The sequence below is a fragment of the Comamonas sp. Z3 genome, assembly GCF_008121565.1.
Lineage (GTDB): Bacteria > Pseudomonadota > Gammaproteobacteria > Burkholderiales > Burkholderiaceae_C > Comamonas > Comamonas brasiliensis.
Genome location: NZ_VOQU01000009.1, coordinates 57,672 through 249,954, shown reverse-complemented (window position 1 = coordinate 249,954; position 192,283 = coordinate 57,672). Strand labels below are relative to the sequence as shown.

At 59.2% G+C, this 192,283-nt stretch carries 165 protein-coding genes, 1 tRNA gene, 10 pseudogenes and 1 other annotated feature (1 of these 177 running past the window's edge); of the genes and pseudogenes, 86 read left to right on the top strand and 90 right to left on the bottom strand.

The features are described from left to right. The 3 genes and pseudogenes from FSY59_RS27805 to FSY59_RS24635 all read left to right on the top strand — a co-directional run. Positions 1-139, top strand: a pseudogene (locus tag FSY59_RS27805) (allantoinase); the annotation flags it as partial. A 7-nt stretch (positions 140-146) separates the two neighbouring features. Then, on the top strand, positions 147-1,922 hold the full coding sequence (gene uraD, locus FSY59_RS24640) for a 2-oxo-4-hydroxy-4-carboxy-5-ureidoimidazoline decarboxylase (RefSeq protein ID WP_003052427.1): 1,776 nt from the start codon (positions 147-149) through the stop codon (positions 1,920-1,922). After that, a complete protein-coding gene (locus tag FSY59_RS24635) occupies positions 1,919-3,196 on the top strand; it encodes a M20/M25/M40 family metallo-hydrolase (protein ID WP_003052425.1) in 1,278 nt (425 codons plus the stop codon). The genes uraD and FSY59_RS24635 overlap by 4 nt, the downstream gene beginning before the upstream one ends. Before the next feature lie 85 nt (positions 3,197-3,281). Here FSY59_RS24635 and FSY59_RS24630 read toward each other — a convergent pair whose 3' ends face one another. Then, complete coding sequence (locus FSY59_RS24630; RefSeq protein WP_003052423.1) at positions 3,282-4,256, bottom strand: LysR family transcriptional regulator; 975 nt, start codon at positions 4,254-4,256, stop codon at positions 3,282-3,284. Between the two features lie 129 nt (positions 4,257-4,385). Here FSY59_RS24630 and FSY59_RS24625 point away from each other — a divergent pair, with 129 nt between their 5' ends. The 14 genes and pseudogenes from FSY59_RS24625 (at position 4,386) to FSY59_RS24555 (ending at position 22,886) form a co-directional block, all read left to right on the top strand. Next, positions 4,386-5,570 carry an MFS transporter gene (locus FSY59_RS24625; RefSeq protein ID WP_148729816.1) on the top strand — a complete coding sequence of 395 codons (1,185 nt, stop codon included), beginning with the start codon at positions 4,386-4,388 and terminating at the stop codon, positions 5,568-5,570. Positions 5,571-6,229: 659 nt separating this feature from the next. Further along, a complete protein-coding gene (locus FSY59_RS24620) occupies positions 6,230-7,717 on the top strand; it encodes a nucleobase:cation symporter-2 family protein (protein ID WP_003052419.1) in 1,488 nt (495 codons plus the stop codon). A gap of 169 nt (positions 7,718-7,886) precedes the next feature. Next, positions 7,887-10,184, top strand: coding sequence for an NADP-dependent malic enzyme (locus tag FSY59_RS24615; RefSeq protein WP_003052418.1), 2,298 nt, complete (start codon positions 7,887-7,889; stop codon positions 10,182-10,184). 256 nt (positions 10,185-10,440) lie between these two features. Continuing rightward, positions 10,441-10,530 (top strand) — tRNA-Ser (locus FSY59_RS24610). A 112-nt stretch (positions 10,531-10,642) separates the two neighbouring features. Then, a complete protein-coding gene (locus tag FSY59_RS24605; protein WP_148729815.1) occupies positions 10,643-12,451 on the top strand; it encodes a DUF6538 domain-containing protein in 1,809 nt (602 codons plus the stop codon). A 1,127-nt stretch (positions 12,452-13,578) separates the two neighbouring features. Further along, positions 13,579-14,391, top strand: a complete 813-nt coding sequence (locus tag FSY59_RS24600) for a replication-relaxation family protein (protein WP_158529941.1) — start codon at positions 13,579-13,581, stop codon at positions 14,389-14,391. Positions 14,392-14,797: 406 nt separating this feature from the next. Further along, positions 14,798-15,274, top strand: a pseudogene (locus tag FSY59_RS27960) (transposase); the annotation flags it as partial. Positions 15,275-15,413: 139 nt separating this feature from the next. Further along, positions 15,414-16,660, top strand: a protein-coding gene (locus FSY59_RS24590) for an IS3 family transposase (RefSeq protein ID WP_229227497.1) whose coding sequence is annotated in 2 segments (ribosomal slippage) — positions 15,414-15,705 and positions 15,705-16,660 — 1,248 coding nt in all. Because the reading frame shifts where the segments join, the coding sequence is not laid out codon by codon here. Beyond that, positions 15,695-15,811 (top strand) — a sequence feature (AL1L pseudoknot). (Overlaps the previous gene by 117 nt.) Positions 16,661-17,239: 579 nt before the next feature. Further along, the gene (locus FSY59_RS24580; protein WP_019042131.1) at positions 17,240-17,896 is read left to right on the top strand and encodes an HAD family hydrolase; all 657 of its coding nucleotides are present in this window, start codon (positions 17,240-17,242) and stop codon (positions 17,894-17,896) included. Between the two features lie 4 nt (positions 17,897-17,900). Next, positions 17,901-18,986: an ABC transporter ATP-binding protein gene (locus FSY59_RS24575; protein ID WP_019042132.1), complete on the top strand. Its 1,086-nt coding sequence runs from the start codon at positions 17,901-17,903 to the stop codon at positions 18,984-18,986. Between the two features lie 2 nt (positions 18,987-18,988). Further along, entirely contained in the window at positions 18,989-19,858 is an 870-nt protein-coding gene (locus FSY59_RS24570; RefSeq protein ID WP_019042133.1) for a carbohydrate ABC transporter permease, read from the top strand. Further along, a complete protein-coding gene (locus FSY59_RS24565) occupies positions 19,858-20,703 on the top strand; it encodes a carbohydrate ABC transporter permease (RefSeq protein ID WP_019042134.1) in 846 nt (281 codons plus the stop codon). The genes FSY59_RS24570 and FSY59_RS24565 overlap by 1 nt, the downstream gene beginning before the upstream one ends. A gap of 8 nt (positions 20,704-20,711) precedes the next feature. Then, positions 20,712-21,971: an ABC transporter substrate-binding protein gene (locus FSY59_RS24560; protein WP_029158307.1), complete on the top strand. Its 1,260-nt coding sequence runs from the start codon at positions 20,712-20,714 to the stop codon at positions 21,969-21,971. 108 nt (positions 21,972-22,079) lie between these two features. Then, positions 22,080-22,886, top strand: a complete 807-nt coding sequence (locus FSY59_RS24555; RefSeq protein ID WP_019042136.1) for a phosphodiesterase — start codon at positions 22,080-22,082, stop codon at positions 22,884-22,886. A gap of 164 nt (positions 22,887-23,050) precedes the next feature. Here FSY59_RS24555 and FSY59_RS24550 read toward each other — a convergent pair whose 3' ends face one another. From FSY59_RS24550 to FSY59_RS24530, 5 genes and pseudogenes are all read right to left on the bottom strand, one after another. Then, a complete protein-coding gene (locus tag FSY59_RS24550) occupies positions 23,051-23,833 on the bottom strand; it encodes a DeoR/GlpR family DNA-binding transcription regulator (RefSeq protein ID WP_141567796.1) in 783 nt (260 codons plus the stop codon). A 91-nt stretch (positions 23,834-23,924) separates the two neighbouring features. Next, positions 23,925-24,293, bottom strand: coding sequence for a DUF86 domain-containing protein (locus tag FSY59_RS24545; protein WP_052013942.1), 369 nt, complete (start codon positions 24,291-24,293; stop codon positions 23,925-23,927). Then, a pseudogene (locus FSY59_RS24540) lies at positions 24,286-24,582 on the bottom strand (nucleotidyltransferase domain-containing protein); the annotation flags it as partial. The pseudogene FSY59_RS24540 and the gene FSY59_RS24545, both read right to left, overlap by 8 nt. 93 nt (positions 24,583-24,675) lie before the next feature. Beyond that, the gene (locus tag FSY59_RS24535; protein ID WP_148729812.1) at positions 24,676-25,503 is read right to left on the bottom strand and encodes a LysR family transcriptional regulator; all 828 of its coding nucleotides are present in this window, start codon (positions 25,501-25,503) and stop codon (positions 24,676-24,678) included. Then, entirely contained in the window at positions 25,496-26,278 is a 783-nt protein-coding gene (locus FSY59_RS24530) for an AraC family transcriptional regulator (protein WP_148729811.1), read from the bottom strand. Before FSY59_RS24530 ends, FSY59_RS24535 begins: the two co-directional genes overlap by 8 nt. Positions 26,279-26,440: 162 nt before the next feature. Here FSY59_RS24530 and FSY59_RS24525 point away from each other — a divergent pair, with 162 nt between their 5' ends. From FSY59_RS24525 to FSY59_RS24515, 3 genes are read left to right on the top strand one after another with little or no spacing between them, the layout of a single operon-like run. Next, positions 26,441-26,902 (top strand): MaoC family dehydratase, encoded by a 462-nt coding sequence (locus FSY59_RS24525; protein ID WP_043790705.1) that lies wholly within the window; start codon positions 26,441-26,443, stop codon positions 26,900-26,902. A gap of 3 nt (positions 26,903-26,905) precedes the next feature. Next, entirely contained in the window at positions 26,906-27,511 is a 606-nt protein-coding gene (locus FSY59_RS24520; protein WP_043790703.1) for a TetR/AcrR family transcriptional regulator, read from the top strand. A gap of 6 nt (positions 27,512-27,517) precedes the next feature. Beyond that, positions 27,518-28,738, top strand: a complete 1,221-nt coding sequence (locus tag FSY59_RS24515) for an MFS transporter (RefSeq protein ID WP_148729810.1) — start codon at positions 27,518-27,520, stop codon at positions 28,736-28,738. 354 nt (positions 28,739-29,092) lie between these two features. Here FSY59_RS24515 and FSY59_RS24510 read toward each other — a convergent pair whose 3' ends face one another. Both FSY59_RS24510 and FSY59_RS24505 read right to left on the bottom strand, forming a co-directional pair. Continuing rightward, positions 29,093-30,451, bottom strand: a complete 1,359-nt coding sequence (locus FSY59_RS24510; RefSeq protein WP_148729809.1) for a replication protein — start codon at positions 30,449-30,451, stop codon at positions 29,093-29,095. A 268-nt stretch (positions 30,452-30,719) separates the two neighbouring features. Next, on the bottom strand, positions 30,720-31,091 hold the full coding sequence (locus tag FSY59_RS24505) for a hypothetical protein (protein ID WP_043790701.1): 372 nt from the start codon (positions 31,089-31,091) through the stop codon (positions 30,720-30,722). A gap of 548 nt (positions 31,092-31,639) precedes the next feature. Here FSY59_RS24505 and FSY59_RS24500 point away from each other — a divergent pair. Further along, the gene (locus FSY59_RS24500; RefSeq protein WP_187427975.1) at positions 31,640-34,276 is read left to right on the top strand and encodes an AAA family ATPase; all 2,637 of its coding nucleotides are present in this window, start codon (positions 31,640-31,642) and stop codon (positions 34,274-34,276) included. Between the two features lie 226 nt (positions 34,277-34,502). Here FSY59_RS24500 and FSY59_RS24495 read toward each other — a convergent pair whose 3' ends face one another. From FSY59_RS24495 to FSY59_RS24480, 4 genes and pseudogenes are all read right to left on the bottom strand, one after another. After that, the gene (locus tag FSY59_RS24495; RefSeq protein WP_043790696.1) at positions 34,503-35,546 is read right to left on the bottom strand and encodes a hypothetical protein; all 1,044 of its coding nucleotides are present in this window, start codon (positions 35,544-35,546) and stop codon (positions 34,503-34,505) included. A gap of 113 nt (positions 35,547-35,659) precedes the next feature. Next, on the bottom strand, positions 35,660-36,427 hold the full coding sequence (locus tag FSY59_RS24490) for a hypothetical protein (protein WP_043790695.1): 768 nt from the start codon (positions 36,425-36,427) through the stop codon (positions 35,660-35,662). Positions 36,428-36,879: 452 nt separating this feature from the next. Then, positions 36,880-40,182, bottom strand: coding sequence for a DEAD/DEAH box helicase (locus FSY59_RS24485; protein ID WP_043790693.1), 3,303 nt, complete (start codon positions 40,180-40,182; stop codon positions 36,880-36,882). Between the two features lie 938 nt (positions 40,183-41,120). Then, a pseudogene (locus tag FSY59_RS24480) lies at positions 41,121-41,843 on the bottom strand (IS5 family transposase). Between the two features lie 178 nt (positions 41,844-42,021). Here FSY59_RS24480 and FSY59_RS24475 point away from each other — a divergent pair. Then, positions 42,022-43,047, top strand: coding sequence for an IS110 family transposase (locus FSY59_RS24475; protein ID WP_043374539.1), 1,026 nt, complete (start codon positions 42,022-42,024; stop codon positions 43,045-43,047). A 389-nt stretch (positions 43,048-43,436) separates the two neighbouring features. Here FSY59_RS24475 and FSY59_RS24470 read toward each other — a convergent pair whose 3' ends face one another. Continuing rightward, entirely contained in the window at positions 43,437-44,177 is a 741-nt protein-coding gene (locus FSY59_RS24470; protein WP_043374542.1) for an SDR family oxidoreductase, read from the bottom strand. Positions 44,178-44,363: 186 nt separating this feature from the next. Continuing rightward, the gene (locus FSY59_RS24465; RefSeq protein ID WP_043374544.1) at positions 44,364-45,263 is read right to left on the bottom strand and encodes a LysR family transcriptional regulator; all 900 of its coding nucleotides are present in this window, start codon (positions 45,261-45,263) and stop codon (positions 44,364-44,366) included. Between the two features lie 225 nt (positions 45,264-45,488). On the opposite strand from FSY59_RS24465, the gene FSY59_RS24460 reads away from it, so the two are divergent. The 7 genes from FSY59_RS24460 to FSY59_RS24430 all read left to right on the top strand — a co-directional run bounded on the left by FSY59_RS24460 (position 45,489) and on the right by FSY59_RS24430 (position 51,210). After that, positions 45,489-46,583, top strand: coding sequence for an alpha/beta hydrolase (locus FSY59_RS24460; protein ID WP_148729819.1), 1,095 nt, complete (start codon positions 45,489-45,491; stop codon positions 46,581-46,583). 56 nt (positions 46,584-46,639) lie between these two features. After that, a complete protein-coding gene (locus FSY59_RS24455) occupies positions 46,640-46,996 on the top strand; it encodes a cyclophilin-like fold protein (protein WP_043374546.1) in 357 nt (118 codons plus the stop codon). Positions 46,997-47,037: 41 nt separating this feature from the next. Continuing rightward, the gene (locus FSY59_RS24450; RefSeq protein WP_043374549.1) at positions 47,038-47,448 is read left to right on the top strand and encodes a cupin domain-containing protein; all 411 of its coding nucleotides are present in this window, start codon (positions 47,038-47,040) and stop codon (positions 47,446-47,448) included. 19 nt (positions 47,449-47,467) lie between these two features. Further along, positions 47,468-48,238 (top strand): SDR family NAD(P)-dependent oxidoreductase, encoded by a 771-nt coding sequence (locus FSY59_RS24445; protein ID WP_043374552.1) that lies wholly within the window; start codon positions 47,468-47,470, stop codon positions 48,236-48,238. A 17-nt stretch (positions 48,239-48,255) separates the two neighbouring features. Beyond that, on the top strand, positions 48,256-48,756 hold the full coding sequence (locus FSY59_RS24440; RefSeq protein WP_043374555.1) for a cupin domain-containing protein: 501 nt from the start codon (positions 48,256-48,258) through the stop codon (positions 48,754-48,756). 97 nt (positions 48,757-48,853) lie between these two features. Then, positions 48,854-49,531, top strand: a complete 678-nt coding sequence (locus FSY59_RS24435) for a carboxymuconolactone decarboxylase family protein (protein ID WP_043376732.1) — start codon at positions 48,854-48,856, stop codon at positions 49,529-49,531. 1,433 nt (positions 49,532-50,964) lie between these two features. Next, positions 50,965-51,210, top strand: coding sequence for a hypothetical protein (locus FSY59_RS24430; RefSeq protein WP_223305745.1), 246 nt, complete (start codon positions 50,965-50,967; stop codon positions 51,208-51,210). Positions 51,211-51,245: 35 nt separating this feature from the next. Here the strand turns inward: FSY59_RS24430 and FSY59_RS24425 are convergent, their stop codons facing one another. Continuing rightward, positions 51,246-51,506: a hypothetical protein gene (locus FSY59_RS24425; RefSeq protein WP_043374557.1), complete on the bottom strand. Its 261-nt coding sequence runs from the start codon at positions 51,504-51,506 to the stop codon at positions 51,246-51,248. Positions 51,507-51,672: 166 nt separating this feature from the next. Between FSY59_RS24425 and FSY59_RS27455 the strand changes: the two genes are divergently transcribed. Beyond that, positions 51,673-51,810: a hypothetical protein gene (locus FSY59_RS27455; protein ID WP_003066298.1), complete on the top strand. Its 138-nt coding sequence runs from the start codon at positions 51,673-51,675 to the stop codon at positions 51,808-51,810. Between the two features lie 32 nt (positions 51,811-51,842). Next, the gene (locus FSY59_RS24420) at positions 51,843-52,040 is read left to right on the top strand and encodes a hypothetical protein (RefSeq protein WP_003066295.1); all 198 of its coding nucleotides are present in this window, start codon (positions 51,843-51,845) and stop codon (positions 52,038-52,040) included. Between the two features lie 1,178 nt (positions 52,041-53,218). Here the strand turns inward: FSY59_RS24420 and FSY59_RS24410 are convergent. After that, on the bottom strand, positions 53,219-53,650 hold the full coding sequence (locus tag FSY59_RS24410; protein ID WP_229227501.1) for a hypothetical protein: 432 nt from the start codon (positions 53,648-53,650) through the stop codon (positions 53,219-53,221). Positions 53,651-53,796: 146 nt separating this feature from the next. Between FSY59_RS24410 and FSY59_RS24405 the strand changes: the two are divergent. Further along, positions 53,797-54,295, top strand: a pseudogene (locus FSY59_RS24405) (electron transfer flavoprotein subunit alpha/FixB family protein); the annotation flags it as partial. Between the two features lie 2 nt (positions 54,296-54,297). Here the strand turns inward: FSY59_RS24405 and FSY59_RS24400 are convergent. The 6 genes and pseudogenes from FSY59_RS24400 to FSY59_RS24375 all read right to left on the bottom strand — a co-directional run. Beyond that, a pseudogene (locus FSY59_RS24400) lies at positions 54,298-55,187 on the bottom strand (IS3 family transposase); the annotation flags it as partial. Positions 55,188-55,308: 121 nt separating this feature from the next. Beyond that, positions 55,309-56,181, bottom strand: coding sequence for an amidohydrolase (locus FSY59_RS24395; protein WP_043376735.1), 873 nt, complete (start codon positions 56,179-56,181; stop codon positions 55,309-55,311). Between the two features lie 38 nt (positions 56,182-56,219). Beyond that, the gene (locus FSY59_RS24390) at positions 56,220-56,747 is read right to left on the bottom strand and encodes a cupin domain-containing protein (protein WP_043374566.1); all 528 of its coding nucleotides are present in this window, start codon (positions 56,745-56,747) and stop codon (positions 56,220-56,222) included. A gap of 24 nt (positions 56,748-56,771) precedes the next feature. Beyond that, positions 56,772-57,749 carry a tripartite tricarboxylate transporter substrate binding protein gene (locus tag FSY59_RS24385; protein ID WP_043374568.1) on the bottom strand — a complete coding sequence of 326 codons (978 nt, stop codon included), beginning with the start codon at positions 57,747-57,749 and terminating at the stop codon, positions 56,772-56,774. 615 nt (positions 57,750-58,364) lie between these two features. Further along, positions 58,365-59,438: pseudogene (locus FSY59_RS24380) on the bottom strand (IS3 family transposase). A gap of 186 nt (positions 59,439-59,624) precedes the next feature. Beyond that, positions 59,625-60,821 carry a porin gene (locus tag FSY59_RS24375; RefSeq protein ID WP_229227503.1) on the bottom strand — a complete coding sequence of 399 codons (1,197 nt, stop codon included), beginning with the start codon at positions 60,819-60,821 and terminating at the stop codon, positions 59,625-59,627. 650 nt (positions 60,822-61,471) lie between these two features. Between FSY59_RS24375 and FSY59_RS24370 the strand changes: the two genes are divergently transcribed. From FSY59_RS24370 to FSY59_RS24360, 3 genes are read left to right on the top strand one after another with little or no spacing between them, the layout of a single operon-like run. Continuing rightward, positions 61,472-62,461, top strand: coding sequence for a tripartite tricarboxylate transporter substrate binding protein (locus FSY59_RS24370; protein ID WP_043376740.1), 990 nt, complete (start codon positions 61,472-61,474; stop codon positions 62,459-62,461). Positions 62,462-62,474: 13 nt separating this feature from the next. Next, complete coding sequence (locus FSY59_RS24365; RefSeq protein ID WP_051962223.1) at positions 62,475-64,283, top strand: thiamine pyrophosphate-binding protein; 1,809 nt, start codon at positions 62,475-62,477, stop codon at positions 64,281-64,283. Further along, complete coding sequence (locus FSY59_RS24360; RefSeq protein ID WP_043374571.1) at positions 64,280-65,782, top strand: aldehyde dehydrogenase family protein; 1,503 nt, start codon at positions 64,280-64,282, stop codon at positions 65,780-65,782. The genes FSY59_RS24365 and FSY59_RS24360 overlap by 4 nt, the downstream gene beginning before the upstream one ends. Positions 65,783-65,795: 13 nt before the next feature. Here FSY59_RS24360 and FSY59_RS24355 read toward each other — a convergent pair. From FSY59_RS24355 to FSY59_RS24285, 15 genes and pseudogenes are all read right to left on the bottom strand, one after another. Beyond that, positions 65,796-66,553, bottom strand: a protein-coding gene (locus FSY59_RS24355) for an IS5 family transposase (RefSeq protein WP_144245004.1) whose coding sequence is annotated in 2 segments (ribosomal slippage) — positions 65,796-66,208 and positions 66,208-66,553 — 759 coding nt in all. Because the reading frame shifts where the segments join, the coding sequence is not laid out codon by codon here. Between the two features lie 745 nt (positions 66,554-67,298). Further along, positions 67,299-68,234: pseudogene (locus FSY59_RS24350) on the bottom strand (integrase core domain-containing protein); the annotation flags it as partial. A gap of 117 nt (positions 68,235-68,351) precedes the next feature. Continuing rightward, entirely contained in the window at positions 68,352-69,398 is a 1,047-nt protein-coding gene (locus tag FSY59_RS24345) for a citrate/2-methylcitrate synthase (protein ID WP_158407681.1), read from the bottom strand. 476 nt (positions 69,399-69,874) lie between these two features. Beyond that, positions 69,875-70,387 carry a MarR family winged helix-turn-helix transcriptional regulator gene (locus tag FSY59_RS24340; protein WP_043374577.1) on the bottom strand — a complete coding sequence of 171 codons (513 nt, stop codon included), beginning with the start codon at positions 70,385-70,387 and terminating at the stop codon, positions 69,875-69,877. A 457-nt stretch (positions 70,388-70,844) separates the two neighbouring features. Then, positions 70,845-71,759 (bottom strand): LysR family transcriptional regulator, encoded by a 915-nt coding sequence (locus tag FSY59_RS24335; RefSeq protein ID WP_043374580.1) that lies wholly within the window; start codon positions 71,757-71,759, stop codon positions 70,845-70,847. Positions 71,760-72,024: 265 nt separating this feature from the next. Next, positions 72,025-73,203, bottom strand: coding sequence for a Gfo/Idh/MocA family protein (locus FSY59_RS24330; RefSeq protein WP_043374582.1), 1,179 nt, complete (start codon positions 73,201-73,203; stop codon positions 72,025-72,027). Then, a complete protein-coding gene (locus tag FSY59_RS24325; RefSeq protein WP_043374584.1) occupies positions 73,200-74,171 on the bottom strand; it encodes a PDR/VanB family oxidoreductase in 972 nt (323 codons plus the stop codon). Before FSY59_RS24325 ends, FSY59_RS24330 begins: the two co-directional genes overlap by 4 nt. A gap of 13 nt (positions 74,172-74,184) precedes the next feature. After that, positions 74,185-75,162 (bottom strand): tripartite tricarboxylate transporter substrate binding protein, encoded by a 978-nt coding sequence (locus tag FSY59_RS24320; protein WP_043374586.1) that lies wholly within the window; start codon positions 75,160-75,162, stop codon positions 74,185-74,187. A 31-nt stretch (positions 75,163-75,193) separates the two neighbouring features. Further along, the gene (locus FSY59_RS24315; protein WP_120970397.1) at positions 75,194-76,183 is read right to left on the bottom strand and encodes an ABC transporter substrate-binding protein; all 990 of its coding nucleotides are present in this window, start codon (positions 76,181-76,183) and stop codon (positions 75,194-75,196) included. A 4-nt stretch (positions 76,184-76,187) separates the two neighbouring features. Next, positions 76,188-77,507 (bottom strand): Rieske 2Fe-2S domain-containing protein, encoded by a 1,320-nt coding sequence (locus FSY59_RS24310; protein ID WP_003054408.1) that lies wholly within the window; start codon positions 77,505-77,507, stop codon positions 76,188-76,190. Between the two features lie 36 nt (positions 77,508-77,543). After that, positions 77,544-78,032, bottom strand: a complete 489-nt coding sequence (locus FSY59_RS24305; protein ID WP_080731569.1) for a hemerythrin domain-containing protein — start codon at positions 78,030-78,032, stop codon at positions 77,544-77,546. 375 nt (positions 78,033-78,407) lie between these two features. After that, positions 78,408-78,650 (bottom strand): hypothetical protein, encoded by a 243-nt coding sequence (locus tag FSY59_RS24300; RefSeq protein ID WP_144244959.1) that lies wholly within the window; start codon positions 78,648-78,650, stop codon positions 78,408-78,410. A 458-nt stretch (positions 78,651-79,108) separates the two neighbouring features. Then, on the bottom strand, positions 79,109-80,311 hold the full coding sequence (locus FSY59_RS24295; RefSeq protein WP_051962226.1) for an NAD(P)/FAD-dependent oxidoreductase: 1,203 nt from the start codon (positions 80,309-80,311) through the stop codon (positions 79,109-79,111). Positions 80,312-80,332: 21 nt separating this feature from the next. Continuing rightward, positions 80,333-80,653, bottom strand: a complete 321-nt coding sequence (locus FSY59_RS24290; RefSeq protein ID WP_051962318.1) for a non-heme iron oxygenase ferredoxin subunit — start codon at positions 80,651-80,653, stop codon at positions 80,333-80,335. A gap of 25 nt (positions 80,654-80,678) precedes the next feature. Then, complete coding sequence (locus FSY59_RS24285) at positions 80,679-81,824, bottom strand: aromatic ring-hydroxylating dioxygenase subunit alpha (protein ID WP_043376751.1); 1,146 nt, start codon at positions 81,822-81,824, stop codon at positions 80,679-80,681. A 110-nt stretch (positions 81,825-81,934) separates the two neighbouring features. Here FSY59_RS24285 and FSY59_RS24280 point away from each other — a divergent pair, with 110 nt between their 5' ends. Continuing rightward, complete coding sequence (locus tag FSY59_RS24280) at positions 81,935-83,236, top strand: citrate synthase (protein WP_187427974.1); 1,302 nt, start codon at positions 81,935-81,937, stop codon at positions 83,234-83,236. A 215-nt stretch (positions 83,237-83,451) separates the two neighbouring features. Here FSY59_RS24280 and FSY59_RS24275 read toward each other — a convergent pair whose 3' ends face one another. From FSY59_RS24275 to FSY59_RS24260, 4 genes are all read right to left on the bottom strand, one after another. Then, positions 83,452-83,736, bottom strand: a complete 285-nt coding sequence (locus tag FSY59_RS24275; protein WP_043374600.1) for a DUF2798 domain-containing protein — start codon at positions 83,734-83,736, stop codon at positions 83,452-83,454. Further along, entirely contained in the window at positions 83,733-84,170 is a 438-nt protein-coding gene (locus tag FSY59_RS24270; protein WP_043374602.1) for a hypothetical protein, read from the bottom strand. The genes FSY59_RS24275 and FSY59_RS24270 overlap by 4 nt, the downstream gene beginning before the upstream one ends. A gap of 279 nt (positions 84,171-84,449) precedes the next feature. Further along, positions 84,450-85,207, bottom strand: a protein-coding gene (locus FSY59_RS24265) for an IS5 family transposase (RefSeq protein ID WP_144245004.1) whose coding sequence is annotated in 2 segments (ribosomal slippage) — positions 84,450-84,862 and positions 84,862-85,207 — 759 coding nt in all. Because the reading frame shifts where the segments join, the coding sequence is not laid out codon by codon here. A gap of 46 nt (positions 85,208-85,253) precedes the next feature. Beyond that, on the bottom strand, positions 85,254-86,144 hold the full coding sequence (locus tag FSY59_RS24260) for a LysR family transcriptional regulator (protein WP_043374606.1): 891 nt from the start codon (positions 86,142-86,144) through the stop codon (positions 85,254-85,256). Positions 86,145-86,236: 92 nt separating this feature from the next. On the opposite strand from FSY59_RS24260, the gene FSY59_RS24255 reads away from it, so the two are divergent. The 4 genes and pseudogenes from FSY59_RS24255 (at position 86,237) to FSY59_RS24240 (ending at position 91,102) form a co-directional block, all read left to right on the top strand. Beyond that, the gene (locus FSY59_RS24255; RefSeq protein WP_043374609.1) at positions 86,237-87,853 is read left to right on the top strand and encodes an FAD-dependent oxidoreductase; all 1,617 of its coding nucleotides are present in this window, start codon (positions 86,237-86,239) and stop codon (positions 87,851-87,853) included. Between the two features lie 38 nt (positions 87,854-87,891). After that, positions 87,892-88,881 (top strand): tripartite tricarboxylate transporter substrate binding protein, encoded by a 990-nt coding sequence (locus FSY59_RS24250; RefSeq protein ID WP_043374611.1) that lies wholly within the window; start codon positions 87,892-87,894, stop codon positions 88,879-88,881. 124 nt (positions 88,882-89,005) lie between these two features. After that, positions 89,006-89,776: pseudogene (locus FSY59_RS24245) on the top strand (IS5 family transposase). Positions 89,777-90,319: 543 nt separating this feature from the next. Next, complete coding sequence (locus FSY59_RS24240; protein ID WP_144244960.1) at positions 90,320-91,102, top strand: hypothetical protein; 783 nt, start codon at positions 90,320-90,322, stop codon at positions 91,100-91,102. A 12-nt stretch (positions 91,103-91,114) separates the two neighbouring features. Here FSY59_RS24240 and FSY59_RS24235 read toward each other — a convergent pair whose 3' ends face one another. The 3 genes from FSY59_RS24235 to FSY59_RS27575 all read right to left on the bottom strand — a co-directional run bounded on the left by FSY59_RS24235 (position 91,115) and on the right by FSY59_RS27575 (position 94,549). Then, positions 91,115-92,446: a DUF3987 domain-containing protein gene (locus FSY59_RS24235; protein ID WP_051962227.1), complete on the bottom strand. Its 1,332-nt coding sequence runs from the start codon at positions 92,444-92,446 to the stop codon at positions 91,115-91,117. Next, positions 92,443-93,639, bottom strand: coding sequence for an inovirus-type Gp2 protein (locus FSY59_RS24230; RefSeq protein ID WP_158407682.1), 1,197 nt, complete (start codon positions 93,637-93,639; stop codon positions 92,443-92,445). The genes FSY59_RS24235 and FSY59_RS24230 overlap by 4 nt, the downstream gene beginning before the upstream one ends. 217 nt (positions 93,640-93,856) lie before the next feature. Beyond that, the gene (locus FSY59_RS27575; RefSeq protein ID WP_200879570.1) at positions 93,857-94,549 is read right to left on the bottom strand and encodes an AlpA family transcriptional regulator; all 693 of its coding nucleotides are present in this window, start codon (positions 94,547-94,549) and stop codon (positions 93,857-93,859) included. 328 nt (positions 94,550-94,877) lie between these two features. On the opposite strand from FSY59_RS27575, the gene FSY59_RS24220 reads away from it, so the two are divergent. The 4 genes from FSY59_RS24220 to FSY59_RS24205 all read left to right on the top strand — a co-directional run bounded on the left by FSY59_RS24220 (position 94,878) and on the right by FSY59_RS24205 (position 98,777). After that, positions 94,878-95,126: a hypothetical protein gene (locus FSY59_RS24220; RefSeq protein ID WP_255439719.1), complete on the top strand. Its 249-nt coding sequence runs from the start codon at positions 94,878-94,880 to the stop codon at positions 95,124-95,126. A gap of 86 nt (positions 95,127-95,212) precedes the next feature. After that, complete coding sequence (locus FSY59_RS24215; protein WP_034390085.1) at positions 95,213-96,205, top strand: DUF932 domain-containing protein; 993 nt, start codon at positions 95,213-95,215, stop codon at positions 96,203-96,205. 149 nt (positions 96,206-96,354) lie between these two features. After that, a complete protein-coding gene (locus FSY59_RS24210; protein ID WP_043376766.1) occupies positions 96,355-97,419 on the top strand; it encodes a YqaJ viral recombinase family protein in 1,065 nt (354 codons plus the stop codon). A 320-nt stretch (positions 97,420-97,739) separates the two neighbouring features. Next, entirely contained in the window at positions 97,740-98,777 is a 1,038-nt protein-coding gene (locus FSY59_RS24205; RefSeq protein WP_034382508.1) for a phage capsid protein, read from the top strand. A 41-nt stretch (positions 98,778-98,818) separates the two neighbouring features. On the opposite strand, the gene FSY59_RS24200 is transcribed toward FSY59_RS24205, so the two are convergent. Further along, entirely contained in the window at positions 98,819-99,151 is a 333-nt protein-coding gene (locus FSY59_RS24200; RefSeq protein ID WP_043374624.1) for a helix-turn-helix transcriptional regulator, read from the bottom strand. Between the two features lie 314 nt (positions 99,152-99,465). On the opposite strand from FSY59_RS24200, the gene FSY59_RS24195 reads away from it, so the two are divergent. After that, entirely contained in the window at positions 99,466-100,779 is a 1,314-nt protein-coding gene (locus tag FSY59_RS24195; RefSeq protein ID WP_051962230.1) for a hypothetical protein, read from the top strand. Positions 100,780-100,997: 218 nt separating this feature from the next. Beyond that, positions 100,998-101,768 carry an oxidoreductase gene (locus tag FSY59_RS24190; protein WP_229227507.1) on the top strand — a complete coding sequence of 257 codons (771 nt, stop codon included), beginning with the start codon at positions 100,998-101,000 and terminating at the stop codon, positions 101,766-101,768. Positions 101,769-102,623: 855 nt separating this feature from the next. On the opposite strand, the gene FSY59_RS24185 is transcribed toward FSY59_RS24190, so the two are convergent. Genes FSY59_RS24185 through FSY59_RS24175 form a run of 3 tightly spaced genes read right to left on the bottom strand, consistent with a single transcriptional unit; the run spans position 102,624 to position 107,916 of the window. Then, positions 102,624-103,568 (bottom strand): electron transfer flavoprotein subunit alpha/FixB family protein, encoded by a 945-nt coding sequence (locus tag FSY59_RS24185; protein ID WP_043374627.1) that lies wholly within the window; start codon positions 103,566-103,568, stop codon positions 102,624-102,626. 14 nt (positions 103,569-103,582) lie between these two features. After that, on the bottom strand, positions 103,583-104,347 hold the full coding sequence (locus tag FSY59_RS24180; protein ID WP_043374630.1) for an electron transfer flavoprotein subunit beta/FixA family protein: 765 nt from the start codon (positions 104,345-104,347) through the stop codon (positions 103,583-103,585). A gap of 44 nt (positions 104,348-104,391) precedes the next feature. After that, on the bottom strand, positions 104,392-107,916 hold the full coding sequence (locus FSY59_RS24175) for an indolepyruvate ferredoxin oxidoreductase family protein (RefSeq protein ID WP_255439730.1): 3,525 nt from the start codon (positions 107,914-107,916) through the stop codon (positions 104,392-104,394). Between the two features lie 67 nt (positions 107,917-107,983). Here FSY59_RS24175 and FSY59_RS24170 point away from each other — a divergent pair, with 67 nt between their 5' ends. The 3 genes from FSY59_RS24170 (at position 107,984) to FSY59_RS24160 (ending at position 110,599) form a co-directional block, all read left to right on the top strand. Next, entirely contained in the window at positions 107,984-108,928 is a 945-nt protein-coding gene (locus FSY59_RS24170) for a LysR family transcriptional regulator (protein ID WP_043374636.1), read from the top strand. 66 nt (positions 108,929-108,994) lie between these two features. After that, the gene (locus FSY59_RS24165) at positions 108,995-109,849 is read left to right on the top strand and encodes an SDR family oxidoreductase (protein ID WP_034379681.1); all 855 of its coding nucleotides are present in this window, start codon (positions 108,995-108,997) and stop codon (positions 109,847-109,849) included. Positions 109,850-109,861: 12 nt separating this feature from the next. Further along, complete coding sequence (locus FSY59_RS24160; RefSeq protein ID WP_034390159.1) at positions 109,862-110,599, top strand: SDR family oxidoreductase; 738 nt, start codon at positions 109,862-109,864, stop codon at positions 110,597-110,599. Positions 110,600-110,652: 53 nt separating this feature from the next. Here FSY59_RS24160 and FSY59_RS24155 read toward each other — a convergent pair whose 3' ends face one another. Continuing rightward, a complete protein-coding gene (locus FSY59_RS24155; RefSeq protein WP_034379685.1) occupies positions 110,653-111,600 on the bottom strand; it encodes a VOC family protein in 948 nt (315 codons plus the stop codon). Positions 111,601-111,707: 107 nt separating this feature from the next. Further along, positions 111,708-111,971 (bottom strand): ferredoxin, encoded by a 264-nt coding sequence (locus FSY59_RS24150; protein WP_229227509.1) that lies wholly within the window; start codon positions 111,969-111,971, stop codon positions 111,708-111,710. A 278-nt stretch (positions 111,972-112,249) separates the two neighbouring features. Here FSY59_RS24150 and FSY59_RS24145 point away from each other — a divergent pair, with 278 nt between their 5' ends. Then, on the top strand, positions 112,250-113,086 hold the full coding sequence (locus FSY59_RS24145) for an IclR family transcriptional regulator (RefSeq protein WP_051962232.1): 837 nt from the start codon (positions 112,250-112,252) through the stop codon (positions 113,084-113,086). 196 nt (positions 113,087-113,282) lie between these two features. On the opposite strand, the gene FSY59_RS24140 is transcribed toward FSY59_RS24145, so the two are convergent. Further along, on the bottom strand, positions 113,283-113,468 hold the full coding sequence (locus tag FSY59_RS24140) for a hypothetical protein (RefSeq protein WP_034379687.1): 186 nt from the start codon (positions 113,466-113,468) through the stop codon (positions 113,283-113,285). Positions 113,469-114,230: 762 nt separating this feature from the next. Here FSY59_RS24140 and FSY59_RS27790 point away from each other — a divergent pair. The 9 genes from FSY59_RS27790 to FSY59_RS24095 all read left to right on the top strand — a co-directional run bounded on the left by FSY59_RS27790 (position 114,231) and on the right by FSY59_RS24095 (position 122,480). Further along, complete coding sequence (locus tag FSY59_RS27790) at positions 114,231-114,560, top strand: PAS domain S-box protein (RefSeq protein ID WP_034379688.1); 330 nt, start codon at positions 114,231-114,233, stop codon at positions 114,558-114,560. A 256-nt stretch (positions 114,561-114,816) separates the two neighbouring features. Then, a complete protein-coding gene (locus tag FSY59_RS24130) occupies positions 114,817-116,124 on the top strand; it encodes an amidohydrolase family protein (RefSeq protein ID WP_034379689.1) in 1,308 nt (435 codons plus the stop codon). A 38-nt stretch (positions 116,125-116,162) separates the two neighbouring features. Further along, positions 116,163-117,332, top strand: coding sequence for an acyl-CoA dehydrogenase family protein (locus FSY59_RS24125; protein ID WP_034390165.1), 1,170 nt, complete (start codon positions 116,163-116,165; stop codon positions 117,330-117,332). A 10-nt stretch (positions 117,333-117,342) separates the two neighbouring features. After that, entirely contained in the window at positions 117,343-118,440 is a 1,098-nt protein-coding gene (locus FSY59_RS24120) for an acyl-CoA dehydrogenase family protein (RefSeq protein WP_034379693.1), read from the top strand. Between the two features lie 11 nt (positions 118,441-118,451). After that, a complete protein-coding gene (locus FSY59_RS24115) occupies positions 118,452-119,267 on the top strand; it encodes a crotonase/enoyl-CoA hydratase family protein (protein ID WP_043374639.1) in 816 nt (271 codons plus the stop codon). Positions 119,268-119,296: 29 nt separating this feature from the next. After that, entirely contained in the window at positions 119,297-120,421 is a 1,125-nt protein-coding gene (locus tag FSY59_RS24110) for an acyl-CoA dehydrogenase family protein (protein ID WP_034379781.1), read from the top strand. A gap of 36 nt (positions 120,422-120,457) precedes the next feature. Next, on the top strand, positions 120,458-120,778 hold the full coding sequence (locus FSY59_RS24105) for a 2Fe-2S iron-sulfur cluster-binding protein (RefSeq protein ID WP_034379697.1): 321 nt from the start codon (positions 120,458-120,460) through the stop codon (positions 120,776-120,778). A gap of 44 nt (positions 120,779-120,822) precedes the next feature. Then, complete coding sequence (locus FSY59_RS24100) at positions 120,823-122,010, top strand: MFS transporter (protein WP_034379700.1); 1,188 nt, start codon at positions 120,823-120,825, stop codon at positions 122,008-122,010. A 56-nt stretch (positions 122,011-122,066) separates the two neighbouring features. Continuing rightward, positions 122,067-122,480, top strand: coding sequence for a VOC family protein (locus FSY59_RS24095; RefSeq protein ID WP_034379703.1), 414 nt, complete (start codon positions 122,067-122,069; stop codon positions 122,478-122,480). On the opposite strand, the gene FSY59_RS24090 is transcribed toward FSY59_RS24095, so the two are convergent. From FSY59_RS24090 to FSY59_RS24080, 3 genes are read right to left on the bottom strand one after another with little or no spacing between them, the layout of a single operon-like run. Continuing rightward, positions 122,477-123,256 carry an SDR family oxidoreductase gene (locus FSY59_RS24090; RefSeq protein ID WP_034379706.1) on the bottom strand — a complete coding sequence of 260 codons (780 nt, stop codon included), beginning with the start codon at positions 123,254-123,256 and terminating at the stop codon, positions 122,477-122,479. The two genes, FSY59_RS24095 and FSY59_RS24090, sit on opposite strands and share 4 nt — an antisense overlap. 10 nt (positions 123,257-123,266) lie before the next feature. Continuing rightward, complete coding sequence (locus FSY59_RS24085; protein ID WP_051962233.1) at positions 123,267-124,253, bottom strand: tripartite tricarboxylate transporter substrate binding protein; 987 nt, start codon at positions 124,251-124,253, stop codon at positions 123,267-123,269. 10 nt (positions 124,254-124,263) lie between these two features. Then, a complete protein-coding gene (locus FSY59_RS24080) occupies positions 124,264-125,547 on the bottom strand; it encodes a cytochrome P450 (RefSeq protein ID WP_043374642.1) in 1,284 nt (427 codons plus the stop codon). 384 nt (positions 125,548-125,931) lie between these two features. On the opposite strand from FSY59_RS24080, the gene FSY59_RS24075 reads away from it, so the two are divergent. The 8 genes from FSY59_RS24075 (at position 125,932) to FSY59_RS24040 (ending at position 133,756) form a co-directional block, all read left to right on the top strand. Further along, positions 125,932-126,609: a TetR/AcrR family transcriptional regulator gene (locus FSY59_RS24075; protein WP_052052695.1), complete on the top strand. Its 678-nt coding sequence runs from the start codon at positions 125,932-125,934 to the stop codon at positions 126,607-126,609. A 29-nt stretch (positions 126,610-126,638) separates the two neighbouring features. Beyond that, positions 126,639-128,216, top strand: a complete 1,578-nt coding sequence (locus FSY59_RS24070; RefSeq protein ID WP_034379709.1) for an NAD(P)/FAD-dependent oxidoreductase — start codon at positions 126,639-126,641, stop codon at positions 128,214-128,216. A 42-nt stretch (positions 128,217-128,258) separates the two neighbouring features. Further along, on the top strand, positions 128,259-129,548 hold the full coding sequence (locus FSY59_RS24065) for a cytochrome P450 (RefSeq protein WP_034379710.1): 1,290 nt from the start codon (positions 128,259-128,261) through the stop codon (positions 129,546-129,548). Positions 129,549-129,568: 20 nt separating this feature from the next. Next, entirely contained in the window at positions 129,569-130,600 is a 1,032-nt protein-coding gene (locus tag FSY59_RS24060) for a hypothetical protein (RefSeq protein WP_034379712.1), read from the top strand. Between the two features lie 15 nt (positions 130,601-130,615). Continuing rightward, entirely contained in the window at positions 130,616-130,966 is a 351-nt protein-coding gene (locus FSY59_RS24055; RefSeq protein ID WP_043374645.1) for a nuclear transport factor 2 family protein, read from the top strand. 258 nt (positions 130,967-131,224) lie between these two features. Next, the gene (locus FSY59_RS24050; protein ID WP_187427973.1) at positions 131,225-131,650 is read left to right on the top strand and encodes a nuclear transport factor 2 family protein; all 426 of its coding nucleotides are present in this window, start codon (positions 131,225-131,227) and stop codon (positions 131,648-131,650) included. Next, the gene (locus tag FSY59_RS24045) at positions 131,647-132,483 is read left to right on the top strand and encodes an SDR family NAD(P)-dependent oxidoreductase (protein ID WP_051962237.1); all 837 of its coding nucleotides are present in this window, start codon (positions 131,647-131,649) and stop codon (positions 132,481-132,483) included. The genes FSY59_RS24050 and FSY59_RS24045 overlap by 4 nt, the downstream gene beginning before the upstream one ends. Before the next feature lie 55 nt (positions 132,484-132,538). Beyond that, positions 132,539-133,756, top strand: coding sequence for an MFS transporter (locus FSY59_RS24040; RefSeq protein WP_255439729.1), 1,218 nt, complete (start codon positions 132,539-132,541; stop codon positions 133,754-133,756). Here the strand turns inward: FSY59_RS24040 and FSY59_RS24035 are convergent. The 10 genes from FSY59_RS24035 to FSY59_RS23990 all read right to left on the bottom strand — a co-directional run bounded on the left by FSY59_RS24035 (position 133,750) and on the right by FSY59_RS23990 (position 141,939). After that, complete coding sequence (locus FSY59_RS24035) at positions 133,750-134,178, bottom strand: dihydroneopterin aldolase (RefSeq protein WP_034379716.1); 429 nt, start codon at positions 134,176-134,178, stop codon at positions 133,750-133,752. The two genes, FSY59_RS24040 and FSY59_RS24035, sit on opposite strands and share 7 nt — an antisense overlap. A 1-nt stretch (position 134,179) precedes the next feature. Continuing rightward, positions 134,180-134,956 (bottom strand): SDR family oxidoreductase, encoded by a 777-nt coding sequence (locus tag FSY59_RS24030; protein WP_051962239.1) that lies wholly within the window; start codon positions 134,954-134,956, stop codon positions 134,180-134,182. A gap of 60 nt (positions 134,957-135,016) precedes the next feature. Continuing rightward, positions 135,017-135,598, bottom strand: a complete 582-nt coding sequence (locus FSY59_RS24025) for a glutathione S-transferase family protein (RefSeq protein WP_080731574.1) — start codon at positions 135,596-135,598, stop codon at positions 135,017-135,019. Positions 135,599-135,663: 65 nt separating this feature from the next. Beyond that, the gene (locus FSY59_RS24020) at positions 135,664-136,842 is read right to left on the bottom strand and encodes an MFS transporter (RefSeq protein WP_051962240.1); all 1,179 of its coding nucleotides are present in this window, start codon (positions 136,840-136,842) and stop codon (positions 135,664-135,666) included. A gap of 4 nt (positions 136,843-136,846) precedes the next feature. Beyond that, complete coding sequence (locus FSY59_RS24015; RefSeq protein WP_034379720.1) at positions 136,847-137,395, bottom strand: glutathione peroxidase; 549 nt, start codon at positions 137,393-137,395, stop codon at positions 136,847-136,849. Beyond that, complete coding sequence (locus tag FSY59_RS24010; protein WP_187427972.1) at positions 137,392-137,919, bottom strand: carboxymuconolactone decarboxylase family protein; 528 nt, start codon at positions 137,917-137,919, stop codon at positions 137,392-137,394. The genes FSY59_RS24015 and FSY59_RS24010 overlap by 4 nt, the downstream gene beginning before the upstream one ends. 2 nt (positions 137,920-137,921) lie before the next feature. Continuing rightward, positions 137,922-139,097 carry a thiolase family protein gene (locus FSY59_RS24005; RefSeq protein WP_034379722.1) on the bottom strand — a complete coding sequence of 392 codons (1,176 nt, stop codon included), beginning with the start codon at positions 139,095-139,097 and terminating at the stop codon, positions 137,922-137,924. Next, positions 139,094-139,999, bottom strand: coding sequence for a 3-hydroxyacyl-CoA dehydrogenase (locus FSY59_RS24000; protein WP_034379723.1), 906 nt, complete (start codon positions 139,997-139,999; stop codon positions 139,094-139,096). Before FSY59_RS24000 ends, FSY59_RS24005 begins: the two co-directional genes overlap by 4 nt. Before the next feature lie 21 nt (positions 140,000-140,020). Further along, entirely contained in the window at positions 140,021-140,866 is an 846-nt protein-coding gene (locus FSY59_RS23995; protein WP_034379724.1) for a fumarylacetoacetate hydrolase family protein, read from the bottom strand. Further along, positions 140,863-141,939 (bottom strand): amidohydrolase family protein, encoded by a 1,077-nt coding sequence (locus tag FSY59_RS23990; RefSeq protein WP_034379725.1) that lies wholly within the window; start codon positions 141,937-141,939, stop codon positions 140,863-140,865. The genes FSY59_RS23995 and FSY59_RS23990 overlap by 4 nt, the downstream gene beginning before the upstream one ends. Before the next feature lie 420 nt (positions 141,940-142,359). Between FSY59_RS23990 and FSY59_RS27450 the strand changes: the two genes are divergently transcribed. Beyond that, complete coding sequence (locus FSY59_RS27450; RefSeq protein WP_158407685.1) at positions 142,360-142,509, top strand: hypothetical protein; 150 nt, start codon at positions 142,360-142,362, stop codon at positions 142,507-142,509. Positions 142,510-142,727: 218 nt separating this feature from the next. Here the strand turns inward: FSY59_RS27450 and FSY59_RS23985 are convergent, their stop codons facing one another. Further along, the gene (locus FSY59_RS23985; RefSeq protein WP_200879572.1) at positions 142,728-143,507 is read right to left on the bottom strand and encodes a TetR/AcrR family transcriptional regulator; all 780 of its coding nucleotides are present in this window, start codon (positions 143,505-143,507) and stop codon (positions 142,728-142,730) included. A gap of 276 nt (positions 143,508-143,783) precedes the next feature. Here FSY59_RS23985 and FSY59_RS23980 point away from each other — a divergent pair, with 276 nt between their 5' ends. Further along, entirely contained in the window at positions 143,784-144,155 is a 372-nt protein-coding gene (locus FSY59_RS23980) for a hypothetical protein (RefSeq protein ID WP_187427971.1), read from the top strand. A 142-nt stretch (positions 144,156-144,297) separates the two neighbouring features. On the opposite strand, the gene FSY59_RS23975 is transcribed toward FSY59_RS23980, so the two are convergent. Beyond that, positions 144,298-145,140 (bottom strand): SDR family NAD(P)-dependent oxidoreductase, encoded by an 843-nt coding sequence (locus FSY59_RS23975; protein WP_229227510.1) that lies wholly within the window; start codon positions 145,138-145,140, stop codon positions 144,298-144,300. A 91-nt stretch (positions 145,141-145,231) separates the two neighbouring features. Between FSY59_RS23975 and FSY59_RS23970 the strand changes: the two genes are divergently transcribed. Beyond that, positions 145,232-145,972, top strand: a complete 741-nt coding sequence (locus FSY59_RS23970; RefSeq protein ID WP_034379728.1) for a DUF2889 domain-containing protein — start codon at positions 145,232-145,234, stop codon at positions 145,970-145,972. Positions 145,973-145,986: 14 nt separating this feature from the next. Here FSY59_RS23970 and FSY59_RS23965 read toward each other — a convergent pair whose 3' ends face one another. From FSY59_RS23965 to FSY59_RS23935, 7 genes are all read right to left on the bottom strand, one after another. After that, positions 145,987-146,523 carry a 3-phenylpropionate/cinnamic acid dioxygenase subunit beta gene (locus tag FSY59_RS23965; RefSeq protein WP_122974431.1) on the bottom strand — a complete coding sequence of 179 codons (537 nt, stop codon included), beginning with the start codon at positions 146,521-146,523 and terminating at the stop codon, positions 145,987-145,989. Between the two features lie 42 nt (positions 146,524-146,565). Beyond that, positions 146,566-147,966 carry an aromatic ring-hydroxylating dioxygenase subunit alpha gene (locus FSY59_RS23960; protein WP_034379792.1) on the bottom strand — a complete coding sequence of 467 codons (1,401 nt, stop codon included), beginning with the start codon at positions 147,964-147,966 and terminating at the stop codon, positions 146,566-146,568. A gap of 744 nt (positions 147,967-148,710) precedes the next feature. Further along, on the bottom strand, positions 148,711-149,673 hold the full coding sequence (locus tag FSY59_RS23955; RefSeq protein ID WP_043374650.1) for a porin: 963 nt from the start codon (positions 149,671-149,673) through the stop codon (positions 148,711-148,713). 109 nt (positions 149,674-149,782) lie between these two features. Beyond that, positions 149,783-150,751, bottom strand: a complete 969-nt coding sequence (locus FSY59_RS23950) for a tripartite tricarboxylate transporter substrate binding protein (RefSeq protein ID WP_080731576.1) — start codon at positions 150,749-150,751, stop codon at positions 149,783-149,785. Positions 150,752-150,838: 87 nt separating this feature from the next. After that, positions 150,839-151,291 (bottom strand): hypothetical protein, encoded by a 453-nt coding sequence (locus FSY59_RS23945; protein ID WP_131326196.1) that lies wholly within the window; start codon positions 151,289-151,291, stop codon positions 150,839-150,841. A 279-nt stretch (positions 151,292-151,570) separates the two neighbouring features. After that, positions 151,571-152,464: a DMT family transporter gene (locus tag FSY59_RS23940; RefSeq protein WP_034379739.1), complete on the bottom strand. Its 894-nt coding sequence runs from the start codon at positions 152,462-152,464 to the stop codon at positions 151,571-151,573. After that, entirely contained in the window at positions 152,461-153,480 is a 1,020-nt protein-coding gene (locus FSY59_RS23935) for an amidohydrolase family protein (RefSeq protein WP_148729806.1), read from the bottom strand. The genes FSY59_RS23940 and FSY59_RS23935 overlap by 4 nt, the downstream gene beginning before the upstream one ends. A gap of 136 nt (positions 153,481-153,616) precedes the next feature. Here FSY59_RS23935 and FSY59_RS23930 point away from each other — a divergent pair, with 136 nt between their 5' ends. From FSY59_RS23930 to FSY59_RS23920, 3 genes are all read left to right on the top strand, one after another. Beyond that, positions 153,617-154,729 carry an aldo/keto reductase gene (locus FSY59_RS23930; RefSeq protein ID WP_034379743.1) on the top strand — a complete coding sequence of 371 codons (1,113 nt, stop codon included), beginning with the start codon at positions 153,617-153,619 and terminating at the stop codon, positions 154,727-154,729. Between the two features lie 133 nt (positions 154,730-154,862). Beyond that, complete coding sequence (locus FSY59_RS23925) at positions 154,863-155,846, top strand: tripartite tricarboxylate transporter substrate binding protein (protein ID WP_034379744.1); 984 nt, start codon at positions 154,863-154,865, stop codon at positions 155,844-155,846. Positions 155,847-155,849: 3 nt separating this feature from the next. After that, positions 155,850-157,478: an AMP-binding protein gene (locus tag FSY59_RS23920; RefSeq protein ID WP_080731577.1), complete on the top strand. Its 1,629-nt coding sequence runs from the start codon at positions 155,850-155,852 to the stop codon at positions 157,476-157,478. Positions 157,479-157,486: 8 nt separating this feature from the next. Here the strand turns inward: FSY59_RS23920 and FSY59_RS23915 are convergent, their stop codons facing one another. The 5 genes from FSY59_RS23915 to FSY59_RS23895 all read right to left on the bottom strand — a co-directional run bounded on the left by FSY59_RS23915 (position 157,487) and on the right by FSY59_RS23895 (position 162,336). Continuing rightward, positions 157,487-158,254, bottom strand: a complete 768-nt coding sequence (locus tag FSY59_RS23915; RefSeq protein ID WP_034379745.1) for an SDR family NAD(P)-dependent oxidoreductase — start codon at positions 158,252-158,254, stop codon at positions 157,487-157,489. A 12-nt stretch (positions 158,255-158,266) separates the two neighbouring features. After that, a complete protein-coding gene (locus tag FSY59_RS23910; protein WP_034379746.1) occupies positions 158,267-159,898 on the bottom strand; it encodes an AMP-binding protein in 1,632 nt (543 codons plus the stop codon). 166 nt (positions 159,899-160,064) lie between these two features. After that, positions 160,065-161,051, bottom strand: a complete 987-nt coding sequence (locus tag FSY59_RS23905) for a fumarylacetoacetate hydrolase family protein (RefSeq protein WP_043374657.1) — start codon at positions 161,049-161,051, stop codon at positions 160,065-160,067. Positions 161,052-161,116: 65 nt separating this feature from the next. Continuing rightward, positions 161,117-161,638, bottom strand: coding sequence for a bacteriohemerythrin (locus FSY59_RS23900; protein ID WP_229227515.1), 522 nt, complete (start codon positions 161,636-161,638; stop codon positions 161,117-161,119). Positions 161,639-161,640: 2 nt separating this feature from the next. Beyond that, positions 161,641-162,336, bottom strand: coding sequence for an SDR family NAD(P)-dependent oxidoreductase (locus tag FSY59_RS23895; protein WP_034390184.1), 696 nt, complete (start codon positions 162,334-162,336; stop codon positions 161,641-161,643). A 138-nt stretch (positions 162,337-162,474) separates the two neighbouring features. On the opposite strand from FSY59_RS23895, the gene FSY59_RS23890 reads away from it, so the two are divergent. The 5 genes from FSY59_RS23890 (at position 162,475) to FSY59_RS23870 (ending at position 168,470) form a co-directional block, all read left to right on the top strand. Further along, the gene (locus FSY59_RS23890) at positions 162,475-162,873 is read left to right on the top strand and encodes a Zn-ribbon domain-containing OB-fold protein (protein WP_034379750.1); all 399 of its coding nucleotides are present in this window, start codon (positions 162,475-162,477) and stop codon (positions 162,871-162,873) included. Beyond that, positions 162,870-164,063: a thiolase family protein gene (locus FSY59_RS23885; protein WP_207384585.1), complete on the top strand. Its 1,194-nt coding sequence runs from the start codon at positions 162,870-162,872 to the stop codon at positions 164,061-164,063. The genes FSY59_RS23890 and FSY59_RS23885 overlap by 4 nt, the downstream gene beginning before the upstream one ends. A gap of 52 nt (positions 164,064-164,115) precedes the next feature. Further along, positions 164,116-165,417, top strand: coding sequence for an MFS transporter (locus FSY59_RS23880; RefSeq protein WP_051962243.1), 1,302 nt, complete (start codon positions 164,116-164,118; stop codon positions 165,415-165,417). Between the two features lie 11 nt (positions 165,418-165,428). Continuing rightward, positions 165,429-166,667 (top strand): NAD(P)/FAD-dependent oxidoreductase, encoded by a 1,239-nt coding sequence (locus FSY59_RS23875; RefSeq protein WP_034379753.1) that lies wholly within the window; start codon positions 165,429-165,431, stop codon positions 166,665-166,667. A 93-nt stretch (positions 166,668-166,760) separates the two neighbouring features. Further along, positions 166,761-168,470 carry a methyl-accepting chemotaxis protein gene (locus FSY59_RS23870; RefSeq protein WP_043374661.1) on the top strand — a complete coding sequence of 570 codons (1,710 nt, stop codon included), beginning with the start codon at positions 166,761-166,763 and terminating at the stop codon, positions 168,468-168,470. 369 nt (positions 168,471-168,839) lie between these two features. On the opposite strand, the gene FSY59_RS23865 is transcribed toward FSY59_RS23870, so the two are convergent. From FSY59_RS23865 to FSY59_RS23830, 8 genes are read right to left on the bottom strand one after another with little or no spacing between them, the layout of a single operon-like run. Then, a complete protein-coding gene (locus FSY59_RS23865) occupies positions 168,840-169,352 on the bottom strand; it encodes a DUF1993 family protein (protein ID WP_034379758.1) in 513 nt (170 codons plus the stop codon). An 18-nt stretch (positions 169,353-169,370) separates the two neighbouring features. Continuing rightward, positions 169,371-170,201, bottom strand: a complete 831-nt coding sequence (locus tag FSY59_RS23860) for an SDR family NAD(P)-dependent oxidoreductase (RefSeq protein ID WP_034379760.1) — start codon at positions 170,199-170,201, stop codon at positions 169,371-169,373. Positions 170,202-170,231: 30 nt separating this feature from the next. Next, positions 170,232-171,071, bottom strand: a complete 840-nt coding sequence (locus FSY59_RS23855; RefSeq protein WP_229227516.1) for an enoyl-CoA hydratase/isomerase family protein — start codon at positions 171,069-171,071, stop codon at positions 170,232-170,234. A 4-nt stretch (positions 171,072-171,075) separates the two neighbouring features. Beyond that, complete coding sequence (locus tag FSY59_RS23850) at positions 171,076-172,041, bottom strand: lactoylglutathione lyase (RefSeq protein ID WP_034379764.1); 966 nt, start codon at positions 172,039-172,041, stop codon at positions 171,076-171,078. A gap of 27 nt (positions 172,042-172,068) precedes the next feature. Further along, positions 172,069-174,507 carry an RND family transporter gene (locus tag FSY59_RS23845; RefSeq protein ID WP_034379766.1) on the bottom strand — a complete coding sequence of 813 codons (2,439 nt, stop codon included), beginning with the start codon at positions 174,505-174,507 and terminating at the stop codon, positions 172,069-172,071. Between the two features lie 39 nt (positions 174,508-174,546). Further along, on the bottom strand, positions 174,547-175,647 hold the full coding sequence (locus FSY59_RS23840) for a YCF48-related protein (RefSeq protein ID WP_043374664.1): 1,101 nt from the start codon (positions 175,645-175,647) through the stop codon (positions 174,547-174,549). A gap of 38 nt (positions 175,648-175,685) precedes the next feature. After that, the gene (locus FSY59_RS23835) at positions 175,686-177,050 is read right to left on the bottom strand and encodes a DUF1329 domain-containing protein (RefSeq protein WP_034379772.1); all 1,365 of its coding nucleotides are present in this window, start codon (positions 177,048-177,050) and stop codon (positions 175,686-175,688) included. Positions 177,051-177,068: 18 nt separating this feature from the next. After that, positions 177,069-178,766, bottom strand: a complete 1,698-nt coding sequence (locus tag FSY59_RS23830) for a DUF1302 domain-containing protein (protein WP_051962245.1) — start codon at positions 178,764-178,766, stop codon at positions 177,069-177,071. A gap of 380 nt (positions 178,767-179,146) precedes the next feature. Here FSY59_RS23830 and FSY59_RS23825 point away from each other — a divergent pair. Then, a protein-coding gene (locus tag FSY59_RS23825; protein WP_144244962.1) for an IS3 family transposase occupies positions 179,147-180,267 on the top strand; the annotation gives its coding sequence in 2 pieces (ribosomal slippage) (positions 179,147-179,405 and positions 179,405-180,267; 1,122 coding nt in all). A gap of 72 nt (positions 180,268-180,339) precedes the next feature. On the opposite strand, the gene FSY59_RS23820 is transcribed toward FSY59_RS23825, so the two are convergent. After that, positions 180,340-181,515, bottom strand: coding sequence for a hypothetical protein (locus tag FSY59_RS23820; protein WP_144244963.1), 1,176 nt, complete (start codon positions 181,513-181,515; stop codon positions 180,340-180,342). A gap of 163 nt (positions 181,516-181,678) precedes the next feature. Between FSY59_RS23820 and FSY59_RS23815 the strand changes: the two genes are divergently transcribed. Next, positions 181,679-182,335 carry a hypothetical protein gene (locus FSY59_RS23815; protein ID WP_043374671.1) on the top strand — a complete coding sequence of 219 codons (657 nt, stop codon included), beginning with the start codon at positions 181,679-181,681 and terminating at the stop codon, positions 182,333-182,335. 329 nt (positions 182,336-182,664) lie between these two features. On the opposite strand, the gene FSY59_RS23810 is transcribed toward FSY59_RS23815, so the two are convergent. Further along, a complete protein-coding gene (locus tag FSY59_RS23810; protein ID WP_148729805.1) occupies positions 182,665-185,112 on the bottom strand; it encodes a hypothetical protein in 2,448 nt (815 codons plus the stop codon). Between the two features lie 119 nt (positions 185,113-185,231). Here FSY59_RS23810 and FSY59_RS23805 point away from each other — a divergent pair. After that, a pseudogene (locus FSY59_RS23805) lies at positions 185,232-185,468 on the top strand (IS3 family transposase); the annotation flags it as partial. Between the two features lie 554 nt (positions 185,469-186,022). On the opposite strand, the gene FSY59_RS23800 reads toward FSY59_RS23805, so the two are convergent. Beyond that, a complete protein-coding gene (locus FSY59_RS23800) occupies positions 186,023-186,790 on the bottom strand; it encodes an IclR family transcriptional regulator C-terminal domain-containing protein (protein ID WP_043374675.1) in 768 nt (255 codons plus the stop codon). A 109-nt stretch (positions 186,791-186,899) separates the two neighbouring features. Between FSY59_RS23800 and FSY59_RS23795 the strand changes: the two genes are divergently transcribed. Genes FSY59_RS23795 through FSY59_RS23775 form a run of 5 tightly spaced genes read left to right on the top strand, consistent with a single transcriptional unit; the run spans position 186,900 to position 191,549 of the window. After that, on the top strand, positions 186,900-187,868 hold the full coding sequence (locus tag FSY59_RS23795; RefSeq protein WP_148729804.1) for a tripartite tricarboxylate transporter substrate binding protein: 969 nt from the start codon (positions 186,900-186,902) through the stop codon (positions 187,866-187,868). A 14-nt stretch (positions 187,869-187,882) separates the two neighbouring features. Then, entirely contained in the window at positions 187,883-189,124 is a 1,242-nt protein-coding gene (locus tag FSY59_RS23790; RefSeq protein WP_043374680.1) for an aromatic ring-hydroxylating dioxygenase subunit alpha, read from the top strand. Further along, positions 189,121-189,585, top strand: a complete 465-nt coding sequence (locus tag FSY59_RS23785) for a nuclear transport factor 2 family protein (RefSeq protein ID WP_012837659.1) — start codon at positions 189,121-189,123, stop codon at positions 189,583-189,585. Before FSY59_RS23790 ends, FSY59_RS23785 begins: the two co-directional genes overlap by 4 nt. Continuing rightward, the gene (locus FSY59_RS23780; protein ID WP_043374683.1) at positions 189,582-190,529 is read left to right on the top strand and encodes a PdxA family protein; all 948 of its coding nucleotides are present in this window, start codon (positions 189,582-189,584) and stop codon (positions 190,527-190,529) included. The genes FSY59_RS23785 and FSY59_RS23780 overlap by 4 nt, the downstream gene beginning before the upstream one ends. A gap of 9 nt (positions 190,530-190,538) precedes the next feature. After that, positions 190,539-191,549, top strand: a complete 1,011-nt coding sequence (locus FSY59_RS23775) for an FAD-binding oxidoreductase (protein ID WP_043374686.1) — start codon at positions 190,539-190,541, stop codon at positions 191,547-191,549. 598 nt (positions 191,550-192,147) lie between these two features. On the opposite strand, the gene FSY59_RS23765 is transcribed toward FSY59_RS23775, so the two are convergent. Then, positions 192,148-192,283 (bottom strand): IS3 family transposase gene (locus tag FSY59_RS23765; protein WP_370458247.1); it runs 955 nt beyond the window's last position. Within the gene, positions 192,148-192,283 belong to an annotated coding region that runs on past the window's edge; the region does not span the whole gene.

Below are 192,283 nucleotides of genomic sequence, written 5' to 3'. Positions count from 1 at the left end.
CCGACTGCTGGGCCGTCCCGGCCGGATTACAGCGCTGCAGCGCTTCCTCGATCACATCCAGAAGCACGACAACGTGTGGGTGTGCCGCCGTATTGATTTGGCTCGCCACTGGGCCGAGCGTTTCCCTTGCAAGGATTGATTGCGTCATGGCTTTGACCCTGGAACAACTGAATGCCGCCGATGCGGCAACCGCCACCGATCTGCTCGATGGCCTGTACGAGCACTCCCCCTGGATTGCCGCCAAGGCGCTGGAGCAGCGTCCCTTCAAGTCCATGGCGCATATCAAGCACGCCATGGCCAAGGTGCTGGCCGAGTCCAGCGAGCAGGCCCAGCTCGATCTGATCCGCGCCCACCCGGAGCTGGCCGGCAAGCAGATGGAGACCAACACGCTCACCGCCGAATCGACGAATGAGCAGAAGAAGGCGGGCCTGACCAACTGCACGCCCGAAGAGCTGGAGCACATCCGCAAGCTCAACGCCGAATACGGCAAGCGCTTCGGCTTCCCCTTCATCCTGGCCGTGCGCGGCGCGCGCGGTCTGGGTCTGAGCAAGGCCGAGATCATTGCGACCTTCGAGCGTCGCATGTTCAACCATCCGGCCTACGAACAGGCCGAGGCACTGCGCAACATCCACCGCATCGCCGAGATCCGCCTGAACGACAAGTTCGGCTACGAACCCGTCGAAGGCAACGAAGTCTGGGACTGGCAGGAACGCCTGTCCACCAACAGCGACCCTGGCTATGCCGAAAAAGGCCAGCTGACGGTGACCTATCTGACCGACGCCCACCGCGCCTGCGCCCAGCGCATCAGCCACTGGATGCGCGAAATCGGCTTCGACGAGGTCGAGATCGACGCCGTGGGCAATGTGGTGGGCCGCTACAAGGCGGCCACCGAAGGCGCCAAGACCCTGCTGACCGGCAGCCACTACGACACCGTGCGCAATGGCGGCAAGTACGACGGCCGCCTGGGCATCTTCGTGCCCATGGCCTGCGTCAAGCAACTGGTCCAGCAAGGCAAGCGCCTGCCCTTCAACATCGAAGTGGTGGGATTCTCGGAAGAGGAAGGCCAGCGCTACAAGGCCACCTTCCTGGGCTCGGGCGCCCTGGTGGGCGACTTCAAGCAGGAATGGCTGGAACAGAAGGACGCTGACGGCATCACGCTGCGCGAAGCCATGCTGCATGCCGGCCTGTGCATCGACGACATCCCAAAGCTGGAGCGCGACCCCGCCAAGTACCTGGGCTTTGTGGAAGTGCACATCGAGCAGGGCCCCGTGCTCAACGAGCTGGACATTCCCCTGGGCATCGTCACCTCCATCAACGGCAGCGCCCGCTATGTCTGCGAATTCATCGGCATGGCCAGCCACGCCGGCACCACGCCCATGGACCGCCGCCGCGACGCCGCAGCCGGCGTGGCCGAGCTGTCGCTGTACATCGAAAAGCGCGCCGGCCAGGATGGCGACAGCGTGGCCACCATCGGCCAGCTGAACGTGCCCTCGGGCTCGGTCAACGTGGTTCCCGGCCGCTGCCAGTTCTCGCTGGACCTGCGTGCCCCCACCAACGAGCAGCGCGACGCCATGATCAACGACATCATGGCCGAGATGGCAGCGATCGCCGAACGCCGCGGCCTGCGCTACACCACCGATCTGTCCATGAAGGCAGCGGCTGCACCCAGCGCTCCCGAATGGCAGAAACGCTGGGAAAACGCTGTCGACGCACTGGGCGTGCCCCTGTTCCGCATGCCCAGCGGCGCCGGTCACGACGCCATGAAGCTGCACGAAATCATGCCCCAGGCCATGTTGTTCGTGCGCGGCATGAACGCCGGCATCAGCCACAACCCGCTGGAAGCTTCCACCTCCGACGACATGCAACTGTCCGTGGATGCCTTCACCCACCTCCTCCACCAACTGGCTCAAGAACAGCAATGACCAATATGAATCAAGACAAGCAAGCCACCTACGCCGCCATCGATGCATGGATTGACGAGCACTTCGACGAAGAAGTGAAGTTTCTGCAGGCCATGGTGCAAGTGCCCACGGACACACCTCCCGGCAACAATGCCCCCCATGCCGAACGTACTGCCGATCTGATCAAGGGCTTTGGCTTCGACGCCGAAAAGCACGTCGTGCCCGAAGCCGACGTCAAGGCCTACGGCATGGAATCCATCACCAACCTGATCGTGCGCCGTCCCTACGGTGACGGCGGCCGCACCATCGCCCTGAACGCCCACGGCGACGTGGTGCCTCCGGGCGAAGGCTGGACCAAGGACCCCTACGGCGCCGAGATCGAGGACGGCAAGCTCTATGGCCGTGCCGCTGCCGTGAGCAAGAGCGACTTCGCCTCCTTCACCTTTGCCGTGCGTGCTCTGGAAGCCGTGGCCAAGCCCAGCAAGGGCGCTGTGGAACTGCACTACACCTATGACGAAGAGTTCGGCGGCATCATGGGCCCCGGCTGGCTGCTGGAAAAAGGCCTGACCAAGCCCGACCTGATGATCGCAGCAGGCTTCAGCTACGAAGTTGTGACCGCTCACAACGGCTGCCTGCAGATGGAAATCACCGTGCAGGGCAAGATGGCTCATGCCGCCGTGCCCCACACCGGCGTGGACGCGCTGCAAGCCACTGCGGTGCTGCTCACGGCGCTGTACGCCGAGAACGTGAAGTACAAGCAAGTCACTTCCAAGGTGCCCGGCATCAAGCACCCCTACCTGAACATCGGCCGCATCGACGGTGGCACCAACACCAATGTGGTGCCCGGCAAGGTCATGCTCAAGATCGACCGCCGCATGATTCCTGAAGAGAATCCCGTGGAAGTCGAAGCCAGCATCCGTGCTGTCATCGCCAAGGCCATCGCCGACTTCAACACCCAGGGGGGCTACACCGGTGAAGACGCCGTGCGCGTGGACATCAAGCGCCTGCTGCTGGCCAATGCCATGACCCCGCTGGATGGCAACAAGCCTCTGGTCGACGCCATCCAGGCCCACGGCGAAGCCGTCTTCGGCGAAAAGCCTCCCGCAGTGGGCACGCCTCTGTACACCGACGTGCGCCTGTACGTCGAGCGCGGCATCCCCGGCGTGATCTACGGCGCCGGCCCCCGCACCGTGCTGGAATCGCACGCCAAGCGCTCCGACGAGCGCCTGGTGCTGGAAGACCTGCGCCGTGCCACCAAGGTGGTGGCGCGTTCGCTGGTGGACCTGACTGCCTGAGCACCAACTACCGTTTGAACGCCTAGCCTTCTCCAGACTGGATGGAGGTTTTTCAAGGAGCCTGGATTCGTCCGGGCTCTTTTTTTTATGTACGCGACACCCGCAGGTCGGTAGGCATTTGCTCGGCATGGCTGAGGTCCACATGGCTGGCCAGAAAATCCAGCACTGCCCGCGTTCTCACCGGGAGCTGGCCGGGCTTGCCGACATACACGGCATGGATGGGCTGCAGATCTCCGGGATTGAAGTCTTCGAGCAGCGCCTGCAGCCTGCCCGCGTGCAGATCCTCCCAGGCGTGATAGAGCGACAGCCGCGCCAGACCAGCCCCGGCCTTGGCCAGGTTGGCCATGGCCTCGCCATCGTTGACGCGCAGCACCTCCCCCATGCTCACCGTCACCGCCTTGCCCGCCACCACAAACGGCCAGTGGGGAATGGCCCGCGGGTAGTTCCAGCCAATGCGCACATGGCCTGACAGCTCATCGGGATGGGCCGGCCTGCCAAAGCGCTGCAGATAGTCGGGCGAGGCCACGATCACCTGGCGCGTGTGACCCAGCTTGCGCGCCACCATGTCCGAAGACGGCAGCTCTCCCCAGCGCAGGGCGATATCGGCACGGGCCGCTATCAGGTCCACGACATGATCGGTAAAGCTGAGGTCCAGCTGCAGGCCCGGCCAGGTCCGCATCAGCGGGCCGACCAGTGGCACCAGCAGGCGATTGCCGGTGGAGGAGCTTGCATTGATGCGCACCACGCCGGTGGGCTGGCCCTGCCGGGTAACCGAGGACTCCAGCGCCAGCCAGTCCGCCAGCAACTGCCTGCCCTGCTCCAGCAACTGCTCGCCCTCCGCCGTCAACTCCAGCCGCCGGGTGCTGCGACGCAGCAGTTGCACGCCCAGCCGGGTCTCGAGCCGGGCCACGATCTTGCTGACCGCCGAGGGCGAGACCTCGCGCAGGCGCGCCGCCGCCGAGAAGCTGCCCTGCTGGGCCACCAGCACAAAGGTCTGCAGCTCCACAAAGCGGTCCGATCCCTGCTCCTGAGCGGTCGGCATAGCAATCGATTTCTTCATGAATCACATCATAGAGATGCGATTTATTCCGCACAGGAACAAATGCTTGTCCGCATCAAGGGCTAGCGCGCCTTCTGCCGCAGGTTCACAGTTCAGCCCTTCGCGGTATTTTCACAAGGACGGTTCTTCATGCCTGCAGCATTGCTTGCGCTGGCCGCCGGTGCCTTCGGCATCGGCACCACGGAATTCATCATCATGGGCCTGCTGACCCAGGTCAGCCAGGATCTTCATATCTCCATCCCCACGGCGGGCACGCTGATCTCGGGCTATGCCGTGGGCGTCGCCGTGGGCGCCCCTGTGCTCACGCTGGCCTCGCGCCGCTGGCCGCGCAAGCTGCTGCTGCTGAGCCTGATGCTGCTGTTCATCGCCGGCAATGCCGCTGCCGCCCTGGCACCCAGCTATGGCTGGCTGCTGGCAGCACGCGTGCTGACCTCGCTGACCCACGGCACGTTCTTCGGCGTAGGTGCGGTCGTCGCCACGCAACTGGTGGCACCCGAGAAGAAAGCCTCGGCCATTGCACTGATGTTCTCCGGCCTGACCCTGGCCACGCTGCTGGGCGTTCCCTTCGGCACCTGGATCGGCCAGCACTGGGGCTGGCGCATGGCATTTGCCAGCGTCAGCGGCATCGGCGTGATCGCGCTGCTGATCCTGCTGCGCCATGTGCCACGCGCACTCAGCATGCCCAACCCTCAGGGCCTGACGCAGGAGCTGGCCGTGCTGCGCAATCGCGCCATGTGGCGCGGCCTGTTGTTGACGGTGATCGGCTTCGCTGGCGTCTTCACCCTCTATACCTATATAGAGCCGCTGCTGACCCAGATCACGGGAATGGACAACCGCATGATCGCCTTCACCCTGCTGCTGTTCGGCGCGGGGCTGGCCCTGGGCAACCATGCGGGCGGCAAGCTGGCCGACCGCTTTGGCGTGCAGCGCGCGCTGTGGGTGTCGCTGGCCACCTTGATGCTGGTGCTGATCGCGGGCCGCTGGATGTTTGCAAGCACGCCACTGGCGATTGCCTTTGTGCTGCTGCTGGGCATTGCCGCCTTTGCCACCGTGGTGCCGCTGCAGATGGGCGTGCTGCAATCTGCGGGCGAGGCCGGCATGAATCTGGCGTCCAGCCTCAATATCGCGGCCTTCAATCTGGGCAATGCCCTGGGTGCCTGGCTGGGTGGAGCGGTGATCGCGCAGGGCCTGAGCCTGACTTCGCTGGCCTGGGCTGCCGCTCTGCCTGCGGCCGCAGCGCTGCTCATGGCCAGCCTGGCTCCACACCGGGCCAGTTCCGGCCAGTCACCGGCCATGGCGGCAGGCATGCATTGAGGGGGCAGGCTGAATAGCGTGGCCGCCTCGGCAGCCGCTACAACGCATTCCCGCAGCGCACTCCACACCCAAGGCGACCTCAAGGTCGCCTTTTTTGCGTGCGCACCACTTCGGCATGGTTCTTGCACCGCTTTGGCTCCTGTTGCAGCGCAGAGCCTCTTGGCGGGCCTCCATGCACGCTTTTGCACGGAGGTGCACCAATTCCGGGCTCAATGCCTTTTTTTGCACCTTCCTCAACGCTAATGCATGCGAGCGATCCTCGCTTGGCAGCCCGCTTTCTTTCACTAGATGTTTCAAGACCCGAAACCTGCGCGCGCATAACCGGAGCCAGATCCGCGCCGATTGCATATCGCGCAAGATCCGCTATGAAAAACAAAGCACCTACCGCTTGATATCAATAGGTTTCAATATGTTTTATTCAGAAAATTAGAAAAACAAAGAGTTAAAAGCTACATATTTGATAGCAATTAGTAGTTACCTTAGATGGTTATGCACGAAAAACATAACCATTGGCATCCCATTCAGAAACCGAAATTTGAGCAGGGTTTACCGCTAGATGCTGCGCGTTATGAGCTGTATACACTTTTTGTATGGATTGCATGCCGTTCGCAAATCGCATGCCAACCTGAAGCCAATATAGAGTGAGGAGACATGTTTTTATGACATCCCAAGTGCATCCCGTGGATGAGGTTCTGCCATTTGGCAAGCTCACCGCCTTAGGTCTGCAGCACGTTCTGGTCATGTATGCCGGTGCCGTCGCCGTGCCGCTGATCGTGGGCCGTGCCCTGAACCTTCCTCCGGAGCAGGTCGCGCACCTGATTTCTGCCGACCTGTTCGTCTGCGGCCTGGTCACCCTGATCCAGGCCATGGGCGCAACCCAGTGGTTCGGCATCAAGCTGCCCGTGATGATGGGCGTGACCTTTGCCAGCGTGGCCCCCATGGTGTCCATGGCACAGAGCACCGGCGGCAACGCCGGCGCAGGCCTGATCTTTGGCTCGGTGATAGGCGCGGGGGTGATCTCCATCCTCATTGCGCCGCTCATCAGCCGCATGCTGCGCTTCTTCCCTCCGGTCGTGACGGGCACCATCATCGCCGTCATCGGCATCAGCCTGATGCGTGTAGGCATCAACTGGATCTTCGGCAACCCCGTAGGCCCGACCGCCCCTTCCGTACCCAACCCCGAGCATCTGAAGTGGCTGGCCGAAGCCCAGGCCATGGCCGGCGCCCCCGGCTCCTCGCTGCCCGCCATTCCCAAGGGCTTCTCGGTGCTGCCCACCATGCCCAACCCCAAGTACGCCGATCTGCAGGGCGCTGCGGTCTCGGGCATCGTGCTGCTGTCCATCCTGCTGATCGCACGCTTTGCCAAGGGCTTCCTGGCCAATATCTCGGTGCTGATGGGCATCCTGATCGGTGGCGTGATCTCCGTGGCCATGGGGCTGATGAACTTCGAGAAGGTCACCAAGGCCGAGTGGTTCACCCTGGTACTGCCCTTCCAGATCGCCATGCCCGTCTTCGACCCCATCCTGATCCTCACCATGAGTCTGGTGATGGTCGTGGTGATGATCGAATCCACCGGCATGTTCCTGGCCCTGGGCGACATGGCCAAGCGCGACATCACGCAGGACGAGCTGACCCGCGGTCTGCGTACCGACGGTCTGGGCACGCTGATCGGCGGCATCTTCAACACCTTCCCCTACACCAGCTTCTCGCAGAACGTGGGTCTGGTGGCCGTGACCGGCGTGCTCAGCCGCTGGGTCTGCGTGGCCGGTGGCGTGATCCTCATCGTCCTGGGCGTGCTGCCCAAGATGGGGGCCCTGATCGAATCCCTGCCCACCGTCGTTCTGGGCGGCGCAGGTCTGGTGATGTTCGGCATGGTGGCTTCCACCGGCATCCGCATCCTGGCCAATGTGGATTTCCGCAACAACAAGAACAACGCCATGATCGTGGCAGTGTCTATCGGCGTGGGCATGATTCCTCTGGTTGCCCCTAATTTCCGTCAGTGGATGCCCCATTCCATCCATCCACTGATTGAATCCGGTATCCTGCTGTCCTCGATTACCGCCGTGGCATTGAATCTTTTCTTTAACGGAGCCGCCAAAGACAACAGCGCTGCCATCAACGCAGCACGTGAGGCTGACGCTCACTAAACGCCAGTCCGAAGCGAACGCCGGCTTACCCGCCAGCCCAAGCCCCCTGCCGCCCCACAGTGCGCCAGGGGGTTTGTTGTCGATACAGTTGAAGCAAAACAGACCTGACTCAAAATGCTTCTTGCCATCCGGTAAGCTCCGAGAAGCAACTTGCTGATAAATATTTCGTATGACACAAAACCTGTCCTCCGCCGAACAAGCCCTGCGCGATGCGGCCCGCGAATACCACCGCAGCCCCGTCAAAGGCAAGATTTCCGTCACCCCTACCAAGCCCCTGTCCAACCAGCGTGATCTGTCCCTGGCCTACTCGCCGGGCGTGGCCTATCCCTGCCTGGACATCGAGGCAGACCCCTCGACCGCCGCCGAGTACACCTCGCGCGGCAACCTGGTCGGCGTGATCACCAACGGCACCGCGGTGCTGGGCCTGGGCGATATCGGCCCGCTGGCTTCCAAGCCCGTGATGGAAGGCAAGGGTTGCCTGTTCAAGAAGTTTGCCGGCGTGGACGTCTTCGACATCGAACTGGCCGAGCGCGATCCCGACAAGCTCATCGACATCATTGCCTCGATGGAGCCCACCCTGGGCGGCATCAACCTGGAAGACATCAAGGCTCCCGAGTGCTTCTACATCGAGCAGGAGCTGTCCAAGCGCATGAACATTCCGGTGTTCCATGACGACCAGCACGGCACGGCCATCATCTCCAGCGCCGCTTTGCTCAATGGCCTGGAACTGGTGGGCAAGGACATCGGCGCCGTCAAGGTGGCCGTCTCCGGCGCCGGCGCGGCGGCCATTGCCTGCGTGGACGTGATGGTGGGCCTGGGCATCAAGCGCTCCAATGTCTACATGGTGGACTCCAAGGGCGTGATCTATGAAGGCCGCCCCGGCGGTCTGGACGCCTCCAAGCAGCGCTACGCTCAGAACACCGAAGCCCGCACCCTGGCCGACGTGGTCGACGGCGCCGACGTGTTCCTGGGCTGCTCCGCTCCCGGCGTGCTGACTGCCGACATGGTCAAGACCATGGCCGACAAGCCCATCATCCTGGCCCTGGCCAACCCGGAGCCCGAAATCCGCCCCGAACTGGCCAAGGCCATCCGCCCGGATTGCATCGTGGCCACCGGCCGCTCCGACTATCCCAACCAGGTCAACAACGTCCTGTGCTTCCCCTACATCTTCCGTGGCGCGCTGGACTGCGGCGCCACCAAGATCACCGAAGCCATGAAGCTGGCCTGCGTGCGTGAAATCGCCGCCCTGGCCAAGCAGGACGTCAGCGACGAAGTCGCCGCCGCCTACCAGGGCAAGGAGCTGACCTTCGGCCCCGATTACCTGATCCCCACGCCCTTCGATACACGCCTGATCCTGCGCATCGCTCCCGCCGTGGCCCAGGCCGCCGCCGAATCCGGTGTCGCCACCCGCCCCATCGAGGACATCGCCGCCTACCGCGAAAGCCTGACCCGCTTTGTCTACCAGACCAGCATGTTCATGCGCCCCGTGTTTGCAGCCGCCAAGGCCAATCTGCAGCGCGTGGCCTATGCCGAAGGTGAAGACGAGCGCGTGCTGCGTGCCGTGCAGGTTGCCGTGGACGATGGCCTGGCCAAGCCCATCCTGATCGGTCGCCCTGCCGTCATCGAAGCCCGCATTGCCAAGGCCGGCCTGCGCATCCAGCTGGGCAAGGATGTGGAAATCTGCAATCCCGAAGACGATCCCCGCTTCCGTCAGTACTGGGAGACCTATCACAAGCTGATGGGCCGCAACGGCGTCACTCCCGAAGCCGCCAAGGCTGCGGTGCGCCGCTCCAACACCCTGATCGCCGCCCTGATGGTGCACCTGGGTGATGCCGACGCCATGCTGTGCGGCCTGGTCGGTCGCTTCGACAGCCACCTGGCCCATCTGGAAGATGTGCTGGGTCTGAAGAAGGGCGCCAACGAGTTCGCCACCGTGAACGCCGTGATGCTGGAATCCGGCACGCTGTTCGTGGCCGACACCTACATCAACGACGCGCCCAGCGCCGAAGAACTGGCCGAGATCGCCAAGATGGCTGCCGACGAAGTGGCCCGCTTCGGCCTGCCCCCCAAGGTGGCCTTCCTCTCGCACAGCAACTACGGCTCGTCCACGCGTGGCTCGGCCCGCAAGATGCGCGCTGCACGCGACCTGTTCGCGGCCGCCAACCCCGGCATCGAGTGCGATGGCGAAATGCACGGCGACGCGGCACTGGACGCCAACGTGCGCAGCCACTCCCTGCTGGAGTCCTCGCTGACCGGCGCGGCCAACGTGCTGATCTGCCCCAACCTCGACGCCGCGAACATCCTGTTCAACGTGCTCAAGACCACGGGCGGCCATGGCACCACCATCGGCCCCATCCTGATGGGCTGCTCGGCCTCCGCCCATGTGCTGACGCCCTCCTCCACCGTGCGCCGCGTGGTCAACATGACCGCTCTGGCAGCCGCTCAGGCCATCGCACTGCGCAGTTGATCAAACGGCACCTCTCGGGCATCCCGCCCGAGGCAGCCACAAGAACGCCCTTCGGGGCGTTTTTGTTTTGCTCTCGAACCTTCACGACGACCCTTGGTTCGCCGGCCGTGACCATTGCCAGCGTCGCCAAGTCAAGCGATGAAAAGTGGCTGGCACTCCCTATGCAGCAAGCGCGGCACGCTATGGTTTTCATGAACAGGACAAAATATGCGCAATGCCGGACAGCGTGCAATCCTTGTGTAGAATCCTGCCATCCGGAGGTTTGGGTGAGTGGTTTAAACCAGCAGTCTTGAAAACTGCCGAAGGAGTGATCCTTCCGTGAGTTCGAATCTCACAGCCTCCGCCACATTGAACTAAGTCGTTGAAATCGCTTCAGATCAAGGAGTTTTACTCCTGAAGTGGTACAAATGACTGGTACACAGCGGCAGCAAAAGGTTCGGTCAGCAAAGGACGCTGACATGCCAACCTACATGCGCAAGGACGACCACGGTTATCGTTTCCTTCGTCCCATCCCCCAAGATTTGCGCCCACGTTTCGCAAAAGCCAACTTCGTTAAAAGGCTCGGGCGAGACTACAAAAAGGCCAAAGAGCTTTGCGCCTTGCTGACCGTGCAAACAGATCGCGAGCTTGCCGCAGCTCGATCCAACCAAACGCAAGCAACTTCCATCGGCTCTTTCTTGAAGCTGCCCCGTAAGACGCGGCTTAAAAGTCTCTCCATCAGTCCAGAGCTCCCAGGGCAAATCGCTTCCCTCTTTCTGAGCACGCTAGACGCGGATGCCCAAGCACGCAAAGAGGGGATGAGCGATGAGGAGTTCGAATCGCTGGATGCGAACATCCAGGAAATGCTCCCCCTCATCAACCGAGCAGTAGCTTCAGGAAATGTTGGCAGATTCCACGAATTCGTGAACCAGCTCATGGTGTTTCGTGGCTATCAATTAGAGGCAACCGACGCGCAATGGCAAGCACTCACCTACGAAGTGCTGACACATGTGAAAACTGGGTACAAAACTCTCGCGGCTCGACAGCAAGGCGAATCCCTCGGATCACCTGATCTTTCAAAACTGCCACCGCCGCTTGAAGCAGTATGGGAGGCGCAGCCAGAACGCGCGCCGACTCCACAGGTAAATCGTTTGGCAGACATCACACCTCACTACAAACGCTATCTATCCCCAAAATATCCCAAAACCCAGTCTACTTATCTGTCGATTTGGCAGCGATTTGTTGACTTCGCAGAGAACAAGCCCCTGCATTTGGTTAGCTCAGATGATGTCTACAACTTCCTGGAAAACCGTCTGCAAGACAAAGAAGCGGCTTGGAGCTACAAGTACGTAGCAGGCCGCGTAAAAAGAGCTTTGCACACTGCATTTGGTATTGGGAAAACAAAGAAACTCATCAACAACAACCCAGTGGTAGAACTAGATGTGATGCCTACTGTCGACGCCAAGCAAGAAAAACTTCGCCAAAAGCCCCGCTTTCCTTATCAGTCCGACCACCTCAATAAATTATTTGCATCAGACTGGTACAACCCGAACTCGTCAGCTTGGCGAGGCAAGATGAAAGACGATCTTGGGGCTCGCTACTGGATTCCGCTCATCTGCATGTGGCATGGATTACGCGTCAGCGAGGCAGCTCAAATACAAGTAGAGGATGTGCTACTCAAAGACTTAGGTATCTTGATTCAAGATGGAGAAACCGAGTTTGGCCCTGCTCGAGCTCTTAAAAATGAAGCATCGATGCGTGTCGTACCGATTCACCATGTTCTTATACAACAAGGTTTTGTCGACTTCGTCCGCAGCGTCATGAACCACTATTCGAAGGGCCCCCTCTTCCCGGCAGCCCTTCCTGAATGTGATGGAAAATCACCCAAGTGGGGACGAGCATACGAGCAGCCATTTGTTCGTTTTGTACGGGATAAGTTAGGTTTCGGTAGCGGCTATGGCAATCACAGCTTCAGACACTCTCTGGAAGACAGAATCAGAGCAGCAAACGTTGAAGACCAATGGCCTAAAGGGCTAGCACAAGCCTATACAGGCCGAGCATCAGTGCGCCCCCAAGACAAAGGCGAAATCGAAAAAGAAGGTAGTGAAAGACACTATGGATATGGATACGAACTTGAAGCGTTCAGACCCTACATCCAACGAATCACCTACCCTAATGTAAAGCTTCCACCCCCCTTTAAAGATTGGCTCCAAGGGAGAGTCATCATAAGTAAGCGACTGCTTTCACATGTGCAGCGATGGAGAGAAGAGACCCATAAGACCCCGTAGCTTAATGAGGCGCAGGCTTCAAAAAAAACAGTCACGATGCTCATCATCCTCTAACTTGCGCGCTATACAGGTTTGAGGGCAGATTTTGGAAGGCAAGTGTCTGTGCAAAATAGGCTCTCATGTGTCATGAAGTTTCCTCACCTCTCTTGGCCCGGCTTTTGCCGGGCCTTTTTTCATCCCCGATGCTGCATCCCAGCAGGAGGAAACATGCTTCAAAGTAGCTACAAGTGAATCGCCCCGGGGGCGATTCAGCGAGGACAGCACCCAAGGTGAACTGAGGCTTCATGGATGCGTTTCCTCCTCTTCTTCCCTGGGCGTTACTGTCCGGGATCTTTTGCGTCCCTGGCTTGTGTCCTGGCCGTTTCGGCGGTATTCAAGACTCCAAGCATCTAGCCGTGGGAATAGCCCGAAGTAGCATCCCCTGAAGTGCGGGCATGGTCCCAGCAAGGCCCGTAGAGCACGCGTCAGCGGGCGGACGGGCTGCGCAGCGCCCCAGCGCGGAGAGCACCCGCAGGGACGCGCAGGCCTCACGGCCGTAGCGGCTGACTGGCCCCCAGGCCAGGCAGTGCATAAGGGGGAGCCGCCGGATCTACGACGCCCTCAGCGTCGAGGCGCCCCAAGCGCCGGTGGGATCGGCGGGGGTGCTAGCACCCCGGCCCCGGGCGCAGCTCGGGCAAATCGATTCGTAAAGGTGAGGCCGACAGCTTGCTGGGGCCGAGGCGGTGCGCCCTTTGGGGCGCATGAAGAAGCGGTTTGCCCGAGCTCGCTCGGGGCCGCAGTGCAGCACGGCACTAGCCGGGCAGTTGGGGGTAGGCCGTCCAGGCCGTGAAGCCCCCGACGGTGCACGCAAGCAGGACACGAAGTGCCTGCGCGCAGACGGTTTTTGCAAAAAACCGTCGTAGTGTCTTTGGGGCCCGTAGGCGCTGCCCTGGATCTTGGCAAGGGCTGGGGACTCCGAGCACGAAAAAATCAGGCGAGGACACCTTTCCGACGTTGTCCGAGAACGAGAAAGTGGCCTGCAAATACAGAGTGATTTCGATGGCAGCCAAGCACAGGTGGAGGGTCCCTTCCGACTTTATGCAACCTTGAGCCGTATAAGTACCGAGGCATCGGTATATCTGGCAGACATGTGCACGGCGCTATACGCTTGTATGAATACACGCAACAAAGGCGCTGCATACCGCCTACAAGCCCTGCACCTCCTGGCTGCAACGGGGTACGCATCCACTCGCCAAGTCGCCCGCCATCTCTGGGGACGATGTGATGAGAACTCGCGCCGTATGGCACGCCGCACGCTCACGTGGCTGCTCAATCGGAAGCTCGTGGTGAGCAAGCGGGAGTCCGTCTGGAGCGTCAGCGCCGGCAGCGGTGAGCTACTGTATGCACTGAATCGTGCGGGCGTCAACGTAATCAAGCAGCACGGCAACAGCCTGATAGCAGAGAAAGCGCATGCTCGGGACTACATCCGGCATGCTCACAGCCATCGCTCGGCGTGTAACAGCGTCTATGTCGCTTGGCCAACTGACGAGGTGTTCTCGGAGCTGAGCGTGCGGGCCGGGGAGTGTGATCTAACGCGCTTCGAGTATTGCCACAAGGAAGAGCAGATAGCAAAAATCCCCGATCTGGTGGCTGTCGAGGACGGCCGTTTCGTCTGGATAGAGGTCGAAAACTCATGGCGAGGTGAAGGCGATCTTGCGAAGCTGATTGACTGCATGCGCATGATGTTTGGGCGAGATCACGGAATCTCGCGAATGCACTTCGTTGTGACGTCACCGGCTGCTCGCACAATTGGAAAACGGATCAAAAACCGGCTCACGCATAGGCCTGAAACAGGCTGGCCAAGACAGATCAAGGAGCTTGATGCACGCATCCTCGCTTTGCATATCGCTGTGTCCGAGCTCGATCCGGAAACGCTTGAACTGCGAGAAATTACACTGTAATAAGAAAAAAAACCCATCTTGATATGGGATTTTTCAGAAGCTACTTCGCAGTGCGTATTCTGGATGAGTTGACCGCCTGTGCCGATTGCGGCTGACCAGTCCGCTGGTCGTGACTGAGTTCGGCCGAGGCTGTGTGAAAACTCGTCTAAGTAAGAAATTTAGGGGTCATCTAACCCTTCGCCCCGACGAGTTGGGATGACCTCCTCATGTCAACTTTCATAAGCTTCGCGTGTGCTATAGATGAGCCGGTATGGCTTTAGGGAATGTCTGCTCAGGGTTGACATGCGACTATCGCAGCTCGGCCAGTGGCAGTCCTTGAAGGCACTTCCCGAATTGACTGCTCCTGGCTGTGGATTCAACCGGTCGATGCAACACAATGACCGCCTCTGGCGGAAGGAGTGTTGGAATGAAGCGAAGACCGCGGATTTACTACACCGAAGCTCAGAAGGCCCTGATGTGGGACCGCTGGAAAGCTGGTGATACCTTGCACGAGATCGGCAAGCTGTTTGACCGACCGCACACATCCATCCACACCATCCTGAGTGCAACGGGTGGCATCCGGCCTCGTGCAAGACGCCGATCTCACTTGACTCTGTCTCTGGCAGAGCGCGAGGAGATATCGCGCAGTTTGGCCGCAGGTGAGTCCGTCCGCTGTGTAGCCAAACGCTTGAAACGAGCAGCGTCCACCATCAGCCGTGAACTCCTGCGTAACGGCGGCAAGACTTGCTACCGAGCTACAAAGGCAGACGAGGTGGCCTGGGAGCGAGCACGCCGCCCAAAGACGTGCAAGTTGGCCTGCAACCCTGAGCTGGCGCAAATCGTGGCGGGTAAATTGCAGAGTCAGTGGTCGCCAGAGCAAATAGCAGGGTGGCTCAAACGAACTTGCCGGTTGCGGCTGACCACTCCGCTAGTCGTGACCAACCGAGTTCGCAGCCAGAAGCTGTTGTCCAGCGCATGACAGCGAACGACAGGTTGAATCGCACCGGCTTCCGTGGAGGCTCAACTCCTGAGAGGATTGAGTCATGAACACTAAAGCTGCTCGTTTTAGCCCCGAGGTACGTGAACGTGCCGTACGTTTGGTGCAGGAATGCCAAGCGGATTACGCATCACTGTGGGGTGCATGTGAGTCGATAGCCCCCAAGATTGGCTGCTCTGTTAGCACCCTGCATGGATGGGTGCAGCGCAAAGAAATAGATGCAGGCCAACGGCCAGGGTTGACCACGGATGAACGTGAGCGACTCAAGCAACTTGAGCGAGAGAACAAGGAGCTGCGCCGAGCCAATGACATCCTCAAGGCTGCGAGCGCTTTTTTTGCGCAGGCGGAGCTGGACCGTCGCATCAAGAGCTAATTGACTTTGTAGACCAGTATCGCGATGCCTATGGGGTCGAGCCAATTTGTAGGCTGCTGCAAATTGCCCCATCGGGCTACAGGCGCAGGGTTCAGCAAAGAAACTGCCCGTGGCTGCGCTGTAAGCGCAGTCAATCGGACGAAGAACGCTGCACCCATATTCAACGTGTGTGGCATGCCAACTGGCAGGTTTATGGGACGGTCAAAGTCTGGAAGCAGATGCACCGAGAGGGCTTACCCATTGCCCGCTGCACCGTACAACGACTGATGCGCAAGCTGGGCCTGAAAGGCGCAAGGCGTGGCAAGAAGGTGCGCACAACACGTCCAGATGCAGCAAGGCCATGCCCGCTAGACCTCGTCAACCGCCAGTTCACAGCTCAGCGCACTGACCAACTTTGGGTCGCAGACTTCACCTATGTATCAACGTGGCAAGGGCAGATGTTTGTGGCCTTTGTGATTGATGTGTATGCCCGCCGCATAGTGGGCTGGCGGGTTAGTAGCCACATGCGCACGGACTTTGTGGTGGATGCTTTGGAGCAGGCGCTGTATGCAAGGCGGCCTTCAAGTGACACGGAGCTCATTCATCACTCCGACAGGGGCAGTCAGTACGTTTCCATTCGCTACACAGAACGTTTGGAGGAAGCTGGCCTGATGCCTTCGGTGGGTAGCACTGGAGATTCCTACGACAACGCTCTGGCCGAAACCATCAACGGGCTTTACAAAACGGAGGTCATCTACAAGCGAGGGCCGTGGAAAACACGGGAATCACTGGAGCTGGCAACACTGCAATGGGTGCACTGGTTCAACCACGGCAGATTGCTGGAATCCATAGGACATATACCGCCAGCGGAGGCTGAGGCAAACTACTGGCGGCAAGTTGCCAAGACCGTGCAGGCTGACGCCTGCACTTCAACAAACTAGCCTCCACCAAACCCGGTGTGATTCACAATGGGCCATAGCATTGAGGCAGCGCAGTGGATGGCAAAAAGCTGTCGTGGCTCTTGCCAATAAAAATGCTCGCATCCTCTGGGCGTTGATGACACGTCAGCGCAGCTACGAAACCAACCATATCAGTACCAGGCCAAGCGAGCTCATCGCTTAAGCCCCAATCCTTAACTTGCCAGACGTGAAATCAAAGATGCAATAGACAGGTCAGACCAGCAGCAGACAAGCTCGCTTGTTGCATTGTGAGTCCAAGGACATCACGAGATTTGAATGGAGCCCTGCTGCGCGGTTTGTTTCTTGGGGCGCACACCAAAGTGCAAAACCCCGTCTGTAGATGTGCAGTCTGTTCCTCGTTTTACGCATCGTGATCACACGGCAGTCAGGTCTATCAAAAAAGAAAACCATCAGCGCTTGCTTTTATGGGAAGTCTCTGTAATGCAACAACGCCGCCCACGAAAAAAATCGCATCGCATTTCATCGGTAAAAAATTGATCTATTGAGATCGAAAATGATCGATGTCATGAATATTTCATGATCCATTGATAAATTTCGATCATGAAATTTGCAAAACCATTCAAAACTGTCATCTTTGATCTGGATGGCACCTTGCTCGACAGTTGGCCCAGCTTGCAGGCCACGCTGCACGAGGGCTTAAACAGCCGCACGCTGGATATGCCCTCTCTCAAGCTCGAGTTGAGCGCAGGCATCGCTCCCATGTTGGCACTGGCTGCTCAACAAGCGGATCTTCGAGGCTCCGAACAAGAAGCAGCGCAAACCCAACTCATGCGCAGCTACCTGAGCCGCTTTGTGCTGAACGCCACCGTGTACCTGGGCGTACCCGAATTGCTGGCCCGACTGCAAGCTCAAGGCCTGAAGCTGGGCATCTGCACCAACCGCGACCGTGCAAGTAGCCTGCAACTGCTGCGCCACCACCAACTTAGCGATTTTTTTGAAGCCGTGGTCTGCATCGATGACACACCTTTTCCCAAGCCCAGCCCCGAGCCTTTGCATACCTGTCTGCAACTGCTGGGTGCCACACCATCCGAGACCTTGTTCGTAGGTGACTCGGGAATCGACGCCAGCTGCGCACACGCCGCGAAAGTTGCTTTTGCAGCCCATGTACGCGGCTATCACCGCAATATGCATGAGCTTGAGCCCAGCGTACTGAGGTTTGATGCTTATGAGCAGTTGAACGACATGTTGGAGGCTTGAAGCCATGGCTGACATCCACCTTCGTAGCATTTCTAAACGCTATGGCGACACGACCATCCTCGATCAGTTGGACTTACAGATTCACGACGGAGAATTTTTGACCTTGCTGGGTGCGTCTGGCTGCGGTAAATCAACCTTGCTCCGCTTGCTCGCTGGCCTCGAAGCACCAGACAGCGGTGACATTCAAAGCCAAGGCCAAAGCATGCTGAGCCAAAAACCTGCACAGCGCGATTGCGCCATGGTGTTTCAAACCTACGCGCTGTATCCACACATGACTGCAGGCGAGAACATTAGTACGCCTTTGCTGATGCGCAAGCTCTCGTTTTGGCAGCGCCTGCCGGGCATAAAGTACCTCAACCCTTCGGTACGTGCTCTTCGCAACGAGATTGAGCAAGAGGGTAAACAGGTGGCGCAGGTCTTGGGCATTGAGCACCTGTGGCAACGCAAGCCTTCGCAGTTGTCGGGCGGACAGCGACAACGCGTAGCACTCGCTCGCGCCATGGTACGCAAGCCTTCGCTGTTTTTATTCGACGAGCCTTTGTCCAACCTCGACGCCAACTTGCGTCAGGCCTTGCGCGCCGAGATTCGCGCGTTGCACCGCAAACTCGGCGTAACCTTTGTGTACGTGACGCACGACCAACACGAAGCCATGTCCATGTCTGACCGTGTGGCTGTGATGAAGAACGGAAAGATCTTACAGCTCGACACCCCTGAGGCTTTGTTCAAGCGCCCTGCCAGCCAAGAAGTGGCGAGCTTCGTGGGCTCACCTCGCATCAATCTGTTGCCGCTTTCTGCGGTGAAGCTGAATGATGGTGTGTTGCCGCCAACTTCGGCCGTTGTCGTAGGCATTCGCCCGCACCAATTCATGTGGACAACACAAACAGGTTGCTGGAGCGTTTTGGCACAGGTGCAGTCGGTAGAGTACGCGGGCAGCGAAAAAGTAGTGGTGGCACAAGGCGAGCATCACGAAGCCATGACCATACAAACCGAGGCCACCCAGCCAGTACATGAGACACAAACCGTCACCCTATACATACAGCCTTCAGAGCTGATATTTTTTGATGCGCATGGTCGCCGTCTGGAGGCATAAGCATGCACATCTCACGTCTGCAAACCTCGCTCATGCTGCTACCCAGTTTGATCTTGACGGTTTTGCTGCTGCTGGTGCCCATGTGCCTGGTGGCAGTGATGTCGCTGACCGACTGGCAGTTTGGATCCGACCAGTTTGCATGGGTCGGCCTGGACAACTACCGCGAACTGTGGGACGACGCAGGATTTCGCAAGTCCTTTACCAACACGGTGCACTATCTGCTGTGGGTGTCACTGGGCAGCATCACCGTGGGTTTGGTCAGCGCCTTGCTGGTTGAAAGCCATACAAGTTGGCGCGGCTTCTACCGCACGGCACTATTTTTGCCCGTGGCCTCTACCCTCATTGGCATGGCGGTGGTGTGGCAGTTCATATTGCACCCCACGATGGGATTGCTCAATCAGTTGCTCGCATTGATTGGGGTCGGGCCCTTCAACTGGCTCAAAGATTACGAACTGGCGTTACCAACGTTGGCTGCCATTGGCATCTGGCAAATGTCAGGCTTAGCCATGGTGATGTTTTTGGCGGGTCTCAAAGGTATTCCAGATGAGCTGCGCCAAGCTGCTTGGCTTGATGGTATGTCACATCCGCTGGATCGCATGTTTCGCCTGACCTTACCTTTGCTCGGCCCCACCATGTTGTTCGTGGTGACGATCTGTGCCATTCGCGCCCTACAGGTATTCGACACCGTGCATGTGATGACACAGGGTGGTCCCAACAAGGCCACCGATGTGCTGCTGCACAGCATTTACGCCGAAGGATTTGGATTTTTCAAGATGGGCTATGCCTCGGCTATGACGGTCGTGTTTGTGACCGGCATCTTTGTGCTCACGCTTATTCAGCACAAGGGCATGGAAAAAAGGACGCACTACTGATGATGGCCGATCCCTTATCCCCCTCCTTGGCCAGCCGCTTTGCGCGCCATGTCGTGTTGATGAGTCTAGCCCTCATTTATCTGCTGCCTTTTGTGTGGATGCTATCGATCTCACTCAAGCCCGCGAGTGAGATTTTCGATGCAGGTTTTAACCTCATCCCCCGCGAATGGGCTGCCTGGGAAAACTACAGCGCAGCGCTCACACGCGTACCGCTGCTGCGATATTTGCTCAACGGTGTGGTGGTGTGCGCTGGCATTTTGGTCGTACAAATTGCGCTGGCATTTCCGGCCGCCTACTGCTTCGCCAAGATCAAGTTTCGCGGCCATGACCTCGCATGGGGCTTAACCATGCTGTCACTGATGGTGCCATTTCAGGCCACTGCCATTCCGCTGTACATCTTTTTGTATCACTTAGGTTTGCTCGACAGCTACTCGGCCTTGATCCTGCCCTTCATCGCGTCTGCCTTTGGCATGTTCATGTTCCGGCAGTCCATCAAAAGCATTCCCGATGACCTCATCCACGCCGCAAGGCTAGATGGCATGGGTGAGTTCGAGTTGGTGTGGCGCGTGCTGCTGCCGGCCTGCATGCCTACCGTGATCGCTTTTTCGATCTTCTCGGTGGTCTGGCACTGGAACGACTACTTCTGGCCCCTGCTCGTCATCAATACCCAAGACCTCGCTACACCCCCGCTGGGAACCATGTTCTTTGCCAACGAAGAAGCCGGCAACGATTACGGCCCGCTGATGGCCGGCACGGTACTGATCACCATTCCCCTGGTTGTTTTTTTCTTGTTCGCGCAAAAGCGCTTTATCGAAGGTGTCACCTTTTCAGGTGTCAAAGCTTGAAGGAAGTCATGATGAAACTGAAATTCATTGCAGCTGTTACAACCGTGCTCTGCACCATGGGTGCTGCCCATGCCGCCAAAATCGAGCTCGTGGTGGACTACGTCTACCCTGAGATGTTCAACGAGACTCAAGAAGTCATCGCCAAAAAGTTCAACGAGAAGTTCCCTGATTACTCGGTCAAGTTCCGTGCACCCACGCCTGACTACGAAGTGGCCGCCCAGCAAGCACTACGCCATGCAGTGACCAAGCAACTGGCCGATGTGTCTTTTCAAGGTCTGAACCGCCAGCGCATCTTTGTGGACCGCGGCATTGCTGTGGATCTGAAGCCCTTCATCCAAGCCGAAAAGAACTGGGACAAGAGCGGCTACAGCGCATCGCTGATGGAGCTGGGGCAAATTCAAGGCAAACAGGTCGGCATTGGCTTTGCTCTGTCCACCCCCATCGTCTACTACAACATGGACTTGGTGAACAAGGCAGGTACCACCGTCGATCAACTGCCCAAGACCTGGGACGATATCATCAAGCTCGGCGAAGCTTCACGTAAAGCCAGCCCACAAACGGGCGGCATTTACTTCGACTGGGGCATCACCGGGAACTGGTTGTGGCAGGCGCTGCTGTTTGCCGATGGCGGCAAGATTCTCGACAGCACCGAAAAGAAGGTGGCATTTGACGATGCCAAGGGCCTCAAAGCCATGAACACCATGAGCTCCATGGTGCAAAACGGCACCATGGCCAACATCAGCTACAAAGAAGCAGCGCAAATGTTTGCGGCTGGCAAGCTGGCCGTGCTGTCGTCGTCCACCTCACGCTTGGGCGTGATGGAAAAGCAAATTGGCGACCGTTTCAAACTGGTGACCGGGATGTTCCCCGTAACCACTAAAGGCGGCAAAGTACCTGCAGGAGGCAACGTAGCCATGATGTTTGCCAAGGACCCCGAGCGCCAAAAGGCCGCGTGGGAGTTCATCAAGTTCGCCACCGGCCCCGAAGGAGCCACGGTTATGACCAAAAACACCGGCTACTTCCCAGCCAACACCTTGCCAATTGACGACCCCAAGGCACTCAAAGGCTACTACGAAAGCAACCCCAACCAGTACACCGCGGTGAAGCAGATTCCTTGGTTGACTGGCTGGTATGCCTTCCCTGGCCAGAACGGCTTAAAAATCACTGACGTAATTGATGACCACGTGCAAACTGTGTTCGACCGCTCGAAGCAACCCGCCGATGCACTCAAGGCCATGTCTGCCGACGTGCAAAAACTTCTCGACTAAACATCAGAACTGCACGCTTTGGAGCATGCGCTTGCACGCCTTGTGTGAGCACATGCCCCGACCTCACGCAGCCTAGCCCCCAGCACGCTAACAGCCACATCACTGCCCATGCCTCATTTCGACAAATACATCCACCTGACAGACACACACCTCGTGCAAGACGGCAACGGCCTGTTATACGGACTGAACCCTAAGCAACGCCTGCAGCAAGCCGTGGCCCACATTCAGCAACACCATGCCGATGCACGTGCGGTGTTCATCACAGGCGACTTGACCCACTACGGCCACGAGCAAGCCTATGTGCATTTACGCGAGTGCCTAAGTGGCTTGTCCATGCCCGTCTACCCCATCTTGGGCAACCACGACAGCCGCAACAACTTCCAGCAGCACTTTGCCCACATTGCACGAGACGAGCACGGCTTTGTGCAATATGTGCTTGAACTCGAACATCAAACCGCCATTTTTCTCGATACCAACGAGCCTGGCGTGCACTGGGGCGTGTTTTGCGAGAAACGTGCTCTTTGGCTGCGAGCTCAGCTTGAGCAAGCTAACAAGCCCGTGTTGCTGTTCATGCACCACCCCTTCTTCCCTATTGGCATAACCAGCATGGACAAAATCTCCTTGCTGAACACCAAACCCTTTGAAACTGCCATCGAAGGACTTCAGCACAAGATCGCACACTTCTTCTTTGGACACATCCATCGCCCGATTTTGGGATCCTTCAAAGGTATCCCCTACTCCACCTTGCGGGGCACCAATCACCAAGTGGCATTGGTGTTACAAGACCCCTCGCTGCGCATCGTGGGCAAAAACGAAGGTCCCCAATACGGCGTGCTGATGCTTTCGCCCGAGCAAGTACTGATCCACCTGGAAGACTTTTTGGACCAAGAGCCCACTTACCTGCTTGGTGGCTAATGTTGCACACCGCTGCCTCGTAACAACCAGTAAGCGCTAGGTGGACGAATGTCATGTGCAAGCCCAATCGACATCGTGGATCAACCACTTGCTGAGTGGCGCGCACGTGCTTGATGTATCGCATCACAGGGTGATAGGCTATGCTTGGTAGCGCAACTAGCCGCTCAGGCAGCGACTACCACCTCCACTCCTTGCTGGCGAAGGAGATTGAGGATGTCGGGGTCGGCCTTCGCATCGGTGACTAGCCGTTGTACCGAAGACCAGTCGTTAATGCGGAAGCTGGCAAAGGCGTGTAGCTTGGTGTAATCAGCCAGCACCGTTACGCGGCTGGCAGCGCCCATGAAGGCCTTGTTCATGTCGGCGTCTTCCGGGTCACGCATGTAAATTCCTTGGGCAGACAATGCATGCACGCCCAAGAAGGCCTCACGCACTTGCAGATGAGGCAGGCCTTCGTCGCTGGGGCGGCTGACAGTGGCTTGTTTGCGGGCATCTAGGCGGCCGGCCAGCACGTAGACATTAGCGTGCAGCCCTTGCCCGAGCACGTTGGCCACGGAAAGGCCATTTGTGATCACGTACAGATTCTGATGACCTCGCAAAGCTTGAGCCAGCGCGTGGGCCGTAGTGCCTCCGTTGATCAGAATATTGTCGCCATCGCTAATGAACTGGGCTGCGCATTCCGCAATCGCCGCTTTCTCCTGTGCCTGCTGATCGTTGCGCTCGCCATAGTTGTACATCTCGTAACGCGCAGAGCCTTCGGCAAAGACCTCCTGAGCGGCTATGGCACCACCGTGGGTACGTTCCAATAGGCCGAGCTCGCCCAGTTCAATGAGGTCGCGCCGGATGGTTATGGGGGAAGTGGAAAAGACCTTGGCTAGGTCCTTGACGGTGACCGAGGTGGTCTCTTGCATGCGCGCCAGAATTTTCTGTTGTCGTTCAGCCTTGAACATGAAGCGTCTCTCCATAGGAGCATTGTCGGCCGAAAAACCCTACACATAGATGAATAGTGTTGATTTCCACGCAGAACTGACCCGCCGGGGTCTAGTGGGTCACTTCTGGATGGAAATCAACAATCGGTAGCTGTAGAGCTTGGTAGTCGTGCACGGCAATGTTTCTAAAGCCAACCATCTTCTGCAAACGCTCAGCAAGTGCCGTTTCAATCCAACGTGCCTGAGCCAGCAAAGTGAATACATCCCTCGAACTTTGAGGAATGCCCAGGCGCTCTCGTCGAATTAAGTGCTGCCCCATGTCTAACGCAGCCTCGCAGGCCCGTTGAACATTCAAGATGGCCGCGTCTTGACGGGTGTGATCAGATGCAAATGTCGCAGGCGACTTGTCGTACTCTTCCCGCGCGCGCATGACGCAGCGCTCTATGGTCGCAGCCTTGTTGATCAACACATCATCAACCATACACAGTCCCCGTCTTCTGAATGTCATCTAGCAGCCCTGCCCGCGCTTCGTCCAATGCGGTCTTCTGGCTCAGGATAAAGGTTTCGTAGAGAGCCGCCTGCTCATCTCTGGCCCACAGTCGCTGCCCTGTTGTCACTATCCGGTACTGCATGACCGTCGAGGCAGATCGCAGATCCAGCAAGTCAACATGACAACCCACAATGCCAGCCAATCGACTACTGAGACCCCAAAGGGCCTCTGCCGCCAGTGACTCGTCAGACATCAACGCAACATCCAAATCACTCTCAGGGCCTGCATCACCACTCCAGGGTAGGCAGTCAACGGGTGCGGGCCGTCGTCAGTCGGCCAGAAGCAGTCACTCAAGCCTCAAGGAAGCTGAAGGTCAAATGCTTGAACGCTCTATGGCCAGCATTTGCCTCAACGCTTCGGTGGAGGCTGATTTCTGCTGCGGCAACCAGACCAGATGCGTGGTTACTTCGGCATAGCGCCTGGGGAGTGCTAGCGCTTGCAGCGATGGTTCTGCATGAACGGCCTTCAAGATGGACCGAGGCATGATGCCAATACCAGTGCCAGCGGCAATGCAGGCCACGATGGCGTGGTAGGACGCCATCTCCATAATTCGGTGGGGAGCAACTCCGGTACTGGCAAACCATTCTTCCAGGATTCGCCGGTACGAACAGCCTGTCGAGAACGCAATCACCGTGCAGCGTGACAGCTGTTTCGGATCCAGCACATCCTTTGCGGAGCGTGCAGCGATAAGCACCAGTTCTTCATCAAATGCCTCCTGGGTGGCCAGTTCTGGTGCATTGAAAGGCTCTGAGATCAGTGCAGCATCCACTTCATATCGCTGAACCATGTCTAGCAACCGGGATGTGGAGCCGGTCACCAGCTCAATGAGTACACCCGGGTAACGCTCATGAAAGCGGGACAGCACAGGCGGCAGTCGCGCTGCGGCCGTGCTCTCCAGTGTGCCCAGTCGCAGCGTGCCCTGCGGCGCCCGCATCAACATCGCGGACTCAGCCTCAGACGACAACCGCAAAATCCGCTCGGCGTAGCCGCGTAGCACCTCGCCTTCGGCAGAGAGCTTGAGCCGGTTGCCATGCCGCAAAAAGAGTTGCACACCCAGACGATCCTCCAGATTGCGAATGCGCGTGGTGACATTGGACTGCACACGGTTCATTTGTTTGGCAGCCTGGGTGACGCTAGGCACGTTGAAACCAGCGTCCTAAATGGCTTTGATCAGAAAAGCCGAGCTGCGTCGCAATCTGCGCGGGCCTTTCACCCGCCGCTAGCATGGCACGCGCTGACCGCAGGCGAAGATTCACCAGATAAGAATGGGGCGATTGCCCGTAGGCGAGCTTGAACTGGCGCGCCAGACGGAAACGATCCACACCCGCGTGGTCAGCAAGTTCTTCCAACCCCAGGTTTTCTCCCAAACGGGCATGCATATGCTCTGTCACCCGCGCCATACGCACCTTGCTTTCGTTGGCCTCCCTCACCGTGTGCATGTGGCCTGACAGCACATCGAGCAGTTGGTCTAAGGCTTGGTCACGGGCAAGTCTGCCTTCTGATCCGTGTATTGCACCAAACGCTTGCAAGATCGCGGCCTGCAATTGCGGATCCCCCTCCAGCGTGTTTTTGAAAGCTGGCTCAATCCCCTCGAGCCCCTTCAACCCCCGCTTTTGCAACAGCGTGCCGATGCATTCAGTAGGCAGGTACAGCATGGCGTAGGTGAAGCCTGCCTTGTCTGGAGCGTGGCCATCGTGCACAGCCCCCGGTTCAATCAACATGGCATTGCCTGGCACGCTGGTGTGGACAGACCGGTTGCATCGAAACCGCTGTACCCCTTGCTGGGTGACTCCGACCAAAAGTTCATCGTGGGTATGGGCATCGTAGGCATGTCCACGAAAGTGGGCGTGGATGCTTTCAATACCGGTCTCCGCGTCGCGCCGCACTTCGATCCAGTCATTGGCTTTGTTAGTCATGGCTCTCCTTGTGGGGACGGCAGCTCAACCTGCATTCGCCATACATCTACCCTGTGCGGACAGTGGCGCATTAGGGAAGACGCTGGGTTGAATAAATAAGATAATGATCGTAATCTAATTGGCAAAGCCACTTATGGCCGCATCACTTTAGGAGGGCGACATATGACGACAGACCAATCCGCCAAGCCGCTGTACTTGGAAGACTTGAGCGTGGGCGACGTATTTGTGAGCGCTGAGCACGCGCTAAATGCCCAGCAGATTGTCGAGTTTGCAAGCCAGTTCGATCCGCAGCCCTTTCACCTTGACGCGCAAGCTGCCAAAGACTCCTTCTTCCAAGGTTTGGCGGCAAGTGGCTGGCACACGGTCGCCATCACCATGCGGTTGCTGGTTCAAAGCCTGCCGTTAGCCAAGGGCGTGATCGGTGCAGGAGCAGAGCTGAGCTGGTCGCAGCCCACCAGGCCGGGCGATGTGCTGCATGTGACCAGCACCATCAAAGACATTGTGATTTCCCGCTCCAAGCCTGACCGAGCCATTGTGGTGGTGGAAAGCATTACCGCCAACCAGCACGGTGCATCTTTGCAAAAGCTGGTCAGCAAGGTGGTTGCATTCAAGAGGGGGTCGTAGACCATGGGACGTTCTACGCAAGAAAAAGCCTTGGAGAACCGTGCAAAGATCGTGGACAACGCCAATGTGCTGTTTCGCCAGCACGGTGTCGCCAACGTCTCTGTGTCGGACATCATGGGGGCATGTGGTATGACCGTCGGCGGTTTCTACAAGCACTTCGAGTCCAAAGATGCGTTGGTCGCCGAAGTTTGTGGTCTCGCATTCACGCAGGCGCTCAGCACATGGGACAAGGTCTATAAGAGCGCAGACGCTGGCGCCAAGGTCCGCAACCTGGAGCTGGTGCGCCGCTACATCAACAACCGCAATCCAGAGCATCGCTGCCCGATCCTGGCGTTCGCACCGCACGCAACAGTCGACACGAGCGCTACAGCCCCCATTCAGGCATATCAAACAGGCATCCATGAACTCTTCGACAAGTTCATGGAAGGCGCGGGGCATCAAAACAGCGATGCGCAAGCCTCAACCGCATTAAACGACACCATGGTGCTCTTTGCTGCCATGGTGGGGGCCCGGGTGCTCAATCAGGCCGTAGGCAATGCAGATTGGGTCAGAGACCTTGAAGACGCGGTGATCGCAGCCGCAGCCTCACAGAACAACGAACGCGCGTAAATCTCCATGAAAAACACTCCCAGTGCGCAGCTTTCGCTGGTACAAATTCTCTTGTGCGGCGGCTTCGTCGTGACACTTTCCATGGGCATACGCCATGGTTTTGGCCTGTGGCTCCAGCCGATCACGCAGGAGCACGGATGGACGCGTGAGACCTTTGCGTTCGCTATTGCGGTGCAAAACATCGCTTGGGGCGTGATCGGTGTTTTCGCGGGCATCGCCGCAGATCGTTTTGGATCCATGCGTGTACTTTTCGTGGGCAGTGTCTTGTATGCCCTGGGTCTGGCGGGAATGGCCTGGGCGCCCACTCCCGCGTTGTTCGCGCTGACCACAGGCGTGCTGATTGGCGCAGCCCAGGCGGGGACGACCTACGCCGTCATCTTTGGGGTCATCGGCCGTCAGGTCGATCCCAGCAAGCGCTCATGGGCAATGGGCATGGCTGCCGCCGCAGGCTCATTCGGCCAGTTTCTGATGGTGCCCATTGAAGGCTTTCTGATATCCAGCATTGGCTGGCAGCAAGCGCTGTTCGTGCTGGCGGTCTTGGCGCTCTTGATCATCCCCTTGGCATTTGGTCTTCGTGAGCCGGGCTTTGAATGCCGCACGGCGCAAAAGACCCAGACTTTGGGCCAAGCGATGCAGGAGGCGCTCTCCTATCCCAGCTTCTTGCTGCTGACAGCAGGATACTTCGTCTGCGGCTTCCAGGTCGTGTTCATCGGCGTGCACATGCCAGCCTACCTCAAAGACCACGGTCTGGCCCCGCACGTTGCAAGCTCCGCACTGGCTTTGATCGGGCTGTTCAACATCGTGGGCACCTACGTTGCCGGTACATTGGGGCAACGGCTGGCCAAGCGAAAAATCTTGGCCTTCATTTACTTAGCACGCGCCATCATAATTTCGGTCTTCTTGATAGCGCCCATATCGCCGATGTCGGTTTACCTGTTCTCTGCGTTGATGGGACTACTCTGGCTATCGACCGTACCCGTGACCAACGCGACTGTCGCACAGATTTTCGGTGTCGCACACTTGTCCATGCTGAGTGGGTTTGTCTTCTTCAGCCATCAGGTGGGATCGTTCCTCGGGGTGTGGCTAGGAGGCTTGCTCTATGATCGCACCGGCAGCTATGACATAGTCTGGTACATCTCCATCGCGCTGGGGATCCTTGCCGCAGTGCTGAACTTGCCAGTGCGTGAGGCACCCATCTTGAGAAGTCCCTCGGCACGAGCCACATGAAGCTCGCAGATGTCCGCGCCTGTCCATGCCCTGCGATAGCGGACATCTAGTAGTCCCATGGTGGATGCCGATGGCCAGCGTCGGCTACTCATCTGAAAGCCGTCGCAGGGCCAGCTCGCGCCTTGGTGAGCGGATGACTACTATGTGGATATGACCGGACGCTCACGAGGAGACCATGGGTGACACAACCGCTGCACAGCAGACATTTGCAGGCCCCGCTCCGAGGACCGCAATGGGTCGATTACCCTACGGGCTACCCAGGCGGAGCAGTGGATGTCTTCAATCTTGCGCCTTTGCTCCTCCTGCGGCTTCGCCACTGCATACATACGGACGGACTTTTCCGGTCCGTAGACATCAAGCACAGGCCTTGCGCGCTGCATCTGCACTCGGGTAGCCAACCACTGTGGCGATTTCAGCCCAGCTTTTACCTTGAGCTCTCGCCAGGCGAGCAGAGATGCGCTTCTGTTCATGCGAGGCAAGCCAGGCATCTCGCGTCGCGGCTCCAGCGGCTTCACGCTTGACCCGCGCACGTACGGCATCGCGCCGTGCCGCTTCAGTGCGACTGATGATGGTTTGCAGTTGGCGCTCCTCATCTGGAGTGATGCTAAAGCGTTGGATGAGGGTGTCATTGCGCCAGCGGTAGCGCGGGTCTACCTGCATGCCTTGGTACTCGACCTTCTGACCTTCGGCAAGCATCTTCATACGAACCATTACAGCAGATGCCGATGCGTTAACCGCACTCAACGGCCAATGAGGAGCGAACTCTCGGCCAAGTGCTCGTAGTTCATCATAGAAACGTGGGACGTTTGGTAATGCCTGCGCCAATAAACATGCACCGACAAACACAGCGAGATCGCGGGACCCGTCAGGGGCACCGTGGGTCCACGCTCGAAGTTTGGCCAATGTGCGTATGTCTGTCAGTCGATCCCAGGCAAGCTGAGCACCCACGAAGGGTAGTAGGCAGCTCGCGCTTGCCGTATCAATCGCGGTCAAATGGCCTCTTGTGCGTGTTGCAGGACGTCGGTCTGACTGCTTAGCTCGCCGGGCCTCACGTACCGCCTGCAATTGCTCGCGCGTCAATGGCAGCAGCCGATCTGCAATCACATCGAAATCCAGACGGATGTCCGTGTTGTGAACAACTCGTACGATCTCGCCGCTTCGACTGTTGACAGTATGGACGAGACGCAGCACGCGCGATGCATCCACCGCATTTGTATCTGCACCCAAAGGCGCCAAGCGCCGACAAAGCTCACGCTGAACCAATGACCACCGCGGCAGCGCCCTAGCTGGCAGAGGACTGCTTAGTAGCCACTTGGCTTGCAGACCGCGACCGGAATACACCACGATAGAAGGCTCAGGGATGCTGTTCTGCTCACACAAGGTAAGAAGTTTTTTGAGCTGCTCATCTGGGCTCAAGCCTGCCAGTCCTGGAACCTTGTAAGTGTCAAGATCAATGAACAGGAGGCCTACGCGCATGAAGTGCACAAGGCGACGCGTGGGGGCCCAGAACTCTGCCTGGCTGATCCAAGTGTCGTTGCTTGGGTCACATTCGGCAAGGACGAAACCCATCGACGCGACCGGATAACTGCGCTGCTGTTTTGCTCCATCGGCCGACGCTTTAAGTATTGAAAAGTAAGCTGTCAGGCTGTCGGAGCTAAGGTAATGAGCTGGCTCGACAAGCGACGAGATCGTCGCGAGGGCTGAAGATGACAAGGCACGCTCCAAAGGGCGTGCCGCATGCAGCTATAAAAAAGTGTCCTCAGATTACGGTGTATGTCCTCGCGCTGCGCACGGCGCGGGATTGCAAGGAATGAACACCCCCTTTCGGGGGCGCTTCGTATTTCGGGTGTGGACCCGCTTCACTTATGTATATGTCACGGACAGTCCGATGCCACGAACCTGTGACACGACATCAGCCTTCAGGCCACCCTCGCCGGCCATCACAGGCAAGGGTGCACCGCGATTTCAGGCTGTACATCCTTCAGACTGGGATGCTACTGTCAGCCCCGCAATGTGCGGCCAACTCCTCCAGAGCCTGCGCACCGCCAGCAATGTGATTCTGTATGCCAGATTTGACTTCGCTATCCCAATAGAGCACGGTCAAGCAGTCTCGAACGATGGCTCTATCGAAGCCTCGAAATGCGTTGACTTCGAACTGAAAGCGGTCGGAGTCCCACAAGCTCAGTAGAAAGCCAGCGACTCCTTTAGCTTGGCTGGAAAAACCTGACGCTTGCTCAAAGAGACGCTGCAAAGCTTCCTGGCTTTGAGCCCGCTCTTCAGACGACATCGGCCGCATCTCTTCAATCAGCGCACTATGCTCAGTCGGGCTAAGTTCGGAACGGTTTTCGATCATGGTTCTCCTTGAAGTGGTACACAGCGTCACATTGACAGAACCACTGTACAGAAACACATGATCAAAATGCAATACCTGTGAAACGCATTGGCACAAAATTTATGTGAAGACAGTTGGGATCTGCGCGCTTTCACAGTTCCAGACTACTTACAGATCGTGATGGCTGTAGCCTGATGACAGGCTGCGGGGCAGGTCTTGCTTAACCTGCTTTCTGCTCAGTGTTGACCAATATGCTGAATCTGACTGCAAACAGAAAACACCCCATTGTGAGTATTCAGTCTTCAATCGATAAAGACTGCTATGCAGCGGTTGCGGTCATCGGCGATTAGTCGTTAAGTTCACGCTGCCCGACATAAAGCAGTCGCTAGCGCAGTTGATAGGCTGCTGATGCAATGGCGCCGCGAGCATTTGACTTTGAAGGCTGAGGCCGACGACCTCGCGCCGGTGGCGTTGTGAAGCGGTTCATCTCGCTGCGACAGGTCAAGCCGAGCTTGGCTTACATATGGCAATATCTCCTAAAGATGCGAAGAGCGTCAGGGAGCTTGAGGATGCAAATCATCCAGGACATTGGCGGTTGGCTCGCACAGCAGCCACCGTGGCTTAGCGACTGTGCCCGCAGGCTGCTTCAGCAGGGGACGTTGGGCTTAGGCGACAAGGAAGACTTGGTTGCACTGGTCAAGGTGCACCATGGCTTCAAAGACCCGAAAGGCCGCCAACCCGCGCCGCTCGACCCAGCACAGATTCCGGCCGCAGCGCAAGAAGGTCTCGACGTCAGCCTTCGTGCGCTAAGAGACCCGCAAAGTCTCAACGCCATTGACCCCCAGCAGAGCCTCACCTTCGTGGCGGATGGGCTCACCGTTGTCTATGGTTATAACGGCGTCGGAAAGTCCGGCTACGCGCGAGCGCTCAAGAAAGCATGTCGAGCCCGGAACGTTGAGGACATTCTTCCCAACGTGTACGTGCAGGGTCAAGGGGACGCTGCGGCGAGCGCAACTATCGACTGGCTGGAAGGCAGCGAGGAAAAATCCGACGGCTGGGCGGCGAACAAGGCGTCGCCGCCGGCGCTGTCTCAAATCTCCGTGTTCGATGCGCATTGCGCCAGGGTGTTCGTCGATAGCCAAGCCAAGGTGCTGTTCGTCCCAGGCGGCCTTGAGGTGATGCATGGCCTGGCCGAGGCGATGAAGACCACCCAAGACCAGCTCGAGCTGGAGCGGGCGGCAGGCCGCTTTGACCTCAACCAGCTGGCAACCTTGGTTGGGGAACACGTGGTGGGCCGTGAGATTTCCAAGCTCGGTCGGCAGAGCAAGCCCCAGGAATTTGAGGCGTTGGCAAAGCTCTCGGAGCAAGAGGCGCTTGACCTGGCGGCCCTGCGCAAGCTGTTCAGCGACCAGGACCCAGCCAAGCAGGCCGCCAGTATCCGGCGCTTGCTCACGCGCATGTCCACGCTGACACGCGAGCTCACCGAACGCACGGCCCCTCTGCAGGACGATGCCATCGAACAGCTGAGGCAGGCTTTTGTCGCGTTGGTCGCAGCCGAGGCTGCCTCGAAGTTGGCCGCCGAGAAATTGCAGGCGGACGGAGCACAAGTCGCAGGCACCGGCTCGGAGCCCTGGGAAGTACTGCTACGCAGTGCGATGGACTTTGTGGCCAAAGCAGCGTACCCAGGCAGTCCGTTTCCTGGGCCGGAAGACGGTGCCCACTGCGTGCTCTGTCAGCAGCCACTGAGTGACGAGGCTGCTGCGCGGCTGAAGTCTTTCGTCGAGTTCCTTGAGAACGACGCTCAACGGAAGTTCAAAGAACAGCGCGAGACGGCTGGGCGGCTGTACAAGGCCATCAAGACGCTGAACTTCGAAACCTTCCCATCGGACACATCGCTGCTAGACGAGCTCGCTGAGTCGCAGCCCAACCTAGTGGCTGCGGTAAAAGCATTCGCACAGGCGCTGCAGGCCCGGAAGGCCCGGGTAGAGGCGATGGCGCCTGAGCGCAAGCTTGACCCGCTTGAAGCGCTGCCGGAGGCGCCGTTCGCCGCCATAGAGGCGTGGGTCAAGGCGAGAGTCACAGAGGCGAACACGCTCGAGAAGGCGATGACCCCCGAGGAGCGCGCGGCCAAGCTCAAGCTACTCGCTGATTTGGACGCTAGGGAGCGGCTCGGCCCATTGCTGCCAAAGGTCTCCGAGGCCATCGTGTGGCACAGGCGTGAACATGCATTTGGTGAGGCCATTAAGAGCTGCGGAACCACCGCGGTGACGCGCAAGACGACCGAGCTCTACGACGCCCACGTCACCGAAGAGCTGAGGACTGCGTTTGCGAAGGAGTTGGAGGCGTTAGGCATCCGTGGCCAGCCCGTCACGTTGGAGATGACTGGTCAAAAGGGCGCTCGGGTGCAGCAGCTCAAGCTCGGAACCATGCCTCGTTTCGCGAAAGCCAAGTTGTCTGCCATCCTCAGCGAGGGCGAGCAACGCGTCGTGGCCCTGGCCCTCTTCCTCGCAGAGATTGGCATTGAACCGGGGCGCTCGGGCCTCATCTTCGACGATCCGGTCTCGTCTCTCGACCACATGCGGCGTGAGCGAATTGCCAGGCGGTTGGTGCTCGAAGCAAAGAAGCGCCAGGTCATCGTCTTCACGCATGACCTTGCCTTCGCGCTGGCGCTCACCGATTTTGCCGAGGACCAGGGCGTGAAGTTCGCGCACCGCCACTTGGCAGCGACGACGAAGCGCAAGGGCTTGTCTTCAGACGATTTGCCGTTCGAAGGCAAGAAGCTCAAGAACCGCGTCGGCGACCTTCGTGCAATGGCGACAAACGCCAAGAACCTCCTGGAGACGGATGGAAATGTCGAGGGCTACAACGACTTGGTCCGCAACGGCTATCGTCGGTTGCGCGACACCTGGGAGCAGTTGGTCGAGGACGTGCTTCTGCAGAGCACGGTCCGACGCTATCGGGTCTCTGTGGAGACAACGCGGCTGAAGTCAGTGTCGGTGGACGACACCGATGCCAGCGCCGTCTACAACGGGATGACGCGCTGCTCGAAGTTCACCCATGAAGGCGGCGCAGAAGCGCCCCCGGTGCTGCCTGACCCGGCCGAATTCGCCGCGGACGTCGAGGAGCTTGCCGCCTATGCCAAGACGGTGGAAGACCGAGCGAAAGCGACCGAGGCGCGGCGCAAGCTGGCAGGCCTTGGGGCCTAGTACTTCTCGAACGCCGGGTACTCGTCGGAGTATTCATCAACGTGAACTCAGGGTTTTGGAGTTGTTCTGCGTGCCGCTCTCAAACCCAGAAAGCCCATTTTTGGTTGTACATGAGCCAAGCGTGCGCGTCTACTAACTCCTTAACGTAAGCGTCGCGCTGCAGCTATTGGTACTCCGCTGCGATCGTGTACTAATTCTGCTCTTGACTCGAAAGGGGCGACTAGCCCTACCGTCGCTCCTCGGGAAGCGCGCGCAATTTTTCCACGATGTCGGCGATGTGCTTCGGGTACTCGCCATTGAAGTACTCGAACATCAGCGGATTTGCAGCAAAGAAGTGCGATGACAACTCGACCCACTCCTTCGTAGTGATCGCGCCGTTCAGCTTGAAGACCTTTTTGGACATCGGCTTCACGTGCCGCGTGTCCTTGTATGTCATGTTGAAGTCGCTGTCGCGGCGCGCAAAGTACTCCGCCGAGGTCAGATATTGAATGGCGCCGTCAAAATGTCTGAACACGCCTTTTGCCAGATCGAATTCAGCATGCAGGTAGCGAGCCGGATGATGCGGGATGCCTTGGATTGAGAGCAAGACAGATTCATCCTTAAGCTCCAAAGCTTGGAAAGTCTTGATGTCACCGGATTGCGCCCATTTGATGTCGACACAGTAGGCGCTCGCAAAAAACATCTCCACGCGAACTTGGCTCAAGTCGCTCGGTGGCCTGAGTTTCATGTTTCCAAGCGCGATCGACGCAATGTCGTCATTGAACGGTGGTCCGTACCAAGTGTCGAATTCACCATACCCCATCCCATCTAGGTCAACACGCACCCTGTCTTCGTCGAGCGCCACTGACTTATCAAGACCCGGCGATTTCAAAGACCAGAAGAGGTCAATGAACCGCGGTGCCCAGTTTGCCTGCGGGTGCATCTGCCGGCGGAAGCTGGGATGCGCCATGGCGATGAAGTCCGGGCTTTCGAGACAGCCTTCGGAACGCCCTGGACGGAGAACTCCAGCGAGCTCAGTCCAGCTATAGAGCCCATCCCGTCCATTGGGTTGAACGTCCAGCAGCGAGCGCAATACCCCAGGTGCAGACGCTGTCACGCCAAGAGGCGGCGAATAGTTGAAGGCTGCGTCTGAGAGCTGAACACCGCGCGTAGCAGCATAAGCCTTAAATTCCTGGATTCGCTTCGATGCGGAATGCAGTTCCTCCTGCTCTATCTCCCGCATATGCACTTGGTGCTGGGCAAGCATCTCTTGGTAGTCGCTCTCTGCCATGCACACTCCTCAGTCTCTAGCAATTATCGCCAGGCCGAGGCCGTAGCGTTCAGTTGAACGTAAAGGCCTTCTCGCCCACGGTGATGACCGTCTTCATCCCACCGGAGATCATTTCAGCCACGAGGTTTCGGCATCCGCACCGTGGCTGGAATCAGGCAGGCGTAGACGTCGACACCGCCATAAAAACACAGTCGGTAGGCGATGAGCCCATGTTCGTCGATAGGAAATCGCTGGTAGTAAAACACCTCGGGATTGCCGCCGGTTCGAGGCATTGAATCCGCCTCATACCGGTAACGTGCCTCGATGAGCTTTTGCCACGTTTGGGTGTGCCCCGGTTCGTACTTAATGAATCCTGGAATCAGCCGCACTTCCCCTTCGAAGCGGTGGCCGAATTCATGAAAGTAGAGTCCGCGCAGCACGTGTTCGAAGCATCTGTACAGCCTCGTAAAGTCCGGCGTGCCCCAGATCACATCTATGAAAAGGTTGCCTTCGAGCACCAGTCGCTCGATGCGTTTGGGCTTAAGCACCGTGCTATTGAGCACCCTGTACGAACTGCGTCGAAGGGCCCGGTCTACCTTGCCAGTCCAGTGCCGGTAGCCGATAGAGTTGTTGCCGACGATGCCGGCCAGGTTCATCATCAGGAACTCGTCGTCGCAGGACTTGGTGGCGTTGTGGGCGGCACAGGACGGAACTGTGATCAGTTCCTTGCGCAGGTTCAGACCCCCAATGTCCTTCGATTCGGGGAACAGGCATCTGGGCGGGACATGCTCACGTGAGACCGCCAGAGCGGAACACATGTAGCAAGTTTCCTCGAGCTGCCGATCATTCGCCATGGTGGCGAAATTATCCTGCAGCGATCGCAGTGCTTCAACCCGCTCCATGGCCCCTCTTGTTAATTTCCATTTGGAGTGACATGAGTCCCCGGTAGCTTTGCCTCCCGGTTTGAATATTCGCCTTATCTCGAGAAGATGTGCTGGTCCAAGTCAGCTTTTCACTTCTGTAGCCCCTCGACCGGAAAATTCGACCGGCAGCAGCCAGCCTGGTCCTGCGACGCAGCTTCGCAGCGATTACGGTCAGCCGGTCCTTTGTCCTCAACGTTCGTTCTGCGCCATGTTGCAGACGTTCAGAACTCCGCGATATCGGTCGACTGCTTGCAGAAGGCGCGGTCGTAGCTAGACTGACCGGCACGGAAGCTGTCTTCACATCCCCGGCAATCGCGACGTGAAGTTTCTCCTTGAGGACTTCCGGGACTCTATGAAGACCATCACCGGCTATGGGTTTAAGCACCTTCTGCGCATCTGACGGGTATCGACTCGGCATGATGCCGTCGCTATCAGCTTGAAATCACTACCAGGGGATGGTTTGTGACGGTACGGAGAAAGAGGCTGGTAGCGCCAAGAATGGCAAGGTGGTCATTTTCGATGCCCGCCTTGGACAGCCCCGGTTGAACAATACCGACGCGAAAGACAACGTACTTGCGTCGCGACGCTTTTCTCAGCACAACGAGCCTGTCCAGACTTCCGCGAACAAAGCGCGTCGGGCGACCCGCGCGATGCTTGGTCTCACGCTCTGTGAGATGAGAAACCAAATTGGGGAAATTCCATGTCCACTTTGTCGATTTTTGCGCTTGGCCGCAGACTTCGTAGAGGTCTTTCACGCGGTTTCCAGGCGCAGCTCCAGAGGAATACTTGCAGTGCCATAAAGTCACAGTGATGGTCTGCTCTCCATCTTCAATAGCTACGATGTCCGCGCTTTCCCCTGCATCGTCGTCATCAATGATGAAAGCCGAAGGCCCTTGCTCCAGGTGCTCAATAAATTTTTGTTGAATCGAGCGGGGGCGCAGCGCGCCATCTTTCCAGCGGCTTTCCTGATTTTGGAGCGTGTCGGCCCACGCCAGCGGAGCGATCAGGTCTTGGTCATAAACCTCCGCTAGTTCTTCACGCGGTTTCAGCAGTATTTCGCCCGAGAGTTGCGAGCCATCCGCAAGTCGTACGAGAGGAGGGTTGGTCGTGAAGAAGTCAACCGCCAGATCAGTCTTATTGAATGCCTCGATGCTTACATCAGCTCCTTCGACCCGCGCAATCGAATAAAACAGTCCCTGAGCCTGTCCCTCAGGAATAAGCGTCATTTTGAACACGGTCTCGACTTCACTGCCAGCCCTCAGCTTGAACGCGAACTCGTTACCCGCTGGAGTCCATTCGACAATATCTAGCTGGCACTCATGAAAACTGTATCTTTTCTCCGCGTGCACGACGGTGATCTTGAAACTCGCAGACTCGAAGAGCTGGTCAGGCCAATCGATCATCATTGCGTGCTGGTCGGGGAGCAGGCCACCTTTGCGGAGCTCTGGAACCAGCGTGTGCTTGAGGAAGTCGTTGGGTTCGATGTTCGCGTTCGATAGCTTGACCCCCAGGTCTCGGCACCAATCCCTCCAACCGGCCAGAGAGTCCGTCTGAAGGGACCAGATTTTCCCCTTTCGTGAGCACCCAATGCTCACCCTCTTACCATCTTCGTAGCCAACGCCCATGACGTTCGACTTCATCTTGTCCTGCTGCAGCACGGGATCGATGGCGTCACGTACATCGAGGCCAGCAAACATTTGGTATCTGACGTTTCGGCTCAGGCCCTTTAAGCCCACACTATGCAGCGTCATTCGACGCAGATTGCCGAAAGCCCTGAACACGTCCTCATCGCGAACCGGTTGCGGATCAGTCGAAAGACTTTTCGCCAGCTTCCACGCGAAATACTTGCGAGAGCTGTTTATGAAAAGAAGTGCTTTGTCCTCGTCATAGAAGGCGATGAAGAGTTCCCAAGTATCGATGACTATGTCACGGGAGTCCGTCCAGTCAACCTTGTCTTTCTGATTGACAATGAAGACCAGCATCTTGTCTTGCGGACTGAAGATCGGCTGATGAATGACTTGGCTCGGCCGAAAAGCATTTGCATAGCCAGTGTGGTCGAAGTCCGTCACGTGAAACACTTCCGTGCTCAGCTTCGGGTTCAACGTGAGCGTAGATATCTCCAGTTCCGTCGAAACCTCCTCCAGTGGCTGAAGGTTTTCCACAAGCTCCGACAGCCTTGCCTGCGGGTCGATTGCGTCATAACTCAAGTCCGACAGCAGGTTGTTCCAATCAGCATCTTCTTGATAGAGGCTTTCAAGGGCTTCAGGTACACCGTCTTCAGCAGTATTTGCAACGAAACTTGCGTCCCCGACATTGTCGGCAGCACGAGCGAAGCGACCAATAAACTGCAGCGTGATGCCCAGGCTCTTGTGGACAGAGTGCAGCGCTGCCACTTTGAGTTGCGGCAAATCAAACCCTTCACCGAACATATCCACGCAGATCACGATCCTGTGCTTACCGCTTCGGATATTCCGAAGAACCTGTTCGCGACTTTTCGTGTGGCTGTGGACGAGTACCGGGTTTAGGTCCGGAAATTCTGCGCTGTAGATGTTGTCAAACAGGGCCTTAGCTTGATCAATCGTGTTGGCTCTCGCCAGCAGCATGTGGTCTAAACCGCTTGCCAGATCGGCCCTCAGTCTCTCTACGGCTTTCTCGGCGATCCGCAGATCGGCCACAGAGCTGTCCGGCTCAAAGACTTGAAGGAACTGGATCGGCTTGAAGAACTCGTTCTCCTGGGCAAGCTGAAGTGGATAGTTGTAGATGATCTTCCCGTTCAAAGCCTTGCCGTCTTCCCGAAATGGCGTCGCGGTGAACAACAGCATTCGAGCATGAGCGCAATAACTTGAGAACCTGTTCCAGGTCGTCGCTTGCGCATGGTGCGCCTCATCGAAGAAGACTTCGCTGAAGAGTACCGCAAACGCTTTTTGCTCATTCTCATCGCCTCGGCTGATGGATGCCATCGTGGTCACCACAATGTTGCAGCTTCGGAGTGCGTCGAACTGGGCCGCAGTGGGCTTTCCTGTCAGCACGCCCACGACCGGATTGAGCACGTTTGTGACGATGCCCAATTTCCTCAGGAGCCCGTACTCCCTGAACTTATCTGCCGTCTGCTGCCGCAGCGCGTCTGTGGGCACTATGACCAAGATCCGATCACCGCGCGATTCGACAGTGATGGCCAGCATGACCTCCGTCTTCCCCGTCCCTGTGGGCATAACAATGATGGCCGGGTCTTTGCTCAAACTCCAGTGCGCCGCTATCGCGTGGAGCGCGCCGATTTGAGGTGCGCGCAAGCCAGGCCTGGCGGCGTGTCCCTCAACTGCAACAAGCTCGGAGACGTAGTTGATCCCGCCTCGCCATGAGGCATGTGCCTCAGCCCTTAGCCGGTTGCCTTCAGTCAAGCTGTCTTCAACTTCCCGGAAGCGCGCGTTCGAGATTTCAAGTATTCCGTCTATAACCTCACCATCAGTCCCACGTAGCACCCCGGCGGGAGCCAGATCGGTGAAGTCAAATCCATTGACCATCAAATCGATGGCGTAGACAGCGCCGTTTTCAGTGGTCGCCTTCAGGCGTTTGAAATTCGGGCCTCGGGATCGATGGGCAACTACGGTGGCCGGATAAACCTCGCTCGAACGCCCGATGCATGAGGCGTCGACTACGCCGTCCCGGTTCTGGAAGGCATACCTTGTCGGTAGGCGCAGGCGCGTTGCCGCAGCGAAATCCGCTTCTGTGACCATTCCTCTGACTCCGTTCTGTTTTCACGCATCGTACTCATAGCGAGCACAACTCATCAAGTTTAGGCAAGGTCCTGCACTGCCTGCTGCTAGACGGGGTGTACCGGTGCGGCGCCGATGGCGCAGCCACCTTCATCAAGGCGACTGCGTCCACCGGCGAAAAGTTGCACGCGCTGCTGCAGACCGTCATCGCCCGGTTCATGAAGATGCTCACGAGCCGGGGCGTGCTGGTTGACGAGATAGGGCAGACCTGACTGGCCGAGCCGGATTCCGACGGCGAGTAGGACGGTTCAGCGACAAGTTTTGGGCGAAGCGGACGTTCGCCATGCGAAGCCTGTACTTCCGAGATCAGCCTCAACCTGCCGTTCACGGCCATGCAATGGACGACAGCAATCGGTCGACTAACAACGCCGCATCCGTTAACGGACTGTCCTAAACCGGACGCGCAAGGCCCAGCCCCGAAGGCCAGCTTTGCGGTGCTGCGCTCACAGATAGCAAGGCCCAATTTCGGCCAGAAGCACCATTTGCAATCGTGGCTGTGTCAGTTGCTGTTGCTCATGACCACCAGCTTGGTCAAGGCTAACTGACATTTAAGTCAACTGAGGTCTACGACACCGCTACTTTAAGGAGCTTCGTACTGGTACACTAACCGGTCCATTTGAGTGGTACACACGCAGTTTTTCAAAAATCATAAGTTATTGATTTCTAATAACTTTCACCATCTGACGCCGAATCTCACAGCCTCCGCCAGAACAAAAAGCTAACCCCTTGATTTATCAAGGGTTTTTTCTTTTTAAGCCACCATCAGTATGCCATCTGGTATGCCATGGCATGTTGGCTGCAGTTAAACTTGTTGAGAAGCAACCGCGACAAAGAGCTGTGCGTTGTTTTTCGTGTAACCGTTCCAGCTTCTAGCTATTGATTGCAGTTAATAAGACCGACTAACACAAACGTTCGACGAATCGCGAACAAATGTTGGCAGCGGTCAGCATGAGCAGTGCAGTGCGTGGTGGATGTTCAGCATACGTTCGAAGCGGATGTGCAGCTTGCCAATGCCGCCAAACCATGCATGGCTTCTCTCCTCTACCCTCCGAGGTTTACCCAAGCGTTTGCTGTTTTCGATGCCCCGCCTAGCAGTCCTGCTTGATATGCAATGGCTGCGCAGGTGCGGTCAGCATATGGCGTACTCCGCATCTTGACTGCTGAGAGTGCATCGATGCACTTTCGAGCATCATGGGGTCGTACCGATTGGCGCCACTGAGCAGCCCCACCAATGGAATAACTCGGGCGTCCACGATGATGTGCCGTTTGCAGCCGAGCTTGCCTCGATCCGTGGGGTTAGGGCCTGTTTCCTGGTCACCCGGGGGCTTGGCACCGTGGAGCCAGCTATGCTTGCTCGGTTCCAATCAATCTGGTCATGCTCGCGCAGACGCACCAGCAAGGCTTGGTGCAAACGCTGCCAGACGCCATTGGTATTCCAGTCACGCAAGCACCGCCAGCAGGTCATACCACTGCCGTAACCCAAGGACTGAGGCAAGTCTTCCCATGGGATGCCGGTTTGCAGCACGAACAGAATGCCATTGAGCGCTGCTTCATCGCTCACGGTGAAGCTTACGTGCGCCACCTTTGACGGAAGGCGTGAAGGCTGGGATCAGGGACTACAACTGTCGCTACAGTTCTTTGCTAACGGGTTGTCTTGCCATGAGGGCCAGGAGCATAAATGCTTCTGGCTGATCTTAAAGAGAGGTGGCGTTAGATGGTATGGAAGCCTCCCTCCTGAGAGGCTTGTGCCCCGCGCCAAGCAGGGCCACTGTGTGAAGTCTTACTGAACAGGAGACTGTCATGGACCATACCGTTATTGCGGTTGACACCGCCAAGAAGGTGTTCCAGTTGCATTGGGTGGAGCACGACACGGGCAGCATAGAACGGCTACAACTCAAGCGGGCTCGCTTGCTCGAATGGTTTGCCACCCGCGCGCCATCGCTCGTAGTGATGGAGGCCTGCGGCGGCACGCATGAGTGGGCTCGCGCTTTGGCGCAATTGGGGCACGAAGTGCGTCTGATCTCTCCGCGCAAGGTCCGGCCGTTCGTTCAGCGCAACAAGACCGATGCCGCGGATGCTCAGGCGATCTGGACAGCGTGCCACCAACCGGGCATGCGCTTTGTGCCAGTGAAGACCCAGGCGCAGCAGGTCGTGTTGTCGTTGCATCGGATCCGAGCACAGCTCATGAAGAGCCGCATCATGCAAACCAACGAACTGCGAGGCATTCTCTATGAGTTCGGCCTTGTGCTACCCGAAGGTCATCGCGCGCTGCTCAAAGCACTGCCAGACGCGCTTGCTGATGCAGCTCAGCGCCTGCCAGCGACGTTGATGGAGAGCCTGAACGAGCAGATGCGCCGCATTGATCAACTGAGCCGGGATATCGACCAGATCGAACACAGGCTCGCCCAGCAACTGCGCGAGTCCCCGGCTTGCCAGCGCATTGCTCAAATACCTGGCATTGGCCTGCTCACCGCAACCGCAGTTGTTGCCAGCATGGGCAATGCCCAGGCGTTTAAAGACGCGAGAGAGTTCTCAGCGTGGGTCGGATTGGTGCCACGCCAAAGCGGCACCGGTGGTCGAGTGCGGCAAATGGGCATCAGCAAACGTGGGGACGCATATTTGCGAACTCTGCTGATGCATGCGGCAAGATCTGTTGTGCTCAAAAGCCACGAAGCGTCCACATGGCCGTGGCTGCAGACGTTGCTCAAACGCCGCCCCTACAACGTAGTGGTTGCAGCAGTTGCCAATAAGCTGGCCAGGACCATCTGGGCTGTGCTTGCCAAAGGGCAGGCGTGGAGTGCTCAAGCCTGGCAGGGGGCGCACTGAAGAGCGCGAAGAATTCATTGCGAATTTGACGTTTTGAAGGAGAGCAAGCGACCCCAAATGTGTGATGGGCCAGACAGGTCGGACCGAGATGAGGACACTCCGATTAGAGCCAAGAGCATCCAGCTCGAGTGTTAGATGGGAGCCTCATTAGCGAATGCCATCAGGGCCAGCAGGCAACCAGCCTGCACAACAGGCCGGATATAAGACTGCAGTCCTGCCTCCTGATTCTTCACGCACAACGGTTACTTGCAATCCGGGAGGCTTCCATATAAAAGCGGCTCTAAGTGAAATTTCCGCTTCAGGCTGAAAGCGGAAGCCCGCTAACGTCGGCCTCGAGAGATGGCAAAACGCCTTTATTTAAGTCCAAGCGTCAGCCTGCAAACAGCCAATTACCAGGGCTGCGTCGTAGGGCCCACGGTGAACTCGGTGACATTGGTGTCAGCCGGTTGCTCAATGGCGAAGGCAACGACACTGGCGATGCGATCAGGTGAAATGCCATGCGCCTCGTACAGCGCGTGCATCCCCGCCGAAGTGACCGGGTCGCTGATCGTGTTCAACAACTCTGTGTTGATGGCTGCTGGATAGATAGTGGCGGTGCGAATGTTGCTCTTCTCTATGGCCGACTCGATGCGCAGGACTTCCATGAACTCACGCACAAACCACTTCGTGCCACCATAGACCGCAGCACCGGGATATGCCTTCAGTCCTGCCACAGACGAGGTCGCAATCACCTGGCCTGACTTCTGTGCGGTGAACGTCGGCAGCACAGCTGCCACGCCGTTGAGGACGCCTTTGATATTGATGTCGACCATTTCGTGCCAATCATCGGTTTTCATGGCCGACAACGGCGCACTGGGCATGATACCGGCATTGAGGAAGATGACGTCGATCTTGCCAAAGGTGTCTTTTGCCAGTTTGACGATGGCGTCGTTGTCGGCTTGCTTGGTGACGTCAAGCACTTGGTAAATCGCTTCGCCGCCTAACGATCGGATCTCGTCTGTGAGTTTCTGGAGCTTGTCTTCGCGCCGTGCGCCGAGGACCACCTTAGCCCCCTTCGCTGCCAACAGTTTTGCGCTCGCTGCGCCAATTCCTGAAGATGCACCTGTGATGATGACGACTTTGCCTTGCATGTTTCTGTTCTCCTGATGTGAGTCCTTGGGAGTGACCAAGGGTTAACCAGAAGATTAATGACGGACTGCCGATAGAACTAGCCGTCCAGCACCGCAAGGTCTTATTGAAATACTGCATGAATCGCTTGTGATACCAGCGATTCTTATATCAGTACTTGGTGCTGGCTTGGTCCGATTGTCAATAGGTCAAGCTGCTGCCTCGGGCCCTCTCAAGGCTTCGATCACCAGTTTGAGCGCTCGAGAAGATTCCCGTCTACTCGGGTAATAGACATGCCAGCCTGGCCAGGTCGGCCAAGTACCCTCCATCACAAAGTTCAGCCGACCCGCATCAACATGCGGCTTGAGTACATCCTCCGGTGCAAAAACCAGTCCGAGCCCGTCTACTGCGGCCTGAATCATCTGGTACGTGCCGCTGAACGTGACTTGCCCGTCCACCTTGATTGGTGTAACCCTTCCGTCCTGGATTAGTTCCCAGGCATAGATTGCGCCGCTGCTCAGCCGCAGTGTGATGCCTTGGTGACCAGCTAGGTCATCGATAGTCTGTGGCACTCCATGCGAAGCAAGGTATTGAGGTGATGCGGCAATAGCAGCACGGGTATCCGGCCCGATGCGTACAGCGACCATATCCTGCGCCACTTGGTCCCCCATTCGAACCCCAACGTCGAATCTTTCAGACACGAGGTCCACCAACTTGTAGTCCGTGGAGATCTCAATCCGAAGTTCAGGATAGTCCTTGAGCAAGGGACACAGCCTTGGCCACAAGAGCCGATCCGCCACGATATCAATCGCGGTAATTCGAATGGTTCCTGTCGGCTTGTCTCGGTATTCACGTACCGCTGCTAGGTCGGCTGCGATTTCCTCCAGCTTTGGGCCCACGCTCAGCAACAACTGTTCCCCAGCCTCTGTAGGAGCCACGCTTCGGGTTGTGCGGGTCAGCAGTCGCACACCTAGCCTCATCTCTAGTCCTCTGACGGTGTGGCTTAGGGTGGATTGAGACAAGCCTAGACGTGCAGCAGCCCGGGTAAAGCTGCGCTCCTGGGCCACCGCCAGAAAGGCGTAAAGGTCATTGAGGTTTTCAGTGTCCATTAATCGAATTTGGCCATATGTTTATGTGGATTATGCAGTCTAGTACTAAATAACTGTGTTCTTTACAGTTTAGGCACGGACTTGCGAGAGATACGGCCTGGGCTTGCTTTGCAACCAAGTCGAGGTCGCTCCTAGCCAAAGGAACACGAAATGAACGATTCAGTCAGCGACACGGACCAGTCATCGACTATCCAGGTCAACGGAACCGTAGCCAAACCTTCTTCAATGAGTTCCGCCGAGCGCTCCGTAGCCCGTCGCAACTTCATGCACTCTGCAGCCCTCGCCGGGTCTGCCGTTTTGCTTGCAGGCATTCCTGGACTAGCAAGTGCAGCGCCCAACACCATCAAAGAGGTAAATCACATGCAACTGACGCAAGAATGGGACAAGACCTTCCCCAAGAGCGACAAGGTTGATCACCAGAAGGTGACTTTTAAGAACCGATACGGCTTCACTTTGGTGGGAGACCTTTACCTGCCCAAGAGCACCAAAGGCAAGCTCGCAGCTATCGCAGTCAGCGGCCCGTTCGGCGCCGTGAAAGAGCAGTCATCTGGCCTGTATGCGCAGACGATGGCCGAGCGCGGCTTCGCCACATTGGCATTCGATCCTTCCTTCACTGGAGAGAGCGGCGGCGAGCCCCGCAACGTGGCCTCACCTGACATCAACATTGAGGACTTCAGCGCAGCCGTTGATTTTCTGGGGCTGCAATCCGTTGTTGACCGAGGTCGAATTGGCATTCTGGGTATCTGCGGCTGGGGTGGTATGGCTCTTGGCGCTGCCGCCGTAGACAAGCGTATCAAGGCGGTTGCCGCCAGCACGATGTACGACATGACCCGCGTCATGTCTAAGGGCTACTTTGACAGCACGACGCCCGAGCAGCGCACGAAAGCCCTGGAGCAACTCAGCCAGCAACGCTGGGCGGACGCCGAACAGGGAACTCCAGCCTATGGTCCGGTCTCGCTCGAACTACAGGGCGGCGAGTCGCAGTTCGTGGTCGAGTATGCAGCCTACTACAAGGACAAGAAGCGCGGCTTCCACCATCGTGCCATTAACTCGAACGCATCGTGGACCCTCACTACGCCACTGTCGTTCATGAACCTGCCCATCCTCACCTACGTCGCAGAAATCTCGCCGCGTCCACTACTGCTCGTCCACGGTGAAAAGGCTCACTCGCGCTACTTCAGCGAAACGGCCTATGCAGCTGCTGCAGAACCGAAGGAACTGGTGATCATCCCCGGTGCCACCCACACAGACCTCTACGACCGCCTGGACGTCATCCCATTTGACAAGCTGACGTCGTTCTTCACAGACAACCTGAAATAAGCCAAAGGTGTCGCCGGGCCGACGGCACAGATACCCGCCAAGAAGGAGCAGCCGCCATGGACATCCAACTGACCATCAACGAACAGCCTATTGCCGCGATCGTGGTCAATAGCGGGGCCGCACGTGATTTTCTGGCATTGCTTCCCCTGACGCTAACGCTGGACGACTATGCCGCCACCGAGAAGATAGCACCGCTGCCGGCCAAGCTTTCGACTGCTGGTGAACCGAAGGGTATGACGCCTTCGATCGGCGATATCACCTACTACGCCCCCTGGGGCAACCTGGCCATCTTCTACAAAGGCTTTGGCCACGCCAACGGCCTGGTCAAGCTTGGCCACATCACGGGCGACATGAGCTTGCTTCGTGGCCCTGGGCCATTGACGGCGCTTATCGAGATTGTCCGCAAGGACTGACACTCCTATGCAACCGCCCTTCAACAGCGAAAGGAAATGACATGCAACTCAAACGCGCAGGCTCTCAGCCATCGGTAAAAGGTCCAGCCGAGTGGTTCACCGGAACGGTCCGCATTGACCCGCTGAACGCCGCACCGGCGCCTTCCCGTGTCTCGTGTGCGGCGGTCACCTTCGAGCCGGGGGCGCGCACCGCCTGGCACACCCATCCGCTAGGTCAAACATTGATCGTGACCGCCGGCTGCGGTTGGACGCAGTGCGAAGGTGAGTCCATCGTTGAGATTCGTGCAGGTGATGTGATCTGGTGTCCACCGGGCCACAAGCACTGGCATGGAGCTTCTGCCACCACTGCCATGACCCATATCGCCATCCAAGAAGCGCTCGATGGCAAAAACGTCGAGTGGCTGGAGCACGTCACCGACGCACAGTATTTTGTGGGCCCATCGAAGCCCTGAAGTCAGCAGGAATAGCACTATGCACAACGTCAACTACAACTGCAAAGGTCAGGTCGCACTGATAACGGGGGCCGCATCAGGTATGGGGCTGGCTACGGCGCGCGCATTCGCCGAGGCCGGCGCGTCAGTGGTTCTTTCGGACATACGGGCCGATGCCCTGACTGCCGCCATCGAAGAGCTGAAGGCTGCAGGCCACCGTGTTCTCGGCATCGCGGGTGATGTGTCCGATGAGACCTTTGTGAAATTGCTTGTTGAGCAAACGGTATCCACCTTCGGGCGTCTTGACGCGGCGTTTAACAACGCGGGGATTCAAAGCCCAGCCGTCGATACTGCCGATGTCGAGAGTGAGGTATTCGATCGCATCAATGGCATCAATCTGCGTGGTGTGTGGTTGTGCATGAAGTACCAGCTCATCCAGATGCGGAAGCAAGGCAGCGGTGCAATTGTCAACAACTCGTCGCTAGGTGGCCTTGTGGGAGTGCCAGGTCGCGCCGCCTACCACGCGGCCAAGCACGGTGTGCTTGGCCTGACCAAGAGTGCCGCCCTTGAATATGCCGCCCGTGGCATTCGTATCAACGCCATCTGTCCAGGTATCGTGGAGACGCCCATGGTGGCAGGGATGCTGCAAGGCGAAACCGCAGTCATGCAAGAAATGATGAAGGACGTCCCCATCAACCGCCTGGGCACAGCCCAGGAGATCGCCAACGCGGTGCTGTGGCTTTGTAGTAGCGCCGCCAGTTTTATCGTCGGCGTCGCATTGCCAGTCGATGGCGGTTACACGGCTCGCTAATATCAAGAGGAAATCACATGAAAGATCAGTTCAAGAGACTCTTGCTTTACGCGATCATCGCGCATGCTGCACCCGTGGCCTTCGCTGTAGAACCGCAGTTGCAAGCATCTGTAGCTGCTCAGAAGATCATACGCTCTGGCGATCAAGCTTCTGTAGCCGGGCCAGCCGATTTCTTCACCGGCCGTGCCCGTATCGACCCGGTGTGGCCTGCTGACAAGAACATCAATGCTTCTGGTGGCCTTGTCACTTTCGAGCCTGGCGCACGCTCGGCCTGGCATACGCACCCTGCAGGGCAGCAGTTGGTGGTGATTTCGGGCGTGGGACTGACCCAGGAATGGGGCAAACCGGTTCAGGTCATCCGTGCTGGTGATGTGGTGTGGTGCCCGCCAGGCGTCAAGCACTGGCATGGCGCGGCGCCCAGTACCGCGATGACTCACTTGGCCGTGACTGGCACGGTGGATAGTAAGAACGTCACTTGGATGGAGAAGGTCACCGATGAGCAATACCATGCCCATTAAAGCGCAAAAAGACAAACTGAAAACAGCAGCACTGACGTTGGTCGTTGGGGTGGCGGCAATCGGCGTTGAGGTCGCGCAGGCCAAGGAGAGCCAACCTATGAATCCAAACACAGCCAGCGCCTCTAGCGTTTCAGAGACGCTCACTGCACGCCAGCAAGCTATCGTTCCGATTGCAGCGTTCGCTGCAGCGGGTGACATGGCCAAGCTGAACTCCTCTCTCCATCAGGGACTGGATGCAGGCATGACGGTGAGCGACACCCGAGAAATCTTGGTGCAGCTCTACGCTTATGCAGGCTTTCCACGTAGCCTCAATGCACTGGGCGAGCTGATGAAGGTTCTGGAGGTTCGAAAGCAACGCGGCATCCAGGATGCCCCAGGCCGCGAACCAAGCCGCACAATTCCCAAGGGCGACGCCCTGCTAGATGTGGGCACAGCCAATCAGACCAAACTCTCGGGCGGCGCGGTGCAAGGGCCGTTGTTCGATTTCGCCCCCGTGGCGAATGAATACCTGCGCACCCATCTGTTCGGTGACATATTTGAGCGAGACAACCTGGATTGGCAGAGTCGAGAACTGGCGACCGTGGGTATGCTCTCGGCTCTTCCGGGCACAGATTCCCAGCTGCAAGCTCACATGCGCATCAGCATGAACGTAGGTCTGACGGCTGGTCAGTTACGCCAACTCATTCAGGTGCTGTGTTCTCGTGCAGATGCAGACATGGCCGGCAGGGCAACACTAGCGTTAGATAGCCACCTCGCAACCGTCAAGGGCAAATGATGATGGTGCCACCCAGCCTTCGCAGCGTTGGAGGGGCGATGCCTCAGTCTTGGTTGTACGAGTGGTAATGATCCTGTCAATTGCGCAGCGCGCGAGACAAATCCAATCACAGCGCTATGCGTAACTTGCCAGATTGCGATGTGTGCACCAAGCAAGAATCAATGAAATTGCTATTTGCATACTAGGAGTACTCATGCAAGCATAGGTAGAGAAAACTTCAAGCCAAGCTGAGGCAAAGATGCTGGTACGCCCCATTACCTATCACCTCGAAATTTCACAGGACTCAATTAAGAGCGAGCCGGTCGTCCACCTTGAGTCATCAACACCATTTCAACCCTTCACCATCGGAGACAAGATGAGTTGGAATGGATTTAGAAATGCCAGATGGCACCCTGAGCCCCAGACAGGACAGTTCCTACGTGTAAAGGATGTGCTTCACTTTATTTGGGACATACGTGGTGCGAACATCGGCCACAAAGTTCGTCTGTGCGTCGAAATATGCAACGTCGAAGACTAGCCAACACACCGCTGAACCAAACGTCTTCGATTTCTTTAGCATGCTGCCTTATAGGCGGACTGCTCCAGACTGATGCGCTTGCACGATGAACTGCCAGCAAGCTCATGTATGTGCCGACCCGCTGGGCTCTAAAGGATCCACAACAGTGAGGGGAATTTGCGTGTCCGTACACCTCGTAATGAATTACGCAGCAACAGTCTGCAGCTAGTGACGCGATTCCAGTAGCATTCGCGTTGGGCCCAGCTATTAGGACGTAGGTGGAGCCTCTTGCGCCACCCACAAGGTGGCTTTTTTTATCCTGAGTTCAGGTCCATCCGGCGTGACTGCTCGAGCAGATATGACATCGCAGGAATTCGCCTGAGCCACCAGCTATTGGGAGCACGGCGCGGCTTCCGCGTCGTGAACGACAGTGGTCACGCCAGATGGTTCTACCCTCTTTGGTGTAAGTCGAGTTCGTCTTGTTTGCCTCAAAAGCGTCATGCAGAATTCGACTCAATCCACCTATTACGCCGAGCTTAGGCCCCCCCTCAATCTTTCCCTGGGCATGACTCGAAAGGTCATCGGCCCTCTATTCAAAGCCCGCAGCACCTGCTCGCGGGCTTTTCTTTTTGAGACACGCAGTCACGCACCATTTAGCTCGGCAACCTCATCAAAGAAAGATGACAACCGCGAAGGGAGGGTGCACCGTTTGAGGTTCCACAGATATCACAAGTTGAATCAAAGGTATCCAATCGCTCAATCTGTAAGCGCCTACATACCTGCTTACATCTGCGAGTTACAACAAGACGGACTCACAAAGAAACGTCAGCTCGCAGGTTCTGCGGCCAGTCTCTGAGATGTAGGGAGTGTCCTCATGAAGAAAGTTAATCCTGCTGCCAAGCACGCAAACCGCGCCTATGTACGCATGCATACATATGTGACGAAACATTTTGACTGGGATCTCTTCACCAAGGACTACCGCGTAGTCCTGAACACCGATGAGGACGGAGGCGTCACGCTTTACATCGTCAAAGTCTTCGACAAGAACGGCCAGCTGGCTGCATTAGGGCCAAAGATTCCTAACCAGATTACGTTCTCGTACCGCCAGGCGCCCATCATGTCGGTATGGACTGAGTTCTTCAACGACGGCAAATTCACCTGGCGCAATGTCTCGTGCCGCTAGATGCGACAGTGGTCACGCCAGATGGCAAGTCAGATTTACTTCTTCACACCACCGACAAGGTAGACGTTGCCCTCGGCCACGTTATTGAGAAGCTCGCGATACGCATTCACCAAGTGATCGCGGCCAAGCCTGAATTCAGGGTCCGTTCTATCAGGCCCGTCCTGATGCTTGGCATCCAGCTGTGCAGCGCGCAGCTCTCTCGCCACCTGATGCGCAGTCTCTGGTGGAAGCACCTTGACGACTGCCGTTAAGATCATGGACAACGCAGCGAATGCGCCAGATTCCTCCTGGGTCATGAAGCACCTCCAGTCTGTTGACCCATTCTAGTTTCCAGCCGTGCATGGGGCTTATTTCTTCCCACCATCTCTGAACCATTCCCCACGCAGACCCGAAAGGTCACCGGCTTTTTCTTCAAGCCCGCAGCAACTGCTCGCGGGCTTTTTTTTGCCCTCAGGAGACTCCATGCACTCATCACGAACTAATACCCCGACGACAATGCTGCTGCTCGCCGCCCAATGGGGCCTCACCGTCTTCGGCCTCTTCTGCCTCGTCGGCGCGGCCGTGGTGATCGCACTCACGCCAGAAGCCTGGCCCCTCTGAGCATTCAGCTTTGAAGCTACAAGGAGATCCTCATGCTGAAGACGATTGTTGATTCTGTGCTTGTCATAGTTGGCGCCCTACTTCTCGCGGCCTGGTTGGCCGCGCCTGATGCCCAAGCCGATGAACCCCAAAGTATTACCCGGAGCCTGCGCGATGAATTCGCCTGCCCAGGCATGCACGCCGAATGGCTGGACGCCAAGACTGTGCAATGTTTGAAGGAAAGCCCGTAATTTGACATCCACAAGACCTCACCAAAGAAGGTGCTTACTTCTTCATCGACCCAAAATATAGACAATAGCCATTGAAGCATTCGGCGCAATAGCTTGATTCAAACCCAATTTTTCAACCCGTTGTCTGAGAACCTGCACTACAGCCGTCCACTAGCGAGCGGTAGGCCTCAAGGTGTGCAATGAATGCGATTGAGTTCACTCCAATTAAAAAGAGACAAAGGCTTATGACCAAGCCACCAATCCAGCTTGAGCACTTACCGTCGAGGCGATGCAGGAAGCGCAACCTAGCCCTCGCTCGAGGCTTCATACTGAGCTGCCTAGCGATCCTTGCGGCCTGCTTAGTTTTGGCAGGCTGCAAAGCTGAATCAGGAACGGGACTCGACAAAGCTGCTGCGTCCTTCAAAAAGGCAGCCGTTAGTGCCTGGCAGTGTCCTGGGATGAAAGCTATTTGGGTCAGTGAGAGTATCGTGAAGTGCGTTAGAGAGGAGCCATAAGCAAATGAGTCGCGCCCCTTGGCGAAGCACTGCATACAAGGATTAGGTCAGCAAGAAACCACCTGCATGACGATGCATGCCTCATTCGTTCTGCTTGATTCGGACAGGAATCAATCCGCGCTATATGTTGCTGCGAACAAAGAATGGACCATCTCCACCTGTCCATGGCTGCCTATCAGGGCCATACATCCATCGACCAATGTCGCCCCCCATGTTCATGGATCCCATTGCACAACTAGATCGCTGATCAGCCATCGAGACAAATTCAGGCTTCGGCATCACTGCACAGCCGGTGAGCGCACTGGCGAGGACGGCAATCACAATAAGCACTTTCATGGCACCCCCAAAGAAAGTGAAGCCTCTAGGCTACTCACTCCAAAGTCAGAGTGAGTTCTTGTTGGACCGCTTCTTGACTAACTAGTTCATCTTGGACCGCTTCTTGACTAACTAGTTCATCTGACAGATCGCATGAGTGCGGGCTATTTTGTTGATGGAGGCCCGATGCGCAAGAGCATGATCATTCGCGACACTGCCAACAGTAAGAAAGTGACTCAATGAGAAGAACTCCCGCAAAGCTAACCGCGAATTCATCATTTGCGGCTGGCTGGCAACACCTCTCCCTCAGCATGCCGAGTGGTTGGGTGAAAAGGCCATGCAGCGATTGAAGTAGGCTCCTGCCGAGAGTTATTGACCGCTGTAGATCACCTTTTCCTGCTGGGCGCTCAAGATGCTGTCCATTATTTGCTCTACGGCATAGAGGTACTGGATATTGGACACGGGGCCGCGAGCATTCGGCGACAGCCATGCATGAGCACGCTCCAGCGATGCTGATGTGAAGAAATACATGTCAAGCGCAGTATCTCTGCGGGCTCTAGTCGCTGCAATGCGCTGTGCTGCCACGTCCAAGTAAAGGCAGAAATCACGCGGCTGTAGCCAGCATTCAGCCACTGACTCTTTCAACCCGGCTAAACCATGTAGTCGATAAGTCTTCAAAGACTCCGAGGCTGCTTTGTTGACTTCATCAGCGACAACATTGGAGTTTTGCCCAAAGCACTCCAAAGCAAATGACGAAGCGCAAATTGCTGCGACGCCAACCGCAATAGCTTTAGTTCTCATGGCTTGCAACGCTTCACTAAAACGCGATTTAACTATCTCATTTTGATAGCACCCAAGACATTCTCTAAAGCCTAGCAAGTCGAATTATTTCAATTCTTAGTGGAAAACCATTGCCTATCATAAGCGGGCTATTTCTTTTGGAGCCTACCAAGGTCGACTCTGCCGACACCTTTGAGCGCCCCATCTACGCGGGCAACGCCATTGCCACCGTACAGTCCGCCGATGCAGTCAAGGTCATCACCGTGCGTAACACCGGCTTTAACGCAGCGGCTGCCACTGGCGGCTCTGCGGCGGTGGAAACGGCGGCTGCCGTGGCCGACAGCGGCAAGAGCTCCTTTGTGGGCAGCGAAGTGACCAAGAGCGACCGTTCCGAACTGACGGCAGCAAAGATCATCGTCTCCGACGGCCGTGCTCTGGGCTCGGCCGAGAAGTTCACCGAAGTGATCACCCCCCCTGGCCGACAAGCTGGCTGCGGTCATCGGTGTCAGCCGTGCGGCTGTCGATGCGGGCTACGCGCCCAACGACCTGCAAGTGGGCCAGACGGGCAAGATCGTGGCGCCTCAGTTGTACATTGCCTGTGGCATCTCGGGTGCGATCCAGCATCTGGCGGGTATGAAGGACTCGAAGGTGATCGTGGCGATCAACTACAGGCGCCGAACCACCTTCTCCGAGATCCACACGCATTGCCTGACCAGTGAGGCCTGGATGCGACGGTAGACATAGCAGCTATGGTCGCGTTCGAAGATGTCGGTGATCGTTCGGCGCACAGCGACATACTTCTCGCCTGCGTTGAGCCGAGCTCGATGGTAGAAGTACGAGCTGCGAGCCAGCACTAGCGAGGCGAGCAACTCAGCAAGCAAGTACGCATGGCGCAGGGCATCAACCAGAAGTGCCTTCTTACGATTGCTCAGGAGATGAAGGTCGATGCTCTGGTTCTTTTTTAGGAGCTCACTCGCCGTCTTCAATAGCTCCTGTTCCAACTGCAATCGTCTCACTTCACGGCGTAGCGTCTGGAGTTGCTGTTCCAGCTGGGGCAGCTCCGAACCGGTTGAAGAATCATTGAAGCGTTTCATCGGTGCGAGAGCCTCTGGCCCCAATAGTTCATCGCGCCAGTTGTACAGCGTCTTTCGGCACATGCCAACGTCGTCAGCGATGGCTTGGGCGCTTCCTTGACGCGTGCACTGCGTAAGCACCGCCGCGTGCTTTTGCTCGTTTAAAGACGCACCAAGCACGCGTGGCCTAGTTCGGAGATTGAGCTACTGAACCCAAGCGTGGAGAGAGGCCCGTCCCGGGCAACCGGCTCTTTGATGGTGAATGCAACGCAGTCCCGTGCGTCAGATAGTGCTCGAACGCCCGAGCCTTTTTGCTAACGGGTAAACTTCGGCGGCCGAACAACCGCGGTCTTCAAGTCCCAATCCTTCTCATACTCGCGGTTTCAGCCCTTGAGCGAATTCTTGGTGGGATAGCCCAACTGCGGGATGGTTGCCGCGACTCGTTCGCCTAGCTTGATGTAAAGCGCCACCACGCTGATTCGTATGAATACATGAACTAATTCTCAGTAATCCAAGATTTCATCTGCATCCCCCGAAGTCAGAGCATGGATATGGCTCTCATGTAGTTTTATGAGAGTTCAGACCAGCGGCTACAGTCCGAACTACTCAGAACCCGTAGAGGAGCTCAGGGTTGCGCACCAAGATCCGCTGGCGCTGCGCCTCTTCGGGCACCCAGGCCAGCATCTGGTCCAGCAGGTCCGTTGTATTGGGCATACGGCCCTTGAACGAAACGTGCGGCCAGTCGCTGCCCCATACCAGACGGTCTGGCCGGGCAGCCAGCAGCGCCTGCACATAGGGCAGCATGTCTTCGTAGGGCGGCGGCAAGGCCGACATGCGGTAGCCGCAGGAAAGTTTGACCCAGCAACGCCCTGTATCGACCAGCCTCAGCAAAGACTGGAATCCGGGCTGTCCCAGGCCCTCGCTTGGCCTGAGCGAGCCCATGTGGTCAATCACGACATCCGTGGATAATTCGCGCAGCGTCGACTCCATCTCGGCAAGAGGGGCGCGCCCCTCGTCATCCATGACATGTAGCTGGACATGCCAGCCCAAGCGAGCTATGCGTGCCGCAAGCACGGGCATCTCGGACACTGGCACTGCGCCAGCATGGCCAATGTTGTAGCGCACGCCGCGCACTCCAGCTTCATGCATACGGTCCAGTTCGACGTCCGGCACATCAGCACGCAGCGTGACGATGGCGCGCGTCGGCCGCCCCATATCGGCCATCGCATCCAGATGGCGCCGGTTGTCAGTGCCGTAGCCACTGGGCTGCACGAGGACTAGGCGCTGGACACCCAGGACGTCGTGCAGCGCCCGCAGTTGGCTGGGCAGGGCCTCGGGCACATCGAAAGCACGCGTTGGGGCGACGGGATAGCGCTCGGCAGGACCGTAGACATGCACATGGCAGTCCGCCGTACCCGGCGGGCAGATCAGCCGAGGCTTGCGAGCAACAGGATAGGGAGGCTGGCACAGTGGAATCATCTCAGGCGCTTGCATAGTCGTTGTTAGAAGGAGGGCGGTCACTCAAAGACCTTGTCCTCATGGAGCACCACCGGCACCTCCTTGTTCCTCTCCGAATAGCCGTCGAAAGGCTTTCCTGCGAGGTCGATGCGCGCGAGCACGTCGCTGCTGGGATCGATGTGCGCGCCGATGCGCAGCATCACTAGGGCACCCTCGCCTTCTTTGGCCTGGAACCAGTAGAAAGCTCCGGCCGGCAGCAGAACGCAGTCGTTCTTGCCGACCTCACGCGTTTCGCCGTTAGGCCCGTGGAACACTGCGCCGCCCTGCAGGACAACGAACACATGGTCTTCATTGGAATGGGCGTGGATCTCGTTCTCTCCCCCGCTGGCATAGGTCTTAAGCACCACGTTCATGTAGCGCGAGGCGCCCAGCACCTGATTAGTCCGCCCCTCTTTCGGCAGTTGGGCACGGATATGAAAGAAGCTGGGTTGGCCCGGCTTGGAAAGGCGAGCCATCTCCGCGCGCCATTCGGCGGCGCTATGGACGATCGGTGCGAAGCTTTGGGACTGGGGGGTGGTGATGCTCATGGTGAAATACCTTCGTGGTGAGATTCAATCGATCCTGATGCCGGCTTCCGCGATGACCGGACGCCAGCGCGCCGCTTCCGAGGCCATAAAACTTCGCAGCGCCTGTGGCGAGCTGACGTCCGCCATCAGGCCAGCGCCCAGGAGCTTTTCCTGTACGTCCTTCGAGGCAAGGGCCTGCATCAGCGCCTGGTTAAGCTTTTCCACCACGGCGGCCGGAGTTCCCTTTGGCGCCAGCAACGCCATCCATACATCGATATCGGGCAGCTTGATACCCACATCGGACATAGACGGCACGGCCGGCAGCGAGGGGATGGGTTTTGCGCTCAGACGAGCCAACGGCTTTAACGTGCCCTTCGCGAAATGGGGCATGGCCGTCGTGATTCCGTCGATAGTAAAGGTGATGTCCTTGGAAAGTAGGCCTTGGGTTGTCCCAGCACTGCCCTTGTAGGACGCAGAAACCACATCCTTTCCTAGCACGCGCTTGAGGAGTTCACCAGAAAGCTGGGATGTGAAAGTTCCAAAACCGTAGCTAATTGCAGTGGGGTCAGCCTTGGTTCGTGACAGCAGCACTTGCATTGAATCAGGCCCTGCCTGATTGGTCATAACGACCAACGGCGTGGTGGCTACTTTGCCTATTGGCTCGAAGTCATTGATGGGATCGTAGGGCAGCTTGGAGTAGAGATACTGATTCATCACCAGCGTATTGTCGATAGCCATCAGCAGCGTATATCCATCTGGCACTGCCTTCGCAACGACGTCAGCGCCGATGATGGTATTTGCGCCTGGCTTGTTGTCAACGACGATCGGCTGGCGCACCAATTCACCCATACGCTGCCCAACGACGCGGGCCAGCAAATCAGTAGGACCGCCAGCCGGGAAAGGTACAACCATCCTGATAGGCCGACTTGGAAAATCACGCGAAGCTTGTGCCTGCGCTTGTAGCGGAACAGAGCTCCACACTAACGATAAGGCTAGGGCCGCTGCGGCCTGGGAGGTCATCATGGAGAGTCTCCTATACGGTTGTCGATATCCGCAACAACGAACTGCGGATATTTGTTTAGTAGTCAATTCTGGTCGGGTGCCACACGCCCGGCAATGTGGCAGTGGCAATTCGCTGTATCGAAAAAAGGAATCTGCCATCCGCTCCATGCACTAACTCCCATGACACGCAGCGCACTGCCGCACAGCACGTCTCACACTAAGTTAGAGACATACAGACCCATTTGATGTTGAGGTTGAAGACCGTCCCAACCTTGCCACCCCTAGACGAATCGAAATGCAAAATCAGTGCGACGTGAAGTCATCACAGCGTCCCACTGATCACATCAGGAATGCACCGCGCAAAGGCGTTGTCCCCTTCTTGCAAGGACAACGCCTGCTCGCACATGGTGCTGAAAACGTTCCGCTGTGTTCCGGTCGTCAGGATCGCTCAGGCTAAATACATCACCTCATCCACTGCGAGCTTTTCGGCCTAGCGTGCTACCCTGTTGGCGTTATTGGCCAACGCTTCTAGAAGTTCACGACAGACTGTGACTTTTTGTGTAACCGCCTCAGCGCTATCATCTTGGACTGCCCTAGGCAGGCAGACATACTCGGCCACTCTTTGGTGGACTGCTTCTATTCAGGTAGGCAAATCCCAGCCACAAGTCCGGTGCGCTCAAACGCCTCAGGGCTGATTCCACCCAGATGGCTATGGCGGCATGACCGGTTGTAGATCACCTCGATATAGTCGAATACATCGGCCCAGGTTTTGTCCCGGGTCTTGTAAATACGCTCGCGGACGCGCTCCTTCTTCAGGCTGCTGAAGAAAGACTCCACGACGGCGTTGTCCCAGCAGTTGCCACGGCGACTCATGCTGGACGCTAGGCCATGGGCTCGGCAGAAACGCTTGAAGTCATCGCTGCTGTACTGGGCGGATTCAACCGGTCGTCGCAACACCGGGTTTCCTTTGCTTCACCAGACGTGCGTACTGCGCCAGCAGGAGCTAGCCACCACAGACCCAAGATGCACGGTGATATCAGTGACGCACGCTTTGTCTGGGGCATCCTCGGTGAACTGCCAATGCAAGTGGTTGGAGGCAATGATGGAAGGCTGGCCTGGAATGTGCCAGGAGTCTTGTAGCCCCATATCGCTTTGGTCTTTTGCTTGCGCATGATGCGGGCAACGAGATGCTTACCGCAGCGCTCCACGGCCTCGCGCAGATCCGCAAACGCACGGATAGCACCGTAGACTCCGTGGCCGGGCGTAAGTGAATGGCGGATCAGCTTGAGCAAGCGTCTGTCGTCATGTTCGTGAATTGAGGCCAGATCGTGTAGCCACGCATAGACCCCTGCACGAGGCACTCGCAGCAATCTGCACATCAAGCTAATGGCATGTTGGCTGCGGTGCTCGTTGATGAAGTGGTACTTCACCCGGGCTCCCTGGCCAAGTACCGCACGGCTTTTTTCAGATATCCCGTTCTTCTTTGATGCGTCGCATCTGACTGCGCAAACGCAGGATCTCGCTCTTGGCTTCGAGCAGCTCTTTGGACTGCTGCTCGCTCGTGGCTGGGGATAAGGGCCTGACCCATTTATGCAAGGTATGCGTAGGCACGCCTAAACGGACTGCGACTTTAGCCACCGAGAGTCCCTTCTCAGCGACTTGCTTGACCGCTTCTTCCTTGAATTCCGGCGTAAACATCTGCGCACTCATGGACTACCTCCTATGCTCAAAAGATAGAAAGGGTTCTCTCTCTGCCTAGGGGCAGTCCAATTGGTAAGTGCTTAAAAAGTACCGAATTTCTCCGACACAAAGCCTCTGGAACAGCTATTCCACCGCTACCGTCTGTTACACGCCGCAAAGCATTGAAAGAATGCAAGGTTGCTCTACGAGCCGCCCTCAGAAGTTGTGCCGTACCCCCATGTAGATATTGCGTGAGCTTCCATTCGTCGAGCCAACTAACGTTGCTGGAGCTTGTGCAGTTCCAGTGCCTAGCACGTACTGCGATCCGTTCTGGTTGGTAATCCGAGCGGCACCGAAGTAAAGACGCGTTCGCTTAGACAAGTCATAGTCACCACCAAAGGCAATCCAATTAGCATTGCGATTGCCGGTTGAAGCGGTGTAGTCGGAGCGGTCGTTAACTCGAGTGAATTGGGCAATGGCGGTGAACAACCCAAATGGCACGCGCACACCGACGTTGGTCAACCTGAATTCGCTTGTGGAAGTTCCTGGCAGTCGAGCGATGGCACCAGTGCAGGTACTACAGGAGTTCTTCTCAACCGTCGTGCCGAGGAAAAACCTAGCGAAGCGGGCATCATAGGATCCCCCCAGCACCATTGCCGAGACCTTACCCGAGCCGGCGTTGTCCGCCCCCTCCTGCCACTGGAAGCCAGCATTGAGGTCGAAGCTACCAGCCTGATAACGACCAGATACGCCGTAACCGCGACCGATCGTCGCGGACTTCTCACCAAAGGAATACTGCCCGCGTATTTCAAGCCCCCCCCAGCGCGGAGACACATAATTGATGGCGTTATCTTGGCGAGCCGCTACCCCCATCGGCAATACCTGTCGCTGCGTCGTTGAGCTGATGTTTCGGGTGAGCGACAGCAGCCCACCCGCTCCCTCCCAGATGAAGGCGTCCACATTACTCTGGACCAAATAGTAGGGCGTAGGAACGCGCCCCATCTGCACAGTACCGAGCCTTGTATCGCTGAGGCCAACCGATGCTTCCCGCCCGAATGCACGTCCGCCTTGGGCCAAGGTACCTTCATCGAGGTTAAGGCCTTGCTCTAGGCGAAAAACGGCTGAGAGCCCTCCTCCCAAGTTCTCTACACCTCGGAAGCCTAGGTTACTACCAGCGCTGCCGCCCGAATACAGGCGATTGATGCTGGAACCGTTCGAGCGAGGGGCATCCACACCAGAGTCCATGCGCCCATAAATGGTCACACTTCCTTGTGCGTTCGCTGCTCCGCAAACGTTGAGCAACACCGCGCATGCCACAGCATGTTTGGTCAGTCCGATCATTGATGTCTCCTTCATTTTTTTTGGGGCCTTTTGCCCCAACTCCTGTTCCTCACAATGCACTTGAATCTTCATGGGCAGTCCCAAGCACAGTCTTCCAGCGTCCACATCCTCAGATGAATCTCAAATTCAACATGGCTCCTCTGGCTTGCGAAGTATAGGTAGCCATCTAACAATTTAGATAGCCATCTAAGTAAATTTCCTAGGTTCAGAATTCCCGACTGTGGCTGAGGTGCCACGCTTTATCTGCGAGGCGTCGCAGGCAAACAAGCAACGCTCGAGAAGTGTCCCCCATTCCATCCCAAACAACCCGGATTGATTAAGTGATCAATGCCATCTGAGCACTAGGTATCACCAGTTCGGCAAGCACAGTGTGTGCAGACAGGCCGCGCTCGGTAACCGCGCCGTAATTGATTTATCGATTTCATGAGGCAGTGCACCTTCTGCGCTTCACAAAGCAATTTATTTGTGCCCACCCTGGCTGTGAACCGGAACGTGCTACATCGAATTGAAGATTACGTCGTAGAACCTTTTCATCGCACACAGCACGAAGGTACTACTCAGCCGAGAGCAACGTAGCTGGAGGAGCCATTTAACGAAAGACTCCTTCTCCCTTCGCCACCGCCCATAGGTTGAGGGAGCATTCAAGCTTGATGGCAGTCAACAGACTTCCTAGCATTTGAATCCCCAGAGAGCACGTTTAGTTGCCCGATATTGGAGACACCATGAAAAACTCAAGCCTAACCCGGCGGTCGCTATGTGTGACCTCAGCCTTGGTCATCGCCTTCCTGGGCCATACGGCCGTTGCACAAGAGAACTATCCGGCAAAACCGGTCACACTTGTCGTCCCCTTCACCCCAGCAGGTAGCAACGACGTTATCGCCCGAGTAGTCGGGCAGCGGCTTAGCCAAATTTGGCATCAGCCGGTCATCGTGGACAACAAGCCCGGCGCAGCAGGAAGTATCGGCACCGACCAAGTGGCCAAAGCCTCTGCTGACGGCTACAAGCTACTAATAACCAACAACAACACGATGTCGATCAACCCGATGCTGCTGCCGAACACTCCGTACGCTGTTGCACGCGATTTCGCCCAAGTGACGCAATTGGGCACAGTACCCGTAGTGCTGGTCGTGAATTCAAATTTGAAGGTTACCACTGTGAAGGAGCTAGTCGCTCTCGCAAAAATCAGCCCCGGGAAACTTTCGTATGCATCGTCGGGCTCAGGCAGTCCGCAGCATCTCTCGGCAGAGCTTTTCAAGTCCATGACAGGCACTGATATAGCCCACATTCCCTACAAAGGCGCAGCCCCCGCCATCACGGACATGCTAGCTGGACAGGTTGACCTTCAGTTCGGTGCCATCAACTCGCTGCTGCCACACATTCGCAGCGGTAAGCTTCGAGCGCTTGCCGTAGGTGGGACCCGGCGCGCCAGCCTGCTACCCAATGTCCCAACAATGGCAGAAGTAGGCCTACCCCAGTACGACAGCGAAATCTGGCTAGGCCTGGCAGCTCCAACAGGCACCCCCTCCGCAGTGATCAAGCGTATCAACGCCGATGTCTCCAGAGTTCTGGAGGAGTCGGGCGTTAAAGAAAAGCTAGCGGAGCAAGGTATTGAAGCGCGATCCTCGACACCGCAAGAAATGACCCAACTTGTCGAAAGAGATACCGCGCGCTGGGCCAGCGTCATTAAGGGCGCAGGCATCAAAGCCGATTAAACGGAGCAACCAAATGAATTCAATGCAACCCGTCCCGCTGCGTCGAGACATTCCACTCCCTGGCAATGATACCGACAGTCTGTGGGCTAGCGATGCGATCGCAGAGATGATCCGCGCGCTTGATATCCCCTATGTCCTACTAAACCCCGGATCAAGCTTTCGCGGTCTGCACGACAGCTTGGTCAACCACCTGGGCAATATCAACCCCCAAATGCTGGTTGTGCTTCATGAGGAGCATGCCGTTGCTATCGCCCACGGCTATGCAAAGGTAACAGGAAAGCCCCTGGCTGCCATTGTCCACAGTAATGTCGGACTGATGCACGCTTCTATGGCGATCTTTAATGCCTGGGTAGACCGCGTGCCGGTGATGGTTCTCGGCGCAACGGGCCCAGTCGATGCCGCAAAACGCCGCCCTTGGATCGACTGGATGCATACCGCGCAGGACCAAGGTGCGTTGGTACGCGACTTCACCAAATGGGATGCGCAGCCCGCTTCCGTTGTTGCCTCTTATGAAGCGCTGCTCCGAGCCAAACAGATTGCACTGACTGCACCGTCCGGTCCAACCTACGTCTGTTTTGATGTTTCCTTACAAGAGACGAGAATCGACGCGATCCCGCCATTACCCAACGTCTCGCGATACGAGGTTGCCTCACCCGCTGTACCGGGCAAGGAAGATCTGGAGAAAGCCGCAGAACTACTTTCCTCGGCAACTCGGCCCGTCATTCTCATGGGACGCGTATCTCGCTCGAGCGAAAGCTGGCGCCATCGCATCCAACTGGCCGAGAAGCTAAATGCGGAGGTCCTCACTGACCTGCGCGCTGGTGCGTCCTTTCCTACGGACCATGAACTTCACGCCGCCGTGCCAGGTGTCTTTCTCTCACCCGAGGCGGCAGCTACGCTGCGCGCCGCGGACGTCGTCCTTAGTCTTGATTGGTACGACTTGAATGGAACACTCCAACAGGCATGGCGCGGTGAGTCTGTGAGCGCCAAAGTGATCCAGGTCTCACTCGACCACTACAGCCATCGCGGCTGGAGCATGGACCATCAAGGCCTCCCGCCGGTCGACGTATTTATGCCAGTTGAACCGGACGTCGCCGTTCCTCTCCTATCCGCCGCATGCAATCGCCGCTCGGTCGCCACTCGCCCCTCGAAGACGGTAGCCGCCAAGCTGCCGGCGCTGCAGGACGGCACAATCAGTATTGCGATGGTCGCGGATGCCCTGCGCCGCGCAGCAGGCGAGCAGCCCGTGACGCTGATTCGCGTGCCACTGGGATGGAGTGGAGAGATGGGCCACTTTCGCGATCCTCTGGACTACCTAGGCATGGACGGCGGTGCAGGTATTGGCTCAGGACCGGGTATGGCCGTAGGTGCTGCACTGGCACTTCGCGATACCGATCGTCTCCCCGTACTGATGACAGGTGATGGCGATTACTTGATGGGCCTGACGGCACTATGGACAGCGGCCAATGCCGGCATTCCGCTGCTCACTGTTGTATGCAACAACTGTTCTTTTTTCAACGACGAACTGCATCAGGAGCGTGTGGCACGCGACCGTGACCGACCAGTGCAAAATCGCTGGATCGGGCAGCGAATCGGAGACCCGGATCCGGATCTAGCTGCACTCGCGCGCGGACTGGGGCTACAAGGCTTTGGGCCGACTACCAACCCGGCCATGCTTGACGAGATACTAGCTCGCGCCGTAGCAGCGGTTCGGGCTGGCTCAACCGTTGTCGTCGACGTACGGGTCACTCCAGGCTACAGCGCTGCAATGACCTCCGGCATGACCCGTTCGCATGAAGATCATGAAGGAAGCCAAGCATGACGAAGATACCAATCTCCCTGCAGGAAAGCGGCGACCTGACCCCGTACATCCAGAGCACTTTACCGCGTTCAAGCGGTCATTTCTGGGCGGGACGTTGGCATGAAGGTGGGAGCGACACAATTGCGACCTTCAACCCATCGACCGGTGACCTTCTGGCCGATATCCCCTGCGCATCCCAGGCAGAAGTGAACGCGGCGGTCGCCTCAGCCAAGTCCGCGTTCCCGACATGGGCCGAAACGCCTCCGTTGCAGCGTGGCGCGCTATTACGCGAGGCCGCACGCCGCGTACGACTGCATTCACGGGAGCTAGCGCTGCTAGACGCCGCCAACTGTGGTAATCCCGTGCACGCCATGCAGATGGATGCGGAGATCGCTGCCACCCAACTGGACTATTTCTCGGGACTAGTGCTTGAGATCAAGGGCGAAACCATTCCGACCGCGAATGGCTCGCTGAACTACACGCTCAGGGAGCCCCTCGGCCCTGTGGCACGCATCTTCCCCTTCAACCATCCGTTCATGTTCGCTGCCGGGAAGATCGCGGCACCTCTCGCAGCAGGCAACACCGTCATTCTCAAACCGCCAGAGCAAGCCCCTCTCTCGACCATTCGATTGCTGGAAATTCTCGAGGACCTGTTTCCTCCCGGGGTACTGAACTGCGTCACCGGCGGGCGCGAAACGGGCGCCGCGCTCTCTGCACATACAGATGTTGCCGCTGTCGCATTAATTGGAAGTGTTGGCGCGGGCAAGGCTGTACTGAGGTCTGCTGCGGACACGATGAAGCACACCTTGCTTGAGCTCGGCGGCAAGAACGCAATGGTCATCTATCCCGACGCCGAACTGGACCGCGCCGTGGAAGGTGCCGTGCGAGGTATGAACTTCACATGGTGTGGGCAGTCCTGTGGCTCTACCAGTCGCCTATACGTACACCGATCTATCCACGACACATTTATGCAGCGTGTAGTGGCGGAACTCGCGAAGAAGCACCGGCCCGGTATCGCCACGCATTCGGACACGACCATGGGAGCGATGGCGAGCCGCGCTCAGTACGAGCGTGCCCTGCACTACATTCGTGCAGGCATCGAGGACGGAGCCACGCTCTTGACGGGCGGCTGCCCGGCACGCGAAGCGCATCTGCAAGCCGGTCTGTTTATCGAACCGACCATCTTCACAGGCGTACTCCCCGATATGCGGATCGCGCGCGAGGAAATCTTCGGTCCTGTGCTCTCGGTCTTCTCTTGGGAAGACGAGAACCAAATGTTCGCCGATGTCAATGCCGTCGAACTAGGCCTTACGGCCTCGGTGTGGACCACGAGCCTCAACACCGGCTTGCGCGCCGCCAAACGTATTCAGGCCGGATATGTATGGGTCAACGAATGCTCAGCACATATTCCTGGCGCGCCGTTCGGCGGCTACAAGCAGTCCGGCGTCGGTAGGGAGGAATCCAAGGAGGAACTACTGGAGTTCACGCAGGTCAAGAACGTCAACGTGAGGCTCGACTAGGGCGTGTTGAGATTTAACGTGAATTGATCACAGCCGATACCAACGTGATGACAGCAGCGAAGCTGCTGTCTGTCTTGTCGCAGCGCATTGCAATACGTTTGAACTCCTTGAGCTTGCAAAAGAAGTTCTCGATCAGGTGCCGCCACTTGTAGACCTCTATATCAATCTGCAAGGGCTCTCGCCGATTGGACTTATGTGCAATCACCACTTGGAAGCCCTGTGCCAGCAAGCGTTGCTCCAGCCAGTCTGCGTCAAATGCTTTATCGGCCAGCAATGCCAGCAGATCTATGCCTTCAAGCAGTTGCTCTACACCTTGAAGATCATGTCGTTGGCCTGGCCGCAAAACAAATCGGATCAAGTTCCCAAGGGTATCTGTCAGCGCCAAGATCTTGGTGGTCAAACCACCTCGACTGCGACCTATGGCCTAGCCCGCAGACCCTCTTTTGCACCCTTACCATGCCGGTGCACTCGCACCATCGTTGCATCCAACATCACGTATTCCATGTGCGGTTGATCGCTGACTGCATCAAACAGCTTTTGAAAAACATCAGCTTTGACCCAGTCGCGAAACCGCTTCAAGACGGTGCTCCACTTACCAAACTCGGGTGGCAAATCTCGCCAAGGGCTACCTGTTCGTGTAATCCAAAGCACTGCTTCCAAGAAGAGTCGATTGTTGGAGCCACTGCGTCCTCGGTCTCCAACCTTCCCCAAACACAATGGACTCATACGAGTCCATTGTCCATCTCTCAAAACATATCGCATCACCGCGATGATTGTCACGTAGCCGCGGAGATAAAGGATCAAATCTCAACAAATCCTGGTACTCTGACAATCGGAGGTTCTTCCATACTGGCATTAGTATGGGCGCTATATTAGCTGCAGTCGCCTGTAACAGCGCTTTCCAAGCCAGTGCAAGCCCCAAGGCGCTGTGTGAGTATGCATCAGCTTCGTGACCGAACCTTCAGCCTACTATGAGATATTGAGGCCAGTTGCGAAGACCGGCAAGCCACCCATAGTACTGATCCACGGCGGAGCGCGTACCGGTTCCAGCTACATGGCGACAGCCAGCGGTCGCCCAAGATGAATACCTTTTTTCTCAGTCTAGGACAACCAGATGGGGCGGCCTGACTGTGCTGGCACCGGTCGCAACAGCGCCCCGCACTACATCCTGTCGGCGAGACGGCTGTGCAAGGCCTTAGAAAAATGCTAGACCCAGCAAGAAGCTCGTTGACTGCAGCATGCGCTTCGCACTCGACTACATGTATAGCTAACTAGCCAGCCTTACTACCTGGTTGTTGCTCAAGCGGGTGATTTTTGAAAACAGCGCACTCCACATGACTGACCCATCGGGTTACCCGGGTAAGCAAGGATCTATGCCAGTATCCTATCCACACGAGCACCTGGGTTGTTAATTTCCACGCAAAACTGGCCCCCAGGAGGTTCGGATAAGAGTTTGGACTGGTGTTATGCGGCTAGGCCTAGTTTGTGCCAGTATTTCACAGGACTTGTCGTTCAGTCCCACAGAGAGATGGTGCGGATGAAGTCTAAAGCGGCTTGGGTCTTTTCCCATGCCTCGCACATCGGCCGGAATGGTGTCTTCCACCTGAGCGCCTTCAAGTGCTTGCCGAAGTTGTAGCTTTGAACGAAGGTCTGGACATGCTCCCGTAGTTGCTCCAGTCCCTCGTACTCGTACGCCTTGATCGTGGATTCCCTGAAGGTCCGGTTCATGCGTTCGACCATGCCGTTCGTCCACGGGTGATACGGCTTGGTATGCGTTTTCGCGACGCCATTGAACTTGCAGATGCGCTCGAAGATGTGACCGATGCATGTGTCGGTGACACCGCCTCTGAAGCATTCTTGTCCCGTAAAGGACATGCCGTTTTCCGTCAGAAGGGAATGCATGCGGTACAGGAAGGCCCCAAGCACCTGTCGAAGGAACTTTGCTGCATTGGCTTTCGTGGCCCTGTCAAAGAACGCGGAATGCGTGAATTTGTGACGCGGTCTATGACGACGAACGTGTGCTGTTTGGTGCGGGAGACCTTCATTTCGGCGCTGTCGATGGGCACGAAGCCCAGCGTCGCTTCTTCAAACTTTCCGTGCCTTTGTGACACCTGCGTTATGGGCTGTCAACTGATTCCGTGACGCTGCAGGCATCGATGCAAGGCGCTACGGCTGAGCTTGGATGCTGTCCCATGAGATCGTCCAGCGACAGATGCCCTTGCTTGCGCAATGCAATTGCCAAGTGTTCTTACTCTTGGGAAAGATGCTGGCTTGCTCTGTCCCGAGGCCCCATGGGCTCATCGAGAACCGAGGTGCGTGCACGCCACTTGGCCACGGTCTTGGGGTTGATGCCGTAGAGCTTGGCCAAGAACCGATGGGAGCCGGTCGCTAGCTGGAGTTCTGCGCGGATACGCGGCGTCGTGCGGGCGCTACCATGCAGGCGGATTGCCATAGTGCTTTCTCCTGTTCCAGGCTGAAGAATGCACCATGACTTCCTGGGACCGTACATCTAGGCGACAGAAGACGACGCGAGCGAGGCAGCAATACGTGCGTCAGGGCCTTATCACGCTCATGGTTGAGGAACATAACGGGCGCGCGGACGCCACAGGCCAGTCGCGCCGCGCTGCTCCTGTACGTGCGCCGCCCAACCAGCCATGCGCGCCACTAAAAAGAGAACCGCAGCCGACCACACGGGCAGCCGAAGCCCGCGCACCAGACAGACAAGTGCGAACTCATGCCTGGGATGGTCTGCGAGGTTTTCCTGCGCCCAAGCGACGAAATCGAACACCTGTCTCATGTCGAAAGAGTCGTCAGCCAAGTCGGCGGCGATGGCAAGTAAGTGCCTCGCGCGCGGGTCGCCCCCCTTGTAGAGAGGATGCGTGAACCCCGGTATCTGCTGCCCGCTTTGGTGAAGGCGAATGGCCTTTTCACGCAACGCAACCGCCGTCGGTCTTGCCGTCAGAAAGCGGTCAACGATCGCATAGTGCCCGGCGATCTCGGTCCCGGAGCTAGCGCAGATGCCCGCGGAAATACAGTCGAACAGGTTTGCCCCACCCGATGCCGCGGCCCGAACAGCCAGGGTGCCTGGCGGCAGCTCATGGTCTGCAAGGAGCACCAGCAGCGCGTTCACCGCGCGGCTCCGCTCGAGCGTGGCCTCGCATCCGAAGGAGCGAATGAGCGTCGACGCGATCAGTTCCGAACGCTCCGGCAGCGTCAGCGCGTGTACGGGGCTGACACAGCCTAGCGCTTGCGCAATGGCAGAGATCAGCAGATGCGGCTCTTGCACCACGCCACCAACACGACCGCCGCTGCCCGACAGCTTGCGGGTACGTCCCAGCTCAAGGGCCAGCATTGCGATCGCCCCATACACTGTGTGCGGGTCGGTGCCGTGCAAAATCCGCAAGCCAGCTTCCCGAGCGCGAGCCAACTCCCGCGGAGGGATTATCCAAGCGCCAATTCTGGCAACGTCGAGCGGAGCGCCCCATAGCAACTCGCAAACGCGCTCGAATGGAACACCCTGGCGCGCGAGGTCACTAGCCAGATAGCCTCGGTATGCTGGGCCAGCCTCGGTGATTTCTGTTATTCCGCTGCTAATGATGGGCTGCCCATGGTCCATCGCGCCAGCTGCCGCAGCAGCATGGCCTGCACGGGCCGCCGCACGCGCAATGACCCGCTCAACGTCCGCTCGGCTGTATAGGTGCGCTTTGGTCCCGGGCTGAGGCACACTACGAATTGCCCCTCTGCTCACATATGCGTAGAGCGTCTGTGGTCGAACGCCCAGGAGGGCAAGACTAGCCTTCGCATCAAGGAAGTCAGGGTGTCGAGAGGACGTGGAGTCAGAGCCTGTGATCATGGGGTCCCACGCAATCCAGACCTGCAATGGCAAGGGATTCCATAAAGCGTGCCATATCTACATGGCTCATATTTATTAGCCATCTAATAATTTTACACGACAGATGGAATCTACCGCAGAGAGCGAGCTTAGCCAACTGCCGCATGGGACATGGCATTTAGCCTATCTACCAAGATTCTCAAAAGCGTCTTGCTCTATGCGGGTCAGCGCCTAGGCATGAGGGCTAGCGCCTCCACGGGTTAAGGCTTTGGGGAACCTTGGACAGCCGCTCTCCTCGTGTCATCTTGGATACACTCGTCATTCGCAAGATTCTCAATAATCTTCAATAGCGAGCGCCGCACGATCCCGACATGCGCATCCGACAGAGACTTAACCGCCAGTGCGTTAACCTCCTCGGCCATAGGCACAAGCTTTGCCTTGAGGCGCTTGCCTGCAGGCGTAAGGAATACGTACATGCTTTTACGATTGTCGGGCCGGTGCCTTCGCACGACATATCCTAACTCTTCCATGGCTTTCAGTGCAATGGCCGTCGTGGGCGCCATCACTCCTGCCTCAACGCTCAGCTCCGCCTGGGTGAGTCCATCCCTTTCCCAGAGGATCCGCAGAAAAGTCCAATGGCCGAGCTGAACATCGTAGCGCGCGAGACGATTCTGCAGTGACCGAAGAAATGCGCGCGTCGCGTCTTTAACCAAGTGAGCCAAGCGATCGTCAGGAACGCCCTCATGCCAGTGCTGCAGGATTCGGCTCGCCATCTCTGCTGATTCTGTCCTTGCTTTCTTAGCCAATGTTCATCCCTCAATGCATACTAACAGACACTTTGCCTGATTTATTCCCCGCAACACAGGCAACGAGCGACTACGTCTACACGAGCCGACAGGCACAAACAAGGGGGAGAAGAATGAAAAGGTACGAAACCAGGCCAAGCGAGCTTAGCAAATATAGCACTCCGCATTCCTTAGTTCCGAACTCCACCACTGCAGAAACAGAACACGCAGCAATACGGCACCACAGGCAAAATTGAAAGTACACCTGAGCGGCAGTACCGTAAGCCGCCGACTGTAGGATAACCGCCCCAAAATGACATGCAGCAGTCAGCAGGATCAGGCTACTCTGTATCTTAAATCTCTGAGGAGGGCGTTTTACAAGAACGTACAAGGTGCCCGCCAAGCGCAAGCCTTGTGCATTGCACCGGCACACATATGCCCTAGGCTAGCACCGCCTTTGCAGAGTATCCCTCACTAGCGTACGCAGCCAACGATGCGCCGGATCCTGATGGTGGCGCCTGTGCCATATCTGAATTATTTCCACGCTCGGCGACGCGAACGGCAGCGGGATGGCCGTTATACCTTCCTTGCCGTCAAACGCACTGGCCAGATCCATCGGAATAATGGCTGTCAGCTCGGTTTGCGGAATGATGGTCAACAGGCCAAGATAATGGGGAACCGTGGCCACCACATTCCGCTGCACGCCCATTGCAGCCATAGCCTTCTCAATGACCTCCTGGCTACGGCCTTCTGTTCTGACCGCAATGTGCTCCGCGGCTTGGAACGAAGCGATATCCAGCTCGCCGCGCGCGGCGAGCTCCCTGTCGCCCGTGATGCACAGAAATCCGCTATTGCGCAACAACCTCTGCTGAAAAACACCTCCACTAGTGATATCGGGAAAGTACCCAACGGCAAGATCGACACCTCCTGATTCCAGACCTACCTTGAGCTTTTCCACGATAGGGGACACCGTTCTCAGGCGAACACCTGGAGCCTGCTTGCGTACAGCATTGATCAGCAGCGGCAAATAGCAAGTTTCGCCGACATCTGTCATGCAGATCGTGAATATGCGCGAGGAAGTACGCAAGTCCAACGCCACCTTGGAAAAAATATGCTGGCGGGCGAGTTCGAGGGCTTGCCGGATCGGCTCAGCGACCTCCTGCGCCCTTAGCGTAGGCTGCATCTCGTTCTTAACACGCACGAACATTGGATCGTCGAAAGCCTTACGCATCTTCGACAGCGCGTGGCTCATAGAAGGTTGACTCAGGTGCAATTGCTCGCCAGCCTTAGACACACTGCGGGTTTCCATGAGCGCTTCGAAGACAATTAGCAGATTCAAGTCCTCTTGAGAAGGCGTCATTTTGTCCACGCTATGCAATAAGTCTATAGTTTGAAAAGTTGTTGGAGTTCCAGCCTTAGCCAAGCACCTTACATGCACTGCATCCGGAATCATGCATGCGCATAAGGCCACTGCAAAATGAGGCCAGACACAAGGTACTGTCGTCAGACCAAAGGAGACTCTTATAACACTGACGTCTTGCTCGCCTGTGGCCATCGCAGAGGAGAGGCCACATAGGGTGGAGCTTCCGACCACTCTGTCCGCACCTTTCTCTTACGCAAGCACTTCAGCGCGGCAGTTCCACGTCTTTACCCGAGCCGGCCGAGTCGAGCAACGCTAGACATACCTCAAGCGTAGCGCGCGCCCATTCGCCATCATGCAGCGGCTTGATCTCGTTCACCACAGCGTGGTACAACTCATCAATAACCTCGAAACGGGGCACCACCGGCCGCTGCAACGACCGCCGCTCCTTGGCGAGGTCTGCGTACACGCAGACACTGTCCGGTAACGGGCGTATGTCTCCGCGCTCGCACGACACCACTATCGGGCCAAAATGTTGGTGCCAGATAGGCTGCGCATCCATTGCGGCAGCCACATATCCAGGACCTCCATAGGTAGCAGCAGCCTTGAGGTTCGCCTCCTCCTGTGCTGAGCCCACGGTAGCCAGCTTGCGGCGGGCGGCGCCATATGCCTCAGGAGACTTGTCACCGCCCATCTCGCCAATCCAGTCGCACCACTCGTCGGAGTCGAAGTGCCCGTAGCCGTTATAGGAGATGCTGGCGAACGCGCCCCCCTCGAACCACAGCAGCGCCGAATAGGCACCCTGGGTAGGACGCATAGGATCCCAGTCACCCGTGATGGCTCGAACCCTCCTGACCCGAGTGCCAACCAGCAAGCGCACAATGTCGACTTGGTGAGCAGCCTGACTGAACACCACGCCACCGCCCTCTTCAGTGCGCAGTTCCTCGGGACGACGCGGTCGGTAGAGAAAGTCGGTGTAATTCAACGCGTGGACCATACGCACGGGCCCCAGCTCCCCGCTCTGCACGATCTCTCGAGCGCTCAGGTAGGGTGTGTCAAAGCTGTGACAATGACCGACGATCAGGTGTACCCCTGCATCACGGCAGTGCTGGATCATCTCGTCGCAGTCGCCAAGGGACAGCGCCATCGGTTTTTCCACAAGAACATGCTTGCCGTGACGTGCTGCAATGCGTGCCTGCTGCGCATGAAATTGGTGTGGGCTGGCGATATAGATAGCCTCTACATCCGGATTAGATGCCAGGCCTTCAATGTCCGGGTACACCGGAGCACGGAAGTCGCTCGCAAATTGAGCCCGCGCCGATTCGCGCGGATCGCAAGCAGCCACCAGCTTTATCCGCGGGTCCTGCTGGAGTGTCGGCAACATAAGCGTGAAGGCGCGCCCGAGTCCGGCGACACCCAGTCGAAGTTGGTGGCCGGCGTTCACAGGTCGATCACCAATTCGTCTGACTTAGCCCGAGAGACGCAGATCATGATTTGCTTGTCCATCTCCTCGGGCAGCAATACCATGTCTCGATGATCAGCCTCGCCACTAAGTAGATTCGTGCGGCAGGTGCCGCAAGTACCGCTCTCGCAAGACGCCGCTGCATTACAGCCATGCTCACGAAGCACAGACAGAATCGACTTGCCGACTGGTACCTCAAACGCCGCGCCGGAGTTGGCCAATTTTACCATGAAAGGCTTGTCGTCTGGCCGCACTCCTCCGCCTTCGTTAAAGCTCTCGAAATGTACGTTGGTCGGCGACCAGTGCCCAGTCATGTCGCGCACAGCTTCCATCAGCGGGCGGGGGCCACAACAGTATACGTGGGCGGAATTAGGCTTTTCAAGCTCGGGCCACAGGTCGAAGACGCGCTCAGCGTCCCCGTGACTGTGGTGGATCCGCACTCGCCCCTTGAGTTCGGGGGCTCCAAGCTCTTCACGGAAGGCTGTGTTTTCGGGAAAGCGCGTCAGATAGATTAGCTTCCACGGCGCAGGCGGCAACTCACCGAAAGAACGGATCATGGAAAGGATCGGCGTGATGCCAATACCCCCGGCGATAAAAAGGTAGCGCTTGGCGTTATCCACCAGCGGAAATGCGTTGGAAGGAAGCGATGTAGGCAGCGTGTCGCCCTCCTGCAGTTGCTCATGCATTGAAAGTGAACCGCCCTGCCCTTCGGGGTCGCGCTTGACGGCAATAACATAGCGCTTTCGCTCTGTCGGGTCATTGCAGAGCGAATATTTTCGCAGCATGCCGTTAGGGGCTTGCACCTTTACATGCGAGCCGGGAGTGAAGGGGGGTAGATCGCTGCCATCGTCATGCACCAACTCAAAGCTGCGGATATCGAGCGCCAAGTCGATGATGCGAGACACCCTCAACGGCATCTGCGTATCGGAGTGAGTATGCGTAGAAGACATTGTGAAATCTCTCTTATTCGGCCTTGAGTTGGGCCCGCTTAGCCGCGTCTGTCACCTGCGTCTTCTCGGCACGTAGTGCCTGCCTCAATTGCTCCACCGAGCCGCCTACTGGGTCAACACCGGCAGTGCGAAGCTGTTCAATGACTTCGGGCATCTTCACAATCTTGTCAATCTCGGCATTTATGCGGCTAACCACTGCTTCAGGTGTATCCTTCTTTCCTAGAACCGCAACCGTAAAGGCAAAGTCAAAGCCAGGAATCTTTTCGGCCAGCGCTGGCATTTGCGGCACTAGAAGGGACCGCGCTGAGGAATTAGTGGCCAGAAGCCGAGCTTGACCTGATTTGACAAACCCCATGAGCGATGGTGGCGAAGCGAAAACCATGTCAACCTGCCCCCCGATCATCGCAGGCACCGAGTTGGCGCTTCCCTTAAAAGGGACGTGTGTCATCGTGAGGCCTAAGCTAGCATTCATGGCCTCTGCCGTGAGGTGGTGGATGCTGCCTGTGCCTGCTGAGCCATAGTTAAGCTCTCCCGGCTTGGCCTTCGCCAGCGCGATGAGTTCCTCCAGCGTCTTCGCCTTAACCTTCGCATTGACAGCAAGGAACAGCGGAGCCTTGCCGACGAGCGAAATCGGGACAAAATCGCGACCAGCGTCGTAGCTAATCTTCTTTGTTAGCAGCGGCGTAATCGACAGCATTGGTCCATCGGTCACCAGCAGCGTGTAACCATCTGCCGGCGCCTGCAGTATCGCTGATGCCGCCACCGCGCCACCGGCGCCGGGCCGATTATCGACGTAGACCGGCTGCCCCAAAACATCGCCCAAAGGGCGAGAGAGGATACGAGCCACTGTGTCAGGAAGACCACCCGCAGAATAGGGAACTATCAACTTGATAGCGCGGGTCGGGTAGTTTTGAGCGTACGCGTTGGAGCTAAATGCAAAGGGAGCCAGAAAGGCCATCCCAAGCAACTTGATTAGGGTTTTGCGTCTCATGGGGCTTGTCTCCACTTATGTTCTTTTGGATTTAGATGCTGTAGCTCTCATAGGTTGCGGGATGGAACAGCTCACTAACTGGAACCAGTCTGGATGACAGGCCTTGCTCGTAGTGACTACGAACGAAGGTCTCCAGGGTCCTACTTGCCGGCGCCACACCATAGGACCAGAAATCCTCACCCATAGCCACGCGTGCAGCGTGCAGTTGCTCTTCAACGAATGGAAGCGTGACCTTGGTGGCCGAGGTATCGGAAAGAAGCTCCAAAGCCACAGCCTTGGACTGGGTGAAAGCCTTCACAATCGCAGCTGCCAGCCAAGGGTGCTTGGCCGCCAGATCTTTTTTAATTGCCGCCACATGCATGATCGGAAAGACGCCTGTACGACGGTAATAGTCCTTGGCTACCGCCGTCGGATCGTCGAAGAGCCAGCCAATATTTGGGTTGGCCAGCGCTGCCCGACTGGGTGGACGGGGGGCCATAAAAGCGTCGATCTCTCCTGAATCGAGCATTTGCGAAATCGTTGCCCCCTCGGGAGCCTGTTCAATACGGATATCAGCTGGAAGCTGCAGTTTGACTTTCTCAGGGCGACCGGGCGTCTCAATGCCTCCGCGTACCCAGGTCACATCGGAGGGACTGACTCCGAAATCGTCTTGCAAGACCGCTCGTGCCCATACATTAGCGGTAAGTTGATACTCAGGTACACCAATGCGCTTGCCCTTCAGGTCAGAAGGCTCCCTAATACGGTCCTTGCGGACGTAGATTGATGTGTGCCGAAAAGCCCGCGACAGAAAGACCGGCAGCGCGATATAGGGACACTCACCGCGCGAGTGTTTCACCAAGTAGCTGGAGAAAGAAAGCTCGGTGACGTCGAAGTCAATGCTACGCATCGCTCGGAAGAACATCTCCTCGGGATTGAGGAGCATATACACTGGGTCGACGCCATCTATTTGCACACGGCCATCGAACAATGCTCGAGTACGGTCGTAGTCGCCCATCGCGACGGAAAGTTGGAGTTTACTCATGGGATCAGGACTTCACGGAATAGGAGGGTTCGAACTCGGGGCGATCCTGGCCATCCAGCCAGACATAGTGAGCGTCGTATGTGCGCCAGTCGGTCGTCTTTGGGACGATGGCTTGGAAGGAACAGACCGTTGGCGTCGCCGCTTCGACCCCCGTCCCGATGGCAGGTGCCCCTTGCTCGAAGGCCTTCACCGCGTCGAGCATCTGCTTGCGAAATTCCACGATAGCCAGATCGCTTGCGCCCAGGCGGTCATGGGTACGGTCGGCGATGGGCCCCATAGTCAGCCACATCGCGACATCTTGGTTAGGGAAACCAGTGATGCCAGTGAAGTTACCGGCCTTCATAGCGTTACGGTCCTGCCAGAATTTGTTTGCTTCATTGCGCAAGGGACGGTAGTTTTGATCCAGGTCGACCCCCACCGTCTGACGCAAAAACTTGCGCCAGGTTTCAGTCTCCGGCGTTTGCGACGGATGGCCCCACGCGATGAAATAGAACGCCGTGTTTGTGTCATCCATCGGCACGTTGATGTTGGCCACGTTATAGAGGTTGTTTGGCGGGATCAGCGCAGTAGCCGGGGCCACGAAAACCGTGGAGCGCACGTAATCGTTCTCCGCAGCATTCGAGAGCGGCCGGCGCAACGCGGCATAGCGAAAACCGTAACCGGTACGCTGCACCTGCATGCGCGGAGCCTTGTCGGTCGAGGGACGCAACCAAGTCTTGTCGGTAGCCTTCGCGCCATCGACCCGAGCCGGCACCATATCTGAGGAATGGAGACTGGAGCTATGGGCTGAGTCGATAGCGCCTTCGAGAATCTGCGCCCAGTTGCACGGCAGTAGCACCTTCGCGATGCTCACCCGCGTGTCGGCCGTCGGCGCCCATGCCGGCGGCAGGAATTCAGGCATGGTTTCCTTCGGTCCCATGTAAGCCCACACCATACCGGCCCACTCTTGGGTCGGATACGCGGTGTGCTTAACCTTGTCAACCATGCCGCTGGCTGCTGGCTCGGACGCCATCTCCAGCACGTTGCCATCGACATCCATCTTCCAGCCGTGGTAGAGGCAGCGCAGACCTCCCTCCTCGTTGCGACCGTACACCAACGAGGCTCGGCGGTGAGGGCAATACTCGTCCATGACACCGACGCGGCCCTCACTGTCGCGAAAGACCACCAGATCCTCGCCGAACGCACGCGCTTTCACTGGCGTTCCGTCAGGCTCGCCCACCTCCTCCACTAGGCAGATGGGCGTCCAATGCCGACGCATGAGACGCCCCATCGGTGCGTCTCCTTCAACGCGACAAAGCAGTTCGTTTTCTTCGTGGGTCATCATGATGTGTTCTCTCCAGGAGTGATTAAAGGTATCGAACTAAGTCGCCAAGGCAGTCTCAGATTGGCGCCCCTTGCGCAGCACTATCGGTTTAGCGCCGTGCTGCAGCTTGCAAAGCCAATGAGAAAGGGCCGAGTCGAGGTGCTGAACATGGGCTGGAAACCAAGCAGCCAACTCGTCCGCCAACCGATATGCAACGCTGACTTCGCCGGTGCAATCCATACGCCGGAGCACACCTCGAAGCGTTGAAAGCACGGCATCGTGCTCACGAATGTGACAGTCGCGTGGAGGAAATTGCGTAGCGAGCATCAACTCATTCTCAGCCTCAAAGTGCGATGTCGCATGCGTAAGCACTGCTTCAAGCGTTTGCGCCATATCGGAAGCGCTGGCACGCTGCATGCGTTCGATTAGCCAAGCGAGCCGCTCGTGCTCATCATCGACTGCCGCGAGTCCTAGCAATAGCGCCTCTGACCAGAGCGGCGGTGATGACTCAATAGGCATCTGAATAGTCAAAGCAGACATCGACATACACAGCCGGCAAGTTTTTATTAGACACCTAACAATTCTAACAATGCAAGCTCGTCTCGGCAATGAATTTCACCCCGGGGTTTCCCTAAAATTATTTGTCAACTAACAATTAGTCATTCCGCCTTTACACGGAACTACGGGACTCAATCAATGACGGCGCAAAAAGATGGCTGGCTGTGAATCGCCAAGCGGTTATTTGCAGATTTGAGCCGGGACACCGAAGCGACGTTGGCGATGCCGCTGTGCGACCGTGGCAGTTGTAGTGGTGCTGCCAGTTCGCCAGGGCACGAGCCACTCAGCAGAGTTCTGGTACGTCAGGCCATAGTCCCACTCACTTAGCTCTGACTGGATGGACCGCTCGGCCTCGCCATTGGTCTATGGCCGGTGCGATCTGATGAGCTTTTGCCGCACGTCCAAAGCCTCGCAGGCAGCCGCAAACACCTTCCACCGGAAAGCTGCACTGCTGTCAGTCAGCAGGCGTTTGATGCACGCGTGGTCAACGATCGCCACAAACAATGTCTCCCGGCCTGTACCCTCGACCGAGTCTCGCCGGCCGCCAGTCACTTGATGGGTGGGTCTGACGATGCTCCAGAGCATCCTGGTGTCGATGTGCAGCATGTCACCAGAATCCTTGTCCTCGCAGCGCATAACGGACTCGGCAGGCCCCTGAGGCGAGAGAGGCCAGCACGGCCCCATGTGCGCGCAAACCTAGCACAGAGCAACGCAAGGTGGCAAGAACCACGGAGATGTACTTCCAAAGTGCCATTGCGCGATAGATCCGGCGGGTGCGCGAGATGAGACAGTGGGATACCTTCCTGCCGGCAGCCCACCTGCAAAGCAGGCGTGCAGGATTGGTACGTCAAGCGCTGAAAGTACCGGGCCGAGAACACCAGCGTCAATGAGTTCACGAACAGCCTGAGTACGATGGTCAAGGCCCAGGTGCGCGTCGGGTAGCGCGGTGTTGCACGCAGGAGGCCAGGCCATGGTCTCCTAGGGCCCGGCGCGCCCACAGGGGACACCAAGCCATGTGGTCGTGCCCGGCTCAGTCCTCGCTTAGAAGACGGCCAGCCTGGAGGTCAGAGCTTATCGAGGCGCACCGAGCGGTCGGCGAGCATATCTGCCGACGGGCACGCGCCCTGCTTGAGCCAACGCTTGGCCACCTTGATGTCCCGCGGTGCATTCACCGAGATCACGCTGCGCAGTCGGCCATCCGAGATCTGGAACATGGAGAACGCGCCCTCCTCTGCAGACCCGCGCAGGGTGCCCTCCAGGTCGTTGGACGGAGTGCCGAGGACCTGCAAATTCAGGTTGTACTGGTCGGACCAGAACCACGGGATCTCGTCATATGCCCCGTTCCCGCCGGCGATCGCCTTGCCCACGGCGATCGCCTGGTTCTGGGCGTTGGCCCACGACTCGAAGCGCAGACGGCAGCCCGCCCAGGAATTGGGCTGATTCGCCACGTCGCCGGCCGCATAGATGTCGGGGTCGGAGGTCCGACCGGACTGGTCTACGACAATGCCGTCCCGGACCTCGAGCCCACAGGCTTCGGCCAAGCTGGTGTCCAGGACCAGCCCGATCCCGACCACGACCGCATCGAACTCCTGCGACTCGCCGGGCAGTTGCACGGCCAGAGCGCGCTGGAGCCCCACAGAAAACGATGTGATTGTTGTCGACAGGCGGACCTCGACGCCCTCCTGGCGGTGCTTTTCGAGCAGGAACTCCGAGAATCGGGGGGGAAGCGACCGCGCGCACAGGCGCGGCCCGGCCTCCAGTAGCATAACGTTGACCTGCTTCTTCCTCGCCGTTGCCGCGATCTCCAGCCCGATCCATCCGCCCCCGATGACCAGCAGCCGGTTGCCGGGAACCAGGTGCCTGGCGATGGCCCGGGAATCCTCGATCGTGCGCAGGGCATGGACGCTGGGCAGGTCCGCGCCGGGACACGACAGCTGCCGAGGGCGCCCGCCGGTGGCCAGCACGAGCTTGTCGTAGTGGACCAGCGAGCCATCCGCGCACCGGACCAGGTGGCCGGCGCGGTCGATGCCGACGGCCTCGACGCCAGGCCGGAAGTCCACGCGCAGCGCCTCGCACTGCTGTGCGGTGAGAAGCACGGGAGGGTGCTCCTGCGCTCCGCTGAGTACCCCCTTGGACAGCGGGGGGCGCTCGTACGGCGCATGCGGCTCGCGGCCCAGAAGGAGGATCCCTCCCTCATGCCCTCCCTCGCGCAGCGACCGGGCAACCCAAGCGCCGGCCTGGCCGGCTCCTATGATGACGACATCCATGACTGTTTCCCGTTGCATCGCTCAGTGGACCGGCCGCAGGAAGATCACCCCCTGCTCGACCTTGACCGGATAGCAGTGCAGCGGCACGGTGCATGGGGCTCCCACCGCACGGCCACTCCTGATGTCGAACGTACCCTCGTGCAGCGGACACTCGATGAGACAGGAGTCAACCACCATGCCCAGCGACAGGTCCGCGTCTCCGTGCGTGCACGTGCCGTCCGTGGCGAAGATGTCCCCGCCGAGGTTGTAAAGGCACACCCGCTTGCCGTCGAACTCCACCGAATGCGTGTCGTCTTCGTCGATATCGGAGACGTTGCCGACCTTGATCCATTCATCTTCCATAATGACTCCCATTTGTTCCTGTGCCTTACGCCGCCTCGGACGTCATCACGTCGATGTAGTGATTCTCCATGTGGTACAGAGCCTCCTCCAGCGGAGACATCGGACCGGGCTTGAAGAACTCCGAGCCTGCGCTGTTCTGCATGCCCTCCACCATCACGGCATCCTCGGCGATGATTTGGCGCACGAAGCCGACATATTTCTCCATCTCCTCGTCGTAGTTCGGGATCGAGAAGGCGCCTTCGGGGAACAGCAGGTAGCAGATGACCCGGGTCTCGGTGGGGGAGATCGGCCAGATATGCCACATGCGAACGCTGTCGGCGCGCATCGACAGGTTCAGGTTGGGATAGATACCCGCCTTGCAGGCAATGCCACTGGGCTTGTCCTGCGCCCAGGGCAGGGTCGGGAAGACCTGATCACCGGACGTCGAGTGGGGCCGGGCCTCGTACTGGGTATGCCATCCGCCGTTTCCCAGGAGATTGAAGCGCACCTGCTCGCCCTTGACGAAGCCGCCGAAGGTTCCCTTGTGGATGACGCCGACGTGGTAGATGTCGATCAAGTTCTCGACCAGGAATTTCCAATTGCACTTGACGTCGATCTCGACCTTCTGGGCAAGCCTGCAATGGTCGGTCTGGAACCACCACAGCGGCTGCTCGAACGGTGCGATGTAGTCCTCGAAGGACATCGGCTCATCGCTGAAGTTCACGAAAATCCAGCCGCGCCAGACCTTGACGTGCAACTGCCGCAGGCTGCAGTTCTTCAGTTCAACCTCCGAGGCCTTCATGCCGGGTGCGACAACCAGCTTGCCGCTCACGTCATACAGCCACGCGTGGTAGGGGCAGCTGAATTCCTTCGCATTGCCGCGGCCGACGGCGATCTCCACGCCCCGGTGCAGGCACTGGTTCATGTAGGCCACGACCTGATCGGGCGCCGGACGGGACACCACGATCGATTCCTTCATCACCTGGAAGGTGTAGTAGTCGCCAACATTGGGGATCTCTTCGACGCGCCCCACAGAAAGCCAGTACTTCATAAAGATCTGCTGCTTTTCCATGTCGTAGATCTCGGGCGAGCTGTACACCTCGCCCGGCAGGTGACGTGCACTGAGCAATTTCTTGCGAGTTTCCTTGAACTTGGGGCGCAGGTCCAGGAGCTGTTGTTCGGCTACTTGCATCGTGGTCATCCTTTCAGAAATGCGTTGATCGTGCGCAGCGGATACTAGACAATACATTGATTAATGTATAGATCGATATGAGAATCGATATATTCTGTCGGGAGAACCCTATGCCCTTGAATAATCCCTCTGAGAGCGCACGTCCTCAGCGCCAGATCAACGACGTCGACTACGTCGGCAGCGCCGAAGCCATGTCGATCCTGGGCGTGCGGCGCGAAACGCTGTACACCTACGTCAGCCGCGGACTCATCAAGACGATGCACCGTCCGGGCGTGAAGGCCAAGCTATACCGCAAGGCCGATGTCGAAAAACTCAGGAGCCGGGCCGTTGCCCGCTCGGGCGGGCCCCAGGTCGCACACTCCCTTCGCTATGGCGAGCCGATCGCGCAGACATGGATCAGCGAGATCACCGCCCACGGCCCGCGCTACCGGGGGGTGCTCGCGCGCGACCTGGTGCGCGACGGCCGGTCGTTCGAATTCGCCAGCGAGCTCATCTGGACGGGACTGCCGCGCACACGGGACATCGCATGGCCCCCCCTGCAGGACACCCGCCAAGCGGAATCCCTGGTCAATCTGGCCTTGCATTCGGCAGAGCACGTCACGCCGCTCAAGCTCCTGTCGATGCTGACGACCTCGCTGTCGGCATTCGAGCGGGCCGAGGACGACATGCAGACGGCCGGCTTCGCAGCCTGCCGGAGGCTGTTGCAGACGCTGGCCGGCACCGCGGGCGTCTTCGGTCCCAGGGCTCAGTTTTCAGCGCCCCGAGACGGAGAGTTCATGGCGCAGTGCGTAGCCCGCGGGCTGGGCCTGGGCGACAGGCCCGATGCTGTGCGGGCCATCGATGCAGCGCTTGTGATGTCCGCCGAGCACGAGCTGTCGGCCCCGACGTTCGCCACGCGGATCTGCGCCTCGACGGGAGCGGATCTGCATGCCTGCGTCGCGGCCGCGATGCTGACCCAGTCGGGGTCGATGCAGGTCGGGGGGGCCGTCGAGGTGGAGGCGCTCATCGATGCCCTGCCCTTCGGACTGGAACCGGAAGACGCCCTGCCGCTGGCGGCGGCCTCGGGCTTCAAGAGCAACGAACTGCCCTGCTTCGGACACCCTCTGTACGACGGCGAGGATCCGCGCTCGGCAGTGCTCCTCGACTTCATCGGACGCCTGGACACGCATGGACCGGACACGCCGAGGGTACAGGCACTGGTGGCCGGTGCACGGCAGGCAGGGCAGCATCCGAACGTGTTCGCCGCCCTCGTGATCCTGTGCAAGGCGATCGGTCTACCCAACGGAAGTGGCGCGATGCTCCACACCTTGGCGCGCACCAGCGGCTGGATCGCCCATGCGATGGAGCAGCGCCTGACCGGGGCCATGCTGCGCCCGAGGGCCAAATACATGGGTCAACACCACCCTCGGTGAGGCCGCGCGCGCCAGGCCCCCTGCGACCGGGGCAGGACCGGCAGGGAACGCCATGACCGGTGGCGCCCCAGGGTTCACCAGGCGTGTGCGCTAACTGACCAGAGGTCGCAAGGCCCTGCTCAATGCACACCGAGCGAAGCCCAGTGCCAGCACGGCCTGCTACCGCGTCAAGCGCAAACCGGCAAGCACGCGGTGAGCGCGAGGCCCCTGCGCCGTCACTCCCGCATCACCAGCGCTGCCGTGGCCCTGCGGACCAGGGGCAATGCAAAGAGCAGGGTCGGAAAGGCAATCATCCACGACAGCGCCCATGCGCTCAGCCAGATGTAGAAAAAGCCAGGAGTCAGGCCGATGCTGCGCAGCGTCGTGACGGCCGACACGATAAACGTCATCAAGACCGACAACAGCAGCGGCATCACCAAGGCCGCGTAAGTGGCGGGGAGTTTGGCGAAGCCAAAGACCGTGCGGGATTGGCATGTTGGAGAAGGAGTTTCGTTCTTCATGGGTAGATCCAAAATGTGTGTTGAGCCCCGCGGTCGGGGCTGCCGAGGATGCCGTCCAGGCGGCCATGGAAGCGAGCGCGCCCACCAGGAATAACGGCACGCCGGCCCATGCCCTCGGATACCAGTTGTCGATGGAGTCTGGTGCCGTGCAGGACCCGCCAGGGGCGGGCGCAAACGACAGAGGAGCCTACCTCCGGCCTCTTCGCCGCATTGCCCTTCTGTCGAAGGGTCTCCACCGAAATCACAGCGCGCACGCCGGACAAGCACCCATCGCTTTTTGCCAGGGTATTCCTCGTCATCCACGTGACGTCAATCAGGCTGGGAGCGCTCCTCCCGAAATCGCCTTCCTGAACGGCTGGGCAGTCCCGGAAGAAGGAGCGATAGGTGTTGCTCCGCAGCTGATGCGCCAGATCAGGCTCTTCCTTCGTCGACATGGGCTCTCCTTCGTTTGGTTAGCAACTCTGCGTCGCAATGTTAAATTATTGTTAGATAGCAAACTAAAATTATCCGTCATATAAGCTCTACGTCATATGATTTCCGGCCGTTACATCGCGAGCACCTCGACGACTTCATCAGCGTCTACAACTTCGCGCGCAGGCTCAGGACTCTGCAGGGCTTGGCACTCTGCGAATTCATCTGCAGACAGTGTGAGCGGCTCAGGATTGATCCGATCCATCCAATGCCGGCACTGAACACCTAGGGCGTGTTGAGATTTAACGTGAATTGATCACAGCCGATACCAACGTGATGACAGCAGCGAAGCTGCTGTCTGTCTTGTCGCAGCGCATTGCAATACGTTTGAACTCCTTGAGCTTGCAAAAGAAGTTCTCGATCAGGTGCCGCCACTTGTAGACCTCTATATCAATCTGCAAGGGCTCTCGCCGATTGGACTTATGTGCAATCACCACTTGGAAGCCCTGTGCCAGCAAGCGTTGCTCCAGCCAGTCTGCGTCAAATGCTTTATCGGCCAGCAATGCCAGCAGATCTATGCCTTCAAGCAGTTGCTCTACACCTTGAAGATCATGTCGTTGGCCTGGCCGCAAAACAAATCGGATCAAGTTCCCAAGGGTATCTGTCAGCGCCAAGATCTTGGTGGTCAAACCACCTCGACTGCGACCTATGGCCTAGCCCGCAGACCCTCTTTTGCACCCTTACCATGCCGGTGCACTCGCACCATCGTTGCATCCAACATCACGTATTCCATGTGCGGTTGATCGCTGACTGCATCAAACAGCTTTTGAAAAACATCAGCTTTGACCCAGTCGCGAAACCGCTTCAAGACGGTGCTCCACTTACCAAACTCGGGTGGCAAATCTCGCCAAGGGCTACCTGTTCGTGTAATCCAAAGCACTGCTTCCAAGAAGAGTCGATTGTTGGAGCCACTGCGTCCTCGGTCTCCAACCTTCCCCAAACACAATGGACTCATACGAGTCCATTGTCCATCTCTCAAAACATATCGCATCACCGCGATGATTGTCACGTAGCCGCGGAGATAAAGGATCAAATCTCAACAAATCCTAGTCGAACACGAGCTTCGCAACCACTCCACGCAGCCATTGGTTCGCCGGGTCCCTGTGTGCGCGCCGATGCCAGAACTGCCGCACATCAGCTGCAGGAATCTTCAGTGGAACCGGAAGGATCTGTACACCCCTGACGTTACGCGCCGCGTTGCGCGGCACGGTGACCACTAGGTTGGACCGCTCGACGACGTCCGCCGCGACATGGTAGTGGGTCACGCGCAGGATGACCTTGCGCTTGGCACGCATCTTTGACAGGGCACGCTCCACCAAGTCATCCGCATGGCCCGTCGCCACGGCCACGTGCTGGGCCTGCAGAAACTGTTGCAGCGTGAAGTCGCTACGGATCGACGGATGCCGCTTGCGCACGAGGCAGCAATAGGGATCACCAAACAGGCGCTGCTGGTAGAAGCCCGACTTCAGAAAGGCAAGATTGCCGATCGCGAGGTCCGCCTCGCCGCTCTGCAGCAGCTGCAAATACTCTTCATTGGGTCGTCGCAGCGACTCGATGCGCACATGGGGCGCTTCTCGCAGCACCTCCGATATCAGCCGTGGCAGAACAATGGCCTCCCCCGCGTCGGACATGAGGATTTTGAACGTCCGTTCCGACTCCCGCGGGTCGAATCCGTGCGGTCTCTCCAGCGTCTGCTGAAGGATCGCCAGCGCCCGGCGAACCGGACCAATGAGTTCTTCGGCTAGTGCCGTCGGCTCCATCCCCCCCGTCGTCCGCACGAACAGCGTATCGGAGCAGGCCTTACGCAGGCGCAGCAGCGCATTGCTCATGGCCGGCTGCGACAGGCCCGCAGTGATCGCCGCCCGCGACACATTGCGTTCCGCATAGATGGCGGCGAAGACCCTCAGCAGGTTCAGATCGAAGGTTTTGATATTCATATCCTGAATTTTATTTCTCTCTAATATCGATTAGACATGGTTGGTGTAGGCAGTGATCATTTCCCCACCGAAGCAAGAAAGGAAGAGAACCGATGGGGACAGAGATCAAGACACCCGTGCTGATTGTGGGTGGAGGCCCGGTGGGCCTGTCGGTGGCAATCGAACTGGGGTGGCGGGGGATCGAGTCGATCCTTGTGGACGAAGGCGACGGGACAATCGAACACCCGCGCACCGGCCTCATCGCGGTGCGCACGATGGAGTTGTTCCGGCGCTGGGGGCTGTCGCAGCGCGTGCGCGAATGCGGCTTCCCGGAGGACTATGACCTCTCGATGTTCTTTTGCACGTCGCTCAATGGCCTGCTGCTCGACCAGGAAAAGTATCCGAGCATGCGCGACGCACCAACGCCGCCCGAGACACCCGAGAAGAAGCAGCGCTGCCCACAGTTGTGGCTGCAGCCCATCCTCACCGACGCGGCACGCTCCGAGCCAAAGACCCAATTGCTCTTCAAGCACCGCTTCGTTTCGCTGCTGCAGGACGACCAAGGCGTCACGGCGGTCGTCACCAACCTGAACACAGGCGAGCCCTTCACCATCCGCGCGCAGTATCTACTCGGCTGTGATGGCGCCACCAGCCAGGTGCGTGAACAGGTAGGCATTAAGATGGAAGGCAGACTGCTCAGCTACTCCGTGAACGTCCTGATCCGCGCGCCGGGCCTGGTCGACAAGCACAAGCTGGGCCCAGCCGAGCGCTACCTCTTTGTGGGCCCGGAGGGAACCTGGGGCAATCTGACCGTCGTCGACGGGAACGAGATCTGGCGCCTGACGGTGCTGGGCTCGGAAGAGAAGATGGATCTGAAGAACTTCGATCCCGCAGCCTGGGTTCGGCGCGCGATCGGCCGCGACGACGTGGAGTTCGAGGTGGACTCCGCCATCCCGTGGCGGCGCAGCGAAATGCTCGCAGATCGCTACTATCAGGGCCGTGTCGTGCTCGTGGGAGACTCCGCCCACACCATGTCGCCGACCGGTGGCATGGGCATGAACACCGGAGCGCAGGAGGTGATGGACATCGGCTGGAAGCTCGAGGGCCTCATCAACGGCTGGGGCGGCCCTGCCCTGCTGCGCAGCTACGAGTTGGAACGCCGGCCGATCGCGAAGCGCAACATCGACTTCTCCACGCAGAACTTCAGGGCATGGCGGGACACGCCCAGCCCGGCGGCCGTCTGCGACGCGACCCCCGAGGGCGAGAAGGTTCGCAAGGACCTCGGCAAGCGCCTGCGCGAATCGACACGCGTGGAATGGGAGTCGCTAGGCCTGCAGATTGGCCATCGCTACGAGGGCTCGCCGATCTGCGTTCCTGATGGCACACCACCGCCCCCGGACGAATACTCGACGTATATCCCGACGACACGCCCCGGGTCTCGCGCACCGCATGTCTGGCTAAGCGATGGCCGATCGACGCTCGACCTGTTCGGCGATGGGTTCGTGCTCATGTGCCTCGACCACAAGCTGGATGCGGATGCGCACGCGCTTGCCAATGCCTTCGCCGCCAAGAGAGTTCCCTTCCGGATCGAGTTCATCGCTCAGGCCGACGTGGCGGCGGCATACGAGCGCCCCCTGGTCCTGGTTCGGCCCGACGGGCATGTCGCATGGCGTGGCACCCGCGTGGAACTCCCGGGCCAGGTGGTAGACACGGTCCGAGGCGCCGCATAGAGCAGCCCCCACCTCACAAACCCAAAAGAGACAAACCGATGAAGACTAAACTGCCTAGCAGCGCGTTCAAGGCGGTGGCAACTGCCCTCCTGGGCTCATGCATCGCACTAGGCGCGCACGCCAACGGCTATCCGAGCAAACCCATCACGCTTGTCGTCCCCTTCCCCCCCGGGGGAAGCAACGACGCCCTGGCACGCACGGTAGGCCAGAAGCTCAGCGAGTACTGGAAGCAGCCCGTTCTCGTGGACAACCGGCCCGGTGCTGGCGGCAACATAGGCACCAAGCACGTGGCGAAGGCCGTACCCGACGGCTACACCCTGCTTGTCGTCGCCAACAATTTTGTCACCAACCCGTTCCTCTATCCAGACGGGCGCGCAGGCTACGACCCGGTCAAGGAATTCGTCCCCGTCACCCAGCTGGGCCGTGTACCGTTCGTACTGGTCGTCAATCCAGGCTTTGCCGCCAAATCCACCCAGGAACTGATCGCCCTGGCCAAGGCCCAGCCCGGCAAGCTGTCCTATGGCTCCGCCGGCATCGGCACCCCGCACCATCTGACGGGCGAGCTCTTCAAGAGCCTGGCCGGCATCGACATGGTGCACGTGCCGTACCGCGGCGCCCAGCCCGTGGTCACCGACCTCATCGGGGGTCAGATCCAGGTCCTCTTCGGCGTCGCGAATTCGGTGCTGCCCCACATCAAGACCGGTGCCTTGCGGCCGCTCGCGGTGACGGGCGAGCAGCCCCTGTTCTATCTTCCGAACGTCCCGACTGTCGCCAGCGCCGGCTTCAAGGGCTTTCGAAGCGAGGTCTGGATAGCTCTGGTCGCACCGGCGGGCACGCCCGCCGACGTAGTGGCCAAGATCGAGGAAGCGGCGGGCCGGGCTCTGCGCGATCCTTCCGTCAAGGCGACGCTGGAAGCCCAAGGGCTAGAGCCAGCCCCCTCGACCCCGACGGCCCTCAAGGCCTTGATGCAGGAAGACACGGCACGCTGGTCCAAGGTCATCAAGGATACCGGCGCAAGAGCCGAGTGATCCGAGCCGGTGAAGACTGTGACTGAGAGCCGCTAATCTCACTTCCCTTTGAGATCAGCCAGAAGCATTTATGCTCCTGGCCCTCATGGCAAGACAACCCGTTAGCAAAGAACTGTAGCGACAGTTGTAGTCCCTGATCCCAGCCTTCACGCCTTCCGTCAAAGGTGGCGCACGTAAGCTTCACCGTGAGCGATGAAGCAGCGCTCAATGGCATTCTGTTCGTGCTGCAAACCGGCATCCCATGGGAAGACTTGCCTCAGTCCTTGGGTTACGGCAGTGGTATGACCTGCTGGCGGTGCTTGCGTGACTGGAATACCAATGGCGTCTGGCAGCGTTTGCACCAAGCCTTGCTGGTGCGTCTGCGCGAGCATGACCAGATTGATTGGAACCGAGCAAGCATAGCTGGCTCCACGGTGCCAAGCCCCCGGGGGGCCAGGAAACGGGCCCCAACCCCACGGACAGAGGCAAGCTTGGCACCAAGCGCCACCTCGTCGTAGATGCTAGAGGCATCCCACTGTTGATCCTCGTCAGTGGTGCCAACAGGCATGACTCCATGATGTTCGAGAAGTGGATGGATGCGATTCCTGCCATTACGGGCTTGCCGGGGCGGGCACGCAAGCGGCCGGAGAAGCTGCATGCGGACAAAGGCTACGACTACAAGCGCTGCCGTGCCTATCTCAGACGACGAGGCATTGCCAGCCGGATTGCCAGGCGAGGTGTCGAGAGCAGCGAAAAGCTAGGCAAGCATCGCTGGGTTGTAGAGCGCACACATGGCTGGTTTGCAGGTTTTGGCAAGCTACACATCCGCTTTGAAAGGCGGCTGGATATCCACGAAGCGTTGCCGAAACTGGCCGCTACGATCAACTGTGCACGCTTCATGGATCGGTGGTGTTAGCCGCTCTGAATAGAACCCAGGCTCTCCGAAGCGACAGATCGGTTGAATCTATTAGGGAACCTCTGCATACATCCGTCGATACAATGAGCGACGGATCAAAATCTCGAAGGAAGCAAGGAGCCCCGTCTAGTCCAGCATATCCTCGAGATCGCTGTATAACCCGTCCAATTTTTAGGTCACATCCCCACCTTGAGCTAGCTAATCAGGATCAGCATAAATCGCAAATATAACATCTGACGATTTCCTCTCAATTACTGGATGGATGAAAAACACCTATTTCAGAAATTTAAATAAAATTAGGTTAATTAATTGGCAACTATAAGACATCGATCAATAGAAGTTATTAATGACTTTGACTCCAGTAAATCTAACTACGAGCCATCAAATTTCGTTTCGGTTTTCGATATCAAAAAACCGATATCATTTAAATCCCTCGCAAAGAAATATATTGAAATACATTCCATCTCGGATCAAGAAGCAGTTTTTAAGAAATTTATTTATTACTATTTTATTTGGAAATTATCCACAGAAATTCTTCTCCATATGGAAGAAACCCGGGAGTCAACGGTCAAAAAATGGTGGGGCACAACAAATGAAAATACCAATCCTTTTAAGACAAAATGCATATTAAACAAAGCAAATTTTGCATATGAAAAAAATCTGCTTACCACCAAGCATCATTTATCACTCAAATCAACCTACTTCAACTTATTGTTTTTATGCGTAAAAATAGAGCGCTTATGGACTATGAATATCACAATCAGCGATGAATATTTCACAAAATTTATAAGAAACGAAATTCCTCATGATAAAAATATTTCTGAGGACTTAAAAAACTCTACAGGATATCTTTTTAGAAGACTCCTAATCACTTCCAAAAAATTACTGGAATTATCAGCTCAGAAAAAAGGCATCCCAATAGATGAGCACATAAGAAGGCAAAGATCATCCAAAGCGGGCGTTGCAAGAAATAATGGAAGGCAAGAGTTGATCAATGAATTCAAAAAGTTATTTACTCAAATTGAATTGAATTTAAATACACCACTTAAAAACACTAACAAAAGCAACCTAAAAAATGGAAAAATCAAAAATTTTAAAAATCTCTATGATTGCTTCTACCTAGAATTTATCCAGATAATAATAGAATATCAAAAATCTGCTAAGCAAAATAATAAAAACTATGGATTAACACTTCAAGCAGATAATCTCGATACTAAATTTAAAGATTGGTCAAAAAGGGATGAAGATTTCAGAGTATTAATTGATAAAATATACAACTCTGATATGCCAAACAAAAAAATAGCGCCCCGTGGTAGGGCGCTATAAACATATCAAATATTAAAATTTACCCGACAAATTATTGGCAATTGTTGTGTTTTTTGGATTCATAGCTGCGATTGATGCGGCCGTCAAAACTACATTCTTGCGCGTGTTCATCGGATAAAAACCAACCTTGCCCTCCAACTCCAGTTGGTCAAGCGCCATGTCAAGTTGATCGGCTTTACGCAGACTCAACGGCGCACCACGGATTAACGTGTTGCGAGGCGTCGCAGTTGCGTTGTACTTGACTGCGCGGCGCATCAGATAGTCATAGAGCGTCCGTGCCAATTCTTGCTGCAACGCCTCTTGAGGAAGCTTTCCGAAGCCCGCCCGGGCTTGCACCAGATGCCATTGGACGATGTCAATCGCAGTCTCCATCGACGTACGTTCGATCATCTCCTGTGGGGCTGTAAACCACTGCAAGACCCCTGCCAAGCGCAGTGCCTGCTCTCCTGCACGGCGAACAAAGGGACGAATGCTGTGCCACATGCTGTCCCTCAACAACATCTCCCACTCTTCCAGAGCCTGCTTCCACAATTGTTCAGCGTCAGCGACAAGCCGCATCTTGCTACGGGGCTTGCCATGCATGAAAAGCTCCTTGTAGTCACGCATCAGCGCTTTGATGCGCTCGTGAAACTCATGGTTGTAGGTATTCATGCTGCACGGCGGTGGAGGAACCGACAAAGGCATTGAAGCAAACGACATAAGCATGCGCGGCAAAAGCCCCGACTCGATCAAATAAGCGCCTTTGTCACCTTTCATCATGCGGCTGAAGGTCAAGTCCTGGACCAGCATGCACAGCGCACCACGTGTATCAGCCACATAAGTCAATCCACGGGTACGGCTAAGATGACGAATAGGCGCAGCATCGAAACGTTTGCACAGCGCAGGCACATCCAGGTTGCGGGTCAGCATGCTCCCTTCATCCAAGGCATAGAACAAGGATTTGGCACCCTTGGCGTAAACATCGACTACGCCTTTCTCCGTTGCCTCCTCCAGCAAAAAGGGATGCGAACCCCAATGACGGAAGCTCATCTCTGGATCAAGATAGCCCTCCATGCCCCGCTCGAACTCCTCCATACCACGACAGGCCAACTTCAGCACCGTGGACTTGCGATCGCCAGACAAAGCCACAACACCGGTGAACAGACTGGTGGGCATGTCAGTGCCAAACGGGCTCAGGACATCTGCCACACCTTGCACTGCCGCCGATGCCACACTCACGGCCACAGGGCCAACCAAGGCATCGTTGGCCTGGGTCGCATGCATCACGCAGTAGACGAAATCGCGCATCATCGGCGGCAAAGATTCCGTTGGATAAAGCAGCTGACCTTCTTTCAAGACACTCATTTCTTATCTCCCTTCACCTTGCGACCACCTTGAGGGCCGCGCACCTGCTTGATATCTGCCTCTGTCATCGTTTTGCTTCTCTTGGGGCCCCGTTTCTTGCACGATTCATTGCGAAGCTGAGTGCCTCCGAAGCTGTGCATATTTCCCGGCATACGCAGCTTGAGGAAGTAATCCACCTTGGTCAGGTAGTCGGCATAGACACCTACGATTTCCCACAGCAGCGGATCGTCGTACTGAATCACACGCAATATGGGCTCACCTGTAGACTGGATGGCGTTGACGTTCCAGACGTAGGATTTCTCGTTATCGATTACAGACTTCCACATCTGCGCTATGGCACGAGCTGTCCTGATGCGATACTGATGCTTGGACCCATTCAGGCCAATCATCCAATGCAGATGCAGGCCACGTTGAGCACCAAACTCAATCTTCCAAAAATAAAAGGCCAGATCCGAGCCATAGCGCTTCTTGAGCAGCTCAAGCATGGCATCGCGATATTCTGTCACCTCCATCAATTGATCCTCGAAATCTTTCTGATCTTTAAATTTTGCACGTAAGTCAGGAATTGAATGTCGTAGCCCCCAATCCAGACGAATCAGCAGAATCTTTGAAAATTTCTTCCAAGATCTGCGGGTTACCCGCATCACCTGACCATAGCGCTTAGTGGCGTTTGTACGATAACTTTTTACAGCCTTACGCATCCCTTTGTTCAAAAGCATTTTGCGCAATGCAAGTGCCAACTGATCGAAGGCAGATTGAGCCAACTGCAACTCGCAAGCGTTCAATGTCATAAACTCTGGCATCCCCATTCCTAGCAAGACACAGTTCTCGGCACCTCCATCCTGAGAGCCTTTCTTCAGGAGAAAGGCACACGTGGTCTCGATGATTCCTGCAATCATCGGATTAATATCAAGGCAGCTCCAAGCTCCTCTATCTTTTTCTTGCAGAAGCTGAGTGCCAACCTCATCAACCAAGGTGATAAGGGCACCAGCAAACTTCGATATATATTTTTGTTTTTTCAGATTTTGCTCATTACTCCCAAAAGGTTCCTTGTAGTTATGCTTGATGAGATGCTGAATCAACTCATCAAGGGCACGCTTCATTCCGGGACCTTCAAAGCCAGGAAGATGATCTTCATCATCATCTTTCGCGTATTCCAACAGAATGTTCTTATGCACAACGGAGTTATGCATGACGTAGTGTGACTTCATAATTAATAATCTATCGAATGGTTTTACTCTTTCTCTTTGATATATTTCTCTTATATATCTTAGTTACTAAGAAACCGATTTTCCTTATTGAATATTTGTTTATCCACCGGTGATAATTTCCCCGTTCTCCACGAAGGATTAACCTTCATGGAGATGGAAATTCACACGTGAGTAGTTCCGGATATTTAATACCCCTAAATCAGCAAGCTTGTTGCTTTTTCTTCAAGTGCTCGATGTAGTCATTCACATCCGACAGCACCCACCCCCTCGCCTTTGTGCCAAGACGAATGGGCTTCGGAAACACGGGGTCGTAATACTTGGATTTGGGATTAATGCGCAGATACACCGTGGAGCGAGAAATCCCTAGCGCCTTCAGAAGTTGGCGCAGGCGGAGGATGGTGTTCAGACGCATGGCATCGTTGCCTACTGTGGCAACGGCCTGGATCGCTTCCTCATCGCAGAAAGGCGTACGGGGGACTTCCGCAGTCCGAGAGGCTTGGGGGTAAGCGAGCAAGGACATGCTTGCCTGGGATGCCTGTACAGGATGGAAGCTACGCTCCATCTGGCTCTTGGATTGAGGTGCGTAAGGGGTGTGGTTCATGGCAATCAGCTCGTGTTGAAGAGAACCGGATTGCAGCGGAACGACCAATTTCTTTCGAGCCGGTTGCTTGGCTACGAGAACAGACTCAAGCATCAATCTTGACTTTTCAATTAATTTGCGATAGCGATAAAAATCAACCATCGCATCCACTCGCAACCTCGTCATGCGAACCTGCGAAAGGTCGCCAACATTTAGTTCCCCCACATTGGAGAAATCGAGTGTTTCGGGCGCATGCGAAAGCTTCGCTTTTTGGCATGCGAAGCCGCATGTGATGCCAGGCTTGTGACACATCACAAGCTGCGTGATATCGAGACAAACGCCTCTTCGAGCTCTCCCAAAAAGCTGATTCTTTCAATCAACAATCAACTTTTTTTCAACCACATATCACCGACCTGAGCAGACACCGCTCTGCCGACCAGGTCGTGGTGATGCGCCTGCCTCCCTCACGACAGGCGCTCCAGCACCTGGCTTCTTGTCTTTCTTCCAAGGAGCTTTGATGCCTTTTTCCCCTCTCCCTCCCAATTGCCCCCTGTGCCATAGCCCACGGGTCGTCTCCCGCAACTGGGCTCGCAAGACCGCAGGTGCCATTGGCTGCGCCGCTGGCGCCACAGGTGGCTTTGTGGGCGCCCTGCGTGGTGCGCAGATTGGGATTGCCTCGGGCCTGATGACCGGCCCCGCGGGTTCAACCCTCGGTGGCATTGCTGGCGCGGTTTTAGGTGGCTTGGCCGGGACAGCCATTGGCTGCGAAGTCGGCACGTCGGTGGGCAAAACGATCGATACCCGAATGCTGGACAACTTCAAGTGCCTGGAATGCAGGCATGTATTTGCCCGCCAGGAATCGACCTCCGGCTATGCCGATTCCGATTGAGCGATTCGCCCGACTCAGTCCATTTTCCCTTCTACCCCTTACCTCCCCTTTTGGCTTTTCGCTTCTCTTACTGAAGGAGTTCTCTCATGGCACATCTCGTAGAAACCATGGCCTATACCGGCCAGACCCCCTGGCATGAACTGGGCCACGCCCTCCCTGCCAAGCAAGGCATCGATGTCTGGGCGCAAGCGGCCGGCATGGATTGGCGCATCCAGGAAACACCGGTGCGTTATCTCGCATCCAGTGGTGAGCCAGGTCCTTCCGGGCTGTCCGGCCTGTATGCCGAGCCCAAGGAGTTTCCCGAGCAGAAGGTGCTGTACCGCAGCGACACCCAAGCCCCTCTGTCGGTGGTGGGCAGCCGCTACCAGGTAGTGCAGCCCCGTGAGGTGCTGGAGTTCTATCGGGATCTGACCGAAGTGGCCGGCTACGAACTGGAGACGGCCGGGGTGCTCAAGGCCGGGCGCAAGTTCTGGGCCCTGGCCCGTACGGGCAAGTCCGCTGCCCTCAAGGGCAAGGATGTGGTCAACGGCTATTTACTGCTGGCCACGTCCTGCGATGGGACGCTCGCCACGGTGGCGATGCCTACGACAGTGCGGGTGGTGTGCAATAACACGCTGACCATTGCGCTGCGCGATGGGGTCGGTGCCGTCAAGGTGCCGCACAGCACGGCTTTCGATGCCCAGGCGGTCAAGCGCCAGCTGGGCGTGGCCGTGGGCCAGTGGGACAGTTTCATGTACCGCATGAAGACGCTGGCGGAGCGCAAGATCAAGACCCATGAGGCGATGAATTATTTCCTCAAGGTGATCTGCAATACGGACCAGCATTCCGATCCCACGGTGGGCCTGACCAATGAGCGGGCCCTCAAGAAGGTACAGATGCTCTACGAGGGCCACGGCAGGGGCGCCGAGATGCAGGCGGCCAAGGATACGGCCTGGGGCCTGCTGTGCGCCGTCACGGAGTTTGTCGACCACGAGAAACAGGCACGAAGCCAGGACAACCGCCTCGACAGTGCCTGGTTCGGCCAGGGAGCGGTGATCAAGCAACGGGCCCTGGACCATGCGTTGCAGTTGGTCGCCTGAATCAGTGGCCTGATCGTGCTTGATCGCTGGCTTTCTTGTCCGTCTTTGGACGGTTCCCTTCTCTTCTTTCACCACTCTTCTCACCACCACAAGCCGCCTTTTGAGGCGGCTTTTTTATGCCCGCATTTTTGCGGGCCAAGGAGTTCTGTATGTCTTTGCACTTGGTGAGCCCTTCGGGGCCTGCTGCGCCTGCAGTGCGCTCTACCTCTGCCCCATCCCGTACTCCCCGCAAGAGAGCCGCCCTGCGCCTGGTGTCCACCAAGGACCTGGAGCGCGAGGACTGGCTGGAAGTGCGCCGTACCGGCATCGGCAGCTCGGATGCGGCAGCAGCCATCGGCCTCAATCCCTACCAGTCCCAGTTGGAGCTGTGGATGCAAAAGACCGGCAAGGGCGATCTGTTGCCGGCTGTCGACCCCACGGACGACACCAGCCCCATGTTCTGGGGCACCTTGCTGGAGCCCATCGTGGCGGCCCATTACACCAAACGCACGGGCAACAAGGTGCGGCGTGTGAATGCGGTGCTGCAGCATCCCGAACACCCTTGGATGCTGGCCAATGTGGACCGGGAAGTGATCGGAGTTCCCGATGTGCAGTTGCTCGAATGCAAGACGGCCGGCATCCATGGCGCCCGCCTGTGGCGCGATGGCGTGCCCGAGTATGTGCAGGTTCAGGTGATGCACCAGTTGGCTGTGACGGATAAGCAGGCCGCCGATGTGGTGGTGCTGGTGGGCGGGCAGGAATTGCGCATCTTTCGCATCGAGCGGGATGAAGCACTGATAGCTCGGCTGATTGCCCTGGAGAAAGCCTTCTGGGACATGGTCCAAAGCGGTACCGCGCCGGCCGGTGACGGCTCGGACAGTGCCGAGCAGGCTTTGCGCTGTCTCTATCCCAGCGATGCCGGCGAGCAGGTGGACCTGAGTGAGTATCAGGAACTCAACACCACCTTCGAGGAGTTGCTACAGGCCCGTTCCGATCTCGATGCCGCGCAGAAACACGAAGCCCGTCTGCGCCAATGCATCCAGATGCACATGGGCGAAGCCAGCAAAGCCCTGTTTTCCTGCGGCGGCTCCGTGACCTGGAAGCGCAGCAAGGACGGCCAGGCCTTCAACAGCAGCCAATTCGTGCAAGAGCATCCCACGCTGGCCCAGCGCTATCTGAGTCCACGGGCAGGTTCACGGCGATTCTGTGTCTATGAGCCGGAAGCCGAGGCCTAGGCCGAGGAAGGTTCTCACTCCCTTGAGGGAAGTTAGACACCGGCCTCGTCAAATATCCGGCGCAAGACCTGCATCGGTAGGAACCGGACTCGGCGTCGCTTGAGCTCGCGCCTGAAAAGGCGCCCCCTCTCAATGAAGTTGATCCTGGGTTGCATCTCGATTTGGTGAGTTTCCAACGCACCCAATCTAGCAGCAAAAACCAGGCGGTTTGTGACATCGCAGTCCGCCCAGGGATCTCCCTCCCCTCCTTCCTTTTCCTTCTTTTTCCTCCCCCGTCCTCCTTGGCTTGGCCCTGAAGGACTTTGTTATTGGAGCATTCCATGATCAAAGGTTTGATGATCACCCCCCCGGTGATCGGCCGCATCGCCATCGGCAAGGTGGTGGAGCGCAATGGCAAACGATTGCCCGAGAAGGATGATGAATTCACCATTACCACCCAGGTGCAGTCTCGTGGGCAGTGGATCCTGCATCCGCTCGACGAAGCGCTACGCCAGGCTACCAGCCAACCATCCAGCGGCATAAAGGAAGGCGTGAAGCCTTCCCTGTCTGAAGGTAGTGAAGAAGGTGACAGTGGCTTACAGCCCGCTTCTGCTCAGCCTTCGCCGCGTCCCGGCAGGCGTTCGCTCAAAGAAAAGATGGGGGTTGTCACGGACGCAGAGCAGACAGCCGGCTCCAAAGTCCAGCCTGCAGCGACCTCCACAGCAACCACACCCACCCGGCGCAAGCTGCGCAGTATCCCTGTGCGGGTGCTGTTCAATGAACCCGATCTGAATCTGCGCGCCCATTACACCTTGTTCGACCGCAGCACGGCTAGGCCTGTCTGCGTGGGCGACGGCGAGAATTGCAAGCGGGTCACGAGCCAGGGGCTGGCCTCCATGCCCTGCCCCGGACCCGATGCCTGCGCCTTCGGGCGGGATGCCTGCAAGCCCTATGGACGGCTGAATCTGGTGATTGGCGACAGCGATGAGCTGGGCAGCTTTATGTTCCGCACCACGGGCTTCAACAGCATCCGCACCTTGACCGCCCGGCTGCAGTACTTCGCCGCGGTGTCAGGTGGGCATCTGGCCGGCATGCCGCTGGAGCTCAAGCTGCGGGGCAAGTCCACGACGCAGTCACATCGCTCGGCGATCTACTACGCGGATCTGGTCGTTCGCAGTGGATTGACGCTGAACGAAGCCATTGCCCAGGCCCAGGAATTGGCGACACAACGCCAGACTGCGGGGTTTGATCAGCAGGCTTTGGATGAGGCAGCAAGGGTGGGCTATGCCAACGGCAGCTTTGAGGACTCGCTCGAGGAAGCGGAGGTCATTGCCGAGGAATTTTTCCCTGAAACGTCCTCTGCATCTATCGCCAACTAGCTTGCTGTCAGTTCCAAAGCGGCCGACTCCCCCACGGGAAATCAGCGTAAGCGACTGCGCTTGATTTCTGGTGGCTGTGCCGCATTAGCCCGGCGTTCACCGGTCGGAGCCAGCGAGACATCACTCAACGGCTCAAACAGCTCGGCCAGCGTCACTCCCAGGACATGACAAATGCTTGCCAAGGTTTCGATGGACGGGTTGGCAACACCCCTCTCAATCGCGGAGATGTACGTCCTGTCGACCTGCGCCTCAAAGGCCAAGGTTTCCTGGGACTTGTCGGCTGCATGCCGGCATTGCTTCACTCGCCGTCCCAAAGCAATGGAAATAGGCGCAGCCGAGGAAGCCGAAGAAGTGGCAGAGCGCTTGCTGGTCATTGGCGGGCAGGATGCCCATTTGCAGACCAATTAACGACGCTATATAAACGTCAATTTTTGATGAATATAATCATCAAACGGAGATGGAAGGTCTATCAAAACTTCGACTTCAATGAGAGAAGCTCTGCATCCATCTCTTTCCCATTCACCAGTTTCTGCGTCCTCAGCCAAAGCGAGTGACGGGTTACGAAACCTGGAGTCCACGCCGTTTTGAATGGAGGTCCGCCACCCATCTATCAGCCCTTACTCCGCCCCATGGCCCGCTTCCGGCGGGCTTTCACATTCAAGACACATCCATAAAGAAGAGGGAAACCATGAAGAAGATTTCGAACCAAGGTATGGCTCAGTTGGCTCTGAGCGTTGTCACGGCAGCAGTGCTGACCGCCTGCGGCGGCGGCGGTGGCGGCAGCAGCGAAGCGCCACCAGCCTCCAACTCGGCCTCGGCCAACGGCGTGGCGGCTGTGGGCTCGCCCATTGCGGGCGGTGCCGTGACGCTGAAGTGCGCCTCTGGTGCTTCTGCCTCTGCCACCACCGGCACGGATGGCTCCTGGTCGGCCTCGCTCAAGGGCAGCGACTTTCCTTGCGTGATCCGCGTCTCCGGCGGCCAGGCCAATGGTCAAGCCCTGACTACGCCTTTGCATTCCATGGTGGCTGCATCGGGTCTGGCCAATATCACGCCGTTGACCGATTTGATGGTTGGCATCGTGAGCGGCCAAAAGCCCGATGCCTGGTTCGACTCGGCCACCAATGGGAGCTTGAGCGGTGCGATCCATGCCGGCGCCTTGGCAACGGCCCAGGACAAGCTCAAGGCGGCTCTGTCCAGCCTGCCGGGCAAGCCGTCGTTGCCGGCTGGCTTCGATCCGCTGACCAGCCAGTTCCAGGCGCAAAAGGGCGATGCGGGTGATGATTTGCTGGAGAGCTATGGCGCGGCCCTGATTTCTGCTGGTCTGACGCAGTCGGAAGCGGCTGGCAGCGTGGCGGCAGGCGAGACTCTGACCCAGGCAGCCTTTGCCGGTACGGCTTTCACGACGCCCAACATGACCCTGTTCCGTGCAGGTGCCGCGAAGACCAAGGCCGGCGATTTTGTTCTGTCGATACCCGATCCCCACCGTGGTCTGCTGACATCGAAGGCGTCCTTGGGCACAGACGGCAATGTGAACCAGGTGGGTCTGCCCTTTGTGGCGGTGACCAGCCTGCTGGGCAATCGCATCGCACAGTACTGCACGCAAGGCGCTGGCTCCTTTGGCTCCAATCAGCACGGCCAGTACGCCTATCTCTCGGAGGACTGGACTCCTGTCACCGATACCACCGAGCTACACGGCAAGGTGTTCAACGAGTACGAGGACTGCAGCCCCACCGGCACGCTGGAATTCCGGGCCGATGACTCCGTGGTGTTCACCGAAAACGGTGGCGTTCCCGACGCCCCCAACTTCGGCTTCTCCAAGGCCTTGTCCGGCGAGGGTATGGAGGACCTTGCAGAAAACTCCATCACGCATGCCAAGGTCTACAAGATCACCTTGGACGGCAAGACAACCTATGCCTATGTCGGTGTCTCGACCCAGAAGGGCCTGACCACACCGGTCATCGACGGCAAGGCCAACTACGTGACCATGGGCATTTCGCAATAAGCGTTGCCCGATCAACCGGCCTCTGCCGCCCTGCGGCCTCATCAAGCGATGCGTTCCATTGGAGCGCATCGCTTCTTGCTTTGTAGTTCCGAACCTCATGGGCGCAGCCATTGGCCTAGCGGCCCAGCCATCCTGGCTCACAGCTCACAGAGCCCAGCGGGCTTGGTACTGCCATGCCTGGCCCTGCCCCACTTCACATTGACCGGAGACCTCTCTCGATGAAAAAGCAACTCTTTCTTTGCACCGCCCTGACCCTGGCTGGCTGCAGCTCTGCCCCCAGTGACAGCGATGTCAAAAAATTCCTGGAGCCCCAGTTCGCCGCCTGTGACAACGTCAAGGTGACGCACGTCAAGAAGACCAACGGCTATGAAGAGGATGGCCACTACCGTGTCGAGTTCACCTACGACATCGAACTCAAGGACCTCGATACCTTGAAGCGCATGCGCCAGACCTACATGGAGGAGCGCGACCGCATGAAAGCCTGGGAGGATGCCGGCAAGGCCGATCAACAACAAATCGCGATGCTCAAGGCTGAGATCCTGGCGTTACGCAAGGAACACAACAGCAGCGCACCCCGTCGAGAAGACTTCAACTTCAACAATCCACCGGGGATGGGATTCCTGGAAGAAGACGCTTATCGGAAAGCGCTGGTCCACTGGGAAAACGAGCATCCGCTGCCGGGCAGCCTGCGCCAGAAGATGCAGGCGCTCGATGCGATGGAGCAGGAAGCACGGCAAAAGCAAGAACACAACCAGCCCAAGAACACTATCTACAACCAGGTGACGGAAAGCGTCTGGTCCATGTACGTTGCAGGATGCCCGAATGGAGGCTCCGCGAAGCTGTTTTATCCTGCGCTGCTTCGAATCCGTAACGAAGCGGCCAAGGCGCAGGACGTCCTGTACTGGCTGCAAGATCAGCAGCTTCAGATGAAGGGCAAGATCACCATGCGCAAGACCGAGAACGGTTGGCGAGCACTGAGCGAAGGATGATTTACGACAAGCAATGCCCAATGGAGCCCGGCGCCTTGTGCGCGGGGCTCCATGTCACATGACTTTGTTTTTTGTCCCAGAAACGACTTGATTGCTTTGTAGACAAATGGCTCGATGCAGGTTTGCTCGAAAGGCCTGGCTCGGAGACTGAACTGCGTCGAATCGCGCTGGTTTCCGGTAGAGATGGAGTCTATAACTCAGAAGACCTTAGCGCACGCAACGAAATGCTGGACTTGTTGGAAGCAACGGTCTCTTCAATGAACCAAGATCTCGTTTCTGCTCAATGAGCTGCAGCATGTCCACTTGGTGAACCAAGGTAGCCGCGCCCAAGATCGGCCGCTCGCAGGCGCTTTAGCGGCGACAAGCTCCGCCGCTGCTCAGTTGCTTCGGTTCGCTGCCCTACCAAGACGCTCCAAACGTGCCTTTTAGCTCCTGGAGGGATGCTGCGCTGAGTTCTAAAGGGAGACCATGGCGAGAGACACATGAACTTGGCAGTTTCTTCAAGCTCTTCAAATGCTGCCATAGCCTGTGTGTCGATTTCCACGCAAACCTGACCCAGTAACCTCCGGTTGAGTCAGGTTTGCGTGGAAATCAACAGATGAACGCAAAATTCAGCTAACAGCAGCCATATGGACTAACCTTACACGCGTGGCGTGTCCAAGATACTGTTGTGCTGGAGTGCGTCACTGTGGAGCTCGCCAACAGGAGCGAGCTGCACACTTTCAGGGTTATGCCCCTGCTCGGGGTAGTGGAGTGATACTTTGCACGGCTGGACAAAAATAGGCGGCGGATGCTCCCGCTCACGCACCTCCTGCAGGCATTGGCGCAACAATCCCATGGTGTAATATCTCCTTACTAGATCGCCTTGACCAACTCCGGCACGGCCTGGAACAGGTCCGCTTCCAGACCATAGTCGACCACCGAGAAGATCGGCGCCTCGGGGTCCTTGTTGATCGCCACGATCACCTTGGAGTCCTTCATGCCCGCCAGATGCTGGATCGCTCCCGAGATGCCGCAGGCAATGTACAGCTGCGGCGCCACGATCTTGCCCGTCTGGCCCACTTGCAGGTCGTTGGGCGCATAGCCCGCATCGACGGCCGCACGGCTGGCGCCGATGGCCGCTCCCAGCTTGTCGGCCAGCGGCGACATGACTTCCTGGAACTTCTCGGCCGAACCCAGCGCACGACCGCCGGAGACGATGATCTTGGCAGCCGTCAGTTCGGGACGCTCGCTCTTGGTCACTTCGCGGCCCACAAAGGCGCTCTTGCCGCTGTCGGCCACTGCCGCCACGGCTTCCACGGCAGCAGAGCCGCCAGTGGCAGCCGCTGCGTCAAAGCCCGTGGTACGCACGGTGATGACCTTGACGGCATCGGCAGACTGCACGGTGGCAATGGCGTTGCCCGCATAGATGGGGCGCTCGAAGGTGTCGGCGGAGTCGACCTTGGTGATGTCGCTGATCTGGGCCACGTCCAGCTTGGCGGCCACGCGGGGCGCCACGTTCTTGCCCGAGGCAGTCGAGGGGAACAGAATGTGGCTGTAGTTGCCGGCACCACTGCCCACAATTGCCAGCACCTGGGCGGCCACGTTCTCGGCCAGGCCGTCCTTGAGGCTGGCGCCGTCGGCATGGATGACCTTGGAGACTCCGGCGATCTGGGCGGCAGCGGCTGCTGCAGCGGCTGCACCTTCGCCAACCACCAGCACATGCACATCACCGCCGCAGGCCTTGGCAGCCGTCACGGTGTTCAGGGTCGCGGTCTTGATCGAAGCGTTGTCGTGTTCTGCAATTACGAGAGAAGTCATTTGTCGTTCTTCCTTTAGATCACTTTGGCTTCATTTTTCAGCTTGTCGACCAGGGCCGCCACATCGGCCACCTTGACGCCAGCGCCGCGCTTGGCAGGCTCGGAGACTTTCACGGTCTTCAGGCGAGGCGTCACGTCCACGCCCAGGTCTTCGGGCTTGAAGGTGTCCAGCTGCTTTTTCTTGGCCTTCATGATGTTGGGCAAGGTGACGTAGCGGGGCTCGTTCAGGCGCAGGTCAGTGGTGATGACGGCGGGCGTAGCCAGGGCCACGGTTTCCAGGCCGCCGTCCACTTCGCGGGTGACGTTGACCCGGGACGCGTCAGCCTTGTCGCCGGCGACTTCGACCTTGGAGGCGAAGGTGGCCTGGGGCATGTCGGCCAGGGCCGCCAGCATCTGGCCGGTCTGGTTGGCATCGTCGTCGATGGCCTGCTTGCCGCAGATGACCAGACCGGGTTGCTCCTTGTCCACCAGGGCTTTGAGCAGCTTGGCCACGGCCAGGGGCTGGAGTTCGATGTCGGTCTCGACCAGGATGGCGCGGTCGGCGCCGATGGCCATGGCGGTGCGCAGGGTTTCCTGGCATTGGGCCACGCCGCAGGAGACGGCGATGACTTCGGTCACCAGGCCTTTTTCCTTCAGGCGCACGGCCTCCTCGACGGCGATTTCGTCAAAGGGGTTCATGCTCATCTTCACGTTGGCGATGTCCACACCCGTGTTGTCCGACTTCACGCGGACCTTCACGTTGTAGTCCACCACGCGCTTGACAGGGACGAGGATTTTCATATGTGTCTCCTATGGATTGGGTAGCAGCTTTGTTTTGGCTGGCTTCAGCCTTGGGGAAGGCTGGTCTTTGTTCGCCAGCGGGCCAAGAGTTCCGATGCCTTTTTCTGCACGACATCGTGCTCGCGCGCCTTCACATGGCCGTAGCCTCGCACCTGCTGGGGCAAACGGGCGAGCGCGAGCGCTTCGCTGAAGTTGCTGCTATTCAAGTCCTTCAGCAGGTCCTCAACCATGGCTTCGAATTCGTCGATTGCCGCACGTTCCTCCCGCCGCTCCCGAGTCCAGCCGAACGGATCGAAGACTGTTCCACGCAGGAAGCGCAAACGGGCCAACAAACGAAAGGCGGTCTGTACCCACGCGCCATAGCGCTGCTTGATGGGACGGCCCTGCGCATCGCGACGTGCGAGCAGCGGCGGCGCCAGGTAGTAGCTCACGGTGAAATCCCCCTCGAAGCGCTCTTGCAACCGGGCAAGGAAATCACTGCTGGTGTGCAGGCGAGCCACTTCGTATTCATCTTTGTAGGCCATCAGCTTGTAGAGGCTCACCGCGACCTCGCGCGCCAGGCGCTCCCCCCCGACACGGGCCTTTTCGACATCGGCGACACGCCGCACGGCCGCCTCGTAGCGCTGCGCGTAGCGCGCATTCTGATAGTCGGCGAGCCGCTCTGTGCGATCGGCCAGGACGCTCGCAAGAGAGGCCGTTCTGCTGGGCATCAACATCACCTTCTCATTGGATGGCAGGCCGGCCGCGCGGCGTACCGCAGCAGGATCCAGCGCAGCCTGTCGCCCCCAGGCAAATGCTGCGCGGTTCATGCCCACCGCGGCACCGTTGAGTTCAATGGCGCGCAGCAAAGAATCCTCTTGCAGAGGCACCCAACCCTTTTGCCATGCAAAGCCCAGCAGGAATACGTTGGTGGCCACGGCATCCCCCATGAGGGCGACCGCCAGGCGGGAGGCCTCCAGGGACTCCACCTCGGCAGCGGCCGAGCCGACCCGCTCCAGCATCGCATCGGGGGAAGCCTGCCAATCGGGATCCCGGGTGAAGCTGCCCGTGGGGGCCACATCCGTATTCAGCACGGCGCGAGTGCGCCCGGGAGCCATGGAAGCCAGCGCATCGCCCGCCGCGGCCACCATCAGGTCGCAGCCGAGCACCACGTCCGCCTGTCCGCGCGCCACCCGTGCGGCATGCAGTTGGGAGGGGTCCGCCGCCAGCCGCACATGGGACATCACCGCCCCGCCCTTCTGCGCCAGGCCTGCCATGTCCAGCACCAGCACCCCTTTGCCTTCGAGGTGCGCAGCCATCCCCATGAGCGCACCGATGGTCACCACGCCGGTGCCGCCGACCCCCGCCACCAGGATGTTCCAGGGACGCGCCAATGCAGGCAGCTCGGGCTGTGCCAGGCCGGTGGGCGGCGCCACGCGGTCACGCTGGGGTTTTCGCAGCTCGGCGCCTTCGAGCACCACAAAGCTGGGACAGAACCCACGCACGCAGGAGAAGTCCTTGTTGCAACCGCTCTGGTCGATCTGCCGCTTGCGGCCCAGGGGCGTTTCCAGCGGCAGGATGGAGACACAGTTGGACTGCACGCCGCAGTCGCCGCAGCCCTCGCACACCTCCTCGTTGATGACCACCCTGCGCGCCGGATCGACCAGGGTTTTCTTCTTGCGCCGACGGCGCTTCTCAGCGGCGCAGGTCTGCGCATAGACGATCACCGATACCCCCTTGACCTCGCGCAGTTGGCGCTGCAGCGCGTCCATACCGTCGCGGTGCGACACCTTGACGTCCTCGGGAAAGTCGTCCAAGGCTTGAAAGGCCTCGGGCTCGTCGCTCACCAGGTGCAGCTCCGTCACGCCTTCGGCGGCAATCTGTCGCAGCAACTGGGGCACCGAAGGTGCGCCTTCGACCGGCTGGCCTCCCGTCATGGCAACGGCATCGTTGACCAGCAGCTTGTAGGTGATGTTGACACCGGCGGCCACGGCAGCGCGGATGGCCAGGGAGCCTGAATGCATGTAGGTGCCATCGCCCAGGTTGGCGAACACATGTGGCGTATCCGTGTAAGGCGCCTGCCCTATCCACGGCACCCCTTCCCCGCCCATCTGGCTAAACGTTTCCGTCCTGCGATCCATCCACATCGACATGTAGTGACAGCCGATCCCCGCCAGCGCGCGCGACCCTTCCGGCACCTGCGTGCTGGTGTTGTGGGGGCAGCCCGAACAAAAGTAAGGAAGCCGCTGCGGTACAGGCGCATCGGATGGGGAGCGGGGCGCCGCCGCCGTCTGGCGCTCCAGCCACTCCCGCACCGACTCCGGCAGCTCGCCATGGCCGAACACCTTGACCAGACGCGCGGCGATGACATCAGCGATGCCCGCAGGCGTGAGTTCGCCATTAGGCGACAGCAGAATGCCGCTGCTGGGGACCTGAACCCATTCGCCCGATTCATCGTATTTGCCGACCACGCGGGGACGGTGGGGTTCGTTGTAGAGATGCTCCTTGATCTGGTATTCAAGTACCTGGCGCTTTTCCTCCACGACCAGTATTTCGTCGAGCCCCTGCGCGAACTCGACCACGCAGGTCGGCTCCAAGGGCCAGACCACGCCGATCTTGAGCAGGCGCACGCCCAGCGCCTGTGCCGCCGCCTCGTCCAAACCCAGCAGCGACAGCGCCTCGCGCACGTCGAGGTAGCTCTTGCCGGTGGTGCAGATACCCAGGCGCGCGTCGGGGGCCATCCAGTCCTGGCGATTGAGCTTGTTCAAGCGCACGTACTCGAGCAAGGCATAAAGGCGCTCGCGCTGCAGGCGGTTCTCCTGCTCCAGCGGAGGATCGGGCCAGCGGATCGAGAAACCGTCGGCGGGAACCGGGTAGGACTGCGGAATCTTTATCTCGACCGACATTGGATCGATGTCGAACGACGACGAAGACTCGACCGTATCGCTGATCACCTTGAAGCCCACCCAGCAACCCGAATAGCGCGACATGGCGTACCCGTGCAGTCCGAATTCGATGAACTCGTGTACGCCCGAAGGATGCAGCACCGGAATCATCGCAGCGATGAATGCATGCTCGCTCTGATGCGGCAGACTGGATGACTTGCAGGCATGGTCGTCGCCCGCCACCAGCAAGACGCCCCCATGCGAGGCACCACCCGCGATGTTGCCGTGCTTGAAGACATCGCCGCTTCGGTCCACGCCCGGCCCCTTCCCGTACCAGAGGGCGAACACGCCATCGACCCGCGCCTTTGGATCCAGGCTCACCATCTGCGTGCCCCAGACCGACGTTGCCGCCAATTCTTCGTTCAGGCCGGGCTGGAAGCGCACCTTGTGCTTGTCCAGCAACACCCGGTTCCTCCACAGCTCCTGGTCTACGGCCCCCAACGGAGAGCCACGATAGCCGGATACGAAGCCTTCGGTATTCAATCCGGCCGCCTCGTCGCGGGCCTTTTGCGCCAGCAGCAGCCGAACCATCGCCTGCGTGCCGTTCATGTAAACACGGCCAGCGGGCAGCTCGTACTTGTCCGCCAGGGAAACGGGATGGGTCATGGGGGATATCTCCAGTCGCTCTTTTATTTGAACATTTATTTATATTTTGTTCATATTTGTGGCATAGTCAAATTCAATTTTTGAACCCCAGGTATTTGCCCTTCCAATGACGATCGGTCTCCCTGCCCTGCCGCGCTTCACGCTGCGCCAACTGCACTACTTCGTCGCTGTGGCCCGTTGCGGGCAAATCTCGGCAGCCGCAACGGAAGTCGGCCTGTCGCAGTCGGCCATGACACTGGCGATCGCAGACCTGGAGCAAGCCATGGGCACGGCCTTGCTGGATCGCGGGCGCCAGGGCGTCACCCTCACCCTGCAAGGACAAGGCTTTCTGCAGCACGCCGAATCCGTTCTGCGCATGGCCAACGAGGCGGCCCGCTTTCCGATGCACGGACGCGACCTCCACGGGAAACTGGAAGTGGCCGCGACCTACACCGTCCTGGGCTACTTCCTGTTGCCCGCCCTCGCACGTTTCTGCGAGCTGTACCCCCGGATTGAGCTATCTCTCGAGGAGATGCCGCGCAAGGACATCGAGGCCCGCCTGGCAAGCGGCCAACTGGAAATGGGCGCACTTTTGCTGTCCAACCTTGAAGCGCCGGAGCGCTTGGAAACCCGCGTCCTGGAAAGATCCCGGCGCCAGCTCTGGATGGCTGCGGGCCACGACTACGCTGGCCGGGGGAGCTTGAGCTTCGAGGAATTAGCGGCGCTCCCCTACATCCTGCCCATGGTGGACGAAGGCGACCGGAATGCCCGGCGCTACTGGGCCGATGCGGGATACACGCCACGCAAGATCATTCAGACCTCTTCCATGGAAGCGCTGCGCGAGATGGTCGCCCTCAATCTGGGCGTGACCATCCTGTCGGACATGGTGTTTCGGCCGTGGTCCTTGGATGGACGCCGCATCCACGCCGTCCCCATGGACGCACGGCTACCGGTCATGGAAGTCGGCCTGGCCTGGTCAGCGAACCGCACATTGAGCCCCTGCGCAGCGGCGTTGGAGCAGTTCCTGGGCCGATCATTCGCCAACGGCGCACAGGCAGTGGCAAGAACATAAATATGAACAAGTTCTTAGATTTTGCCTACAATTTACCAAGCATTCTGAACAACCAGGAGACAACACATGCTTATCGATTTGAGTCAAAAGCGCGTCATCGTGACGGGCGCCTCGCGCGGAATTGGCCGGGCCATCGCCAGCGCCTTTGCTAAGGAAGGGGCCCGCGTTGCGGTCTGCGCCCGCACACAAGCCGACATCGACGCCGTGGGTGCCGAGCTGGCGGCGACGGCGCAGGCCGTGATCGCACGTGCGGTGGACGTCACCGACACCGAAGGCGTGAAAGCCTTCGTGGATGAGATCGCAACCGCATGGGGCGGCGTGGATGTCCTGATCAATAACGCTGGCCAGGGTCGCGGCGGCAACCTCGACACACTCACGCCCGAGCAGATCCTGGAGCATGCCAACGTGCTGCAGATGGGCCACTTCCGCTTCATCCAGGCCGTGGTTCCCCACATGCGCAAGCAGCGTTGGGGGCGCATCGTCGAGATCAATGCGCTTGCCGGCACCCAGATCACCCCCGACGGCATTCCCTCGGTGGTCAACCGCGCTGGCTGCATCGCGATGTCAAAGTCTTTGGGCATGTCTCTGCCCAAAGACAATATTCTGGTCAACACCCTCAACATGGGCTGGATCGACACAGGACAGTGGGATCGCCACTACCGCGAAATGCCTCCCGGCACGCCACGCGATGAATTCGATGCCATGGTTCTCAAGGTCGTCCCACTGGGTCGCTTCGGCAAGCCCGAAGACGTCGCCGGCATGGCATTGTTCCTGGCGAGCGACTACGCCAGCTTCATCAGCGCCGCCTCGATCGACATTGCTGGCGGCATGGGCGGGCAGATCGCCTACTACCCGACCCTCAAAAGGGACTTTGGCGCAGCTATGGAGTTGCGCTATCCCCAACCGAACGCCCAGGCCTGAGGTTTGCGTCATATGAGTGAAGCAGAACGACCCTTGGAAGGTAAGGTCGCCGTCATCACCGGCGCATCGTCAGGCATCGGCGAAGCCATTGCCCATGAGCTCAGCGCCGCTGGCTGCAGCCTGATCTTGACCGCGCGCCGAGCCGATCGGCTGCATACGCTGTGCGCCAAGCTCCCCACCCCCGCCGCCGCCCTGAGCGCTGCCATTGATGACCCTGCCACGGCACGGGCCCTACTGGAGATGGCCTGCCGAACCTACGGCCGTGCCGATATCCTGATCAACAACGCCGGCATGCTGGTCAGCGGCCCTCTGGAAACCGTTGACCTCGACGCCCTGATGCAGATGACGCGCACCAACTACGACGCCGTGGTGCGCGCCTCCTATGTGTTCGCACGCGCGTTCAAGCAGCAGAGTAGCGGCTTCATCATCAATGTATCCAGCGTAGGGGCCTACCTGAGCCATTCATCCATGGGTGTCTACGCGGGACTCAAGCAAGCGATCGAGGTTTTCAGCACCGCGCTGCGAGTTGAGCTCAAAGGCAGTGGCGTGCGCGTGGGAACCATCGCACCAGGCACTACGGACACCGAGATCTTTGACCGGCTGAGAGCCTCGGGCCAGTCGGTGCGGGCAGACCAGACGCCCGCCCTGCAGCCATTGAACGTCGCGTCTGCCGTGCGCTACATGCTGCAGCAGCCTGAGCATGCCAACGTGGCGCGCATGCTCCTCGTTTCGTCTTCGGAATCCGTCTGAAACGCGAACTCCCACGCTGACTTGCCAGCGCGGGATTCGGCGAACGGGCTGCGTCAGCCCTGCTTGTACTTGGCCAGAAGCTCGGGCTCCAGCAGCTCTTCAGGCGTTCGTACGCTCGGGCCGAGGATCGGCCCCACCACTTCATGGCCCCAGGTGCTGAGCTTCTCGGGATTGAGCTCGAAGCCATCGTCGTGCCAAGGCTCCAGCTCGGTGATTGTTTCTAACGCAAAGCCGCCCGGCGAGAAATGGTAGAAGGAAGCGTGCGGATCCTGCGAGTGCTGACCCAAGGTCATCATCATCGGGATCCCGCGCTGCTTCACGATGTCGTAGGTCTCGCCGACGTCGCGCAGGCTTTTCACAAACAGGCCCACGTGCTGGACACCCATCTTCCCGGGCCCGTATCCATACGCGATATCGTGGCTGGTGTAGGTGTTGAGCTTGGAACGGTAGAACGCCGTCTGGCCCTTGCCAGCACCCGGACCATAGTAGTGAAAGCCCATCAGCTTGACGAAGAAATCCTGCAACTCGGGCGGCCATTGCGGCGTGATCACAACCAGATGCCCCAATCCCCGCACACCGGCTACGAAGCCCCCGTGAGGGCGGCCTGGCGTGAAGGAGCGGGGCATCCATTTCTGACCATGGAACATCTCATGCTGGTAGCCGACCGGGTCGCGAAAACGGAACACTCCCTTGACGCCACGCTGTTCGCACAGCGCCGCATCGCCCATGGTGACCTCCACGCCATGCTCCTTGAATCGGGCGATTGCCGCCTCGAACTCGATCTTCCCCTTGGCCTCCCACCCAATGTAGGCCAGGCGGTCGATCTTGCCGGGATGGAAGGCGAACCGGTGCCGCCGGTCGTCCAAGCGGAAGTAGAGGGAGTCCGGATCTGACGCCGGCGACTGGCCGATCTGAAAACCCATGACTTGCGGCCCGTATTCCCGCCATTCGTCCACCTTGGTTGTCTCGAAGCCAAGGTATCCAATGCCTATGATGTCCATGCTGGTGTTTTCCCGTGAGCTAAAAAAATCGATACCCTTCGGAGCGAGCCATGGGATACGTCAGCGCCCGTCGATAGCAGACCTTGCTGCCCCCCGGCCAATCACGACTAAATCTCTTCGATGACCAGCGCTTCCGCCGGGCAGGCCGCAGCCCCTTCCCTCGCCTCCTCCTCAAGCCCACCGGGGACAAGCTCGGATTCGACGTACACCAAGCCGTTCTCATCCAGCTTGTATACCTCTGGGCAAAGTTGGGCGCACAGCCCATAGCCGCAGCAACGACCGCGATCCACGATCACTCGAAGTGCGGTTTTTTTTCCGTGGGAACTCATGATTTTTCCTTTCGATAGAGCTAGATCGGTGATGCTGATCATGGAAACATATGCACATTATTTAGTAAAGTGTTGATTTTCATGCTAGGGTTCCCCCTAAAATCACGCTTCATACCCCGCGCAATGTGCCGCAGCACCAACCCGGTATTCCCTGGCACTCCAGTGCCCCTCTGAGGAGGTTGGCGATATATAAACTCAATACAGAATGCACTTCGCCATTTAGAATACTCGCTACTGCTACCTACGGAAGTTCTGTGGCACCTTCATCGCCCTCAACACATCCCAGGCAACGACCCGCATTCAATTGATCACTGGACAACATGAAATCCGTTGTGACCGAAGACAAACCCGCGCCGGACAAAGCTCCGGCCTTGGCCGATAGACCCAAGAAATCTGGATCTAGCCAAGGCGTCATCGTGAAGCCCGTGGTAAATGCCATCGGAGTCCTTCGATACCTCGCGCACAAGGGCGCCCCCGAACGAGCTGCAGACATAGCTCGGCACCTGGAAATCAATCCAAGCACCTGCTTCAACATCCTTCGAACACTGGTCTCAGAAGATGTCGTCGACTTCAATCCGCTCTCCAAAACGTACTCTGCGGGGCTGGGGCTGGCTCGGTTAGCAGAACAACTGGTGACACAAGGCCAGCGTCTCCAACTGGCATTACCGCTCATGCGCGAACTTGCCATCGAGCGAGGGATCACAGTCACGCTCTGGCGTCGGATGGGCAATGACAGGATCGTGCTCGTCAGCTCCGAATCCAGCCCTACCGATCTGCACATCTACATGCCGCTGGGCCAGCGCCTGCCCATCCTGATGGGAGCCAGCGGCCGGCTCTTCGTTGGGCAGATGAATCTCTCGGAGAAAGACCTGCGCGCTGAATTCGCCAACATTCGCTGGGCACGCGCGCTGTCGTTCGAGGAATACCTGGAACAGGTTCATCTGGCCCAACGCCATGGATGGGCCGTTGACGATGGTTACTTCTCCGACGGCGTCCTGGCGATCGCAGCCCCCGTTCGCGACACCGCGCACAACATTGCCTACACCGTTTCGGCCGTCATGATCCGCAGCCATCACCCTAATGCACGAGCCCGGATCAAGGCCCTTGGAGAGTCGCTGAAGGAATTGGGCACGCGGCTGGAATCCGTGCTCTTTTGAGGCCCCGGCCTCCAACCAGTACCGCTCACTTCATGCCTACGCAGCAATTATGGGAGCGGTTTGAACGGCGAATGCACGCACAGAAATAGGAATCAAATCGGCCCCTATCATTTTCCAGGTCGGCGCAAAAAGCTATCAAACGCAAGAGCAAATTCCGCGCCATACGCGACTCACGCCGCTCCTACGAACCCAGGGCTTAGGGAAACCCGGAGAATATAAGCGCCCACACATCACCAACAAAAGGAGAAACGTGGACAGGAGGAACGTGGGCATGCAGATGGTCAACATGCTTGGATTGATGGACGGCAACATCGACAAAGTGCCACATCACAGCAACAGCCACCGCAAGGCTCGAGACGGTCATAAAGATCAAGGAAGGCATTTTGTCTCCATGGTTCTTCCTCTGAAGGCGAGACGGCCGCGCACTACAAATACAAGACTATTTCCACAAAAATGTACAAATATTATCTTTATGTGTCAATGCCAAACCAGCTCCATATCCGCTTTTCACCGATAACCAGAGAAAAACACCGGCCCAGCCCCATCCACCGGACTGAGTCCAAATAACACCGCTCGTCGGCGCACTGCGGGCATGCAGCACAGGCACGAGAGACACCTGCCCATCCACCCCCTCACTGGCATGCAATCTTGCGCATCGCCCACAACCCTGCGCGACACGCAAATACATACAAGGCCAGTCAGGACAACTGGAATGAACAGACTGCCAAGGTTGATCTCCAGGAAAAGATCATCAGGGCCGCAGCCATCCAACAGAAGTAAGCAGCTGGCTCTCATGAAGCGCACCATCAGATGCACACCTCTTGTCAGCCCTTACCACCGGTTGGTTCCCAGACCTTGGTCCAGCGCAAGCTGAAATAGCCTGGCGTAACCCAATCCGTCGGGATATTCCGGACTATCCGTCGGCAATGGCCGCCTCCGCCCAGTAGAACCTCCGTGAGCAGCAAGCGCTGGACACCGCGGGCGTCAGCATCGCGTTCATTCGCCAACGCGCCATCATGCGCTGAAACCCGCGCTGCACCTACATCTTCGGATACCCAGACAAGCACGCACTGATAGGCGTGGGCAGCGAGCAACTGCACCTTAGCCGAGACGACTTGCGCAGCCTCCCTGCACCACGCTCAGCGTGGGCCATGCCTACCGCACGCAGCGGCGCTTTAGGCGCAAGGACGGCAGTCTGTTCTGGGGAGAGCTTACGAGCCGCCTCATCGACTCAGATAACCTGCACGAGGGCTCGATCTGGATCGTCAGCGACATGAGTGAGAACCTGCTTGCGCAACAGGGTCCGAACGAGGCGCACGAACAGTTCACGCGGCAGCCTCAGCGGGGGCTCAGGGCCATAACGCTTCTCGCGAAGGCGTGCAATAGCAGCTACCAACCCTATAAAGCCAAGGCTTGGCAATCACATGCGGCCTCCAAGGCAACCGCCATAAATCACCGGCTCCAGGACGGGTAGCCGGAACTGCCTGGGTTCAGATGACCACCGGAATGCCGGATCCCAGGCCCCTCGCCCGCATTGCGCCGGAATGCTCCAGCGGAGCACCTACCTTGCCAGCTTGGCTAGTGGTATTCCCTAGAATTGCATATTTTTTTCTTCTAAATATGAACATTATTATTGAATATGTTCATTATTTGATCTAGCATTCCCTCATACCCCATTTGGCTCGGCCACCACTGAACCAAGCCCCATCGCCTCACCCTCTGGAGACAAGATGAAACTGGAAGATCTCATCCTCGTCAGCGTTGACGATCACGCCATCGAGCCGCCCAATGCATTCGCCCGTCACATGCCCGCGAAGTACAAGGGGCGCGAGCCCCGCGTCGAGAACCACAAGGGCCGCGACGTCTGGGTGTTCGAGGAAAAAGCCACTGGCTACATGGGCCTGAACTCGGTGGTCGGACGCCCCAAGGAGGAATACGGGATGGAGCCGCTGGGCTACGAGCAGATGCGTCGCGGCACGTGGGACATCAAGGCCCGCGTCGACGACATGAATGCCAATGGCGTCCTAGGCTCCATCTGCTTTCCAACCTTCCCGGGCTTTGCCGGACAGCGGTTCCAGAGCTATGAAGACCGTGGCGTCTCGCTCGCAGCCATCCAAGCCTACAACGACTGGCATCTGCACGATTGGTGCAACGCCGCACCGGGCCGCTTCATTCCCCTGATGATGGTTCCCTGGTTCGACATGCAGGCGGCGGCGGAGGAAGTCAAGCGCCTGGCCAAGCAAGGCGTGCATGCCCTCACATTCTCCGACAACCCTACCGTGCATGGATATCCGTCCATCCACAACAGCTACTGGGATCCCCTGTGGAAAGCATGTGCGGACAACGACGTAGTGCTCTGCTGCCATATCGGTACCGGCGTCAAGGCGGCCCATGCATCTGACGAATCGCCAATCGATGCCTGGATCACTTCGATGCCCATCTCTATTTCCAACTCCGCCGCCGACTGGATCTGGGCGCCGATGTGGAAAAAATTCCCCAAGCTGCGCATGGCCCTGTCCGAAGGCGGCATCGGCTGGATTCCCTACCTGCTGGAGCGCGCCAACTTCACCCACAACCACCACAACGCTTGGACCAACTCCAACTTTGGCGGTAGAAACCCCAGCGACATCTTCAACGAACACATCATCACCTGCTTCATCGAGGATGAGTTCGGCCTGCGCAACCTGGACTTCATCAATGTCGACAAGGTCACCTGGGAGTGCGACTATCCGCACTCCGACTGTACCTGGCCGGAATCCGCCAACGTGTTCTGGAAGCAATCGCAGCACCTGAGCGACGAGGTCATTAACAAGATCACGCATCTGAATGCGATGCGCGAGTTCTCCTACGATCCCTTCGCCATACTAGGTCGCGAAAACTGCACCGTCGGCGCGCTGAAGGCGCAGGCCAAGCACGTGAGCATCGAGCCAGCCTGCGGCATGGGTGGCGCTGCACCGCTTCGCGACCCGGAGCGTCCGGTCACCTCGGGCGACATCAACAAGATGTTTGCCGCCGCCGACGCCCAGACCGCTTTGTAAACCGCCATCGGATCAACCCAAGAAACCGGCCGCACCCCATGGCGCTTGCATCTTTCCAATACCACCGCGTCCCCACAGAAGCCGAGCCGCTACGTGCCGAGGTAAGGCGTTTTCTCGCCGCCACACTCAAGGATCGCAGCGCCCTGCGCCGCGCGGATTCGTGGATGGGCGCCGACCCGGCCTTCAGCCGGGAATTGGGGCGCCAAGGCTGGCTTGGCATGACCTTGCCGCATCAGTATGGCGGCCACGACGCCAGCCCCTGGGCCCGCTATGTCGTGATCGAAGAGTTGCTGGCGGCTGGAGCCCCCGTCTCCGCCCACTGGATCGCTGACCGCCAAAGCGGCCCCTTGATCCTACGCTATGGCACGGAAGCCCAGCGCCAGAAGTACCTGCCCGGCATCTGCAGGGGCGAGGTCTATTTCTGCATTGGCATGAGCGAGCCCAACTCGGGCTCGGATCTCGCATCAATCCGCAGCCGCGCGGTTCGCGACGACGCCTCCGGCGATGGCAGTTGGCGGCTGAGCGGCCAGAAGGTCTGGACCACCAATGCCCACCACGCGCAATACATGATCGCCCTGGTGCGCACGGGTGCTGCGACAGGCGACAAGGCTGCGCGCCATGAAGGAATGTCGCAGTTCATCATTGACCTGAAGGCACCCGGCGTCACGGTGCGCCCGATCCGCGACCTGGCGGGTGGCGAGCATTTCAACGAGGTCTATCTCGACAACGTCCGCCTGGATGCCGATGCCTTGATCGGCACCGAGGGCCAGGGCTGGGAACAAGTCACCGCGGAACTCGCCTTCGAGCGCAGCGGGCCAGAGCGTTTCCTGAGTAGCATGGCGCTGCTGCACACGCTGATCGACGCCATCGGTACACAGCCGGATGCCCTGCAGGCCCATGCCGTGGGCAGCCTCAGCGCACGCCTTGTCGTGCTGCGCCAGATGTCACTGGCGGTCACGGCCGAGTTGGCCTCGGGAGGCAACCCCGCCTGGGCGGCCTCCTGCCTGAAGGATCTCGGGGCTGCATTTGAGCAGGAGATCCCTGAACTCGCGCAACAGGTGCTCGATGTGGCGCCCGCCGTCGGCGGGGGCAGTGACCACGCGCAAGTGCTGGCGGCCTTGATGCAGATGGCGCCTTCTTTCTCGCTGCGTGGTGGCACACGCGAAATCCTGCGCGGCATTATCGCCCGCGGCCTTGGACTGCGTTGAGAACACAAGCATGCGTGAATTGTTTGAATCCACCATCGAGCGGCTGCTGGCCGACCTCGTCACCCCGGAGCTGATCCGCCATTGCGAGGCAGGCCACTGGCCGGTCGACCTGTGGGCGGCCCTCGAATCATCCGGGTTCGCCGTGGCGGCCGCGCCGGAACACCTGGGCGGCGCTGGCGCATCCTGGGCAGATCTGTACGGGATTGTGAAGGCTGCGGGACGCCACAGTCTGCCCCTGCCTCTGCCCGAGACCATGTTCGCGAACTGGTTGCTGGGCCAGTGCGGGATCGAAGCCCGCAATGAGCCACTGGGCATCTCCATGCACGGCAAGCTGTCGCTCAGCCATGCCGCAAAAGGAGCCTTCTTCGACGTGCCCTGGGTTGCGCCTGCGGAAACGCTCGTCACCGGCACGCTGTGCAACGTACCCTGGGGGCGCGATGTGGAGCATGTCATTGCTCTCGTACCCGGCGAACGAACGACCCTGGTCCTGCTGTCGCGCCGCGACGCGGAGGTCAGCGCCAAACAGAACATCGCCGGCGAGCCGCGGGACGACCTCAGTTTCAAGAACACCACGCCCATCGCGGTCGCGGATGTCCCCGCCCACTGCGCCGATGACGTGATCTGGTGGGGAGGGGCCATGCTGCGCACGGCCCAGATGGCGGGAGCCCTCGAAACTACGCTAGACCTGAGCACCCGCTACGCTACCGAACGGGTTCAATTCGGCAAGCCCATCAGCGCATTTCAGGCAATCCAGCACCAGTTGGCGCAGATGGCTCAACACACTGGCAGCGCGCTCGTCAGCGCCGAGGCAGCCTTTTCGGAGTCTGGCGGATCGCTGGCGGCCTGGCAGATTGCCGCGGCCAAGGTCTGCGGCGCCGAAGCCGCTGGCGTGGTTGCCGGCATGGCCCATGCCGTGCACGGCGCCATCGGCTTTACGCACGAACACGCGCTGCAGTTGGGAACCCGCCGCCTCTGGGCCTGGCGCAGCGAGTTCGGCAACCTGGGGCACTGGACGCAGCGGCTGGGAAAGGCCGTTGCCCAAGGCGGCTCTTCCTCGCTGTGGCCAGCCGTCACCAGCGGCCGCCTGGCAGCCCTGTCCTCCATTTGAGTTCCCACCCCATGAGTGAACAAAGCCCTGCCCCCTTCCTGCTGATCGAACGCGACGGCCCCGTGCTGACCGCCCGATTGAACCGCCCCGAGACGCGCAACGCCCTGACCGATCCCGCGCACATGGACGAACTGGTGGCTCTGTGCCGCCAGATTCGGGCAGACCACAGCATCAAGGCTCTGGTGCTGACCGGCGAAGGCACGGCCTTCTGCGCTGGCGGCAATGTGAAGGACATGCAGCAACGCGGCGGCATTTTCGCGGGCAGCCCCTACCAGGTGCGCGACAGTTACCGCGACACCATCCAGCGCATTCCCCTCTCGCTCTACGAGCTCGACGTGCCGGTGATCGCAGCGGTGAACGGCCCTGCAATTGGCGCGGGCCTGGATCTGGCTTGCATGTGCGACATCCGGATCGCGAGCGACAAGGCCCTGTTTGCCGAGAGCTTCGTCAAGGTCGGCATCGTGCCTGGAGACGGCGGCGCCTGGCTGCTGCCGCGCGTGATCGGCATGCCCAAGGCCAGCCTCCTGGCCTTCACCGGCGACACCATCGATGCCGCCAAGGCGCTGTCCTGGGGTCTGGTTGCGGACGTGTTTCCCACCGACCAGTTGCTGGGCCAGGCACAGGCGCTCGCCCAGCGCATTGCGCTCAACCCGTCGCATGCACTGCGATTAACCAAGCGCCTGCTGCGCGAAGGCCAACATGTGCGCCTTGACACCCTGCTGGAGCTTTCATCGGCCTACCAGGCGCTGTCCCACCATACCGAAGACCACCTTGAAGCCGTCAACGCCTTTCTGGACAAGCGCCCCGCGCAGTTCACCGGTCGCTGATGGCAAGCCCCCAGAACCAGGACATTTCCATGCGCCCCGTATTCCGAGAAGACCACGAGCAGTTCCGCGAACAGGCCCGCCGCTTCATTGAACGTGAAATCGTGCCCCACCTGCATGCATGGGAGGCCGAGGGTATCGTACCCAAGAGCGTCTGGCTCAAGGCTGGCGAAGCCGGCCTGCTGTGCTCCACCGTGCCCGAAGCCTACGGCGGCGCAGGCGGCGATTTCGGCCATTCCGCAGTGATGATCGAAGAACTCGCGCGGGTCAACGCCACTGCGGTCGGGTTCACCACGCACTCGGAAATCGTCGCGCCCTACATCGTGGCGTATGGCACAGAAGAGCAGAAACAGCGGTGGCTGCCCAAAATGGTGAGCGGCGAGATGATTGGCGTGATCGCGATGAGCGAGCCCGGCGTGGGCAGCGATCTGCGCAGTATGCGCACCACCGCCGCGCGCGGCAATGACACCTACATCATTAACGGCCAGAAAACTTTCATCACCAACGGAGGCAACGCGGATCTGGCCGTGACGGCCACCAAGCTGGATCCGGCAGCCAAGGAACTGACGCTGATCTGCGTTGAAACCGATCGGGCTGGTTTTTCCAAAGGCCGCCGGCTCGAGAAAATCGGCCTCAAAGGCCAGGACACCTCGGAGCTCTTCTTCGACAACGTCTCGGTTCCGATGACGAACCGGCTTGGCGAAGAAGGCCATGGCTTCAAGTACCTGACCCACCAACTGGCCTGGGAACGCACGATCATCGGCATCCGCGCGGCCGCATCGATCGACTCGCTCATCGACCAGACGATCCAGTACACCCGCGACCGGAAGGTGTTCGGCAAAACCGTGTTCGACTTCCAGAACACCAAATTCAAGCTCGCCGAATGCAAGGCCCAGGCCACCATGCTGCGCGTGTTCGTCGACGACTGCCTGGCCAAGGCGATGCGCGGAGAACTCAGCGCGGAAGTCGGTGCCATGTGCAAGCTCATGGGCTCCGAAATGCAGGGCAAGATTCTGGACGAATTGCTGCAACTGCACGGCGGATACGGCTTCATGAGCGAGTACATGATCAGCCGCGCCTGGGTCGATGCCCGGGTGGCGCGCATTTACGGCGGCACCAGCGAAATCATGAAAGAAATCATCAGCCGATCGCTCTGATTGCACTGATTCCGGGTTCAATTTTAAGGAGATCCCATGCCGCAAATCATCTATGTCACACCCGATGGCAAGCGCACCGTACTGGAGGTTGCCGAAGGCACCAGCGTCATGCAAGCCGCGCTCGCCAACGGCCTTCCAGGCCTGAATGCCGACTGCGGCGGCGCGTGCCAATGCGCGACCTGCCATGTCTACGTCGAGCAGCCCTGGGCCGAGCAGTTGAGCTCGATCGACGATACCGAAGATGCCATGCTGGACTGCACGGGCGAGCCCCGCCAGCCCAACAGTCGGCTGTCCTGTCAGTTGATGGTCACCACCGCACTGGACGGCATGGTGGTGCGGCTGCCCGCCGTGCAGTAACCCACGCCCCCCGATCAGGGTTCGGTCGCGGCCCAGGCCCCCACATGAGCGAACCCGTTGCATCTCCCGGGCGGACCAACCTCGGGATCATCTCCATTGTCTGTTTCAACTTCGCGTCCTATGTCTGCAACGGGCTGCCGCTCGCCGTGCTGCCCGGCTACGTGCTGAACGGCCTTCACTTGAGTCCGGTGTTTGCCGGGCTGGTGATCGGCTTGCAATACATGGCCACCTTGTTGTCGCGCCCGCTAGCGGGTCAACTGGCCGACCGACGGGGTTCCAAACGCGTGGTGCTGTACGGGCTCGTCGGACTGGTTCTCAGCGGGGTTCTGACCAGCCTCGCGATCTTCCTGCAGGCGCCGCTCTGGCTCGGCACCGGGCTGCTCCTGGCGGGGCGTGTGGTGCTGGGCATGTCTTCCGCGCTGGTATCGACGCCGTGCTGCACCTGGGCCATCGGCCTGTACGGGACCCAGAACACGGCCCGCGTGATGTCGTGGAACGGCATTGCAGCCTACGGGGGAACCGCGCTGGGCGCACCTCTGGGCGTGCTCGTTCGCGATGGGACGCACCTGATCGGCATCGGGCTGTGCACCGCCCTGCTCGGCCTTCTGGCCTTGCTGTTCGCCTCCACCCGGCCGGCTGCGCCCATCCTGTCGGGGATCCGGCAACCCTTCCACCATGTGTTCCTGGCGGTCATGCCCAACGGTATCGCCATGGCCTGCAGTTCCGTGGGATTTGGCGGTCTCACAGCCTTCATCGCCCTCTATTTCAACAGCCTCGGGTGGGACAACGCCGCCTACTGCCTGAGCAGTTTCGGTGGGGCGTTCATCATCGCCCGACTGGTGTCCCCCAACTTGCTGCCGCGGTTCGGCGGCTACCAGGTGGTGGCGGTGTGTTTACTCATCCAGAGCCTGGGCTTGCTGCTGATATGGCAGGCACCCTCCCCCGAGCTGGCGATGCTCGGTGCAGGGCTGACCGGCATCGGCGTGTCCTGGGTCTACCCGGGTCTGGGGCTGGAAACCCTGGAACGCACACCACCTGCCAACCGAGGCGCGGCGCTCAGTGCCCTGTCGCTGTTCTTCGATCTGGCGGTGGGCCTGGCCGGGCCTTTGATGGGCTTGATCGCCTCGGGCTTGGGGTACGCCGAGGTGTTTCTCGCCTCGGGGCTGTTGAGCATCGCCGGTTTTCTGCTAGTCATGCGCCTTCACCGGGCGGCCCACCGTTCCAGCGCCTAAAGGCACTCCACCCGATCAACCGTGTGTCATAACCGGCAAGAGCCAAGGAGCCTGAGATGATCCAACGACCCGACCATTTCACCATCGTCACCGACCAGTTGGAAGCCACCCGCGCCTTCTATGTGGACCTGCTGGGCATGCGCACAGGTCCAAGGCCTCCGTTCCCGGTGCCGGGACTGTGGCTTTATGTTCAGGACCGTCCCGTTCTGCACGTGGTGGAGGTGAATCAGATGCCCATGCCAAGGCGGGGTGCACTCGACCACATGGCGTATTGGGCAGAGGGGCTGACAGACACCATCGCCAGCTTGCGTTCGCACAGCGTAAACCTGCGTCTGATCCGTTCGCCAGGCGCCATCAGGACATGGCAGTTGTTTTTTAACGACCCGAACGGCATTGAAGTTGAACTGGATTTTTCGGAGACCGAAACGCCTCCCGAAGACTGGAGATCGCTCTCCGGCCGTGTGTCCTAAATCAAGCCTTCGTAGCTGCCGCCATCGATCTGGAGGTTCTGGCCGCTGATGTAGCCGGCCTGCGCCGAACACAAGAAGGCGCAGGCATCCGCCAGTTCTTCGGGTCGGCCAAAACGTCTGGCGGCGACCGGCTTGAGCAATTCGGCACGGGCCTGCTCAAGCGTGATATGCCGGCGCTGGGCCAGTTGCCCAGTCATGTACTGAATCCGGTCGGTCTCGATGCGTTCGGGCAGCAGGTTGTTGATGGTGACGTTGTCACGCACCACTTCGGTGGACATCGCTTTCGAGAAGGCTGTCAGGCCCGCGCGCGAGGCGGTTGAAAGACCGAGCATCAATTTGGGGGACTTCACCATCGCCGAGGTGATGTTGACGATGCGCCCGAAGCGGCGCTCTCTCATCCCGGGTACCACCGCCTGGATCAGTAGAATGCCACTCAGCATATTGCTCTCGACGGCCGCGATCCAGGTGGCGTGGTCCCATTGCCCGGCTTCGCCTGGCGCCGGGCCGCCATTGTTGGTCACCAGGATGTCGGGGGCGGGACAGGCGGCCAGCAGCGCAGCCCGCCCCGCATCGGTGCCGACATCCGCCACGACGGCGACCGGAGGCCGCCCCGACGCCGCCGCGATCTCCGCAGCGGCCGCATGCAGCGCCTGCGCATTGCGGCCATTGATGACCACCATGCAACCTTCGCGCGCGAGCGCCAGGGCGCAGGCCTTCCCGAGTCCTCTCGAAGAAGCGCAAATAATGGCCTGGCGGCCAGCGATACCCAGATCCATGGGACACTGCCTATTCGAGCTTGCCCATGCGCCGAACCGCCTGATTCAGGCGTGCAGCATCTTGATCCCAGAATGTCCGGAACTCGTCCGCGTCGAGGTAGGCGGGACTCCCCTCCGCCCTGAGCAGCGCCTGTTTGAATTCGGAGTTCTCGGCGGCGATGCGAAACGCGGATTGCAGCCGCTCCATCACGTTCGGCGGCGTGTCAAAGGGGACGAAGGCCCCCGTCCAGGGCAGCACGCCCACATTCAGCCCCGAGGCCCCGGTGCTTGGAGCGAAAGGGAACTGTGGCCACGCCTCAGCCCCCACGGTGGCCAGGATGCGCAGCTTGCCCACCCGGACATGGGACGCGATCGAGGAACGCGGCAGCATCGTGAAATCGACCTGGCCGCCAAGCAGTCCCACCATCAGAGGCGCACCTCCCGCATAGGGAATGTGGTTGAACTTGAGCTGGGCTTCATGGGCGAAGATCTCCACCGGCATGTGCACGGTGCCATAGTTCCCGGACGAGCCGTAGCTCATCTCGCTGGGCCTCGTGCGCGCACGGCCAATCAGGTCGCTCAAGGTTTTCAAAGGGCTATCGGCCCGCACGACGATAGCCAACGGATCGGTGCTGATGCGCGCCACCGGCTTGAGTTGGCTCAGGAGGAATGCCGGCTTTTGCTGGTTGACTCGCGCTTGCTCAGGCAAGGTTGACAAGCTCGACAGCGTGAAGAGGATCGAATAGCCGTCAGGCTTGGCGCCGGCGACGGCAGCCGCGCCTATCGCACCGGCCGCGCCCGCGCGGTTCTGAACCACCACGGGCTGGCCAAGCGCCCCCTCCAGCGACGGCGCGAGCTGCCGCGCCACGCTGTCGGCAAGGCCTCCGGGCGGAAAAGGCACTATCAGGTTCACGGGCCGGCTCGGAAAGACATCCTGGGCAGCGAGAAGATTGGAAGCGATGCCGGCAGCACCCGCGAGCAGCCAGCGTCGGCGAGTCATCTGGAGCGCATTTTTCATGAGAGCGGCTTCAGTCCCAGACCACATGCACTTCATGGGGGCCGCGCAACTGGGCACCGGAGATCCGGGGAGCGGGCTTTGCGGGGTCCAGGCGCAGGTTGGGCAACAGATCCAGCACGGCATTGAGCGCCACCTGCATCTCGGTCTTTGCGATGAACTGACCAATGCACATGTGCGGGCCGAAACCGAACCCAAACGAGGGCTTTGCCTTGCGATCAATGTCGAACCGGTCGGCATGCTCGAACGTCTCCTCATCACGATTGGCCGACATCACGATCGCCTGCACCATCGCACCCTTGGGGATGTGCACACCGTCGATCTCCAGATCCTTGGCTGCCTGGCGTACCTTGAATGTCGCGACGGGCTCGTATCGCACCGTTTCGTCGATCGCCTTGCCAACCAGTGCGCGATCATTGCGCACGCGATCCAACAGTTCAGGCCGCTCCAACAGCAATACCAGCAGCGAACCGAACGTGCGGGTGGTGGTCTCGCCAGCGGCCGGCAGCAGCGAGCGCACGAACGTCGTGATCTCATGGTCGTTCAACTGGCGGCCTTCGTACTCGGCGCGAATCAGCCTGCTGATCAGATCCTCCCCCGTCGCGCCTTCGGCCCGCACTTGAACCACCGCTTCCATGACTGCGTCATAGAGCATCCTGGCGGCCTCCATGGCCGCCTCGCGCGCCCGGACAGCCTTTTCCGGATCGACCTGGGGCCCCGCGAGGATGGCCAGGGCCCAGGCCGCAACCTGGTTGATGCGTTGCGGATCATTTTCCGGAAAACCGATCAATGAATAGATCAGGCGGATGGGAAAGTGCAGCGCGAAGTCCATCAGGTCTGCGCGCTTGCTGGCTGCCAAAGGCAGCAGATATTCATTGCGAATGATGGCGTCCATCTTCGGCTTCCACCGGTTGACCACATCGGGCATGAACACCGGCTGCAGCAGCGCCCGCGCCCGGCGGTGTTCCTCCCCGTCCATTCCGGTCAGGATCAAGCCGTCAAAAAACGCGCCCAGGCCTTCCGCGATGAAGCCGCTGGTGAACCGAGTCGCATCCCGAATCACTGCCATCACGTCGCGGTACTTGAAGACAGTGAACGTCGGGCGGTTCGCATCTTGTCCCGCGATATTGGGCACACCTAGCCCGGCCATGAAGTTTTCCGCCACCACGGGGGAATCCCGGCGCATGGCAGCGTAGACCGCATGGAGATCAACGTCGGAGCCACGGTAGTTGTCCGCGACACCCGCGAATGCCCGTTCAAGGGATGAGGCGCTGGTGCTGGTGCTGGTGCTGGTCATCGCAGATCTCCTTCGCAACCCTTGCATGGTGCTCGAATATTTTAGACATTTTTCCAGATTGTGCATCACTTAACACAGATCAATTAGCTCACAAACCCGAAAATGTACATAGTAAACACCTATGTCACTTCGAAGTGTATATGAGCACAATAAGCAAAAATGTTCAATTTTTCTATGAGCAACCACGCCCCAATACCGCCTCTTGCTGGGGCCCGTCATCCAAAGAGCCAAGGAGTCGGCGCAAGCACGGACCGCGTGGCCGGGGCGGCGATGCGGGTTGACAAAACCCTCTCAGATGGCAGGCACCTCGGTGAGTGCGCTGTAGGCCGCCCGATCGCGGACGCGCATCTGTCTCCGATCGAACCCACAGTGGATCAACATTCCTTGGGCGATCACCGCCGCCGCGTGGCACGTGAGCGGCGCGAGCGCATGCGCGAGCGCCTGATTGCAGCAACCATGGACGCTTATCGCAAGAGCGCGGGAAAGCGCCGCCCCGTGATCGATGACGTGATCCGTGCGGCCGATGTCTCCCGCGGCACTTTCTATAAATACTTCGACACGCTGGACGAAGTTCTTACGGAGATCGGACGCACCACAGCGAGCGAAATGCTGCAGAGTTTCGAACGCCTGTTCGAACCCCTGGATGACGGGGCAGTGATGCTCGCCACGGGCCCGTTGATGGCGCTCGCCCGTGCGGCAATGGACCCTGCCCACGGCGCCATTGTTTCGCATGCGGACTTGGTCGACCGCATCAACGGCGACGATCCGCGCCGCCAATTGGCTTTCCGCAGTCTGAACTATGGGCGCGAGCAAGGCGTCTTCCAGTTCGACTCGATCGAGGCCGCCTTCGATCTGGTGATAGGCACCAGTGTCGAAGGCGCTCGGCGCATCTCCCGTACAGGACAGCTCAACGGGGCCTGCATCCGCGAGACCGTGGTCATGATCCTGCTCGGCCTGGGCATGAAGCTCCCGGCGGCCCGGATCGCCGTGGCCATCGCTTGGCAGCGGCTCCAGGATGCGTCCGAACACCTGCACTGGTGGAAGCCAGTCACTCCCGTCTAAGCCCGACCTCTTCTTCTCCAGGAATCTGTATGAGCACCACACCTCTCTATGACGCCATCGTCATCGGCGCAGGCCACAACGGGCTGGCCAGCGGCTGCTATCTCGCCGCAGAGGGCCGCAAGGTCATCGTCGTCGAATCCCTCGGCAAGGTCGGCGGCATGGCCTCCTCCGGCTATCTAATACCCGAAGCCCCGAATCATCTGGTGCACCCCTGCGCCCTCGATCTGATGTCTTTGCGAGTGCACCCCATGATGCCGCAGGAGCTCCAACTGGAGCGCCACGGCTTTCGCCAGACCGAAATGGAGCCTGGCTATGTCTATCTGCATCCGGATGGCAACTCACTCGTATTCGGCCGCAGCGCGGAGCAGACCGCCGCTGAGATCCGCCGTTTCAGCGCGGCGGACGCCGCGGAGTTCCTGGCCCTCATGCAACTGGTAAACACCTTCATCGACCTGGCGATTCCCATGATGCGGGTGGATCCCGCGCAGATGAACCTGGGAGCGAAATGGCAGGCACTCAAGGTACTGATCAAGAACCGGCACCTCAGGCCAGAACTGATGGGCTTGATGAAAAGCCCCGCTTATACCTCCATCATGGAACGGTTCGAGCACCCGGTCACGCAATCCGCCCTGTGCTGCCTGTTGGGTGCCGCCGGACCCATCACAGGCGAGGGTACCGGTGTTTATTTCGCGCTGCTGGGTTTCATCCAGCGCTTCGGCCTGGGCCGTGCCGTGGGAGGCATGCAGACTCTGTCTGACGCCCTGGCGGCCCGCCTGACGGAACTGGGGGGCGAGATCCGGCTCAACGCTCCGGCCGCCGAGATCATGGCCCGTGACGGGCGAACCCAGGGCGTCCGGCTTGCCAGCGGCGAAGTGCTCGAATCACGCAGTGTTATCGCGGCGGTGCACCCCAAGGTGGCCCTGAATATGGTGACACCTGGCGCCATAGAACGCCGCTACCTGACGCGGGTCGATCTGGCGCCAGCCAATGCCCACGGCGGCTCGCCCATGAAGATCGACGTCGCGCTCCGCGGCCAGGTTCGCGCCAGCCGTCACGAAGCCTTGCGCGCAGACGGGCTGAGTCTTCGCAAGAGCGTGCTGCTGATCGGCACCGTGGAAGCAGTGCTCGACAACTTCAAATGCGCAGCGCGCGGCGAAGTTTCCCGACTGCCCTATCTGTGGGCCACGGCACCGAGCGCCGTGGATCCTACGCAGGCCCCCGAGGGCCAGGACATCGCCTACTTGTATCCGATCGCCATGCCCCTCGAACCACGCGAAGGATGGGATGCCATCCGTGCCCCGGTGACACAAATGGTCATCGACCAAACGGACGCGTACCTGCCTGGGCTCAAGGCACAGGAGATTGGCCGCCGCGCTGAAGCGGCACCCGACTTCGCCAGCCGGCTGAATGTTCCCAACGGCTGCGTGGTGCACATCGACACGGGAGCCTCGCGCACGGGGCTCATGCGGCCGGCCTTCGGGCTGGGCGGCGACACGTTGCCGGTGAAGGGGCTGTTCTTCGGCGGCGCCGGCATCCATCCCGGCGGCGGCATCAATGGGCTGCCGGGCCGCATAGCCGCTGGCCGCGTGAAACGCTATCTGAAGTAAGTCTATCCACCATCCCATATCCATCCCTCAAGGAGACGCTCCATGAATACCACGCCCAAAACCACCACCGAGAACGCCCAGAAGCTCGAAGCGGCCTATGCCAGCGTGTCCGACCTCTACCGCGGCAAGACGGACGACCTCTATGCCGCTTGCCGCGAGATGCGCAAGACCACGCGCGTCTATGAAGGCGACTTCATCGCCAAGTTCCTCGGGGTTCCGACCAATGCCGGGCTGCAGACCCGGCCGACCTATGCAGTGTTCCAGTACCAGGACGTGATGAACGTGCTCAAGGACGCCAATACATTCACCAGCGGATTCATCCTCGAAGGCATGGGCAAGGTGTGGGACGGTCTGATGATCCTGGGCATGGACGGCGAGGCCCACCGCAAGGTGCGCGCCCTGCTGCAGCCGGCCTTCATGCCCGAGAACGTCAACAAGTGGCGCCCGAAGATCGATCGGGTCGTGCGTGAGGATTTCATCACGCCTTTGCTGCCCAACAAGAAAGCCGACCTCATGGAAATGGGCTTGAACTTTCCGGTGCGTGCCATGTATGCCCTCGTGGGCTTTCCGGAAGACAACCCCGACCAGTACAACCAATACGCGGTCTGGGCACTGTCGATGCTGGCGGCGAACCAGCTTGACAAGGCCAAGGCCGAGGAAGGTCGCCGGATCGCCGCCATTGCGGTCAAGAGCCTGTACGACGCACTCATGGAGCAGGTCAAGCGGCGCCGCGCCGAGGGTGCCACGGGCGATGACCTGATCACCCGCCTGATGAACGCCGAATACGAGGGCCACAAGCTCGACGATCACGAGGTCGCGACCTTCGCCCGCTCGCTGCTGCCCGCTGCCGGCGAGACCACCACGCGAACCTTCAGTGCGGCGATGACGTTCCTGCTGACCATTCCCGGCCTGCTGGACCGCGTGCGCAACGACCGCAATCTGGTGCCCAAGCTGATCGACGAAGCCGTGCGTTTCGAGCCCTCCTCCACGTTCAAGGTTCGCGAGACCTCCGCAGACGTACAGATCGGTGACGTGACGATCCCCAAAGGCTCCTTCGTCCAGTGCATGGTCGCATCGGCCAACCGTGACGAAAGCGCCTTCGAGAATCCCGACGTGTTCGACATTGATCGCCGCCAGAAGCCGTCGTTCGGCTTTGGCTTCGGCCCGCACATGTGCATTGGCCAGTTCGTGGCCAAGCTCGAATTGAACTGTGCGATCAACGGGATTCTGGACCTCATGCCCAACGTTCGGCTTGACCCCGAGCAACCCGCACCGCTCATCGAAGGCGCTCACCTGCGCGGCGCCAAAAACGTGCACGTCATCTGGGATTGATCACAAAGAGCCATCCGATCATGCGAAACTTCGACACGGTTCCCGCACGCGCCGACTTCGGCTACCAATGCTTGGTCAGCCCGCAAAAGGTCAGCGGCGCCAAGCTGGCCGACCTGCGTGACCACTTCGGTCTCAAACTCACCAAGCACATGCCCTTTGGCAGTGTGCGCGACGATGAGGGCCACATTTACTCGGTGGTGCGCGCCCTCAATGCGCCGGGCAGCACGCCCAACCCCACCAAGTTCATCTTCCAGAGCACCCGTCTGGACGGCCAGAACATCCGCATCGACAAGGAAAAGATCGCCCCGAGGGCACTCACCATGTTTCCCGCACGCGGACTCGACGGCGACACTGCCTGGTGGTCCAGCCATCCGGAGGATCCCGGGCAACCTTGGCGGCTGACCGCCTCCGGCACCGGGTTCAGTTGGCAGGAAGAGGGTTTGTTCGACCTTACCGGCCGGCTCATCGGCAATGGCATGCAGTGGTACCTGCCTGGGGTGGATTGGGGTACCTTCTACGTCGCACAGATCTACGACGTGCAGGGCACCTGCGAAGGCAGAAGCGTCAAGGGCATGATCTCGCTAGACCAGGCCTGGATGGCCGAAGGCGGCTCCATCCACATGCACAAGGACTTGGTGGTCAACAACAAGATGCACGTCATCTGGTGGAACTTTGCCACGATCTACAAGGACGGCACCTGGGATGTCGGCTCTTTTCTGGTCGGCCACGACAAGCTGGGCTACGCCATTGTCCAGAACGAAAAAGGCGAAGTTCGCTGCACCACGGATATCGAAGGCAAGGTGCGCCACGAAAAGGACGGCTGGTTTGCCGAGGACGCGCGCATCGTGCTGGAAGGCAAGGAGGAGTGGGAGTTCCTGCCCGATCCCAAAGGCCGGATGCTCGACTTCGTAGGCGGCTTTCCCGTCACGGCCCAGCAGGAAGGGCGCTGGCGCCGGGTGGGCGATACGCGCGAGCCCGACCGCTGGATGGCCTGGGGCGAAAGCGACAAGCGCAATGGCACGGCACGCAACGTCCGTGGCACCGAAATCTGAACTGGAGACCCTGACATGGACAAAACCACCATCGAACACTTCCTGCACGCCCAGGTGCGAGCGTGGAACGCCGGCGACAAGGAAGGCTTCTTCGCGGCCTACCGTTCGGTAGCGCCCGAGGGCCTGCAGATCGAGTATGTCGGTCGAGGTCCTGCGGCCGAGGGCTGGACGATCCTGGAGGGCATGTGGGCACAGCAAAACTCCAAGATCGAGATCGAAGAAGTGGCACTGATCATCAATGGGAGCGAGGTCGCATGCCACAACAGGAACAAGGTGCGAGGCAATTCGCTGGCCATCGAGACCATTGAGCTGTACCACTTCGACAATGGCCGACTGACCGTACGCTATTTCATTCACCAGCCGTGAAGCAGCAAAAGATGCCCTGCGCCCGACCGAAAGCATTGGCAAACGCGCTCCGCAGCTCTGCCACCATCGCTGAACGAGCAACTCCAAAGCCGGTACTTGAGCCCGTGCGAGGCAGACCGTTGGCTGCGCGTGACGGTTACCCGCTGAGCCTGTAGCGAAAACACTCTGCCGAAACTGCAGATCCCGAAACTCATTGCGGCCCCATCCTGTTTCCATGGGTTGCCGACATGAGTCCCGCCACCACAGAGACAAACCACCATGCATCAGATCCCTTCAGAACAGATCGAGCGCTTCATGAGCGGCCAGGTTCGCTGCTGGAACAACCACGACAAGGCCGGCCTGCTAGCGCTGTACCGCGAGGCGGCTCCCGACCTGCTGGACATCGAATACGTAGGTCGGACGGAGCAGGCCGACGGCTGGCTCGTCATCGAAGAGATGTACGACAAGCACAACCACCAATTTCGGCTGGAAGTCGTCAGCACCATCATCAATGGCTGCGAGGCCGCCGTGCACCACCGCAATTGCATCGTTGGCACGAACCAGGTGATCGAAAGCATAGAGACCTACCGGTTCGGCCCTGGCAGCCTCCAAGTACGCTACTTCCTCAAGCCTCCGCAGGACGCCAGCGTGAGCCTGGAGCAGTTCCGCGGCTTCGCCCCCACGCAACCACAGGACACACCATGACCAAGCCGTCGCTCCCCGGCCCGCATGAAGGCCGCTTCAAGGACCAGGTCGCCATCGTCACGGGCGGTGCTTCCGGCATCGGCGAAGCCACCTGTCGTCGCCTCGTCGCCGAAGGCGCCACCGTAGTCGTGGCCGACGTCAACGCCGAACGGGCCGCGGCACTGGCCTCGGAGCTGGGCTCCCAGGCCAATGCACAGGTGTTCGACGCTGCGGACGTGCGCAGCATCGAGCGGCTCATCCAGGACACGATTCACCGGTTCGGGCGCCTGGATGTGCTGCACAACAACGCTGCACTGAGTTCTCCGGCCATTCACGCCAAAGACAGGAATGCCATCGACATCGAGTTCGAGGTCTGGGATCAGATCATGGCCGTGAACTTGCGCGGCTACCTGGCTGGCTGCAAGTATGCATTGCCGACGATGATTGCCCAAGGCGGCGGGGCGATCGTGAACACCGCGTCGACCGGCGGTTTCGCGGGCGACATCACGCGCATGGCCTACAGCGTGTCGAAGGCGGCCATCATCGGACTGACCCGCCAGATTGCCACGCACCACGGCGCCCAGGGCGTGCGCTGCAATGCCGTCGCACCTGGCCTAGTGCTGACGCCTGGCACGCGGGGCGCGGCAGCAAGCGTGATCGACGTGATGCAGCGCCACCTGCTGGTGCCTGAGTTCGGCGAGCCCGAGGATATCGCCGCGCTGGTGTGCTTCCTGGCTTCGGGCGAGGCGCGCTACATCAACGGGCAGACGTACATCGCCGACGGCGGGATGCTGGCCCACAACCCAACCATGGCCGATCTCGTCGACATGGCTCGCAAGCCGAAGTCCCTCTGAACCGCATGAAACTCTCACGTTGCGTCCTGCACAGGACCGTGGCTGCCCCGGCCTGATGCCACACGCTCCCGATTCGCTGCTCGCACCTTTCCGAGGAGCCGGCTTTCGATACTTGTGGTTGGCTTGGCTGTCCGGCAACATGACCATGTGGATGCACGAGGTGACTGCCGCATGGCGCATGGCCCAGCTCACCGATAGTCCTGCATGGGTGGCCTGGGTGCAGACGGCCGGCACCCTGCCGCTGTTTGTGCTGGGCTTGGCCAGCGGTGCTCTGGCCGACCTGCTCAATCGCCGGCGCTTTCTGGCCGTGGCGCAAGCCTGGATCGCCGTAGTGGCGGCCGTGCTCGCGATCCTGGCGGCCACCGATGCCCTGGCCCCGCGAACGCTCCTGCTGCTGTGCCTGCTCAACGGTGCCGGACTGGCGTTCCGGTTCCCGGTGTTTTCGGCCCTGGTGCCGGATCTGGTGGAGCGGCACCTGCTGGCCTCGGCCTTGACCCTCAATGCCTTGGCCATCAATCTGACACGAGTACTGGGTCCGGTCGTCGCGGGCATCGTCCTGGCCTGGCAGGGAACGGCGATGGTGTTCGCGCTCAACGCCGTACTGTCCATATTGGCCGGCGTGCTGATCTGGCGCGCGCCCATTGCCCCTCACGCGCCCCCCGCCGAACGCACTCGCTTGCTTCAGGCCATACGCGACGGCGTGGGCCATGCCCGAACCTCTCCCATACTGCGGGCGGTGCTGTTCCGCGCTTTCGTGTTCTTCGCCCAGGCCGTGGCGCTGGTTGCCTTGTTGCCTCTGGTCGCCAAGGACATCGGCGCCAACGAAACCACCTACACCGCCCTGCTGGCCGCCATGGGCGCGGGGGCCGTGCTCGCCGCCATGGCTCTCCCCCGCCTCCCCGCCCTGGCAGCGCGCAACCGGATCGTCGATGCGGGCGTGTGGCTACACACACTGGCAACCCTGGGCGCTGTCTGGGCGCCCAGCGCGTGGACCCTCGCGCCAGCACTCGCCCTGTCGGGCGCGGTCTGGCTGTGTGTGGCCAACACACTCACCATGTGCGCGCAATTGGCTTTGCCGGCCGCCTTGCGCGCCAGGGGCATGGCGATCTATCAGATGAGCATCATGGGCGGCAGCGCAACAGGGGCTATCTTTTGGGGCGTCGTCGCAGAACACACCTCGGTAGGTGCATCCCTGGCGGTCTCAGCGGTCGCCAGCCTGCTCCTACTGCTGTGGACCCGTGGCGCCAGCTTGGACGAACCTGCCCATCAGTGAGGCCGGGGAACAAGGGCGTCGGCGGACACGCCATCCTTGAATCCAAATACTTCCACGCCGACCGCCTCGCAGTCGGGGTAAACATCGGGTTTCTCGGTCGAGACGCGAGCTGCAAGTACCTGAGGATGGGCGAGCAGCGTGCGCAGCAGATCATCCGCCAGCGTCTCCTGCAACTGGATATGCCCGCGGCTCACGCGCTCCCGAACCACTTCACGCACGAAATCGTAATCCACCACCTCCCTCAGATCGTCATCCACCGGAGTACTGCACACCAGGGGAACGTACAGATCCACATTGATGCGCACACGCTGCGGATGCCCCTGCTCGAAGGCATGCGCTCCAATGTTGATGTCCACCACATGGTTGCGCAGGAAAAGGCGGCGACACCGCGCCAATGCAGGAGTCAGAAAGGCATCGGACATTTCATCGGACTCCCATCTCGCGCGCCAGGAACATCACGTCGCGCGGCTGGCGAGTCAGATGCTGGCCTCCGTCGACAAGGATGGTGGAGCCAGTCGAAGCCGGAAACGTCAGCAGGAAACGCACCGCGTCGGCGATATCCTCCGGCGAGGAGCTTCGCCCCAATGGATTGAGCCGCCGGCCCAACTCGAACTCCTGCTCGCTCATCGGTCCAGACAGCAGGGCAAGCCCCGGGGCCACTCCTCCTACGCGCAGGCGCGGCGCCATCGCCATGGCCAACATCTTTGTGGCGGCTTCCAACGCCGCCTTGGATAGGGTGTAGGAAAAATAGTCAGGGTTTGGGTTCCACAGCTTCTGATCGAGCAGATTCACCACACACCCTGTCCTCCCGGTATTCTGCAGATGCTGGTACAAGGCCTGCGCCAGTAAGATGGCGGGCGCGGTGTTGGCCTTCCAGTGCAGTTCCATCGCCGCCAATCCGCAGGTCTCAGCGTTGTCGTACTCAAAAACGGATGCATTGTTCACCACAGCATCGATGCGGCCGAACCGTCTCACCACCTCTGGCACCAGCGCTTGGCAACCGGCCTCATCGCTCAAGTCGGCGTAGAGTGCTTCCGCTTGTCCTTCGCCGCGGCGCAGTTCCCCGAGCGTGTCCTGCGCTTCTTCCGACGAGTGCCGGTAGGTGATCGCCACGTTCCATCCAGCCGCAGCCAGATCAAGCGCGATCACGCGTCCAATGCGGCGAGCACCGCCGGTAACAAGCACAACAGAACGGGGCATCGGTTCAGGCTCTCGACAAAAAATACCAGATAGAAAAGCGGCAGGCCGCCGTACCGCAGCTCAGCAATCCAGCGCCAAGGCCCGGCGCCGCGCTGGGCGATCAGCACGAACCAGATAGGCGTCGATGATCGGGCAGCCGCCCAGAAGGGGACGTGCCGTCTCGAACAAGCTCATGAACAGGATGTCCGCAGCGGTGAAACGCTGGCCGAGCAGGTAGGGGCCGCGCGCCAGCGTGTGCCGGATGTGCTGCATCATGGATTGATTCAGGCCGCACATCGCGGGATCCTGCGCCAGCAGGCCCTTCCCCTCCATGTAGACCAGGGGCTCAGTCAACCCCACCTGATAGAAGAGCCAGGTGAGATAGGCTCCGCGCAATGCATGCCCCCCCGGCACACCCACTTCGGCCTCGGGATGTAGATCGGTCAGGTAAAGCGCAATGGCTGCCGTCTCGGACACCAAATGGCCATCGTGCTCCAGCGCGGGCGTGAACCCATGCGGATGCGGATTGCGCGGATCAGCTTCGCTGCCATCGTTGCGGGGGTATTTCACCACCACGACCTCCCGCTCCGTGCCCAACTCCTCCAGCAGCCACAGAATGCGCGCCGAATTGGAGCCTGGTGCGTGGTAAAGCTTCAGCATCATGTGTCCTTGTAGCGAGATAGGTAAAGTGATCGGCGCCTGAACAAGACAGCGTCATCGCCCTTTTTTCAGTGGTGCCTGGCCTGGGCCGGCAACCCGAAAGCCGCCCAGGCACCTACAGAGAGCGCCGCACCGGTCATCCAGAACACCGGGGCGACACCCAGCGCGGCGCCGGCGGCGCCAAAACCCAAAGGCATGACCAATGTGGAGAAATGGATGACGGTGGACCGCAGCCCAAGAGCCTCTCCCTGACGCTCCGGCGGTGCAAAGGTGTGCAGGCTGGACATGACCGCGGGCTGGATGGCCCCCAATCCCAGGCCTATGGTGCCGGCGCAGGCCGCCATGGCCCACACGCTGTCCAACCAGGGATAGAGCAGGAAAACCGATGCCGTCAAGGCCAGCGCACCGGTCATCACCCACCGGGGTTGGAGGCGCTCCGCCAGAAGGGGGATCACCAGCCGCACGACCGCTGAGGTAACGGCGTAGCTGGCCAGTACAGTGCCGATAGCCGATGCGCTCAAGCCCCGCTCATGGCCCAGAATCGGCAAGGCAAAAGCGTGGGCATCCCAACAGACGGCAATCAGCCAATTGATAAAGAACAGCCGCCGAAGATCGCGATCACCCAGCAGATTCCAAGCTTTCGGGGGAGCCTCAGTCCGTCTCGCAGGCGCCCGAGGCGCCTCGGCTGGGACCCGTGTGGTGGCGAGCAGCGTCCCGAGAGGCAGCAGCGCCAGTCCGACGAAAGCCGCGCGGTAGCTCACATGGTCGATCAACATGCCCGCCAGGACTGGTCCAATGAAAGTTGCGATAGACGGCGCGAGTGCCACCCAACTGAAGATCCGCAGGCGTTCCGCCTCGCCCTGGGCCAGCCGGCCTGCCGTGCGCTGCAGTGAGATCATGCCTACAGCGGAGCCCGCCCCCACCAGGGCTGCAGCACTTCCCAGAGCCCAGGCATGGGACGCTGAAGCGGCAAGAGCGGCCCCCGCCAACGCCAGCAAGGCACCGATGCGCGTGCCCAGGTGGTACCCCCGGCGATCCACCAGACGCCCTGCAGGAATGGCAAGCACAAAGGGGAAGGCGGCAAACAGAGCCATCAGCAACCCGATCACGGCCGGCCCCTGCGCTTCGCTCACTGCCAGCAGAGGGACGGTCATGCGCATGCCATTGAGGCAGCCATGCAATCCGACCTGCGCAGCGACCAGCGTCAGCAGCGTCCATCCGAAACTGGAACTCCCTCTGCGTGCCATGGGATCAACCAAGGGCATCCTCGACAGCCGCGATCAGTCGAGCATCTTCGGGGGCGATGTCGGGAGCGAAGCGGACTACCACGGCGCCGTCACGGCCAATCAGGAATTTCTCGAAATTCCACATTACGTCGGCCTCTGCCGTGGGCAGCAGTTGATGCTTGGACAATGTGTCGCGCAGCCGCGGGTCGCCGGACGCCACAGCATGTGGCTGCGCAGCGATAAGAGCGGCATAGAGCGGGTGCCTGGGCTCACTGTTGATCCGCAACTTGGCAAAAAGCGGAAAGCTCACGCGGTAGTTGGTGTCGCAGAAGTCACGGATCTCGTCCTCGCTTCCCGGCTCCTGGCCCGCGAAATCGTTACAGGGAAATCCCAGCACGTGCAGGCCACGGTCACGAAAGCGGTCATATAGGGACTGCAGGCCGGAATACTGCGGCGTCAGCCCGCATTGGGACGCCACGTTGACGACCAGCATCACCTGTCCCTTGAAGGGAGCGAGGCTCGTATCGGAGCCATTCAGGGTCTGAAGGGGAATGTCGAAGATCGATGTGCTCAAGGTGATACCTCCTGATAGGCTTGTTGGACCAAGGTCATGCGCCCGCCCGCCAGCATCAAAGCGCAGAACATCTGCAGTTCAACGGTCTCAGCGGTCGAAAAATGCTCTGCCAGCGCAACGAAGTGCCCTTCTCCAACGGCATGCGCATCGGTCGCGAACAGCTCGGCATATGCCAACGCGGCGCGCTCGGCAGGCGCGAAGTGGTCGCTATCGATCCGTTGGCAGTTCAGGGCCTCAAGGTCCTGCGCGTCCACACGATCGCTTTTGCGTGCCAATTGGCAGGCTTGGCATTGGGTGATGCTGGCGATGCGCAGCCGCACCAGTTCCCGCAGCCGCCCGTCCAGCACGCCATGGTTGTGGAACTGGTCCAGCAGCGCCAGCCATGCCAGCGCGGCCTGTGGCCGGTGGGCCCAGACCTGCACCGGCACGGTGGAACTGAGCATGCGTGTCTCGACGCCCCGCCGCACGGCCTGATCCAGCGGCTCAGGAAAATCGGCCAGCGGCACCAGCGGCAGGCGCGCCATGGTCACAGCCGCTCGATAAGGGTGGCAGTACCCATGCCGCCGGCGCAGCAGATCGCCTGCAGCGCGTAACGTCCGCCTCGGCGCTCCAGTTCGTGCAGCATCGTCGTCATGATGCGCGCTCCGCTCGCCCCCAAGGGATGCCCCAGCGCGATGGCACCGCCATTGACGTTCAAACGCTCGGAAGACACGCCCAGCTCTTTCATCCAGACCAGTGGAACCGAAGCAAACGCCTCGTTGATCTCGAAGAGGTCGATGTCGTCCAAGGTGAGTCCTGCCTGCGCCAGCACTTTGCGAGTGGCTGCGATCGGCCCGGTCAGCATCAGAGTGGGATCGGAACCCACCGTGGTCATAGCGAGAATGCGCGCGCGGGGCTTAAGGCCCAGCGACCGGGCCTTGGCAGAGGACATTAGCAGTAGACCCGCCGCCCCATCGGATATCTGCGAGGAGTTCCCGGCAGTCAGGCGCCCATCCGTTCGGAAGCTGGTTTTGAGGGTCGCCAGCTTTTCGACGGCTGTACCGGGGCGGATCGTTTCGTCCACGCAGAACAAGTGCGCCTCGCCCTCCACGCTCTTCTCGCGCACCTGCATCACCGGCACCGGCACGATTTCTCTCTCGAAATGACCGGCCGAGGCAGCCGCGCAAGCGCGCCGATGGCTTTCCGCAGCAAACGCATCGAGGTCGTCGCGGCTCAACTCCCATTGGTCGCACAGGCGCTCGGCCGCTTCACCCTGGCTCGTCATTTCATAGCGCTCAGCGACCATCCAGCCAAAGGCTTCCCCATGGATGCTTCGGTTGCTGCCCATGGGCACCCGGCTCATGTTCTCGGCACCGCCCGCCACGACCACCTCGGCCGACCCGAAAGCAATCAGGCCCACAGCCACGTGAACGGCCTCCTCCCCCGAGCCGCATTTACGATCGATCGTCAAGCCGGGAATCGTGCAGGGCCAGCCGGCCCCCAGCAGTGCCGTGCGCGCGATATTGGCCGACTGCTCGCCGACCTGGGTGACGCAGCCGAAGATGACGTCATCCACCAATTCTGGCTCAAGCCCCGAACGGGTGATGAGCTCGTCCAGGACGATGGCACCCAGGTGATCGGCGCGCACGGACGCCAGGCTGCCTTTGAATTTCCCGACGGGCGTGCGAACCGCGCCGACGATCACTACATCCGGGCGGCTCACAGCACGCTCGCTTTCAGACCGGAGCCAGGTATGCGCTGGCCTTTTACGTCGTACTGGTACACCCCCGCACCTGTCTTGCGCCCATGGCGGCCGGAGGCCACCATCTTGATGATCAGAGGACAGGGACGGAACTTGTCGCCCAGTGTCGAATGCAGGTAACGCAGCACCGACAGCCGGGTATCCCATCCGGTCAGGTCACCCAGTTCCAGGGGGCCCATCGGATGGTTGAAGCCCATGCGCAGCGCGGTGTCGATATCCTCGGCAGTGGCCACGCCCTCCTGCAGCATCCACATCGCTTCGTTGCCCAGCATGGCCGACATTCGGCTGGTGGTCAGGCCTGGGGATTCGTTGACGGTGATCGATATCTTGCCCAGCGCGTCGCTGTATTCACGGGTCTTTGCCACGGTCTCGTCGCTGGTGGCGATGCCGCGCACCAGCTCGACCAACTTCATCTTGTGCACCGGGTTGAAGAAGTGCATGCCCACCACCCGTTCAGGCTGGAGCACGGCCGTGGCAATCTCGGTCACGCTCAGTGCGGAGGTGTTCGTGGCGATGATGGCGTCGGGCAGCATGTGGGCCGCGGCCGTGGACACCACCTGCTTCTTCACCGCGATGTTCTCGGTGACGGTCTCGACCAGCAGTGCGGCCCCCGCGGATGCGGCAGCGAGATCGGCTTGCGTCGTGAGCCTGGATTTCGCTGCCTCGGCCACTGCCGCGTCGAGCTTGCCTAGGCGAACACCGTCGTCCAAGATCTTGGCCACGGCGGCGAGAGCCTTGGCGGCCGCGGCCTCGTTGCTATCCACCAGCACGGTGGTGAAACCGGAACTGGCGAAGGCATGGGCGATGCCGGTTCCCATCAGGCCGCCGCCGACGACGACCACTTTGTTTTGCGTAATGCTCATGTACTGTCTCTCCCTGATTGCTTATTGGGCCACCGTGACGATGTTGCGCAGCAGACCGATGCCCGGAATCTCGGCTTCCACCACATCACCGGGCTTGAGAAACTTGCCAGAACCCTGCCCCGTGCCAGCCGGTGAGCCTGTGAACATGACATCGCCGCTCTCGAAGCGCGAACGCTCGTCCACGAACTTCACCAGCTCCGCGACATCCCAGGTCATCTCGGCCGTGTCGCCGTCCTGGCGAATTTCCCCATTCACGCGCAGCAGCAGACGCAGCGACAGCTTGCCCTCGTGCGCAAATTCATCGCGCGTCACGATCCAGGGGCCGAGGCCCGTGGTCTGGTCGCCGCTCTTGGCCGCAAACAGATCCATTCCGACACCGGGGGGGCCACTGCGCTGCAGATCGCGTGAGCTCACGTCGTTGCCCACGGTGTAGCCCAGCACGCTGGAGATCGGATCACCGCGGTTAACCACGTCGCCGATCACCGCCACGAGTTCCACCTCGTGGTCCAGCTCCTGGGTCAAGGGCGGATAGCGCAATGCATCGTGGGCCCCGATGAGCGCGCCGTAGGCCTTCAAGAAGGCAATGGGCTGGTTATGGCTCTTGATGCCGAAGTCGGCCGCAAGATGTTTGGCATAGTTGGCCCCAGCCACCACCACCCGGTTGGTTTTTTCGACCGGAGGCAAAAGCCTCACCGAATCGATAGCCCGCGCCGCGCCGCTGAACCGCAGTGCGGAAGCCCCTTCTCCGCGCGTGATTGCCGGCCCCCAATCAGGAACTCCACCCTCAATCGGGCGCAGCTCGCCGCGCTCGGTATCCACCAGCGCCCAAAACGGCGCCCCGCCATCGGAGCAGCGTGCGAACTTCATGCGGCAGCCTTCACTGCGGGCTTGCCCAGCTTGGCCGGATCCAGGTGCAGCAGCTCGCACGCATTCTTCCAGCGAATCTTCTGCAGATCGTCGTCCGACAGCCGCAGGCCATCGGTCAGATCGTGGCGAACGGCATCGCTGCCGCCGAAGTTGCTGCCATACAGAACGCGATCGGCACCGATGATGTCGACCAGCGCCTGGCGCATTGGTACCTCGTGCAGTTCCACGTCGAACCAGAAGTTCTTCAGATACTCCTCGACCGGCTTCTTGTTGAACGCGACGTCGAGATTGCGGTTGGTTTGAGCCAGGCGACCGAGCTGGTACGGGATATACCCGCCACCATGGGTGATGTAGACCTTGAGGTTTGGGAAGCGATCCAGAACGCCGCCATTGATCAGGTACCAGAAAAAGCGCGTTTCGTCGTAGTTCATGCCGACGATGGCCGTGGTTTCGTACTGGTCATGATCGGCCTGCATGCCCCAGGTGACCGACTGGTTGTAGCCGTGGATGAAGATCGGCAGATCGAGGTCGCACATCGTTTTCCAGACGACATCAAGCTGCGGAGAATCCGCCTCCAGCCCGCCGAAGTTCGCCCCGCCAGCGACCAGTCCCTTGGCGCCGAGCTCGGTACAGGCGCGGCGGATTTCCTTCGCCGCATCGTGCGGCGCATTCAGCGGCGCATGAGCCCAGAACATCAGGCGATCCGGCGCTGCCGAGCAGTAGTCGGCCAGGATGTCGTTGACCTTGGTGGCGAAGCGCACCGAGAACTCGGGATCGGCCCAGTACATGTAGCAGTGCGAAGGCACCGACAGCACCTGCGCATTCTGCCCCGCGGCATCCATGCCATTGAGGCGGCTCTTCGGATCCGCCCAGCGGGCCATGTATTCCTCGACGCTCGGCCCTTTTCCAGCGCGGACTGCGGCCTTGCGTTCGGGCGAACCCAGGCGCAGCACCCAGTGGCCAACGCGAAGCTTGACGTCGCCATCCGGGTGGCGTTCAAAGAACGGCCCCCAAAACGGATGCTGGTTGTAGTACCCCGGTAGCGGGGCATGGGCGTGGAGGTCGATCAGCATAGTGATTCTTTCAGGTTCAAGCACGGCCTCAAGGCCCGTGCAGATGTCGTTCGCGTGCTATTGAAGCAGTGACAACCGTCGAAAATCCGGCATGCGCTTGCACTGCATCAACGCAATATTAATCACAAAATGAAATTCTGTTCAAGTTATCGCAAGCACTGAGGTAGCGACATAGCCGCGATTGACCCCCTAAAGACGGTCTTGCATAGGGATCTTTGTGTACAAACATCTGCTCGTCGCCTTGGAAAACACCCCTCTGGGAATGAAGACCGTCAGCGTGTCGAAGGCACGATGCTCAACGCGGCACTGATGTGGCAAATGATCGGCTACCTGCGCTAATGTCCGACGACACTGCACAACCCCAAAGAAGAGGCATTCGCCTTTCGCTTGCTCAGGCTATGCACGAGCGAGCACAACGCGGTGCTGGACAAACTCGAACAGAAGCATGTGCTGGAAAACACCTTGATCGATGCCTTGTCCACCGCCCTGGCCCGGCACGTGGATGAAGATGCAGAAGACGCCACAGTCACATTCACCGCCGCCGGCCCGCGCCTCAGCGGTGCGGCCTAGGAGCAAATGTCCTTGAAGGAAAGCGCCATTCTCCCGACAACTCGCCGTCACCTGGTCAACACCGACTGGTCAGAGGTCTACAAAGCCTTTTCCGCTCACCAAGCCCCCTACTCAATCACTCCCCCGAGATACCGATGAGGCAATTGTTCACACGCATTGCAATAAAAAGCGCCCGCCCCGCGCGCCAGGACAGGCAAGTGCCACTGCCGCAGGTCGAATCACCGTCTTGCGCGGGGTGGCGCGCCCGTAGCCAAGGATTCCACCATCCGTCCAATGCGCCGGGGCAGCGTCTTGCGATCAGCATCGCCCGGCACCAACAGTTCGCTGAGCACATAACGAATCACAAGCTCACAGACAAGCTCTCGGTCCAGCTTGATGCCAAAACGCATCTCCCAGCTATCAAAAACAATCCCCAGAACATCCTGAAACCTGACCACTGAATCGTGGAAGATGCGACGAAAGAAGCCGAAGGCATATTCTGGTGCAGCGACCAGTAGCCGACGCGCACGGCCGTGCTCCAGGTAGTGATCCAGATAGCGAATCAGCGCAGCGAAACGCTCATCGGGATCTTGGTAGGGCAGGACGGCCTCTGCCAGCGAAATATGGAATTGCTCGCGTTTATGACGAGCAAACGCATCCAGCAGTTCATCCTGAGACGCGAAATAGCGATAAAACGTTCCCCGAGCAATACCAGCCTCTCGGCAGACATCGAGTATTGAGATCCGCTCAGCGCCAGATTGCAGCACGATGTTCTCGGTGACCATTAGGATGTTCGCGATCGTTTGTTCGGACCGTCGATTGCTACGCCCGCGGCGCACGCCAACCGCCCCCGTCTCTGCAACCACCTGACTCTTCTTCTCCACCACGGAGAGAGTCTCGGGGGGTCGCGTCACAACAGGCGCTGCAACGCCACGATCCACGGCCCTACGACGGGGCTTGCCAACGGTTTCCTGTGCGACTGCGACTTGTTTGTTCTTTCTTTTGAGGGTCATTTCCATGCTTTCTGAGGTTCAGTGAGAGATCCGGCTGGCGGAGAGGCGACCAAGGGTTTACGCGCACGCTCGATAAAAAATCTACATTTAGAATCTAAATCTCCATATGAAATTTCTTGCATTATTCGGTGTGGCGTGGAGAGTTTTACATGGCCAGAATCCGCAATCCCGACACGTGACCCCCCGGTCAATCAAATATGATCATTGCAGCGCTCGAATGCGCGGTAGTCAAACATCAGATTGCCGATTCCAGTGCAGCGCTCGTGGTCTGCCAGGCCGCGTATGCAGAACGCATCGCGGCGGTACGGCCTCAAAGGCAGGCCGAAAGACACGCTGAAGATCATGCGCAACCTCTGGCTGCAAACGGGGGATATTGGCAAGTTCGACGAGCAAGGCTTCTTCTATTTCGTTGACCGCAGGAAAGATTTCCTGCACAGACGCGACGAAAACATTTCCAGCTTCGAGATGAGGCCGCCTTCGCTCGCCACCCCGCCCTGGCCGAAGTCGCCGCGCACGCCGTCCCGTCCAACAAGAGGGGAAGACGACGTTAAGATGACTGCCATGCTACGCCACGGCATGGCGCTGGCGCCCGAAGATCTCTTCCGTTGGGCCATCGACGCGCCGTCCCATATTGCGCTCTGCCGCGCTACATAGAATTCCGCGACAGCCTTCCCATGCCCCCCAGAGGCGGGTTCTGAAGTATGAACTGCCCGACCAAGGTTGCACTCCGGCCACGTGGGATCAGGAAACCAACGGTATGCAGGTCACTAAGCGCTGAAGCCAGCCTCCTGGCCCCTCAATATTCGCGCACTGGCACATGGGCCGGGCGCGAGTTGTAGCCCGGCAAATGCAGCCCACCATCCACGTGCATGGTGATTCCTGTCACGAACCGTGCCATCTCCGAGCCCAGAAAGACGGCCACGGGTCCGATATCCAGTTCCGGATCACCAGAACGCCCCATTGGCCGAGCGGCTGCCGAGCGCTCAGCGAAACCGGGGATTTCAGCGGCCAGTTTATGGAATGTCGCTCCCATGGCTGTCGGCGCAATGGCGTTGCAAGTGATGTTAAACCGGCCCCATTCGGCCGCCGCGCTGCGCGTCAGTCCGACGACACCGGATTTTCCCGTGTTGTAGTCGGCATGCTGCCAGGCACCGATATCCACGTCGATCGACGTGAAATTGATGATGCACCCACCGCCGCGCGCACGCATATGCGGCAAGGCAGCGCGCATGGCCCACCAGGATGCCCAGACCGTCGACGTCAGCGTACGCTCCAGCATCGCATCCGTCTTGTGCTCCAGCAACACGTTCTCGGATGGGACGAAGGCATTGTTGATGAGAATGTCGAGCCCGCCAAAGCTGTCCGCAGTAGCCTGAATGGCGGCTTCCACGCTTTCCTTGCGGAGCACATCGGTAGGCACGAACAAGGCGCGTGCGCCCATCTGCCGGAGTTCGGCCTCGGCCTCGGCGCCGGTCACGGGATCAAGTTCGGCAATCAATACTGCAGCGCCTTCTCGCGCATAGCAGCGTGCAATGCCGCGTCCGATACCACCGCCGGCTCCGGTGATCAGCGCCACCTTGTCTTTCAGCAAGCCCATTGAATTCCTTTTATTTTGAACAAAATTCTTTTTATCGTTCATTATCGTACACTTTAAAGAACTTAATGTCAGCCGAAAAGATCGAGCTCCACGCGTTGCCAGCCGACGGTGGAGTCCCATAAAGAAAGTCCCCATGCCTGTATTCCGACGCCGCATTCTGATCAAAACCGAACCCGTGGGAGCCGGCTTTCGCTGCCGGGCCGCACTGGAGGATGATTTTCATCATTTCCGGGTCGAACTTGTTGTTCAGGATGGGCTTATCGCCTCCGTGCGTGGCGACGCACCTCGTCACCCTTACAGCCTGTGCCCTTCGGCAGCGGTCCAACTCCAACTGCTGGTCGGAACACCCCCTGCAACAAGCGCCCACACCGTGATGCGCCAAGTCGACTCCAGCGAGCAATGCACCCATATGCTGGAGCTCAGCGGCTTGGCTGCGGCCGCCGCGTCCCGCGCCCTGCCTCAACGCAGCTATGACATAGAAGTGCCATTGAGAGTCGAAGGGCGCACACGCGCGACCCTTGACCGTGACGGCATCCGGCTGCTGACCTGGGATATTCAGGACCTGGACATCATAGGCCCCCTCCCCTATGAAGGGATCGGATTGCGCCAGGGTATGGCGCGCTGGGCATTTACCCACCTGACCGAAGACATGGCTGAAGCTGCACTGGTGTTGCGGCGATGCGCAGTGATTTCCATGGGAAAAAATCAGCCACTTGATGCACAGCGCCATGCCAGAGCGACCGGGGCCTGCTACGCGCAGCAGCCAGGAAGAGCCTCTCTGGCTTTACGCCAAGTTGGTTCTACCTGGGACTTCACGTGGCAATCAGGCCAGCTATGCCGCGATGACCAAGAGTGGCTCGCATTCAAGACTTAAAGTAAGTAAGAGGGTCAAAGGAAGATGGCAAGATTCGGCGTACCCAGCACTGCCTGATCCAGCAGAATTTCGCGCTTGACCAACTTGAACCCCTCGCCATCGGCCCGCAGAACGTCCCTGCGCTCCGCGCTGATGAGGTCATACTCATCGAAGTTGAACCGGCTACGCGTCACCAGCAGATAGCTGCGCACACTGTATTCATGGGGCTTGTCCGTCTCCTCGACGAGGACATTAGTCACAAGCCGCCGTGTGCGCGATGGCGGGTCCTCCGCCCAGGCGCTCTTAGTGCCGGTCAGGCGCACGATGCGCCCCATCACAGAACGCCAATCATCGTGGTAGTGCTGCATGGTGCGCACTATCGATGCCGCCTGCTGATTGACCGGCCTCGTTTCCCTCAAGGGAGCGGAGTAGATTAGGTCTTGCGCTAGCAGGGCGCCCCATTCCTTGAGGCGGATTTCGTCGAGCAAACGCGCCTCGACGTACAAGAACTGAAGGATCTGGTTGTAAACCGGCGATCCGATTGGCACCAGGGCGCCTTGGGCTTCACTCATGGGATTCTCCGATATTGAATGGTAACGAGTTGTAAAGAAGAGTCAGACAGCGTCGCCCATGAGTTGGCGCCAGTACAACCACCAGTGCCACTGCGTGTCGTCCTTGGTGAAGCCTTCATTGACGATGCCGGGGCCAGGCCAGCCTTTGGGCGCCCCGGTTTCATAGACAGCCTGGTACTTCAGGGTCATCTTCTTGCCCTGTGCGCCTTTGGAGGCCAGGGTCATATGCGGCCAGGTGTCGGAATCATCCTGCTCCACCATGCCCGACGTGCCAAACAACTGGATCGTTTGCCTGAGCATTTTGTCGCGCAGTTCCTGCGGGGCGTCCTTTTCCGTGAAAATCCAGTTCACGAACTCCAACTTATCGGGCCCCTTAGGCACGTAGGCATGCATAGTCATCGAGCCCACCACGGAGCCATCGGCCTGCGGGATGTAAACAAAGCCGAACAACACGTTCGGGAAAATGCCGCCGACCTGGGGTGGCATACTGGTTTGCACCTGCAGTTGTTCCGGAGTGAGATTGCGCTTGAGTTGTTCGACCATCTCTTTCGTCATGCCCGCTGGCGGGAGTGCATTGAGCTTTTCGTCCACGCTCAGCACGTCGGGATCAAGCCCTGTCATGCGACGAATTTTTCGGCCCAGGTCGATGCATCGCAACGCGTGCCCATGTGGTGAACTGACTTCTACCCCGTACATCTCTGGACTCAGGTCGCCACCGCTGCCTTCCCCTTCGCCCTTCTTTGAATAGTTGCCGACTTCGCCAAGCCAGCGGTGCAGGGTCAGCGTATGGTAGCCGTCGGCGGCAGACTGCTCCCCTGCGGCCTTCCAGTTAGCACGCACGGTGAAGCGCTGCGGCGGCCCGAGCACTTCCATACCTTTGTCGGTGCGCTTGAAAAGGATGTCGTAGTACCACTTGGCATCGCCAAGGAATTCCTCGAACGATGGGCCATCTATGTTCCAGGTTGCAAAGATCAGCCCTCCATACAAGGTGACCCGGGCCTTTTTCAGCCCCAGTTGCTCCTTACTCATCATCTTGCCGTGCATCGTCTCCTTTTCGACCGGCGCGCCGAGAAAGGCACCGTTAGGACGGAAAGCCCAGCCATGGTAGATGCAGGTGTGGATCTGCGTGTTGCCAGCATCCAATGTCGAAACCCGCATGCCCCGGTGTGTGCACAGGTTGAGCAGAACATGGACTTCGCCCGACTTGTCTCGGGTAACCAGCACCGAGTCGGATCCCATGTCACGAGTGATGAAATCACCCGAATTGGGAATTTCGGACTCATGGCCAAGGAAGACCCAGACCTTGCCGAAGATCCGCTCCATCTCCAGCTCGTAGAGTTCTGGATCCGAGAGCGCGCGCATCTGCACCTCCCGTGTGTTCACATTGACTAGGTCAATGACTTTGGTTCCATCGGAAAGTGTGAGTGGGGTAGGGCTTAGCATGCGCGTCTCCTTCATCTGTTCTGGCAGCTGTTGAAATTAAATATAAACAACTTATCAAATTATGTACATATAAAGCCCATTCCAATTACCCAAATACAGTCGCAAACCAGGGTTAACACCAGATTTACGCATGCCACTCAGCCCGATGCTCCTGCCCCATCCGCAGGAACCGGCGCCAGTTGACCTGACGATCGGTGGACAAGTGACGTCCCGCCCCCATGCAACTGAATGTGCGGAATGGCAGGTGGGCGATATCGAGCGTGACTTCATGTCCCCCCGTGCCGATAGTAAAGGCACGCGCGCGGCCTTCAAGGTCGCGATCATCGGCGCGCCGCGCACGAAGTCGAGCACTACTTCGAAGCTCTCGCCCACAACCTGCATCAGCGCCATAGCGTCGTTCTCTCCGCCCAGCTTCACCATCTCGTCGGCACCCCGCCCCACCGAACCAGGGCCGAGCACCACCTACGCATCCTCGGGCAGAATTTCGTAGTACAAATTTCTGCTGTCCGCAGTGGCGCTGCTGGGCGTAGCTTGGCTCAGCGGCGTCAACACGCTTACCATGCCGGCCCAGTTGCTGCCGCCGTCGGAATTGCGCACTGTATGGTGATCTACTACATAAGCATCATGGGCATCATTGCCTGCGGAGCCGCGCTACTGCGCGGAGGCCGGTCGCTGCTCGGTCACCACGGCATGGCTACAGCTAACGCGGCGGCTGTCCATCGATGGCAGCGCACCGCAGTCTGTTTAAAAATTGTGTTGCAGGCCGATGTCCATGCCGGTCTTATCCGCCCAAGCCTCGGTGTCGCGGGCGACGTTGACGTACAGGAAGCTACGCTTGGACAGGTGGTGGTTGTAGCCCACAGCGTACTTGCGGCTGATCTTCTGGTGCCCGCTGGTGTTCTCCAGATCTCCGTACACCAGCTTCAGCCGACCTGAGGACGTTGACAGGTGGGCGCCGACGATCCAGCTGCGGCGCTTTTCCAGCGCATCCGTGCGTCCGCGGCCATATCCACCGGCCAGCGTGACCGCCCCAACCTCGGTCCGCGCAGTGGCGAAGTGCCAATGGTCGTGCCGTCCTCCCGGGTCTTCGTAGGCGTAGCCCAAATACACCGGGCCGGCACGGTAGGTCAGGCTCAACCCTTTGGGCCGCTTGACCGTCATCGGCGCGGGAAGGATCGTAGAATTTGGACTATTCGCGTTCGCGACCTGCGCCTGCAGGCCGAAGGTGCCAACGTCGAGCTTGTAGGTGACGGCACCGTCGTTGCGCACGGTGCCAATGTTGCCGTTGCTGAACGCCACCATTGACGACACGCCGGTATGGATGAACGGGTCAGGCGTCATCTGCACCTCGACATAGCCGGCGACATAGTCCCGGCCGAACGACACACTGCCCCAGCGGCCCTTCAGCCCCACGATGGACTGCCCCTGCCAGAACCGCACGGCGGTGGACTCGCCGGTGTTGGAGCGCAGCCGGTGCTCGAGCCAGAAGAAGGCCGACAGCCCGCTGCCCAGATCCTCAGTGCCGCGAAAGCCAATGCGGCTCTGGGCGCCCTCGCCCATGCCGTTGTCGCCTCTGGCCATCTTGCTGCCGATCTTGTTGACGTAGCCGGAATCGAGCTTGCCGAACACGGTGACCGAGGACTGGGCCGCGGCAATGCCGACGGAACAGGTGGCTGCCACGGCGGACAGCAAATTCTTGTACTGCACAGGGTTACTCCAAAGATGCGCAGGCAGGGCTCATCCAGGCCCGGCGGGCCTGCGTCGCGGATAAAAGGTGCACGGATGTGCGTGCGCGGACGGCGGCGCCTCAGCAGCCCTATTCCGCCGGGATGCCGGCGTCATGGACAATCTGCCCCCAGAGTCGGCTTTCCTGTGCGACAAAGCGGCCGAACTGGCCAGCCGGCAGCACGGAAGGCACGGTCCCGAGCTGATCGTTGGCAGCCTTGGAGGCTGGGCTGGCTGCGGCGCGCATCAGAAGCGCGTTCAGGCGGTCCACCACCGCGGGCGGCGCCTTGGCGGGCAAGAACACGCCGAGCCAGAAGCCGATGTTCATGCGCTGCACGCCGGCCTCCTCGAACGTGGCCAGTTCGGGCGCGAACGGGCTGCGCGTGGTATCGGTCACGCCGATCGGACGAAGCTTGCCGGATTTCACAAACGGCATGCCCGACAGGTCGGTAAATAGCATGTCGACCTCGCCACTGACAAGGTCCGGTATCGCGGCATTGCCGCTGCGGTAGGGCACGCCGACGATGTCCAGTCCGGCTGACTTGCGCAGTACCTCGGCCGGCAGCCGGCTCGTTATGCTGGTATAGGCGAACGAGAATTTGCCCGGGTTCTGGCGCACGAGGTCGATGAAGCCGCCGATGCTGTCCACTGGCATCTTGCGCTGGTTAACGTAAAGGAACATCGGCCCCTTTGCCACGGTGTTTACGGGAGTGAAATCGGCCACCGGGTCATAGGGCAGCTTCTTGAACACGTGCGGATTACCGGTGAAGGCGACGTTACCAGTCACCAGTACGGTATAGCCGTCCGGCACGGCCTTAGCCACGGACTGGGCCGCCAGCATCGAACTCGCACCCGGCCTGTTCTCGACAATGGCCCTGGCGCCCGTCGCTGCCGCAATCTCGGCAGCGAGCGCGCGCACCAACACATCGGGCGCGGCGCCAGCCGTGAACGGCGTGACGAATGTGATCAGCTTCTCGGGATATCCGGCAGCAGCGGGTGCGGCCAGACAGGCCACGGCGGCGGCCCAGAGGCAAGTTGCAAACATACGCATTGACTTCATTGTGTCCCCTTAGATTCTAATAACAGAATAAAATTCTTATTTTAGATACACATTCCTCCACCAACCCCAGCTAAATCACGAACACTCTTACATTTTTTGTCTCACAAATTCACTTATCTCATTCGACGACAGAGGCCCCACGCAACACGCGCCGACCTGCCGGACTTCGACCTGTGACGGGGGCAGCGTGGGCGCGCTTTTCGGGTACCAGGGCAAGATGAACTCATCGCAGCTCTGGTGTTCGATTGCGGCGCACAACGGCAGTGCCGTATCGATCGAGAAGACCGGCTGCAGCAGCCCGCGAGCCTTGCGGCGCGCTTCGCCATCTATGGCAGTAATGACCAGCCCGTCTGCACTGAAGAAGCTGCCAAAGCCCTTGGTCATGAAACAGCTATGGAAGATCGCCGAGTCCTGCTTATGGCCGTGGTCAATCCGGACTTCAACGCGATACATTTCCGGCGTCAGGTTGGCCCCGTCCTCCTCGGCATTGGGCTTCCTCCTGACCGACGGTGCAGGATCAGCATGTAATAGCCATCGCATGCGCCCTGCTCGGCCGCAGTTTTCCAACTGGCCTTGAAGATAAAGCGCTGCGACGGACCCAAGACTTCCATGCCACTGGTGGTACGGCACCACATGGTGTCGTAGTAGAACTTTGCATCGCTCAGGCACTCCTCGAACGAGGGGCCGTCGATGCTCCACCTGGCAAAAATCATTCCGCCTTAGATCGCCACACGCGCCTTGGTGAGTGAGGGCTGCTCCTTGCTCATCGTCTTCTTGTGCAGGCACTCCTTATCCACGGGTGCGCCGATAAAGTCTCCGTCATGAGGCTTCCGTCCCCTCCGGATACAAGGCAACGCCAATCGCCAGCATGATCAGGAGCACCGCGGCCCCGTCTTGCCAATGCAGCGCCTCGTTCAGCCACAGCGCGCCCGACAGCAACCCGAGCACGGGGATCAGGGAAATGCTGACACTCGAGGCGACTGGCGGCAATGCGCGGGCCAGGGAGAACCACGCCACGTGGCAAAACCCAAAAATCAGTAGCGCGTTGTAGGCCACCGCCACCCAGACACTCGGCGAGGGGCGACTCACAGGCAGGCCGTCGGCGATCCCTACGTACACCAGAACCACGGCTGTCGTGATCGCCGTCATCCAGAACCCGATCGCGAGTACGGGAACGTCCATGGTGCTGCGCCGCAGTTGCTGCGTCCCCAGGGCCCACACTGCGGTTCCGGCCAGCAGGGTAAGCCCAGCCAAGGGAACCCCGCTGAGACGCGAGAACTCATGCCACAGCAACAGCACCACGCCCGCAGTCGCGCTACCCACGCCCAACCATTGCGGTCGGGACAGACGCTGCCGATACAGCAACATGCCCCAGAGCGCCGAGAACACGGGCATGGTGTAGCCGATGATGGCCGCCCGGCCAGAACTCAGGCCCGGCAAGGCCCACATCAGACACAGGTGCCAGGCCACCATGTTGGTCGTTGCCAGCAGCAGCAACTCGCCCCAGTACCGCCGCGGCACCTGCAATGGCACCCGCAGCAGCTTCAGTCCCAACCACAGGCACGGCAGGCCCAGTACCATGGACCAGGCCCGGAACGCCATCGCGGGGTATGCACTGACGGCCGATTTCATGATGGGCCAGTTCACTCCCCAGAACAGAGTGACAAACACGAGCAGCCAGACCTGGCGCCGGCTCAGGACAAAACCCGTCATGCTGCGACGGGGGTTTCAAGCTTGAGCAGGCGGCGCGCGTTCCCGCTGCGGATCTTGACTACGTCGGAGTCCGAGAGGCCCAGTCCTGCGGTCAGGTCGCCATTGTCGTAGGCCCCCCCGAAGTTGGTGCCGTAGAGGATCTGATCGGCGCCCACCACTTCCACAACGGCGCGGCGCAGTGCCGGATGCTGCACGTCCAAGTCAAACCAGAAATTGGGCAGGTAATCCATCAGCGGACGCTTGTTGCGCGCATCCGGCGCCATCGACTTGTTCAGCTCCGCCAGGCGCCCGAGCTGGAACACCGCCATGCCGCCTGCGTGGTTGATGTAGGTTTTCAGCGTGGGAAACACGTCCAGTGCGCCGCCACAGATCAGATACCAGAAGAACAGGGTTTCATCGACGCAATCGCCCACGATCGAAGTAGTCTCGAAACGGTCTTCCGCATGCCTGTCGCCCCACCACACGGACTGGTTGTAGCCATGCACCATCAGCGGCACGTCCAGCCGCGTGACCGTCTCCCAAACGGGAAACAATTCCTCGCTATAGGCCTGCAGGCCCTTGAAATTGGCGCCTCCCACGCAGACCCCCTTCGCACCGAGCTGTGTCACGGCACGCTCGATCTCGCGTGCAGCCGCCACCGGATCTGCCAGATTGGCGTGCGCCCAGAAAGCAAAGTGCGCTGGGTCCTGGGCGCAATAAGCGGACATCTCGTCGTTGCAGATGCGCGCGTATTCGCTTCCGAAGTCTTCCGCCCAGTACATGAACGCATGCGAGGGAGTGGACACCACGATCTGGTCCACGCCGCGCTGGGCCATCAGCGCGCGGCGCGCGGCATGCGTCATCTTTGCCAGCAGGTTCGCTTCCGCCTCCTGGTCCGAGGCGGCCTTCGATTTTTGCTTGGTTCCCAACGCGAAGTGCCCGACGGTGAAACCCTGCATCTTCATGAATGGCCCCCAGAAATCGTGGCGGTTGAGCATTCCAGGAGTCAGCAGGTGGGCGTGGGCATCGATCAGCATGGTTCGTCAGGATGAGGGGCCGGGGAAAGGCCCCCGGGACAGCCGCCCGGACTTGACATCAGCCGAGCCAGGACAGTCTAATTATTGAACACTTATTGTCAATATGTTTTAATTTCAGAAAAACCTGAGAGACCCGATGCAACCCACCACATACCACCTGCTTGGCCGTACGGGATTGCGCGTCTCGCGCCTGTCCCTGGGCACCATGACCTTTGGCACCGAGAACGGTTGGGGCTGCGACCGGGAGACCGCGCGCGCGATGTTCGACGCCTACTTGGCATCCGGGGGAAATTTCATTGATTCGGCGGACATCTACACGCACGGCACCGCGGAGACCTGGCTAGGCGAGTTCATGTCGGAAACGGGTACGCGTGATCGCGTGGTTCTGGCCACCAAGTACAGCTTCAATCACCAGAACCCGCAAGGCAACCCGAACGCCGCGGGCAACGGCCGCAAGAATCTGATCCGCTCCCTGGATGCCTCGCTGGCGCGGCTGAAGACGGACTATGTGGATCTCTACTACCTCCATGCATGGGATGGCATCACGCCGGCGGAGGAGGTTCTGCGCAGCATGGATCAGTTGGTACGCGCCGGCAAGATCCGCCACTGGGCGCTCTCGGACGTGCCCGCCTGGTATGGCGCGCGCATCGCCACCCTGGCGCAGAACCACGGCCTTGAAGGTCCTTGCGCGGTGCAGCTCGAGTATTCGCTGGTGCAGCGCGGCATCGAGTACGAGTTTCCCGCCATGTGCCAGGAATTGGGCCTCGGGCTGGTGGCCTGGAGTCCTTTGGGCGGCGGCCTGCTGTCCGGCAAGTACCAGCCCAACGTGGAGGCGCAAGCCCAGCAGGCTGGGCGCATCAAGGCCACCGCCGCGGTGGCGACGCCCGCGCTGAACAAGCTGACGCCACGCAACTGGGAGATCGTCGCGGCGCTCGAATCCGTCGCCAATGAATTGGGGCAGCCCATGGCAAGGGTGGCCATCAACTGGCTGTCGGGCCGCCCGGCGCTCAGTTCGGTGATCCTGGGCGCCACCCGGCTCGAACAACTGCAGGACGGCTTGGGCGCGCTGGACTTTGAATTGCCTTCCGAGCTCCGAGCCCGGCTCGATCAGGTGAGTGCATTGCCCCCGCTGTTTCCGTATAACTTTCTGAGCGCCATTCAGCCGCGCATGCACGGGGGAGCCAGCGTATCGCCCCGCCCTCCCCACTTTGACGAACTTCCCGCGACTCGCAGCGGCGGCTGGCGCTGAGCGACGGAACTGCGTCCCTGGAGAGCCCGCCCATCCATGGCGAATATCCGGGGAACTGGCAGCACAGAGCCTCGGAGGAAGTAGTGAGAATGGCAAGCACGGCCTCCCAGCCAATCAAAACAGAGACACCCGCATGATCATCTGGACCCGGCGTCAGATGCTTGGGCTTGCAGCCAGTGCACTCCCGGTATGGGCGGCCCCGGGTGACGCCCAAGCCGCCTGGCCCACCAAACCTGTCTCTATCACCGTGGCATACGCAGGTGGCGGTGCCATCGATGGGCTGATTCGTTACTGCACCGAGCAGATCCAAAAGCGCCATCCCGAGATCGTGTTCGTCATCGAGTACAAGCCTGGCGCAGGCGGCAACATTGCGGCAGATGCTGTCGCCCGCATGAAAGGCGATGGTCATCAGTTCCTGATGACAGGATCCTCGACCCAGGCGGCCAACGTCAGCTTGTACAAAACTCTCCCCTTCGATCCGGAAAAGGATTTCGTGCCGATCGCCTCCATGGCCACCGTACCTTACATCCTGGTGGTCAACCCCTCGCGCGTGCCGGTCAGCACGTTTCAGGAGTTCGTCGCCTTCGTCAAATCCAGGCCGGGCCAGTTGAGCTACGCCAGTTCGGCGATCACCGGAAGGCTCGCCGGCGAGATTCTCAAGCAGCGCATGGGTTTACAGGCGACTTTCGTGCCATACAAGACCTTGGCCCAGGTGGTTTCCGACATCATCGGCGGCCATCTTGACTACGCCTTTGGCGACCCTCAGGGCTACCTGCCACATGTGCGCTCCGGTCGCCTGCGTGCAATTGCCGTGACGACACGCGCGCGCATCGCCTCCGCCAACGACATTCCTACCCTCTCGGAGTCGGGCATCGCTGATTTCGACGTCTCCGCGTGGCTGGCTCTCTACGGGAAGGCCGGGATGCCAGCCATCGCAATCCAACGCATCAACCAGTTGATCAACGAGGTGCTGGAAGCGCCTGAGGGACAAGCATTCCTTACCAGCATCGGGCTGCAGCCACTGCTTGGCAAGCCCGACCAGCTTGCCGCCCTGCAAAAGCGCGATACGCTGGCCTGGGCACAGGCCATCCGGGCGGCAGGCATCACGATCGAATAGTACATGTCTGAAATCAGATCCTTGGCCAACTCCAGCCCAGTCGATCCCATCTACCTTTGCGACGGCGCGTTGGGCTTCTGGCAAATTGCCGAGCGGCAGCCCAGCCGCATCGCAATCATGGAATGCGATGGGGGCTGCAGCACGTTCGGCGAGCTGCGCGACCGCGTCGATCGTCTGTCGCATGCGCTGCGCGGCTGCGGCGTGAAGACCGGCGAAGCCGTCGCGGTCTTGTTGCCGAACTCCAGCGACTGGCTGGCGAGCGCACTCGCCATCTCGCAGATAGGCGCCTATCTGGTACCTTTGAATTGGCACCTGACGACCGAAGAATTGGCCTACCTGTTGTCCAACAGCAAGAGCCGCGTGCTGATTGCCGATCATCGGTTTGCCTCCACGGCCAGCCAGGCGGCCCAGCAGGCGGCGCTCCCCGAGCAAGGGCGCCTGGCAGTTGCCGGAGACATACCGGGCTTTCGCGATCTGCAATCCTTGCTGCCCGCACAACCCGATGACCCTCCTGGCAACCGGCTGGCAGGCGGCATCATGTTCTATTCCTCCGGCACCACGGGACGCCCCAAGGGAATTCGGCGACCACTGACGGGATTGGCCCCTGAAGTGGCATTGGCGCGCACCCTTCCGCTCTATTCGGGCATGTTCGGCCTGCGCGCGGGCGATGGGGCGCACCTGGTCTGCACACCGCTCTACCACGCGGCTCCCGGCTCCCGCGCCATCCAGATGCTGCATCTCGGGCACCGGATCGTGCTGCTGGAAAAATGGGACAGCGAACGCGTGCTCGCCTTGATCGAAAGCGAACGCATCGACAGCGTGCAACTGGTGCCGATTCTGTTCCACCGTCTGCTGCAACTGCCGCAGTCTCTCCGGCAGCGCTACGACCTATCGAGCCTCAGAACCGTCATCCATGCGGCCGCCCCATGCCCTCCGGAGACCAAGCGCCGGATGATCGACTGGCTTGGCCCGGTTCTGCACGAGTACTACGCGTGCAGCGAGGGAGGAGGAACCTATGTAGGCAGCGACGACTGGCTCCGTCACCCCGGAACGGTGGGCCGTCGGTATCCGTTCAGCAAGCTCGCCATCCTGGATGAGGACGGAACCGAGCTTCCTGCTGGCGAGCCCGGGTTGATCTACATGAACGATGGCTTCGATTTCGAGTATTTCAACGATCCGCAAAAGACCCGTTCCGTCAAGCGCGGTGACATGTTCACCGCGGGAGACTATGGATACCTCGATGAGGAAGGCTGGCTCTACCTCTGTGACCGCCGCACCGATTTGATTCTTTCCGGCGGCGTCAACATCTACCCTGCCGAGATCGAGGCCGTTCTGATGCAGCATCCTGCGGTATCCGACGCAGTCGTCGTGGGACTGCCGGATCCCGAATGGGGGCAGAGTGTCTGCGCATTGGTTCAACCCCACGAGGCGGCCCCAGCGCCCGCGCTGGAAGCGTTGCGCGCCGAGCTGATGGCGTACTGCGAGCGGCACTTGGCTTCCTTCAAGCGGCCCAAGCACGTCCTCCTCGCACCGGTCCCGCGCACCGATGCCGGTAAAGTCGGCCGCGCTGCAGTCCGCCAAGCGCTTCTGGCTGGAGAACTGCGTCCGCTGGCAAGTGCCGATCCGGTCTGATTGCCGACTCAGCGCACCATCAGCGTCCCGCCATCGACGGCAAATATCTGGCCGGTCATGAAACGCGCCCCGGGAGATGCCAGAAAGGCGAGCACCGGCACCAAGTCCTGCGCCATGTCGCCCAGCTTGCCGCCCAGCGGGATCACCCGGGCCATCAGCGTATCGTGCGCGCTCAGTTGCTCCGGGCTCATTTCGGAACGGGTCTGGTCATACATGGGCGTCCAGATGGCCGGGGCGATCGCATTCACGCGGATGTTGTAGGGCCCCCATTCCTGAGCCACGGTGCGGGTCCAGGCCAGGACGGCCCCTTTGGCCGCCGAATAGGCAGATTTGTTGGGCAGCCCCAGCGCGCCGGCTGCGGAGGCAAAGTTGATGATGCTGCCGCCCTGCTCCCGCAGATGGGGAAACACCGCCCGGTTCATCAGGAAGGTGCCGGTGGCATTGACCGCGAAGACCTTTTCCCACAACGCCAGACTGGTTCCCTGCGCCGGCGAAGACGGCGCGATACCCGCCGCATGTATCAGCACATCCAGGCCGCCCAGGCGGGCGCAGGCGGCATCGACCGCGCGCGCAACCGATCCCTCGTCGGCCACATCGACCTCCATGAAGCCCCGCGCTCCCGCCGCAACAGCAACGGCTTCGCCGCGTTCGCGGTTCAGGTCCATGGACACGACCAGCGCCCCCATGCCCGTCAGCGAGCGCACAAGGCCCTCGCCCATGCCGCTGGCTCCCCCGGTGATGAGGATGCGGCGGCCGGTCAATTCTGAAACAGACATGGTGGCGCTCTTCTATCGCTGCACTTTGATGGTGGAGGACTCGATGTCCCAGGTGCCAGGCGTCACACCTTCATCGCGCAGTTGGTACTTCAGAACCCGCCCCTGCGGATTGACCGGCAATTCAACCCGGAACTCGATGTAGCGGGGCACAGCGTAATAGGGCACCCGATCCACCATCCACCGGCACAAGGCCTCTTCGGTGAGTTGGGCACCCGCTACCCGCTTGGCGGTGACCTTCAGGTCGTCCTCGCCCAGGTTCGACCGCACGGCATGAACCGCGACCTGCTCGATGTCGGGATGCTGCAAGATCGCCGACTCCATCTCGAAGCTGGAGATGTTTTCCCCCCGCCGGCGCAGGTAGTCCTTCTTGCGATCCACAAAGTAGAAGAACCCGGCCTCGTCGAACTTGCCAATGTCCCCCGTGTGGAACCACATGTTCCCCATCACCTTCTGCGTGTCCTCGGCTCGGCGCCAATAGCCCTTGAACATGATGTCGGGATGCAGGGGGCGGCATACGATCTCGCCGGCCTGCCCGGGCGGCAGCGGATTGTCCTGGTCGTCGAAGATGCGCACGTCGAACTCGGGTGCGCGCCGCCCCGACGAGCCCGGAGGAACCGGCTCGCCGGCCGGCACCGACGTGATCAGCGCCTCCGTCAGGCCGTAGGCGTTGGAGCCGATGTGCCGCGCACCGAAGCGGGTGCGCCAGATCGCCTTGATGTCCTCCGTGAACGGATTGCCCTTGACCGTGTGGATCTGGCCGAAGCAGCGCTTCATCGCGTCATTGTCTGGCGCCTGTGCCAGCAGCGTACCCAGGGCGCCCAGGATGGACACCACGGTGGCCCCGGATGCCTCCACGGCAGGCCAGAAGCCACTGACCGAGAACCGTGGAGCGATCGAGATCGTTCCGCCCACAAGCAGCGTGGACACCACGCCCGTCGCGATCGCGTTCATGTGGAACAGTGGCAACGGGGTCCACAGCACGTCGTCCGGACCGAACGGCGCAGCCCGCAGAAGCAGGCGCGCCACATGGCACATCTGGTTGCCGCTGATCATGCAGCCTTTGGAAGGCCCCGTTGTCCCGGACGTGTAGATCAGGGCGTTGAGCGCGGCCGGGTCAGGCAGTTCTGCCAGGGGAGTGGTGTCGTGCCCTCGGTGATCGTCAAGGCTTTCGATGGAAAAACCAACGTCTGGATAGCCATCCTCCAACACTCCACGCACCAACAGGCGCCGAATGCCTTGAAGATGCCCGGCCACCTCGAACAGGCGCGGCGCATAGGCCGCGTCGCACACCAGGATTTCAGCCCCCGAGTCGGCCACTTGGTGGCGCAAGAACTCACCCTTGAGTGCCGTGTTCAACGGAACGCTCACGGCGGACAGCTTGTTGAGCGCGATCCATAGAACCACGGCGTCGAGGTGATTGTCGAACAGCGAGGTGACGGTGGCGCCGGCCTTCACTCCCAATGCCTGCAGCGCATGGGCCATGCGGTTGGTGAGAGCGTCGAACTCGGCGTAGGTGGTCTTCTCGCCACTGAAATCGAACAGGATCTTGTTTGGATGCGCGAGAACCGCACGGGCCAAAGCCGCCACGGGAGTGTCACGCAGCCCTGGCGTCCAGCCAGGTGCGCTATCAATGTCTTTGCTCATTCGATGTACCCTGCCGCGATTGGCGGCAATTTCTTTACGTTGTGTGAAGACGCCGCCCGGAATGTTTCTCGACATACGGGACAGCGTGTAATGGTCTCAATCGGTGGCATGCTGCATGTCACCGCGACGACGGAACCCCAGGCTCCCGCCCGTGGATGGACGCTTATCACGGCGAAGTGATGCGCGTACGCAGCAGGCCGATGCCCTCCACCTCCAGTTCCACGACGTCCCCAGGTTTGAGGTAGCGCATCTGCTCCAAGCCACAGCCATTGCCCACCGTTCCCGATCCGATGAACTCACCGGGATAGAGCGTTTCGGAACGCGACACATGCGCGATCACATCCTCGAACTTCCAATACATGTCGCGCGAATTTCCCCGCCCCCATTCCTCGCCATTGACACGGGCAACCATGTTCAGGCTGTAAGGATCGGGAAGTTCATCGGCGGTCACTAGACAGGGCCCCATCACATTGCTGGTATCAAAGTCCTTGCCCTTGGCCGGCCCGAGCATGCCGCCCATTTCCACGGCCTGGGCATCGCGCGCGCTGATGTCATTGAAGATCGTGTAGCCAAATATGTACTCGCGCGCCTTCTCTTTGGGTACGTCCTTGGCCCGCGCTCCTAGGTAGAAGCCGAACTCGAGTTCAAAGTCGAGCGCCTTGCTGTAGCCGGGCCACACGACATCGTCGTCCACGCCGATGGTCGCAAAGCGATTGCATTTGTAGTAGATGGGCTGGCCCAGGAAAGTCTCTATCGCGCGCTCATCTGAGCGGGTGTTCATTGCCTTCAGTGTGGCCTCCGGATCCGGTGTTCGCGCCGCGCGTGCGCGCCGCGCTGCCGCATAGCTCTGGCGCAGATGTAGCTCGAAGCAAGAGGCGTCGCGCATTTGCGGTGGTGGCTGTATGGGGGCGAGGATTCTGACCGTGCTGCGCTCCCTGACGGCCGCGCGAGGCGCTCGCGCGATCAGGTCACGCGCAAGCTCGGAGGCCGAGGGGCCCGCTTCGATCAGCGCCAGGATGCTCGCCAGCGCATCCGCGCTGCCGCCATGCACGATCTGCGCCGCCTGCCGCAAGTCAAGCACCGCCTGGTCACCCTCGATGAATGCGCCTGCGCGGGCGGGTTCGCCTGCAGCTTGAAATGTCACCAGTCTCATATTGAACGTTTCTTTGTGGGGGGGGTAAAAACCAGGGGCAAAGTGCCTCCGGTAGGAACGAGGACTCAACCGACCGACGGCGGAAGCGGTGCGTCGGAGGGTTCCAGTCGGCGGCGAAGCACCACCGGCGCTCCGCCATGGCTTCGCTTGATCAGCCATTGGGCAAGCGCAGCATCCATGTAGTCAGCGTGGCCTGGAAACCAGTTGGCAAGCGCGTTGGCGAGATCGCGTGCCACCTGTCCAGAACCGCCATTACGCAAAATTTCCTGCACCTCGTGCACAGAACGCAGAACCGCCGCATGTTCATCCGCGTGGCACTGGGCGGCAGGAAATCCCGTGGTGTTCATCCAATGCCGCTCCTGCTCGAAATGCTCGACGGCATGCACTTCGAAAGCGGCGAGGCACTCCGCCAGATCGGCATCCTGCGCCGTTTGAAGGGCCGCCACGCACGTGACGAATTCGCGATGGGTTCCGTCCATGTCACCGTGCCCGAGCAAGTAGCGATCGGACCAAGCCATGGCATTGCCGCCGCCCTCTCCAACGGCCCCGGATAATGAGTGCTCCTGAGACAAGCGCATGTCTTCCATGATCACACTCGACCTGCCACCGGAATGCACGCGCCTGTGACGGCGCGGGCATCGTTAGACAACAGAAACGCAATGACGGCGGCAAGCGAGCGCGGGGTTACCCAGCGCGCGGTGTCGGCATCGGGCATATCGGACCGGTTGGCAGGCGTATCCAGAATGCTGGGACAGACAGCGTTCACACGCACACCTCGGTCCTTGAGTTCCTCTGCAAGCGCTTCGGTCAGCCGTGCGACGCCGGCCTTGGACGCCGCATACGCGCCCATTCCCATCCCTGCCTTCTGCGCAGCCAACGCCCCCACGTTGACGATGCCCGATCCATCGGCCGCCAACAAACGTGGCAACGCCTCCCGGCACGCCACCACGGTACTGCGCAGGTTCATCGCATAGAGCGCATCCCACGACTCCAGGGCTCCACTCTCCAACGTTTCCCACCGGAAGCCTCCGGCGGCATTCACCAGGCCGTCGAAGCCCTGGAGCCGCTCGCTTGCCTGCTGGAATGCGGACCGTGTGGCATTCGGATCGGTCAGATCAATGCCGCCGATAACTGCAGTGATTCCGGGCACATCCTGGGCCGCGGCGCGATCGAGCAGGACAACACGGGCTCCGTGTTCGACCAGCACGGCACCCACGGCACGGCCCAGCACGCCCAGGCCGCCGGTCACAACGATATGGCGGTTCGCCAAAGAATGTTCACTCATAGATGCGGACGGTTGGTAGAAACCATTAGTTAGACACATTGACGAAATTTGTTCATATATTACACTCTCTTAACCCGCAGACGTCAACTCGTAGCGACCCTGACCAAGCCCTCTGCCAGCCCGACACACCTCGCATTCATGCCACGAAAACTGCCCCAAATCACCAGCGACACATCAGCCTTTTGGCAGGGAGGGGAATCGGGCCGGCTGATGATCCATCGCTGCGGTGCATGCCAGCGCTTCTTTCACCCCCCCGCTCCGATCTGCCCATCCTGCAGTTCGCTGGATGTGACACCGCAGGCCACCAGCGGCTGCGGCCGGATCGCCACTTACACCATCAACCACCAGGCGTGGAAGCCTGAGCTGGCTGCACCCTACGTCGTGGCCATCGTCGAACTCGACGATCAGCCCGGCCTGCGCCTGCTCAGCAACGTGGTGGGACTGCCGCCCGATCAGGTCCGAATCGGCATGCCGGTACAAGTCACTTTCGAGCAGCACGAAGACGTCTGGCTCCCTCTGTTCAAGAAAGCCCAATGATGTTCGACCACCTGTACGAAAAAAACGTGGCGATCGCCGGTGTAGGCCAATCCGAAGTGGCCCGCCCCTCCGACAAATCCGCCATGCGCCTGACCCTGGATGCATGCCTGGAGGCCATCGCCGATGCGGGGCTCACGCGAGAAGACATCGACGGTGTGGCTTGCTGGCCAGGCGACAACAACAACGGCAACAGCTTTTCTCCGGTGGGCCCCAATGCGCTGATCGGCACGATGGGCCTGCACGTCAACTGGTACGGCGGCGGCTACGAAGGGCCAGGGCCGCTGGCCGGCGTGATCAACGGCGCGATGGCCATCGCCGCGGGCCTGTGCCGCCATGTGCTGGTGTTCCGCACGATCACGGAAGCGAGCGCGCGGCGGCTCGACAAGAACGCCAACGCCTTGAGCAACAAGACCGCCGGGCGCGACAGCAGCTTCTTCTGGCAGTGGTACACCCCCTATGAAGTGCACTCGGCCATCAACCTGATGGCCATGTATGCGCAGCGGCACTTCCATGAATACGGGACCACCCCGGAGCAACTGGCGCAGATCGCCCTGACCTGCCGCGCCAACGCCGTGCTCAATCCCAAGGCCGTGTACCGCACGCCCATGACCATGGACGACTACCTGACCTCCCGCATGATCTCGACGCCCCTGCGCATGTTCGACTGCGACGTGCACTGCGACGGGGCGACGGCCATCGTGCTCTCGCGCATGGATGCGGCGCGCCATGGCCCGAATCCCCCGATTCGCCTGGAGGCCATCGGCTCGGCCCTGCACCAGCCCTGGTCCTGGGATCAGGTTTCCCTGACCGGCGGGGCCAGCATCGACGCGGCCCGCATGATGTGGCAACGAACCGACCTCAAGCCGGCTGATGTCCGCAGCGCCCAGTTGTACGACGGCTTTTCCATCCTGACTTTGCTCTGGCTGGAGGCCTTGGGCCTGTGCCCGGTGGGCGAAAGCGGCCGTTTCGTCGAAGGCGGCGCGCGCATCGCCCGCGACGGCGCCCTGCCGGTGAATACCAATGGCGGCCAGCTCTCGGGGGGAAGAACCCATGGCCTTGGATATGTGCACGAAGCTTGCACCCAGCTCTGGGGCCGCGCCGGGCTGCGCCAGATCGCGCCGCACCAGGTAGCGGTTGCGGCGGCCGGCGGAGGCCCGCTGGCTGGCTCGCTTTTGCTCGTCCGAGAGTGACCCCACTCTAGCCCCAGGCGCCCTGTCCTCGCCCATTGCCCGGTATGACCGCATGACACAACCTCCTCCCACCCATTCACATACCCCGCATAGTCTGGGCATTGATTTGTCCGAGTTCAAAAGCGCGTGGCGCATCGTGATCCTGGCCACGCTGGGACTGGCGATCAACTCCAACTCATCCATGCTGTATGCCTACGGCGCGATGATGGTTCCCCTGCAGCAGACGTTCGACTGGGCCCGCGCGGATCTTCAATCGGCAGTGAGCTTCATGTTTCTGGGATCGGTGGTCGCATCCCAAATCGTGGGATGGCTCAATCTGCGCTTTGGCATGAAGCGCGTCACGGTGCTCTCGCTGTGCATGCTTTCCCTAGCCTTCATCGCCATGACGCACCTGGGGCCTTCGATCGTGACGCTCTACCTGGGATTTTTCCTGATGTCCTTGGCCAGCATGGGCACCATGCACGTCACCTGGACCCACCTGGTGAACCTGTGGTTCGAGCGCAACCGCGGCCTAGCTCTCGCGCTGGTTCTCTCTGGCACCGGTCTGGCCGCCATGCTCATTCCCTCGGCGGTGAGCACCGTGATCTCACGATGGAACTGGCAGGCGGCCTTTTGGCTTCTGGCTGCCCTGCCGATGCTCCTGGTGCTGCCCCTGGTCCTGGCCTGGATGAAAGAGCCCGCCCGCGCTCCTGCCCGCAAGCACAGCGAGTCAGCCTCGTCAGCAGGTCCCTTGGTCACGGGCGCCTCGCTACGCGAAGGCGTGCGCCAGCCCCGCTTCTGGCTGCTGAACATCGCCTTGTCCATGGTCGTGGCCTGCGTGGTGACGCTGGTCACGAATGGCGTCCCCCTGCTGCGCGACAAAGGCCTGGAAGCAGGGGATGCAGCGCGCATCTTCGGCAGCTTTGGCTTGTCGCTGATATTGGGACGGGTCATCGTGGGGTACCTGGTCGACCGCCTTTGGGCGCCTGGCGTGGCCGCCGCCGCCCTGGGGCTGCCGGCCCTCGGATGCCTGCTCCTGGGAATCAGCGGTGCGAACGACACCGGCTGGCTGGTGCTGGGTGTCATGCTGGTGGGCATCGGCGCGGGTGCCGAGTTCGACCTGGCGGCCTTCCTTGTCTCCCGGTATTTCGGCATGCGCGACTACGGCCGCCTGTTCGGCATCCACCTCGGACTGATCACACTGGCTTCCACACTGGCCCCCTGGCTCTTCGGACAACTCTTCCGAAGCACCGGCTCGTACCAGGCGACGCTGTGGGTCTGCGGGCCCATGTTTCTTTTCGGTGGCCTAGCGTTGCTCTCGTTGGGCCGCTACCCGATCTTCGAGGGCAAGACCGCCCCCGACCAAACCATTTAAAGCTGAGCCTTATGTCCAACAACTCCATCGTCATCGTCGGTGCCGGCCAAGCCGGCTATCAGGTTGCAGCATCGCTGCGGCAGGAGGGATTTGAAGGCGCGATCACCCTCATCGGCGACGAACCCGGCGTTCCCTACCAGCGCCCGCCGCTGTCCAAGGCCTATCTGCTGGGGAAAGTCGGCACGGCAGCACTGCGATTTCGCCCGCCCGAGTTCTTTGACGAGCACCGGATCACGCGCATAGAAGGCAGTGCCACCGCCATCGACCAGGAACGCCGCGAACTGGTCCTCGCCAGCGGCGAAAGACTCGCCTACGGGCACCTGGTACTGGCGACGGGCGCTCGTAACCGTGTGCCGGCGGTCGCTGGCATCGAGCTCGGCGGCGTATTCGGCCTGCGCAACCTGGCAGATGCCGACGGACTGTCACAGCGCCTGGGCAGCGCGAAGCGCGCAGTGGTCATCGGCGCGGGCTTCATCGGACTGGAGTTCGCCGCCGTTGCAGCCGCGCGCGGCATCGCGGTGGACGTGCTGGAGCTGGGCACGCGGCCGATGGCACGTGCCCTCTCTGTAGTCACCTCCCAAGTATTCGACCAGGCCCACGCCCGGTGGGGCGTGCGAATCCACTACGGCCAAAGCCTCGCCGCGATCCACGGCGATGGCGGGCAGGTGACCAGCGTAGAGCTGGGCAGCGGCGAAGTGCTGCCGACAGATCTGGTGGTCTACGGCATCGGGGTGCTACCCAACGCGGAACTCGCCGCTCAGGCACAGTTGACCGTCAACAACGGCATCGTTGTCGACGCCCATCTGCTCACCAGCGATCCGGCCATTTCCGCCATCGGCGACGTGGCCAGCTTTCCCAGCCCCTGGTCGTCACAGCCCATCCGGCTCGAGTCGGTTCAGAATGCCGTGGACCAGGCCAAGGCCCTGGCGGCCCGGCTCACGGGCAAGCCCGCCAGCTACGCCGCCTTGCCCTGGTTCTGGACCGACCAGGGAGAACTCAAGCTGCAAATCGCCGGCCTCGCCGACGGGCACGATGAAACCGTCGTGCTCGGCTCCATCGAACAACGCCAGATCAGCGTCCTCTGCTTCCGCGCCGGCCGCTTGGTGGCAGTGGAGTCATGCAATCGGCCAGCCGACCACATGGCAGCGCGCAAGCTCATCGCACGCAACACGCCGCTCAGCCCCGCCGAGGCGGCCGCTGCGGGCTTTGACCTCAAAGCGTTCGAAGCCTCGACGCGCGAGACCGCCTGAGAACGCACCGATCCTACGGCCGATGCCGGGCCTTTAGAGGCCCTGCGCGCCATGGATCAGCAACCCGCTCGCCATTGCCAATTGCCCCGCGATATGAATCGTTTAAAAATCTCCACCCGGCTTGCCATTTCGTTCTTCACCATGGTGCTGCTGCTGGTCGCGCAGGGTGCAATGGTGCTGTTCCTGTCCGCGGCGCAGCGTGAGGCGATAGACGACATCGTTCAAAGGAGCATACCCATCACCAAGGCCCTGAGTGCGGTGATCGATGGGTCGAACATGGAAACCATCCAGTTCCGCAACCTGGCCCTCTTCTCGTCTCCGGACATCCAGAAAGCGGCACTGGCCCAGATCAAGGTCGAACGCGGCAACATCGCCGCGCAGACCCAAATGCTGGACCAGCTCATCGAATCCGAGGAAGGCAAGGCCTTGCACGAAAGCATCAAGCCTCTGCGCGCCAAGGACCTTGAATTGGGCAATCAGTTTCTTGAACTGTTTGCCAAGGAACAGTGGGTAGAGGCGCTGGCCTTGCTGGAGAGCAAACAACGCCCGGCGCAGATCGAATACCAGAACGCGATCCGCAAGCAAGCGGAACTCCAAGCGCAGGTCATGGCCGAAGACGGGCATCGGGCCGAAGCCGCCACCCGCAATGTGACGCAAGGCCTCCTGATCGCGAGCGCCGTGACCATTGGCCTGGCCCTGTTCCTTGCGATCACCATCATCCGATCGATCACGCGCCCGCTGATGCAGGCCGTGGCAGTGGCCGACCGCGTCGCCACCGGCAATCTGAGCGGGCAGATCACCGTGCAGTGCCAAGACGAAATGGGCCATCTGCTGGAGACGCTGCAGCACATGCAGCACAGCTTGGCTCAGACCGTCACGGCAGTGCGCAGCAATGCACAGGGCGTCGCTTCGGCCAGCACCGAGATCGCGGCGGGCAACCATGACCTGTCGGGCCGCACCGAAGAGCAGGCCAGCGCACTGCAGCAAACCGCCGCGTCGATGGAGCAACTGGGCGCCACGGTGAAACAAAACGCCGACAACGCGCGCCAAGCCAACCAGCTCGCCCTGAATGCCTCCACCGTGGCCACCCAGGGCGGCGAAGTGGTCGCCGAAGTGATCAAAACAATGAAGGGCATCGACGACAGCAGCCACAAGATCGCCGACATCATCAGTGTGATCGACGGCATTGCCTTCCAGACCAACATCCTGGCCCTGAACGCCGCCGTGGAAGCAGCCCGGGCGGGCGAGCAGGGCCGCGGCTTTGCGGTGGTAGCCAGCGAGGTGCGCAACCTCGCTGGCCGAAGCGCCGAAGCGGCCAAGGAAATCAAGCGGCTCATCACCGACAGCGTGGAGCGCGTGAAGCAGGGGTCGCAGCTCGTGGACAAGGCCGGTGCCACAATGACGGAAGTCGTCACCGCCATCCGCCGCGTCACGGACATCATGGGCGAAATCAGCGCCGCGAGCAACGAGCAAAGCCAGGGCATGGGACAGATCGGCGAAGCGGTCGCGCAGATGGACCAGACCACGCAGCGAAATGCCGCGCTGGTCGAAGAAATGGCTGCGGCTGCCAGCAGCCTGAGCACCCAGTCCCAGGCGCTGGTGGAAGCCGTGGCGGTTTTCAAGCTATCGGATGGCGAAGTCGTGCGCGCCATCAATGCCGTGCCCATGCCCAGTACGCCCCACGCAAGCGCGCCGAAGAAAACTGTCATGCCGGCACTCCAGCGACAACTACAGCCGCAAGCATCAAAGGCACCGCCCCCCAGCCACCGCCCCGTCGCCATGACCGCGCCCTCCGTTCATTGACAGGGGATCTGCTCGAGTGGCAAATCGCCCCGTCGATGCATTCTTGATAGCTGCTTGCGCTTTCTGGGTGAGCATTTGAGGCCAATTTAGCCTGTGTTTTTCGTGCATGCCTCCCGAGCCCCTGCGCAAGTATTTCCCTACACTGAGGGATTAGATCAGCCCTGCTGCCGCGCCAACCTGAACTGCCGGTGACGACGCCACGCGCACCCGAAGCCCATGGGCATTCACACGCAAAAAAAACACCCCCTGGTACAGCCGTAATGGTCTGCCAGGGGGTTCAAAATTCCGGATTCCACGGGGTACTGTGTCAATCACCGGCCTTGCCTCCGGTACTTGCACCTTGGAGAAAGTGTCCAGGTCCGGCCCGCTTCAGGCCATGGCCCCCAGATAATCGACCTTGCCCAGTTCCACGCCTGCCTGGCGCAGCAACGCATAAGCCGTGGTCACATGAAAGAAGAAATTCGGCAGTGACCACTGCTGCAAGAACGTCTGCCCCGTGAAGTGCAGTGGATCGCCCTGACGCTGCGGCACGACCACGGGCCGCTCGGCACTCCCGGCCAATTGCTGTGGCGAAACGCCTTCCACGAAGTCGATGGCATCCCGCACGCGGGCACGCAATCCTTCGAAACTCTCGTCGGAGCCTTGAGCGGCAGGCAGTTCCACAGCCCCCAGGCGCGCGACAGCAAGCCGCGCCACCTCGCTCGCAATGGCCACTTGCTTGCCAAAGGTCAGCATGTCGGGCGACAGCTTCGTATTCAGAAACGCCGCGCTGTCAAAGCTTCTGGCCTGTGCATGGCCTTCGGCTTTGTCCAGCCAGGTGAGCAGGTTGCGCAGCATGCGGGCATAGATTTCCGCGCTGGCGGCATACATGGATATAGACATGGTCGGATGTGGTGGGTGTCAAAGTTTGTTCGATCCCATGCGGGCGAAAAATTCACGCATGGGCACCATGGACGGGGCGTGACTGGTGAAGCCGCCATCCACTGGAATCACCGCCCCCGTGATGAATGAGGACTCGTCGCTGGCCAGGAAGCTCACCACGTCGGCAATCTGCTTCGGCGAACCTAGCTGAGGCGTCAGGTGCTGATCCAGGAGGATCTGTTTGATCTCCTGCGGAACACCCTTCTGCGCGTGCTCGTTGAGCACAAAGCCGATCATGATGGCATTGGACCGGATGCCCTCCTTACCGTACTGAGCGGCCACGGAACGTGCCAGCGCCATCAAGGCCGCCTTGGAGGCAGCGTAGGCGGTCAGCGTAGCATCGCCCAGCAGCCCAAAGCCAGACGTGGCGAAGATGATCGATCCACCGCCAGCCTGGAGCATGTGCGGAATGGCGTGCTTGCAGCACAGCATGGCGCCGCGCGCATTGACGTTCATGGCCTTGTCCCACGCAGCGAGGTCCACGTTGCAGACATCCCGGTCACCGGCACGCTGCGCCGGATCCAACGCGGCCGCATTGTTGTGTAGGACATCGATTCGCCCGAAATGGCCGAGTACGGCGGAAACCATTGCCGCGACCCCCTCCTCGGAAGTCAGGTCGGTCCGAATGGCCAGGGCCTTGCCTCCCCCCGCCTCGATTTCGGCGGCCACCGACTGGGCTCCTTCCAGGTTGATGTCGACCACCGCGACACGAGCTCCGTGCCGGCCCAGCGAACGCGCACATTCAGCCCCAAGGCCCGCCCCCGCACCGGTCACGATGGCGACCTTACCATCCAGTTTGCGTTCGCTCATTGCATCTCCAGAAAAGCGATGTTTAGAAATTCATTCACCAGAAAAACAGGGCGTCCGTTTCTCGCGAAACGCCAGTGCGGCTTCCTTGACGTCGTTCATCGGAACCAGCATGGCGAACAGGTCCAATTCCAGATCCAGGCCGCTCTTGAGATCAAGGTGGCTGGCCGCGCGTGCAGCCTGCTTGGCGAACAGCGTTGCCGTAGGCGGCCTCTGGGCAATGCGTTCAGCCAGGACAGCGACCTCCGCGAGCAGGGAGTCCGTGCTGTCGGCCATGCGGGTGATCAGGCCGATGTCGAATGCCCTGCGTGCGTCGACGCGATCACCGGTCAAGAGCAGATCCAGCGCACGCCCCGGACCGACCACGGATCCAAGGCGCTGGGTTCCACCGCCTCCGGGGATCAAGCCCAGCCCTGTCTCGGGAAGGGCAAACACGGCATCCGGCGCCGCGAAACGGAGATCGCAAGCCAGGGCCAGTTCCATACCCCCACCCATGCAATACCCATGAATGGCGGCGATCACAGGTTTCTCGGTGCGATCCAGCGCCTCGATCCAGCGCGACTTCTGCATGCGCCGGCGCACCTGCAACGATGTTTCCGCTGGCCGCCGCTCCTTGATGTCGGCTCCGGCGCAGAACCCGCGCGCACCCGCGCCGCGTATCACGATCACCCGCACGGACGGATCTCCATCCAACTCGGCCAGGGCCGCAGGAACACCACGGCGGATGCCGTCGTTGATCGCATTGATCTGGTCCGGGCGATTGAGCACGATCCAGCCAACGCCCCCCCGGCGCTCCACCTCGACGGCATTCCCGGGGGCTGCAGCTTCGTCGCGCGCCGGGGTGGCTGGTTTGTGAAAGGAGGTTTCCATCATCGGTTCAATACTCCTCGAACTCAAAAAGTTGCCCTCGCACGTCGGCCGGATCTACCCGGATCAGCGGTTTTCCGCCCACCGCCTCGCATTCGTCGATCCAGGTGAAACGGGTGCCGCGTGCCTTCAGATCCTCGGCTTTGGCCCGGAGACCGTTCACCGCGATGCGGATGTAGTAAGGGCCAGGCCCCCATGAATTGAGGTAGACGCCGGCGTCACCATTCCAGCGGGTCGCCTCGATCACGTCCAGCGAGGCGCTGTGCGGCAGCGTGAATTCCATGCGGGCGCGGCGGTACCCCTCCTTGTCCAGCGACTCCACAGGGCTGCCAGGCTCCCAGTCGAGATTGGCCGATACCGTGCGCAGGGTTTCGTCCAGATTGCGGACGATGTAGCCGCGCGAGGTGACCCGCACCATGTCGCCCGGTTGGGGATCGCGTGGCTCGGGAGGCGGCACGCTGAAGGTGTCGGCCGGCATCTGCAGCGGCTCCAGGGGCATGACCTCGATGCACAGCCCCCCATCCACCGATGGGTGGTAGCGAGGATCCTCGGGCGTTGCGCCCAGCCAGAGCCGGTCGAACGGCATATCGGGGGTGCGTTGTGCCATGCGGAACCGTAGGCGCCGGCGCATGAGTTTCTCGACCAGCAGGTCGAACCTGTCGCCGCGTGCGGCCAGCACGATGGAGTGGGTCAGCATGGGCCGGTGGCCCCCCTGGTAGGCCTTGAGACTCTCCAGGAAGTCGTGGAACATCGGATCACCCGGGTTGGGTTGATCCAGATGGCACTGCGGCTCAATGCGGGTGGGGGCAACGGCCAGCGATTTGTGAACCCGCAGGAAATGGGCAATGTAGGGATGGCCATCGAACGCTTGGCGCCAATTGGGATGGCCGTGGAGGCCCAGTTTCGTCACCAACAGTTGTGCCATGCCGTCCGGGTCGGGCAGCATCATGTCGGCACTCATCAACAGATCAAACACAGGCGTTGCTCCAAGAAAAGGAAAAGGTCAAATAGGAAGTGCGCCATCCGCAGGCAATGCAGACTTGGTCTGCCGGGGATTGAGCAGGAAATGGGACAAGGCGGGAATCAGCACCAGGGCACCCACCATGTTCCACAGGAACATGAAGGTCAGCAAAATTCCCATGTCTGCCTGGAATTTGATTGGCGAAAACGCCCATGTGATTACGCCTGCGGCCATGGTCAGCCCCACCAGTGCCACCACGCGCCCCGTAAAATCGAGCGATCTGCGGTACGCTTCGGCGAGCGTCGCACCACGGCGCTGCATCGCAATCTGGACACTCAGCAGGTACAGGGCGTAGTCAACGCCGACACCTACGCCCACCGCGATCACTGGCAGCGTGGCCACCTTGAGCCCGATGCCCATCCACACCATCAAGGCCTTGCAGATGATGGTGGTAATCACCAGGGGAACCATGGCCACGATGGTGGCGCGCAGACTGCGAAAGGTCAGCAGGCACAGCAGCGCCGTGGCGCCATACACGGCCAGGTACATCAACACGATGCCGCGCTCGACTTCGATGTTGGTCGCAGCCTCGATCCCTGCGGAACCCGCCGCGAGCAAAAAGCTCGGCCCGCCATCAGCAGAGGGGCTGTTGTGCTCGGCTGCAAAAGCCTCGCTGACCTGGAGCACGCGCTTGAGCGTGTCCGCCTTGTGATCGGCCAGATAGGCGATCAGCGGTGAGACGGAACACGAGGTATTGGTGATATCCGGACTCGCAATCATGGCTGCCCCCACCGCCGCGTTCGTGATGCCCTGGTCCCGGCTGATGGTGAGCCACTTGCCACTGCCCTCGTTCAGGGCTGCGGTGATGAAGCGCGTGGACTCCGCCAGCGAGCTGGTGGCCTGCACGCCCTCGGTCTGGCGTAGTGCCTGGGCCAGTTGGTCCATCATCTGCAAGGTGCCATACAGCCGGCAGCCATCGTCAGGATTGGTCATGATGACCACGAACTGATCATTCGACAGCCCATAGTGAGCCGTGATATAGGCACTATCACGGTTGTAGCGCGAGTCCTGCCTCAGTTCGGGCGCGCCCGGATCCAGGTCGCCGATGCGCAGGTCGAACATCACGACCGTGCAAACCACGGTCATCACGGCGGCCAACGCCACCGCCACGGTGGCCGCGCGACGCTCGGTCAGGCGATCCAGCGCACTCCAGAGGCGTCCGAGCCAACTTTTCTTGCGCGTCGTGTCCTCGGCGAGGGCGCGGCGCGCCGCAGCCTCGCTCACTCCGATGTAGGACAACGTCACCGGGATCAGAACGAGCTTGGTGAAGACCAGCACGGTGATCCCGATGCTGGTGGTTAGGGCCAGATCGCGAATCACCGGGATATCGATGATCACCAGCACGGCGAAGCCAACGATATTCGTCAGAAGTGCCGTCAGACCCGCCAAGAAGAGGCGCCGGAAGGTGTAGCGCGCTGCAACGTATTTGTGCGTCCCGCGCCCCACGTCCTGCAGGATGCCGTTCATCTTCTGGGCTCCGTGCGAGAGCCCGATCGCGAAAATCAGGAACGGGACCAGGATCGAGTAAGGGTCCAGTTCATAGCCCAGCAGGTGCATCAACCCCAGCAGCCACACCACCCCGGCAACGGCCACGCTGACCAGCAGCAAGGTGCTGCGGATGCACCGGGTATAGAGGTAGACAAAGAGTGCGGCGACCGCCACCGAGAGTCCGAAAAAGAGCATCACCTCATGGAGCCCTGCGATCAGATCACCGACGATCTTCGCAAACCCGACCATGTAGATGCCAGTGCTCCCGTCCTCGAACGAGCGAATCTCCTTCTCCAGGATGCGGGAGAACTCACCATAGTTCAGCGGCTCGCCCGTCTTGGGATGCCGATCCAGCAGCGGCACGATGATCATCGTTGAGCGCACGTCATTGGCCACCAAGCTCCCAACAATGCCAGACCGCCCGACGTTTTCCTTGAGCTTGCCGATCGATTCCTGGCTGCCGCTGTAGTCAGGCGGCATGACAGGGCCACCCACCACGCCCTCCTCTGTCACCTGCCGCCAGCGCACGATGGGCATCCAGAGCGATTTCATCCAGGAGCGGTCGACCCCTGGAATCAGGTAGAGGGCATCGTTGATCTTGCGCAGTTTTTCCAAGTAGGCTGCGTCGTAGACATCACCGCTTTTGTTCTCTACGACGACCCGCACCGTGTTTCCCAACCCAGGGAGTTCCTCGCGATAGGCAAAGTAGTTTTGAATGTATGGGCTGGAAGATGGAATCATCCGCTCAAAGCTGGCATTGACTTGCAGGTTCAGGGCGAAGTAGCCCAAGACGACGGTAGTGACAAAGCACAGCAGGAGCACCAGCAGCCGGTTGTTAAACACCAGTTGCTCCAGGCGGCTGCCTGATTTGCGGTCGAACTGTGCCGGATCGCGAACGACCGGCATGGCAGGTTGCGGGGAATGAGCAGACATCAGAACTTTCACGAAGCAGATCCAAAAGACCTGCGGCCTTCATTTACCTTGCGCGGAGAACGCGATGACGCTAACACCGCTCAGGCGCGCCAGAGCCAAACGATGGGGACTCGTCATCGCAGCGTCATAGACCTCGGCACCTGGTGCTTGGTCAAATATGGTGGCGCGAGCGGCGGCAAAATCCACGGCAAGCACACTCCCATGCTGCGACACGAGAAACACTGAATTCCCTTGAGAGACTGCACTCACCAGATTGGCATCGAGTCCGGTCTGGATTTTTGTCCACGCATGCCCAGCGTCCTCGCTGAAAAAGGCATTGCCACGCAAGCCGTAGGCCAGCACGCGGGCACCAAACTGAGTAATGCCGAAGAAGCTGCCGTTGTAAGGCGTCTGCATACGTTCGAAGCGTTGAGCCTTTGCATTGAGATGCATCACCAGGCCCTGCTCACCCGCGACGAAGACGCCCCCTTCACCGCCCGTCAGGGCATACAGGTGATACCGCTGCTCGTTGTCGGTTTTCCCATGCCAAGCTTCCCAACTCCTTCCGGCATCGCTGGTTTTCAGGATCAAGCCGAAACCACCGACAGCAAAGCCAGTGAGCCCATCAGGTGCGAACCAGATGTCGAACAATGGAGCGGGCCAGACATCCGGTGTGGCCGATTGCCCCATCGTCCGCTGTATCTCCACCTCCATCTCTTCGGAACCTTTGGCGGACTGGCGCAGCAGCGTCAATACCGCGCGCCCATCCAACACCCGCTCCCACGATGCTCCGCTATCGGACGACCGCAGGGCCACTGCGTCGTGCCCCACGGCCCACGCCACGCCGGAGCTAGTGAAGCGCACCGTAGTGAGATCGGTGGAAACCGGGCTGGCGACTTGACGCCAGGATACGCCACCATCTTCAGAGAGCAAAATCAAGCCATGCGGCCCCACCGCAATGGTGCGCCCACCTTGGCTTGCGACCCCGCTGGCCGTTGCCCGCTGCGCCGCCACCAGAGTTCGCGATGGCGCATCGATCAGATCATCCGGGCGGGCTGCGCCTTGCGCCGCGATCACCCATGGCATCGTCAGCAACACACACCAGCCAGCGAGCGCGGCGCAAGCCCAACGCGAACGCAGGAAAGAACACAGGAAAGTCATGGCCCGAGGATCCAATCGAGGTTCTTTATGCACGAAACTCAGCGAGCCGTTTCACGCGACACGATGGCTTCAGGATTCATCTCGCGCTCGCTGCGCGCGGACGGAAGCACTTTGTAGCCACCCACCATCACATCGTTGACATAGGCGTACATGCCTTTGTTGAAGTCGTACACCACATTCTTCGCCGCAAAAGGGATCTGCTTGTCGTACATCGGAGAAGCAGCAAGGAACAGCGTGCGATACAACTGGCCGTTCTGGTCGAAGGCATCGTAGTTGGCAGCGCCGCTCAGATCTTCATCGAAGTAGTATGTGCGCTTGGAATACACGTGACGCTGGCCGGACTTGAGCGTCGCTTCCACAACCCAAACACGGTGCTTTTCCCAACGCTCGCACTCCGGATTGACGTGATTCGGCAACAAAGCCTTATCGCTCGTCGGGCAATCGTAGAGATTCTTGTAGGCGTTGTACTGGATGTACATCTCCTTCTTGCCGATAAGCTTGAAATCGAAGCGATCCATGATGCCCGAGAACACAAACAGCTCATCAAACAGCGTCACGCCACCCATGCTCGCCACGGGAGTGTCGTATGAAAATTCCGGAGAAAGCTTCACGCGGCGCAGACCAGGGGTATAACTCCAAGCCTTGCGGGGCCGATCAACCGGGTCGATGTAGTCCGCCAAACCCGTCATTTCGCCAGCGCGACGCGCAGGCGATTTGCTGATCGAGTACGTCCGCCATGCCATGTCAGGATCGCGATCGGCCACATCGGTCTGGTAATACACGAAGTCCTGGAATGTGGCCTGCTCCGCGGTCGCCACTGCCTTACCCGAAGAGTCAACCACCCAGGAACGCGAGGCCGAGGTGGTAATCGCCGTCTCCCCTTGGTAGCGCAGGATCTGGTTCCACATCACCTCATATCCGGTCTTCGGAATGGGGAATGGCAACCCGCCTCTACAAGCGCGCTCAACAGCCAGCCCCTCTTTTGTTGTCTTGCAGGCCGTCGCATTGCGCACGGTCGCATCCAATATCTTCTTGGGATAGGCCGCCGTTCTGTGCGCGGGATACACATTCAGGTAGTACGAGGGGTACTTGGACAACAGGTGCTTCTGCCCTTCACTCAGCAAGGCAGCGTGCTGCGCCATGTTTTTGCTATCGATACGTAGCACCGGTTTTTCGTCCTTGAACGGATCGACCCAAAAGCCGCTATCCGGCTTGAAGCCCTCAGGAGCCTTGGTCAGCCCACCTGTGTAGGCCGGGATGCTGCCGTCGGCATTGCCCGCCTTGACCGCTCCGAACGGGGTCAACGTCGTGCCCAACTGCTTGGCCTCCTCCGCTGTTACGGCCGCGAAAGCTGGTGCGCCAAGGCCGATGGCAACCAGCGAAAGAATGTTGTGGAATTTCATGATTGCAGCTCCAGAGAATCAGAACGAGGTCTTGTAGGTGAGAAACAGGCGACCACGATCGGTTGCGCCCACGCTACTGTTGAGTGCGTTGCCGCCAATAGCGGCCGTGCCGGCGGCGTTGTATTTGGTCGGTACGGACATGTCCGCATAGGTGAGGCTGAATTCATGCTTGCTTGCATAGATGGCAGCGATACCGATAGACCACTTGAGGAGGCCTTCGAACCCGCCACCACCGGTGGCCGCCGAGCCTTTGATACCGTAGCTCACGGTCACGGGGACCGACAGATCCAAGGACGGCAGCACGCCAAGGTACTGAGGGGTGAAGCGCAAGGCAAGCTCCCAATAGTTCTTGGTTGAGCAGGTGTCGGTCACGTCCCCCGGCTGGGCGGTAGCGCCGCTGGTTCCAAGCTTCACACAGCCAGCATATCCCACGCCTCGATACAGATCTTCGTTGCCCGTGACCTTCAGCAGGCGGCTGTATGCGAGTTCGCCGATCAGCGTACCGGTATCCCAGAGGGCCGTCTTGGTCAGCCCATACGTCCCATTCACCACGGCATGAAATGTGTCCCCTGTCGCCCCCGTGCTGGTGGAGGTATAGCTGGCAACGGAGTTGAGGTGCGCATTCTTGCGCCAGGAGACTTCGGCGCCAACACTCACCGGCCCCACAGACTTGGAAAGACTCAGCCCCCAGAGCTTGGTAACGGCCGGATAGACGAACCTGAAAGAATTCGGTAGCGCTGAACCCAGGATGGCGTTGTATGGTGCCGACACCGGAGCGAAACTGGTCAATTGAATACCTGTTTCCGGATTGGTATCGTTGAACTGCCGATAGTAAGCGCCCAACGTCGAATCGATGGCGTCCACATCCAGACGCGCGGAGAGCCCCCAATTCTTGTCACCCGAAGTCTTGGCTGCCGTGTTGGCCATGGCCATGCAGGAATAAGGACCCAGAGCAGGGTTGCAGGGCGTCAGGGCATAACGATCCACCCCGGGCGCGTTGTCAGCCCCCATCAGGTACGTGCCCGCATATGGCACGCGCGTCGGCTTCCAGTCGAACGCATACTGACCCGCAAGAGACAATTTATCCGTCAACTGCGCCTTGAAGGTCAACTGGTTGATGGGCAGGAAAGTTTCCTTGGTCTCGATGCCTGGGCTGGACACCGCCTTCATACCATCCACAGGCGACTGACCGTAGGAAATGGCGTGGGCGCCGATGAACATGCCCTCACCCCAAACCACGGTGTGACGGCCCAACTTGACATTGACGGGAACAGAACCGAGATCGAAGTTGGACCAGACAAACGCATCCAGGATTTCGCCAGACGGACCATGGACAAACCGGTTGACTTCGTCGTTGAACCGGTTGTTGTTGTATGACGTCGCCTGCCCCGCCGGCGATGATACGGATCTGTCGCGGTACGCATGGTCATACCAGCTCGCCGCACTGACCCGGGCACCAAAGACTCCCTTGTAGTTGAGGTCGAGTTCCCCTAACAGGTCAAGCCGATTGGACACAACGTCTCCACGACCGAATTTGGCGTTTCCTTCGTCGGTGGTGGCAAAGTTTAACAGTCGTTGATCTTGTGCCTCAGTACGGACCCCAAAATTGTAACGAATTGTTGCATCGGCACGAATTTTAAGGTCAGGATTGCCAGAATCAAGCTCCAGTGCATGCACACCACTGGCCGCGACCACAGCCACTGCGGCGCCAATCATATGCACTGCACTCCGGAAAAGAGCCGTCCTTGGCTGTCGGTTTTTCATAAATTTGTCTCCATCAACTGAGGATTTACCTTCTACTTGGCGCAAGCTTCAGTTGGCACTCCCATGAATTCCCCTGAGGTCTCAGGACGGGACAGCGCAGCTTGTCTTCCTTGTGCATTCCGCCTGCAATTCTGCATTTAGAATCAAATTCTATATTCGGGGTTTCCACTTAATTTGAACAAATTCACCAACAACGTCTAAAATTAAAAATCCATGCACAGTCATGGCAGGTGTCGAATTTGGCTCCATTTCGATCCAAGTGACGGCGACGTCCACCCGGATTTGAGTAGCGTCCGACTCTGGAGTCCAATCCCGAAGACAGGAGATTGGACGTGAAAAAGAGATTTACAGAAGAACAGATCATTGGCTTCCTACGAGAAGCGGAGTCTGGACTTCCAGTGGCAGAGCTGTGCTGCCGGCACGGTTTCTCTGAGGCCAGCTACTACCTCTGGCGTAACAAGTTCGGCGGCATGAGCGTCTCGGACGCGAAACGGCTCAAGGAGCTAGAGCTTGAAAATGCACGTCTTAAGCGGCTGCTGGCCGAGTCCATGCTGGAGAATGAGGTGACGAAAGAAGCCTTGAGAAAAAAGTGGTGAGCGCACCTGCACGGCGCGAGCTGGTGCGCCACATGGTGGTCTGCGGACTCAGTGAACGCCGCTTACTGCTCGTCATCGGCATGAGCGCCAGCGCCTACCGTTACAAGCCTGCTGGAGACCGAAACGGTGCCTTGAAGGACAAGATCATCGCTCTGGCGCAACGCCATCGCCGTTACGGCGCCGGCATGATCTATCTCAAGCTCAGGCAAGCTGGCGAGATCGTCAACCACAAACGGGTGGACCGCCTGTATGCCGAGGCTGGTTTGCAGGTAAGGAAACGCAAACGCAAAAAGATCCCGCTGGCCGATCGCCACCCGCTACAGCGTCCGATGACAGCCAACCAAGTGTGGTCGATGGACTTTGTCTTTGACCGCACGGCCGAAGGACGCAGCATCAAGAGCCTGACGGTAGTCGATGATGCGACCCACGAGGCGGTAGCCATCGTGGCCGAGCGAGCAATGGGTGGCAACCAGTTGGTGCGCGTCTTGGATCAACTCGCCATTACAAGGGGACTGCCCAAGGCGATCCGAACTGACAACGGCAAGGAGTTCTGCGGTCGAGCCATGCTGAACTGGGCCCACGCCAGGGGTGTTCAGTTGTTCCTCATCGAGCCTGGCAAGCCCAACCAGAACGCCTACATCGAATCGTTCAACGGCCGCTTCAGAGAGGAATGCCTGAACGAACATTGGTTCACCAGCTTGGCACATGCCCGTGTGATCGTCGAGGCTTGGCGCCGGGAATACAACGAGGAGCGGCCGAAAAAAGCCCTCGGCGGACTAACCCCGGCAGCTTATGCCCAAAGGCTGATGCAAAACCCGTTAAATGAATCCCCGGACTCCAAAGCCCAATGCTACTAAAGACGGGGGACGTCGAATGCATCGCAGATTTGTGTTCACTCGATCGCCAGTCCTCACGATCACACCGATTGCTCAAACTTTCCCACCTTTGGACCATGCCCGCCTTCTTTCAGGCAAGCGCAGTCGCATGAAGGGCAGCTCTTTCACAAAAACTTCATCCACAAAGCCGTGTAACGCCTTCCAAGCGTTGTCGTTCCTCTTCAATCGCGACCACTCGTCATTTGGCAAAAGCTGGATACCTGGGGCTTGCATGGAACGGCCCCAATGCCCCTCCAGCACACCCCAGGGCCCCAGTATGAAATCCGCCCATATCAGCGAAAGCTGGGAGTGCGCAGTGGCACGGCCAGCCAGCAATTGCCTCACCTCAGGTCCTATCAAAATCACCGTGCAGCGCGGCTCTCCCCAAATCGTTGCGGAAAGCTTGATCAGATGGCCCTTGATCTCAGCAGAGCCAACCTTTTTGAGGTATGCAATAAATGCTGAAGCCTGCTTCAGGGCTTGCAAAAAATTCTCTGGAAATTCGCTGGCCAGTTGGTACCTGGCACGCTTGGCATCTTGGTGCGCCGCCAGCGCATTGCCTTCCGGCGTATCCAAGCAAATTTCAAACGCGAAAGCCTCGAGACTGGCATGAGCAGATCTCAGATCATCCAAATAGTGCTGGAGAGAGATAGACGTTTTGTAGGACTCGTCATAGAGACCTTTATTGCATCTTTTTGCGTCCGATCCGCGAAGCAACCCAATCGTTTCATCCAGGCAGCCTTGCAACCGGACAACATCATCCCGGACAAAGCGATACTGCTCTAGATACAAGTCTGTTTGAGTGCCCTTTATGACCTCAGCCTGCTGAGCGAGCATCTCCTGGAACAAACGGAAGTGAGCACTCTCAAGAAAAGACGCTGAACGAAGCGAATCTCTCATCCCGTTCTCAAACATTTTCTGTTCTTGCTTGTACAGATCCAAGCAAAGCAGCAATCGTTCACCAAGGGCTGTGAAATCCATCCGGTCACGTGACTCGTTCCAGCTGAAGTGAGGCCCAGAGACATTGGCAGCTAGCGAAAGATAAGTGTGCACTGCCACTCGTAAAACCTGCCAAGGGTATGAGCTACGCCATCTCCTCCCCAGCGAAAGCGCCCCGCGCTGCGGAGGTCGAAGTAATCGTCCTCCGATGACATGTGGCGGTGCTATTGAACGAGTGAACACCAGTCCGACATTTCGTTCAGCACGTTCAACTGCTTCTAAATAATCCATTTCTCAGAGTGCTTCATCACAAACCAACTGGTGCCCTTTCCAGCCTGGCTGAGTTGCTTGACGGCTGTTTGGGTTCGAAGCATGTACGCACATGTAACATTGAAGCTGCTTGCAGATATAAAGGGGCCAGTCCCCTCGCTAAAGAGCCCCCGGAAAGACACCCATGGAACAGACAACATCGCATTCACCCAGCACCGTATTCAGCAAAGAAGACGAGCAACGATACCAGCAGCTAGCAACGCGTTACATCGATGGCAAGACCGATGCAGCCCAAGAAACTGAGTTCCAGCAGTTGCGCCAAAAAAAGATGGCCGCGCGTGCTGAACGAGAGCAGTGCATTGCGCAGTTGATCAACGTCATCACAGAGCAAGAGATCTCGTTTGCGGAGCTAACCCAAGCCGGCTTAAAAGTCCCAGCGATTACCGATCTGTTCTCCGACAGCGAAATTCTGAAAGCCGCCAAACCCCTCGGCTTCACCCCTTCGGTAAAGGCTGTAGAGGCCTCCCAGCCTAAGATGAGCGGCAAGAAACGGGAAGTCAAAGGTTACATCAGAAGCATCAACAATCCTGACGAAACAAGGGTCTGGCGAGCCGGTGCTCCGAGCTTTTTAAAAGAAGAAGGCTGCTTGGCTGCATACGATCAAGGCCAGTCGATCGACCAGTGGCTCGTAGACCCCAAAGATGAGCAGAGCAAGATCAAGTTTCTTCAAAAGCTAGCAAAGAAGCAGAACCAAGAGCCCAATAAAGAGCAACTTGGAGACATTAGCCTTGAAGCCTATGAAAAGGCTAAGGAAGCACTATTGCCAGTTCACAGCACGTGAGAGCTGCTGTCGCCCTGAATGAAGCCCGGCTCCTTGCGTGCGCTCAGTGGAATGGCCGTTCCTTGCAGTGCAGCGGTTACTCAGTCCTCGGAATGTCCAATGACCGGTAATGACGGAAGCAGTCATCGTTTCGAATGGCGGCAACCAGCCTTGAGCGAACGCTCGCCAATGGCAGCCAATCATCGACGGTACGCATCACGGATAGCTATAGCATTCAAGGAGAGCAACAAAATCTTCGGTCGTTGCCGCATCGTCCTTTTTGGGTCAAGACATGAGAAATATGAGCAGGTTTCGCTCTATCTTGTTTCAGGCGCGCTCTAGATCGGCATTCAGCTTGCGTCGGGTGTGTCTTCGGACTCATCTAACACCAAGGACAGCACGGGCTCTTCAAAGGCCCTGTCACCCCACCTAGTCAACACGTCGTGCAACGCCTCATGTAAGAGAGACGCTGGCAGATCGCGCACCCGCCCGTAACGAGTGGCCCACCCCTTCTCCACAGCTCTCTCACCATTGCCGCGAAGCAGGTTCAATATCCGGGCCTGTAGCTGTTTTTGTCCGGGGCGGTAGCGCGCTTGGTAATCCAGCGTTTCGCGCATGGACTTATGAGTAAGGTAGTAGCACTGAGCGATAGCCAGTTGCTCCAACTGCACACGAAAGATTTCACGTACAGCATCCCTGTCTGGGATGGGTAGGTCTCGCTCGGTCAAGAGGTGCTCCTGATAGGTCACCATCTCTTCTACCCCGAGATCACGAGCCAGGATTGCCGCGTGGCTGCGCCATGATTCCGGCCAATCGCGCAGGGCCAATTCACGAATTCTGCCGTGAAGCGCCAAGGTGCGGGGAGACACTCTCCAGATCACGCGATCAAGATACGCAATCAGTTGATCATCTTGAACCCACATTGTGCCCTTTGGGGTTGCGCTATGGACAGCGATCACCCCTTTACCCATCAAACCGAACATCACTTCGATGAACTTATGGGTTGGCTCGAATTTGCGTGTCGAATCCCGCAAGGCGGCTAGAGACCACTTGCTGTGGTTTAGGGGACTTGCACGGAATAATGCGATCAAGGCCGCAGCCTCAAGAAGCGTCAGCTCCTCTGGCTGCACTCGCGTGTGCTCCGGATCTGGGTAGCTATTAAGCCAACTCTCGAGGTCAGCCTGTGGCGTAAGGACAATCTCTTCCTCTGGCTCGTCGCTCGCCAGTGCCTGCTGGGCCACCTCAAGGGCTTTGCGGGCATCTTCGGACTCCTGCCGGCTCAAGGACAACTGGGCGATTTGTTCGATGACCGAAGCGCCACCATTTTCGATGGAGCTTTGTGCCCAGTAGCGCAAGAGATTTCGGCCAGTCGCTGCCGGAGTTCGTAAAAGCCAGCCAAGTGCCCCCTTGAACATTTCCTCTATGGGCTCGGAACCATAGTCATCGACGTAAAAATTGGACACTAGCTCATCGTCAGTCCCTCCCAACGTTTCATAGCTTTCGCTGACCTGTGCCAAGACCTCGCCAGCACGCAGGAAATCCACCGGCTCCGCGCAAAACGCATGGAATGCTGCACGCCAAGCCCAAAGAGGAGCATCCATCAAATCTGCCTCACGGACGACACAAAGTTCTTCTTCCGTTGCCTGCTCCGCCAGAACTGCATCGGCTGCAACCAGCAAACTCCAACGCGCTGCCAGTTGCTCATCAAGCATAGGCAAGACTCGTTGCCATGACTCGACAAACCTAAATCCAAAGTGATAGATGTGCAACCACCCAATCAAGCTTGACGAGCCTAGGGCTGGAGACCAATTACTCAACCCTCTGCCAGGAATGTCTTTGGCGCCCCATACATGCTCTAGCACTGCCCGCACCGCATCTCGGGCATTGACTTCGTTGTACGTCTCCAGGGCGATGTCCAGTAGAAACCGCGGAGCATTCAGCGGATCAGGTGCATCCCCACCACCTGAAGTTATGCCTGCATATGGAGAAATAATGTTGAGGGCATCTTCATATGCTTCAGCATCACCTGCGCGAGCACGATGCAACGCTATCATTGTGCGCATCTCATCCAGAGTGACAACGGCCCATTTGCTCAGTCGGTCTTTGCGCACTAGCGCTTCCAGCACTCCGACTGCACGCTCTGCGTCGCCCCAGCGCTCAAGCTTCATTGCATAGATGAAAGCTTCGCGAAACACCTCGGCATGAACTGCCGAGGGCAATACACGCATCAAATCATCGAGGATGGCAGGGGGAAAACAGTCAACTGTCCGTTGCTTGGCAGCATAAAGCCCCTGCGCCCATGCCCAGCTTGGATAGAGGCTTCGAGCGCGAACCACCAATGCGTCAACCTCTGCGCCGTAATTACAGTGAACATCGCATGCAGCTAAGAAAACTGTCGGAGGTGGAAGCTCAACAGCCAAAGCGCGATTGAGCAAGCTGAGCACAGTCTCGCGGCGTTGTTTGCGTTCAGTATCCTCTTTGGTCGAGAAAAACGTATCGATGTGCTTGCCCTTCGGCCCCGCGAGTACCCAGGCAAGAATGGCCATCCCCATCGGATGTGTGCCCACGTTGTCGATCGTCAACAACTTTTCGGCACTTGCGTCATCACCGACCATAGCAGCACTAAACCCGTGTTTAGCTCGCGCATCTGGCGACGTCCCGGACTCTTCGATATAAAGCCGCACTGCCTCCTTGTAATCCTTCTTTAACAACGCGTCATCAGCTAGGCTGCCAATAGAAGGTAGTAGACCGCCATTGAGTTGGCAATCAAGAATTTCGGTCAGGGTGAGTTCAGACATGAAACAAGGATAAGGCTGGATAACTGAGCGTCTCTCGACGGTCTGATTTCAGGAAGTGCTTGACAACAGCGCCAGAATAGCAACAAAAGCTGTGGCAAAGCAGTGAGGTCCGCTTCCAGCCGATTCGCTCAATGTCTCGCAAAGGGTGCTCGCCAGACAATGCTGCATGCGAGGGCTTCTTTGGAAGGCTAAAGATGGAGCTGTTCTATCCCAGCAACTGGCAATCAACAACGATTGAGCAGTTCATTGAAGCTGTCGATACTTACATTCGTTGGTACAACGAAAAACGTATCAAGGTATCTCTGGGACGTTTAAGTCCTGTGGAATACCGGCACAAACTTGGCCTAGCCGCATAAAACCAGTCCAAGTTTTTATCCGCACCTCCAGCCTGGATCTAGCACTAACGGTACCAGTAGCGCCGTCCGGTTCCCCAAAGAGTCTATAAGTGGTATGAGTCGGCCTCGCTCCATACCAATAAAAAGAAAATTCCGAAGATGGTGATTGCGTTCGTGATTGCTCTTCTGGTCACTACCGTCCTCACCTATCTCAGTTTGAGAAACGTGTCCAATATCGGTAAGGGTGAGGAGTCTTCCGAAGCTAGCGCGGGATCGAGTGCAAGTTCCGGCAATTCGGATGGCCCCAGCCCCCATGACTCCCGCTGAGTACGCCGCGTCTCAAGCCGCGCCTGGGCCGCTTGAGCAGGACCTCTTGAGCAAGGCCAATGAGCCGCTAAAAAAGGCCTGTGCTTCAGTATGCAGCTCCTGTCTAACCGGGAGAAGTCACTGCTGAGTGACGCCATCAAGGAGCACTATGGTTCTGCCAAAACTCCTTGCATAGTTGGCTCTTGCGCGTAGCTCCTACGTCTACCGTCGTGCTCGCACAGCGGTAGCAGCAAGAACATCGTGGAGCACTACAACCCTTGTGGATATAGCTTTTTTTCCAACTCATTGCGAGCGCGCTTCAGCGGCATCAAAAAGGTCTCTTTGAACTCGCTCATGCTGAGTCTCTCGGCCCTGACTGCAATGCTCATGGCAGCAATAGTGTTGCCTTGAGGGTCGCGCACCGGCGCTGCCATAGAGCGCACCCCCAGCTCCAGCTCTCCGTCGCTGCATGACCACCCTGATTGCCGACAAGTTTCAAGCAGACCTAGCAGCTCCTCCAAGTCAGTCACCGTCTGAGGGGTCAGAGCCACGCGCTCGATCATCTCCAACCTTGCACGCGCCTCATGTTGAGACAGTCCTGACAGCAGCGTCCGACCAATCGCAGAACAGTACACCGGCAACCTGGATCCTATTCCTAGACCCGTGCTCAAGCTGCGCCGAGCGGTCGAACGCCCAATGATGATGGCATCGTCCTCCAACAAAGTACCAAGCGAAGCGGATTCCCTGGTGCGCTCCGACAGTGCATCCAGTAAAGGCTGAGCCAACGCAGGCATAGGGCGCGATGACAGAAATGAATAGGCGATCAGCAGTGACTTGGGCTGCATCCAAAACAGCTTTCCGTCACTCTCTAAATAGCCGAGCTGTACCAGTGTGCTGAGCGAACGTCTGGCTGATGCTGGCGTGGACTGCGTGAGCCTGGCCACTTCCGACAGCGTGAGCCGGGTATGCCGACGGTCAAAGCAAGTCAGTACGCCCAATCCCTTGCGCAGCGATTCCACAAAGTTCTTGTCCTGCATAGCGATCAAATCAAGGTGTTTTCAACATTTTTGCGCATAGCGCAAAAACAGGTTTAACACAAAGTACGACATCCCCATACTGCAGTTCCCCACACAAGAAGGAGACAAGATGCGCAACGCATCCATTCGCAGACGCGAAGCATTGATCGGCATTGCCGCTGCGGTCGCTGCAACAGGTAGCCTGGCTCAGTCAAATCAACCTCTCAAGATCGTCGTGCCTTTCTCAGCCGGAGGTACCGCCGATGTACTGCCGCGCCTAGTAGCCGAAAAAATCCGCGCGGACTACGCAGGTGGCGTGATCATTGAAAACAAGCCCGGGGCTGGTGGAAACATCGGTGCCGATCTAGTGTTCCGGGCAGCGCCGGACGGAATGACTGTGCTGGCCTCCCCTCCGGGGCCCATCGCCATCAACCACAACCTCTATCAGAAGCTCAGCTTTGACCCGACTCGCTGGGTACCGGTGACGATTTTGGCCACAGTGCCTAACGTCTTAGTCATCAACCCCAAGTTACCGATTAAGTCACTTGGCGAGTTCATTGCATACGCAAAAGCCAACCCCAAAAAAGTGACTGTGGCGACGCAAGGCGACGGCTCTACATCCCACCTGACTGCAGCCATGTTCATGCAGCTGACTGGTGTTGAGTTAACCGTCATTCCCTACAAGGGAACAGCCCCAGCACTGATCGACCTGATCGGCGGCAATGTGGATGTGTTTTTCGACAACATCAGCTCATCGGCAACTTACCACCAAGCCGGCAAGGTGCGCATTCTGGCCGTTGCCGACGAGCAGCGCTCTCAAATATTGCCCCAGGTCCCCACCTTCGCGGAGCAGCAGTGGCCAGCCATGCAAGCCGTGACGTTCTTTTCTGTCGTCGCGCCCCCAGGCACGAGCTCAGAAATCGCTCAGAAGCTTCAGAAGCAGATGGCTCTGGCTCTGTCATCGAACGACATCCGCAAGCACTTTCAGGAACAGGGCGCCGTGCCCTGCGGCTGGGATCCCACCAAGACTGCTCAGTTCATCCGTCAGGAAACCGAGAAGTGGAAGAAGGTGCTGAAGGCCGCCAACGTCAAGCTCTAACCCGGGAAATCAACATGCAAGAATCCATCGTCCAGTGGCATGGGGCCACCAATACGCGCGTGCCTTTCGGTATCTATACCGACACAGCCAATGCGGATCAGGAACAGCAACGTATCTATCGCGGCGAGGTCTGGAACTACCTGTGCCTGGAATCTGAAATCCCCGAGGCTGGTGATTTCCGCACCACCTTTGCCGGTGAAACACCGATAGTTGTCGTACGGGATGCCGACCAGGAAATCTACGCCTTCGAAAACCGCTGCGCGCATCGCGGCGCTCTCATCGCTCTGGAGAAATCAGGCCGCACGGATAGTTTCCAGTGCGTCTATCACGCCTGGAGCTACAACCGACAGGGAGATCTGACCGGCGTTGCCTTCGAGAAAGGTGTCAAGGGCCAGGGTGGCATGCCGGCCTCGTTCTGCAAAGAAGAGCATGGCCCGCGCAAGCTCCGCGTGGCTGTCTTTTGCGGTTTGGTCTTTGGAAGTTTTTCCGAGGACGTACCCAGCATTGAGGATTACCTTGGCCCTGAGATTTGCGAGCGCATAGAGCGCGTGCTGCACAAGCCCGTAGAAGTCATCGGTCGCTTCACGCAAAAGCTGCCTAACAACTGGAAGCTCTACTTCGAGAACGTGAAGGACAGCTATCACGCCAGCCTGCTGCATATGTTCTTCACCACCTTCGAGCTGAATCGACTCTCACAAAAAGGCGGCGTCATCGTCGACGAGTCGGGTGGCCACCATGTGAGCTATTCCATGATCGATCGTAGCGCCAAAGACGACTCGTACAAGGACCAGGCCATCCGCTCCGACAACGAGCGTTACCGGCTCAAAGATCCCAGCCTTCTAGAGGGCTTCGAGGAGTTCGAGGACGGCGTGACCCTGCAGATCCTTTCTGTGTTCCCTGGCTTTGTGCTGCAGCAGATTCAGAACAGCATCGCCGTGCGTCAGTTGTTGCCCAAGAGCATCTCCAGCTCGGAACTCAACTGGACCTATCTTGGCTATGCAGATGACAGTACAGAGCAGCGCAAGGTCAGACTCAAACAGGCCAACCTCATCGGCCCTGCAGGATTTATTTCCATGGAAGACGGAGCTGTCGGTGGATTCGTGCAGCGTGGCATCGCAGGCGCTGCCAACCTTGATGCGGTCATCGAGATGGGCGGAGACCACGAAGGCTCTAGCGAGGGCCGCGCCACAGAAACCTCGGTACGCGGCTTTTGGAAGGCCTACCGCAAGCATATGGGACAGGAGATGCAAGCATGATCAATGAAATTCAAATCGCGGCCTTCAATGCCGCTTACGCGAAGACCGTAGACAGTGACGCCATGGAGCAATGGCCAACCTTCTTCACGAAGGATTGCCACTATCGCGTCACCAATGTCGACAATCATGCTGAAGGGCTTGCTGCCGGCATTGTCTGGGCGGATTCACAGGACATGCTCACCGACCGAATTTCTGCGCTGCGCGAAGCCAATATCTACGAGCGCCATCGCTATCGCCATATTCTGGGACTGCCTTCGATCCAGTCAGGCGATGCAACACAGGCCAGTGCTTCCACGCCGTTCATGGTGCTGCGCATCATGCATACCGGGGAAACAGAGGTCTTTGCCAGCGGTGAGTACCTCGACAAATTCACCACGATCGATGGCAAGTTACGTCTGCAAGAACGCATCGCGGTTTGCGACAGCACGGTGACGGACACGCTGATGGCATTGCCGCTATGACAATAGTGCACCGTAGATTGGCTTTGGCCATCGGCGATCCCCACGGTATTGGCCCTGAAATCGCACTGAAAGCTCTTCGGCAGTTGTCTGCCAACGAAAGATCCCTGATCAAGGTCTATGGACCGTGGAGCGCTCTCGAGCAAGCCGCACGGGTTTGCGAAATGGAGCCCCTCCTTCAAGGCCTCATTCATGAGGAAGCCGGCTCGCTTGCACAACCAATCCAATGGGGAGAGATCACCCCGCAGGCTGGCCTATCAACGGTGCAATCCGCAACAGCGGCTATCCGAGCGTGCGAGAACGGCGAGGTCGATGCCGTCATTGCCTGTCCCCACCATGAAACGGCCATTCACCGCGCAGGCATAGCGTTCAGCGGCTACCCATCTTTGCTCGCCAATGTTCTTGGCATGAACGAAGACCAGGTATTCCTGATGCTGGTGGGTGCTGGCCTGCGCATAGTGCATGTCACTTTGCATGAAAGCGTGCGCAGCGCATTGGAGCGGCTCTCTCCTCAGTTGGTGGTCAACGCGGTGCAGGCTGCCGTGCAGACATGCACCTTACTCGGAGTGCCTAAACCACAAGTCGCTGTATTCGGGATCAACCCTCATGCATCTGAAGGACAGTTGTTCGGCCTGGAGGACTCCCAGATCACCGCTCCTGCCGTCGAGACACTGCGCAAGTGCGGCCTGGCGGTAGATGGTCCCATGGGAGCCGACATGGTTCTGGCACAGCGCAAGCACGACCTGTATGTGGCCATGCTGCATGACCAAGGGCACATCCCCATCAAGCTGCTGGCTCCTAACGGAGCCAGCGCCATCTCCATCGGCGGCAGGGTGGTGCTTTCCAGCGTGGGCCATGGCAGCGCCATGGACATTGCCGGCCGTGGCGTGGCCGACTCCACGGCCCTCCTGCGCACGATCGCCCTGCTCGGCGCCCAACCGGGCTGAGGACCCTCCATGAACCACCAGATCCATATCCACGACTCTGATATCGCGTTCCCCTGCGCGCCCGGGCAATCCGTGCTGGATGCCGCCCTGCAGGCCGGCATCGAACTACCTTATTCCTGCCGCAAAGGTAGCTGTGGCAACTGTGCGAGCGCCTTGCTCGACGGAAATATTACTTCCTTCAATGGCATGGCCGTGCGCAGCGAACTCTGCACCTCGGAGCAGGTACTGCTGTGCGGCTGCACCGCCGCCAGCGATATACGAATCCAGCCGAGCTCCTTTCGCCGTCTCGACCCGGAAGCCCGAAAACGTTTTACGGCCAAGGTGTACAGCAATACACTGGCGGCACCCGATGTCTCGCTGCTGCGCCTGCGCCTGCCTGTGGGCAAGCGCGCCAAATTTGAAGCCGGCCAATACCTGCTGATTCACCTCGACGACGGGGAAAGCCGCAGCTACTCTATGGCCAATCCACCCCATGAGAGCGATGGCATCACATTGCATGTCAGGCATGTACCGGGAGGTCGCTTCAGCACTATCGTCCAGCAGTTGAAGTCTGGTGACACATTGGAGATCGAACTGCCATTCGGCAGCATCGCACTGAAGCCTGACGACACCAGGCCCCTGATTTGCGTTGCAGGTGGCACGGGATTTGCGCCCATTAAATCCGTTCTTGATGACTTAGCCAAACGCAAGGTTCAGCGCGACATCACGCTGATATGGGGGGCTCGCAACCCCTCTGGCCTGTATCTCCCTAGTGCCATCGACAAGTGGCGCAAAACTTGGCCGCAGTTTCGCTACATTGCAGCCATCACCGACCTAGGCAATGTGCCTGCGGATGCTCACGCCGGTCGGGTAGATGACGCACTACGCACACACTTTGGCAACCTGCACGATCATGTGGTGCACTGCTGTGGCTCACCCTCCCTGGTTCAATCAGTGCGCACAGCAGCTTCCGATATGGGCCTGTTAGCACAGGACTTCCACGCGGATGTTTTTGCGACGAGCCCGACTGGTAGCCACTAGAAGTAGCTATCCATGCGATATCAACACGGCGGGCTTGAGGCGGGTATATGTTGATTTCCACCCAGAAGTGATCCACTAGCCCCCACCAACGATCCAACTAGCCAAGCATGCTGTGATATGCGCAGTGTTGCTCAACGTTTGCGGAGCAGCGAACGCACATCACCATTTATGTGAGATGGACGCCTAGACTCCGGCGTCGACTCACCCCACTCGGGCGGCTCCAGCATCAGTCGCGTGTATTCGGGCGGCAGCGCTGGTAGTAACCTAGGTTACCGAGGTGTAGAGAGAACCTGGGAGGAGGGCTCTCCGCCGTTTTTCGCCTAGAGTGTTGATTTCCTCCCAGAAGTGACCCACTGGAGGTGCGGATAAAAACTTGGACTGGTTTTATGCTGCTAGGCCAAGCTTGTGCCGGTAGCCACGGCCGGGGTTGAGGGTCACTCGCCTCGAACTGGATTTATGTAACAACGCCGAGCGCGAGGACATCTCCCCCACCCATTGCATAGCGTGCATGCAGAAACTGCTGTGTATCCTTGCTTGAGGAGTACAGATCTTTCGACGTCCCCCCGTTTTCAGTAGCACAAGGCTTTGGAGTCCGAGGTTAATTTAACTGCTTTTGCATCAGCCTCTGGGCATAGGCTGTGGGCGTGAGTCCACCAAGCGATCTCTTGGGCCGCTCTTCGTTGTATTCCCGGCGCCAAGCTTCCACGATTACCCGGGCATGTGCCAGACTGGTG

Excerpts from the sequence above, each read along its gene's own strand:
- uraD (WP_003052427.1), top strand. The coding sequence starts at position 147 with ATGGCTTTGACCCTGGAACAACTGAATGCCGCCGATGCGGCAACCGCC.
- FSY59_RS24635 (WP_003052425.1), top strand. The coding sequence starts at position 1,919 with ATGACCAATATGAATCAAGACAAGCAAGCCACCTACGCCGCCATCGAT.
- FSY59_RS24630 (WP_003052423.1), bottom strand. The coding sequence starts at position 4,256 with ATGAAGAAATCGATTGCTATGCCGACCGCTCAGGAGCAGGGATCGGAC.
- FSY59_RS24625 (WP_148729816.1), top strand. The coding sequence starts at position 4,386 with ATGCCTGCAGCATTGCTTGCGCTGGCCGCCGGTGCCTTCGGCATCGGC.
- FSY59_RS24620 (WP_003052419.1), top strand. The coding sequence starts at position 6,230 with ATGACATCCCAAGTGCATCCCGTGGATGAGGTTCTGCCATTTGGCAAG.
- FSY59_RS24615 (WP_003052418.1), top strand. The coding sequence starts at position 7,887 with ATGACACAAAACCTGTCCTCCGCCGAACAAGCCCTGCGCGATGCGGCC.
- FSY59_RS24605 (WP_148729815.1), top strand. The coding sequence starts at position 10,643 with ATGCCAACCTACATGCGCAAGGACGACCACGGTTATCGTTTCCTTCGT.
- FSY59_RS24600 (WP_158529941.1), top strand. The coding sequence starts at position 13,579 with ATGTGCACGGCGCTATACGCTTGTATGAATACACGCAACAAAGGCGCT.
- FSY59_RS24580 (WP_019042131.1), top strand. The coding sequence starts at position 17,240 with ATGAAATTTGCAAAACCATTCAAAACTGTCATCTTTGATCTGGATGGC.
- FSY59_RS24575 (WP_019042132.1), top strand. The coding sequence starts at position 17,901 with ATGGCTGACATCCACCTTCGTAGCATTTCTAAACGCTATGGCGACACG.
- FSY59_RS24570 (WP_019042133.1), top strand. The coding sequence starts at position 18,989 with ATGCACATCTCACGTCTGCAAACCTCGCTCATGCTGCTACCCAGTTTG.
- FSY59_RS24565 (WP_019042134.1), top strand. The coding sequence starts at position 19,858 with ATGATGGCCGATCCCTTATCCCCCTCCTTGGCCAGCCGCTTTGCGCGC.
- FSY59_RS24560 (WP_029158307.1), top strand. The coding sequence starts at position 20,712 with ATGATGAAACTGAAATTCATTGCAGCTGTTACAACCGTGCTCTGCACC.
- FSY59_RS24555 (WP_019042136.1), top strand. The coding sequence starts at position 22,080 with ATGCCTCATTTCGACAAATACATCCACCTGACAGACACACACCTCGTG.
- FSY59_RS24550 (WP_141567796.1), bottom strand. The coding sequence starts at position 23,833 with ATGTTCAAGGCTGAACGACAACAGAAAATTCTGGCGCGCATGCAAGAG.
- FSY59_RS24545 (WP_052013942.1), bottom strand. The coding sequence starts at position 24,293 with ATGGTTGATGATGTGTTGATCAACAAGGCTGCGACCATAGAGCGCTGC.
- FSY59_RS24530 (WP_148729811.1), bottom strand. The coding sequence starts at position 26,278 with ATGACTAACAAAGCCAATGACTGGATCGAAGTGCGGCGCGACGCGGAG.
- FSY59_RS24525 (WP_043790705.1), top strand. The coding sequence starts at position 26,441 with ATGACGACAGACCAATCCGCCAAGCCGCTGTACTTGGAAGACTTGAGC.
- FSY59_RS24520 (WP_043790703.1), top strand. The coding sequence starts at position 26,906 with ATGGGACGTTCTACGCAAGAAAAAGCCTTGGAGAACCGTGCAAAGATC.
- FSY59_RS24515 (WP_148729810.1), top strand. The coding sequence starts at position 27,518 with ATGAAAAACACTCCCAGTGCGCAGCTTTCGCTGGTACAAATTCTCTTG.
- FSY59_RS24505 (WP_043790701.1), bottom strand. The coding sequence starts at position 31,091 with ATGATCGAAAACCGTTCCGAACTTAGCCCGACTGAGCATAGTGCGCTG.
- FSY59_RS24500 (WP_187427975.1), top strand. The coding sequence starts at position 31,640 with ATGCAAATCATCCAGGACATTGGCGGTTGGCTCGCACAGCAGCCACCG.
- FSY59_RS24495 (WP_043790696.1), bottom strand. The coding sequence starts at position 35,546 with ATGGCAGAGAGCGACTACCAAGAGATGCTTGCCCAGCACCAAGTGCAT.
- FSY59_RS24490 (WP_043790695.1), bottom strand. The coding sequence starts at position 36,427 with ATGGAGCGGGTTGAAGCACTGCGATCGCTGCAGGATAATTTCGCCACC.
- FSY59_RS24485 (WP_043790693.1), bottom strand. The coding sequence starts at position 40,182 with ATGGTCACAGAAGCGGATTTCGCTGCGGCAACGCGCCTGCGCCTACCG.
- FSY59_RS24475 (WP_043374539.1), top strand. The coding sequence starts at position 42,022 with ATGGACCATACCGTTATTGCGGTTGACACCGCCAAGAAGGTGTTCCAG.
- FSY59_RS24470 (WP_043374542.1), bottom strand. The coding sequence starts at position 44,177 with ATGCAAGGCAAAGTCGTCATCATCACAGGTGCATCTTCAGGAATTGGC.
- FSY59_RS24465 (WP_043374544.1), bottom strand. The coding sequence starts at position 45,263 with ATGGACACTGAAAACCTCAATGACCTTTACGCCTTTCTGGCGGTGGCC.
- FSY59_RS24460 (WP_148729819.1), top strand. The coding sequence starts at position 45,489 with ATGAGTTCCGCCGAGCGCTCCGTAGCCCGTCGCAACTTCATGCACTCT.
- FSY59_RS24455 (WP_043374546.1), top strand. The coding sequence starts at position 46,640 with ATGGACATCCAACTGACCATCAACGAACAGCCTATTGCCGCGATCGTG.
- FSY59_RS24450 (WP_043374549.1), top strand. The coding sequence starts at position 47,038 with ATGCAACTCAAACGCGCAGGCTCTCAGCCATCGGTAAAAGGTCCAGCC.
- FSY59_RS24445 (WP_043374552.1), top strand. The coding sequence starts at position 47,468 with ATGCACAACGTCAACTACAACTGCAAAGGTCAGGTCGCACTGATAACG.
- FSY59_RS24440 (WP_043374555.1), top strand. The coding sequence starts at position 48,256 with ATGAAAGATCAGTTCAAGAGACTCTTGCTTTACGCGATCATCGCGCAT.
- FSY59_RS24435 (WP_043376732.1), top strand. The coding sequence starts at position 48,854 with ATGAATCCAAACACAGCCAGCGCCTCTAGCGTTTCAGAGACGCTCACT.
- FSY59_RS24425 (WP_043374557.1), bottom strand. The coding sequence starts at position 51,506 with ATGACCCAGGAGGAATCTGGCGCATTCGCTGCGTTGTCCATGATCTTA.
- FSY59_RS27455 (WP_003066298.1), top strand. The coding sequence starts at position 51,673 with ATGCACTCATCACGAACTAATACCCCGACGACAATGCTGCTGCTCGCC.
- FSY59_RS24420 (WP_003066295.1), top strand. The coding sequence starts at position 51,843 with ATGCTGAAGACGATTGTTGATTCTGTGCTTGTCATAGTTGGCGCCCTA.
- FSY59_RS24410 (WP_229227501.1), bottom strand. The coding sequence starts at position 53,650 with ATGAGAACTAAAGCTATTGCGGTTGGCGTCGCAGCAATTTGCGCTTCG.
- FSY59_RS24395 (WP_043376735.1), bottom strand. The coding sequence starts at position 56,181 with ATGATTCCACTGTGCCAGCCTCCCTATCCTGTTGCTCGCAAGCCTCGG.
- FSY59_RS24390 (WP_043374566.1), bottom strand. The coding sequence starts at position 56,747 with ATGAGCATCACCACCCCCCAGTCCCAAAGCTTCGCACCGATCGTCCAT.
- FSY59_RS24385 (WP_043374568.1), bottom strand. The coding sequence starts at position 57,749 with ATGATGACCTCCCAGGCCGCAGCGGCCCTAGCCTTATCGTTAGTGTGG.
- FSY59_RS24375 (WP_229227503.1), bottom strand. The coding sequence starts at position 60,821 with ATGAAGATTCAAGTGCATTGTGAGGAACAGGAGTTGGGGCAAAAGGCC.
- FSY59_RS24370 (WP_043376740.1), top strand. The coding sequence starts at position 61,472 with ATGAAAAACTCAAGCCTAACCCGGCGGTCGCTATGTGTGACCTCAGCC.
- FSY59_RS24365 (WP_051962223.1), top strand. The coding sequence starts at position 62,475 with ATGAATTCAATGCAACCCGTCCCGCTGCGTCGAGACATTCCACTCCCT.
- FSY59_RS24360 (WP_043374571.1), top strand. The coding sequence starts at position 64,280 with ATGACGAAGATACCAATCTCCCTGCAGGAAAGCGGCGACCTGACCCCG.
- FSY59_RS24345 (WP_158407681.1), bottom strand. The coding sequence starts at position 69,398 with ATGGACCATGGGCAGCCCATCATTAGCAGCGGAATAACAGAAATCACC.
- FSY59_RS24340 (WP_043374577.1), bottom strand. The coding sequence starts at position 70,387 with ATGGCGAGCCGAATCCTGCAGCACTGGCATGAGGGCGTTCCTGACGAT.
- FSY59_RS24335 (WP_043374580.1), bottom strand. The coding sequence starts at position 71,759 with ATGACGCCTTCTCAAGAGGACTTGAATCTGCTAATTGTCTTCGAAGCG.
- FSY59_RS24325 (WP_043374584.1), bottom strand. The coding sequence starts at position 74,171 with ATGTCTTCTACGCATACTCACTCCGATACGCAGATGCCGTTGAGGGTG.
- FSY59_RS24320 (WP_043374586.1), bottom strand. The coding sequence starts at position 75,162 with ATGAGACGCAAAACCCTAATCAAGTTGCTTGGGATGGCCTTTCTGGCT.
- FSY59_RS24315 (WP_120970397.1), bottom strand. The coding sequence starts at position 76,183 with ATGAGTAAACTCCAACTTTCCGTCGCGATGGGCGACTACGACCGTACT.
- FSY59_RS24310 (WP_003054408.1), bottom strand. The coding sequence starts at position 77,507 with ATGATGACCCACGAAGAAAACGAACTGCTTTGTCGCGTTGAAGGAGAC.
- FSY59_RS24305 (WP_080731569.1), bottom strand. The coding sequence starts at position 78,032 with ATGTCGATGTCTGCTTTGACTATTCAGATGCCTATTGAGTCATCACCG.
- FSY59_RS24300 (WP_144244959.1), bottom strand. The coding sequence starts at position 78,650 with ATGCTGCACATCGACACCAGGATGCTCTGGAGCATCGTCAGACCCACC.
- FSY59_RS24295 (WP_051962226.1), bottom strand. The coding sequence starts at position 80,311 with ATGGATGTCGTCATCATAGGAGCCGGCCAGGCCGGCGCTTGGGTTGCC.
- FSY59_RS24290 (WP_051962318.1), bottom strand. The coding sequence starts at position 80,653 with ATGGAAGATGAATGGATCAAGGTCGGCAACGTCTCCGATATCGACGAA.
- FSY59_RS24285 (WP_043376751.1), bottom strand. The coding sequence starts at position 81,824 with ATGCAAGTAGCCGAACAACAGCTCCTGGACCTGCGCCCCAAGTTCAAG.
- FSY59_RS24280 (WP_187427974.1), top strand. The coding sequence starts at position 81,935 with ATGCCCTTGAATAATCCCTCTGAGAGCGCACGTCCTCAGCGCCAGATC.
- FSY59_RS24275 (WP_043374600.1), bottom strand. The coding sequence starts at position 83,736 with ATGAAGAACGAAACTCCTTCTCCAACATGCCAATCCCGCACGGTCTTT.
- FSY59_RS24270 (WP_043374602.1), bottom strand. The coding sequence starts at position 84,170 with ATGTCGACGAAGGAAGAGCCTGATCTGGCGCATCAGCTGCGGAGCAAC.
- FSY59_RS24260 (WP_043374606.1), bottom strand. The coding sequence starts at position 86,144 with ATGAATATCAAAACCTTCGATCTGAACCTGCTGAGGGTCTTCGCCGCC.
- FSY59_RS24255 (WP_043374609.1), top strand. The coding sequence starts at position 86,237 with ATGGGGACAGAGATCAAGACACCCGTGCTGATTGTGGGTGGAGGCCCG.
- FSY59_RS24250 (WP_043374611.1), top strand. The coding sequence starts at position 87,892 with ATGAAGACTAAACTGCCTAGCAGCGCGTTCAAGGCGGTGGCAACTGCC.
- FSY59_RS24240 (WP_144244960.1), top strand. The coding sequence starts at position 90,320 with ATGGAAGAAACCCGGGAGTCAACGGTCAAAAAATGGTGGGGCACAACA.
- FSY59_RS24235 (WP_051962227.1), bottom strand. The coding sequence starts at position 92,446 with ATGAGTGTCTTGAAAGAAGGTCAGCTGCTTTATCCAACGGAATCTTTG.
- FSY59_RS24230 (WP_158407682.1), bottom strand. The coding sequence starts at position 93,639 with ATGCATAACTCCGTTGTGCATAAGAACATTCTGTTGGAATACGCGAAA.
- FSY59_RS27575 (WP_200879570.1), bottom strand. The coding sequence starts at position 94,549 with ATGTGTCACAAGCCTGGCATCACATGCGGCTTCGCATGCCAAAAAGCG.
- FSY59_RS24215 (WP_034390085.1), top strand. The coding sequence starts at position 95,213 with ATGGCACATCTCGTAGAAACCATGGCCTATACCGGCCAGACCCCCTGG.
- FSY59_RS24210 (WP_043376766.1), top strand. The coding sequence starts at position 96,355 with ATGTCTTTGCACTTGGTGAGCCCTTCGGGGCCTGCTGCGCCTGCAGTG.
- FSY59_RS24205 (WP_034382508.1), top strand. The coding sequence starts at position 97,740 with ATGATCAAAGGTTTGATGATCACCCCCCCGGTGATCGGCCGCATCGCC.
- FSY59_RS24200 (WP_043374624.1), bottom strand. The coding sequence starts at position 99,151 with ATGACCAGCAAGCGCTCTGCCACTTCTTCGGCTTCCTCGGCTGCGCCT.
- FSY59_RS24195 (WP_051962230.1), top strand. The coding sequence starts at position 99,466 with ATGAAGAAGATTTCGAACCAAGGTATGGCTCAGTTGGCTCTGAGCGTT.
- FSY59_RS24190 (WP_229227507.1), top strand. The coding sequence starts at position 100,998 with ATGAAAAAGCAACTCTTTCTTTGCACCGCCCTGACCCTGGCTGGCTGC.
- FSY59_RS24185 (WP_043374627.1), bottom strand. The coding sequence starts at position 103,568 with ATGACTTCTCTCGTAATTGCAGAACACGACAACGCTTCGATCAAGACC.
- FSY59_RS24180 (WP_043374630.1), bottom strand. The coding sequence starts at position 104,347 with ATGAAAATCCTCGTCCCTGTCAAGCGCGTGGTGGACTACAACGTGAAG.
- FSY59_RS24170 (WP_043374636.1), top strand. The coding sequence starts at position 107,984 with ATGACGATCGGTCTCCCTGCCCTGCCGCGCTTCACGCTGCGCCAACTG.
- FSY59_RS24165 (WP_034379681.1), top strand. The coding sequence starts at position 108,995 with ATGCTTATCGATTTGAGTCAAAAGCGCGTCATCGTGACGGGCGCCTCG.
- FSY59_RS24160 (WP_034390159.1), top strand. The coding sequence starts at position 109,862 with ATGAGTGAAGCAGAACGACCCTTGGAAGGTAAGGTCGCCGTCATCACC.
- FSY59_RS24155 (WP_034379685.1), bottom strand. The coding sequence starts at position 111,600 with ATGGACATCATAGGCATTGGATACCTTGGCTTCGAGACAACCAAGGTG.
- FSY59_RS24150 (WP_229227509.1), bottom strand. The coding sequence starts at position 111,971 with ATGATCAGCATCACCGATCTAGCTCTATCGAAAGGAAAAATCATGAGT.
- FSY59_RS24145 (WP_051962232.1), top strand. The coding sequence starts at position 112,250 with ATGAAATCCGTTGTGACCGAAGACAAACCCGCGCCGGACAAAGCTCCG.
- FSY59_RS24140 (WP_034379687.1), bottom strand. The coding sequence starts at position 113,468 with ATGCCTTCCTTGATCTTTATGACCGTCTCGAGCCTTGCGGTGGCTGTT.
- FSY59_RS24130 (WP_034379689.1), top strand. The coding sequence starts at position 114,817 with ATGAAACTGGAAGATCTCATCCTCGTCAGCGTTGACGATCACGCCATC.
- FSY59_RS24125 (WP_034390165.1), top strand. The coding sequence starts at position 116,163 with ATGGCGCTTGCATCTTTCCAATACCACCGCGTCCCCACAGAAGCCGAG.
- FSY59_RS24120 (WP_034379693.1), top strand. The coding sequence starts at position 117,343 with ATGCGTGAATTGTTTGAATCCACCATCGAGCGGCTGCTGGCCGACCTC.
- FSY59_RS24115 (WP_043374639.1), top strand. The coding sequence starts at position 118,452 with ATGAGTGAACAAAGCCCTGCCCCCTTCCTGCTGATCGAACGCGACGGC.
- FSY59_RS24110 (WP_034379781.1), top strand. The coding sequence starts at position 119,297 with ATGCGCCCCGTATTCCGAGAAGACCACGAGCAGTTCCGCGAACAGGCC.
- FSY59_RS24105 (WP_034379697.1), top strand. The coding sequence starts at position 120,458 with ATGCCGCAAATCATCTATGTCACACCCGATGGCAAGCGCACCGTACTG.
- FSY59_RS24100 (WP_034379700.1), top strand. The coding sequence starts at position 120,823 with ATGAGCGAACCCGTTGCATCTCCCGGGCGGACCAACCTCGGGATCATC.
- FSY59_RS24095 (WP_034379703.1), top strand. The coding sequence starts at position 122,067 with ATGATCCAACGACCCGACCATTTCACCATCGTCACCGACCAGTTGGAA.
- FSY59_RS24090 (WP_034379706.1), bottom strand. The coding sequence starts at position 123,256 with ATGGATCTGGGTATCGCTGGCCGCCAGGCCATTATTTGCGCTTCTTCG.
- FSY59_RS24085 (WP_051962233.1), bottom strand. The coding sequence starts at position 124,253 with ATGAAAAATGCGCTCCAGATGACTCGCCGACGCTGGCTGCTCGCGGGT.
- FSY59_RS24080 (WP_043374642.1), bottom strand. The coding sequence starts at position 125,547 with ATGACCAGCACCAGCACCAGCACCAGCGCCTCATCCCTTGAACGGGCA.
- FSY59_RS24070 (WP_034379709.1), top strand. The coding sequence starts at position 126,639 with ATGAGCACCACACCTCTCTATGACGCCATCGTCATCGGCGCAGGCCAC.
- FSY59_RS24065 (WP_034379710.1), top strand. The coding sequence starts at position 128,259 with ATGAATACCACGCCCAAAACCACCACCGAGAACGCCCAGAAGCTCGAA.
- FSY59_RS24060 (WP_034379712.1), top strand. The coding sequence starts at position 129,569 with ATGCGAAACTTCGACACGGTTCCCGCACGCGCCGACTTCGGCTACCAA.
- FSY59_RS24055 (WP_043374645.1), top strand. The coding sequence starts at position 130,616 with ATGGACAAAACCACCATCGAACACTTCCTGCACGCCCAGGTGCGAGCG.
- FSY59_RS24050 (WP_187427973.1), top strand. The coding sequence starts at position 131,225 with ATGCATCAGATCCCTTCAGAACAGATCGAGCGCTTCATGAGCGGCCAG.
- FSY59_RS24045 (WP_051962237.1), top strand. The coding sequence starts at position 131,647 with ATGACCAAGCCGTCGCTCCCCGGCCCGCATGAAGGCCGCTTCAAGGAC.
- FSY59_RS24040 (WP_255439729.1), top strand. The coding sequence starts at position 132,539 with ATGCCACACGCTCCCGATTCGCTGCTCGCACCTTTCCGAGGAGCCGGC.
- FSY59_RS24035 (WP_034379716.1), bottom strand. The coding sequence starts at position 134,178 with ATGTCCGATGCCTTTCTGACTCCTGCATTGGCGCGGTGTCGCCGCCTT.
- FSY59_RS24030 (WP_051962239.1), bottom strand. The coding sequence starts at position 134,956 with ATGCCCCGTTCTGTTGTGCTTGTTACCGGCGGTGCTCGCCGCATTGGA.
- FSY59_RS24025 (WP_080731574.1), bottom strand. The coding sequence starts at position 135,598 with ATGATGCTGAAGCTTTACCACGCACCAGGCTCCAATTCGGCGCGCATT.
- FSY59_RS24020 (WP_051962240.1), bottom strand. The coding sequence starts at position 136,842 with ATGGCACGCAGAGGGAGTTCCAGTTTCGGATGGACGCTGCTGACGCTG.
- FSY59_RS24010 (WP_187427972.1), bottom strand. The coding sequence starts at position 137,919 with ATGGCGCGCCTGCCGCTGGTGCCGCTGGCCGATTTTCCTGAGCCGCTG.
- FSY59_RS24000 (WP_034379723.1), bottom strand. The coding sequence starts at position 139,999 with ATGAGCATTACGCAAAACAAAGTGGTCGTCGTCGGCGGCGGCCTGATG.
- FSY59_RS23995 (WP_034379724.1), bottom strand. The coding sequence starts at position 140,866 with ATGAAGTTCGCACGCTGCTCCGATGGCGGGGCGCCGTTTTGGGCGCTG.
- FSY59_RS23990 (WP_034379725.1), bottom strand. The coding sequence starts at position 141,939 with ATGCTGATCGACCTCCACGCCCATGCCCCGCTACCGGGGTACTACAAC.
- FSY59_RS23985 (WP_200879572.1), bottom strand. The coding sequence starts at position 143,507 with ATGGAAATGACCCTCAAAAGAAAGAACAAACAAGTCGCAGTCGCACAG.
- FSY59_RS23980 (WP_187427971.1), top strand. The coding sequence starts at position 143,784 with ATGCAGAACGCATCGCGGCGGTACGGCCTCAAAGGCAGGCCGAAAGAC.
- FSY59_RS23975 (WP_229227510.1), bottom strand. The coding sequence starts at position 145,140 with ATGAACGATAAAAAGAATTTTGTTCAAAATAAAAGGAATTCAATGGGC.
- FSY59_RS23970 (WP_034379728.1), top strand. The coding sequence starts at position 145,232 with ATGCCTGTATTCCGACGCCGCATTCTGATCAAAACCGAACCCGTGGGA.
- FSY59_RS23965 (WP_122974431.1), bottom strand. The coding sequence starts at position 146,523 with ATGAGTGAAGCCCAAGGCGCCCTGGTGCCAATCGGATCGCCGGTTTAC.
- FSY59_RS23960 (WP_034379792.1), bottom strand. The coding sequence starts at position 147,966 with ATGCTAAGCCCTACCCCACTCACACTTTCCGATGGAACCAAAGTCATT.
- FSY59_RS23950 (WP_080731576.1), bottom strand. The coding sequence starts at position 150,751 with ATGAAGTCAATGCGTATGTTTGCAACTTGCCTCTGGGCCGCCGCCGTG.
- FSY59_RS23945 (WP_131326196.1), bottom strand. The coding sequence starts at position 151,291 with ATGCGATGGCTATTACATGCTGATCCTGCACCGTCGGTCAGGAGGAAG.
- FSY59_RS23940 (WP_034379739.1), bottom strand. The coding sequence starts at position 152,464 with ATGACGGGTTTTGTCCTGAGCCGGCGCCAGGTCTGGCTGCTCGTGTTT.
- FSY59_RS23935 (WP_148729806.1), bottom strand. The coding sequence starts at position 153,480 with ATGCTGATCGATGCCCACGCCCACCTGCTGACTCCTGGAATGCTCAAC.
- FSY59_RS23930 (WP_034379743.1), top strand. The coding sequence starts at position 153,617 with ATGCAACCCACCACATACCACCTGCTTGGCCGTACGGGATTGCGCGTC.
- FSY59_RS23925 (WP_034379744.1), top strand. The coding sequence starts at position 154,863 with ATGATCATCTGGACCCGGCGTCAGATGCTTGGGCTTGCAGCCAGTGCA.
- FSY59_RS23920 (WP_080731577.1), top strand. The coding sequence starts at position 155,850 with ATGTCTGAAATCAGATCCTTGGCCAACTCCAGCCCAGTCGATCCCATC.
- FSY59_RS23915 (WP_034379745.1), bottom strand. The coding sequence starts at position 158,254 with ATGTCTGTTTCAGAATTGACCGGCCGCCGCATCCTCATCACCGGGGGA.
- FSY59_RS23910 (WP_034379746.1), bottom strand. The coding sequence starts at position 159,898 with ATGAGCAAAGACATTGATAGCGCACCTGGCTGGACGCCAGGGCTGCGT.
- FSY59_RS23905 (WP_043374657.1), bottom strand. The coding sequence starts at position 161,051 with ATGAGACTGGTGACATTTCAAGCTGCAGGCGAACCCGCCCGCGCAGGC.
- FSY59_RS23900 (WP_229227515.1), bottom strand. The coding sequence starts at position 161,638 with ATGGAAGACATGCGCTTGTCTCAGGAGCACTCATTATCCGGGGCCGTT.
- FSY59_RS23895 (WP_034390184.1), bottom strand. The coding sequence starts at position 162,336 with ATGAGTGAACATTCTTTGGCGAACCGCCATATCGTTGTGACCGGCGGC.
- FSY59_RS23890 (WP_034379750.1), top strand. The coding sequence starts at position 162,475 with ATGCCACGAAAACTGCCCCAAATCACCAGCGACACATCAGCCTTTTGG.
- FSY59_RS23885 (WP_207384585.1), top strand. The coding sequence starts at position 162,870 with ATGATGTTCGACCACCTGTACGAAAAAAACGTGGCGATCGCCGGTGTA.
- FSY59_RS23880 (WP_051962243.1), top strand. The coding sequence starts at position 164,116 with ATGACACAACCTCCTCCCACCCATTCACATACCCCGCATAGTCTGGGC.
- FSY59_RS23875 (WP_034379753.1), top strand. The coding sequence starts at position 165,429 with ATGTCCAACAACTCCATCGTCATCGTCGGTGCCGGCCAAGCCGGCTAT.
- FSY59_RS23870 (WP_043374661.1), top strand. The coding sequence starts at position 166,761 with ATGAATCGTTTAAAAATCTCCACCCGGCTTGCCATTTCGTTCTTCACC.
- FSY59_RS23865 (WP_034379758.1), bottom strand. The coding sequence starts at position 169,352 with ATGTCTATATCCATGTATGCCGCCAGCGCGGAAATCTATGCCCGCATG.
- FSY59_RS23860 (WP_034379760.1), bottom strand. The coding sequence starts at position 170,201 with ATGAGCGAACGCAAACTGGATGGTAAGGTCGCCATCGTGACCGGTGCG.
- FSY59_RS23855 (WP_229227516.1), bottom strand. The coding sequence starts at position 171,071 with ATGATGGAAACCTCCTTTCACAAACCAGCCACCCCGGCGCGCGACGAA.
- FSY59_RS23845 (WP_034379766.1), bottom strand. The coding sequence starts at position 174,507 with ATGTCTGCTCATTCCCCGCAACCTGCCATGCCGGTCGTTCGCGATCCG.
- FSY59_RS23840 (WP_043374664.1), bottom strand. The coding sequence starts at position 175,647 with ATGACTTTCCTGTGTTCTTTCCTGCGTTCGCGTTGGGCTTGCGCCGCG.
- FSY59_RS23835 (WP_034379772.1), bottom strand. The coding sequence starts at position 177,050 with ATGAAATTCCACAACATTCTTTCGCTGGTTGCCATCGGCCTTGGCGCA.
- FSY59_RS23830 (WP_051962245.1), bottom strand. The coding sequence starts at position 178,766 with ATGATTGGCGCCGCAGTGGCTGTGGTCGCGGCCAGTGGTGTGCATGCA.
- FSY59_RS23820 (WP_144244963.1), bottom strand. The coding sequence starts at position 181,515 with ATGGATTATTTAGAAGCAGTTGAACGTGCTGAACGAAATGTCGGACTG.
- FSY59_RS23815 (WP_043374671.1), top strand. The coding sequence starts at position 181,679 with ATGGAACAGACAACATCGCATTCACCCAGCACCGTATTCAGCAAAGAA.
- FSY59_RS23810 (WP_148729805.1), bottom strand. The coding sequence starts at position 185,112 with ATGTCTGAACTCACCCTGACCGAAATTCTTGATTGCCAACTCAATGGC.
- FSY59_RS23800 (WP_043374675.1), bottom strand. The coding sequence starts at position 186,790 with ATGCAGGACAAGAACTTTGTGGAATCGCTGCGCAAGGGATTGGGCGTA.
- FSY59_RS23795 (WP_148729804.1), top strand. The coding sequence starts at position 186,900 with ATGCGCAACGCATCCATTCGCAGACGCGAAGCATTGATCGGCATTGCC.
- FSY59_RS23790 (WP_043374680.1), top strand. The coding sequence starts at position 187,883 with ATGCAAGAATCCATCGTCCAGTGGCATGGGGCCACCAATACGCGCGTG.
- FSY59_RS23785 (WP_012837659.1), top strand. The coding sequence starts at position 189,121 with ATGATCAATGAAATTCAAATCGCGGCCTTCAATGCCGCTTACGCGAAG.
- FSY59_RS23780 (WP_043374683.1), top strand. The coding sequence starts at position 189,582 with ATGACAATAGTGCACCGTAGATTGGCTTTGGCCATCGGCGATCCCCAC.
- FSY59_RS23775 (WP_043374686.1), top strand. The coding sequence starts at position 190,539 with ATGAACCACCAGATCCATATCCACGACTCTGATATCGCGTTCCCCTGC.